The organism is Paraburkholderia sabiae (assembly GCF_030412785.1).
Lineage (GTDB): Bacteria > Pseudomonadota > Gammaproteobacteria > Burkholderiales > Burkholderiaceae > Paraburkholderia > Paraburkholderia sabiae.
This window is the reverse complement of sequence record NZ_CP125295.1, coordinates 3443426-3674111: the sequence shown is the minus strand read 5'-3', so window position 1 is coordinate 3674111 and position 230686 is coordinate 3443426. Positions and strand designations below refer to the sequence as shown.

General features: G+C 62.5%; 214 protein-coding genes (2 of these 214 cut by a window edge). 125 read left to right on the top strand and 89 right to left on the bottom strand.

Features of this window, described 5'->3' with window-relative positions:
* The 3 genes from QEN71_RS16560 to QEN71_RS16550 all read right to left on the bottom strand — a co-directional run.
* Positions 1–352 carry the 5' portion of a hypothetical protein gene (locus tag QEN71_RS16560; RefSeq protein WP_201648434.1) on the bottom strand. It extends 176 nt beyond the left edge of the window, so the window shows 352 of its 528 coding nt (coding positions 1–352); the start codon lies at positions 350–352; its stop codon lies off the left edge, out of view.
* 211 nt (positions 353–563) lie between these two features.
* The gene (locus tag QEN71_RS16555; RefSeq protein ID WP_201648435.1) at positions 564–1040 is read right to left on the bottom strand and encodes a nuclear transport factor 2 family protein; all 477 of its coding nucleotides are present in this window, start codon (positions 1038–1040) and stop codon (positions 564–566) included.
* Between the two features lie 22 nt (positions 1041–1062).
* A complete protein-coding gene (locus QEN71_RS16550) occupies positions 1063–1704 on the bottom strand; it encodes a TetR/AcrR family transcriptional regulator (RefSeq protein WP_201648436.1) in 642 nt (213 codons plus the stop codon).
* A 116-nt stretch (positions 1705–1820) separates the two neighbouring features.
* On the opposite strand from QEN71_RS16550, the gene QEN71_RS16545 reads away from it, so the two are divergent.
* Complete coding sequence (locus QEN71_RS16545; protein ID WP_201648437.1) at positions 1821–2462, top strand: YceI family protein; 642 nt, start codon at positions 1821–1823, stop codon at positions 2460–2462.
* 19 nt (positions 2463–2481) lie between these two features.
* Here the strand turns inward: QEN71_RS16545 and tdh are convergent, their stop codons facing one another.
* Positions 2482–3510, bottom strand: coding sequence for an L-threonine 3-dehydrogenase (tdh, locus tag QEN71_RS16540; RefSeq protein ID WP_201648438.1), 1029 nt, complete (start codon positions 3508–3510; stop codon positions 2482–2484).
* Positions 3511–3528: 18 nt separating this feature from the next.
* Positions 3529–4728: a glycine C-acetyltransferase gene (locus tag QEN71_RS16535; protein WP_201648439.1), complete on the bottom strand. Its 1200-nt coding sequence runs from the start codon at positions 4726–4728 to the stop codon at positions 3529–3531.
* Positions 4729–4872: 144 nt separating this feature from the next.
* Between QEN71_RS16535 and QEN71_RS16530 the strand changes: the two genes are divergently transcribed.
* The 3 genes from QEN71_RS16530 (at position 4873) to QEN71_RS16520 (ending at position 7134) form a co-directional block, all read left to right on the top strand.
* Entirely contained in the window at positions 4873–5487 is a 615-nt protein-coding gene (locus QEN71_RS16530; RefSeq protein ID WP_201648440.1) for a helix-turn-helix domain-containing protein, read from the top strand.
* A gap of 84 nt (positions 5488–5571) precedes the next feature.
* Positions 5572–5970, top strand: a complete 399-nt coding sequence (locus QEN71_RS16525; RefSeq protein WP_201648441.1) for a DUF2471 family protein — start codon at positions 5572–5574, stop codon at positions 5968–5970.
* A 99-nt stretch (positions 5971–6069) separates the two neighbouring features.
* Positions 6070–7134 carry a tyrosine-type recombinase/integrase gene (locus QEN71_RS16520; RefSeq protein WP_201648442.1) on the top strand — a complete coding sequence of 355 codons (1065 nt, stop codon included), beginning with the start codon at positions 6070–6072 and terminating at the stop codon, positions 7132–7134.
* An 81-nt stretch (positions 7135–7215) separates the two neighbouring features.
* Here QEN71_RS16520 and QEN71_RS16515 read toward each other — a convergent pair whose 3' ends face one another.
* The gene (locus tag QEN71_RS16515; protein ID WP_201648671.1) at positions 7216–8421 is read right to left on the bottom strand and encodes a DNA-binding protein; all 1206 of its coding nucleotides are present in this window, start codon (positions 8419–8421) and stop codon (positions 7216–7218) included.
* Positions 8422–10339: 1918 nt separating this feature from the next.
* Between QEN71_RS16515 and QEN71_RS16510 the strand changes: the two genes are divergently transcribed.
* A complete protein-coding gene (locus QEN71_RS16510; RefSeq protein ID WP_201648443.1) occupies positions 10340–11689 on the top strand; it encodes a replication initiation protein in 1350 nt (449 codons plus the stop codon).
* 43 nt (positions 11690–11732) lie between these two features.
* Here QEN71_RS16510 and QEN71_RS16505 read toward each other — a convergent pair whose 3' ends face one another.
* On the bottom strand, positions 11733–12797 hold the full coding sequence (locus QEN71_RS16505) for a ParB/RepB/Spo0J family partition protein (protein ID WP_201648444.1): 1065 nt from the start codon (positions 12795–12797) through the stop codon (positions 11733–11735).
* A gap of 24 nt (positions 12798–12821) precedes the next feature.
* Entirely contained in the window at positions 12822–13484 is a 663-nt protein-coding gene (gene parA / locus QEN71_RS16500) for a ParA family partition ATPase (RefSeq protein ID WP_201648445.1), read from the bottom strand.
* A gap of 550 nt (positions 13485–14034) precedes the next feature.
* On the opposite strand from parA, the gene arsC reads away from it, so the two are divergent.
* A complete protein-coding gene (gene arsC, locus QEN71_RS16495) occupies positions 14035–14406 on the top strand; it encodes an arsenate reductase (glutaredoxin) (RefSeq protein WP_201648446.1) in 372 nt (123 codons plus the stop codon).
* Positions 14407–14467: 61 nt separating this feature from the next.
* Here the strand turns inward: arsC and QEN71_RS16490 are convergent, their stop codons facing one another.
* Positions 14468–15433: a sulfonate ABC transporter substrate-binding protein gene (locus QEN71_RS16490; protein ID WP_201648447.1), complete on the bottom strand. Its 966-nt coding sequence runs from the start codon at positions 15431–15433 to the stop codon at positions 14468–14470.
* Between the two features lie 233 nt (positions 15434–15666).
* Here QEN71_RS16490 and QEN71_RS16485 point away from each other — a divergent pair, with 233 nt between their 5' ends.
* Positions 15667–15957, top strand: coding sequence for a DUF1272 domain-containing protein (locus QEN71_RS16485; RefSeq protein WP_201648448.1), 291 nt, complete (start codon positions 15667–15669; stop codon positions 15955–15957).
* An 83-nt stretch (positions 15958–16040) separates the two neighbouring features.
* On the opposite strand, the gene QEN71_RS16480 is transcribed toward QEN71_RS16485, so the two are convergent.
* Positions 16041–16247, bottom strand: coding sequence for a hypothetical protein (locus QEN71_RS16480; RefSeq protein ID WP_201648449.1), 207 nt, complete (start codon positions 16245–16247; stop codon positions 16041–16043).
* 377 nt (positions 16248–16624) lie between these two features.
* Between QEN71_RS16480 and QEN71_RS16475 the strand changes: the two genes are divergently transcribed.
* Entirely contained in the window at positions 16625–17176 is a 552-nt protein-coding gene (locus tag QEN71_RS16475) for an NADPH-dependent FMN reductase (protein ID WP_201648450.1), read from the top strand.
* Between the two features lie 58 nt (positions 17177–17234).
* On the opposite strand, the gene QEN71_RS16470 is transcribed toward QEN71_RS16475, so the two are convergent.
* Both QEN71_RS16470 and QEN71_RS16465 read right to left on the bottom strand, forming a co-directional pair.
* Complete coding sequence (locus QEN71_RS16470; protein WP_201648451.1) at positions 17235–18293, bottom strand: hypothetical protein; 1059 nt, start codon at positions 18291–18293, stop codon at positions 17235–17237.
* Positions 18294–18509: 216 nt separating this feature from the next.
* Entirely contained in the window at positions 18510–20792 is a 2283-nt protein-coding gene (locus tag QEN71_RS16465) for a hybrid sensor histidine kinase/response regulator (protein WP_201648452.1), read from the bottom strand.
* A 719-nt stretch (positions 20793–21511) separates the two neighbouring features.
* On the opposite strand from QEN71_RS16465, the gene QEN71_RS16460 reads away from it, so the two are divergent.
* From QEN71_RS16460 to QEN71_RS16450, 3 genes are read left to right on the top strand one after another with little or no spacing between them, the layout of a single operon-like run.
* Positions 21512–21880, top strand: coding sequence for a response regulator (locus QEN71_RS16460; RefSeq protein WP_201648453.1), 369 nt, complete (start codon positions 21512–21514; stop codon positions 21878–21880).
* On the top strand, positions 21873–22496 hold the full coding sequence (locus QEN71_RS16455; protein ID WP_028366792.1) for a chemotaxis protein CheC: 624 nt from the start codon (positions 21873–21875) through the stop codon (positions 22494–22496). The genes QEN71_RS16460 and QEN71_RS16455 overlap by 8 nt, the downstream gene beginning before the upstream one ends.
* Positions 22493–23431 carry a sensor domain-containing diguanylate cyclase gene (locus QEN71_RS16450; protein WP_201648454.1) on the top strand — a complete coding sequence of 313 codons (939 nt, stop codon included), beginning with the start codon at positions 22493–22495 and terminating at the stop codon, positions 23429–23431. The genes QEN71_RS16455 and QEN71_RS16450 overlap by 4 nt, the downstream gene beginning before the upstream one ends.
* Before the next feature lie 56 nt (positions 23432–23487).
* Here QEN71_RS16450 and QEN71_RS16445 read toward each other — a convergent pair whose 3' ends face one another.
* Positions 23488–23910, bottom strand: coding sequence for a nuclear transport factor 2 family protein (locus tag QEN71_RS16445; RefSeq protein WP_201648455.1), 423 nt, complete (start codon positions 23908–23910; stop codon positions 23488–23490).
* A gap of 547 nt (positions 23911–24457) precedes the next feature.
* Between QEN71_RS16445 and hpnD the strand changes: the two genes are divergently transcribed.
* From hpnD to QEN71_RS16420, 5 genes are all read left to right on the top strand, one after another.
* A complete protein-coding gene (gene hpnD, locus QEN71_RS16440) occupies positions 24458–25306 on the top strand; it encodes a presqualene diphosphate synthase HpnD (protein ID WP_201648456.1) in 849 nt (282 codons plus the stop codon).
* Complete coding sequence (gene hpnE / locus QEN71_RS16435; protein ID WP_201648457.1) at positions 25306–26595, top strand: hydroxysqualene dehydroxylase HpnE; 1290 nt, start codon at positions 25306–25308, stop codon at positions 26593–26595. Before hpnD ends, hpnE begins: the two co-directional genes overlap by 1 nt.
* Positions 26592–28625 carry a squalene--hopene cyclase gene (gene shc, locus QEN71_RS16430; protein WP_201648458.1) on the top strand — a complete coding sequence of 678 codons (2034 nt, stop codon included), beginning with the start codon at positions 26592–26594 and terminating at the stop codon, positions 28623–28625. The genes hpnE and shc overlap by 4 nt, the downstream gene beginning before the upstream one ends.
* On the top strand, positions 28625–29338 hold the full coding sequence (locus tag QEN71_RS16425; RefSeq protein WP_201648459.1) for a phosphorylase: 714 nt from the start codon (positions 28625–28627) through the stop codon (positions 29336–29338). The genes shc and QEN71_RS16425 overlap by 1 nt, the downstream gene beginning before the upstream one ends.
* A 128-nt stretch (positions 29339–29466) precedes the next feature.
* A complete protein-coding gene (locus QEN71_RS16420) occupies positions 29467–29940 on the top strand; it encodes an acyl-CoA thioesterase (RefSeq protein ID WP_201648460.1) in 474 nt (157 codons plus the stop codon).
* An 87-nt stretch (positions 29941–30027) separates the two neighbouring features.
* Here the strand turns inward: QEN71_RS16420 and QEN71_RS16415 are convergent, their stop codons facing one another.
* Positions 30028–31032 carry an MlaA family lipoprotein gene (locus QEN71_RS16415; protein WP_201648461.1) on the bottom strand — a complete coding sequence of 335 codons (1005 nt, stop codon included), beginning with the start codon at positions 31030–31032 and terminating at the stop codon, positions 30028–30030.
* 10 nt (positions 31033–31042) lie between these two features.
* Positions 31043–33655, bottom strand: a complete 2613-nt coding sequence (gene hpnN / locus QEN71_RS16410; protein ID WP_201648462.1) for a hopanoid transporter HpnN — start codon at positions 33653–33655, stop codon at positions 31043–31045.
* A gap of 183 nt (positions 33656–33838) precedes the next feature.
* Here hpnN and QEN71_RS16405 point away from each other — a divergent pair, with 183 nt between their 5' ends.
* Positions 33839–34444, top strand: a complete 606-nt coding sequence (locus QEN71_RS16405; protein ID WP_201648463.1) for an MlaC/ttg2D family ABC transporter substrate-binding protein — start codon at positions 33839–33841, stop codon at positions 34442–34444.
* Between the two features lie 80 nt (positions 34445–34524).
* Here QEN71_RS16405 and hpnH read toward each other — a convergent pair whose 3' ends face one another.
* Complete coding sequence (gene hpnH / locus QEN71_RS16400) at positions 34525–35682, bottom strand: adenosyl-hopene transferase HpnH (protein ID WP_201648464.1); 1158 nt, start codon at positions 35680–35682, stop codon at positions 34525–34527.
* An 11-nt stretch (positions 35683–35693) separates the two neighbouring features.
* The gene (ispH, locus tag QEN71_RS16395) at positions 35694–36638 is read right to left on the bottom strand and encodes a 4-hydroxy-3-methylbut-2-enyl diphosphate reductase (protein WP_201648465.1); all 945 of its coding nucleotides are present in this window, start codon (positions 36636–36638) and stop codon (positions 35694–35696) included.
* Between the two features lie 475 nt (positions 36639–37113).
* Between ispH and QEN71_RS16390 the strand changes: the two genes are divergently transcribed.
* Together QEN71_RS16390 and QEN71_RS16385 are read left to right on the top strand one after the other, a co-directional pair.
* Positions 37114–38292, top strand: a complete 1179-nt coding sequence (locus QEN71_RS16390) for a glycosyltransferase (protein WP_201648466.1) — start codon at positions 37114–37116, stop codon at positions 38290–38292.
* A complete protein-coding gene (locus QEN71_RS16385; RefSeq protein WP_201648467.1) occupies positions 38289–38960 on the top strand; it encodes a lytic transglycosylase domain-containing protein in 672 nt (223 codons plus the stop codon). Before QEN71_RS16390 ends, QEN71_RS16385 begins: the two co-directional genes overlap by 4 nt.
* A 31-nt stretch (positions 38961–38991) precedes the next feature.
* Here QEN71_RS16385 and QEN71_RS16380 read toward each other — a convergent pair whose 3' ends face one another.
* Both QEN71_RS16380 and hpnA read right to left on the bottom strand, forming a co-directional pair.
* Positions 38992–39522, bottom strand: coding sequence for a hypothetical protein (locus tag QEN71_RS16380; protein ID WP_201648468.1), 531 nt, complete (start codon positions 39520–39522; stop codon positions 38992–38994).
* Positions 39523–39640: 118 nt separating this feature from the next.
* Positions 39641–40651: a hopanoid-associated sugar epimerase gene (hpnA, locus tag QEN71_RS16375; RefSeq protein WP_201648469.1), complete on the bottom strand. Its 1011-nt coding sequence runs from the start codon at positions 40649–40651 to the stop codon at positions 39641–39643.
* 177 nt (positions 40652–40828) lie between these two features.
* On the opposite strand from hpnA, the gene QEN71_RS16370 reads away from it, so the two are divergent.
* A complete protein-coding gene (locus QEN71_RS16370) occupies positions 40829–41125 on the top strand; it encodes an acylphosphatase (protein ID WP_201648470.1) in 297 nt (98 codons plus the stop codon).
* 59 nt (positions 41126–41184) lie between these two features.
* On the opposite strand, the gene egtD is transcribed toward QEN71_RS16370, so the two are convergent.
* Positions 41185–42165, bottom strand: coding sequence for an L-histidine N(alpha)-methyltransferase (gene egtD, locus QEN71_RS16365; protein WP_201648471.1), 981 nt, complete (start codon positions 42163–42165; stop codon positions 41185–41187).
* Positions 42166–42613: 448 nt separating this feature from the next.
* Between egtD and rarD the strand changes: the two genes are divergently transcribed.
* Positions 42614–43504, top strand: coding sequence for an EamA family transporter RarD (rarD, locus tag QEN71_RS16360; protein WP_201648472.1), 891 nt, complete (start codon positions 42614–42616; stop codon positions 43502–43504).
* 2 nt (positions 43505–43506) lie between these two features.
* Here the strand turns inward: rarD and QEN71_RS16355 are convergent, their stop codons facing one another.
* A complete protein-coding gene (locus QEN71_RS16355) occupies positions 43507–44052 on the bottom strand; it encodes an Mpo1 family 2-hydroxy fatty acid dioxygenase (RefSeq protein WP_201648473.1) in 546 nt (181 codons plus the stop codon).
* Between the two features lie 91 nt (positions 44053–44143).
* Between QEN71_RS16355 and QEN71_RS16350 the strand changes: the two genes are divergently transcribed.
* Positions 44144–44860, top strand: coding sequence for a Crp/Fnr family transcriptional regulator (locus tag QEN71_RS16350; RefSeq protein ID WP_201648474.1), 717 nt, complete (start codon positions 44144–44146; stop codon positions 44858–44860).
* On the opposite strand, the gene QEN71_RS16345 is transcribed toward QEN71_RS16350, so the two are convergent.
* The 3 genes from QEN71_RS16345 to QEN71_RS16335 form a co-directional block, all read right to left on the bottom strand.
* Positions 44857–45114 (bottom strand): hypothetical protein, encoded by a 258-nt coding sequence (locus tag QEN71_RS16345; RefSeq protein WP_201648475.1) that lies wholly within the window; start codon positions 45112–45114, stop codon positions 44857–44859. The genes QEN71_RS16350 and QEN71_RS16345 overlap by 4 nt on opposite strands.
* On the bottom strand, positions 45107–45865 hold the full coding sequence (locus QEN71_RS16340) for a DNA/RNA non-specific endonuclease (RefSeq protein WP_201648476.1): 759 nt from the start codon (positions 45863–45865) through the stop codon (positions 45107–45109). Before QEN71_RS16340 ends, QEN71_RS16345 begins: the two co-directional genes overlap by 8 nt.
* A 246-nt stretch (positions 45866–46111) precedes the next feature.
* Positions 46112–46471 (bottom strand): DUF3564 domain-containing protein, encoded by a 360-nt coding sequence (locus tag QEN71_RS16335; RefSeq protein WP_201648477.1) that lies wholly within the window; start codon positions 46469–46471, stop codon positions 46112–46114.
* 236 nt (positions 46472–46707) lie between these two features.
* Between QEN71_RS16335 and QEN71_RS16330 the strand changes: the two genes are divergently transcribed.
* The 3 genes from QEN71_RS16330 (at position 46708) to QEN71_RS16320 (ending at position 49281) form a co-directional block, all read left to right on the top strand.
* Entirely contained in the window at positions 46708–47130 is a 423-nt protein-coding gene (locus QEN71_RS16330) for a rubrerythrin family protein (protein WP_028363840.1), read from the top strand.
* Between the two features lie 206 nt (positions 47131–47336).
* A complete protein-coding gene (locus QEN71_RS16325) occupies positions 47337–48674 on the top strand; it encodes a heterodisulfide reductase-related iron-sulfur binding cluster (RefSeq protein ID WP_201648478.1) in 1338 nt (445 codons plus the stop codon).
* 25 nt (positions 48675–48699) lie between these two features.
* Positions 48700–49281 (top strand): DUF3501 family protein, encoded by a 582-nt coding sequence (locus tag QEN71_RS16320; protein ID WP_201648479.1) that lies wholly within the window; start codon positions 48700–48702, stop codon positions 49279–49281.
* Here QEN71_RS16320 and QEN71_RS16315 read toward each other — a convergent pair.
* Positions 49278–49742 carry a GNAT family N-acetyltransferase gene (locus tag QEN71_RS16315; protein ID WP_201648480.1) on the bottom strand — a complete coding sequence of 155 codons (465 nt, stop codon included), beginning with the start codon at positions 49740–49742 and terminating at the stop codon, positions 49278–49280. The genes QEN71_RS16320 and QEN71_RS16315 overlap by 4 nt on opposite strands.
* Before the next feature lie 102 nt (positions 49743–49844).
* On the opposite strand from QEN71_RS16315, the gene pdxR reads away from it, so the two are divergent.
* From pdxR to QEN71_RS16290, 5 genes are all read left to right on the top strand, one after another.
* The gene (pdxR, locus tag QEN71_RS16310; protein ID WP_201648481.1) at positions 49845–51305 is read left to right on the top strand and encodes a MocR-like pyridoxine biosynthesis transcription factor PdxR; all 1461 of its coding nucleotides are present in this window, start codon (positions 49845–49847) and stop codon (positions 51303–51305) included.
* Between the two features lie 50 nt (positions 51306–51355).
* Positions 51356–51892, top strand: coding sequence for an SRPBCC family protein (locus tag QEN71_RS16305; RefSeq protein ID WP_201648482.1), 537 nt, complete (start codon positions 51356–51358; stop codon positions 51890–51892).
* A gap of 73 nt (positions 51893–51965) precedes the next feature.
* On the top strand, positions 51966–53048 hold the full coding sequence (locus tag QEN71_RS16300) for an alpha/beta fold hydrolase (RefSeq protein ID WP_233471683.1): 1083 nt from the start codon (positions 51966–51968) through the stop codon (positions 53046–53048).
* 85 nt (positions 53049–53133) lie between these two features.
* Complete coding sequence (locus tag QEN71_RS16295; RefSeq protein WP_290370816.1) at positions 53134–54258, top strand: 3-deoxy-7-phosphoheptulonate synthase; 1125 nt, start codon at positions 53134–53136, stop codon at positions 54256–54258.
* Between the two features lie 86 nt (positions 54259–54344).
* Positions 54345–54668: a thioredoxin family protein gene (locus QEN71_RS16290; protein ID WP_028363833.1), complete on the top strand. Its 324-nt coding sequence runs from the start codon at positions 54345–54347 to the stop codon at positions 54666–54668.
* Positions 54669–54677: 9 nt separating this feature from the next.
* Here QEN71_RS16290 and QEN71_RS16285 read toward each other — a convergent pair whose 3' ends face one another.
* Together QEN71_RS16285 and QEN71_RS16280 are read right to left on the bottom strand one after the other, a co-directional pair.
* Positions 54678–54968, bottom strand: coding sequence for a hypothetical protein (locus QEN71_RS16285; protein ID WP_201648484.1), 291 nt, complete (start codon positions 54966–54968; stop codon positions 54678–54680).
* A gap of 73 nt (positions 54969–55041) precedes the next feature.
* The gene (locus QEN71_RS16280; RefSeq protein ID WP_201648485.1) at positions 55042–56022 is read right to left on the bottom strand and encodes a glutathione S-transferase family protein; all 981 of its coding nucleotides are present in this window, start codon (positions 56020–56022) and stop codon (positions 55042–55044) included.
* 154 nt (positions 56023–56176) lie between these two features.
* Between QEN71_RS16280 and QEN71_RS16275 the strand changes: the two genes are divergently transcribed.
* From QEN71_RS16275 to QEN71_RS16255, 5 genes are all read left to right on the top strand, one after another.
* Positions 56177–57091 (top strand): LysR family transcriptional regulator, encoded by a 915-nt coding sequence (locus tag QEN71_RS16275; RefSeq protein ID WP_201648486.1) that lies wholly within the window; start codon positions 56177–56179, stop codon positions 57089–57091.
* Between the two features lie 217 nt (positions 57092–57308).
* A complete protein-coding gene (locus QEN71_RS16270; protein WP_201648487.1) occupies positions 57309–57929 on the top strand; it encodes a cytochrome b in 621 nt (206 codons plus the stop codon).
* Positions 57929–59470, top strand: a complete 1542-nt coding sequence (locus QEN71_RS16265; RefSeq protein ID WP_233471701.1) for a glycosyltransferase family 2 protein — start codon at positions 57929–57931, stop codon at positions 59468–59470. Before QEN71_RS16270 ends, QEN71_RS16265 begins: the two co-directional genes overlap by 1 nt.
* Before the next feature lie 294 nt (positions 59471–59764).
* A complete protein-coding gene (locus tag QEN71_RS16260; RefSeq protein WP_201648488.1) occupies positions 59765–60889 on the top strand; it encodes an aromatic ring-hydroxylating oxygenase subunit alpha in 1125 nt (374 codons plus the stop codon).
* A 177-nt stretch (positions 60890–61066) separates the two neighbouring features.
* Entirely contained in the window at positions 61067–61531 is a 465-nt protein-coding gene (locus QEN71_RS16255) for an SRPBCC family protein (RefSeq protein ID WP_201648489.1), read from the top strand.
* A 144-nt stretch (positions 61532–61675) separates the two neighbouring features.
* On the opposite strand, the gene QEN71_RS16250 is transcribed toward QEN71_RS16255, so the two are convergent.
* Positions 61676–62803: a porin gene (locus QEN71_RS16250; protein ID WP_201648490.1), complete on the bottom strand. Its 1128-nt coding sequence runs from the start codon at positions 62801–62803 to the stop codon at positions 61676–61678.
* A 642-nt stretch (positions 62804–63445) separates the two neighbouring features.
* A complete protein-coding gene (locus QEN71_RS16245) occupies positions 63446–63631 on the bottom strand; it encodes a glycine zipper 2TM domain-containing protein (RefSeq protein WP_201648491.1) in 186 nt (61 codons plus the stop codon).
* Positions 63632–63860: 229 nt separating this feature from the next.
* On the opposite strand from QEN71_RS16245, the gene QEN71_RS16240 reads away from it, so the two are divergent.
* From QEN71_RS16240 to QEN71_RS16225, 4 genes are all read left to right on the top strand, one after another.
* Positions 63861–64217: a YciI family protein gene (locus QEN71_RS16240; RefSeq protein ID WP_201648492.1), complete on the top strand. Its 357-nt coding sequence runs from the start codon at positions 63861–63863 to the stop codon at positions 64215–64217.
* A gap of 119 nt (positions 64218–64336) precedes the next feature.
* A complete protein-coding gene (locus tag QEN71_RS16235) occupies positions 64337–64750 on the top strand; it encodes a YciI family protein (RefSeq protein WP_201648493.1) in 414 nt (137 codons plus the stop codon).
* Between the two features lie 51 nt (positions 64751–64801).
* A complete protein-coding gene (locus QEN71_RS16230; protein ID WP_201648494.1) occupies positions 64802–65221 on the top strand; it encodes a VOC family protein in 420 nt (139 codons plus the stop codon).
* Positions 65222–65228: 7 nt separating this feature from the next.
* Positions 65229–66521, top strand: coding sequence for an RNA polymerase sigma factor (locus tag QEN71_RS16225; protein ID WP_201648495.1), 1293 nt, complete (start codon positions 65229–65231; stop codon positions 66519–66521).
* 17 nt (positions 66522–66538) lie between these two features.
* On the opposite strand, the gene QEN71_RS16220 is transcribed toward QEN71_RS16225, so the two are convergent.
* A complete protein-coding gene (locus tag QEN71_RS16220; RefSeq protein WP_007582992.1) occupies positions 66539–66715 on the bottom strand; it encodes a DUF1427 family protein in 177 nt (58 codons plus the stop codon).
* Positions 66716–66744: 29 nt separating this feature from the next.
* Entirely contained in the window at positions 66745–67701 is a 957-nt protein-coding gene (locus tag QEN71_RS16215) for a quinone oxidoreductase family protein (RefSeq protein WP_201648496.1), read from the bottom strand.
* A 106-nt stretch (positions 67702–67807) separates the two neighbouring features.
* On the opposite strand from QEN71_RS16215, the gene QEN71_RS16210 reads away from it, so the two are divergent.
* Positions 67808–68530, top strand: a complete 723-nt coding sequence (locus QEN71_RS16210) for a DUF429 domain-containing protein (RefSeq protein WP_233471684.1) — start codon at positions 67808–67810, stop codon at positions 68528–68530.
* Between the two features lie 58 nt (positions 68531–68588).
* Here QEN71_RS16210 and QEN71_RS16205 read toward each other — a convergent pair whose 3' ends face one another.
* The 3 genes from QEN71_RS16205 to QEN71_RS16195 all read right to left on the bottom strand — a co-directional run bounded on the left by QEN71_RS16205 (position 68589) and on the right by QEN71_RS16195 (position 70222).
* Entirely contained in the window at positions 68589–68882 is a 294-nt protein-coding gene (locus QEN71_RS16205) for a DUF1330 domain-containing protein (protein ID WP_201648498.1), read from the bottom strand.
* A 116-nt stretch (positions 68883–68998) separates the two neighbouring features.
* On the bottom strand, positions 68999–69802 hold the full coding sequence (locus QEN71_RS16200; protein ID WP_201648499.1) for an AraC family transcriptional regulator: 804 nt from the start codon (positions 69800–69802) through the stop codon (positions 68999–69001).
* A gap of 3 nt (positions 69803–69805) precedes the next feature.
* The gene (locus tag QEN71_RS16195) at positions 69806–70222 is read right to left on the bottom strand and encodes a low affinity iron permease family protein (RefSeq protein WP_407675472.1); all 417 of its coding nucleotides are present in this window, start codon (positions 70220–70222) and stop codon (positions 69806–69808) included.
* Positions 70223–70437: 215 nt separating this feature from the next.
* Between QEN71_RS16195 and QEN71_RS16190 the strand changes: the two genes are divergently transcribed.
* The 13 genes from QEN71_RS16190 (at position 70438) to QEN71_RS16130 (ending at position 78383) form a co-directional block, all read left to right on the top strand.
* The gene (locus tag QEN71_RS16190; protein ID WP_201648501.1) at positions 70438–70740 is read left to right on the top strand and encodes a YXWGXW repeat-containing protein; all 303 of its coding nucleotides are present in this window, start codon (positions 70438–70440) and stop codon (positions 70738–70740) included.
* A gap of 19 nt (positions 70741–70759) precedes the next feature.
* Positions 70760–70864 (top strand): lipoprotein, encoded by a 105-nt coding sequence (locus QEN71_RS16185; protein WP_233471685.1) that lies wholly within the window; start codon positions 70760–70762, stop codon positions 70862–70864.
* A 167-nt stretch (positions 70865–71031) separates the two neighbouring features.
* Positions 71032–71598 (top strand): RNA polymerase sigma factor, encoded by a 567-nt coding sequence (locus QEN71_RS16180; protein WP_233471702.1) that lies wholly within the window; start codon positions 71032–71034, stop codon positions 71596–71598.
* On the top strand, positions 71595–72050 hold the full coding sequence (locus QEN71_RS16175; RefSeq protein WP_201648503.1) for a hypothetical protein: 456 nt from the start codon (positions 71595–71597) through the stop codon (positions 72048–72050). Before QEN71_RS16180 ends, QEN71_RS16175 begins: the two co-directional genes overlap by 4 nt.
* A complete protein-coding gene (locus QEN71_RS16170; protein ID WP_201648504.1) occupies positions 72047–72580 on the top strand; it encodes a periplasmic heavy metal sensor in 534 nt (177 codons plus the stop codon). The genes QEN71_RS16175 and QEN71_RS16170 overlap by 4 nt, the downstream gene beginning before the upstream one ends.
* A 116-nt stretch (positions 72581–72696) precedes the next feature.
* Complete coding sequence (locus QEN71_RS16165) at positions 72697–74208, top strand: DUF1800 domain-containing protein (protein WP_201648505.1); 1512 nt, start codon at positions 72697–72699, stop codon at positions 74206–74208.
* Between the two features lie 2 nt (positions 74209–74210).
* Complete coding sequence (locus QEN71_RS16160) at positions 74211–75383, top strand: DUF1501 domain-containing protein (protein ID WP_201648506.1); 1173 nt, start codon at positions 74211–74213, stop codon at positions 75381–75383.
* Positions 75384–75458: 75 nt separating this feature from the next.
* Positions 75459–75677 carry a YXWGXW repeat-containing protein gene (locus QEN71_RS16155; RefSeq protein WP_233471687.1) on the top strand — a complete coding sequence of 73 codons (219 nt, stop codon included), beginning with the start codon at positions 75459–75461 and terminating at the stop codon, positions 75675–75677.
* A 148-nt stretch (positions 75678–75825) separates the two neighbouring features.
* Positions 75826–76311, top strand: coding sequence for a VOC family protein (locus QEN71_RS16150; protein WP_028363809.1), 486 nt, complete (start codon positions 75826–75828; stop codon positions 76309–76311).
* Between the two features lie 76 nt (positions 76312–76387).
* The gene (locus QEN71_RS16145) at positions 76388–76864 is read left to right on the top strand and encodes a VOC family protein (protein ID WP_201648508.1); all 477 of its coding nucleotides are present in this window, start codon (positions 76388–76390) and stop codon (positions 76862–76864) included.
* An 81-nt stretch (positions 76865–76945) separates the two neighbouring features.
* Positions 76946–77500, top strand: coding sequence for a GNAT family N-acetyltransferase (locus QEN71_RS16140; RefSeq protein WP_201648509.1), 555 nt, complete (start codon positions 76946–76948; stop codon positions 77498–77500).
* 224 nt (positions 77501–77724) lie between these two features.
* A complete protein-coding gene (locus QEN71_RS16135) occupies positions 77725–78030 on the top strand; it encodes an AbrB/MazE/SpoVT family DNA-binding domain-containing protein (RefSeq protein WP_223956942.1) in 306 nt (101 codons plus the stop codon).
* Between the two features lie 8 nt (positions 78031–78038).
* Positions 78039–78383 (top strand): type II toxin-antitoxin system PemK/MazF family toxin, encoded by a 345-nt coding sequence (locus QEN71_RS16130; RefSeq protein WP_201648510.1) that lies wholly within the window; start codon positions 78039–78041, stop codon positions 78381–78383.
* Between the two features lie 15 nt (positions 78384–78398).
* Here the strand turns inward: QEN71_RS16130 and QEN71_RS16125 are convergent, their stop codons facing one another.
* On the bottom strand, positions 78399–79118 hold the full coding sequence (locus QEN71_RS16125) for a GNAT family N-acetyltransferase (protein ID WP_201648511.1): 720 nt from the start codon (positions 79116–79118) through the stop codon (positions 78399–78401).
* A gap of 225 nt (positions 79119–79343) precedes the next feature.
* Between QEN71_RS16125 and QEN71_RS16120 the strand changes: the two genes are divergently transcribed.
* From QEN71_RS16120 to QEN71_RS16110, 3 genes are all read left to right on the top strand, one after another.
* A complete protein-coding gene (locus QEN71_RS16120; RefSeq protein WP_201648512.1) occupies positions 79344–80558 on the top strand; it encodes a DUF2252 domain-containing protein in 1215 nt (404 codons plus the stop codon).
* 249 nt (positions 80559–80807) lie between these two features.
* The gene (locus QEN71_RS16115; protein WP_201648513.1) at positions 80808–81134 is read left to right on the top strand and encodes a hypothetical protein; all 327 of its coding nucleotides are present in this window, start codon (positions 80808–80810) and stop codon (positions 81132–81134) included.
* Between the two features lie 163 nt (positions 81135–81297).
* Positions 81298–81882: a flavin reductase family protein gene (locus QEN71_RS16110; protein WP_201648514.1), complete on the top strand. Its 585-nt coding sequence runs from the start codon at positions 81298–81300 to the stop codon at positions 81880–81882.
* A gap of 6 nt (positions 81883–81888) precedes the next feature.
* Here QEN71_RS16110 and QEN71_RS16105 read toward each other — a convergent pair whose 3' ends face one another.
* From QEN71_RS16105 to QEN71_RS16045, 13 genes are all read right to left on the bottom strand, one after another.
* Positions 81889–82734 (bottom strand): AraC family transcriptional regulator, encoded by an 846-nt coding sequence (locus QEN71_RS16105; protein ID WP_201648515.1) that lies wholly within the window; start codon positions 82732–82734, stop codon positions 81889–81891.
* A gap of 75 nt (positions 82735–82809) precedes the next feature.
* A complete protein-coding gene (locus tag QEN71_RS16100; RefSeq protein WP_201648516.1) occupies positions 82810–83172 on the bottom strand; it encodes a nuclear transport factor 2 family protein in 363 nt (120 codons plus the stop codon).
* Positions 83169–84650, bottom strand: coding sequence for a DHA2 family efflux MFS transporter permease subunit (locus QEN71_RS16095; RefSeq protein WP_201648517.1), 1482 nt, complete (start codon positions 84648–84650; stop codon positions 83169–83171). Before QEN71_RS16095 ends, QEN71_RS16100 begins: the two co-directional genes overlap by 4 nt.
* 130 nt (positions 84651–84780) lie before the next feature.
* Positions 84781–85452, bottom strand: a complete 672-nt coding sequence (locus QEN71_RS16090; protein WP_201648518.1) for a glutathione S-transferase — start codon at positions 85450–85452, stop codon at positions 84781–84783.
* Between the two features lie 121 nt (positions 85453–85573).
* Positions 85574–86797: a dienelactone hydrolase family protein gene (locus tag QEN71_RS16085; protein ID WP_201648519.1), complete on the bottom strand. Its 1224-nt coding sequence runs from the start codon at positions 86795–86797 to the stop codon at positions 85574–85576.
* A 75-nt stretch (positions 86798–86872) separates the two neighbouring features.
* Positions 86873–88513 carry an AMP-binding protein gene (locus QEN71_RS16080; protein ID WP_201648675.1) on the bottom strand — a complete coding sequence of 547 codons (1641 nt, stop codon included), beginning with the start codon at positions 88511–88513 and terminating at the stop codon, positions 86873–86875.
* A gap of 64 nt (positions 88514–88577) precedes the next feature.
* Positions 88578–88976, bottom strand: coding sequence for a RidA family protein (locus tag QEN71_RS16075; protein WP_201648520.1), 399 nt, complete (start codon positions 88974–88976; stop codon positions 88578–88580).
* Positions 88973–89416 (bottom strand): acyl-CoA thioesterase, encoded by a 444-nt coding sequence (locus tag QEN71_RS16070; RefSeq protein ID WP_201648521.1) that lies wholly within the window; start codon positions 89414–89416, stop codon positions 88973–88975. Before QEN71_RS16070 ends, QEN71_RS16075 begins: the two co-directional genes overlap by 4 nt.
* Positions 89413–90600 (bottom strand): acyl-CoA dehydrogenase family protein, encoded by a 1188-nt coding sequence (locus QEN71_RS16065; protein ID WP_201648522.1) that lies wholly within the window; start codon positions 90598–90600, stop codon positions 89413–89415. Before QEN71_RS16065 ends, QEN71_RS16070 begins: the two co-directional genes overlap by 4 nt.
* A gap of 2 nt (positions 90601–90602) precedes the next feature.
* Positions 90603–91454: an enoyl-CoA hydratase family protein gene (locus tag QEN71_RS16060; RefSeq protein WP_201648523.1), complete on the bottom strand. Its 852-nt coding sequence runs from the start codon at positions 91452–91454 to the stop codon at positions 90603–90605.
* A gap of 30 nt (positions 91455–91484) precedes the next feature.
* The gene (locus QEN71_RS16055; RefSeq protein ID WP_201648524.1) at positions 91485–92042 is read right to left on the bottom strand and encodes a MarR family winged helix-turn-helix transcriptional regulator; all 558 of its coding nucleotides are present in this window, start codon (positions 92040–92042) and stop codon (positions 91485–91487) included.
* On the bottom strand, positions 92039–92818 hold the full coding sequence (locus QEN71_RS16050; RefSeq protein ID WP_201648525.1) for an SDR family NAD(P)-dependent oxidoreductase: 780 nt from the start codon (positions 92816–92818) through the stop codon (positions 92039–92041). The genes QEN71_RS16055 and QEN71_RS16050 overlap by 4 nt, the downstream gene beginning before the upstream one ends.
* A complete protein-coding gene (locus tag QEN71_RS16045) occupies positions 92818–95190 on the bottom strand; it encodes a bifunctional salicylyl-CoA 5-hydroxylase/oxidoreductase (RefSeq protein ID WP_201648526.1) in 2373 nt (790 codons plus the stop codon). The genes QEN71_RS16050 and QEN71_RS16045 overlap by 1 nt, the downstream gene beginning before the upstream one ends.
* A gap of 233 nt (positions 95191–95423) precedes the next feature.
* On the opposite strand from QEN71_RS16045, the gene QEN71_RS16040 reads away from it, so the two are divergent.
* Positions 95424–98873, top strand: coding sequence for a DNA-binding protein (locus QEN71_RS16040; RefSeq protein WP_201648527.1), 3450 nt, complete (start codon positions 95424–95426; stop codon positions 98871–98873).
* A gap of 15 nt (positions 98874–98888) precedes the next feature.
* On the opposite strand, the gene QEN71_RS16035 is transcribed toward QEN71_RS16040, so the two are convergent.
* The 5 genes from QEN71_RS16035 to QEN71_RS16015 form a co-directional block, all read right to left on the bottom strand.
* On the bottom strand, positions 98889–100208 hold the full coding sequence (locus QEN71_RS16035; RefSeq protein WP_201648528.1) for a four-carbon acid sugar kinase family protein: 1320 nt from the start codon (positions 100206–100208) through the stop codon (positions 98889–98891).
* The gene (locus tag QEN71_RS16030; protein ID WP_201648529.1) at positions 100205–101482 is read right to left on the bottom strand and encodes a ribulose-bisphosphate carboxylase large subunit family protein; all 1278 of its coding nucleotides are present in this window, start codon (positions 101480–101482) and stop codon (positions 100205–100207) included. Before QEN71_RS16030 ends, QEN71_RS16035 begins: the two co-directional genes overlap by 4 nt.
* Complete coding sequence (locus tag QEN71_RS16025; RefSeq protein WP_201648530.1) at positions 101479–102018, bottom strand: VOC family protein; 540 nt, start codon at positions 102016–102018, stop codon at positions 101479–101481. Before QEN71_RS16025 ends, QEN71_RS16030 begins: the two co-directional genes overlap by 4 nt.
* Positions 102019–102087: 69 nt before the next feature.
* Complete coding sequence (locus QEN71_RS16020; RefSeq protein ID WP_201648531.1) at positions 102088–103986, bottom strand: TRAP transporter large permease; 1899 nt, start codon at positions 103984–103986, stop codon at positions 102088–102090.
* Between the two features lie 44 nt (positions 103987–104030).
* Positions 104031–105053: a TRAP transporter substrate-binding protein gene (locus tag QEN71_RS16015; protein WP_201648532.1), complete on the bottom strand. Its 1023-nt coding sequence runs from the start codon at positions 105051–105053 to the stop codon at positions 104031–104033.
* A 260-nt stretch (positions 105054–105313) separates the two neighbouring features.
* Between QEN71_RS16015 and QEN71_RS16010 the strand changes: the two genes are divergently transcribed.
* Positions 105314–106369: a LacI family DNA-binding transcriptional regulator gene (locus QEN71_RS16010; protein ID WP_201648533.1), complete on the top strand. Its 1056-nt coding sequence runs from the start codon at positions 105314–105316 to the stop codon at positions 106367–106369.
* A 51-nt stretch (positions 106370–106420) separates the two neighbouring features.
* On the opposite strand, the gene QEN71_RS16005 is transcribed toward QEN71_RS16010, so the two are convergent.
* On the bottom strand, positions 106421–106846 hold the full coding sequence (locus QEN71_RS16005) for a VOC family protein (RefSeq protein WP_201648534.1): 426 nt from the start codon (positions 106844–106846) through the stop codon (positions 106421–106423).
* 103 nt (positions 106847–106949) lie between these two features.
* On the opposite strand from QEN71_RS16005, the gene QEN71_RS16000 reads away from it, so the two are divergent.
* Positions 106950–107825, top strand: coding sequence for a LysR substrate-binding domain-containing protein (locus tag QEN71_RS16000; RefSeq protein ID WP_201648535.1), 876 nt, complete (start codon positions 106950–106952; stop codon positions 107823–107825).
* A 7-nt stretch (positions 107826–107832) separates the two neighbouring features.
* Here QEN71_RS16000 and QEN71_RS15995 read toward each other — a convergent pair whose 3' ends face one another.
* Positions 107833–108864 (bottom strand): LacI family DNA-binding transcriptional regulator, encoded by a 1032-nt coding sequence (locus tag QEN71_RS15995; RefSeq protein WP_201648536.1) that lies wholly within the window; start codon positions 108862–108864, stop codon positions 107833–107835.
* A gap of 150 nt (positions 108865–109014) precedes the next feature.
* On the opposite strand from QEN71_RS15995, the gene QEN71_RS15990 reads away from it, so the two are divergent.
* Positions 109015–110058 carry a sugar ABC transporter substrate-binding protein gene (locus QEN71_RS15990; protein ID WP_201648537.1) on the top strand — a complete coding sequence of 348 codons (1044 nt, stop codon included), beginning with the start codon at positions 109015–109017 and terminating at the stop codon, positions 110056–110058.
* A 31-nt stretch (positions 110059–110089) separates the two neighbouring features.
* On the top strand, positions 110090–111091 hold the full coding sequence (locus QEN71_RS15985; protein ID WP_201648538.1) for a fatty acid desaturase: 1002 nt from the start codon (positions 110090–110092) through the stop codon (positions 111089–111091).
* A 51-nt stretch (positions 111092–111142) separates the two neighbouring features.
* On the opposite strand, the gene QEN71_RS15980 is transcribed toward QEN71_RS15985, so the two are convergent.
* Positions 111143–112315 (bottom strand): thiolase family protein, encoded by a 1173-nt coding sequence (locus tag QEN71_RS15980; RefSeq protein WP_201648539.1) that lies wholly within the window; start codon positions 112313–112315, stop codon positions 111143–111145.
* A 62-nt stretch (positions 112316–112377) separates the two neighbouring features.
* Positions 112378–113682, bottom strand: coding sequence for an MFS transporter (locus QEN71_RS15975; RefSeq protein ID WP_201648540.1), 1305 nt, complete (start codon positions 113680–113682; stop codon positions 112378–112380).
* A gap of 291 nt (positions 113683–113973) precedes the next feature.
* Here QEN71_RS15975 and QEN71_RS15970 point away from each other — a divergent pair, with 291 nt between their 5' ends.
* Together QEN71_RS15970 and QEN71_RS15965 are read left to right on the top strand one after the other, a co-directional pair.
* On the top strand, positions 113974–114741 hold the full coding sequence (locus tag QEN71_RS15970; RefSeq protein ID WP_201648541.1) for an SDR family oxidoreductase: 768 nt from the start codon (positions 113974–113976) through the stop codon (positions 114739–114741).
* A gap of 10 nt (positions 114742–114751) precedes the next feature.
* Entirely contained in the window at positions 114752–115555 is an 804-nt protein-coding gene (locus QEN71_RS15965) for an enoyl-CoA hydratase/isomerase family protein (RefSeq protein WP_201648542.1), read from the top strand.
* Positions 115556–115582: 27 nt separating this feature from the next.
* Here QEN71_RS15965 and QEN71_RS15960 read toward each other — a convergent pair whose 3' ends face one another.
* Positions 115583–116482 carry a LysR substrate-binding domain-containing protein gene (locus QEN71_RS15960; RefSeq protein WP_201648543.1) on the bottom strand — a complete coding sequence of 300 codons (900 nt, stop codon included), beginning with the start codon at positions 116480–116482 and terminating at the stop codon, positions 115583–115585.
* 166 nt (positions 116483–116648) lie between these two features.
* Between QEN71_RS15960 and QEN71_RS15955 the strand changes: the two genes are divergently transcribed.
* Together QEN71_RS15955 and QEN71_RS15950 are read left to right on the top strand one after the other, a co-directional pair.
* Positions 116649–118619, top strand: coding sequence for a CaiB/BaiF CoA-transferase family protein (locus QEN71_RS15955; RefSeq protein ID WP_201648544.1), 1971 nt, complete (start codon positions 116649–116651; stop codon positions 118617–118619).
* Positions 118620–118723: 104 nt separating this feature from the next.
* On the top strand, positions 118724–120055 hold the full coding sequence (locus QEN71_RS15950; RefSeq protein WP_201648545.1) for a sensor histidine kinase: 1332 nt from the start codon (positions 118724–118726) through the stop codon (positions 120053–120055).
* Between the two features lie 35 nt (positions 120056–120090).
* Here the strand turns inward: QEN71_RS15950 and QEN71_RS15945 are convergent, their stop codons facing one another.
* Positions 120091–120588 (bottom strand): SRPBCC family protein, encoded by a 498-nt coding sequence (locus QEN71_RS15945; protein WP_201648546.1) that lies wholly within the window; start codon positions 120586–120588, stop codon positions 120091–120093.
* Entirely contained in the window at positions 120560–120928 is a 369-nt protein-coding gene (locus tag QEN71_RS15940; RefSeq protein WP_201648547.1) for an ArsR/SmtB family transcription factor, read from the bottom strand. Before QEN71_RS15940 ends, QEN71_RS15945 begins: the two co-directional genes overlap by 29 nt.
* A 93-nt stretch (positions 120929–121021) precedes the next feature.
* On the opposite strand from QEN71_RS15940, the gene QEN71_RS15935 reads away from it, so the two are divergent.
* From QEN71_RS15935 to QEN71_RS15925, 3 genes are all read left to right on the top strand, one after another.
* Positions 121022–121837 carry a class I SAM-dependent methyltransferase gene (locus QEN71_RS15935; RefSeq protein ID WP_201648548.1) on the top strand — a complete coding sequence of 272 codons (816 nt, stop codon included), beginning with the start codon at positions 121022–121024 and terminating at the stop codon, positions 121835–121837.
* Positions 121838–122028: 191 nt separating this feature from the next.
* Positions 122029–122463, top strand: coding sequence for a hypothetical protein (locus QEN71_RS15930; protein ID WP_201648549.1), 435 nt, complete (start codon positions 122029–122031; stop codon positions 122461–122463).
* A 193-nt stretch (positions 122464–122656) separates the two neighbouring features.
* A complete protein-coding gene (locus tag QEN71_RS15925) occupies positions 122657–123415 on the top strand; it encodes a YoaK family protein (RefSeq protein WP_201648550.1) in 759 nt (252 codons plus the stop codon).
* A gap of 53 nt (positions 123416–123468) precedes the next feature.
* On the opposite strand, the gene QEN71_RS15920 is transcribed toward QEN71_RS15925, so the two are convergent.
* The gene (locus QEN71_RS15920) at positions 123469–124179 is read right to left on the bottom strand and encodes a dienelactone hydrolase family protein (protein ID WP_201648551.1); all 711 of its coding nucleotides are present in this window, start codon (positions 124177–124179) and stop codon (positions 123469–123471) included.
* A 148-nt stretch (positions 124180–124327) separates the two neighbouring features.
* Between QEN71_RS15920 and QEN71_RS15915 the strand changes: the two genes are divergently transcribed.
* Positions 124328–124603 (top strand): hypothetical protein, encoded by a 276-nt coding sequence (locus tag QEN71_RS15915; protein ID WP_201648552.1) that lies wholly within the window; start codon positions 124328–124330, stop codon positions 124601–124603.
* A gap of 81 nt (positions 124604–124684) precedes the next feature.
* Here QEN71_RS15915 and QEN71_RS15910 read toward each other — a convergent pair whose 3' ends face one another.
* The 4 genes from QEN71_RS15910 to QEN71_RS15895 all read right to left on the bottom strand — a co-directional run bounded on the left by QEN71_RS15910 (position 124685) and on the right by QEN71_RS15895 (position 128390).
* A complete protein-coding gene (locus QEN71_RS15910; RefSeq protein ID WP_201648553.1) occupies positions 124685–125122 on the bottom strand; it encodes a carboxymuconolactone decarboxylase family protein in 438 nt (145 codons plus the stop codon).
* A gap of 138 nt (positions 125123–125260) precedes the next feature.
* Positions 125261–126106 (bottom strand): carbohydrate ABC transporter permease, encoded by an 846-nt coding sequence (locus tag QEN71_RS15905; RefSeq protein ID WP_201648554.1) that lies wholly within the window; start codon positions 126104–126106, stop codon positions 125261–125263.
* Positions 126103–127032, bottom strand: coding sequence for a carbohydrate ABC transporter permease (locus tag QEN71_RS15900; RefSeq protein ID WP_233471688.1), 930 nt, complete (start codon positions 127030–127032; stop codon positions 126103–126105). The genes QEN71_RS15905 and QEN71_RS15900 overlap by 4 nt, the downstream gene beginning before the upstream one ends.
* Positions 127033–127157: 125 nt before the next feature.
* On the bottom strand, positions 127158–128390 hold the full coding sequence (locus tag QEN71_RS15895; RefSeq protein WP_201648555.1) for an ABC transporter substrate-binding protein: 1233 nt from the start codon (positions 128388–128390) through the stop codon (positions 127158–127160).
* 266 nt (positions 128391–128656) lie between these two features.
* On the opposite strand from QEN71_RS15895, the gene QEN71_RS15890 reads away from it, so the two are divergent.
* Genes QEN71_RS15890 through QEN71_RS15880 form a run of 3 tightly spaced genes read left to right on the top strand, consistent with a single transcriptional unit; the run spans position 128657 to position 131463 of the window.
* Entirely contained in the window at positions 128657–129430 is a 774-nt protein-coding gene (locus QEN71_RS15890; RefSeq protein ID WP_201648556.1) for an SDR family oxidoreductase, read from the top strand.
* Positions 129431–129479: 49 nt separating this feature from the next.
* On the top strand, positions 129480–130553 hold the full coding sequence (locus tag QEN71_RS15885; protein WP_201648557.1) for an ABC transporter ATP-binding protein: 1074 nt from the start codon (positions 129480–129482) through the stop codon (positions 130551–130553).
* A 43-nt stretch (positions 130554–130596) separates the two neighbouring features.
* A complete protein-coding gene (locus QEN71_RS15880) occupies positions 130597–131463 on the top strand; it encodes a MurR/RpiR family transcriptional regulator (protein WP_201648558.1) in 867 nt (288 codons plus the stop codon).
* A 636-nt stretch (positions 131464–132099) separates the two neighbouring features.
* Here the strand turns inward: QEN71_RS15880 and QEN71_RS15875 are convergent.
* Both QEN71_RS15875 and QEN71_RS15870 read right to left on the bottom strand, forming a co-directional pair.
* The gene (locus QEN71_RS15875) at positions 132100–132900 is read right to left on the bottom strand and encodes an IclR family transcriptional regulator (protein ID WP_201648677.1); all 801 of its coding nucleotides are present in this window, start codon (positions 132898–132900) and stop codon (positions 132100–132102) included.
* 2 nt (positions 132901–132902) lie between these two features.
* Positions 132903–133745 (bottom strand): IclR family transcriptional regulator, encoded by an 843-nt coding sequence (locus QEN71_RS15870; RefSeq protein ID WP_201648559.1) that lies wholly within the window; start codon positions 133743–133745, stop codon positions 132903–132905.
* 237 nt (positions 133746–133982) lie between these two features.
* Between QEN71_RS15870 and QEN71_RS15865 the strand changes: the two genes are divergently transcribed.
* The 12 genes from QEN71_RS15865 to QEN71_RS15810 all read left to right on the top strand — a co-directional run bounded on the left by QEN71_RS15865 (position 133983) and on the right by QEN71_RS15810 (position 146157).
* Positions 133983–134942 carry an MBL fold metallo-hydrolase gene (locus QEN71_RS15865; protein WP_201648560.1) on the top strand — a complete coding sequence of 320 codons (960 nt, stop codon included), beginning with the start codon at positions 133983–133985 and terminating at the stop codon, positions 134940–134942.
* 42 nt (positions 134943–134984) lie between these two features.
* Complete coding sequence (locus QEN71_RS15860; protein ID WP_201648561.1) at positions 134985–136697, top strand: FAD-dependent oxidoreductase; 1713 nt, start codon at positions 134985–134987, stop codon at positions 136695–136697.
* Between the two features lie 39 nt (positions 136698–136736).
* Positions 136737–136979 (top strand): DUF2783 domain-containing protein, encoded by a 243-nt coding sequence (locus QEN71_RS15855; RefSeq protein WP_201648562.1) that lies wholly within the window; start codon positions 136737–136739, stop codon positions 136977–136979.
* Between the two features lie 112 nt (positions 136980–137091).
* Positions 137092–138423, top strand: a complete 1332-nt coding sequence (locus QEN71_RS15850) for an MFS transporter (protein WP_201648563.1) — start codon at positions 137092–137094, stop codon at positions 138421–138423.
* Between the two features lie 65 nt (positions 138424–138488).
* Positions 138489–139184, top strand: a complete 696-nt coding sequence (locus QEN71_RS15845) for a 4'-phosphopantetheinyl transferase family protein (protein WP_201648564.1) — start codon at positions 138489–138491, stop codon at positions 139182–139184.
* Between the two features lie 112 nt (positions 139185–139296).
* Entirely contained in the window at positions 139297–140031 is a 735-nt protein-coding gene (locus QEN71_RS15840; RefSeq protein WP_201648565.1) for an RNA polymerase factor sigma-70, read from the top strand.
* Positions 140032–140108: 77 nt separating this feature from the next.
* Complete coding sequence (locus QEN71_RS15835) at positions 140109–140342, top strand: MbtH family protein (protein WP_147235598.1); 234 nt, start codon at positions 140109–140111, stop codon at positions 140340–140342.
* A gap of 29 nt (positions 140343–140371) precedes the next feature.
* Positions 140372–141397, top strand: a complete 1026-nt coding sequence (locus tag QEN71_RS15830; protein ID WP_201648566.1) for a TauD/TfdA family dioxygenase — start codon at positions 140372–140374, stop codon at positions 141395–141397.
* Positions 141398–141399: 2 nt separating this feature from the next.
* Positions 141400–142245, top strand: coding sequence for an ABC transporter ATP-binding protein (locus QEN71_RS15825; protein ID WP_201648567.1), 846 nt, complete (start codon positions 141400–141402; stop codon positions 142243–142245).
* Positions 142242–144356: a Fe(3+)-hydroxamate ABC transporter permease FhuB gene (gene fhuB, locus QEN71_RS15820; protein ID WP_201648568.1), complete on the top strand. Its 2115-nt coding sequence runs from the start codon at positions 142242–142244 to the stop codon at positions 144354–144356. The genes QEN71_RS15825 and fhuB overlap by 4 nt, the downstream gene beginning before the upstream one ends.
* Positions 144357–144358: 2 nt before the next feature.
* Positions 144359–145159, top strand: a complete 801-nt coding sequence (fhuF, locus tag QEN71_RS15815; RefSeq protein WP_201648678.1) for a siderophore-iron reductase FhuF — start codon at positions 144359–144361, stop codon at positions 145157–145159.
* Entirely contained in the window at positions 145147–146157 is a 1011-nt protein-coding gene (locus tag QEN71_RS15810) for an ABC transporter substrate-binding protein (RefSeq protein WP_377790089.1), read from the top strand. The genes fhuF and QEN71_RS15810 overlap by 13 nt, the downstream gene beginning before the upstream one ends.
* A gap of 87 nt (positions 146158–146244) precedes the next feature.
* Here QEN71_RS15810 and QEN71_RS15805 read toward each other — a convergent pair whose 3' ends face one another.
* Positions 146245–148038, bottom strand: coding sequence for a cyclic peptide export ABC transporter (locus QEN71_RS15805; RefSeq protein WP_201648569.1), 1794 nt, complete (start codon positions 148036–148038; stop codon positions 146245–146247).
* A gap of 264 nt (positions 148039–148302) precedes the next feature.
* Here QEN71_RS15805 and QEN71_RS15800 point away from each other — a divergent pair, with 264 nt between their 5' ends.
* The 6 genes from QEN71_RS15800 (at position 148303) to QEN71_RS15775 (ending at position 168652) form a co-directional block, all read left to right on the top strand.
* Entirely contained in the window at positions 148303–157905 is a 9603-nt protein-coding gene (locus QEN71_RS15800; RefSeq protein ID WP_201648570.1) for a non-ribosomal peptide synthetase, read from the top strand.
* Positions 157906–157916: 11 nt separating this feature from the next.
* Positions 157917–162899, top strand: a complete 4983-nt coding sequence (locus tag QEN71_RS15795) for a non-ribosomal peptide synthetase (RefSeq protein ID WP_201648571.1) — start codon at positions 157917–157919, stop codon at positions 162897–162899.
* Positions 162889–163914 (top strand): GNAT family N-acetyltransferase, encoded by a 1026-nt coding sequence (locus QEN71_RS15790; protein WP_201648572.1) that lies wholly within the window; start codon positions 162889–162891, stop codon positions 163912–163914. The genes QEN71_RS15795 and QEN71_RS15790 overlap by 11 nt, the downstream gene beginning before the upstream one ends.
* Before the next feature lie 64 nt (positions 163915–163978).
* Positions 163979–165379, top strand: a complete 1401-nt coding sequence (locus QEN71_RS15785; protein ID WP_233471690.1) for a lysine N(6)-hydroxylase/L-ornithine N(5)-oxygenase family protein — start codon at positions 163979–163981, stop codon at positions 165377–165379.
* A gap of 49 nt (positions 165380–165428) precedes the next feature.
* The gene (locus QEN71_RS15780) at positions 165429–167651 is read left to right on the top strand and encodes a TonB-dependent siderophore receptor (protein ID WP_201648573.1); all 2223 of its coding nucleotides are present in this window, start codon (positions 165429–165431) and stop codon (positions 167649–167651) included.
* Between the two features lie 50 nt (positions 167652–167701).
* On the top strand, positions 167702–168652 hold the full coding sequence (locus QEN71_RS15775; protein ID WP_201648574.1) for a GNAT family N-acetyltransferase: 951 nt from the start codon (positions 167702–167704) through the stop codon (positions 168650–168652).
* 24 nt (positions 168653–168676) lie between these two features.
* Here QEN71_RS15775 and QEN71_RS15770 read toward each other — a convergent pair whose 3' ends face one another.
* Positions 168677–169150 (bottom strand): Lrp/AsnC family transcriptional regulator, encoded by a 474-nt coding sequence (locus QEN71_RS15770; RefSeq protein ID WP_201648575.1) that lies wholly within the window; start codon positions 169148–169150, stop codon positions 168677–168679.
* A gap of 486 nt (positions 169151–169636) precedes the next feature.
* Between QEN71_RS15770 and QEN71_RS15765 the strand changes: the two genes are divergently transcribed.
* The 3 genes from QEN71_RS15765 to QEN71_RS15755 all read left to right on the top strand — a co-directional run bounded on the left by QEN71_RS15765 (position 169637) and on the right by QEN71_RS15755 (position 172899).
* Positions 169637–171106, top strand: coding sequence for an NCS1 family nucleobase:cation symporter-1 (locus QEN71_RS15765; RefSeq protein WP_201648576.1), 1470 nt, complete (start codon positions 169637–169639; stop codon positions 171104–171106).
* Between the two features lie 217 nt (positions 171107–171323).
* Positions 171324–172250, top strand: coding sequence for a LysR family transcriptional regulator (locus QEN71_RS15760; protein WP_201648577.1), 927 nt, complete (start codon positions 171324–171326; stop codon positions 172248–172250).
* Positions 172251–172347: 97 nt separating this feature from the next.
* Positions 172348–172899: an RrF2 family transcriptional regulator gene (locus QEN71_RS15755; protein ID WP_201648578.1), complete on the top strand. Its 552-nt coding sequence runs from the start codon at positions 172348–172350 to the stop codon at positions 172897–172899.
* Between the two features lie 98 nt (positions 172900–172997).
* Here QEN71_RS15755 and QEN71_RS15750 read toward each other — a convergent pair whose 3' ends face one another.
* The 3 genes from QEN71_RS15750 to QEN71_RS15740 form a co-directional block, all read right to left on the bottom strand.
* Complete coding sequence (locus QEN71_RS15750) at positions 172998–173669, bottom strand: FMN-dependent NADH-azoreductase (RefSeq protein WP_201648579.1); 672 nt, start codon at positions 173667–173669, stop codon at positions 172998–173000.
* Positions 173670–174177: 508 nt separating this feature from the next.
* Complete coding sequence (locus QEN71_RS15745) at positions 174178–174501, bottom strand: DUF3331 domain-containing protein (protein WP_051446208.1); 324 nt, start codon at positions 174499–174501, stop codon at positions 174178–174180.
* A gap of 449 nt (positions 174502–174950) precedes the next feature.
* On the bottom strand, positions 174951–175382 hold the full coding sequence (locus QEN71_RS15740) for a cupin domain-containing protein (RefSeq protein ID WP_201648580.1): 432 nt from the start codon (positions 175380–175382) through the stop codon (positions 174951–174953).
* A 315-nt stretch (positions 175383–175697) separates the two neighbouring features.
* Between QEN71_RS15740 and QEN71_RS15735 the strand changes: the two genes are divergently transcribed.
* Entirely contained in the window at positions 175698–176936 is a 1239-nt protein-coding gene (locus QEN71_RS15735; protein ID WP_201648581.1) for a YbfB/YjiJ family MFS transporter, read from the top strand.
* Positions 176937–177052: 116 nt separating this feature from the next.
* Positions 177053–177505 carry a hypothetical protein gene (locus QEN71_RS15730; protein WP_223957002.1) on the top strand — a complete coding sequence of 151 codons (453 nt, stop codon included), beginning with the start codon at positions 177053–177055 and terminating at the stop codon, positions 177503–177505.
* Here the strand turns inward: QEN71_RS15730 and QEN71_RS15725 are convergent.
* Positions 177483–178376 carry a LysR family transcriptional regulator gene (locus QEN71_RS15725; RefSeq protein ID WP_201648582.1) on the bottom strand — a complete coding sequence of 298 codons (894 nt, stop codon included), beginning with the start codon at positions 178374–178376 and terminating at the stop codon, positions 177483–177485. The genes QEN71_RS15730 and QEN71_RS15725 overlap by 23 nt on opposite strands.
* A gap of 90 nt (positions 178377–178466) precedes the next feature.
* Here QEN71_RS15725 and QEN71_RS15720 point away from each other — a divergent pair, with 90 nt between their 5' ends.
* From QEN71_RS15720 to catC, 3 genes are all read left to right on the top strand, one after another.
* Positions 178467–179624 (top strand): muconate/chloromuconate family cycloisomerase, encoded by a 1158-nt coding sequence (locus QEN71_RS15720; protein ID WP_201648583.1) that lies wholly within the window; start codon positions 178467–178469, stop codon positions 179622–179624.
* 80 nt (positions 179625–179704) lie between these two features.
* Entirely contained in the window at positions 179705–180607 is a 903-nt protein-coding gene (gene catA / locus QEN71_RS15715) for a catechol 1,2-dioxygenase (protein ID WP_201648584.1), read from the top strand.
* Positions 180608–180683: 76 nt separating this feature from the next.
* Positions 180684–180974, top strand: a complete 291-nt coding sequence (gene catC, locus QEN71_RS15710) for a muconolactone Delta-isomerase (protein ID WP_201648585.1) — start codon at positions 180684–180686, stop codon at positions 180972–180974.
* A gap of 139 nt (positions 180975–181113) precedes the next feature.
* On the opposite strand, the gene hmpA is transcribed toward catC, so the two are convergent.
* Positions 181114–182295 (bottom strand): NO-inducible flavohemoprotein, encoded by a 1182-nt coding sequence (gene hmpA / locus QEN71_RS15705; RefSeq protein ID WP_201648586.1) that lies wholly within the window; start codon positions 182293–182295, stop codon positions 181114–181116.
* Positions 182296–182427: 132 nt separating this feature from the next.
* On the opposite strand from hmpA, the gene norR reads away from it, so the two are divergent.
* The 14 genes from norR (at position 182428) to QEN71_RS15635 (ending at position 203504) form a co-directional block, all read left to right on the top strand.
* Positions 182428–184026: a nitric oxide reductase transcriptional regulator NorR gene (gene norR / locus QEN71_RS15700; protein ID WP_201648587.1), complete on the top strand. Its 1599-nt coding sequence runs from the start codon at positions 182428–182430 to the stop codon at positions 184024–184026.
* Between the two features lie 88 nt (positions 184027–184114).
* Positions 184115–184552, top strand: a complete 438-nt coding sequence (locus QEN71_RS15695; RefSeq protein WP_201648588.1) for a MarR family winged helix-turn-helix transcriptional regulator — start codon at positions 184115–184117, stop codon at positions 184550–184552.
* Between the two features lie 153 nt (positions 184553–184705).
* Complete coding sequence (locus QEN71_RS15690) at positions 184706–185143, top strand: MarR family winged helix-turn-helix transcriptional regulator (protein ID WP_201648589.1); 438 nt, start codon at positions 184706–184708, stop codon at positions 185141–185143.
* Positions 185144–185180: 37 nt separating this feature from the next.
* Entirely contained in the window at positions 185181–186689 is a 1509-nt protein-coding gene (locus QEN71_RS15685; RefSeq protein WP_201648590.1) for an efflux transporter outer membrane subunit, read from the top strand.
* A gap of 34 nt (positions 186690–186723) precedes the next feature.
* Entirely contained in the window at positions 186724–187986 is a 1263-nt protein-coding gene (locus tag QEN71_RS15680; protein ID WP_201648591.1) for an HlyD family secretion protein, read from the top strand.
* 75 nt (positions 187987–188061) lie between these two features.
* The gene (locus tag QEN71_RS15675) at positions 188062–189621 is read left to right on the top strand and encodes a DHA2 family efflux MFS transporter permease subunit (RefSeq protein ID WP_201648592.1); all 1560 of its coding nucleotides are present in this window, start codon (positions 188062–188064) and stop codon (positions 189619–189621) included.
* A 574-nt stretch (positions 189622–190195) separates the two neighbouring features.
* Positions 190196–192790, top strand: a complete 2595-nt coding sequence (gene mprF / locus QEN71_RS15670; RefSeq protein WP_201648593.1) for a bifunctional lysylphosphatidylglycerol flippase/synthetase MprF — start codon at positions 190196–190198, stop codon at positions 192788–192790.
* Complete coding sequence (locus QEN71_RS15665; protein ID WP_201648594.1) at positions 192787–194064, top strand: virulence factor family protein; 1278 nt, start codon at positions 192787–192789, stop codon at positions 194062–194064. The genes mprF and QEN71_RS15665 overlap by 4 nt, the downstream gene beginning before the upstream one ends.
* A 594-nt stretch (positions 194065–194658) precedes the next feature.
* Positions 194659–196977, top strand: coding sequence for a xanthine dehydrogenase family protein molybdopterin-binding subunit (locus QEN71_RS15660; protein ID WP_201648595.1), 2319 nt, complete (start codon positions 194659–194661; stop codon positions 196975–196977).
* On the top strand, positions 196965–197426 hold the full coding sequence (locus QEN71_RS15655) for a (2Fe-2S)-binding protein (protein WP_201648596.1): 462 nt from the start codon (positions 196965–196967) through the stop codon (positions 197424–197426). The genes QEN71_RS15660 and QEN71_RS15655 overlap by 13 nt, the downstream gene beginning before the upstream one ends.
* A gap of 279 nt (positions 197427–197705) precedes the next feature.
* Positions 197706–200528 carry a xanthine dehydrogenase family protein molybdopterin-binding subunit gene (locus tag QEN71_RS15650; protein WP_377790077.1) on the top strand — a complete coding sequence of 941 codons (2823 nt, stop codon included), beginning with the start codon at positions 197706–197708 and terminating at the stop codon, positions 200526–200528.
* Positions 200525–201163 carry a (2Fe-2S)-binding protein gene (locus QEN71_RS15645; protein WP_201648597.1) on the top strand — a complete coding sequence of 213 codons (639 nt, stop codon included), beginning with the start codon at positions 200525–200527 and terminating at the stop codon, positions 201161–201163. The genes QEN71_RS15650 and QEN71_RS15645 overlap by 4 nt, the downstream gene beginning before the upstream one ends.
* The gene (locus tag QEN71_RS15640; RefSeq protein WP_201648598.1) at positions 201160–202407 is read left to right on the top strand and encodes a c-type cytochrome; all 1248 of its coding nucleotides are present in this window, start codon (positions 201160–201162) and stop codon (positions 202405–202407) included. The genes QEN71_RS15645 and QEN71_RS15640 overlap by 4 nt, the downstream gene beginning before the upstream one ends.
* Positions 202408–202439: 32 nt before the next feature.
* Positions 202440–203504, top strand: a complete 1065-nt coding sequence (locus QEN71_RS15635; RefSeq protein WP_201648599.1) for an XdhC family protein — start codon at positions 202440–202442, stop codon at positions 203502–203504.
* Here QEN71_RS15635 and QEN71_RS15630 read toward each other — a convergent pair.
* Positions 203501–203857, bottom strand: a complete 357-nt coding sequence (locus QEN71_RS15630; RefSeq protein ID WP_201648600.1) for a BON domain-containing protein — start codon at positions 203855–203857, stop codon at positions 203501–203503. The two genes, QEN71_RS15635 and QEN71_RS15630, sit on opposite strands and share 4 nt — an antisense overlap.
* Positions 203858–204077: 220 nt before the next feature.
* Between QEN71_RS15630 and pobA the strand changes: the two genes are divergently transcribed.
* The gene (gene pobA, locus QEN71_RS15625; protein ID WP_201648601.1) at positions 204078–205250 is read left to right on the top strand and encodes a 4-hydroxybenzoate 3-monooxygenase; all 1173 of its coding nucleotides are present in this window, start codon (positions 204078–204080) and stop codon (positions 205248–205250) included.
* A 26-nt stretch (positions 205251–205276) separates the two neighbouring features.
* On the opposite strand, the gene QEN71_RS15620 is transcribed toward pobA, so the two are convergent.
* Positions 205277–206170 carry a helix-turn-helix domain-containing protein gene (locus tag QEN71_RS15620; RefSeq protein WP_201648602.1) on the bottom strand — a complete coding sequence of 298 codons (894 nt, stop codon included), beginning with the start codon at positions 206168–206170 and terminating at the stop codon, positions 205277–205279.
* Positions 206171–206315: 145 nt separating this feature from the next.
* Here QEN71_RS15620 and QEN71_RS15615 point away from each other — a divergent pair, with 145 nt between their 5' ends.
* From QEN71_RS15615 to QEN71_RS15600, 4 genes are all read left to right on the top strand, one after another.
* Positions 206316–207146 (top strand): SDR family NAD(P)-dependent oxidoreductase, encoded by an 831-nt coding sequence (locus QEN71_RS15615; protein WP_201648603.1) that lies wholly within the window; start codon positions 206316–206318, stop codon positions 207144–207146.
* A gap of 27 nt (positions 207147–207173) precedes the next feature.
* A complete protein-coding gene (locus tag QEN71_RS15610) occupies positions 207174–208943 on the top strand; it encodes an FAD-dependent oxidoreductase (protein ID WP_201648604.1) in 1770 nt (589 codons plus the stop codon).
* Between the two features lie 11 nt (positions 208944–208954).
* Positions 208955–209293: an NIPSNAP family protein gene (locus QEN71_RS15605; RefSeq protein WP_028363704.1), complete on the top strand. Its 339-nt coding sequence runs from the start codon at positions 208955–208957 to the stop codon at positions 209291–209293.
* Positions 209294–209366: 73 nt separating this feature from the next.
* Complete coding sequence (locus tag QEN71_RS15600) at positions 209367–210731, top strand: MFS transporter (protein WP_201648605.1); 1365 nt, start codon at positions 209367–209369, stop codon at positions 210729–210731.
* A gap of 19 nt (positions 210732–210750) precedes the next feature.
* On the opposite strand, the gene QEN71_RS15595 is transcribed toward QEN71_RS15600, so the two are convergent.
* Genes QEN71_RS15595 through sapR form a run of 7 tightly spaced genes read right to left on the bottom strand, consistent with a single transcriptional unit; the run spans position 210751 to position 217556 of the window.
* Complete coding sequence (locus QEN71_RS15595) at positions 210751–211518, bottom strand: ABC transporter ATP-binding protein (protein ID WP_201648606.1); 768 nt, start codon at positions 211516–211518, stop codon at positions 210751–210753.
* Positions 211515–212396: an ABC transporter ATP-binding protein gene (locus tag QEN71_RS15590; RefSeq protein WP_201648607.1), complete on the bottom strand. Its 882-nt coding sequence runs from the start codon at positions 212394–212396 to the stop codon at positions 211515–211517. Before QEN71_RS15590 ends, QEN71_RS15595 begins: the two co-directional genes overlap by 4 nt.
* 1 nt (position 212397) lies before the next feature.
* Positions 212398–213312 (bottom strand): nickel transporter permease, encoded by a 915-nt coding sequence (gene nikC / locus QEN71_RS15585; RefSeq protein ID WP_201648683.1) that lies wholly within the window; start codon positions 213310–213312, stop codon positions 212398–212400.
* Positions 213313–213370: 58 nt separating this feature from the next.
* The gene (locus tag QEN71_RS15580; protein WP_201648608.1) at positions 213371–214441 is read right to left on the bottom strand and encodes an ABC transporter permease; all 1071 of its coding nucleotides are present in this window, start codon (positions 214439–214441) and stop codon (positions 213371–213373) included.
* A gap of 12 nt (positions 214442–214453) precedes the next feature.
* Positions 214454–216061 (bottom strand): ABC transporter substrate-binding protein, encoded by a 1608-nt coding sequence (locus QEN71_RS15575; RefSeq protein ID WP_201648609.1) that lies wholly within the window; start codon positions 216059–216061, stop codon positions 214454–214456.
* Between the two features lie 44 nt (positions 216062–216105).
* Positions 216106–216672: a D-alanyl-D-alanine dipeptidase gene (gene ddpX / locus QEN71_RS15570; protein ID WP_201648610.1), complete on the bottom strand. Its 567-nt coding sequence runs from the start codon at positions 216670–216672 to the stop codon at positions 216106–216108.
* A gap of 5 nt (positions 216673–216677) precedes the next feature.
* Positions 216678–217556: a sap1 transcriptional regulator SapR gene (gene sapR, locus QEN71_RS15565; RefSeq protein ID WP_201648611.1), complete on the bottom strand. Its 879-nt coding sequence runs from the start codon at positions 217554–217556 to the stop codon at positions 216678–216680.
* Positions 217557–217990: 434 nt separating this feature from the next.
* Here sapR and QEN71_RS15560 point away from each other — a divergent pair, with 434 nt between their 5' ends.
* Positions 217991–219454: a catalase gene (locus QEN71_RS15560; RefSeq protein ID WP_201648612.1), complete on the top strand. Its 1464-nt coding sequence runs from the start codon at positions 217991–217993 to the stop codon at positions 219452–219454.
* A gap of 88 nt (positions 219455–219542) precedes the next feature.
* Here QEN71_RS15560 and QEN71_RS15555 read toward each other — a convergent pair whose 3' ends face one another.
* The gene (locus QEN71_RS15555) at positions 219543–220031 is read right to left on the bottom strand and encodes a GAF domain-containing protein (protein ID WP_201648613.1); all 489 of its coding nucleotides are present in this window, start codon (positions 220029–220031) and stop codon (positions 219543–219545) included.
* Positions 220032–220188: 157 nt separating this feature from the next.
* Between QEN71_RS15555 and QEN71_RS15550 the strand changes: the two genes are divergently transcribed.
* On the top strand, positions 220189–221280 hold the full coding sequence (locus QEN71_RS15550) for a linear amide C-N hydrolase (RefSeq protein ID WP_201648614.1): 1092 nt from the start codon (positions 220189–220191) through the stop codon (positions 221278–221280).
* 7 nt (positions 221281–221287) lie between these two features.
* Here the strand turns inward: QEN71_RS15550 and QEN71_RS15545 are convergent, their stop codons facing one another.
* Positions 221288–221959: a nitroreductase gene (locus QEN71_RS15545; RefSeq protein WP_201648615.1), complete on the bottom strand. Its 672-nt coding sequence runs from the start codon at positions 221957–221959 to the stop codon at positions 221288–221290.
* Positions 221960–222135: 176 nt separating this feature from the next.
* On the opposite strand from QEN71_RS15545, the gene QEN71_RS15540 reads away from it, so the two are divergent.
* Both QEN71_RS15540 and QEN71_RS15535 read left to right on the top strand, forming a co-directional pair.
* A complete protein-coding gene (locus tag QEN71_RS15540) occupies positions 222136–222765 on the top strand; it encodes a hypothetical protein (protein WP_233471703.1) in 630 nt (209 codons plus the stop codon).
* Between the two features lie 48 nt (positions 222766–222813).
* Entirely contained in the window at positions 222814–223233 is a 420-nt protein-coding gene (locus QEN71_RS15535) for a DUF6632 domain-containing protein (RefSeq protein ID WP_201648617.1), read from the top strand.
* Here QEN71_RS15535 and QEN71_RS15530 read toward each other — a convergent pair.
* The gene (locus tag QEN71_RS15530; RefSeq protein ID WP_201648618.1) at positions 223222–223980 is read right to left on the bottom strand and encodes a sulfite exporter TauE/SafE family protein; all 759 of its coding nucleotides are present in this window, start codon (positions 223978–223980) and stop codon (positions 223222–223224) included. The genes QEN71_RS15535 and QEN71_RS15530 overlap by 12 nt on opposite strands.
* A gap of 75 nt (positions 223981–224055) precedes the next feature.
* Here QEN71_RS15530 and QEN71_RS15525 point away from each other — a divergent pair, with 75 nt between their 5' ends.
* Complete coding sequence (locus QEN71_RS15525; RefSeq protein ID WP_201648619.1) at positions 224056–224949, top strand: LysR family transcriptional regulator; 894 nt, start codon at positions 224056–224058, stop codon at positions 224947–224949.
* 2 nt (positions 224950–224951) lie between these two features.
* Here the strand turns inward: QEN71_RS15525 and QEN71_RS15520 are convergent, their stop codons facing one another.
* The 3 genes from QEN71_RS15520 to QEN71_RS15510 form a co-directional block, all read right to left on the bottom strand.
* A complete protein-coding gene (locus QEN71_RS15520) occupies positions 224952–225527 on the bottom strand; it encodes a lytic transglycosylase domain-containing protein (RefSeq protein ID WP_223957030.1) in 576 nt (191 codons plus the stop codon).
* 146 nt (positions 225528–225673) lie between these two features.
* Positions 225674–227239: a phospholipase D family protein gene (locus QEN71_RS15515; RefSeq protein ID WP_201648620.1), complete on the bottom strand. Its 1566-nt coding sequence runs from the start codon at positions 227237–227239 to the stop codon at positions 225674–225676.
* A gap of 86 nt (positions 227240–227325) precedes the next feature.
* On the bottom strand, positions 227326–227799 hold the full coding sequence (locus QEN71_RS15510) for a response regulator (RefSeq protein ID WP_201648621.1): 474 nt from the start codon (positions 227797–227799) through the stop codon (positions 227326–227328).
* A 435-nt stretch (positions 227800–228234) separates the two neighbouring features.
* Between QEN71_RS15510 and QEN71_RS15505 the strand changes: the two genes are divergently transcribed.
* The 3 genes from QEN71_RS15505 to QEN71_RS15495 all read left to right on the top strand — a co-directional run.
* Positions 228235–228453 carry a hypothetical protein gene (locus QEN71_RS15505; RefSeq protein ID WP_201648622.1) on the top strand — a complete coding sequence of 73 codons (219 nt, stop codon included), beginning with the start codon at positions 228235–228237 and terminating at the stop codon, positions 228451–228453.
* Positions 228454–228811: 358 nt separating this feature from the next.
* A complete protein-coding gene (locus QEN71_RS15500; protein ID WP_233471704.1) occupies positions 228812–230320 on the top strand; it encodes a methyl-accepting chemotaxis protein in 1509 nt (502 codons plus the stop codon).
* Positions 230321–230662: 342 nt separating this feature from the next.
* Positions 230663–230686, top strand: the beginning of a protein-coding gene (locus QEN71_RS15495) for a hypothetical protein (RefSeq protein WP_201648624.1). Its footprint extends 231 nt past the window's final position; 24 of the gene's 255 nt are visible here — the first part of the coding sequence; its start codon is at positions 230663–230665; its stop codon lies beyond the right edge, outside the window.

Genomic DNA, 230686 nt, shown 5'->3' with positions numbered 1-230686 from the left:
AGATAATGCCGCCGATCACCGCGAGGCGGATAAAGCCATAGTGCACGAACTCCGGCGCCCACACACCGCCGCCGTACCACGACGGACGACGCAACGAGTTGCGGAAGCCGCCTGCCGTCAATGCCCATTGCCCGTTGAGCCAGCATTCGACACCGAGGCCGGGATTGAACTGTTCGAAGTCCGTGCCTGGATCCGGATCGATGTGATACGAACCGATCATCACATCGGCCCAGACGCCGCCACTGCACCAGTCGGCCGCCTGCGCGCCCGACGCTGCCACCAAACCGATGCCCGCTACACAACCTGCCACGCATGCACGACGAATCTTGTTCTTGATCTTTCCAAACGGCATGTGCTCTCCGCAACCGGTCGCGTGCCGGCGTCTGAATGTCGCGATTATGTCGAATTGCTCTCCAGTCGCGCACTGTACCCCACAAACCCTACACTGAGATGGAGTGTGCGCTCGGGGCGACAACGCGCCTGCAGACGGCAACGATAGCGAACGAACGATTGCAGCTTGGTGAACGCGCGGTGCGCGCGCTCACCGTTCTTATGACCGCGGATTACAGCCCCAGCTCCGACAGCCCCGGATGATCGTCCGGACGACGGCCCAGCGGCCAGCGATACAGACGCTCTTCTTCGCGGATCGGCTTGTCGTTGATGCTTGCGTGGCGATACGCCATCAGACCGTTTTCGTCGAATTCCCAGTTCTCGTTGCCATATGAACGGAACCAGTTGCCCGAATCGTCGTGCCACTCGTAAGCGAAGCGAACTGCGATGCGGTTGTCGGTGAACGCCCACAGTTCCTTGATCAGCCGATAGTCCAGTTCCCTCGCCCACTTGCGCTGCAGGAACGTGACGATCTCGGCGCGCCCCACCGGGAACTCCGAACGGTTGCGCCATTTGCTGTCCGGCGTGTACGCGAGCGACACGCGCTCCGGCTCGCGCGTATTCCATGCATCTTCAGCGGCGCGCACTTTCTGGATGGCCGTCTCGCGCGTGAACGGCGGGACGGGTGGACGTCTTTCGATATCGGCCATGATGATTCCTCGTTGAACTGCGTCAGGTGGACGCTCGCCGGTTGGACGAGCGGGAATTTGCACTTGCGGAATCGAGCAGCGGGCCGGCAGCGGCGCGCGCGTCGAGTGCGGCGTCGGCGTCGCCGCTGACGAGCGCGACACCGATCGCGCCGTCGATCAGAATCAGCCATTGCCGCGACAGCCGCGCCGAGCGCCGCGCGTCGCCGCCCGTCGCTGCCACGTATTCGTCGCATTGCGCGCGCACGAATTCGAGCAGCCGTTCCTTGTGTTCGCGCGCGACGACGCGGATCGGATCGTCAGGCGACGCGATTTCGCCCGCGGCGTTGAGAAACGCGCAGCCGTGAAAATCTTCCGACACGAACCATTCGCGCAATACGTCGAACATCGCGAGCAGACGCGTGCGCGGACTCTTGCCACGGCGCAGCGTGCCTTCGATAAACCATTTCATCCAGCGTTCGTCGCGCCGCTCCAGCGCAGCCGCGACCAGCGCATCTTTCGATTCGAAATGCGTGTAGAAGCTTTTGCGCGCGGTGCCCGATTGCCGGACGATCGCATCGACGCCCGTCGCGTGGATGCCGCCCGCGTAAATCAGCGCTTCCGCTGCATCGAGCAGGCGCTCGCGCGCGCTACCGGCGATGTCTTGTGTGTCGTCGAGAGTAGCCATGTGCGAAGGGTAGAACGATCATTCTCCTTCGTCAAGTATGGGTTCGCTTCGCATTGGCTGCCGGTTTGGCGCGGGATGCATTATCGTGTGGGAGGATCGTTTAAAAGGTGAGTGTCATGAGCATCGTTTTTCGCCGTGCCGTGTCTTTGTCTGCCGTGGCGATTGCCGCGACGCTCTGCGCATGCACGCCGCTGCAGGTCGTCACGCACACGGTCACGCAAACGGAAGCGCGCGTGCCCGTCGGTCAGTACAAGCTCGACCCGCATCACACGAGCGTCATATTCAACGTCGATCACTTCAAATACACGCGCTTCACGATGCGCTTCGACCGCGTGGCGGGTGAAATCGACTGGAAGGAAGGCGGGCTGGACAAGAGCCAGGTAACGGTGACGATCGACGCGGCGAGCATCGACACGAATGTTCCGCAACTCGACAAGATGGTGAAGGGCACGGACATGCTGGATGCAGAGCGTAATCCGCAGATCCGCTTCGTGAGCACGCGTTTTGAACGCACGGGCGACGCGCGCGGCAAGCTGACGGGCGACCTGACGATACGCGGCGTGACGCAGCCGGTCACGCTCGATGTGACGTTCAACGGCTATGGCCGCGATCCGCTGACGAAAGCCGACACACTCGGCTTTTCAGCGGACGGCCAGTTCAGCCGATCGAAGTTTGGTCTGACAACGTGGTATCCCGCTGTGGGCGACGATATCCACGTCATCATTCAGACAGAGGCAGCGAAGCCGCCTGCAGGTTAAAGCTTTTGTTGCGGCGCTATCAGACGGTCCAGTCGAGAATCACTTTTCCGCTTTCGCCCGACAGCATCGTGGCGAACGCTTTTTCGAAATCGTCGACGGCAAAGCGGTGCGTGAGAATCGGCGAAAGATCCAAGCCGCTTTGCAGCATCGCGACCATCTTGTACCAGGTCTCGAACATCTCGCGGCCATAAATGCCCTTGATTTCAAGGCCTTTGAAGATGACCTGCGTCCAGTCGATCGCCGTTTGCGCCGGCGGAATACCGAGCAGCGCGATCTTGCCGCCGTGGTTCATCGCTTCGAGCATCGACGTGAACGCGCTCGGCACGCCCGACATTTCGAGGCCCACGTCGAAGCCTTCCGTCATATGCAGATCGTTCATCACGTCGCGCAGCGATTCGCGCGACACGTTCACCGCGCGCGTCGCGCCCATCTTGCGCGCGAGTTCGAGGCGGTAATCATTGACGTCGGTGATCACGACATTTCGCGCGCCCACGTGCTTCGCGATCGCGACGGCCATGATGCCGATCGGTCCCGCGCCCGTAATCAAAACATCTTCGCCGACGAGATTGAACGACAGCGCCGTATGCGTCGCGTTGCCGAACGGATCGAAGATCGCGGCGAGATCGTCGGAGATTTCAGGCGGAATCTTGAACGCGTTGAACGCTGGAATCACGAGATATTCGGCAAACGCGCCCTCGCGATTCACGCCGACGCCGACCGTGTTGCGGCACAAATGCCGGCGGCCCGCGCGACAGTTGCGACAGAAGCCGCACGTGATGTGCCCTTCGCCCGACACGCGATCGCCGATCGAAAAACCGCGCACTTCCTGGCCCATTTCGACGATTTCGCCGACGTATTCATGACCGACGTGCATCGGCACGGGAATGGTTTTCTGCGCCCAGTCGTCCCACTTCCAGATATGAATGTCCGTGCCGCAGATCGCCGTGCGCGTGATGCGGATCATCACATCGTTGTGGCCCACTTCGGGCTTCTTCACGTCGGTCAACGTGAGGCCTGTTGCGCGTTCGAGTTTTGCCAGTGCTTTCATTGATGTCGATGTCCCGTTTCAGATCACGCCAAGCGAACGGCCGACGCGCGCGAATGCGTCGACGGCCCGATCGATCTGTTCTGCCGTGTGCGCGGCGCTCATCTGCGTGCGAATGCGCGCGCGGCCCTTCGGCACGACGGGATACGAAAAGCCGATCACGTACACGCCTTCTTTCAGCAGCGCATCCGCCATGTTCGACGCGAGTTGCGCGTCACCGAGCATCACGGGAATGATGGGATGTTCGCCGGGCACGAGCGTGAAGCCGTGCGCGCTCATCGCCTGACGGAAGTGCGCGCCGTTCGCGCGCACGCATTCGCGCAGTTGCTTGCCTTCGTCGCTTGCGAGAAGTTCGAGCACGGTCAGCGATGCAGCCGCGATGCTCGGCGTGAGCGTGTTCGAGAACAGATAAGGACGCGAGCGCTGACGCAACAGATCGACGATTTCCTGGCGCGCCGCGACGTAGCCGCCCGATGCGCCGCCGAGCGCCTTGCCCAGCGTGCCCGTGATGATGTCGACGCGATCGAGCACGCCGCAATGTTCGGGCGTGCCGCGTCCATGTTCGCCGATGAAGCCGACCGCGTGCGAATCGTCGACCATCACGAGCGCGCCGTAGCGGTCCGCGAGATCGCAGATGCCTGCGAGATCGGCGATGATGCCGTCCATCGAAAACACGCCGTCCGTCGCGATCAGCTTGAAGCGCGCGCCCGCCGCATCGGCTTCGCGCAGCTTCGCTTCGAGATCGCCGAGGTCGTTGTTCTTGTAGCGGTAGCGCTTCGCCTTCGACAGCCGCACGCCGTCGATGATGCTCGCGTGATTCAGTTCGTCGCTGATGATCGCGTCGTTATCGTCGAGCAGCGTTTCGAACAGGCCGCCGTTCGCGTCGAAGCAGCTCGAATACAGAATGCAATCGTCCGTCTTCAGGAATGCGGACAGCGCGCGCTCGAGTTCTTTGTGCACGGTCTGCGTGCCGCAGATGAATCGCACCGACGCCATGCCGAAGCCGTCCTTGTCGAGCCCGTCTTTTGCTGAGGCGATCAGGCGGGCGTCGTTGGCGAGCCCGAGATAATTGTTCGCGCAGAAGTTCAGGACGTCTGCGCCGCTCTCCAGCTGAATATCGGACGATTGCTGACTCGCGATCACGCGCTCGGTCTTATGAAAACCATCGGCGCGAATCTGGTCGAGCGTGCTGCGCAGATGCGCGAGGAAGGGATCACGCATGAAACGGCTCCTTGAATGGCCGGCTTCGCGCCGCACCACGAGGCGCGGCCGCCTGTTATAGTCGGCTGTCAGTTTTATCGGATATTTTCGTTTTTTCGAACTAAAGTTCGATATGTCGAACAACTCTAAACGATAGGTCAGGAAATGGCAAGTTCGGGAATGCGCAAGAGTTCGTCGGGTACGGCAGCGACGGCGGCGCAGTCTGTTTCGGTTCCGCCGCGTGTTGGCGAGCAAATCCAGCGCCTGCGCAGTGAACGCAAGATGACGCTCGACGATTTGTCGCGCGCGGCGGGCGTGTCGAAATCGATGTTGTCGGAAATCGAACGCGATAAGGCGAATCCGACGATCGCCGTCGCGTGGCGGCTCACGAATGCGTTGGGTGTGAGTCTCGATTCGCTGTTCGCACCGCAGAAGGCTCCGGATCCGATTGCGGTTTCCGGTCCGCATGAGATTCCGACGTTGAGCGGCCACGAAGCGAAATATCAGTTGCGCGTCTGGGGACCGATCGAACTCGCCGGCAAATTCGAATGGTACGAATTGACGTTGCAGCCGGGCGGCGCACTCGTTTCGAATGCACACGAGCCGGGGACGCGTGAGCATTTGACGGTGCTGAACGGTGTGATCGATATCGACGCGGCGGGAACGACGAAGCGCCTGAAAGCCGCCGACACCGCGCGCTACGTCGCCGACGAACCGCATGCGATTCGCAACGCAGGCAAAGGCGAAGCGAAAGCGTTGCTTGTCGTGATTCACGGCTAATCTGAATCCCGATTCTTCGGGTTACCGCGGTTGCAGCCGATACTGTATGTTTGTACAGTATACGCAGTCCGACGGAGCCGAAGAATGAACAAGCTGAACAACGAACAGGATCTGGCCGCGCTGCGTTTCAAGTCCGCGGCGCGTGACCTCGAACACATCGTCCGGCATATTGCAGCGCGATACATCGTGCAGCAGGTGCCGCTTACATGGCGACTTCTGCACGCAATCGAAGCGGAGGCGCTCGCCGATCTCGGCTTCGCCAGCCGGCACGATCCCTTCATGCTCGGGCTCTTTCAACGGCCCGGCGACTTCCAGTTTCCCGAGACCGACGACGCCGTCGACTTCAGTCGATCGAATGCTTTGCCTGCTGTGTTTGCGTTTGCGGTCGCGGCTTACGACGCGGCGGAGAAAGCAAAGGCCGGCGCTGCGAAGCAGCGAATCTCCGATCGCGATCTTGGTGTTGGACGAGCTTGGGGCGGGTAGTCGGCGCGGGCGGTGAGAGTTTATGCGCGTAAAGTCGGCGCTGCGCTTGCGAGTCGACTGACTACAATGGCTTGTGCGCAACTAACGGAAAGATAGGCTATGTCCACCAACGATCCTCTCGACTCCGCTGGGCCGTCGCCGGCTGTGGCGGAAACAGATCTGTTCGATCGTGAACGTCAGGACTGGCTCGCCGATCCGCGCACCGCCTTCGATGCGTGGCTCGCAGGTCAGAACTTCCGCCATTCGTCCGCGGAGGTGTATCGGGCGCAATGGGGCCTTTTTCTTGAATGGCTACAGGCGCGTCACAAGAATCTTGTGACCGTCGATATGCGTTCCATCGCAGACTTCGTCGCAGGTTTGTCGATACGAAAGCCGCAGCGCGCCCGCTATTTGCGATTGATCGAGCGTGTGCTCGATCATGTGCGCGAGATCGAACTGGCGTCGACCAATCCCGCACGATTCATTGCTCAGGATGGCGAAGCAGAATGGCGCAACGCCCGCGACAACGAGCCAACGGGATTTCTTAGCAGCGCGGAACGTTCCGCTTTGACCGCTTATCTTTTTTCGCCCGTCACCGATCTGTCAGCGGCGCAGCGCTGGCGCGAGCGCCGCGACCGGGCGTTGATCGCAGTGTTTCTGGGCGGTGGAATCAAGACGGGCGAGGCTCGAACGCTTTCGATGAATTGTTTGACGCCGGGCTCGCCGTGGGTCGTGATCGAAGCAACGAATCCGTTGTTCACACGCAGAACGCGGCTCGCACCGTTCGCCGTGTCGGTACTCGATGCGTGGCTCGATGAGCGCAAACAGGCGGAACTACCGGGCGAACTGGTTTTCCCCGCGTCACCGTCTGGACGCCCGATGCACAAGGCGACGATGCTCCGTGCCGTCGATGCGCTGGTCGATGCAGCGGGAATCGGCGAGTCGCGCGAAGCACGTGCGAGTCCGCATACATTGCGCAATTCATTCGCAGCCGATCTGTTCGAAAGCGGCGTAGAAGTGGAAGTCGTCGGACAGTGGCTCGGGTTCGCGCAGGCGGTTTCCGCAAATCGGTTGCATCGCGCGTGGAAGACGTGGAGCGAACAGGAACAATTCGAAGGCGAGATGAGCGTCGGTGAGACAGTGGTGCTGCCTGAAGATCACCAAGGCACGCGGGACGAAGGTTAGCCGGCTCCTGTAAACCTTCACCTGTGTGATCCCGTAAACGCTCACCTCGAGCGTTTACACCGACTTTCGGGTCTCTATCGATCAGGGCGATGTAGAGTTTTGCGCCGTCGACATGAAGCGCGTCACGGCCGCCAGCCGCGACTTGCCGGTCCCCGACGAGTGCTCGCACTCAGGACAAAGCAATTCGTAGTGGTGATCCACCTGGGAGAGTTCAGGCTCACCATCGATACACTTCGGACATTGTGTCGGCACGGAAACATGTCCGTCGACAGCCGTGCCGAGCGACTCCAGTTCCTCCGCGTTCAGTCTTCCCGCACTGGCCAACCGACAGAGCAGCTGCGCGACGGCGGGATCGATGCCTTGCTGCGCGCGTAGCGCTGTCATCTGGCGCGTCAGGAGATCGAGTTCATCGGACTGCTCGCGCAATTGCGATTCGAGGCGATCGCCGCGCGCTTTCGCTGCGGCCAACTGCTGGATGAAATCAAATTCTTTCCGGCTCGCATCCCGAACACCCGCCTGATACGTTGCCGCCATCGCGCGCAACGAATCCAGTTCGACAAGCATCGGCTTCACGCGACGCTCCGCTTCGGCCACGGCATCCTTGATCTGCTGCGCGTAGTGCTCGGCGTTCTGCCGCATCTCTCCGTGCAACGCATCTAGGCGGTCGCGCAAACCGGCATTCGTCGATTGCTCCGCGTCCAGACGCTTGCGCAGTGATTCATTCTCGGCTTCCAGGCGCCTGGCGGTTGTCTTCAATCCGTGCTGATTGGCCGATTCGCTGGTATTCGCGGAAGCGAGCTGAGTCTCAAGAATGCGCACGCGTTCCCAAGCGGCATCTGCGCGAGCTTCACTGCGCTGTATCGCTTCTTCAGAAACTTCCTTTCGAATCTGGCCTTCGTGCGAGTCGCGTTCAGCGGCCGCACGCAGGGCCTGAATTTCCTGTCGTTCTTCGTCGAGCGATGCTCGTGCTTGTGTCAGGGCGTCTTCGAATAACGCGCCGAGCAATTCACCGGCGCGTTCTTCCAGCGCTTTCGGAATGGCACCGGCACCGACCCGCACACGCGATGCTGATCGGATGCGCTCCCAAAAGCCGTCGATGTCTTTGGGAATGTCGCTCGCGCTACCTGTTTGAGTGAGGTCGCGCACGGCAGCCATCGACGGTCGGATGCCGAGATCAAAGAAGAGACGTTTGCAGGCGTGCAGCGACAATTCCTGACGTCGCGCGCCGTTCGCGCGCAACGTATCGAGTTCGCTTCGGATGGCTTGACGTTCTTCGTCCAGATTCATTCTTGCCTCGGATCTACGTTGATTCGAAGAATCATAACAATTTACGTAGTATCCGATACGTTTTTTGGAGCAACTTGCGATTTTCTTCCAACAATGCTCAGAAACGTGCTGAATCGTCGGCGCGAGCGTTTGGGTGAACGGTAAAGCGTGAAACAAATCGAAGAATCGGCACTAACTCATTGTTAACCAAAACATTTCTTGGGTCTACTATTGTTTTGGCACTGTTTCACGCTGTCTTGGGATGAGTTGGGTAGGGTTGTGGGTGTTTCTGAGGAAGCTCGCGGGGCTCTTTTGTAGAGAGTAATAAAAGTAAACACCTTTGAAACCTTAGTTAAAGACGTTAACGCCTGGCAAACCCCTTATTGGATAAGGCTCTACGGCCGATCAGGTGAAGCTTTCCGGGAAGGATGGTGAGCTTTGACGGGACGCTGCAGTGATGGGGTTCAGGGATGTTGGTGAGCGAGGTCGGGAAAGATCGTGAGTGGGTTCGGGAGCCTTGCAATTGTGGGCGTTGATTATAGGTGAGGGTTTTCGGGACGGGATAATGGTTTGTGGCCCGTAAACGTTGAGCAGGTCGGTTTCGAACGGGTTAACGCGAGGTGAGCGGGTTCAGGACGGACAATCGACCACGTTTCACGCCGTTTTAGAGCGCCTGCCAGGCGATGGGTGAGAGCTCTCGGGAGAAAAATGGATCCGAAGGTGAGGTTTTTCGGGGCCTCGAGGACTGTGGGCGGCGATTTTCGGCATGAATTCGTCAAAGGTGAGGCTTTGCGGGAGAACACATCCATCGTCTGACATTCAAAACGGCCGCTTTTTTGGCGCGCATCCGTGTTAGGTGAGCAGATTCGGGACTCCGTGTGGCATGCATATCCTGGGCCAGAATTGGTCGTGCGAACCTTAAAGGTGAGATCTTGCGGGAGTGCCAAGATATTCATTTCGCGGGAAAGGCGAGGAAATACGGGACGAATTTGCGTAGCGAAGACCACGACGCCCTGCATGCTCGCGGCTGCCGTGATCAATCGCTTGCGACACGATTACGAGTAAGGTGAGATTTTTCGGGGGATCAGGTTGAGCGAAATTTACGCACCGTTTTGCGCAGGACCATACCGAAGGTGAGCGTATTCGGGATCCTGGTGTTGTGCCTGGTTGACCTTGCATTTTGAGGCGTTCCGCTAAGCCTTTATTTTTAATGGATTTTTAACAATTGCGGCGGAAAGGTGAGGATATCCGGGAGGACTTTGTTGACGCGACGCGGTGCATTTTGTCGAACGCATTGCGAGCCTAAGGTGAGAGTTTTCGGGAGCGAATCCCCACGACAGATTTTCAGAACAGGTGAGAAGTCGCGACGCGCCTTGATTCGCGTGATGGCTTAGGTGAGGATATTCGGGATTGGTGCTGCGCCATTCCCGTCAGCAACTATTGTTGTTGCGGCGTCGCGGTCGGATTTAGTGTCCATATTTGCCGGGACGTGTCTCTCAAAAGCGCATTCTTTTAGCCGCGATGAACAGGCCTCGGAATACCGTCGCAAGCTGTCTGACCCCCAGGTTGGCACCAGGGGACACATGCCGGGACGCAAGCGCATCCAAAAGCGCCATCCGAGCCATTTTCAGGATTGCCTGCCTCGTGAATCCACGTGCCCAAATCGCATCGTGTATTTGCGACGTCCCTAAGGTGAGCACTTTCGGGAAGCGAGTAATCAGTGCCTCAAGCGTGGCATTTCACACTATCCAACCCTGACTCACGACCATCAAGGCATCCCGGAAGCGCTTCGACCATCGATAGGTGAGCGTTTTCGGGATCTGCTCCTGGTGAGGCTGTGATTGCAGCCGGATTTCACCGAAGGTAGGTGAGACGTGCGCTATAGACGCGCATCACCGCAGCCGGTATCCTTTCGCGAAATCTCTTCTCGACCCGACGCATGGCCACGAAGCGCGCGAAAAAAACCGATGTGGTGAGCCCAAGCTCCGCCGAATTGCGCAAAGCCGTCGAGGCGATCGCAATTCAGCCGAAGAGCGGCAAAATTACGCTGCTCACCCGCAAACTGTTCAACGTCCTGCTGACGGTCGCGCAGCAAGCGGACGAAGCGGGCGATACGTACCGCGCCCTGCTGTCCGACATCGTCGCCAATTCCGCCTTCGATTCGAACGACACCGCGCTCGTCAAGGAGCACCTGCGTCGCATGGTCTCCGTGCAGGTCGAGTGGAGTCAGGGTTCGTCGAGCCAGAAACCTGGCCGGAAGTGGGGCATCTCGACGTTGATCGCCGACGCCGAAATTCTCGAAGACCCGGCGACGCGCCGTGTCTGGGTCGAGTTTTCGTTCGCACCCAAGATCAAGAAGAAGCTGCTCGATCCTGTCCAGTACGCGCGATTGAGTCTGCAGTTCCAAAGCCAGCTGCGCAGCAGCGCGGGGCTGGCACTCTACGAAATCTGCGTGCGCTATCTGACCAACCCGAGCCATCTGACGATGCGCGAGGCGTGGGAATGGTGGCGGCCCATCCTGTCGGGCACGCCCGACACGGAAGCCGGCGACGAAGCCAAACGCGAGTACAAGTATTTCAAGCGCGACTACCTGCGCCCCGCGATCGCCGAAGTGAATGCCGTCACGAATATCTTTGTCGAACTGATCGAACATCGCGAAGGTCGTCGGGTTGCCGAAATCCAGTTCCGTGTCACCGAGCGCAAGCAGCCGATGCTCGCGCTCGACGAGCATCCGAATGTGTTCGACAGCACGCTCGTCGACCGGATGGTGAAGATCGGGATTCCGTTGAAGGAGGCGCAGACGCTCTACGCCGACAGCGAGGAAAACCGCATCCGTGCGGCCTTGCAAATGACCGAACAGCGGATGCGCAGCACGACGCTGCCGCCGGTGCGCAGCGCGCCGGCGCTCTTCAAGGATGCGCTGAAGAAAGGCTATGCGCCGCCCGTCGAGGCGTTGCCTTCGACGCCCGCTGGCAAGGCGCTCGCGGGCGCTCCCGCCGACGACGCGAAGGCGCGGCTGCTGGGCGAGTACATGGCGTATCGACGCAAGGAAGCGCAGGCGCTGTACGAGGAACAGGGCGATTCGGAGCGCGAGGTGGCGCGGCACTCGTTCGAGGAAGACGAATTGCCGGGTCTCGGCGCGCACATGCGTGACGATTGGCGTCGGCGCGGCCTCGAGTCGAAGCTCACGGAAACCGCATTCTTCGATTGGCTCGCGCGCAAGACCTGGGGCGAGCCGACGGACGGCGATCTGCTCGCATTCACGTTGAGTCAATCGCGAGCTGCCTGATGACGGGTAGCGCGTCGTAATGGGCGCGCTACTTTCCTGCTTGCTACGACGGGTCGGACAGCATCTGCTCGATCTGTCTGAGAATGTCATCGCGCTTGTCGCGCGACAGTCCACGCAGTTTCAGTTCGAGCCGGTCATCTCCGTACGACTTCAAATCGCCGACCGACACACCACCCAGCTTGATATCAAGCCGCTGTGCGTAGCGCTGGCGTCCCGCCGGCTTTGCGCTTTCCTGCGCCGTTGCCCTGCCCTTCACGATGTCCGCGACCTGACGCGTGCTCAAGTCGTCGGAGAGGATCTTGTTGATGAGGCGCAGCGTGGAATCCGTGCCGCGAGCCGAGTGATAACGGCCGACCTGATACGCCATATTCGAGCCGAAGCGATCCGGTCGCGCGACCATTTCCTGCATCACCGTCTCGGGCAGTTTCGCAACTGACAGCGCGACAGCGATCGTCGACTCATCGAGGCCGAGATGTTCGGCGAGTTCCTTCTGACTCTGGAAGTGTTTCTCATCGAGGAAGCGGCGCCAGACGACCGCGTTGTCGAACACGGTTTGCGAATCGCGCTGGACGTTGAGGTCGTAGCCGAGCTTGTAGCTCTGAATTCCGATCGGCAGATCGACGACGATTGCCTTCACCGTCTCCTTGTTGGCTTCCTTCAGCGCGCGAACGCGCCGGCCGCCGTCGCTGACAAAGTAGCTGCCCGGATTGTCGTAGTCGGGGATGACGTGGATAGCTTGCTGCTGTCCTTGCTTAGCGAGATTGACTGCGAGCTCGGCAATCGACGACTTCACATAGAAATAGCGTGGATTGAACGGACTGGGTTTGATCGACTTGAGCGATAGCTCGATGATTTGCCCCGGGCGATAACCGTGTTCGGCGCGCCAGGTCCGATATTCAATCGATTCGTTTGCTGTATCCACCGACTCGGCTTCACTGGACGCAGTCGACGGCGCAACGGGATTCTTGAATGCGGCGATGTTTGCGTTCTTCGGCGCATTTTGCACGAGGCCGTCGATCGCATTGAGGCGATCGAGCGCCGTACGCTTTTCGCTGCTGGTCGAATCGGGGCGTGCCTGGAAGCCTTTGGCGAATTGGGACGGTTTCATTCAAGTACCTTTATGCGCATAAATTCAGGGGAGCAGAGCGGCGATCTCGTCGGCGCATGCGCGAACTTCGAGACTCGCCAACTTGGCGCCGCGATCGTTCATCTGCAAGACTGTCTGACCGAGTGCCATCGCCTGTTTGTATGCCTCGCGCGTGGGAATCTGGGTGCGTAGAAGCGGGAAGCCAAGTTCTTCCAAAGCGCGCTTCAGTTCACGCGTCAGCATCCGTTTCTCTTCCGTCTTGTTGAGGAGAAAGACGGCGCGGAGGTCTTCGTTCATGACCTGCGCCTGCTGGACCAGTTTGACGAGCCCCACACTCGACCAATAATCCGCGGGCGACGAGGACGTCGGAATAACCGCGACGGTCGCGGCGAGGAGAACGACACCCGAGACCTTCTCGGTAATGGACGGCGGGCAGTCGACGACGATCAGGTCGTAGTCGGCGACGAACTTCTTGATCTCGCGATGGATCTGCGCGCCGGCTTCCGAGAGATTGACGACCGGGAATGGAATGCCAGAGTCGCTATCCGATGCTGCGCTGGCCCAATGGATGAGGGTGTTTTGTCCGTCTGCGTCGACGACGAGGACGCGCTTGCCGCGTTCATGGAAGGCTGCGCCGAGGTGCATCGCAATTGTGCTTTTACCGACCCCGCCCTTCTGCTGTGTCACTGCGATGATTTCTGCTGCCAACGTTCACCTCCTCTTTTTGGACGCCGCTGAATTTTACCTTGATGATTTTGTAATTCAAACATTTTTGGTTAGATGCAACGGTTATAGGCCATTCGGACAAGGCTTTATGCGCATAAAGCGGTGGGCATCGGTTTGGGAGCGGATCGGAGCACGCAAGAGAGAGGGCTCAGCGGGAAGCAAAGACTGTGTGGATAGGTACCGCGAGGATGAGGTACCGATGTCGAGTGGCGCGCACGATGACAGCCGGTTTGTGCGCATAAACTCGCCGACCGCAGCGACCCCTACGCAGAGACGCCGTTCATATGCCGTGGTCGGAATGCATTGGCTTTATGCGCATAAACTCGAGCGCGTGAGAGGGAGATGTCGCAAAGCAGAAAGGCGAATGGCTAGATAGCGCATGTCCGAAGCGCCGGCGCTAACCAGCCCGGTCGACGCAGCGAGGAGAGTCGCATCATCAGGAAGGAGCAAGGCAAAGCACAACGCACCCGCAAACACCATCCCGCCGCACCCGCTAAAATCCCGCTCACCTCTCCACATCCCCACATCAGCCATGATCACCATCTATCACAACCCGCGTTGCTCGAAATCCCGTGGCGCATGCGACCTCATCAGCGACGTCTACAACCCGTCGAACGAACCTGTCGAGATCATCGAGTACCTTCGTACGCCGCTGTCGGTGGCACAACTCAAGGAACTGAACCGGATGCTGGGGTGTTCCGTGCGCGAGATGATCCGGGACTCGGAATCGATCTACAAGGAACTGGGGCTTGCTGACACGACATTGAGCGACGGTCAGTTATACGAAGCGATTGCCGCGAATCCTATTCTGCTTCAACGTCCGATCGTCGTACGAGATGGGCGTGCCGTCATCGGCCGGCCGCCGGAGAACGTTAAAGCCCTGTTCGCCGACCAGGCGAGTTAGGAGCGAGCGATGCGCGCGACGAAGTACCATCATCGCGCGCACGCCCCCCAAGAAAAGACATTTAAGCCTTCGCGCCGAGAACCGCTTCCTTCGTCACGATCTTCGTCGGAATGATGCGGAGTTCAGTGAACGTGTCGGCGATCTTCTGCTGCTCGGCGAGCACACCGGCGTCGATCGGCTTGTAGACGTGTGCATAGTGTCGAAGGCCCGCTTCGATCACGTTCGCGTCGAGTCCCTGAATCGGCGCCAGCTGCGCCGCGGCCTCCGCATAGTGCTCGCGAACCCACGCACCTTCCTTCCCAACTTCGGTCACGACAGCATCGACTAATTCACCATTCTGCTGCGCAAAGGATCGCGCGCTGAGGAAGAACTGATGGTGACTGACGATGCCTGTGCCGTCAGTCAAAAGTCTCGCATTCGATTGTCGCTTGGCGGCTTCGAGAAACGGATCCCAAATAGCCCATGCGTCGATTGCACCGCGTTCGAATGCTGCGCGCGCATCGGCGGGTGGCAAGAAAACAGGTTGGATATCGCTGTATTTCACTCCGGCCTTTTGCAACGCGGCGACCAGAAACCAGTGAACGTCGGAGCCCTTGTTGAACGCCACGCGCTTGCCCTTCAGATCCGCAACCGATTGGATCGGCGCATCGCGGTGGACGAGGATGCCCTCGGCTTGCGGCGTCGGAATCTCGTACGCGGTGTAGACGAAGTTGGCACCGGCGGCTTGCGCGATCACGGGCGGCGCTTCCCCGACGTAGCCGAAATCGATCGAACCCACATTCAGTCCTTCGAGCAGTTGTGGACCGGCCGGGAATTCCGTCCATTTCACATTGACGCCCTGCGGCGCGAAGCGCTTTTCGAGCGTTCCGTGTGCCTTCAATAACACGAGTGTGCTCGCGGCCTTTTGATAACCGATGCGGATTTCTTTTGCACGGTTATCGGCGAATGAAGGAAGTGCGGTCGAAGCCAGGAGTGCGCCGGCTCCGGCCAGGAAAGTTCGACGTGAGAACGAGCGAGTCTGAGACATGGACGGATTCGATACAGCGAAAACGGACGCGACATGGACCGATTGCGCTCAACGATAAGCCGGTCGCCAATCGGCACGAACCGATAAATTCGCATAAGCAAATCACTCGTCTCGGAGATCGACCGATTTGCTCCCTGGCAGACGCGCTGGCAGGAATTGACGCGAGGCTGACCTTTTCGCCTCGATCGATCTCCCTACACTTCCGACAATCGAATCGATTTGGGAGACCGCAAATGCTCGAACTCAGGCCGTCATGTGAAGGATGTGGCAAGTCACTGCCGGCGAACGCCAGCGATGCAATGATCTGCAGCTTCGAATGTACGTTTTGCGAGGAGTGTGCACTCACCGCTCTGCGGAACGTCTGTCCCAACTGCGGAGGAAACTTCCAACATCGTCCAATTCGTCCTGCGGCGATGCTAGGGAAACATCCGGCGTCGTCTGAACGGCATCCCGTCGGCGTGGACGAAGTCGCACACGGCGACTATCTAGCGCGCTATCGGAACACTGCGCCGGCAGAGCGCTAATCGGCAACAGCGACCAACGCCAGCCAAACAAAAAAAGGGCGCCGCAAGCGCCCTTTTTCATGATGTCGCACGCAGAACCGCGCTCAAGTCTTGCCACCACCATCGAGCCCACTTCCCGTGCGCCACACCTGTTTGCCGCGTTCGGAAAGTTCGCCGCAACTATGGGTTTCGTCTGCCTGTGTGCCTTCTACGGCCATCTCGCCGCCCGGCTGTTCCAACGAGCGCGGTTTGTGCTGCTTTTTTACAGCGAACGCTTCGTCATGCGATTTGCCTGAGTGATCCAAACTCATGATCTATTCCTCCCGATCGTTTCTCAACGGTTCTCGCCTTGGCGCCTTGCAGCGATAAGGCGACTCTCAATAGTTCGAAAATCCGCTTTTCCACAAGTTCAACCGAAAGCTGTAACGGCAAGCGATGTCGCGCGCCGTTTGTTGCATCAGGCGACAGCCCGATGATGCGCTTGATTGATAAGGCAAAGGTTCGACCTATCCACAGGGTTATCCAGAAAATCTGTGGATAACTTTTCGGACCCTCCAGTTATCCACCGGCCGTCAGAAAACCGTCATATCCGGGGCGGAGATCTGCGCGGCACGACATGGCATCGACCGCTATGATTCACAGGTCGCACCCCCTTTTCGCGCTATCGCGCCAACCGAGGAAGGAAGACATGTCCTATCACATTGCAGTCGTCGTCGGCAGCTTGCGCCGCGACTCGACCAACCGCCAGTTGGCAAAGGCGTTGATTTCCCTCGCGCCTTCGGATTTTTCGTTCGAGTTTCTCGACATCGGTTCTCTCCCGCTCTACAGCCAGGACTACGACGACGACTTCCCAGAAGTCGCGCGCAACTTTAAGCAGAAGATCCAGGCCGCGAACGGCCTGCTGTTCGTGACCCCTGAATACAACCGCTCCATGCCCGGCGTGTTGAAAAATGCGCTCGATTGGGGTTCGCGCCCTTGGGGTCACAGTGTCTGGGGCGGCAAACCGGGCGCCGTGATCGGCACGTCGCCGGGCGCAACGGGCACCGCGCTCGCGCAACAGCATCTGCGCAACGTGCTGGCCTACCTCGATGTCGCGACGCTCAGCCAGCCTGAGATGTTCATCAAGCATGCGGCTGGCCAGATCGACGAGAACGGCAACATTGCCAATGACGACACGCGCAAATTCCTGCAGAAATTCGTCGATCGCTATGTGGATTGGGTGAAGCGGCACGTCGGTTAAAGATCGACATCGTTAGCCAACGCGGCGTCCGATTCCAGGCGCCGCGTCATCACCAACGCTATGGGCGATCATCCGGATGTCCCGTCACCCGATCCCATCCCTGCCGCACGGCAGCCTTGAAGCGTTCCCAACTGCCCACAGCCGCCTGATCCCGTTCCCAGTCCAGCCGCACTTCGGGCTCGACCTCGTCCCACGACCTGTCCTGATAACGAATCTCGCGCGCCATCGCCGCGCCATAGTGATACGCGGGCACGTACTCGTCATAGCGCAGGCCTTCGTGCGCGTACTCCGCTTCATAGTGACCGCGGAAGTCCTCTTCGTATTCGAGGAATTCGTCCGGCACCTGTTGCGGCATCGCGCGCGCGGGAGCAGCTGTGTCGGGCGTCATCACCGCGCCTGATCCGGCGATGCCCGCCGACGCGATCGCGCCAGCCGCCGGAGTCGCCGAAGGCTGTGTCGGCACGCCGTAATCAGGCGCCGCCGATGCCGGCTGTCCTGGTTCCTCCGGCGGCAGATCCGGCCGCATCACCGCGCCGGCGCCCGGCGCGCTCGCGGCGGCAAGCGCTTCCGCCGACGTCTCGTCGACGGGCGGCACACCGTGCAGCGCATCCAGATGCGCGCGCTTGCGAGCCTCTTCCTCGGCAAGCAGCGCATCGCTCGACGGTTGCGGAGCCGTTGGTATCGCGGCGGCCGGCGTGCCGATGCCAAGCTCATCGAGCACCGAGTGCTCGCGCCGCGTTTCGGCCGTGCGCGCCTCGACGTCCGGCGCACGCTCGCTCACTTCGAGCGCGCCGAGACTGTTCAACGCGTTACGCGCGAGTTCCGCATGCGATTCGCTTGCCGCGTTCACGGCCACGAGCACGGCGCCGCGCCGCACGGCTTCCGTATATCGCTCGGCTTCAGGCGCAGTCGGGCCGGACGCCGTGAACAGGCTCGACAGAAACCGTTCGATATTGGCAATGACGCCGGGAGAATGCGTGGCGGCTGCGTCGGCGGGCGTTTCGGGGTTCGCCTGCAGCTCGATGTCGCTGGGTGCGAAGCCGGTCTGCACGAGCGTGTTGCGCGCGCCTTCGGCCTGCGCGTAGGTGTCGAAAAGACCAATCACGGTGTGTCGCATGTCTGTCTCCGTGGCTTTCTGGGCGAATGCGGCGGCGTGCCGCTGCGTTCTCGATACACAGAAACCCGCAACGATCATGCCGGGTTGCGCATGCGTTGGCTTGCGGGAAAGTCCGGAAACGGGCGACCGCGACGGCGTTCGAGCCGTCGCGTCGGCAAGCGCGGCTGCCGTGTGGCGCGCTTTTACAAATGGCCGGTAATCCCCGGCAATGGCCGCTCAACTGGCGGGATGCGTCGGCGGATGCGCGAGGTCGCGCTGCAATGTCTGCAGGAATTTGTCGAGCAGCGCGATATCGAACGGCTTCGACAACACGCGTGCGTCGACGTGACGTGCGCGCTCCAGTTCTTCCGCATAACCGGTGACGAGAATGACGGGCAGCTTGGTTTCGAACGACTGCACGCGCTCCGCCAGATCGATGCCGTTCAACTTGCCCGGCATGTGGATGTCGGAAATCACGAGATCGAACGGCAGGGGTTCGCCCGTGTCTTTCTGCCGCGCGTGCGCCGCGTCGAAGCGTTCCATCGCCGTGTCCGCGTTGAAGACGCACGTGACGTCGTGGCCCATCATCTGCAGCAGCGCTTCCGTGCCGGCCGCGACCTCGTCGTTGTCCTCGACGAGCAGGATGCGCAAGCCATGCGGCGCGTCCGCTTCCTCGGCGACGGGTTCGGCGGCCCGCTCGATTTCCGGCGCCTGCGTCGCGCGCGGCAGATAGAGCCGCACCGACGTGCCCGCGCCGATCGCGCTGTCGATCGCGGCGAGTCCGCCCGAGCGCTCGCAGAACGCGAACACCTGCGGCAGCCCGAGACCCGTGCCCATGCCCTTCGGCTTGGTCGTGAAAAGCGGCTCGAACGCACGCGACAGCACTTCGGGCGGCATCCCGACGCCCGTGTCTTCGAGCGAAAGCTGCACGAAGTCGCCCGTGATCGGAAAGCCGTCTTCGTGCCGGAAGCTCACGTTGTTCGCGCGCACCGTGTAGCGGCCGCCGTTCGGCATCGCGTCGCGGGCGTTGACGGCCACGTTGATCAGCGCCAGTTCCAGTTCGGCGACGTCGACCTGCATCGGCCACAGGCCCGTGCCGACATCCATCACGAGCGCGACCTTCGCGCCGAGCGAAGCGCGCAGCAGATCGCGGCAGCCGGGCAGCCAGCGCTCGACGTCGAGCGTTTCGTTGCGCAGCGGCTGCTTGCGCGCCACGCCGAGCAACTGGCGCGTGAGCGACTGTCCGCTCTTGAGCGCGCGCTCGACGGCGGACAGTTCGCGATCGAACGACGCCGCGCCGCGACGCCGCACGATCTGCACGTTGGCCGAGACGATCATCAGCAGGTTGTTGAAGTCGTGCGCGACGCTGCCGACGAGATTGCCGAGCGCTTCCATCTTGCGAGACTGCCGGTACGCGGATTCGATCGAACGCCGCATCGACGCCTCCGCCTGCCAGCGCTCCCACGCCTCCTCTTCGGCGCCGAGGCGTTTGAGCGACAGCCAGATCACGCACCACAGCACGATCGACGGCACGAACGTCGACAAAATCAGCACGCTCAGATGGCGATACCACGCGGCCCAGATCGCCGACGTGCGATAGCCGACCGTCACATACACGGGATACGAACCGACGCGACGGAACGCGACGATCAGACGTTCGCCGTCGACAGTCGAACGCACCCGCACGACGCCTGCGCGGCGGCCTTCCGCGAGTGCGTCGGTGTACGCGTTGTGGCGAATGGGCTCTTCGGCCTTCGACGGCGGACCGATGGGAAAGCGCGCGAGCACGGCGGCGTCGGAGCGCGTCAGGGCCATCGTCATCGGCGCGCCGGTTCCGCCCAGCAACTCGCGATAAAACGCCGCGAAGTAGCTGGGCCGCAGCGCCACCGACACCATGCCGGCAAACGAGCCGTCGTCGCCGCGCCGCGCGACGCCTGTGTTGAACACGATCTCGCCCGCGACATGCCCGACCATCACTTTCGATACCTGCTCGAGCACCCGGCCGTCACGAATGCCGACGAAATCTTCACGCTGGTCGATCGATATGGCGGGCGCCGGATAGAAACGGCTGCTGGCGAGCAACGCGCCGTCGCGCCCGAAAATCGAGACGGCCGCGACCTGCGGATAGCCGCCGCCCATGGTCTGCAGCTTCTCGTGGATGGCGTCTTCGCGTTCGCGGATGCCGTTGTCGTCGAGTCCTTGCACGAGGTCGACGACGCGCGCGTCGAGCGCTTCGTTCATGTCGAACACTTTCAGCGCGTGCTCTTCCGCGACGCGCACGGTGCGCAGCGTGGCATCGGTGGCGTCGGCTTCGCGCGTGCGCAGATCGCTGAACGCCATCGCCGCGACGAACACGCACGGCACCACGACGGCCGCGACCAGCAACGCGATCAGCGTCATGCGGCGGACGGCGAAATTCTGTTCGGGAACGGCGGGAAAGAGCGCTTCGTCGGGCCGCGCGTCGGCGGCGCGCTCATCGGGAGCGTTCGCGTCGACGGAATCGGTCCGGTCAGCTGTCATGGCGCAAGCCGCGCGAGCGGCCGGAGAAAAAGGAGTGAGTTCTAATCATAAGTTCAGCACGCGGGTTTACTCGCGCGCAATGCAACAAAAGAAGCGTCACGCCCGCGCTGGCGCGGGTTCGGCGCTTTAGTCATACGAGTTCGCGAATCAGCGACGAATCCGGAAGCGCAAACGTACACAAAAGTATAAGTACGATCATTCTTCTGACGAATGCTTACGTTTCGACTCGAATAGGACGAAAACGAGTTAAATTCGTTCGTCGAATGCTTTCTGACGAGTTGCCTTTCCGCCAATTTGCTTCGAAAATTGCGCCCAGATAAATAATCAGCCCGCCATGATCGGGTGAATTCCGCGCGAGGGCCCGGGTATTGCACGCGATGCAAGACCGGCCTCGCGGAGACCAGCGGGGCACCACGGAGCCATGAACGCCGTCTTGCCGCCGCAGCATCATCTACGGGGTAGGCTTCGAAAATGCCGGTCATTGCCGTTGTCCATTGCGTGCAGGCTGCCGCCGTTGCGCGCCGCACGTGCAGCGCGCGCCGTCCGGTGCGCCAGTCGCCGCGCCACGCGCCGGCGGCATCGCTGGTGCCGATCGGTTCGGCTCGCGAGTTTGCCCGTATTCGGGTAGTCCCGGCGCACAATCGTGCGAACGGGCACTAAAGTTCGCCCAGGCGCCGCCGTTAACACGCAAGAGCCCACTCCGTTTCCAGTCCGCCGCCATGTCTTTGCCCATTGTGATCGCCGATGACTCGCTGCTTGCCCGCAAGGTGCTCACAAAGGCATTGCCGCAGGATTGGGACGTCGACATTACCTACGCGTCCAACGGCCGCGAAGCCCTCGAGCATTATCGCAAGGGGCTCGCGTCGGTGATGTTTCTCGATCTGACGATGCCCGACATGACGGGCTATCAGGTTCTGGAGGCCCTGCAGCACGAGGACCTGAACACATTCGTGATCGTCGTGTCCGCCGATGTCCAGCCGGTGGCAAGGGAACGCGTGCGCGCGCTTGGCGCGCTGGCATTCATCCCGAAGCCCGTGACCACCGAGGCGGTGCTTCCCATCCTCAAGGAGTACGGGTTGTATGTCTGAGCCAGTCCTCAACGAAGATCAGCGCGACGCGCTGCAAGAGGTCGCCAATCTGGCGATGGGCCAGGCCGCGACGCGCCTCGCTCTCCTGCTGGATGCGTTCATCGAACTGTCGGTGCCGCGTGTGCGCGTGGTCGCCGTGCGCGAAGCGGCGTCGGCGCTGCGCGAGATGACGGGCATCAACGAGCCCGTCAGCGCCGTGCGACAGGGCTTCCGCTCGGATATCAAGGGCGAGGCGCTGGTGATCTGCCGCAGCGGCAGCATCGAACAGCTGTGTTCGCTGGTGAGCGACCCGTACGCGAAGTCGGCGTACGAAGCGACCACGCAGGAAGAACTGGTGTTCGACGTCGCGAACATCCTGACGGGCGCGTGCGTGTCGTGCATCCTCGACCAGCTCGGACGCACGCCCGTATTCTCGCCGCCGGGGCTGCTCGGCTCGGCGATGTCGCTCGACGACGTGTTCCAGCCGAATGTCCTCGCGTGGGAAGTCGCGTTGCTGGTCGAAGTGAATTTTGCGTTAGAGGATCAGAGTTTCCGCGCCCACCTCGTGATGCTGATGGCGGAAGACTCGATCCGTCATCTGAGCAACGCGCTGGACGCGCTGCTTTCCAGTATATGAATGCCCCGCTTCCTACGCTGAGCGACCTGGTTGTCGAACGGGTCGGCTTCGGCATTTTCGTTCTCGACCGTCAGATGAACGTGCTGATGTGGAATCGCTTCATGCAGGACCACAGCGGTCTGTCCGCGCAGCAGGTGGTCGGCAAGTCGATTTTCGCGAGCTTTCCGGAACTGCCGCGCGTGTGGCTCACGCGCAAGCTCGAAAGCGTGTTCCAGCTCGGCAGCTTCGCGTTCAGTTCGTGGGAGCAGCGTCCGTATCTGTTCAAGTTCGATCACGACCGGCCGATCACGGGCGGCGTCGATTTCATGCAGCAAGACTGCACGTTCATGCCGATCATGCGCGAGCGCGAAGTGGAAGCCGTGTGCGTGACGGTGTCCGACGTGACGGATGTGAGCATCATGCAGCGCGAGCGCGAAGAAGCCGTCGCTAAGCTGCAGGAATACGCCGACCGCGACGGACTGACGGGCATCGCGAACCGCCGTTATTTCGAAGCACGTCTGCGCGACGAATACACGCGCTGGCAGCGTTACGGCGGCGAACTGTCGATCCTGCTGTTCGATCTCGATCACTTCAAAAAGATCAATGACCAGTTCGGTCACGTGGTCGGCGATGCGGTGCTGCGGGAAATGGCGCAGCGGGTCGCGCACGTCGTGCGCGCGCAGGATACGTTCGGGCGTTTCGGCGGCGAGGAGTTTGCGTTGCTGCTGCCGTGCACGCCGCTTGAAGATGCGATGCTGGTCGCCGAGAAGATCCGCCATACGATCGGCGATACGCCCGTCGATGTGCAAGGCGTCGATGTGCCGGTGACGGCAAGTGTGGGCGGTGCGGCGGCGCGGGCTGGGGTGCCGGCTTACGAAGCGCTCATCAACGAGGCGGATGCCGCGCTGTACAGCGCGAAGCGGCAAGGGCGCAACCGGTCGGTTGCGTTTATCTGAAGTTGTTCTGACGTTGGACGCGTTGCCTTATGCAAGCCGCGTCCAACGCTCGCGATTTACTTCTTCGTCATCCACGAGCCGACGACGCGCCATTGACCGTCGCGCCGGACGAAGTTGTCCTTGAAGGCGAACACGGCGGCGTCGCCGTTCGGCGCCATGAAACGATTCTCACCGAATGCGACAGCCTGATCGCCGTCGACGCGCACCTGCACGTTCTGCAGCGTTTGCGTCGAACCGGCGGGCGCGGGCGGCGCGCTCAGCACATCGCTTTTCGAACGCGCCTTGCCGGACGGCGTGATCTCGCGATACGCGTCGTCGAGCAGCCATTTCAGCGTGTCGGTGTCGTGATGCATGCTCGCCTGCACCCAGTTTTCTTCCATCTGGCGGATCGTCGATTCATCATTTTGCGTGGCGAATGCGGGCGCTGAAAGCGTGAAAGCAGCGAGAAGCGGTGCTGCCAGATAAATATGCAGTTTCATGATTTTCCTTTAATGGAATTGATTCTCGTATTTCGACAAATTTCAAATACGGAATTGATTCGTCGGCATTGGTGCCAATGAAAACGGATTGAAGAAAGCGATTCGAGTCGTATCGATGCATCGCGTCATCCCTTTGCTGGCTGACGTTCCGGGCCGCTCGTGTCGCGGCCTGCATCATCGATTTCCGACGACTAATATAATCTCGGCCTGTTTTTCAATATCTCAGACAAGTCTTAATTTGAGATAACGGAACAGCGCCATCAAAATAATCGACGGGTTTTGAAGCTGATTTTCGATTGACATCGCTTCGCTTGCGAATCCTCGATTTGGCGCGCATCCAGGAGCGCCCTTCGTCCGGGCGAACGGGCGCTGCGCCTTGCACGGACGGCCGCCGTTTCTGCGTCCGCTATGAAAGGTTGGTATACTTTTGCCCGTTTTCCGGTCTTTCGGCCGGTGTTTCGCGCGTGTCCGCGCGCGCGGGCGGCTTGCCCTGCGGGTAGGCATGACTTCTTGATCGCCCCGTGCGGGTGTCTCAGCGGAGATCGTCTTGGCCGTTTCCAATCTCGTCGTGGACGACACACAAACTGACGCAGCCGCCGCAAGTTCGGGCAGCTCGTTTTATCTCGCGATGCGCATCTTGCCGCCTGCGCAGCGCGATGCGATGTATCAGGTGTACGCGTTCTGCCGCGCCGTCGACGATATCGCCGACAGCGACCTGCCGCGCGCCGAGCGCGCCGCGGGCCTCGAACGCTGGCGCGCCGACATCGACGCGTGCTACGCCGGCTCGCCGCGCGCGTCGCTGCTCGAGCTGACGCGGCACATCCACACGTTCCATCTGCAGCGCGAAGACTTCCACGCGATGATCGACGGCATGGCGATGGACGCCGCCGCCGACATCTGCGCGCCCGACGAAGTCACGCTCGATCTGTATTGCGATCGCGTCGCGAGTGCCGCCGGCCGGCTATCGGTGAGAATTTTCGGGATGCAGGAGCAGCCGGGTATCGAGCTGTCGCACCATCTGGGCCGCGCGCTGCAACTGACGAACATCCTGCGCGACATCGACGAAGACGCGGAAATCAACCGCTGCTATCTGCCGTACGAATTGCTCGCGCGCGAAGGCATTGCGACGTCGAATCCGCTGACCATCGCCGACGATCCGTCGCTGCCGCGCGTCTGCGCGACGCTCGCGGAGCGCGCGAAGCAGCATTTCGCGGCCGCCGACGCGATCATGGACGCGCAACCGCGTGCTCAGGTGAAAGCGCCGCGCATCATGTCGGGCGTGTACCGCGTGCTGCTCGATCGCACGCTGGAACGCGGCTTCGACATCCCGCGCACGAAGGTCAGCAAGCCGAAACTGCGGATGCTGGCCATCGTCGCGCGGTACGCTCTCTTTTGATGCGAAAGCTGGTTCACGTGATCGGCGCAGGGCTGGCCGGTCTAGCCGCGGCCGTGCAACTGCAGCGGCGCGGCGCGCAGGTCGTGCTGTACGAGGCGGCCGGGCAGGCGGGCGGCCGCTGCCGCACGTATTACGACCGAGCGCTGGCGGCGACCATCGACAGCGGCAATCATCTGGTGCTGTCCGGCCAGCAGGCCACGCTGAACTACGTGCGCGCGATCGGTTCCGCCGACGATCTCGTCGGGCCGACGCAGCCCGAATACCCGTTCGCCGATCTCGCGACGAACCAGCGCTGGACCGTGCGGATGTCGCAGGGACGTTTCCCTGCATGGATTTTCGAGGCCGCCGCGCGAGTGCCGGACACGCGATGGACGGATTACCTGTCCGTCGTGCCGCTGCTGCTGGCCAAGCCCGGCCGCACTGTCGTGCAGACGATGCGAAGCAACGGCCCGCTGTGGGACCGCATGCTGCGGCCGCTGCTGCTGGCGATGACGAACATCGATCCGCGCCACGCAACGGCCGAAATTGCAGGCGCGGCCGTGCGCGACACGTTCGCGGCGGGCGGGCCGGCGAGCCGTCCGCTCGTCGCGCGTAACGGTTTGGGCTCGGCCTTCGTCGAACCGGCGTTGCGGCTGTTGCAGCACGGCGGTGCGGCGATCCGGCTCGGCGCGCGGCTCGATGCGCTCGAATTCGCCGATGGCGAAGACGGCCAACGCGTCGCCGCGCTCCGGCTGAACGGCGGGGAGCGCGTTGAAATCGGCGCGAGCGAAGCTGTCGTGCTGGCCGTGACGCCCGATGTGGCGCAATCGCTCGTGCCGGGCGTGCAAACGCCGCGCCGCTTTTCGGCGATCGTCACTGCGCATTTCGCCGTCGAGCCGCCGCTCGGCCATCCGCCGCTGATGGGTCTCGTCAACGCGAGCGCAAACTGGCTGGTGGCGTCGGACGGACGACTGTCGGTGACGGTCTACGATGCGGCGAACCGCACGGCGAACCTCATCGACATGCCGCGCGACGAACTCGCGCGCAAGCTGTGGGCCGACGTCGCGCAAGTGACGGGACTGTCGGCCGATCTGCCGCTGAAGTGGCAACTGAACGTCGAGCCGCGTGCCACTTTTGCCGCGCAACCCGACGACGAGATGCGCCGCCCGGCCGCGCGCACTCGCTGGAACAACCTGATGCTCGCAGGCGACTGGACGGCAACCGGTCTGCCGCCGGGCATCGAAGGCGCGATCCGGTCAGGCCAGAAGGCCGCCGACACGCTATTGAACGAACCGATGGAACGCCGATGAACGATTTATCCATGACCCAGACGCTGGGCGAAGCACTGCCTCAAACGCTGATCGACGATCACGCTCCCGTTGCCGCCGCGCTGGCGACAGGCGCCGCGCCCGTCGACGCGCTCGACGCCGCCGTCACGCGCGCCACGGACGCGATCCTGGCCGCGCAAAAAGACGACGGCCACTGGGTCTACGAACTCGAAGCCGACGCGACGATTCCCGCCGAGTACGTGCTGCTCGTCCATTACCTGGGCGAAACGCCGAACGTCGAACTCGAACAGAAGATCGCGCGCTATCTGCGCCGCATCCAGCTGCCCAGCGGCGGCTGGCCGCTCTTCACGGACGGTGCGATGGACGTCAGCGCGAGCGTCAAGGCGTACTTCGCGCTGAAGATGATCGGCGACGCGGAAGACGCCGAGCACATGGTCCGCGCGCGCGAGTGCATTCTCGCGAACGGCGGCGCGGAAGCGGCGAACGTGTTCACGCGCATCCTGCTCGCGCTGTTCGGCGTCGTCACGTGGTACGCGGTGCCGATGATGCCCGTCGAAATCATGCTGCTGCCCAAGTGGTTCCCGTTCCATCTGTCGAAAGTGTCGTACTGGGCGCGCACTGTGATCGTGCCGCTGCTCGTGCTCAACGCGAAGCGGCCCGTCGCGCGCAATCCGCGCGGCGTGCGCATCGACGAACTGTTCCGCGGCGCGCCCGTCACGACGGGCCTGCTGCCGCGCTCGGGCCATCAGAGCAAGAGCTGGTTCGCGTTCTTCCGCGCCGTCGACGGCGTGCTGCGCGTCACGGACGGCCTGTTCCCGAAGGCGTCGCGCGAACGCGCGATCAAGGCGGCCGTCGATTTCGTCGATGAACGTCTGAACGGCGTGGACGGCCTCGGCGCGATTTTCCCGGCGATGGCGAACTCCGTGATGATGTACGACGTGCTCGGCTATCCCGCCGATCACCCGAATCGCGCGATTGCCCGCGAGTCGATCGAAAAACTGCTCGTCATCCACGAAGACGAAGCGTATTGCCAGCCGTGCCTGTCGCCTGTGTGGGACACGTCGCTCGCGGCGCACGCGCTGCTCGAAACGGAGGACCCGCGCGCCGAGCAGGCCGCCGAGCGCGGTCTCGCATGGCTGCGTCCGCTGCAGATTCTCGACGTGCGCGGCGACTGGATTTCGCGCCGTCCCGACGTGCGTCCGGGCGGCTGGGCGTTCCAGTACAACAACGCGCATTACCCGGATGTCGACGATACGGCCGTGGTCGCGTTGGCGATGCACCGCTCGGCGGTGGTGACGAAATCGAATGTCGACGCAAACGCGATTGCGCGCGCCCGCGAATGGGTGGTCGGCATGCAGAGCAGCGATGGCGGCTGGGGCGCGTTCGAGCCGGAAAACACGCAGTACTACCTGAACAACATTCCGTTCTCCGACCACGGCGCGCTGCTCGATCCGCCGACGGCCGATGTGTCGGGTCGCTGCCTGTCGATGCTCGCGCAACTTGGCGAAATGCCCGCGACCAGCGAGCCCGCGCGCCGCGCATACGACTATCTGCTGAAAGAGCAGGAAGACGATGGCAGCTGGTACGGCCGCTGGGGCATGAACTTCATCTACGGCACGTGGACGGCGCTGTGCGCGCTGAACGCGGCGGGTATCTCGCTCGAAGACGCGCGCATCAAGCGGGCGGCGGAGTGGCTCGTGTCGATCCAGAATGCGGACGGCGGCTGGGGCGAAGACGGTACCAGCTACAAGCTCGACTACCGCGGCTACGAAAAGGCGCCGAGCATTCCGTCGCAAACGGCGTGGGCGTTGCTGGGGCTGATGGCGGCGGGTTACGTCGATCATCCTTCTGTTGCGCGCGGCGTCGAATATTTGCAGAGCGAGCAGCGCGACCACGGCCTGTGGGACGAAGAGCGCTTCTCGGCGACGGGCTTCCCGCGCGTGTTCTATCTGCGCTACCACGGCTATCGCAAGTTCTTCCCGCTGTGGGCGCTCGCGCGTTACCGCAACCTGACGCGCGCGGGTCAGAAGCGCGTCACCGTCGGCATGTGATGGCGGCTCGGCCCGATCTCATGAGCCCGAACCTGCCGGTCATCGCTGTGACCGGCATGGCGTTCGAAGCGCGCATCGCGCGCGGCAAGGGCGTCGAAGCGGTTTACGCGGCGCGCGCCGATCTGCTCGAACGCGCGCTGAACGAGGCCGTCTCGCGCGGCTGCGCGGGCATCATCAGCTTCGGCACGGCGGGCGGCCTCGCGCCCGATCTCGCGCCGGGTACGCTGATCGTTGCGAGCAGCGTGCATAGTCCGCTCGGCGTCGTCGAGGCGAATCTGCGCTGGATGGCCCGCATTGCGACCGCACTTGAAGGCTCGCCGCTGGCGTCGAAGCTTCGGCGCGGGCCGATAGCAGGCGTCGGCGCACCGCTCGTCGGTGCTGCCGACAAAGCGGCGCTGCATGCATCGACGGGTGCGCTCGCCGTCGACATGGAATCTCACCTTGCGGGCGCGATCGCCGAGGCGAACGGTCTGCCGTTCGTCGTGTGCCGCGCGATCGTCGATCCGGCCTGGCGCACGCTGCCGTCCGCCGCGACGGCAGGTCTGCGCGACGACGGCACAACGGCTATCGGTCCCATCCTGCGCGAACTGGCGCGCCAGCCGTCACAACTCGGCGGATTGCTGCAGGTCGCCGCCGATGCGCGTGCTGCTCGCGCTACCCTCGTCGCCGCGCGTCAATTGCTGGAGCGCTCGGGCGCGTTGCGGTCGCTCTGAGTCTCGCGCAGGGAAATAGTGTGTTGGTCTTGAAGACCTAGGGAAAACCCTTATCTCTGGTATAGTGCTAGGTGTTAACCCTAGGTCGCGCCTTCGAACGCGGCCACGCTATCCGAAGAGGGACCGCAATGAATTTCCACACACGCAAATGGGTCAAGCCCGAAGATCTCAACCCCAACGGCACGCTGTTCGGCGGCAGTCTGCTGCGCTGGATCGATGAAGAAGCCGCGATTTACGCGATCTGCCAGCTCGACAACCAGCGCGTCGTGACCAAGTTCATGTCGGAGATCAACTTCGTCAGCTCGGCGCGTCAGGGCGACATCATCGAACTCGGCATGACGGCGACGCATTTCGGCACGACGTCGATCACGCTGCGCGCCGAAGTGCGCAACAAGATCACGCGCAAGAGCATCCTGACCGTCGAAAAGATGGTGTTCGTGAATCTCGACGAAACCGGCAATCCTGCGCCGCATGGCCGCTCGAAGATCCGCTACTCGGACGAAGCGTTCGAGCGCTACAGCGAGAAGCTGCGCGCGATGCAGCAGCCGGGCGCCATGCTGGCGTCCGAAGACGTCGATCAGGAAGCGGACGCGGCGCATTAACGCACGCTAAAGAGCGCCAAGAAAAAAGCCCCGGCTGGTCTCGCGACCAGCCGGGGCTTTTCATTTGCGTTTCCGCCGAGCCGAGGCTTACTGCGAAGCGGGCTTGTCCGGCGTGGGCGCAGGCGTCGAGTTCTGACCCGGCGCCGTGCCCGTTGCGGGCGCGTTGGACGACGCAGGCGACGGCGCAGCGCCTTCACCCGGATCTTCGTACTTCGGCACGCTTTGATCGTTGGTCGGTGCGGGCTTCTTACCGCCCGTTCCGCCGGCGCCCGACGCGCCTTCCGCAGGCTCGGCGTAGTTCGGCAAACCAAGCGGCGCCGCGCCCGGCACCGCGGTCGGCGCCGGGCCCGACGCGCCAGCCGGCGCTTCCGCACCCGTGTCGTCGTCGCCGTAGTCAGGCAACGCGGATGCCGGCGCATTCGCGCCGCGCAGCAGCGAGCGGCGTTGCTGCGTATAGGCGTCGCGCACGAACGAGTATTTGTCGAGGGCGGCCTGTTCCAGCAGCGTCGTCGCGCCGAGCAGGTCCGAACGCACGCTCACGAACTGCAGGAAGTACAGCGGATATTTGACTTCGGCGTCCAGATACGTGATCGGATTGGCGCGGAAGTCGACCAGATAGCCCAGACCATCGCGGAACGAGCTCGGGCCGAACAGCGGCAGCACCAGATACGGACCCGACGGCACGCCCCAGCGGCCGAGCGTCAGACCGAAGTCCTGCTTGTGCTTCGGCAGGCCGGCGGGCGTCGCGAAGTCGATCAGGCCGCCGATACCGAAGGTCGAGTTCATCGCGAAACGCATCAGGCTTTCCGTTGCGTCCTTGATGTGCAGCTGAAGCAGGCTGTTCGCGAAGTTGTCGAGATCGCCGAGGTTCGAGAAGAAGTTGCTGATTGCCTGACGCAGCGGTTGCGGCGTGACCTTTTGATAGCCCTTCGCGATCGGCACGGCGACCGTGCGATCGAGCGCGTCGTTGAAACCGAAAATCGCGCGGTTCATTGGCTCGAGCGGGTCACCGGGTTTCCGGTCAGGGCCCGTTGCACACCCCGTTGCAAGACTCGCGGCGGCCAATACCAGCGCGGCTGTACGCATCTTCATGCGGCTATCCTTATTGTTTCTTCGATGCGCGGCGAGCGCGCGGTTTACCCATCAATACCGGTTGGAATACCACAGCGCCAATCAACGTGCACAAGAGGGACAGCGCCAGCAGGCGTCCCATGCTCGATGTGCCCGGATGGTGCGACAGCCACAGGCTCCCGAACGCCGTGGCCGTAGTCGCCGCGCTGAACAGCACGGCGTGCGTGAGGCTCGATTGCAGCAGGCCCGTTTGCCCTCTGCGCCACGCCATCACGAAGTAGATCTTGAACGCGACACCGACGCCGAGCATCAACGGCAACGCAATGATATTCGCGAAATTGAGTGGCATGCCGAAGACCACGCACAACTCCAGCGTGACGACGGCCGACACCAGCAGCGGCACGAGCGTGCGCAGCACGTCGCCGAAACGGCGCAGTGTGAGCCAGAGCAGCGCGGTGATCGACAGGATCGCCCACGCGCCCGCCTGCACGAACGACTTGATGATCACGTTCGCCGAATGAAGGATCGAGATTGGCCCGCCGATCGCGCCCGGTTCCGCAGCCTTCACCGCTTTCGCGAAGTTACGTAGCATCACGTCGTCGCCGGGATCGGTGCCGGGCGGCACCTTCGGCGAGATCTCGACGAGCGCCTGGCCCGTCTTCGATACCCAGCTGTCAGCGATGTCCTTCGGCACGTTCTCGCGAGTGATTTCGGACGGCTGCAGCAAGGTTGCCAGCTGCTTCAGCGAAATCTTTAGCGGGACCGACATGGCGCGTTCGGCGCGGTCGCGCGTCGAGACGTCGGCGGCAGCGAGCTTGTTCAGCGTGTCCGACAGATGCTTCGCATCGGCGGCGCCCGGGCCGGGATGATCTTCGGCGGCGAGCGACAGCTGGTTCGCCGTGCGCTTCAGTGCGGCGACGCGTACGGCGTCGGTGGAAGGCGGCGCGGGCGTTTGCGTGAGCGCGGGCAGCAGTTGCTGCGCCGCCGACGAAATCAGCTCGAGCTTTTGCGGCTGATCGGGCGGAATGAAGGTGGTGAGCGTCGTCGTACGGCCCACTTCGGGAAGCTTCGACAGACGTGCCGCAATCTTGTCCGCATCGGAAAGAGAAGGAGCCAACGCGCGCACGTTGTTGACGGCGGCTTCGGGCGCGTCGTTCAGCGAGATCAGCGTCGCCATCGACTCCGTATGCGGATCCTTCAGATGCAGCGGATTGAAGTCGAAGCGCAGATGCAGCAGCAACGGCGATGCGCCGATGATCAGCACCGCAGTCGCGATCAGCACTGGCGTGCGGTTGCGGTCGAGGAAGTCGTCGACGGGCGCGAGGAACGTGAAGCCCGGCGACTCCGCTTCGCCCGGCGGATTGAAGACCTTGATGAGCGCGGGCAGCAGCGTCATGTTGGTCAGATACGCGACGAACATGCCGACGCCCGCGATCTTGCCCAGCTCCGACACGCCCCGATACGCGGTCGGCAGGAACGAGAAGAAGCTCTCTGCAACGGCGACGGCGGCGAGCGTCAACGGCACGCCGATGCTGTATGCCGTGTGAATCAGCGCGGCCGCGAGCCGGTCGTCGCGATTGCGCTCTTCGCGGTACTTCACCCCGAACTGCACGCCGAAGTCGACGCCGAGCCCGACGAACAGCACCATGAACGCGACGGAAATCATGTTGAGCGCATCGACCATCATCAGGCCGAGCGCGGCCGTGATGACGAGTCCGACGAACAGCGTGATGAACACAGCGACGATCAGGCGTCCCGAGCGCAGCGCAAGCCACAGGATGCCGAGCACGACGAAGAACGTGACGATGCCGTTGATCTCCGCGCCGTCCTGCACCGACGCGAACTCTTCGTCGGCGAGCGGCTGTTCGCCCGTCAGACGGATGCGCGCGCCGTATTGCGAGTCGAGATCGAGCGACGCCGCCATCTTGCGGATTTCTTCCGACGCTTTCGCGCCCGCCTGCAGCGCCTCGAAGTTCAGCTTCGGCTGGACGACAATGAACGCTCGCGCGGGCACCTTCGCCGCGTCCTTGTCGACGAGCGCGCGCCACGAGAACACGGCGGGCTCGTTGGCGAGCACGTGATCGATGACGGTCGCGCTACGCGACAGCAGATTGCTCATGTCGCCGAGCTTCACCTGGCCGATCTGCAGCGGCAGCAGCAGACTCGTCGTGAGAGTGCCGGCGAGTCCCGTCAGACTCGGATCGTGTGCAAGCTGGTTGATCAGCGGACGCGCCTTGACCAGTTGCGAAGTCGTCGATTGCACGTCGGCGAGCGATGGAAACAGCAAGCCGTTCTTCTCGAAGAACGGACCGCTGCCAGGCTGCATCACCGAATCGAACTCCGACGTTTCTTTCTGCAGTGCAGCGGCGAGCGTGTTCGCGGCGGCATCCGCGTACTCCGGCGCGCCCGCTTCGACGACGACCAGCAAGGTCTGCCCGCGATCGGGAAAGGCTTTGTCGATCTGTTGCTCAAGCGCGGACCATTGCGCATCGTTCTCGACGAGACGGCTGATGTCGGTATTGATCTTGAAGTGATGAACGACGTAGATCGCGCTCAGCACGGCGAGCACGAGCGACAGCCCGATGACCTGCAGCGGACGGCGCACCGACCAGACAACGAGGCGAACGATAGAGGACTTCAGCATGTACGCGAGCGGGGCCTTGTCACGGTTGGCGTTATTGGTAGAGGGCACAAGTATACCGACGCAGCCGCTGCACGGTCGCGTTAGTGAACCAGCGCGGCTTGTCAAAGTCTATATACTGACCCCGTAACCGCGCAGGATGCGGCCTGTCCGCGCGGGTTCACTCCTAACTGTCCCGAAGAGCGTATGAAACGTTATATCTCTGCCTTCCTGGCAGCCGCCGTGGTTTCCACCGCGGCATTCGCACAAACCGCGCCTGACGCGATCGTGAAGAGCGCAGTCGAAGGCACGGTCAACGCGATGAAGGCCGATCCGCAAGCTCGCGGCGGCGACATGAAGAAGATCACGCAGGTGGTCGAGTCGCACTTCGTGCCCGCGACGAACTTCCAGCGCACGACGCGCATCGCGGTCGGTAAAGCCTGGGCGACGGCCACGCCGGAGCAGCAGAAACAACTGTATGAGCAATTCCAGAAACTGCTCGTGGGCACGTATGCGGCGTCGCTGTCGCAACTGCGCGATCAGGACGTGAAGTTCAAGTTCGCGCCGTCGAACGCGTCGGCGGATGCGAAAGACACCGTCGTCCAGTCGCATGTGCTGAGCAACGGCGGCGACGACTCGATCGATTACCGCCTGGAAAAAACGGCGAACGGCTGGAAGATTTACGACATCAACATGATGGGCGCGTGGCTGATCCAGGTGTATCAGACGCAGTTCCAGGATCAGCTGTCGAAGGGCGGCGTCGACGGGCTCATCAAGTTCCTGACCGAGCACAACGCGCGTAGCGCGGGCTGATTCCCTCCCGGCGGCACCCAAACAAAAAGAGCGCAACGGTTTAACCGTTGCGCTCTTTTTTCATGCGGCGTCGATACGTCTTAGTTCAACGCAGCTGCCGACGTCTGCACCTTCTTGCCCGTGCCCGCGCGCTCGATCTGTTCCAGCTTGATCTCGACGTGACGCGAGAACACGTACTCGGCGGGACGCTGCTTGTCGAGCGGGATGTCCTTGGCGAATGCGCCCGTGGTACGCGCGCCTTGCAGGCTAACCTTAAGCGCCTTCAGCGGATGCGCGACCGTGTCCATCACAGCCGTCGCTTCGAAGCCGCAGTGGACCATGCAGTCCGCGCACTTCTCGTACTTGCCCGTGCCGTACTTGTCCCAGTCGGTGGTTTCCATCAGTTCCTTGAAGGTCTTCACATAACCTTCGCCGACCAGATAGCACGGCTTTTGCCAGCCGAACACCGTGCGCGCCGGGTTGCCCCACGGCGTGCATTCGTAGCTCTGGTTGCCGGCCAGGAAGTCGAGGAACAGGCTCGACTGGCTGAACGACCACTTCTTGCCGTTGTCGCCGCGCTTGAAGATTTCGCGGAACAGGTTCTTCGTCTTGTCGCGATTCAGGAAGTGCTGCTGGTCCGGGGCACGCTCATATGCATAGCCCGGCGACACCGTGATGCCGTCGACACCAATTTCGCCGACCGTGTCGAAGAACTTCGCCACGCGCTCGGGCACGGCGTCGTTGAACAGCGTGCAGTTGATGTTCACGCGGAAGCCGCGGCGCTTGGCTTCCTTGATGGCCGCGACGGCCTTGTCGTACACGCCTTCCTGCGAGACCGAGTGATCGTGCGCTTCGCGGTCGCCGTCGAGGTGCACCGACCAGACGAAGTACGGATTCGGCTCGTAATCGTCCATCTTCTTTTCCATCAGCAGCGCGTTCGTGCACAGGTACACGAACTTCTTGCGCGCCATGATGCCCTTGACGATCTCCGGCATTTCCTTGTGCAGCAGCGGCTCGCCGCCGGCGATCGACACGACGGGCGCGCCGCACTCGTCGACGGCTTCGAGGCATTCCGCCAGCGAAAGACGCTGGTTCAGGATGGGATCCGGATAGTCGATCTTGCCGCAACCATTACAAGCGAGGTTGCAGCGGAACAAAGGCTCGAGCATCAGCGCGAGCGGGTAGCGTTTGTTGCCCTTGAGGTGATTGCGCATGATGTACGCACCAACCCGGACTTTTTGTAGCATCGGAATAGACAAATCGTCCTCCTTTAAACTTCGCGTGCAGCGAGTGGTTGCGTCAGCTTCGACGGCAACTTGAATTCAACTTTTTCCTCACGTCCCGCCATCGTTGTGACGTCGACGGGGCCCAGTGCGCGTAGCGCATCGATCACGTTCTCGACCATCTCTTCAGGTGCCGACGCGCCGGCCGTGATGCCGACCGTCGTCACGTTGGCGAACCACTCCGTCTTGACTTCGGAACCGTCGGCGACGAGGTAGCTCGGCACGCCCGATTCGCTGCCGATTTCGCGCAGACGATTCGAGTTCGAGCTGTTCGTTGCGCCTACCACCAGCAGCACATCGACTTCCGAGCTGAGCTCGCGCACGGCTGCCTGACGGTTTTGCGTCGCGTAGCAGATGTCGCGCGTATCCGGACCGACGATGTCGGGGAAACGGCGCTTCAGCGCGTCGATGATGCCGCGCGTGTCGTCCACCGACAGCGTCGTCTGCGTGACGTACGCGAGCGGCGTGTCGATGGCCAGTTCCAGCTTCGCGACTTCCGCTTCGCTTTGCACGAGCATCACCGTGCCCGGAATCTGGCCGATGGTGCCTTCCACTTCGGGATGGCCCGCGTGCCCGATCAGAATCAGCGTGCGACCCCCGGCCACATACTGACGACCCTGCACATGAACCTTCGTCACCAGCGGGCAGGTGGCATCGAGCACGTCGAGACCGCGCTGCTCCGCATCGCGTTCGACACTTTGCGCGACACCGTGGGCACTGAAAATGGCAACTGCGCCCTGCGGCACTTCATCGAGTTCTTCGACGAAGCGCGCGCCTTTACGGCGAAGATTATCGACCACGTGCCGGTTGTGGACGATTTCATGACGCACGTAAACAGGTGCGCCATGTTGCTGCAAAGCGCGATCGACGATTTCGATCGCCCTTACGACTCCCGCACAAAAGCCGCGGGGTTGAGCAAGGATGACTCGCATAAGCTGGCGAACTCCGACTGACGCGGGGTTCCGGTCCAGATCGGTAAAAACGACCTGTTCGCCGCGTCTGTATATTTAGTTGATGTCTTAAATCCGACGAAAGTCGATACTTGAGACCAAACGCGCATTCTAACGCTATCGCCGTCTGTTTGCTTTTCAGGCGCACCGGAGTGTGGCGTTTGTGTGGCGGGCGTCGCGGCAAAAATGACTCGCTGCGTCGGTTGGCGGGAACCCTTAAACTACTGGGCTTTGCTGCGCCGACGCATCGCATGCGCCGTCCGGCATGTGGCAATTGAATTTTCTGCGGCGTCTTTCGTCGACGACGCATTCTTGAACGTATCGAAAACGCGGACTATCACATATTCGATAGCCGGCCAGTGCTCGATTTCCACGACTGGCGCAGCGTCGCGTGTTCTGCTGGCGCGCCGCGCCCGTCGCCGCGTCCGAAGCGCGCGGCTTCCATAGAGGGCTATGCATGATTGCGGCGGTTCTGTTTGTGTTGGCGTGTCTGTCGCTGTTGATCTGGTGTGTGCTGCTGTTCGCGCGCGGCGGTTTCTGGCGCGCGCAGCCCGCTGCGCCGCTCGCGCCCGAGGCGCGCGACGCGTGGCCCGGCGTCGCCGCCGTCGTTCCCGCGCGCAATGAAGCGGACGTGATCGCGCGGGCCGTCACCTCGTTGCTCACGCAAGAGTATCGGGGCGACTTCCACGTAATCGTCATCGACGACCACAGCACCGACGGCACCGCCGACGCCGCCCGCGCCGCCGCGCTCGCGCTTCAGTGCCCGGACCGGCTGACGGTGATCAGCGCGAAGCCGCTGCCGGCGGCCTGGTCGGGCAAGGTCTGGGCGCAGTCGCAGGGCATCGAGGCGGCGCGTTCGCTCGGCTACTCGCCGGAATACCTGCTGCTCACGGATGCCGACATCGGCCATCCGTCCGATGCGCTCACGCAACTCGTGATGCGCGCCGACGCCGAAAAGCGCGACCTCGTCTCGCTGATGGTGCGTCTGCGTTGCGATTCGTTCTGGGAAAAGGCGCTGATTCCCGCCTTCGTGTTCTTTTTCGCGAAGCTGTATCCGTTCGCGTGGGTCAACAATCCGCGCAATCGCACGGCGGGCGCGGCGGGCGGCTGCATGCTGGTGCGCCGTACGGCGCTCGAAGAAGCGGGCGGCATCGAATCGATCCGCGCCGAACTGATCGACGATTGCAGTCTCGCCGCGCGCATCAAGCATCGCGGCGAGGGCCGTCATCCCATCCGTCTCGACGTGGCGGCGCGCAGCGTCTCGCTGCGTCCGTACGACAGCTGGCGCGAAATCTGGAACATGATCGCGCGCACGGCGTTCACGCAGCTGCGCTATTCGGCGTTGTTGCTGGCGGGCACGCTGCTCGGCATGACGATCATCTATCTCGTGCCTCCCGCCGTCGCGCTTCTGCTCGGGCCGAAAGGCTGGCCGGCGTGGCTCGCGTGGGGCGCGATGTGCTGCGCCTACGCGCCGATGCTGCGCTACTACCAGCGCTCGCCGCTGTGGGCGCCGTTCCTGCCGCTCATCGCGCTGTTCTACGTCAGCGCGACGTTCGGCTCGGCCGTGCGCTACTGGCGCGGCAAGGGCGGCCAATGGAAGGCGCGCGTGCAGGCGCCCGCCGGGTCGAATCAATGAAGCGGCTGGTCTGCCTGATCGTCCTTGTGCTCAGTGTTATGCAGAATGCATCAGCCGACGATCAGACGAACCACGACCGCACCTCCGACTATCTCCGCCAGAAGTTCGGCCTCGCGAAAGAGAAGGCCGAACAGATATCGAACGCTGTGCGCGCCGCGTCGGAAAAGTACGCGCTGCCGCCCGCGCTGATTCTCGCGATCATCTCGATCGAATCGCGTTTCAAGGAAAAGGCCAAGGGCGGCAACGGCGCAACGGGGCTGATGCAGGTCGTGCCCGGCGCGCACAAACGCATGTTGAAAGACGTGAAGGATCTGACCGATCCCGAGACCAACATCGAAATCGGCTCGGCGATTCTGTACGGCTACGTGAAATCGGCGGGCGGCGATCTGAATGCCGCGTTGAAGAGCTACGGCGGATCGCAGGCGTATGCGGAGAAGGTCAACGGCCGCGTAAAGACGTTCGCGGATGTCGTGGCTACCGATGCCAGCGCAGTGCCGGGTGCCGACCAGCCGCTGCCGGCTCGCGACGGCGACTGCGATGCGCGCTATTCGTCGTTGTGTATCGGGCCCGTGGTCTACGTGAGCCCTGTGGCGGACGCCGCGAGCAGTCCGAGTGTTTCGCAGCGCGCGACCAGTCTGCTGAATTCGTTGCTGCCGCTGACGCATTGAAGACCGACGGCCGCGTGGCCGTCGCATGCGATCACTTCTGCGTCAGCATCATGTACATCTGAATGACCATGTCCGGCGAAAACTGGAACGGCACCCAGCCGTGTCCTGTATGGCGCATCACGAGCAGACGGTCGCCGTTCGACTGCTTCTGCACGGCCATCATCGGATTTTTCGTCGACACGAAACGCCAGCCTGTGGGCAGGTTCGGCGGCACTTCCGGTTCCATCGACGCACGCGCGTTCGACAGTTCCTCGAGCAGCTGAGCCAGTTGCAGCGTATGCAGCGTGACCGACTTGCCGCCGATCGACATCGTGATTTCGTTCTGGCTCGGACGCTCGATATGCAGCGTCGGCTTGTCGTCTGCGGCGTCCGCAACGTCCGCTTCGGCTTGCGGTTCGACGGGCGCAACGACGGCGGCTTCCGCAACGGCCGCCGGTTCGCCGTCCGCCTGCTTGGCGGTCGCGGCGTCGGCTTCGCGCGATGCCGCGACAGAAGCCGTCGCAGCCTGAATGAGCTGTTGGACGCCTGTTTCGAGCGCGCCAAGCTGTTCCTGAAGATTCATGCGTAGTTCTCTGGTAAGACCCGCGATTTTACCTTCTGCGCGCCGACGTGAGCTTTCGAGCCGGCATCGCGAGTTGTAACAAAGCGTGTGCAAGTCCGCGCAGAGAGGCGTCGCGCCGTCACGCTTTCAGATAGCCCGCTTCGCGGAACCAGTCGAGCGCATCGCGCAAGCCTTCGCGATACGGACGCGCCTGATAGCCGAGTTCGCGCTCCGCTTTCGCCGACGTGAAGTACATCTTGTTCTTCGACATCTTCAGGCCGTCGACGGTCACGAACGGCTCGCGCTTCGTGAACTTCGCGACCGCTTCCGCGCCGACTGCGAGCGGATATAGCGGCCAGCGCGGTAGCGCGATCGTCGGCGGCTTGCGACTGACCATGCCCGCGATATCGGCGAGCATCTGCTGCAGCGGCAGATTCTCGCCGCCCAGAATGTAGCGCTCGCCGATCTTGCCGCGTTCGAGCGCGAGAAAGTGGCCCATTGCCACGTCGTCGACATGCACGAGGTTCAGCCCCGTATCGACGAACGCGGGAATCTTGCCGAGCGCCGCCTCGACGATGATGCGGCCCGTCGGCGTCGGCTTCACGTCGCGCGGACCGATGGGCGTCGACGGATTGACGATGACAGCGGGCAGGCCGTCGTTCGCGATCATCCGTTCGACGGCGCGCTCGGCGAGCACCTTGCTGCGCTTGTAGACGCCGATCGCCTGATCCGGCGTCATCGGTGAAGTTTCGTCGACGGAGGCGCCCGAGCCCGTGACCTTCAACGTCGCGACGCTGCTCGTGTACACGACGCGCTCCACGCCTTCCTTCAGCGCTGCGCGCATCGTCGCTTCCGTGCCTTCGAGATTCGCGCGCTCGATTTCGTGCGGGTCGGGCGCCCACAGCCGGTAATCGGCGGCGACGTGCAGCAGATAGCGCGCGCCGCGCATTGCCGCACGCATCGACGCCTCGTCGCGCATGTCGCCGACCGCGATTTCCGCATCGAGCGATTCGACGTTGCGGCGCGGGCTGGTCGGACGCACTAGCACGCGCACCGCAAAGCCCTTTTGCTGCGCGATGCGCGCGACGGCCGAGCCGACGAAACCGGATGCACCGGTGACGAGTACGAGGTCGCGAGTCTGATCGGTCATTGCGTGGCGTTCGATGATTTGCAGAGGTCGGAATTGTACGTGCTGCGCGTTAAGGCCGTGATTGTCCCGCGGTGCGCGCGATGCTCGCCCGCATCCAGGCCAAAGCGGAACGCAGCAAGCAAAGCGCGCGTGGCGCGACTAGAATGCCCGCGTAAACGCATAGAAGGAGGTGAGAGCATGTCCGGCACGGATCTCGATTCGCGTATGGAAACGTACTACGTGCGGGTGCGCGGCATGGTGCAGGGCGTCGGCTTTCGTCACGCGACGGTGCGCCAGGCGCATGCGCTAGGTATCCGGGGATGGGTGGCGAACCTGGAAGACGGTTCCGTCGAAGCCATGTTGCAAGGGCCGGCGAACCAGCTCGACCGGATGCTGTCGTGGCTGCGTCACGGGCCGCCGACGGCGCGCGTGACGGAAGTCACGCACGAAGAGCGCGCCAGTGACAAGCGCTACGAGCGCTTTCAGCAGCAGTAAAACGGCACACAAAAAAGCGCGCGGCTCGAGTCCGCGCGCTTTTTATGTCATGAAGGCGCTCAACGCGCCACCAGCAGACTTTCCGCAAAACCCCAATCGCGCTCGAGCCATTGATGGCTGCATGTGAAGCCCGCATCGTCGGCGATCGCATGCAATTCTTCCGCACGATACTTGTGGCTGCTCTCCGTCCAGATCGTCTCGCCTTCGCGCAGTTCGACCGTCAGCTGCGCCGCGCGCACCTGCGCTTTCACGTTGCGCTTCGCGCGCAGATGCATCTCGATGCTGCGCACGTCCGGATTGAAGCGCGCGACGTGTTCGAAGGCATCCAGCGGGAAATCGCCGTCCAGTTCGCGATTGATGCGTGCGAGCAGGTTCAGGTTGAACGCAGCCGTTACGCCGATCGGATCGTCGTACGCTGAAATCAGTACGGGCACTGGCTTTTCGAGGTCGGTGCCGAGCAACAGCGCGTCGCCGGGCGCGAGCATGTTGCGGATATCGCGCAGAAAACGCGTGGCCGCGAGCCGTCCGAAATTGCCGATCGTGCTGCCGAGAAACAGCACGAGCAGCGGCTCGTCGCTGGCGCGGCGCTTGCTCACTTCGGCCAGCCCCGCGAGATAGTCGCGTTCGTAGCCGACGATCGAAATGCGTTCGATATCGCCGAGTTCACGGCGACATAATTGCAAAGCGGTGCGCGAAATTTCAATCGGGCAGTAAGAAGTGGGGCGCTTTTTACAGAGCGCTTCGAGGATGCGGCGCGTCTTGCGGCCGCTGCCGCTGCCCAGTTCCGCGACGATCGCGTTGTGCGGCAACTGCGCGACGATGTCGCCCGCGTGTTGCGCGAGCAGGCGTTCTTCGGCGCGTGTGACGCCGTATTCGGGCAGCGCGGTGATCACCTCGAACAGCGCTGAACCGACTTCGTCGTACAGATACTTCGACGGCAATTCCTTCTGGGGCTGCTTGCTGAGGCCAGCGCGAACGGCGGCGGCGAATTCCGGCGATACGTCGTGCGACAGGTGATGCGATACGGCTGGCTGAGTCATGTTGGCTCCGTGTTGTCTCGTTCCAGTGATGGCTTGCGGACTGCGGAAGAGCGAATGCGTTGGAGTGAGTGGACCGGCGTGCGTTCAGCGAACCAAGCGTGAGCGCATTCGATGACCGGCGCGTGTCTGCGTTCGTGTGCGTCGCGTGCACAGAAGCATATTGAAAGCCGCTGACGCGGCTTCGAGCGGTACATAGAAGCAAGAAACAGGCTTGTGTTTCCGCAGACGACCCGCCTACGATTCGCCGACGACATGCGGCGTGGAGATGGAGTTAGTTTTTATAGTGCATCGAACGTGGATATGCACGGACGCAATCTGGCCGAAAAGTGCGAGTGAGTCGCACATACCCTAGAATGCGCGCTTCACGCGGCACGGCCTCGCTCGCACCGGAGCGCGCCGGCGTCGCGCAGTTAAAACAAGACTTAACAATGAACGAGACTTCCCGCCGATGAACGCTTATCAACCGGGGCGCGGCATCGCGTTATCCGTGTGCGCATCGACGCTCTTCGCCCTGATGTCCGTGTACGCGAAACTGCTCGCGCCGCTGACGGGGCTCGATATCTTCGCGTGGCGCGTGATCTGGACCGTGCCGGGCGCTTTCACGCTGATTGCCGTCCGCTCGCGTCTGCCGCAATTGCAGGCGCTATTGCAGCGCGTGCTTCGCGAGCCGCGCACCGCACTGCTGCTGGTCGCCAGCGCGATATTGCTAGGCGCGCAGTTGTGGGTGTTCCTGTGGGCGCCGCTGCATGGGCGGATGCTCGAAGTGTCGCTGGGCTACTTTCTGTTGCCGCTGTCGATGGTGCTGCTCGGGCGTTTCTACTATCACGAGCGGCTCGAACCGTTGCAGTGGCTCGCCGTGGCGTGCGCGGCCGTGGGCGTGCTGCACGAACTGTGGGTGACGCGTGCGTTTTCCTGGCCGACGCTGCTGGTCGCGGTCGGCTATCCGCCGTACTTCGTGTTGCGGCGCAAGATGAACGCCGATTCGCTGACGGCCTTTGCGCTCGAAATGTCGCTGATGCTGCCGTTCGCACTCGCAATGGTGTTCAGCGGCGGCTCGCTCGCGCTGCTGTCGGGCCGCATCGATATGTGGCTGTTGCTGTTGCCGGGACTCGGCGCACTGAGCACGATTGCGCTCGCGACGTATCTGAAAGCGAGCCGTCTGCTGCCGATGGCGCTGTTCGGCATCCTCGGTTATGTGGAGCCGGTGTTGCTGGTGATCGTATCCGTGACGCTGCTCGGCGAAACGCTGACGGCGCAGCAGCTTGGCACTTATGTGCCGATCTGGATCGCCGTCGGGCTGACGGCGTTGCATAGCGCGAGGCTGCTCGCGCCGCGTTGAACTCAGGAGCGATGCCGCGTGACGCCATGCGCGGCATCGACATGCGTGGGGCCGACTTTCGCTTCGATCGCCTCGCGCAACGCGGGCCGCCAGCCGAACGCAAACAGCGTTTCGGCGAGCACGAACAGCGGGCCGATCAGCAGGCCGATCACATCGTCGACGAAGGCGGGCTTGCGGTGCTCGTAGGCGACGTGTCCCACGAACTGGAACGCCCAGCCGACCACGAACAGGCCGATGCCCGATGCGAGCCACGTCAACGTCGGTTGTGCGGCGAGCCATGCGCCGCACGCCACGCATGCCAGCGACACGACGCACATCATCAGACCGAGCGGCACGTCGAGCACGAAGTAGTAGATCACGCTGAGGCCGAACAGCACCCACGCAGGCGACAGCGCGAATGGCAACGAGTCGGGCGTCCACGCGGGCCGGCTCAGCAGCACGGCGAGCGCGAGCACGATCATCGGAATGCCGATGAAATGCGTCGCGATGTTGCGCCGGTCGCGATGATAGGCTGCGTATTGCGCGAGCTGGTCGGTGAGCGTTCTCATGGATGCCGTTCCTCGTCGAAAGTCATCATAATCGCGGGCGGCGCGCTGCGACACTTTCGGCTAGCCGACAATTCGAACCATTCAGGCTCTCATGACATTCGCTATTCCGTCGTCTGAACTTGCGGAACTGCTCGATCGCAGCGCGTGGTTTCGCTCGGCGCCGGACGCGTTGCGCATGCAACTGATCGAAACGGGACGCACGCGGCGGCTGCCAGCGGGCCAGCGCCTCTTCAATCGCGGCGATGCCGATGACGGCTTCTATTGTGTGCTCGATGGATTGATGCGGATCGGCTCGGCGAGCGTGGACGGCAAGGAAGCGTTGCTCGCGGTGATCGAACCGGTGAACTGGTTCGGCGAGATCGCGTTGTTCGACGGCCAGACGCGCACACACGACGCATATGCCGAGCGCGATACGCTGCTGTTTCACGTGCCGCGCGCGGCGCTCACGGCGCTGCTCGAACGCACGCCGGCGTTCTGGCATGCGTTCGGTCTGCTGCTCACGCACAAGCTGCGGCTCGCGTTCGATGCAATCGAAGAAGCCGCGTTGCTGCCCGCCGCACAACGCGTCGCGCGGCGTCTGCTGCTGATGGCGGGCGGATATGGCGGCGGCGATGCAGGTGCGCTGCGAAGCGTGCTGAAAGTGCCGCAGGAAGATCTCGCGATGATGCTCGCGCTGTCGCGTCAAACCACGAACCAGATTCTCAAACAGTTCGAGACGCAGGGCGCGCTCGCGCTGCGCTATGCGGAGATCGAGATCGTCGATGCAGCGAAGCTGCGCGCGTTCGCTGCATCGAATGGCGTGCGCTAGAACGGATTGTCGACCACACCCGGCTTCGCGTCGGGCTCTTCCTTGACCTGCTCCGGCAATGTCGGCTCGGCCTGAAGCGCGGCGACGATGCTGTCGAGCGCTTCCTTCAGCGCGAGCGCCGCTTTCAATCCGCGCTTGTCCTTCGTGATGTCGAGCGTGCCATTGAGCACCACGCGCGTGGTGCCGTTCGACACCGTCAGCGCGTCGCCCTGGATGTTGAGCACGTCGTCGTCGTTCGAATAGGCTTTAAACACCTTTCAGTCCTCCCGGATGCTGGTCCTTGAGATTTTCCGGAATGCCCGGAAAGCGGATGCCGCTCATCGCTTCGAGTTCATGCACCGACTTCACTTCGTAGCTGTTGGTGGCCACGTTGTCCGCGACGATCGCGAACGCCAGTTTCTTCGACGGCACGTAGACGACCTTGAACAGCTGTGTCGGCACGAACACGCGCGTCGGTCCGATGGTCTGCAACTGCGAGCCGATGAACATCGGGCCGGTGACGACGTACGTGTCGTCGTATTTGACGGCGATCTTGCGCACGGCCGTTTCGAGGCGCGACCACAGGCGCTGGTTGTTCTCGCGATTCTGCGGCACGATGTTCGCAAGCGAGAACGATTGTGCCATCGCATCGGGATTCCATCGATTGCCAGCCGGGCTCATATGACCGCGATCGAAACCGCTGCGCTTGTAGTCGGCGAGCGTCGCGCCTTCGCCTTCCGGCAAGCGCGCGTCTTCGAAAAACTTGTTGGTGCGCGTCATGTCTTTCGCGGCCTCGATGTGATCGCGCGTCAGATGCTCGGCGGACCATAGCGGACCATGCGTGATGCCCGAATGCAGAACGGCGAAATCCGAGTAGCACAGCATGCGCGACTTCGGCGTCATCTTCGCGTTCGTCAGCACGGGCCATTGGGCGTTGGGCGTGAAATCCGTGCATGACGTTGCCGCCCATGCGTGACCCGTGCAACTCGCGGCCACGATAAGCAGGCTGACTAACCACTTCTTCATAGATGGGAAAAGCGAATGGAGGGGGTCGCAAGTATAGCCGTGCGACCTATGCACGATGCAAGGGCTTACATCGCGTTACGTGCGAGGTGTGATGCGGCGATCGGCAAAAGCGTCATGACGCATTGCGGCGCGCATGGCAATTTATACGCGCGAGTGCGCGAGCGAAGAGACGATGCCAACAGATCGGGATGATGGCCCGCGCCCGCGAGGGGGAGGTGCGGGGCGGGCTTCGAATGTGTCGCCGGATCAGCGGCCGAACACGCTGTGTTCAGCGTTGACAGGCAAGCGGTCGACGGCCTGCAGGCGCCAATAACCGCTCATCGGCGTGCGCGTGCGGTCCGACGACCACGCCGCGCTGCCTTGTACCGAACTGACCCGCTGTCGCGGGTCGACGTGCAGGCCATTCAACGTGCATAAGGGTGCGTCTGCGCTCGGCGCGCAGAGCTTGGTGACGCCGTCCTCGTCATGAAGTTCGCCCCATGGGGGCAGGTCGATCCCATCGTGTGCTTCTCTCGACCAGCGACGTTCGTCTGTATCGAGCCATAGCACCGCATAGTCGTGATTGACGGTGGGGTCCGAACCGTTGATCAGTATCGTCAGCCGCATGCAGAATTCCCCCGAAGAAATTGAGTATGTGCGCTTCATCAGTCTACGTCGGGCCGAACGTTATGCAAGGCCAACCGGCAATCGACTATCGGAAGGATTGAAAAACCCAATTGGGAACGTATCGCCGACCTCCTAGATTTAAGGCACGGCTCAGGTGCGCGCGTCTGGCCGGTCTTTGCCCAACAGAAACGCAAAAAACGCGCGCTCCCACATACAGGCTTTGGATGGAGGCTCAGATGTCGCAACTCAAGGGTTCGAAGACGGAGGAGAATCTGAAGGCCGCATTTGCGGGCGAATCGCAGGCCAATCGCCGTTATCTGTATTTCGCGGCAAAGGCCGATGTCGAGGGACAGAACGACGTCGCAGCGCTATTCCGCTCGACAGCGGAAGGCGAAACGGGCCACGCACACGGCCACCTCGAATATCTGGAAGTCGTGGGCGATCCGGCAACGGGTTTGCCGTTCGGTTCGTCGCGTCAGAACCTGCAGGCGGCGATCGCGGGCGAGACGCACGAATACACCGACATGTATCCCGGCATGGCCAAGACGGCGCGCGATGAAGGCTTCGACGAAATCGCGAACTGGTTCGAAACGCTGGCGAAGGCGGAACGCAGCCACGCGAATCGCTATACGAAGGCGCTGGAAGCACTGGTCGATTGAGTGGTCGAAGCGCCGGCCGAGCAGCCGGCGCAACTGTACTGACGCGAGATCGAGCGAGACGATCACGATTTCGCGCGTGCCGTAGCGCGCGTTTCATCGACATACAAGGAACGGACGCGCATATAACAAGCCCCGCAACTACGTTGCATCCGACGGGAACAACGCGCTCGAGCGCGTGCTCCACGTCGACACAGGAGACTCACGCCATGCCTCACAAGGAAGGCAGTCTCGAGGCGCCGATTCGTCATCCGCTCGACTGGAAATCGGATGCCTTCTACGATCAGGATGCGATCGATCAGGAGTTGACACGCGTATTCGACATCTGCGCCGGATGCAGGCGGTGCGTGTCGTTGTGCGGCGCATTCCCGACGCTTTTCGATCTCGTCGACGAAACCGACACAGGCGAGGCGCATGAAGTCGACAAGACGAAGTTCGGCGCCGTGGTCGATCAATGCTATCTGTGCGACCTGTGCTACATGACGAAGTGTCCATACGTGCCGCCGCATCAGTGGAACGTGGATTTTCCGCATCTGATGCTGCGCGCCAAAGCTGCCGCGTACAAGCGCGGCGAAGTCCAGATGCGCGACAAATTCCTGTCGAACACCGACGCACTCGGCACCTTCGCGGGCATTCCCATCGTCACGCAGACGGTCAACGCGGTGAATCACACAGGCGTGGCGCGCGACCTCATGGAAAAGGCGCTCGGCGTCGACAAAAAAGCGTGGCTGCCCGATTTCGCCGCGCGCAAGTTTCGCAGTGCCGCGAAGAAGTCGCCGCAAGCACAGGCGAAGGACGGCGAGCGCACGCCCGGTAAGGTCGCGATCTACGCAACGTGCTACGTGAATTTCAACGAGCCGGGCATCGGCCACGATCTGCTGGCCGTGCTCGCACACAACGACATTCCGTACGAACTCGTCGCAAGCGAAGCATGCTGCGGCATGCCGTTGCTGGAGCAGGGCAATCTTGACGGCGTCGCGGCGAAGAAAGGGAAGAACATGCCGGTACTCGCGCGTTATGCACGCGACGGCTACGCGATCATCGGCGCGATTCCGAGTTGCGTGCTGATGTACAAGCACGAACTGCCGCTGATGTTTCCCGACGATGCCGACGTGCGCGCCGTCAGCGAAGCATTCTGGGATCCGTTCGAATACTTCGTCGCGCGTCATCGCGATGGCCTGCTGAAGACCGACTTCAACACGCCGCTCGGCAAGGTGTCGTATCACGTGCCGTGTCATGCGCGCGTGCAGAACATCGGACGCAAGACGTCCGAGACTTTCGCGCTCGTGCCCGATACGCAGGTGACCGTGGTCGAGCGCTGTTCGGGACACGCGGGCACATTCGGCGTGAAGAAGGAGTTTCACGCAATGGCGATGAAGATCGGCACGCCCGTCTTCAAGGCGATGGCGCAGCCGCAGCCCGATTACATCTCGTCGGATTGCCAGCTTGCGGGGCATCATATCGAACAGGGTTTCGACGAAAACAACCTGCCGAAAACACAGCTCGCGCATCCGCTGACGCTGCTGCGCAAGGCATACGGCCTTTGATCTTCAATCTTCTGCGAGGACAAGAATGAGCATCGCGAGGAACTCCCTGCTGTCGCTCGAAAACTATGCGAAGACGCGCAAGACGATGCGCGAGCAGGTCATCGAGCACAAGAAGAGCCGCATCGTCAGGCTCGGCAATCACCTGACGTTCCTGTTCGAAGATGAGCTGACGATCCGCTATCAGATCCAGGAAATGCTGCACATCGAAAAGATTTTCGACGAAGACGGCATACAGGGCGAACTCGAAGCGTACCTGCCGCTCGTGCCTGACGGCAGCAACTTCAAGGCGACGATGCAGATCGAGTACGAGAACGAAGTGGAGCGACGCGCGGCGCTGTCGCGACTGATCGGCGTCGAGGACAGCGTTTTCATGAAAGTGGACGGCGAGGAACCTGTCTACGCGATCGCCGACGAAGACCTCGAACGCGAGAACAACGAGAAGACCTCAGCCGTGCATTTCGTGCGCTTCGAACTGACGCCTGGGATCAAGGCCCGCTTGCGTGACGGCGCGGCCTTGCTGATCGGCTGCGATCATCCGAACTATCCCGTCGACCTGCAAACCGTTCCCGACGACGTTCGGCGATCGCTCGTCAAAGATCTCAGTTAAAGCGGCTTGCGATACACGACGAATCCCGACAGGTCCGCGACCTTGTCGTAAAGCTGCATGGCCGTGCGATTCGATTCGTGCGTGAGCCAGTACACGCGCTCAGCATGCGCGGCCTTCGCCGCTGCATAGACGGCTTCGATCAGCGCACGGCCCACACCTTTGCCGCGCTCGGAATCGAGCGTGAACAGGTCGTGCAGATAGCACGTCGGCCCCTTCATCAACGTGCTGCGGTGATACAGGTAATGCACGAGGCCCACCAGCGTGCCGTCCGCGCGTTCGGCCACCATCGCGTGCATCGGTTCGAGTCCGTCGAAGAAGCGCGACCACGTGAGCTGCGTGATTTCGCGCGGCAGCGCCGTATCGTCGAAGCGGCCATAAAAGCGGTTGTAGCCGTCCCACAACGGCAACCACGCTTCGTAATCGGCGGGAACGACGGGGCGGATCTTCACGGCTTGTGTCACGGGTAGCGCTCCTTGCTTATATCGACAGGTATCGTCGAAGCATAGGGTTTCTGTGGCACCATTGTTAGCTCCACGTCGAATGCAAAATCTGGAGCCACACAATTGGATTACGGGCTGTTGATGTCGAGCTTCGCGAGCCAGTCGGCAGAACGTAAGCTCACGCAGCAATCGCTGCTTTACGAAAGCCTGCGCCATGCCATCCTGAACGGCGACATTCGCCACGGCAGCCAGCTCGTGCCAACGCGCGCGCTCGCCGAGCAACTCGGCATCGCACGGAATTCGGTGCTGTACGCGTATGAGCGGCTCGCCGAAGAAGGGTTTATCGCGGCGAGTCGTCATGGGTCGGTCGTCAGTTGTGTTGCGATGCCATCGGCGAATGCGGAAGCCGTCAGCGCGACGCCCGTCAGTCGATTGTCGCGGCGCGTCGCCGGATTGCCGCATGAGCGTGGCGTGCGCGGCACGCCATCGCCGTTTCAGGCGGGCGTGCCCGCGCTCGACGAGTTTCCCGTTGCGCAATGGCGTGCGTCGATGGAACGCGCATGGCGCTCCGTCGATGCACGCGATCTCGGCTACGGCTATCACGCGGGTCATCCGTCGCTCAGGCGCGCGGTGGCCGAATATGTGCGCGTGTCGCGCGGCGTGCGCTGCACGGCCGATCAGGTGTTCATCACGTCGGGCACGCATACGAGCCTCGACCTGTGCGCGCGCATGCTCGCCGATCCCGGCGATACCGTGTGGCTCGAAAACCCCGGCTATCACGGCGCGAGAATTGCGTTTCAGTCGGCGGGACTGAACATCGTGCCGATTCCCGTCGACGCCGCCGGTCTCGCACCCACGGAGGAACACTGGCAGCGCACGCCGCCGCGTCTCGTCTACATCACGCCGTCGCATCAATATCCGCTCGGCAGCGTGTTGAGTCTGGAGCGGCGCTGGTCGATCATCGACAACATCGTCGAACGCGGCGCGTGGATCATCGAAGACGACTACGACAGCGAACTGCGCCACAGCGGTCCGCCGCTGCCATCGGTGCAAGGATTGCGCGATGCCGCGCCCGTCGTCTATCTCGGCACGTTCAGCAAGACGATGTTCCCCGCGCTGCGCATCGGCTTCATGATCGTTCCTGCGAGCCTCGCGCCGGAGATCGGCGGCGTAATCGGCGAGATGTCGCGGCAAGGGCGCGTCGCGGATCAGGTCGCGCTCGCCGATTTCATCGAAAGCGGCAAATACGCGCGCCACTTGCGGCGCATGCGCCGCATCTATCAGCAGCGGCGCGAAGCGATGGTCGGCGCGATCTATACGCATATGAACGATCTCGTGACGGTTTCGTCCGACGGCAGCGGCATGCACCTGACGATGCGGCTCGATGCTCCCTTGCAGGACCGCGACGTGAGCGCTGCGCTGCGCGAGCGTGGCATCGCGGTTTCGCCGTTGAGCACGTATTGTCACGAGGGCGAAGACGCCGAACGCTTCAACGGCTTCATGCTCGGCTATGCGGGTGTGCGTCCCGACAAGGCCGACCGGCTGATCGCGGAACTCGCCGCGGCGATCCGTTCTCTGACCTGAAGCATCTGAAGCAGGCAACTGAGGCGAAGCAACTTTCAGGGAGAAACACGATGAACACGAACGAAGCACTCGGCGTTTTCGACGGCACGCATACCGTGCGTTTCGAACGTCTGCTGCCCGGCCCGATCGAGCGCGTGTGGGCGTATCTGACGGAATCCGACAAGCGCAGCCAGTGGCTTGCCTCCGGCGCGATCCCACCGCAGACGGGCGGCGATTTCATCATGCATTTCGATCACTCGCTGCTGGCGGCGACGCCAGAAGTTCCGCCCGAGCCGTATCGGCAATATGCGGGTGGACATGAGTCGTTGCATCGACTGGTGCGCTTCGAGCCGCCTCATGTACTCGCGTTCACGTGGGGCAGCATTCAGGACAATCTGTCGGAAGTGACGTTCGAACTGTCGGAAGCGGGCGATCAGGTGAAGCTCGTGCTGACGCATCGCAATCTGTCGGATCGCGACGAGCAACACGATGTCGGCCCCGGCTGGCACAGTCATCTCGACGTACTGCGCGAGCGTTTGAACGGCGGCGCGCCCGCGTCGTTCTGGAAGCTCTTCGAGCAGGTCAAGGCGCGGTACGACGCGTTGTGAAGTCCGCGCGAACGCGGGTTTCCGTCATCGTGTACGATCCCAAGCCATCGCGTACACGTTGACGGAGACCACCGTGTTTCGTTCGATCCTCATCCGCCTTGCCGTATTCATCACGCTTGCGCAGGCTTTCACGCCCGTTTTCGCAGCAACAGACGCCCCCGAACATGCCGCCGATTTCATCGCGCATGACTTCCGCTTTTCCGACGGCACGGTCTTTCCCGAACTGCGCATCCACTACGTGACGCTCGGCACGCCGCAACGCGACGCGCATGGCGACATCACCAACGCCGTATTGCTGTTGCACGGCACGACGGGCACGGGCAAAGCCTTCCTCACGCCGCTGATGCGCAGGGAACTGTTCGCCGCCGGCGAGCCGCTCGACACGCAGCGCTATTTCATCGTGATTCCCGATGGCCTCGGACGCGGCGGCTCGACCAAGCCGAGCGACGGCATGCGCACGAAGTTTCCGCATTACGGCTATGGCGACGTCGTCGAAGCGAATCACAGGCTGCTCGTCGACGGGCTCAAGGTGCGGCATCTGAAGCTCGTGCTCGGTACGTCGATGGGCGGCATGCAGACGTGGATGTGGGGTGAGCGCTATCCGGGCATGGCTGACGCGCTGATGCCCATCGCCAGCCAGCCGATCGCGATGGCGGGCCGCAACTGGCTGTGGCGGCAGATGATCGTCGGCGCGATTCGCAGCGATCCCGGCTGGCAGGACGGCAACTACACGACGCCGCCCACGCAATGGACGCGCGCGATGCCCGTCTTCACGCTGATCACGGGCAACGCGGCGCGCATGCAGGAACAGGCGCCCGATCGCGCGGCCGCGACGCGCCTGACGGAATCGATCGTGACGGAGGCCGCGAAAAGCGATCCGAACGATGTGTTGTACTGGTTCGAATCGTCGTGGGACTACGACCCGGAGCCGAATCTCGGCGCGATTCGCGGGCGTCTGTTCGCCGTCAATTTCACCGACGACCTGATCAACGCCACCGATCTCGGCGTGATGCAGCGGCTGATCGGCAAGGTGCCGCAAGGTCGATATGTGGAGATGCCGGAGACGGCGCAATCGTACGGACATCAGACGCTCGCGCACCCCGAAGTGTGGAAGCCGTACCTGATCCAGCTGATGAACGGCACAAGCGGCACGTGACACGCGCGGCCTTCACGGCTGCGTCTGCCGCACGGCGAGTGCGATAATCGTGATCGCCCCAAATAATGCAGAGCTGGAGAATACCGTGAGCCGCATCGACAACCCCGCACGCGACCAGGAAGCCGGCGTCGCCGATTCCACCCAGGACACCACGCGCATCGACGACACGCGCATCGGCGCGGTGCGTCCGCTGATTTCGCCCGCGCTGCTGCTCGACGAACTGCCGTGCCCGCCGGGCGTGCAGTCGCTGGTCGAAAAGAGCCGCGTCGAGATCGCCGACATCCTGCATGACCGCGACGACCGGCTCGTTGTCGTCGTGGGTCCGTGCTCGATTCACGATCACGATCAGGCGATGGAATACGCGCACAAGCTGAAAGTCGCCGCCGACGCGTTGCGCGACGACCTGATGATCGTGATGCGCGTGTACTTCGAGAAGCCGCGTACGACGGTCGGCTGGAAGGGCTATATCAACGATCCGCGTCTGGACGGCAGCTTCCGCATCAACGAAGGCCTGCGCCGCGCGCGTGAACTGCTGCTCGAAATCAGCAGCCTCGGGCTGCCGACGGGTACCGAATTCCTCGACCTGCTGAGCCCGCAGTACATCGCGGACCTGATCGCGTGGGGCGCGATCGGCGCGCGCACGACGGAAAGCCAGAGCCACCGGCAACTGGCGTCGGGTCTGTCGTGTCCGATCGGCTTCAAGAACGGCACGGACGGTGGCGTGCAGATTGCCGCCGATGCGATCGTCGCGGCAGCCGCGAGCCACGCGTTCATGGGCATGACGAAAATGGGCATGGCCGCAATCTTCGAAACGCGCGGCAACGACGACGCGCACGTCATCCTGCGCGGCGGCAAGAAAGGCCCGAACTACGACGCAGCGGGCGTCGAAGAAGCGTGCGCCGCGCTGCGCAAGGTCGGCTTGCGCGAACAGGTGATGGTCGACTGCTCGCACGCGAACTCGAACAAGTCGCACGACCGGCAGATCGACGTCGCGCAGGACCTGGCGAACCAGCTCTCGGGCGGCGACAAGCGGATCGTCGGCGTGATGATCGAGAGTCATCTGGAAGCGGGGCGCCAGGATCTGAAGCCGGGTGTGCCGCTTGCTCGCGGTGTATCGATCACCGACGCATGCATCGGCTGGGCGCAAACCGAGCCCGTGTTGCAGACGCTCGCGCAAGCCGTCCGCGCGCGTCGTCAGCGCAACGCATAAGAGCAGGGCGTCGGCGCGTTTCTTCGATCACGGGCAACATGGCGCATCACAAGTCGCGCGCCGCGTTGTCCGGCACATGGAGAGATATGACTACCGCGAACCAATACTCGAAGACTGCGCCGAGCCGCGCGGATGTCGACGCCATGGCGGGTGTGACCGTCGTCGAATTCGGCACCGACTGGTGCGGCTACTGCCAGGGCGCGCAGCCGGTGATCGGCAAGGCGTTCGGCCAGCATCCGGGCACGCGTCATCTGAAGATCGAAGACGGACCGGGCCGGCCGCTCGGGCGCTCGTTCAAGGTCAAGCTCTGGCCGACGCTGATCTTCATGCGCGACGGCGTCGAAGTGGCGCGTGTCGTGCGGCCGACGGACGCCGCGCAGATCGAAGAGGCGTTTGCTGCCGTCGCGTAAGCGTAGGCGTCAGCTCTTCGGGAAATCGCCGAACAGGCTGTTCAAGTCTTTCGTATCGTCCGATTCCGACAGGTTGTATTCCTTCTGCACGGCCTTGAGCACGTCGTTCACGGTGCGCTCGAAGCCGATCGCATTGCCGAAATGCTTCATCGTCCAGTTGCAGCCGTTCACGTCCGGCTCCTGCATTTGCGGACGCGGCACGCGAATCTTCACGCCATCCTCGACCACTTCCGGCGCGCGATGAATGCGCCGGTTCACTTCGTCCTGTAGCTGGGATGCGGTGCGTGTCTTGCGTAGCATGTGAGTCTCCTGCGATTCAAACGACGTTCGCGGACAGTCTAGCGCAACGCACGCACCGCGCTTTCGCAGCGCGTCACGCAAACCGAGCGCGATCGTGCGGCGCGTTGAAATCCTGCACAGGACCGAGCGGCACGATGCCCGTCGGATTCACCGACCGATGGCTCACGTAGTAATGCCGCTTGATGTGCCCGAAATTCACCGTCGCGGCCACGCCGCGATGCTGATAGATATCGCGCGTATAAGCGGACAGATTCGGATAGTCCGAGATGCGCCGCAGATTGCACTTGAAGTGTCCGAAGTACACGGCATCGAAACGGATCAGCGTCGTGAAAAGGCGGATGTCCGCTTCCGTCAAACGGTTGCCCGTCAGAAAGCGCTGCTTCGAGAGCTTCTGGTCGAGCCAGTCGAGCGTCTCGAACAAAGGCGCGACGGCCTCTTCGTACGCTGCCTGCGTCGTCGCGAATCCTGCCTTGTAGACGCCGTTGTTGACCGTGTCGTAGACGCGCGCGTTGATCGCGTCGATCTCGGCGCGCAGCGGCGGCGGATAGAAGTCGCCCGGTTCCGCGCCGAGTTCGTCGAACGCCGAGTTCAGCATGCGGATGATTTCCGACGACTCGTTGCTCACGATCGTCCGCTGATGCTTGTCCCAAAGAATCGGCACCGTCACGCGGCCGCTGTAGTGCGGGTCGGCGGCAACATACACGTCGCGCAGAAATTTCGCGTGATTGAGCGAGTCGGGCACGACGCCGGGACCGTCGGCGAACGTCCAGCCGTCGCCGAGCATCAGCCAGTGCACGACGGACACGCTGATCATGTCCTCCAGCCCCTTCAGCGCGCGCACGATCAGCGCGCGATGCGCCCACGGACACGCGAGGCTCACATACAGGTGATAGCGTCCCGCTTCGGCTTCGAAACCGTCGCGGCCGGTCGGCCCGGCTTCGCCGTCGGGCGTGACCCAGTTGCGGAAGACGGCGTCCGTGCGCACGAAGCGGCCGCCCGTCGATGCCGTGTCGTACCACTTGTCCTGCCATTGACCGTCGACTAGCAATCCCATGTTGATGCTCCTTGTTTCCTTTGCGTGGCGCGAGTCGCAGCTCGTCGGGCGATGTTAGCCGCGGGGCGGAACATCGGCAGAAGACCCTATGATGGACCGCCGTCCGTGTTTTGCCGTACGATTTTCCCGTTCATCTCATTCGACAGGTTCGAACATGTTGACCGACGACGAGCTTGCCCTGCTCGAAGCGATACGCGAAAGCGGCAGCTTGTCGCGCGCGGCGGCGCGACTCGGCAAGGCTCCGTCGACGGTATCGCACGCGGCGCGCCAGCTCGAAACACGTTTCGACGCACTGCTGTTCGACCGCCGTCGCTATCGGCTGCAGCTGACGCCCGCCGGCCAGCTGCTCGCCGACGAGGCCGCGCGGCTGATGCAGGACGTGTCGCGCATGACGCAGCGCGTGCGGCAGATCGCGAGCGGTTGGGAAGACCGCCTGTGGATCGTCACCGACGAACTGCTCGAGTTCGAAACCTTCATGCCCGTCGTCCACGCGTTCGACGCGCTGCAATCGGGCGTCAAGCTGCGTGTGACGACGGAAGTGCTCGGCGGCACGTGGGAAGCGTTGCGCGACGGCCGCGCGGACGTGATCGTCGGCGCGACCAACGAGCCGCCCGCCATTCCCGGCCTGCGCTGGTTCGAACTGGGCGTGGTCGACTGGGTGTTCGCGATTTCGCCGCGTCACGCGCTCGCGAGCATCAAGGAACCGCTGCGGCGCGAGCAGATCGCGAAGCAGCGCGGTATCGTCGTCGCCGATTCGTCGCGAGCGAGCGGACGCGCTTACGGGCTGCTCGGCGGACAGACTTCGCTCGCGGTGCCCAGCATGCGTGCGAAAATCCTCGCGCAGCGCGACGGGCTCGGCGTCGGCTGGCTGCCGCGTCAGCGCGTCGCTTCGTTGCTCAAGCGCGGCGAACTCGTCGAAAAAGACACCGCCGATCCGCGCGAACCCAACGTGCTGTACGTGGCGTGGCGCGGCGATCAGGAAGGCCGCGCACTGAAATGGTGGCTCGACCAGTTGCGCGAGCCGCGTCTCGCCAAACGGCTGGTGCAGGGGATCGACCAGTTCGCATGACGGACGGCCGGAACCATCGGCGGCCGCGTGCAACGAACGGTAACGCGACGGAAACCCGCGGCTCGCACGTTGAAGGAATAAAGCGGCGGGATCGGGCGTTCTGTTGATAAGACGATAGCAATGCGTGACAGAAGCGCGCGACAGCAGCGCGCGACAGCAGTCCGCCCGCTTGCACATTGCTTTCGCCGCCCCTACCGATTTCCAACCAGAACGGCTCATGAACACATCGACAACATCCCGCACGGCCGCGCGCGACGGCATCGACGCGCTTTCCGCGCCGGCGCATGCGTCCCGCTACACCCGCACGGCGATGATCCTGCACTGGCTGATCGCCGTGCTGATCATCGTGAACGTGGTTCTCGGCCTTTCCGCCGATTCGTTGCCTGACGACTGGGTGCGCCCCGTCATCGATACGCACAAGTCGATCGGCATCACGGTGCTCGGTCTCGCGCTGCTGCGCGTGCTGTGGCGCGCGTCGCACCGGCCGCCGCCGCTGCCGCGCGAGTTTCCGTCGTGGGAACGGATGGCCGCGCATGTCGCGCATTTCCTGCTGTACTTCCTGATGATCGCGCTGCCGCTGTCGGGCTGGATGCACGACTCCGCATGGAAGGCAGCCGCGACGCATCCGATGCATCTGTTCGGCGTGATCCCGTTTCCGCGCATCGGCCTGATCATGAATCTCGATCCCGCCGTGAAAGAGCCGCTGCACGACCGGTTCGGCATGTTGCACACGTATCTCGGCTACGCGCTATATGCGCTGCTGGCGATGCATATCGGCGGCGCGCTGAAGCATGAGCTGCTCGACCGTCATTCCGTCATCAAGCGGATGGTGCCGTGATGGACATCGATGTGATCGACGAAGACGTCACGCTGATAAACCCTGCATTGGCCGGCGAGCCGTCGAATGCAGCGGGCTCGCGTCCGAAGCTGTCGCTGCGCGAAGCGCTCGCCGCTGCGTCGCCGCGCATCAACCCGCGCAAGGGGACGTGGCAGAGCGCCGTGATTCACGGCAGCGTGACCGCGCTGTGGCTGCTGCTGTTCGCGCGTGCGTTCTTTCTGCATGGCGCGCTCGCGTGGTCGACGGGCATCGCTTACGTGCTTTACGACACGCTGCTGCTCGCGTTCGTGACGGTGAAGACCTTGCCGCTGATTCGCCGCTCGCTACCCGCGCACCGTTCCGCCGACGCCGCGGACCTGCCGTCGATGGGCGTGATCGTCGCCGCGCACAACGAGGCGGGCGTGCTGCCCGTGACGCTCGCCGCGCTGCTGCGGCAGACGCATGGCCCGGCGCAGATCGTGATTGCCGACGACGGTTCCACCGACGGCACGCGCGATCTGCTGACGCGCCGCTTCGGCCTCGTCGAGCCGGTGCCGGGCGAACTGAGCGCACCCAGCAGCCGCTATCCGAATCTGTACTGGCTGCGCGTGCCGCATGGCGGGAAAGCGCCCGCGCTGAACGCCGCGATCGAAGTGATGACGACGGAAACGGTCATGACCGTCGACGCCGACACGCTGCTCGCCGACGACGCGACGCTGGCGATGCGCGCGGCCTTCGCGCAATCGCCGAAGCTGGTCGCGGCGACGGGCATCCTCGTGCCCGTCTGCGATCGCACGGCGAGCGGACGCGTGTTCCAGTGGTTCCAGACCTACGAATACATGCGCAACTTCATCGCGCGTTTCGCGTGGATGCGGGCCGACAGCCTGCTGCTGGTGTCGGGCGCGTTTGCGTCGTTTCAGCGCAAGGCGCTGGTTGCCGTCGGCGGGTTCGATGGGCAATGCCTCGTCGAAGATTACGAACTGATTCACCGGCTGCGGCGCTATTCCGTCGATCGCGATCTGGGCTGGGAAGTCCGGGTGGTCGGCGACGCACATGCGCAGACGGAAGCGCCCGCGACGCTCGGCGCGTTCCTGCGCCAGCGCCGCCGCTGGTTCGCGGGCTTCCTGCAGACGCAGTACTGGAATCGCGACATGACGGGCAACGCGCGCTACGGCACGCTCGGCCGTCTGATGCTGCCCGTCAAGGCGTTCGACACGATGCAGCCCATCTACGGCCTGACCGCGTTCGCGCTGCTGCTGGGCTTCGTGTTCGGCGGTCATGGGACGATCGTCGTGTCGATTTTCAGCGTGATCGGGCTCAAGACGGCGATCGACCTCGCGTTCTACGTGTGGAGCATCCATCTGTATCGCCGCTGGACGGGGCTCACGCGCGGCACGAGTCTGCCGATGGCCGTGGCCGCCGCGATCGCCGAGCCGTTCACGTTCCAGTTGCTGCGCCACACGGGCGCGGCGCTCGGCTGGCTGCAATTTTTGCGCGGCGGCAAGACGTGGGGCAAACAGCATCGCGCGGGTCTGGTCGGCGCGACGCAGGCGACGCGTTGAGCGTCGTTCGCGCATATGGGCGCTCATATCAGCGTGATATGACGTCGTTGAGCGCAATTTGAGCGTTGCGATTGCAACGAACCGCAAAGGCGGCGCTTCGGCGCCGCTTTTGTTTTTGGCGCGGCAGCGAAGGGCCGGGGCAGGTCGGTAAGCTCTACCGGCACACTACCTGCGGTCAGCCCTCATGATTCTCGGCGGCGACTTCTAGTAGACTGGGCGGGACATCGGATTACCAACTATCACACCGGCTCGGTCCCCGCGACCAGCCGACCGTTGTACCGGGAGGCCTCGTTCATGCATGTAGTCGCTCCGTTGGACAGCAGTTCCGTCGATAACACTAACAAACCCGCCGTGCGCGATCTGCGTCGCGTCGACATCCATCCCGATCACTGGTATCCGCTCGCCTGGTCGCGCGAAGTGAAGCGCGGCAAGACGCACGCCGTGCGTTTCGCTGGCGAGCCGATCGTGCTGGCGCGTACGGAATCGGGCAAGGTGATCGCGCTGGAGGATCGCTGCGCGCATCGACAGGTTCCGCTGAGCGGCGGCGTGGTGGACGGCGAGGCGATCCGCTGCGGCTATCACGGCTGGACCTACGACTGCTCGGGCAAATGCATCGACGTGCCGTATCTGGGCCGTGAACGCCTGCCGAACGGTGTGCGCGCGTATCCGTGCCGCGAATCGGAAGGGCTGATTTTCGTGTTTCCCGGCAAAGCCGAACTCGCCGAAACGATGCCGCTGCCGCCGCTCGGCTCGGTCGCCGACAAAGCCTACAAGACGCGCCGCTTCGGCCGCGAAGTGGCTTGCCATTACTCGTTCATGCACGAAAACCTGATGGACATGAACCATCAGTTTTTGCATCGCAAGCAGATGGGCAAGATGCGCGCACGTTCGCTCGGACGGCGGCGCGGCGACGACTGGGTCGAAGTGGACTACACGTTCGCGCGCGAAGCGGGCCAGCAGCCGATCGGCGAGGCGCTCGTGTTCGGGCAGAGCCGCAACAGCACGCGGGAAGATCACAAGGATGTGATGACGATCCGCACGCAGTATCCGTTTCAGACGCTGAAGATTCGCACGTCGGACGGGACGATCGTGATGGACCTGTGGATCTGCTATGTGCCGCTCGATAGCGAACAGCGCACCAATCGCACGTTCGGCCTCCTGTCGATCAAGCGGCCGAAGATCGGCGCGTTGCTCGACATCGCGTGGCCGCTGCTGGTGTGGTTCACCGAGCGCATCTTCGCGGAGGATCGCTGGATCGTCGAACTCGAACAGGCCGCGCACGACGCGCAGGGCGCGGACTGGAATCACGAAGTCTTTCCGGTGATCAACGATCTGCGCGATCTCTTGCGGCAGTGCGGTGCGCCTGCGGCGCGGCGCGTGATTCCGATCGAGCCGTCGGCGGAGTCGGTTGCCATCTGATCTTTGCCTCTATTGATCGGACCTTAGGCGCTTCAACGTTCGGCATCGCGCATTCATTGCGCGTTTTACCCTGAGCGTCGCGCGCCGCATGCGTTCGATACTTCGACAATGCACTATGCTTGAATAGTCCGCCCGGCATCGGGCGGACGCGGCGTATTGTTCGAAGGAGGCTGTCTCATGTCCGAGGATGGCGACGCAACTCCGCCTATCGCGGATCTGCAAATCGTATCGACGCGCGTGTTCGATTTTCCGCGCGATCTCGTCTTCAGCGCGTGGACAGACGCGGCGCACCTCGCGCACTGGTGGGGCCCCAAGGGCTTCACCAATTCCTTCCACGAATTCGATCTGCGTCCCGGCGGCAACTGGCGCTTCGTGATGCACGGGCCGGATGGCGTCGATTATAAAAATCACAGTGTGTTCGTCGAGATCGTCGCGCCCGAGCGGATCGTGTTCGATCATGTGTCCGGGCCGTACTTTCGCGTCACAGCCACCTTCGATTCAATCAGCGACGCGCAGACGCGCATCACGTTTCGCATGCTGTTCGAGACGCCTGCCGTGTGCGCGCAGGTGAAGACGTTCGCGGTCAAGGCGAACGAAGAGAACTTCGACCGGCTGCAGAAGGAGTTGAAGCGGATGGCTTGATGCGTCGCGCTTCCTTGTTCTCTTGCCGATTCAATAGACAAAGCCCGCACGTTCCGGAGAACGTGCGGGCGTCGTGGTCGCCTCGCGGGCCCGAGCTTACGGCGGATCGATCGTACGCATCGATCCGCCGCGCGTCGTGTTCGTTTAGAAGCGGTGACGCAGACCCACCGATGCGACAGCCTGGCGGCGCGACGACGACAGACCCGTCACGTTGCCGTTGTCGATGATGGCAGCGGGAGCGGCGCTGTCGGCAGCGCTCGTGATCTGGTACACGCCTTGTGCGTACACGTCCGTGCGCTTGGACAACGCGAAGTCGCCTTGCAGGCCGAACTGGTTTGCGTGGAAGTTGAAGTCGCTGACTGCGCCCTTGGTGTACGTGTAAGCGGCGCCCAGGCCCAGAGCCGGAGTCAGGTTGTACTTCGCGTTGACTTCGTAGTTGTTCGTATGTGCCGACACGGTCGTGCCCGTGACGTTGTCGATGCGAGCTTGCGTCCATGCAAGGCCGATAACAGCCGGGCCGAACGCGTAGCTTGCGCCCGCACCGAACTGACGCGAACGGAACGTCAGGCCTTCGGGAGCAGCGATGCCGGAGTCAGCGGAATCATAGGCCCCGACGACATTGCCCGCAGCGTTAGCACCGCCGGGGTTGTTCTGCTGCGCATAGCCCGCGCCGATACGCAGGCCAGCGTTTTCGTAACCAGCGCCGAAGCTGTACGCGCGGTTGTTCGCGAACTTCGAGTCGTTCGAGAAACCGTACGTGCCGCCGAACGAAAGGCCGGCGTAGTTCGCGCTCGTGTACTTGATCGAGTTGTTCGTCGCGTCGGCGCTGTTCTTGTCGAGGTGGTCCACGTTGCCGATGTGCGCGAAGTTCGTGCCGCCCCAGCTACCCGTTGCCGACAGCGGCGAGACGAAGTCTTGCATCGCATCGTACTGACGGCCGAGCGTGACCGTACCAGCCTGGCTCGACAGACCGACGAAAGCCTGGCGCGAGAACATCTTGCCGCCCGTCGCCTGCGAACCGTTGTTCAGGTTGAAGCCTTGCTCCAACGTGAAGATCGTCTTCAGGCCGCCGCCGAGGTCTTCGACGCCGCGCAGGCCGAAGCGGTTTTCATCGACGGAGCCGCTTCCGACTGCCCACTGCGAGTGGCCGCCGACGTTGCTGGTGTAGGTGATGCCTGCGTCCAGCGTGCCGTACAGCGTGACGCTGCTCTGTGCGTGGGCGAGCGAGGCGAACGAGGCAGCCACTGCCGTCGCGATCAGAATCTTCTTCATGTGTGCTTCCTTCAGTTCAAGGGGCAATACGAGGCTTGAATACAAACGGACAGCGATGCATGCCACGTCCTGTACGAAGCAAGACAACTCAACTTGCCCTGTTTGGGGAAGCGCAAGTATAGAAAGGTACCCTAACTATCGATTGATAATAGAATTGGAAATGGTTTATTTCCGAAAAAGAAATAAACCATGATGTTCGGATTAGACGATTGATTTAATTTGCGTTTTATTTTTAAGATGAGATATCTATTTTATTGGTATAAATATTATTGTTGTGATATGGCAACGAAAGACTAATGCCGAATAATTTGAGATAAATGCTCTCGGAACAACGTTCGGAAGACGACTAAGCGCCAACAGCTGTAAGCGATGGAGCGTGACAAGCAACACCAAAAAAATGTGTCATAAATCAAAAAGCAAATTGAACGTTTTTATATTATATGGATCATCGAAAAATTGCGAGCTAATCTCAAATTAGCGAATATCGGATTTCTGCGTGGAGACAATAAAAACGTCAAAGAAAATGGATTTTTTCAAATTGGCATAGAAAACACGCAGCAATGTCATTTAAAGAAAGCGAAAAGGCGGCAATCAAATCAGATCGCCACCTTTTCAAAGCTTTTAAACATTTTCCACTCGCCGTCACTTGCCAAGTTCGTGACCGATGATCCCGCCCGCGACGGCGCCGCCCACGGTGCCTACCGTGCTATGCGTCGTCTCGTGGCCCACGTAGCCGCCGGCTGCCGCGCCGCCTACGGTGCATCCCGTCACGAACGGCACCAGCGCAACCGCTGCGATCGCGGCGCGCACGATATAGCGTTTCCACATGTCGTGCCCCTGCATGATTGAACATACCGATGAATCAGCAAGGGTCGTGCCATTTCCGTCAGCGGAATGCCCACTTGCGCAGCAGACCTTTCCCGCCCGCGATGCCACTTTGCTAGACTGCCTTCGCCAGCAGACCACGATTGCTGACATCGCCCGCCGCGCCACCCGGCTCACGAAGTACGGCATCTCTCGAACGCAGCGGTCCCGACAACCGGAACACGGAGTCCCCATGTCTTACATGCTGCTCATCGTCGAACCCACCGAACAACGCGAGGAACGCGGCGAAGTCGCGGGCCGCGCCGTCTACGACCGCATGCTGAAATACCGCGCCGAACTGCAGTCGCGCGGACAACTGATCGCCGCCGAGTCGCTGTCGCCCGCCAAGACGGGTGTGCGCATCGAAAAGCGCGATGGACAGACGCGCCTGCTCGACGGCCCGTTTGCCGAAGCGAAGGAAATGATCGGCGGCTTCTTTCTGCTGAACGTCGATACCTACGACGAAGCCTTCGCGCTAGCCGAGCAATGCCCCGCGGCCGAGTGGTGCACGATCGAGATCCGCAAGGTCGCGCCCTGCTACGAATACTGATATCGCAACGTCGCGAGGGTTTTCCCTGGCGCGGCGGGATGTCGATCTGACTGCGCGCCGCTCGTCGTGGAAGTAAGAGGCCGCCACGGGGCTTCCTTCATCCACGAGGAGAGACGGCGATGCGATTCATGATTATCGTGAAGGCCACGGCAGACAGCGAAGCCGGCAAGATGCCGGAGGAAGCGCTGATTGCATCGATGGCGACGTACCACGAAGCGCTGCAGAAAGCGGGCGTGCTGCTCGATGCCTGCGGCCTGCAACCCAGCGCGAAGGGCTGGCGCGTGCACTACGCGAACGGCGAACGGACCGTGACGGAAGGGCCGTTCGCCGACACGCAAACGCTGATCGCAGGCTATACCGTGATCCAGGTGCGCTCACGCGAAGAAGCGATGGAGTGGGCGCGGCGTTTCCCCGCGCCGTTCGGCGAAGACGCGGACGGCGAGATCGAAGTGCGTCAGATGTACGACCTCGACGACTTCGAGCCGGGCCAGCAGATGGAACGCTTTCGCAAGATCGAAGGCGCGAACCACTGATCTCTCCGCGCCGTCAGCGTGGCGCATCCAAAACCAAACGGAAGAACAATCATGCACAAGCAGATCTACGTGAACCTGGCCGTCGACAGCGTGGAAAAATCCACGGCTTTCTTCTCGCAACTCGGCTTCACATTCGATGCGAGATTCACCAACGACCAGGCGACCTGCATGGTGATCGGCGAAAACATCTACGCGATGCTGCTCGCGAAGGACTTTTTCCAGACCTTCACGAACAAGACGCTGTGCAACGCGAAGGAGAGCACGGAAGCGCTGATCTGCCTGTCGTGCGACAGCCGCGCGCAAGTCGACGAACTCGCCGACAAGGCGCTCGCCGCGGGCGGCGCGCAGCCGCGTCCGGCGCAGGATCACGGCTTCATGTACGGGCGCAGCATCGAGGATCTCGACGGCCACATCTGGGAATTGATGTACATGGATCCGAACGCGCCGATGCTGGCGGCGGACGCCACCTGAGGCCGCCGTGACGACGGCTGCGACCCATCGTGCCATCGAGGCGGTCTGGCGGATCGAATCCGCGAAAGTCATCGCTCACGTCGCGCGGATCGTGCGCGATGTCGGCGTGGCCGAGGAGCTTGCGCAGGACGCGCTGGTGGCCGCGCTCGAAACCTGGCCGAACGCGGGCGTGCCCGACAACCCCGGGGCGTGGCTGATGGCGACGGCAAAGAACCGCGCGTTCGACCGCTGGCGTCGGGATGCGCTGCACGCGCGCAAGCACGAAGAACTCGGCGCAGACATGGACGCGCGCGAGGCGCATATCGTGCCCGATTTCGTCGATGCGCTCGACGCCGCGCGTGCCGACGACATCGGCGACGATCTGCTGCGGCTCGTGTTCACCGCGTGTCACCCGGTGCTGTCGAAAGACGCGCGCGTTTCGCTGACGCTGCGCCTGCTCGGCGGTCTGACGACAGATGAAATCGCGCGCGCGTTTCTCGTGCCCGAGCCGACGATTGCGCAACGTATCGTGCGCGCGAAGAAGACGCTGTCGGCGGCGAAGGTGCCGTTCGAAGTCCCCCAGGCGAAAGACCGCGCGGTGCGGCTCGCGTCCGTGCTCGAAGTGATTTATCTGATCTTCAACGAAGGCTATTCGGCGACGGCGGGCGACGACTGGATGCGTCCGTCGCTGTGCGAGGAAGCATTGCGGCTAGGTCGCGTGCTGGCTGGTCTGATGCCCGACGAAAGCGAAGTGCACGGACTCGTCGCGTTGATGGAGATTCAGGCGTCGCGCACGCATGCGCGCGTCGATGCGCAAGGGCGTCCCGTGCTGCTGCTCGAACAGGACCGCAGCCGTTGGGATCCTCTGCTGATTCGCCGTGGGCTGACTGCGCTGGAGCGCTCGGAAGCGCTCGGCGGCATGAGCGGTCCTTATACGTTGCAGGCCGCGCTCGCCGCGTGCCACGCGCGCGCCCGCACGGCGGCGGAGACGGACTGGGTGCAGATCGTCGCGCTCTACGATGCGCTCGCGGAAGTCGCGCCGTCGCCCGTTGTCGATCTGAACCGGGCGGTGGCTGTCGGTATGGCGTATGGTCCGATGGCCGCGCTCGAACTCGTCGATGCGCTCGCCGCCGAGCCTGTGCTAAAGAACTATCACTGGCTGCCGAGCGTGCGTGGCGATCTGCTCGCGAAGCTCGGCCGAAACGATGAAGCGCGCGCCGAGTTCGAACGGGCCGCGTCGATGACGCGCAACGGGCGCGAACGTGAACTGCTGCTCGAACGCGCGGCCGAAATGAGCGGCGCGCCGGGACGGATGCAGTAGACGTTCGCTTCCATGCGTCAGCTGGTTACGTGAGTCAGCAGCGAGCGCACGAACGGAATCGCGTGTTCTCCCGCGACCATGCCGAGCAGTCCGAGCAGCGCGACGATCGGCGGCGCGGGCGATTTCACATCGACGATGTTGTACAGCAGACCGACGACGACACCCGCCGCCAGCGACACGATATACGGTTTCATATCAGCCTCCGGATAGTGGTGAACGTGCGTCACATCGTGATGACGACGCGTCCGCGGGTGCCGCCTGCGACGGCGGCATAAGCGTCGCGCGCCCGTTCGAGCGGGAAGGTTTGCGCGATCGACGGCGCCTGCAATGCGCCGCTGTCGAACACGTCGGCCAGTTCCGTCATCATGCGCGCGGAGTCGGCGACGCCGAGCTTCGCGCTGTCCGCGCCGAACAGTTGTGTCTCGTTGTGATAGAAGTCGATCAGATCGAAATCTACGCGCCGCTTGCCCGTCGCGCTGATTTCGACCACGCGGCCGCGCCATTTCGCGAGCTTCAGCGCCGTTTCGAAGGCGACGCCACCGACCGCGTCGTACACCACATCCGCGCCGCCGAGTGCCTTCACGCGTTCGGCCGCGTGCTCGTCGAGCGGCACGTAGTGGTCGAGCAGCCTGCCCGCAGGCGAATCCGCATCCGGCTCGCGGCGATCCACAGCAATCACCCGACAGCCGCGCGACTTAGCAATCTGCACGACCGCGCCGCCGACGCCGCCGCTCGCGCCGATCACGGCGACCGTTTCGCCCGCCACCAGCTTCGCATAGTCGACCACGCCGAGCCACGCGACCACGAAATTCACGCCGATCGCCGCTGCCTGTTCGTGCGTGAGCGCGCGCGGCTTGCGCGACAGCGCGCCGACGGGAATCCTGATGAACTGCGCGTGCGTGCCGTCACGCGTGAAGCCGATGTCGCCACCTGTGCCCCATACTTCCGCACCGATCCACTCGGCGGGGCCGTCCGACACGACGCCGCTGAAGTCGCGGCCAGGCGTGCGCGGCAAGGTCGTGTGATCGAAATGGCCGGAGAGGTTCTTGACGTCGCTCGGATTCACCGACGCTGCCTTCACCTGCACGATGGCGCTATCGGCATCGGCGACGGGCGTCGGCAGATCGACGAGATTGAGGACTTCCGGGCCGCCAAAAGAGTTGAACTGGATCGCTTTCATTGCTGCTCCTGCGAAATGTGTCGTATGCGGCAAGTCTAGGTGACCGGCGAGACGGCGTTCAGACAAGTGCTTTCGAATATCGGACAGGGGCGAGTGCATGCGGGGAATGAAGACGGACCTGCTCGGCGTGGATGGCTGCAAGGGCGGCTGGTACGCGGTCCGGCAGGACGCACGGACGGGCGCAATCGAAGCGCGCATTTGCGAGTCGTTTGCTGCGCTGCTTGCGTGGGCGCCCGCGCCTGCAATCGTCGCCGTCGATATGCCGATCGGTCTGTCATCGACGGGTTTTCGCGCGTGCGATGCCGAAGCGCGGAAGCGTCTCAAATGGCCGCGCAGCGCGTCGGTGTTTCAGACGCCCGTCCGTCAGACGCTGGGCATCGGCGAGTATCGGGAAGCGTGCGCGAGAAACCGCGAAGCGACGGGCAAAGGCATTTCGCAGCAGGCGTTCAACATTCTGCGCAAGATCGCCGAAGTCGACACGGCGTTGCGTGACAGTCCGCGCGATGCGTCACGCGTGTTCGAAGTTCATCCTGAGCTTGCGTTCATGCAGCTTCAAGTGGAGCAAGGCGGCGAGGCGATGGGACTCATCGAAGGAAAAGCCAAAGAGCCGGGACATGCCAAAAGAAAAGCGTTGCTCGCTCCCGACTTCGGCGCACCGTTGCAAACCGCGCTCGACGAACGTATCGCGCGGCATGTGCAAAAGGATGACGTACTGGATGCGTTTGCGGTGCTGTGGAGCGCGCGCCGCATCGCGGTAGGCAGCGCAGTGCGGCTGCCCGATGAAGAACCGCGCGACAGCGCCGGTCTGCCGATGGTGATTCGCTACTGAGCTACCAGGCGACGTTGCGGTTCACGTCGAAGCGCAACCGCAACGCCAGGCTAAAACATTATTCCGCGCCGCGCACGATGCGCAGATCGCGTTCGGCGGCATCGCCCAATGCGGCCAGCGCGTTCTTGTATTCGGGGCTGTCGTAGGCCGCGACGGCCTGCTCGTAGGTCGGGAATTCGATCACGACTGTGCGTTCCTTCAGGCCGTGTTCGCGCACTTCTTCGGCAGCGCTACGCACGATGAACTTGCCGCCTGCCGCCGTGATCGCGGGCAGCGCGAGTTTCGCGTAGGCGCCGAGCGCCTCTGCGTCGTTGATCTTGCGGTAGGAGGTGACCCAGTATCCCTTGCTCATTTGATGTTTCCTCAGGTTTAAGGTTTGGCCGCGGCGACGACGGCACGGACCGCGATGTGCGTCGCCAACGTCCCTGATTCTCGCTCAACGGCAGCACGCGCGCTTGGCGGCACGCCTCAGGACTTTATCGCAGCCGATCCAGCCAGCGTCGCGTGCGGATCGAAGTCGGTCGGCGACGCACCGAGTTCGCGGCGGAACATGTCGCTGAAACTGCTCGGCAGATAGCCGAGTTCACGCGCGATGCTGCTGACGGGGCGCCCTTCGGCCAATCCCGACACGGCGACGGCCAGTTGCACCTGTCTGCGCCACTCCGCGAAGCCGATGCCCAGCGCACGCGTGAAAAGCCGCGCCAGCGTGCGCACGCTCGCGCCCACGGCATCGGCATGCTGCTCGAAGCTGATCGCGTTCGACGGATTGTCGATCACCGCGCGGCACAGCGCGTCGAGCCGCCGGTCCGATGCGTCGGGCAGCGGAATACGCAGCGACGAGCGCGGCGCATGCGTGAGTTCGAGCATCGCGAGCCGGTACGCGGCGCTCAGATAATCGTCGTCGCGGGTCTGCGCCTCTTCATGTTCGGCGATCGACGCAATCAGTTCGCGCAGCAGGCCGTTGATCTCGAACACGTCGCTGCGTGCGCTCAGATGACCGATGTCGCGCTCGTGGAAATACAGGTTGCGCATCTCGACGTCGCTCATCATGTGGATCGAATGCTCGGTGCCCGCGGGCAGCCACACGGCGCGCTGCGGCGGCACGACGAGCGCCTCGCGTCCCGCCTCGACCCACATCACGCCCGACACCGCGTACAGCACCTGCGCCCACGTATGCGAATGCGGATCGATGCGCAGCCCGCGCGGATAGTGCCGCGCCAGCGAGTGACCTTCGGCGGCATCGTGCAGAACGGGCGGCGTCGCTTTCGTCATGGCTCAATGCGCGTCGCGATTCTTGCCGTCGCCTTTGTCTTCGTCGGCTTCGCTGTCGTCGATAAACGGCGAGTCCGTGTCCTTGCCGCCCGAACGCAGCTTGCCGCGCGCCTCTTCGGCCAGTTGCTCGTAGCGCTTGCGAAAGCGCGTGAGATCCTTCTCGTTCAGTTCTTCGAGATCGAGCAGCGCGTTATGCGCGCCGTCCAGCGCGCGGATCAGTTCGTCGAGCTTGATCTGCATCGCGGCCGTGTCGCGGTTCTGCGTGTTCTGGATCAAAAAGACCATCAGAAAGGTGACGATCGTCGTCGACGTATTGATCACCAGTTGCCACGTATCGCTGAAATGGAACATCGGCCCGCTGACGCCCCACACGACCACCAGCACCACCGCGATGACGAACGTCGCCGGTTTGCCGGCCATCGTCGAGAGACCCGTCGAGAACTTCGAGAACCAGTTGTTGTTTGTCACGCGGCGCTCCTGTCGTGTGAAGTCCAGCCTTGACGATACCGATTCCCCCATGCCCGCGCCACCGTCCCCCGAGCCCGCGAAAATTTCCGCGACGGATTTTCGCGGCTCGTGCGTTTAACCCTGAAACCGGCCGCTTTCGGACCGGTAATCGATTCAGGGAGAACGCCATGAACATGCATACACTCATGCGCCTGCTCGGGGCGGGCGTGGTCGCGCTGAGCGCGACGGCGGCCTTTGCGCAGGCGGTCATCGTCGCGCCGATGGCGCCGCCCGCGCCGCGCACGGAAGTCGTTCCGCCGCCGCGCGCCGGTTACGCGTGGGATCCCGGCCACTGGCGCTGGGCGGGCGGCCGCTACATGTGGGCGCCGGGCCACTGGCAGGCGACGCGTCCGGGCTATCGCTGGATGCCGGGCCACTGGGTAGCACGCGGTCCGAACTGGCATTGGGTGCCGGCGCATTGGGCGCGCTGACGGGCGACAGGAGAAAGCGATGAAGAAACTCTTGTTGCTGGCGTTGCTGGCAGTGACGCTCGCGGGCTGCGTCGTGGTGCCGGGGCGGCCTTACTACTACCGCCCGGCTGTCGTCGTATATTGAACGGGCCGAATGGACGCTGGCGGGCCGCATCGCGCGGTCCGCTGCGTTTCTTCGAAGTCACTCGATCAGAACAACAGGGAGCGACTGCAAGTGACGACAGAACACCTCGTCGCGCGACATGACGCGCGATGTCCGCGACATACGCGACATACGCGGAGCGGCGCGCATTGAGCGAGCGCGATCCGGACGCGGAACTGGTTGCGGGCGTCGGCAGGCAGGAGCCGGCCGCCGTTCGCACGCTCGTCGCGCGCAAGTTGCCGCGTCTGCTGGCGCTCGCCACGCGGATGCTGGGAGACCGTATGGAAGCGGAAGACGTCGCGCAGGAAGCGTTCATGCGCATCTGGAAACAGGCGCCACGCTGGCGCGAAGGCGAGGCGCGGTTCGACACGTGGCTGCATCGCGTGGCGCTGAACCTTTGCTACGACCGCTTGCGCGCGCATCGCGAAGAGCCCACGGACGAACCGCCCGACGACGCCGATCCCGCCGCCGCTCCCGATACACAACTCGAAGCGCAGTCGCGCGATGCGCGTGTGCGCGCCGCGCTCGCCGCATTGCCGGCGCGCCAGCGTGAGGCGCTCGTGCTCAATTACTACCAGGAACTGTCGAACATCGAAGCGGCCGCGCTGATGGGCATTACCGTCGACGCGCTCGAAAGTCTGCTGGCGCGTGCGCGGCGCAGCTTGCGCGCGCAGCTGGCGGGCGACGATCCCGCCGGAACGAGGAACACGCGATGACACCAGAGAGATTTCGCGCAATCGTCGATGCCTATGGCGCCGACGCACGCAACTGGCCCGCGGACGAACGCGCGGCGGCGAGCGCGTGGGCCGAACAGCATCGCGGCGAAGCGGACGCGCTGCTGGCAGAGGCTGCGCAACTCGACATGTGGCTCGCAAGCGATACCGTCGCCGCGCCCGATCCGGCTTTCGTTGAACGCGTCGTCGCTTCGGCGCCTGTGCGCCGTCGCCGTCCGCGTTGGCTGCCTCTGACCTGGCCGGGCAGCCGTTCGCGGCGCGCGGGTTTGTGGTGGTCGGGCGCCGCGTTCGCGGGCGTCGGGCTGATCGGCGGCCTGGCGGGGGCGTTCGCGGTGTCGTTTTTCCTCGTGACGGGCAATCCGTCGCCGGGACCGGAATCTTCGTATCTGACAACTGGATTTGGCGGCACAGCCGCAGACTGGAGTGGCGAATGAGCGGACGCGCCTGGAAATTTCTGTTGATCGGCTCGCTGGTGCTCAACGTGTTTCTGATTGGCGGCGTGGCGGGCGGCGCGTATCAGTGGTTCGTCGCGCATGGCCGCACGACGGTGACGGCCGCGCAGCCGCAGCCGCGCGCGTTGCGATTCGCGGCGGAAGAGTTGTCGGCGGAGCGCCAGAAGCAGTTCGTCGATGCGCTGAAGTCCGCTCGCCGCGAAGCGCGCGACTATGCGCGCGAAGGCCGCGAGGAGCGGCGCGAAGTGCTGCGTCTGCTGGCCGCGCCGCAGCTGGATCGCACGGCGCTCGATATGGCGCTGAACCGCACGCGCGAAGCCGATATCGCGTTGCGCTCGCGGGTCGAGCAAAGCGTGGCCGATTTTGCCGCGACCTTGTCGCCCGACGAGCGCGTGAAGTTCGCCGAGGGTTTGCGCGAACGCGGTCAATGGCGTCTCCCGCAGACGCAGGCGCAACGGCAGGCCCAGCAGCGCTCGCAGCAGGAACAGGGCGATCAGCCTGCGAGCGAATGATTTTTCCGCGCTCGACGCAAAAGCAGCGACGGAAAAGCGCCGCACGCTCCGTTTAACCCATATCGAACGACATACGACGGGCGAGCGCCTTCGGCTCGCATCGGAGAGGAGTGAGCATGGCCAATTCACCTGCTGCAATGACGGCGCCACCGTTGAGTGCGGCCGCGATCGCGCTGAACCGCTTCGGCCTCGGCGCGCGTGCCGATGAAGCGCCGCCCGCCGATCCGAAGCATTGGCTGCTCACGCAGTTCGACGCCTATCAGCCGATGCCGGCTGCATGGGCCGCGCAACCGGGTTCGCTGGCCATCGCCGCGCAACTCGCCGATGAGCGCCAGCAGGCGATGGCGAATACCAACAACGCCACGAACGCGACGAGCGCAACGAGCGCGACGAACGCAACCAGCCAGCCCAACGCGGCCGCCAGCCCTGAAGATGCCCGCAAAGCCGCCCGCCAGGCCGCGAACAAAGCGGTGCGCATGGAGTCGCGCGACACTTACCGGTCGGCTGTGAACGCCCGCGTCGCGAGCGCACTGACGACACCCGCGCCTTTCGTCGAACGGCTCGTGCATTTCTGGGCGAATCACTTTGCCGTATCCGTCGATAAAGGCGCCGTCGCGCCGTATGCCGGCGCGTTCGAGGCGGAGGCGATTCGCCCGCATGTGCTCGGCCGCTTCGAAGACATGCTGGTGGCCGTCGAGCGTCATCCCGCGATGCAGCTGTTTCTCGACCAGACGCGCTCGGTCGGTCCCGACAGCGTCGCCGCGATGCGCGCCGCACAACGCAATCCGAATCGCAAGCCGGGCCTCAACGAAAACCTGGCGCGCGAAATCATGGAACTGCACACGCTCGGCGTGCGCAGCGGCTATACGCAGGACGACGTGACCGAGTTCGCGCGCACGATGACGGGCTGGAGCATCGCCGCTGCGCAAGGGCCGCAACCCAACAACGCGCCGCCGGGCGCGTTCGTGTTCCGCGCGCCGCTGCACGAGCCGGGCACGCGGACCATCATGGGCCGCCGCTACGATCAGCCGGGCGAAGCGCAAACCCTCGCCGTGCTGCACGACCTGTCGAGCGCGCCCGCCACCGCGACGCATATCGCGACCAAGCTCGCGCGCCACTTCGTCGCGGACAATCCGCCGCCCGATGTCGTCGATCAACTGGCGACAGCGTTCATGCGCAGCCGCGGCGATCTGCCGACGGTATATCGCGCGTTGATTGCAAGCGATGCCGCGTGGTCGCCTGTGGCCGTCAAGTTCAAGTCGCCGTGGGACTGGACGATTTCGTCGATGCGCGGCCTCGGCATGCGCGAACCGAACGACGGCGCGCGCGTCGTGCAGATGGCGCCCGTGCTCACGCAGCTCGGCCAGCAGGTGTGGCGGCCCGGCTCGCCCGCCGGTTACGACGACATCGCCGCAAGCTGGGCCGCGCCCGATGCGCTCGTGCGACGCGTCGAAATTGCGCAGCGTTTCGCGGCGCGCGTTGGCGACCGGCTCGATGCCCGCTCGCTCGGCTCGACGCTGATGGCGGGTTCGCTCAGCGAGCCGACGCAAACGGCGGTGTCGCGAGCGGAAAGCGCGTCGACGGCACTGGCGTTGCTGCTTGTCTCGCCCGATTTTCAACGGAGATGACCATGTTCACTCGCCGCAGTTTCATGCGCGTGGCAGCCGCCGGCGCGGGCGCGATGCTCGTCGCGCCGCAGATGGTGTTCGCGCGCGCCGCCACCGACCGCCGTTTCGTGTTCGTGATCCAGCGCGGTGCCGCCGACGGCCTGAACATCGTCGTGCCGTATGCCGATCCTGCTTATGCAACGTTGCGCGGCGCGCTGGCCGTCGACACCTCGGCGTCGACGAAACTCGACGGCACGTTCGCGCTGCATCCGTCGCTCGTGCAGATCGGGCAGATGTATGGCCAGCGCGAGGCGCTGTTCGTCCACGCGGTTGCGTCGCCGTATCGGGACCGCTCGCATTTCGACGGGCAGAACGTGCTGGAGACGGGCGGGACGTCCGCGTATCAGGTGAAGGACGGCTGGCTCAATCGACTTGTCGGCATGATGCCGGGCGCGAATCCGTCGAACCGCGCGGTGACGCATGAAAACGCGATTGCGTTTGCGCCGACCGTGCCGATGGCGTTGCGAGGGCAGGCGAATGTCGCGTCGTACGCGCCTTCCGGCTTGCCGCAAGCGCCCGACGATCTGCTCACGCGCGTCTCGCAACTCTACGAACAGGATGCGCAGTTGCGCCCGCTGTGGGAATCGGCGATGGCGGCGCGCGGTCTCGCGGGTGACGCGGGCGCGCGTCAGGACCCGGCGAGTCTCGGCAAGCTCGCGGCCGGTTTTCTGGCACGCGATGACGGGCCGCGAATCGCGATGATCGAAACGGGCGGCTGGGACACGCACAGCGCGCAGATGCCGCGCCTCGCCGCGCAGCTAAAGGCGCTCGACACGATGCTCGCTGCATTGCGCGATGGGCTCGGACCGGCCTGGAGCAAAACGACGGTGCTGGTCGCGACCGAGTTCGGCCGAACGGCGGCGGCGAACGGGACGGGCGGCACGGACCATGGCACGGCGTCGGTGGCGATGGTGATCGGCGGCGCGGTGGCGGGCGGGCGCGTCGTCGCCGACTGGCCGGGCTTGCGCAACGGCGATCTGTACGAAGGACGCGACCTCAAGCCGACGGCGTCGCTCGATGCGCTGATCGCCGGCGTCGCGAGCGAAAGCCTGGCACTCGATCCGCATCGCGCTGCGCGCACGCTGTTCGCCCAGGCGGGCAGCACGCAGCCGATGACGGGCCTGATCCGCGTTTAGTTGGCGCGGACGGATTTAACAATCAAAGCCATCCGGCTATTACACAGGGAGAGTATCTCGATGCATGCACCGAACATGAAATCCACGAAGTTGCGCACGCTGCTGGCAGGCGCGCTCTGCGCAACGACGCTGTCTGCCTGCTATGTCGCCGAACCTGTGCGGCCGGCGCAGCCCGCGCCCGTCGCCGAAGTGATGCCCGCGCCGCCGGCGCCGGGTTACCACTGGGTGAAGGGTCACTATCGTTGGGAAGGCAATCACTGGCAGTGGGTGCCCGGTCACTGGCGGCCCGTTTGAGCGGATTCCGGTCGATTCGATCCGGCTCGAAAAAATAAACGGTTGCGCGTGTCGATCTGAAGATGGCTTACTCGTCGTAGTGATGAAGACTCGCTCATCGGCGAAACTTCGTCACTCATGAAACCTCTTCACATCAGGAGACACGATCATGTCCACGCCAGCCGTCAAACCCATCCCCGAAGGGATGCATACGTTGACACCGCACATCATCGTCGCGGGCGCGGCCGAAGCAATCGATTTCTACAAGAAAGCGTTCAATGCAGTCGAGCAGGTGCGTCTGCCCGGCCCGGGCGGCAAGCTGATGCACGCGTCGCTGAAAATCGGCGATTCGACGCTGATGCTGGTCGACGAAATGCCCGATTGCGGCGGCGGGGCATCGTACGGGCCGAAGGCGCTCAAGGGCACGCCTGTCGTGCTGCATCTGTATGTCGAAGACGCGGACGCCACCATCGCGCAGGCGGAAGCAGCGGGCGCGAAGGTGACGATGCCCGCCACCGACATGTTCTGGGGCGACCGTTACGGTCAGGTGGAAGATCCGTTCGGCCACCGGTGGTCCGTCGCGACGCACAAGCGCGACGTCACGCCCGACGAAATGAAGTCGGCGATGGAACAGATGGCACAAGGCCGCCAATAACGAATGGCGCGGGTTGCGGCTGCACATCGTGCGGTCGATGCGCGCCGCGCCCGCCTCGACAATTCAAGGAGACGTAATGGACAAGATTGCGACGTGTCTGTGGTTCGACGGCAATGCGGAGGAAGCCGTCCAGTTCTACACGGGCATCTTTAAGAATTCGAGCATCGGTGACGTGACCCGTTACGGCGATTCCGTGCCAAGCAAGGCGGGCGAAGTGCTCACGATCACCTTCCATCTGGAAGACCGCGAATTCGTCGCGTTGAACGGCGGCCCGCAGTACACGTTTTCGCCGGCGATTTCGATGTTCGTGAAATGCGAAACGCAAGAGGAAGTCGATACGCTGTGGGACAAGCTGCTCGAAGGCGGCGGTTCGCCCGTGCAATGCGGCTGGCTGACGGATCGTTACGGCATGTCGTGGCAGATCGTGCCGACCGTGATGATGAAGTTCCTGACGGGCAAGGATCCGGCGAAGACCAAACGCGCAATGGACGCGATGATGCAAATGGTCAAGCTGGACATCGCGAAGCTCGAAGCGGCGTACAACCAGGAGTGAGTCCGAGCTTCGCGCCGCGTCGTTCGCTTTGACGCGCGTATCTGCGATGATCTGCGCTTTCCTTCCTGCCAGATACGCGCGATGAATCCTTCCGCTTTTGACATCCGTCGAGACATCGAAACCGATCGACTGATCTTGCGTCCGCATGTCCGTGAGGACTTCGACGACAGTTATGCGCTCTGGTCCGATGAGATCGTCACGCGGTTTATCGGCGGCAAGCCGTTTAGCCGCGAAGACGTGTGGTCGCGACTCCTGCGCTATGTCGGGCACTGGACGCTGCTCGGTTACGGCTACTGGGCGATCCGCGAGAAGGACAGCGGGCGGTTCGTCGGCGAGATCGGTTTCGCGGATTACCAGCGCGAAATCGATCCGCCGCTTGGCGACGCGCCTGAGATCGGCTGGGCGCTGATGCCGTCTATGCATGGCCTCGGCTACGCGACGGAAGCCGTGCGCGGCGCGCTGACATGGGCCGACGCGACGTGGCCGGGACGCGATACGGTTTGCATCATCGCGCCGGACAATGTGCCGTCACGGCGCGTCGCCGCGAAATGCGGGTACGCCGAAGAGCGGCAGACGACGTACAAGGGCAATCCGACCGGGGTGTTTCGGCGTCCAGGTTTGGCCGATCAAACCTAGGCCGATTTAGGCCCCTTCTTCCCTTGCCTATATCTTCCGGCTGAATTGTTCAAAGCCCGCCGCCGATGCGACATTAGTCACGCGAATGCATCGGTCATCTGCACCACCCATCGCACGTAGATACAACGTTGACACATCAACCCGCGCCGTTTAGTATTGGGTATCTACATCGTAGATACATGCGGCGCTTTTTGGCCTTTGCGGGCTTCGACAAGGAGGCAGTCATGTATCTCGATTTCTCGAGCGAAGGTGGGGCTATGGCTATTCAGACAATCAAGCGGTGGGGCAACAGTCTTGCGGTGCGAATTCCCGCAAGCCTGGCTGAAGAACTGCACCTGCGCGAAGATCAGGAAGTCGACATGGTGGTGGCGGACGGGGCGCTCGTCGCTACGCCCGCCATCAGAACGTTCAACTGGGACGAGTATCGCGAGCAGCTCGCGGCGCGGCCCGAAGACGTGCATCCGACCATCGATCGCGGCGCCGCAGTGGGTTCCGAGCTTGCCGACCCGACGGGCCAGGACGACTGGTAAGGAGCAACATGAAGAACGGTGTTCCCGAAATCGGCGATGTGATGTGGATCAGGCTCGAACCGGTGATCGGGCATGAACAGGGCGGCGGCTATCCGCGGCCGGTCGTCGTTTTGTCGCACGAAGCGCATAACGGTCCGACGCACAGAATCGTCGCTGTGCCCTGCACGACAAGGGCGCGCGGCTTTTCGACGGAGATTCCCGTTGCGGCATTGCCGAAGCCGTGCGTCGCGTTGATCGACCAGATCACCACGCTCGACTGGGTGGCGCGGCGCGGCGAATTCCGCGAAGAGCGGGTCTCTCAACCCGAACTCGACGCGATCCGCCGCAGTTTGAAAGCATTCCTGATGATGTGACGGCGTGCGGTCGGGCTACGTGCGTTGCCCTGCAATACACGTCTGCAGCGTACGCCGTTGCCCACCTTGCGCGTCGAAGTTCTCGGCATCGAGCCAGTCCGCGAAGCCCGCACGCAGCGCCGGCCATTCGCTGTCGATGATCGAGAACCACGCCGTATCGCGGTTGCGGCCCTTGTAGGTCACCGCCTGTCGGAAGATGCCTTCGAACGTGAAGCCGAACCGTGCCGCCGCCGCGCGCGACGGCGCGTTCAGCGAATCACACTTCCATTCGAAGCGCCGGTAACCTCGTTCGTCGAATACGCGCTGCATCAGCAGGAAGATCGATTCCGTCGCCATGCGAGTCTTTTGCAGGCGGCGCGAAAACACGACGAAGCCGACTTCGATCACGCCGTTCGACTTGTCGATCCGCATCAGCGACAGCGTGCCGATCGCCTTGCCCGTAGCCAGATCGACGACGGTGTAATGCAGCGGATCGGGCGAAGCTGCGCAGGCGGCGAGGAAGTCGCGGTAAGCCTCGGCTGTTTCGAACGGACCAACGGACAGATACGTCCAGTCGCTGCCATCCGGCGCGGCGCGATAGGCGTCGTACAGATCGTCGGCGTGGCGTTCGACGTCGACCCGTTCCAGGCGGCAGTACTGGCCCGTCATCGGCTCGTCTCCGGGTGCCTTTGCCGGCTGCCATTGCGGCATGGGTTCGCCGATCGGCTGTCCATATTCGTTGACTCGTTGCCCCACGTCGTTCTCCCGTTGCAAGCGCATTGTTGAAGTATGCCAAGCGGGCAAGATACGGCAAACAGCGTGCGCCCGTAAGAACCAGGCGGGTGAGATTCGATGGAGCCAACTGCGCGGCGAGCGGCGTAGACATGCATCAATCGTGGCGCATGGCTTGCGAACGTTTGGAACTGAAAGGCTGTCGATACAGAATGGTTCTGATTGCACCCCATTCCTCCAGAGGTCCTCATGCTCGATGTCGCCGATGAAATTGCCCGATTCAATGCAGGCCGGGACCCCGATCGCCTCGCGATGAAATATGCGCGCATGCGTACCTCCCCGTTCGTGTTTCTGCGCGGCACATGCCATCTGTTCTACAAGCGCCTGTCCAAAGGCACGGTGCTCGACAACTCGCCGCGCGCATGGATTTGCGGCGATATGCATCTCGAGAATTTCGGCAGCTACAAGGGCGACAACCGGCTCATCTACTTCGACATCAACGATTTCGACGAAGCCTGTCTCGCGCCATGCCTGTACGAAATGATCCGTCTGCTGTCGAGCGTGCTGGTGGCGGCCGACGATCTCAAGCTCAGCCGCGCCGAAGCCCTCGCGCTGTGCCACACGCTCACCGATTCCTACGCGGCCGCGCTGCGCTTCGGCAAGGCGCGCTGGATCGAGGAAGAAACGGCTGAAGGCATGGTCGGCGAACTGTTTGCCGCGCTGCATCAACGCTCGCGCGCCGATCACCTGAACCGTCGCACCGAGTTGAAGGGCAAGAAGCGCACGCTGCGCGTCGACGGCAAGAAGGCGCTGCCTGTGACTGACGAGACGCGCGCGAAAGTCGTCGCGTTCATGAACGACTTCGCAAAGCGCGAACCGAATCCGCAGTTCTACGAGATCATCGACGTGGCGCGCCGGATCGCGGGCACGGGCAGTCTGGGCGTCGATCGCTATGTCATTCTCGTCGAGGGCAAGGGCTCGCCCGACGGCAATTACCTGCTCGACATGAAGCTGGCCTTGCCGTCCGCGACCGGGCCGCATGTCGGCACGAAGCAGCCCAAATGGAACAGCGAAGCGGAACGCGTCGTTGAGATACAGCGGCGCGATCAGGTGGTGTCGCAAGCCTTTCTCCATGCCGTCGAATTCGAGCAACGCCCGTACGTGCTGCGCGGGCTGCAGCCGTCCGAAGATCGCGTCGCGCTCGACAACTGGAACGGCAAGTTGCCGCGGCTCGAATCGGTGGTGCGCAACATGGCCGAACTGGTCGCGTGGGCGCATTTCCGCAGCAGCGGACGGCAAACGTCCGCTATCGCCGACGACCTGATTGCTTTCGGCGAAGACAGTAAGTGGCAACTGTCGTTGATCGATCTCGCGACGCAATGCGAAGCGCAGGTCGTCAGCGACTGGAAGGCCTATTGCGAAGCGTTCGATCGCGGCGCCTTCAATCTGAACGGTAAGGCATGACCGCAACGTGCCGAACGTTATGCGCATAAACGTTCGATACTTCCGAATATATTGACGGGCTTTACGGCAACAGCCCAGATGTGTAAATCTGGCGATGGCGTCGTGGTCAAAAGTGCGTCGTATTTTCTGGCTTCATTCGCTCTGCAAGTCGCGAACCACGTGAACTCCGACGCCGCGAACGGGCGCGCCCGCCCGTAGGGCATGAACAATGCCTTCCTTTGAGGCACTTCCCAAACAGGAGACGGCACTATGGAAATCGAAGCGACCGCATGGTTCCCGCTGGACGACTATGCGCCCGTGCGAGACGGGTGGTACGAAGTCCAGCTGGTCAGCGGAGAGACGGCGTTCGCCAAATTCATCGAGGGCGGATGGACCGAAAGGCCGCTCCTCGTGTTTACCCACTGGCGCGGATTGAGCGAAGATCCCGCCCGCGTGGAAGAACCGGAAACCATCGACGCCGAAGCCACGGCAGCCGAAGGTGTGCGCGCTGCATGGAACGCATTCTTCCCGGGCGCGAATGGCGAAGCGCACAAGCCGCACGAGGTCACGCACGGCAAGCCACCGACGACGCACTGACTTCGCACCGATCCATGCGGATCTGCGGGCGGCGCAAAAGCGCCGCCGTTTTTTTGCCTGCCTGTTTCGTGCTGCAGCGCGAGCGCTCGTGCGACAGGCACGTCGAGTTCGCGAATCACCGCGCTTCGCTAGAATGCAGCGATCGATATCGCGAAGGTCTCACATGCAAGCATTCCGGCAACCCGTCGATCTGGCGCGCGCCACGCGCCTTCTGAACCACGGTCCCGTCACGTTGATCACGAGCGCGCACGACGGACGCTCGAATGTGATGGCGGCATCGTGGGCGATGCCGCTCGATTTCGTGCCGCCCAAGCTCGTCGTCGTGATCGACGCGAAAACGCTGACGCGGCAACTCGTCGAAGCGAGCGGCGTGTTCGGCCTGCAACTGCCGACGCGCGGCTTTGCCCGCCATACGCTCGCGGTCGGGTCGAACGCGGGCATCGAAATCGACAAGATCGCCGCGCTTCGACTCGAAACGTTCGCCGCCGAGAAAATCGACGTGCCGATGCTGGAAGGCTGCGTCGCGTGGTTCGAATGCAAGGTGATTCCCGACGACGCCCAGCGGCACGATCTGATCCTCGCCGAAGTGGTCGCGTGCTATGCGGACAGCCGCGTCTATTCCGACAACCGCTGGCACTTCGGCGACGATCACGACATGCGCACCTGCCATTACGTCGCGGGCGGCACGTTCTTCGAAACGGGCGACACCTTCGAAGTCGAAGCGGCGCCCATCGGCGGCAAGGTTTGATAAAAGCTAACTTTTGAGCGGCAGCCAGATTTCGACGCCGCCCATGCCCGTCACCGGATTGAACTCCTCGCTGTAGCGCTCGAAGTTGGGCGCGTCGGCGGGCGCGTGGCCGGACTCGGGCAGCCACTTGTTCCAGATCGTGTTGCAGGTGCGGCGGATCGTCGAGATGTGATCGCGGTGCGTGAACACCGCATAGCGTTGCGCGCCGATACGCACGCGGCTCAACTCTTCGGGCAAGCCGGAGAAATCGGTGACTTCGACGCCGCACAGATAATCGAAATTGCCTGAGTCGTCGATGTTGTAGCTGACGCCGTATGCGACGTTGCCGATCTGTCCCGGCACTTTCCCGAAGATCGCGTTGAAGCGCTGCCATTGCGCCGGAATGCCCGAGCTGCTTTCGCAGTTGTAGCGTTCGCTCGATCCCGCGACGAGCAACGGTTCGCCGTCCACGAAACGCGGCGGTTCAAGATTGGTGAGAAGAGATTCATCCATTTTGACGGGCTCCACGAGTGCGATGTTGTCGAGATGACCTTGCGCGCGCAACGCTTCGGGCGTGAGCCCAAACTGCTCGCGAAACGCGCGCGTGAATGCCTCGTGAGAGCCGTAACCCGCATCGACCGCGACGGCCAGAATATCCGGCGCGCCGCGCGCGAGACGCCGCGCCGCTTCCGTCAGACGCCGCGCGCGCACGTAGCGCATCACCGCATAGCCCGTCGCCGTTTCGAATGCTCGCGACAGATGAAAGCGCGAGACACAGCCGCAACTGGCGATATCGTCGAGCGACAGTTCGCCATGAAAGTGGCTTTCGATAAACCACAACGCTTTTCCGGCAGGGCTTCCAACTGGGTTCATACAGGCTCTCGTTTCGACATGAACCCAGCATATCGGGCGGACGCTCGCTTCATTTGATCGCGCTTGCGGTTCTTCTCACGCGAGCGTCGACAGGTCTTTCGCGGGCGAACCGAAATACACTTCGACTTCGACGATCTTCCCGTTCTCCACGCGAAAGAACTCCGTGTTGCGAAACGCCTCGCGATTCGCCGGCTTGACCGCATAACGCACGAACGCTTCGTTGCCTTCGCTGAACAGCTTCTCGATGCGAAAGAACTCAACCTGTTCGTTGAACGGCCAGCATCGTTCGAAGTATTCGCGCCGGTCGATGCGGTCGTCGCGCGGACTCGTGAAATGAAAATCGTCGGCGAGTATCGCTTCGATCGCCGCGCGATCCTTGTGCTGATACGCCGCAAAGCAGCGGCGAACGAGATCGGGAACGTCCGTGGGCTTGCTCATGGCGATTGCTCCATCGATTGCTTCACAGTTCCGTCATCGCGCTCCTGTTGCGCCGCAGCTTGCGCTGCCGCCTGCGAGCCAGGCCGCAGCCACGCGCCGCCGATCGTCGCGGCGAGCGCCGCAAAGGTCGCGCCGACGAAGAACGCGACGTGATAGCCGCTCGCGAGCGCGGCGGGCGTGTCGGCCTGCTGCGCGCCGCCGCTTGCCGACTGCGCTGCCGCGAGACTCGCGAGCACCGCGAGTCCCAGCGCGCCGCCCATCATGAACGCCGTGTTGACGATGCCCGACGCGAGACCCGAATCCGATGGATCGACATCGCTCATCGCGGCGAGCAGCAGCGGATTGAACGCGACGCCCGCGCCGATGCCGAGCAGCACCATGCCGGGCAACACGTCGACGACGAAGTGACCGTCGACGGGCGCGCGAGCGAACAGCAGCAAACCGAGTGCGGCGAGGAACAGCCCGACCGCGAGCGGCCGACGGATGCCGAAGCGCATCACCATGCGCGCCGACAGTCCGAGCGAGAAGAAGCCCATGATCAGGTTCGCGGGCAGAAACGCGAGGCCGACCTGAAGCGGCGCATAGCCGAGCACGCGCTGCAAATAGAGCGCGGAGATGAAGAACCACGCGAACATCGCCGCCGCCCACAACACGCCGACGACATTCGCCGTCGCCACGTTGCGCAGCGTGAAGAGCTTGAGCGGCATCAGCGGATGCACGACGCGTGATTCGATCAAGAGAAATGCGCCGAGCAGCGCGAGCGCGACGACGATCAGCCCGATCGTCTGCGCGGACAGCCAGCCCGCTTCATTGCCGTTGACGATCGCATAGACGGCCAGCATCAGCGAGGCCGTGACGGTCGTCGCGCCCGCGACGTCGAGCCGCTCGCCATGTGCGTGTCCGCGTCCCGCCGGCAGAAGCGCGATGCACATCGTGTACACGGCGATGCCGATCGGCAGATTGACGAGAAAGATCCAGTGCCAGCTCAGCAGATTCGTCAGCAGTCCGCCGAGCAACACGCCGATGCTGCCGCCGCCCGCGCACACGAAGCCGTAGACGCCCATCGCTTTCGCGCGCTCGCCCTCTTCGGTGAACAGATTCATGATCAGCGACAACGACACGGCCGACACGACCGCGCCGCCCAGACCCTGAATGGCGCGCGCACACACCAGCATCACCTGCGAATTCGCGAGCCCGCATGCAAGCGACGCGAGCGTGAACAGCGTGATCCCCGCGAGAAAGAGCTTGCGATGCCCGTACAGATCGCCGAGCCGTCCCCCGAGCAGCAGAAAGCCGCCGAAGGTCAGCATGTAGGCATTGACGACCCAGACGAGCGAGGTTTCGGTGAAGCCGAGATCGGCGGCGATGGACGGCAGCGCGACGTTCACGATGGTCGTATCGAGCACGATCATCAGCACGCCCATGCACAGCACGACCAATGCGAGCCAGCGCGTGCGACCTTCGATGTTATGCGTCATGCGAGCGATTCCTCCGTGTCTGTCGATGCGCTTTCAGTCTAGTCAGGTTCGGTTCCTGGCCGCAAGCCGGAACCGCGCGCGCATCGCTCTTCACCATACGACGATCGGGGGTCGCCGAAATCGACACGATTCAACCCAACAATTCGTATTTTCCGCCGCGTTCGAGCGCGCGTTGATACGCGGGCCGGGCATGAATCGTGTCGAGAAAACGCGCGACGGACGGATATTTCGCATCGCGGTTGCCGCGCGCCGTCGCCGCTTCGAGCGGAAAACTCATCTGGATGTCGGCGGCTGTGAAGTCGTTGCCCGCGAACCAGCCGGTCTCGAGCAACGAATCGTCGATGTACTTCATATGCAGCGCGATTTGCGGATCGACGAAAGTGGATTGCAGCGTCCACGCAATCTTCTTCGCGATCGGCTTCGCGAAGAACGGCATCGGCGCACTGCCGATGCGCAACGCGACCAGCTTCAGCAGCAGCGGCGGCATCGCCGAGCCTTCCGCATAGTGCATCCAGTATCTGAACTTCAAACGCTCCGGCGTGCCCGCAGCGGGCTCGAAACGGCCTTGTCCATAGCGTTCGAGCAGATACTCGATGATCGCGCCGGATTCGGCGACGGTGTTTCCATCGTCGGTGATGACGGGCGACTTGCCGAGCGGATGCACGGCACGCAGCTCGGGCGGCGCGAGCATCGTCTTTGGATCGCGCTGATAACGCTTGATCTCGTACGGCACGCCGAGTTCTTCGAGCAGCCACAGCACGCGCTGCGAGCGGGAGTTGTTCAGGTGATGGACGATGAGCATGAGCAGGCGACGAAGCGCGCGGGAAGGCCGGACATCGGCGGAGCGGACATCATACGAGGCCGCGCGAGAGGGCGGCCTCTATTCGTCGCGACGTCACGCCTTCACGATGCAGCGGCAACCATCACGCCGACCACTTGCTTCCCATCAACTGATTCGACGGCAGCTTCTCATCGAGCAGCTTGCGCGCGCTTTCGATGCCCGCCACCGGCAAGCCTTTGGGATCGAGCAACCCGACCTGCACGAGCACGGAAGCCTGATCCCAATAGATATGCTCGTTATACAGCTTGTCGCCGCGAAAGCACACGACAGCGAGCATCGGCACTTCGAAGTACTTGCCCGTCGGCGCTACGCCCGGCAGCAGCCAGTCGATTTCACAGCTATGCGTACACGCAAAGATGAATTCGTCGACAATGCGATCGGAGCCGATGGTCCGCGAAATCGGAATCAGCTTCGTATCCGGAGGATTCGAATTGACGAAGTGATTCGTATAGAAGCGCTTGAGGTTGTCGTAACCGACGCCGCCCGTCATCGTCGGCACATGATTGACGTACGGTTGCGCGACCATCGTCGGCATGACGGACTCGACGTCGCGCGTGGCGAACTCGAAATAGCAGTGCTGTTCCCACAGCGTGTTCAGATCGTAGATCGGGCCGAGCACCTTGCGCAGCAGCGCGAGCGTGCGCGAGTACGCCATCATCGCGGCAGGCTTGTCGTAGTGCGGACGCGCAGGCGAAGCGAACGCGTGGTCGCAACCCGCGTACACATACTGCTCGATCTGCGGCTGCGCGCGAAGCGCGGCCATGATCGTCTCGCGCGCAGGCGGCGGACAGTATGCGTCGTTTTCAGCGAAGTGAAACACCATCGGGCAGCGAATGTTCTTCACTTCGTCGAGATACGCGTCGAGCCCGACACCGTAGTAGCTCACCGCGCAATCGACATCCGTGCGCGCCGCCGCGAGCAACGCAAGCTTGCCGCCAAGGCAATACCCGATCGTGCCCACTTTGCCTTGCTGTTCGGGCAATGCGCGCAATGCATCGACAGTAGCGGCGATATCCTGCACGCCGAGATCGACGTCGAACTTCGCGTGGAAGTCGAGCGCGCGCTTCATGTCGTCGCCGTCATGGCCGAGCACGACGTTCGGCTGCATGCGCCAGAACAGATCGGGCACGAGCACGACATAGCCCTCTTCGGCGTAGCGGTCGGCCGTTTGCTTCAGATAGTCGTTGATGCCGAAAATCTCTTGCAGCAGCACGAGGCCCGGACCGGACCCTTGCGCGGGACGCGCGATGTACGCGTTGAAACGGCCGCCATCGCGAGCGGCGACTTCGATAAAGGAACCGGCCATCAATTGCTCCTCGAATATGGGACGAAGGGGACGGCACGCGTCTTTGTTCGCCGATATCGGATGGAGCGGCGTGCGCTACATCGCACGCAGGGCGAAGCGCTTGAGCTTGCCGGTTTCGGTGCGAGGCAGCGCATCGATGAAGGCGACGACGCGCGGATACTTGTACGGCGCAACGGTATTCTTCACGAATTCCTGCAACTCCGCGACCAGTTTCTCATCGGCGCTAAAGCCCTTGTTGAGCACGACGAAGGCCTTCACGATCTGTCCGCGCGTCTCATCGGGCACGCCGATCACGCCGCATTCGGCAACGGCCGCGTGCTGCATCAGCACGCTTTCCACTTCGGGACCGGAGATGTTGTAGCCCGCCGAAACGATCATGTCGTCGGCGCGTGCCTGATAGAACACGTAGCCGTCTTCGTCGATGTAGACGGAGTCGCCGGGCAGATTCCAGCCGTCGCGCACGAACTTGCGCTGGCGATCGTCGGCGAGATAGCGGCAGCCGGTCGGGCCGCGCACCGCGAGCTTGCCGAGCGTGCCGGCGGGCACGGGGCGCATGTCGTCGTCGACGGCTTGCACGATGTAGCCGGGCACGGCCTTGCCGATCGCATGCGGCCTCACATCGTGTCCCGCCGACGAGATGAAGATATGGATCAGCTCAGTCCCGCCGATCCCGTCGATCATTTCGATGCCGCTCGCTTCGCGCCACAGCGCACGCGTCGAATCGGGCAACGCTTCGCCGGCGGAAACGGTCTTTTTCAGCGACGAAATATCGAAGCGCGGAATCAGCGGCGCCATCTGCCGATAGAACGTCGGCGCGGTGAACATCACCGTCGTGCGAAAACGCTCGACGTTTTGCAGCAGCGTTTCGGGCGTCTGCTTTTCGATCAGCACCGTCGATGCACCCGCGCGCAGCGGAAAACACAGCAATCCGCCAAGTCCGAACGTGAACGCGAGCGGCGGCGTGCCGCAGAAGATATCGTCGGGTGTGGCCTTCAGAATGTGACGCGGGAACAGATCGCACATCGCGATCACGTCGCGATGAAAATGCATGCAGCCCTTCGGCGCGCCCGTCGTGCCGCTCGTGAAGGCGATCAGGCAGACGTCATCGGCGGCCGTGTCGCAGGCCTTGAATTCAGCGGGTTTCGATGCGGCCAGAGTTTCGAGCGAACCGGCTGCGTCGTCGTCGTGAAAGATCGTTGTCTGTTTGAGGCTTGGGCAGAAGAACTCGTCGCCCGCTGTCGAACATCGCGAGAGTTCTTCCATCAAGCGCGTATCGCATAACGCAGCGCTGATTTGCGCCTTGTCGATGATCTGCTTGAGTTCCTTCGCGCGCAGCAACGGCATGGTCGGCACAACGACAAGACCCGCTTTCAACGCGGCGAGAAACGCGACGGCCATCTGCAACGTATTCGGCCCGCGCAGCAACACGCGATTGCCTGGCTGCAAACCCATTTCATCGATCAGCACATGCGCGCTGCGATTGACCATCGCGAGCAGTTCGCCGTAAGTGGTCGAATGCGGCTTGCCGTCGACGTCGGACCAGATTGCGGGCCGGTCGCCATAGCCGTTCTCGACGGCACGATCGAGCAGTTCAGTCGCGCAGTTGAAGCGCGCCGGATACGTGACGTCGGGATTGTCGAGCAGAAACACGGGCCATTGATCCTGCGGCGGCAAGTGATCGCGCGCGAAGGTATCGACGTGAGCTGACGGTTCCATCATGAAACTCCCCTGCTGAACGTGCTTGATGTGCGTGAGGTTCGTGTGCGCGGTTCGGGCGCGACTACTCGGTGATTACTGCGGTCGCTTCGATCTCGACCTTTGCGTCGTCTTCGATCAGCGCGACGACCTGCACTGCGCTCATCGCAATGTCGTAATCGCCGATCAGTTCGCGGAATGCCCGGCCGATCTCCTTCAGCGCGGCGACGTATTCGCGCTTGTCGGTGACGTACCACGTCATGCGCACGAGATGCTCGGGCTTGCCGCCCGCTTCGCGCAGCACGGCAAGCACGTTGCGCAGCGCCTGCGTGGCCTGTTCGGCGAACAGATCGCTCGTCATGCGCGCTTCTTCGTTCCAGCCGATCTGTCCGGCGATATAAACCTGCGTGCCCGTTACCGCGACACCATTCGCGTAGCCGCGCGGCGTGACCCAGCCCGCGGGCAGAAGCGGTTTTTTCTTCATGAGCGTTGCTCCTCGGATTGAACGGCGTGCGGCGCAAACGCGGCGAGCGCGCTGGCGATGTCGTCGGGAATGTCGATCGACTGGCCGCTTTCCAGCGACGTCGTGACGAGCACCTGTGTCGCGCGAAAACGCACTTCGTCTGCACAACGGGCGACGATATCGATGCCGATCGAACGGCGTCCGATACGCGTAACACCGAGCGCAAGCGTGACCGTTTCGCCCATACGGCTTGGCTTCGAGAACTCGCATTCGAGCTTCACGATAGGCAAACCGACGCGGCGCGTCTGGATCATGTGCGCGTAGTCAACTGAAAGGCGCTCGTTGAACCACTCTTCGACGAGCATGTTCGTCATCACCAGATACTGCGGAAAGTAGACGATGCCTGCCGGATCGCAATGCGCGAAGCGGATGCGCACGGGCATGTCGAAAGTGGCGCTCATGACGCGCGCTCCGTGGCGTGCGCTTTCAGCAGATCGCGCCCGACAATCAACTGCTGCACTTCCGTCGCACCTTCATAGATGCGCAGCGCGCGAATCTCGCGATACAGCCGCTCGACGGTCGTGCCGCTTTGCACGCCCATGCCGCCCCACAACTGCACGGCGCTATCGATCACCTGTTGCGCACCTTCGCTCGCGTGCCACTTCGCCATCGCGGCTTCGCGCGTGACGCTTTCGCCCTGATCGCGCAGCCATGCGGCGCGATAGACAAGCAACGCGCTGCTGTCGATGGTTAGCGCCATCTGCGCGAGCTTCGTCTGCGTCAACTGAAAATCGCCGAGCGTCTGACCAAACATCTTGCGCGACGCCGCACGTTCAAGCCCTTCCTGCATCGCGCGCCGCGCAAAGCCAAGCGATGCCGCCGCAACCGACGTGCGGAAAATGTCGAGTGTGCGCATCGCGATCTTGAAGCCTTCGCCGGGCGCGCCGAGCATCTGGCTGCGCGGCACGCGTGCGTTTTCGAAGTGCAAGCGCGCGAGCGGATGCGGCGCGATCACATCGATACGTTCGGCGATCTGCAACCCTGGCGTATCGGCATCGACAATAAACGCGCTAATGCCGCGCGAGCCCGGCGCTTCGCCTGTTCTTGCAAACACGACGTAGAAGTCCGCGATGCCGCCGTTCGAGATCCACGTCTTGTCGCCGTCTAACACGTAGAAATCGCCTTCAGCACGCGCCTGCAATGCCATCGCTGCAACGTCGGAACCTGCGTCGGGCTCCGACAATGCGAACGCGGCAATCGCCTCGCCCTTCGCGACGCGCGGAAGATAGCGCGTCTTCTGTTCATGCGTGCCTGCGAGCGTGATCGCGCCGGAACCGAGCCCTTGCATCGCAAGCGCGAAGTCGGCGAGTCCGTCGTGTTTCGCTAGCGTTTCTCGCAGCAGACACACGGCGCGCGTATCGATCGTGTCGCCGTGTCCGCCGTATTGTGTGCCACCGACGCCGTATTTCAGCCAGCCCGCTTCGCCCAATGCGCGCACGAGTTGTCGGCATGTCGCGTCGGTGTCGTCATGCTTTACATGCGCGAGATGTTGCGCGGCCCATGCTTCGATGCCACCCGCCAGTTCGCGATGACGCGCTTCGAAGAACGGCCAGGCCAAAGCGCTGTGTAGATCTTCATGCTTCAAGATCAGTCTCCTTCGAACACAGGACGCGACTTCGCCGCGAACGCGCGATACGCGCGCTCGAAATCGCGCGTCGTCATGCAGATGGCCTGCGCCTGCGCTTCCGATTCGATCGCTTCGTCGATGCTCATGCTCCATTCCTGATGCAGCATCTTCTTCGTCACGCCATGCGCGAATGTCGGGCCGGCGGAGAGATCGGCGGCAAGCTTCGATGCTTCGTCGAGCAGCGCTTCCGGCGCACAGAGGCGGTTGTAGAAGCCCCATGCGTAGCCTTCGTCGCCGCTTGCCGAGCGCCCCGTGTAGAGCAGTTCGGCGGCGCGTCCCTGGCCGATGATGCGCGGCAGGATCGAACACGCGCCCATGTCGCAGCCCGCGAGACCGACGCGCGTGAACAGGAACGCGAGCTTGCTGCGTGCGGTGGCGAGGCGCATGTCGGAGGCCATCGCGAGGATCGCGCCTGCACCGGCGCATACGCCGTCGATAGCCGCGATGATCGGCTGCGGACAATGCCGCATCGCCTTGACGAGATCGCCCGTCATGCGCGTGAAGAGCAGCAGTTCAGGCATCGGCAGATCGATAAGCGGCGCAATGATGTCGTGCACGTCGCCGCCCGAGCAGAAGTTCTCGCCCGCGCCATGCATCACGACGACCTTCACGTCGGTCGCATAAGCAAGCTGACGGAACAGATCGCGCAACTCCGCGTACGACTCGAACGTCAGCGGGTTCTTGCGCTCGGGACGGTTCAGCATGATCGTCGCGACGCCTGCATCGACGGACCAGCCGAAGTGCTTCGCTTCATATGTTGCGAGCGTCGTGCGATTGCCGGCCAACAGGGCTTCAGCTGCGGATATGGTCATAGTTCTTTCCTCGTGTGCAGATTGCGCGCGTCAGCTTTTGATCGTGTTCAGCAGGTGCTGCTTGAGCTTGCCGAGCTTCTGATGCGTGCGCGATTTCTCGTCGAGATCGAGGCCGCCGAACATTTCGACGACCCATTGCTCGTGCGCGACGGCCATCCGGTCGAACAGCGCGCGGCCTTCCGGCGTGAGACGCACGCTGGTCGAACGACGATCGTTCGGATCTGTGTCTCGCGCGACGAGCCCTTCCTTTTCCAGTTGATCGGTAATGCCCGTGATGTTGCCGCCCGTCACCATCAGACGGCGCGACAGCTCCGTCATCTTCAGTCCTTCGGGATGACGCTCCAGCTGCGCCATCAGATCGAAGCGCGGCAGCGTCGTGTCGAACTCGTTACGCAGACGCTTGCGCAATTCCGCTTGCACGAGGTTCGTCGTGGTCAGCATGCGCAGCCAGAGGCGCAAGCCCATATGACTGTCCGCGCCCGTGCTCATCTCCATGTCCACGACGTTCTCCGCGGGTTTCTCGATGCCTTTGCGCGCCGGTTTCGTTTCGACGGCGTCGTTGGTTTTCTTCTTTGCGGTGTTGCTCATGTGACTTCTCCGCCTGATACGGAAATCGATTGACCTGTGATGGATTCGGAGCCGGGCATGCATAACCACAGCACCGCGTTCGCGACTTCTTCGGGCGAGACGAAACGGCGCTGCGGGTTGTTGCGCACGAGGATGTCGCGTGCTTCCTGCTCGCTGCGTGAAGTTTTCGCAGTGATCTGGTCGAGCGATGCGCGCAGCAATTCCGTTTCCGTATAGCCGGGGCAAACGGCGTTGACCGTGATGCCCTTCGTCGCGACTTCGAGCGCGAGCGAACGCGTGAGTCCGATTACCCCATGTTTTGCCGCGCAATATGCGGCGACATACGCGTAGCCAATTTGTCCCGCTGTGCTCGCGACGTTGATGACGCGTCCATAGCTGCGTTCGAGCATCGACGGCAACACGGCGCGTGTGCAGAGAAACACGCCAGTGAGATTGACGTCGAGCATGCGTTGCCAGAGCGCGCTGTCTGTTTGAGCGAACGGTGCGGCCTGTGCTTGTCCCGCGTTGTTGACGAGCACATCGACGGCACCTGCAATCGATGACGCTTCAGAAAATGCCTTGTTTACAGCACTTTCGTCACTCACATCGACGCTGATGCATGCTGCAATCTCGCCATATGCGCTCAACGTTTCGCGTTGTGCATCGAGGCGTTTCGCGTCGCGGCCCATCAGCGTGACGCGTGCGCCTGCGCGAATCAATGCTTGCGCCGTCGCCGCGCCGATGCCGCTGCCGCCGCCCGTCACGACGGCGTGTTTTCCTGCGAGCGTGGTGTCCATCAAACGGTTCCTTCCGCGCGTGCCGCGCGTTCTTGCGGCGACAGACGCGCGTTTTCTGCGGCCTGCGCGCGCTCGCGTTCGTAATTGCGTTCGAGTTGCGATTTGGCCGCCGTGTACTGCTTCGGCCAGTTCACGTCGAAATAGCCGATCTTCGCGGCCTCGTTCAGCGTCCACGACGGATTCGCCAGATGCGGACGCGCGACCGCACACAGATCCGCACGTCCCGCCGCGATGATGCTGTTCACGTGATCCGCTTCGGAAATCGCACCGACTGCGATCGTCGCGATGCCCGCTTCGTTGCGGATGCGATCCGCGAACGGCGTCTGGAACATGCGACCGTAGACGGGCTTTTCTTCCTTGCTGACCTGTCCCGACGACACGTCGATCATGTCGGCACCCGCCGCCTTGAAAGCGCGCGCGATGGCGACGGCATCGTCGGGCGTGGTACCGCCGTCGACCCAGTCGTGCGCGGAAATACGTACCGACATCGGCTTGTCTTGCGGCCACACCTTGCGCATCGCCGCGAACACTTCGAGCGGATAACGCAGGCGGTTTTCGAGCGAGCCGCCGTATTCGTCGGTGCGATGATTGGTGAGCGGCGACAGAAAGCTCGACAGAAAGTAGCCATGTGCGCAGTGCAATTCGAGCCAGTCGAAGCCTGCTTCAGTTGCCATTTCCGTGGCTCGCACGAATTGCGCTTCGATGTTGCGCAGTTCTTCATGCGTCGCTTCGCGCGACCATTGACTCACGCCGCGCAGATATTGCTGCGGCGACGCCGACACCAAAGGCCAGTTGCCGTCGGGCAGCGGCTGATCGATGCCTTCCCAACTCACGCGCGTCGAAGCCTTCGCGCCCGCGTGACCCAGCTGCATGCCGATCTTCGCGTCGCTTTGCGTGTGCACGAACTGCACGATGCGTCGCCACGCGGCGAGATGCTCGGGCGCATACATGCCGGGGCATCCCGGCGTGATGCGCGCTTCAGGCGACACGCACGTCATCTCCGTCATCACGAGCGCCGCGCCGCCCATTGCGCGCGCGCCGAGGTGCATCAGGTGATAGTCGCCCGCAATGCCGTCAACGGCGGAGTACTGCGCCATCGGCGATACGACGACGCGATTCTTCAACGTCACGCCGCGCAAAGTGAAAGGCGTGAACATCGGCGGAATGGAGTGTTTTTTCGCTTCACGTTCGATGCCCGCACGCGCGGACAGCCAGTCTTCGAATGAAGAGAGATACGTGGCATCGCGTTCGCGCAGATTTTCATGCGAGATGCGCTGCGAGCGCGTCAGCAACGAATACGCGAACTGCTCCGGCTCGAACGATGCATAACGGTCGACATGCTCGAACCATTCCGTCGAATTGCGCGCGGCATTCTGGATGCGCAACACGTCGATGCTGCGCACGTCGGTGTAGTGCGCGAGCGCGGCGGCGAGATTGTGCGGATGCGCGTCCATGCTGTTCGCGAGTTCGATGGCGTCTTCGAGCGCGAGCTTGGTGCCGGAGCCGATCGAGAAATGCGCGGTGTGCGCGGCGTCGCCCATTAGAACGACAGGCACGCGCTTGCCGTCGGCGCGCGTTTTCCAGTGCACCCATTCGCGATTGACGACGCGCGGAAAGCGGATCCATTGCGACGAGCCGCGCAGATGGCTCGCGTTCGACATCAGCGAATTGCCGTCGAGGTACTTCGCAAAGAGCCGTTCGCAAAACGCGATGCTGTCTTCCTTGCTCATCTCGTCGAGTCCGGCCGCGCGCCATACGCGTTCCGGCGTTTCGACGATGAACGTCGACGTCTGATCGTCGAAGCGATACGCATGGGCCTGGAACCAGCCCCATTCGGTCTGTTCGAACGCGAATGTGAAGGCGTCGAAGAGCTTCTTCGTGCCGAGCCATACGAAGCGGCAGTCGCGCATGTCGACATCGGGCTGATAGGTCGAAGCGTACTTCTGGCGGATCGCGCTGTTCAGGCCGTCGCTGGCGATGATGAGGTCAGCGTCGTAGTCGTCGTCGTTCGTGACCTGGGTTTCGAACACCAGCTTCACGCCGAGTTCTTCGCAGCGTTCCTGCAGGATGTTCAGCAGGCGCTTGCGGCCGATGCCGCAAAAGCCATGTCCCGACGAACGCACCTGCGCCCCGCGAAAGTTGATTTCGATGTCGTCCCAATGATTGAACGCTTCGAGGATTCTGTCGGCGCTATCGGGGTCGGCGGCACGCAGATTGCCTAATGTCTGGTCGGAGAACACGACGCCCCAGCCGAAGGTGTCGTAAGGCCGGTTGCGCTCGACGACGATCACCTCGTGCGCCGGATGACGACGCTTCATCAACAACCCGAAATACAGGCCGGCCGGGCCGCCGCCGATACAGACGATGCGCATGCTGCTTCCCCAACGTGTGTGCTCGGCTTTACTTTAGGTTTTGATAGTTTAGGTGTCAAGTAAATTTCGCTGGGCGGATTTTTCTGGAAGAAAACGCCCCGGAGCCGCCATCGAGCATCGCAAATGCTTACTGGATGTGCATTGGCACGCTTCTTCCATCGCGAAGACCGCCGAACGTAGTAACGTATCGGAAAATTTGTCTTTCGCCCGGCCAGTTGATTCTTGAGGCGCTTATGTCCACAGACGCAGACACCACCATGATCGATGAACAGGTCGCAGCCATTGCCGACCGCATGACGGAAGAAGGCCGTCTGGTTTCCCCTGTCACCATCTGGGCAGAGGTCCGCAGCGGCTCGATCGTCTCCGTTGCCGCCGCCCTGCAACGCTGGCGCGACGCGCGCGAGCCGCAGATCCCGCCGGTCGAGGCCCAGAAAGCCATGCCGGGCGAGTTTGCGGAAACCCTGATGGAGGTCGCGCGCCGCATCTGGACGGCATCCCAGGACGACGCCGAGCGCCTGCTCAGCGTGGGGCTGGGCGCGGCAACCCAGCAGGTCGACGTGTTCCGCAAGGAGCGCGACGAAGCGCTCGCCGCCTATCAGAAGACGGACGAGGAAGTCGAAACGGGGCGCGAACGGCTGGACGGCCTGCGCAACGATCTGCGCGCGGTGCAGGATTCCGCCAGTCAGGTGAAGGCCGAGCTCTCGGCGGCGAACGCGCGCGCTGAGGCGGCCGAGGCGAGCATCGAGGATCTGACCCAGCGTGCATCGTCGGGCGAAGCGAGACTGGCGGCGATCCAGACATCGCTCGAAGACCAGCACCGGGCAAACGAGTGGCTCGCCGCAACCGTTTCGAGCAAGAACGAAGAGATTTCGCGGATCAGCCGGGAGCGCGACGACGCGCGTCGGCAGGTCGCGACGCTCGACGAAGCTTGCCAGGCGAAATCGGAAGAAGCGGAACGCCTGTCGCAGGAAGCCAGCGCGGCCGTGGCGCGCGCCGACGCCGCAACGGCTCAGGCGAACGAGAGCGCCGCGCGCCTCGCCACCGTCGAGACCGACCTGAGCGACACCCGCAACGCCCTCGCGACCGAGCGTGACGCAGCCCTGGAGCATGCCGCCGAAGTCGCTGAGCAGCGTATGGAGCTGGAGCGCATCGGGCGTGATCTCGATGAATCGCGCGCGCAGGTGAGCACGCTGACGGAGGCGCAGACGCTGGCGACCGCCCAGCTTGAGCAGGCGACGCAGGCGGCATCGGCTGCGAACGAACGTGCGGATGCGGAAACGCAGCGCGCTGCGCAACTCGAACAAAGCCTGACGATCGAGCGCGAGGCGACGGCTGCGCAACGCGACGAACTGCAGCGCGTGACGCAGGAACTCGACGGCGCGCGAACGCAGCTCAATATGCTTACCGACGCGCAGACGGCGGCGAAGCATCGCGCCGAGGCCGCTGAGCAGCGCGCGACGCAACTGGAGCAGAGCTTGACCGTCGAGCGCGAAGCGACGGCGGCGCAAAGCGAAGAGCTTCAGCGTGTTACGCGCGAACTGGACGAAGCGCGTTCGAAGATCAGCGGATTGACGGACGCGCAGACGGCCGCAGCGGCCGAACTGGCACGCGTGACGCAAGACGCATCGGCGGCGAAGGAAAGGGCCGATGCGGCCGAGCAGCGTGCGACGCAGCTGGAACAAAGCCTTGCTGCGGAGCGCGAAGCGGCGGCGGCGCAAAGCGACGAACGGCAACGCATCGCGCGTGAACTGGACGAAGCTCGCGCGAAGAACGAATCGTTGACGGCGGCGCATGCGGCGGCAAGTGCCGACGTGACGCGCCTGACCGAGGAAGCATCGGCGGCAAGGGAACAAGTATCGGCGCTGGAACAAAGCCTCGCTGCCGCACGGGAAGTCACGGCGTTGCGTACCAGCGACTTGCAGCGCGCCACGCAGGAACTCGAAGCCGCGCGGACGCAGATCAACGCGCTGACCGAGTCGCAAACGGCCGCGAGCGCCGAACTCGCGCGCGTCAAGCATGACGTGACGGCGGCGACGGAACGGGCGCAAACGGCGGAACAGCGTGCCGCCCAACTGGAGCAGAGTCTCGCTGCCGAGCGCGAAGCTGCCGAGGCGCGCAGCCGTGAAGCGGCGGCTCAGGCCAGCGCCCAGTCGAGTGAATTGCAGCGCGTCACGCGCGAACTCGAAGACGCCGGCAAGCAGATCAGCACGCTGACCGTTGCGCAAACGGCGATGAACGCGGAACTCGCGAGCGTGACGCAAGACGCATCGGCGGCGAAGAGTCGCGCGGAAACCGCCGAGCAGCAGATCGCTCAGCTGGAGCAAAACCTCGCGGCCGAACGCGAAGCTGTGACAGCGCGTAGTGCCGAAGCGTCGGCGCAATCGAACGAACTGCAACGCGTCACGGGCGAACTCGACGAAGCGCGCAATCAGATCAGTACGCTGACGCAGACGCTCGCAACAGAGCGCGATGCGGCCATGGCGCGTAACGACGAGGCATCGGCGCAACTCGAAGAAGTGCGCAAGCAAAACAGCGCGCTATCCGACTCACAAAACGCAGCCAATACCGAACTCGCGCGGCTGACGCAAGATGCGTCGGCGCAGAGCACCGAATTGCAGCGCGTCACGCGCGAACTGGACGAAGCGCGTTCGAAGATCGACGCGTTGACGAGCGCCCAGACATCCGCGGACGCCGAATTGCAGCGGCTTGAACAGGAAGCATCGGCGGCAAAGCAGAGGGCGGACGCAGCCGAACAGCAGACCGCGCAATTGAACCAGAGCCTGACGTCGGAACGCGACGCGGCATCGGCGCGCGGCACGGAAGCAAGCGCCCAGCGCGACGAACTGCAACGCGTCAAACAGGAACTCGACGAAGCGCGCAAGCAGATCGACACGCTGACGCAAGCGCAGACGTCGGCGAGTGCCGAGTTGAAGCGACTCGAAGGCGATGCAACTGCCGCGAAGGAACGAGCGGACGCCGCCGAACGGCAGGTAACTCAATCTCAGCAGAGCCTCACCTCCGAACGCGAAGCGGCTGCCACGCGCAACGACAAGGCGTCGACGCAACTCGACGAATTGCAGCGCGTCGCGCGCGAACTCGACGAAGCACGCGCGCAGATCAGCGCGATGAGCGAGTCGCAAACGGCGGCCAGCGCGGAACTGGCTCGCGCGACGCAAGACGCGTTCGCCGCGAAGGAACGCGCCGATGCCGCGGAACAGCGGGCCGCCGAACTCTCGCAAACTCTCGCTGAGCGGCCGCGCGAACAGACCGCCGCGAAAAGTACGCAAGCGGGCACGCAAGCGGGCGAACAGTCAGGTGGTATCGACGTCGTGGAAGAGATCGCGTCCTTGCAACGCCAGCTTGCCGCGCAGTCGAAGGCGCACACGAAGGCCTACAACGATCTCCGCGCGAACGCCGATCAGTGGGTGACGTACGCGAAGGACATCAAGCAGCGGCTCGAGCAGGCGAACGAAAAGATCCTCTTCATCGATGCGCGCAGCACGGGCGAAGTCGCGCTGTTGCGCAGGCTGTCGTTCGAACTCGAGCGGCTCAAGCCTGATCACGAACTGGTGTTCCGCGAGGCGCAGAAGAAGCTGATCGGCGCGACGATGGCGCAGCAACTCGCACAGAAGGGCTATTCGTACGATCCGGCGACGGCTGTGATGTCGAAGTCGGAGGGCTGACGCCCGCAGCGCGTTTCAGCCCGTAATCAACCGTTCGAGGACGTCGATCTCGCCCATCTGTCCGCCCTTGAACATGATCTCCGTGCCGTCGAGCCAACGCTCGTCGGCGTGCAGGCGGCAGACGGTGGCGCCCGTCGTCAGCGGCGCGCGATAGGACAGTCCCCACGCGTCGAGCGCCTGCACCGCGTGGCTCGACGTGTCGCCGCCCGCAATGCCGATGCGCCGCGGCCTCGCCGCGCGCACCACGTCGCTCAACAGTGTCGCGCACGCTTCCGCCGTTCGTGCGCGGCTCGCTTCCTGTTGCTGCTCGCCATTCGCCGACGTTGCCGGGCGTCGCGTGAATGCCAGCACGTTGCGCCCCTCGCGCAACATGTCGACGATGGGCGCCGCATTGAAACGCGGCGTACCGTCGTTCGATGCGAGCGGATCGAGTTCGATCTTCCAGTACGAATGCGTGGCTTCGATCTGCGCGGCCGTCGTCGGCGAGAGGCTGCCCGCGAGCACGAACACGGGCCCTTGCGCGCGGCCTAATGGCGGGGTTTCGTGAGGCTCGCGCTGCGCGAGCGCAGCATCGGCGGCACACCAGGCCTGCGCGACGCTGCTCGCGCCTACAGCCAGCAACGGCGCGCGGCGCGAACGTGTTTCGATGAGCTTGCCGAGCGTGCGCAGGTCGTCGTCGCGCAACACGTCGAAGAGAATCGCGGATGAGCGCAGCGCGATTTTCGCGTCGACCATCGCGTCGAGTTTCTCGAACGGCAACGCATACGCTCGCCAATCGATCGATGCAGTATCGCGCAAACCCTGCTGTTCCAGATGCAGCCGCAGATCGGCTTCGTTCATCGGCGTGACGGGATGACGGCTCATCGTCGGATGACGGTCGATCCGATGAATCGCGCGCGTGTCGCTGCCCGCCGCCGCGAACAGCTGACCGAACACGCAGTAACGCAGCAACTCAGGCTGCCCGCCGACGATAGGCACGAACGGATTCGTGAACACGCGGCGCAGCGTGGCGATGGCCGTCGCGATGTTGCCGACCTCGGGCGCGCTGTCGAATGTCGAACACACCTTGTAGTGCATCACGCGCACACCGAGCGACGCGAGGCAGGTGCCCGCGCGCGCGAGTTCGTCTGCCATCGCGGACGGCGGCATCGCGCGCGCCGCGCCCGCAATGCCGATTGCGTCGAGCGGTCCGACGCTATCGAGCCGCGCGCGGCCTGGCGGCGCGAGAAACAGCAGCGTCCTGAGGCCCGCGCGGGAAAGATGCGCGAGCGTATCGGTTGCGCCCGTGAAATCGTCGCCATAGAAGCCGTACGGCACGGTGCCGGTTGCGCTCATGTGCGTTCACCGAAGAACGCGAGCGCGGCGCGCAATTCGGGCGCGTGCTTTGCATGTTCGTGCAGCGGCGTGCGCGATTGCGCGGCGTCCCACGCCTGCCGCACGCTGCGCACGCCTGCGGCCGGTCCGTCGGGATGCGCGAGCACGCCGCCGCCCGACATAAAGAGCAGATCTGTGGAGCCGATCGCGTCGAACGTGGCGGGGACCGTGCCTGCCCATTGCCCCGACGAGAATGCGGGCAGCACGCGGTCGTCGAGACCTTCGGCGAGCGGCGTCGAGCAATCGCGCGCGGACTCGCTCACTTCGGCATCGCTTTGTGCAAACTTGCCCGCGAGCCCATGCACGTGCATATGATCGACGCCCGCGAGCCGCCACAGTGTCTGATATGCCTGAAAGCCGATGCCGAGCGCAGCGTCGCGCGACATCATGCCGTAGCCATTGCGATGCGCGTGCAGCACGAGCGGTGTCGAACGGCGCAACGCCTGGATCGCCGAGAAGCCGCACCAGTTGATGCTCGCCATCACGCAATCGCCTTCTTCGCGTTCGACGAGTTCCGCGTGACGGCGCATCGCGTCCACGTCATCGGTGATGTTGAACGCGACCATCACGCGCTTGCCGGTGCGCTCGCGAAACGCGCGCACTTCGCGCATCACGGCGCGCACGCGCTGGTCCAAAGGCGCGTGCAGCGGATTCGCGCAGACCTCGTCGTCCTTGATGAAATCGATGCCCGCTTCACACAGCGTCTTGACGAGCTGCGCGGTTTCTTCGGCGGAAAGCCCGACGTTCGGCTTGATGATCGTGCCGACCATCGGCCCGTTTTGCACGCCCGTCAGACGACGCGTGCCCGCTACGCCATGCACGGGCATGTCGAAGCGCTCGCGATATGCGCGCGGCACACGCATGGACAGGAGGCGCATGCCTGTCACTTCGCCGAGGTCGTACAGATTGCCCGCGACGGTCGCAGCGAGCGTCGGCAGATTCGCGCCGATGTTCGCGATGGGAAACGACAGCGTGACGCGCGCGCGTCTGAACGGCCCGTCGATGCGTTGGCGCATCAGCCACGCGCTAGGCAGCGACGCGTGCGGCGCGGGTTCGAGTTCCTCGATGCGCAGCACGTTCGCGCGGCTACGCGCTCGCAGTTCGTCGCTTTCGTTGGCGACGCGCACGAAGGTGCCGCTCGACTGTTCGCCTGCCATCGTGTCGGCGACCTTCGCGAGATCGAGCGGCGTCTCGATCAGGTAGTCGGCTTCGATGCTGTCGTCGCGTGCGTTCATAGCGTGTTCAGATCGGGAAACGGGCGCACGGCATCGCGTCCGTCCCAGTTCAGCGACGCCGCGCGGATCATGTCGAACAGCTTGCCTTTCGGCCCCGCGACTTCCGACAGTTCGATCACGGTGCCCGGGTGCTGCTCCGTGTCGAAGTACACAAAGCGCCCGTTCTTGCCGACGTTGCCGCTCATCGCGACCTTGAAGCCCTGTTGCTGCAGACGTTCGAGATCGGCATCGAAGGAAGTGGTCCAGTACGCGTTGTGCTGCAAACCCGTGTGGCCCGCGGCAAGAAAGTCGCGGTACATCGACGGTGCGTCGTTGCGTGTCTGGATCAGCTCGACTTGCAGGTCGCCCGAATTCGCGAGTGCAACCGAGTTGTGTACCTCGTAGTGTTCGCCGTGGTACCGATAATCCTCGATGGGAACGCGCTCGTTATAGAACCACGGACCGACGCCGAGCACGCGGCTCCAGTGATCCATCGCCGCTTCGATATCGCGCACGACGTAACCGGCCTGGCGAATCTCGCCAAAAAAACGACTCATGAAGACACTCCCAATACGAAGAAGGGATCGTGAAGAACTGCGTAAAGGCAAATAGAAACGACGTGGCGCCTAGAGGAAACCGGTCGATATCCACGGAACGAACGCGACGAGAATCAGCCCGAGCACGAGTGCGCTCATGTAGCCGATGATCGGCCGCATGCCCGCGTCGGGATTGATGCGGCTCACCGCGCATGCCGAGTAGTAGCCGACGCCGAACGGCGGCGAGAAGAGGCCCACGCCCATCGAAAGAATCACGACGATCGCGTAGTGCACTTCGTTGACGCCGGCGGCGCGCGCGATGGGGAACAGCAGCGGGCCGAACAGCACAATGGCGGGAATGCCTTCGAGCACGCTGCCGAGCACGATGAACACGACGATCGACAGCGCAAGAAAGGCCCACGAGCCGCCCGGCAACGACGTCATCAACGCGGCGAGGTCCTGCGAAAAGCCCGATTGCGTGAGCGCCCACGCCATCGCCGTCGCGCAGCCGATGATGAAAATGATCGCGCCCGACAGCGTCGCGGCATCGACGAGCATGCGCGGCAAACGGGACCACTCGAAGCGCCGGTAGACGAACAGGCCGATCAGCACCGAATATGCAATGCCGATCGTCGAGACTTCGGTGGCCGTCGCGACGCCTTCGACGACTGCGCCGCGAATCACGAACGGCAGTGCGAGCGCAGGCAACGCGACAATGAACATGCGGCCGATCTCGCGTCGATTGAAACGCTGCGCATGGCTCAAGTCTTCTTTCCGATAGCGCAGCCACACGACGAAGCACAGCATCACCGCGAGCACCAGCGCGGGCAACATGCCCGCCGTGAAGAGCGCGGAAATCGACAGGCCCGTGACGGAACCGATGGTGATGAGCACGATGCTCGGCGGCACGGTTTCGGTTTGCGCGCCCGCTGTGGAGAGCAACGCAACGAGATCACCTTCGTCGGCGCCGCGCCGTTTCATTTCGGGGAACAGCACAGGCGCGATCGCGGCCATGTCTGCGACCTTCGAGCCCGAGATGCCCGACACCAGATACATCGTGCCGATCAGCACGTACGAGAGACCACCGCGCACGTGACCGACGAGACTCGCGAGAAACTGGATCATCGCGCGCGCCATGCCCGTCATCTCGATCATCAGGCCGAGGAACACGAATAGCGGCACGGCAAGCAGCACGAGATGCGACATGCCTTCGTCCATGCGTCCGACGATCACTTCGAGCGGCGTATCGGTGGTGAGGCTCAGATAACCGAACGTCGCGAGCGCAAACGAAAAGCAGATCGGCACGCCGGAAAAAATGCCGATCGCGACGACGCCGACGAAGAAGATCAGCAGGTTCGCCTTGCCGAGATCGGGCAGCGCGGGCGCGGCCCACGCAACGACGCCCGCGACGATGACGACGAACGCGAGCGCCGCGAGCATGTCACGCAAGCGGCTGACCTGCGCGAGCCGGATCAGCCCGACGAGCAGCATCAACGCCGCGCCGACGGGCAGCGCGGACGCGCGCCATGCGTCGCTGATCTGCAAGGCGGGCGTGAGAATCACGGCTTCCGCTGCGGCGAAATCGTAGGCGGGCCACAGTACGAGCGTGAGCAGCGCGATCGATAAAACGATGGCAAGCGTATCGACGAGCGCGCGCCGCTGCGGCGACAAACGGCTGACGAAGGCCGTCATCCGCATGTGTTCGCCGCGCCGCAATGCGAGCACCGCGCCGAGCATCGACAGCCAGAGGAACAGAATGCCCGCCAGTTCGTCCGACCACACGAGCGGCTGATGCAGCGCATAGCGGCACACGACGCCCGCCAGCAACACGACGATTTCGACGGCAAGCAGCAGCGCGCACGCGCCTTCGACGAGCGCGATCAACGCGCGATCGAAGCGCCGCAGCCAGCGCTTCGGGCCGCTCGCGGCGAACTGCGAAGCAGCCGCTGCGTCGGCAATAGCTGAGTGCGGCAGTGCCTGATCCGTCATGTCGGTTTCTCCCGTCAACGAAGCGCGCGATGCGTCGCGATGAATCACGCGAGCTTGCCCGTATAGCCTTCCAGCAGCGACCACGCTTCGTTGCCGAAGCGATTCTTCCAGTCGGCATAGAAGTTCGCTTGCCGCAATGCCGAGCGGAACGTGTCGGGCGACGGACGGTTGATCGTCAGGCCCTTCGTTTGCAGATCGGCGACGGCGGCATCGTTGAGCTTGTGCACGTCGTCGCGCTGACGCAGCGCGGCCTGGTTGAACGCATCGGCGGTGATGCCTTGCAGGTCTTTCGGCAGCTTCTGCCACGCGCGCTGGTTCAGCACGAACCAGAAGCCGTCCCAGATGTGATTCGTTAGCGAGCAATACTTCTGCACTTCATAGAGCTTCGCCACCTGCACGATGGGCAGCGGGTTTTCCTGCGCATCGACGATATGCGTCTGCAGCGACGAATAGACTTCGCTGAATTGCAGGCTCGTCGGCGCGGCGCCGAGTCCCTTGAACATGTCGATGCTCAACGGGCTGACAGGCACGCGAATCTTCAAACCGTGCATGTCCGATGCGTTGGCGATGGCGCGCGTGCTCGACGTGGTCTCGCGAAAGCCGTTGTCCCACATCTTTTCGAATGATTCGAGGCCTGCTTTCGACATCGCGGCGCGCACATATGCGCCGAGCTTGCCGTCCATCGCGCTCCACACCTGCGAGTAGTCGCTGAACGCGAAGCCGATTGCGTTGATCGCAGCGACGGGCGCGAGCGTCGACACGACGAGCGCCGACGGCGTGAACATTTCGATGCCGCCGCTGCGCACCTGCGCGAGCATGTCGGTATCGCCGCCAAGCTGGTTGTTCGGGAAGATGCGGATTTCCATCCGGCCTTTCGACTGCTCCTTCACCTGATCCGCGGCTTCTTTCGCGCGGACGTTGAGCGGGTGCGTGAGCGGCAGGTTGTTGCCGTACTTGAACGTGTATTGCGGCGCAGCGGCACGGACGATGGCGGGAAAGCCGAGTGCGCCGGCGACGGGTGCTGCCGCTGCCGCGCGCAGGAGCGAGCGCCTGACGAGGTTGGTCATTCGAATGTCTCCTTTTTTGCCGGGCTGCGCGCGTTGGCGATGAACCCGGTCGCTGCGTTTTATGTGGTTTGCTGCTGATGTTTCCTGCTATGGCATCATGCGCCATCAAAAACCATCAAACTTCACACGCGCACAGGCGTCGGTTTTTCGTTACGCTGTGCCGTGAATGCATGATGTTGCTGCAAGACTAGGGACGCACAATCTCCCTGTCAAACCGCAAACCTGATTGTTTTTGATGGAATTTGCCCTCAGGAACCCGCATGGCTGACGCGCCCATTCCTCTTTTTCCGCCGCGCGCGCGGATCGCGGACATCGCCGCTGCGGCGGGCGTGTCGACGGCGACCGTCGATCGCGTATTGAACGGCCGCGAAGGCGTGCGCCCGATGACGGCGCGTCGCGTGATGCAGGCAGCCGCGCAGGCAGGCTATGCGATCGACACGCAAACGCCCGGGACGAAACCGGCGAAGCCGCTAAAGATCGAATTCCTCGTGCCCGCAGGCACGAATCGCTATCTGCGGATGCTTGGCGATTACATTGAGTTCGCGCACAACCAGTGGGCCGCGCAAGGCATGCGCTGCCGCGTGCATTACGTGGAGAGTTTCAACCCGAACGAACTTGCCGCGCGTCTGTTGCACTACGGCCAGCGCGCGGACGGCGTGGTCTTCATGGCGCTCGAACATCCCGTCGTGCGTGACGCAGTGAATGCGCTTGCCGATCAGAATGTGCCTGCCATTACGCTGATTTCGGATCTGTCGAACTCGCGGCGGCTTGCTTATGTCGGCATCGACAACCGTTCAGCGGGACGCACGGCGGCGCTGCTGCTCGGCCGGTTCATGGGACCGCGTCCGGCGGGCAAGATCGCGATGCTGGCGGGCAGTCTCAACTATCGCGGGCATGAGGAACGCGAGATCGGCTTTCTGCATCTGATCGAATCGACCTTTCCGCAAGTGAAGGTGATCGGGCTGCGCGAAGGACAGGACGACAGCGAACGCAACTATGTGCAGACGCGCAATCTGATTGCGCAGCATCCCGATCTGGCGGGCGTCTACAACAGCGGCGGTGGTTCGGATGGCGTGGCGCGCGCGATCGTCGAGGCGAAGACGGAGCAGAAGATTCTTTTCGTCGGACATGGCCTGACGCCGGATACGCGCGCGCTGCTGATAGACGGCACGATGGATGCGCTGATCACGCAGACGCCGCAAGCGATGGTCGGTAACTGCCTGAAAATTTTCCGCAACGTGCACGAAGCACGCGACGCGCTGGACGGCGTGAAGCCCGTGCAGTTCAGCATCGTGCTGCGCGAGAATTTGCCGTGAAGCTTTTGCGGCGCTTCACGGCGCGTCAGGTGTCAGTGCCTGAAACTCAGGTCACTTCGCAAACAGCTGGCCGATATCCTTGAACGCCTTGAACTCCAGCGCATTGCCGCACGGATCGAACAGGAACATCGTCGCCTGCTCGCCAACCTGCCCCTGAAAGCGGATATACGGCTCGATCACGAATTTCGTGCCGAACGACCGCAGCCGCGCCGCGAGCGCTTCCCACTGATCCCACGCAAGTACGACGCCGAAATGCGGCACGGGCACATCGTGACCGTCGACGGGATTGCTGTGCACGCTTTCTTGCGACGCCGTTTTCGGATGCTCGTGAATCACAAGCTGATGGCCGAAGAAATTGAAGTCGACCCACTGCTGGCTGGAGCGGCCTTCTTCGAGCCCGAAAACGCGCCCGTAGAAGTCACGTGCAGCGGGAAGATCGTAGACGGGAATGGCCAGATGAAAAGGCGAAAGGCTCACTGATTTCTCCATAGTGGGGCGCTAATAGTGGATCGATCATACCCACCGCGTTAGTAAAACAAAATCAATATATTATTGGGTGAAGTACAAATGGAATTGATCAATGATCCGCGAACTGAAAACGCTGATTGCCGTCGCTCAGGAAGGCACCTTCGCGGCGGCGGGCAGCAAGATCGGCCTGACGCAAGCCGCTGTCAGCGCGCAGATGCAGCGGCTCGAAGCCGAGTTCGGGTTCGCGCTGTTCGACCGCGAAGGCCGCACCGCGCGCCTCAATGCGACGGGCCAGCAGGTGCTCGTGCAGGCGCAGGAAGTCGTCCGGCTCTATAGCAACCTCAGTTCGACGGCGGCGGATCCCGCCGTCAACGTGCGCGTGAACATCGGCGCGATTGCTTCGGTACAACGCACGTGGTTGCCCGATGCGCTGGCGCGCTTTCATGCGCAATGTCCGGGATGCTGGACGCGCGTGATTCCGGGCGTATCGATGGAGATGCTGAATCTCGTCGATGCAGGCGAGATCGATATCGCGGCCATCATCCGTCCGCCGTTTTCGTTTCAGAGCGATTTGCGCTGGACGACGCTCGCGCAGGAACCGTTCAGGCTGATCGTGCCGCGCGGTGTCAAGGGCAAGGACTGGGCGGCGCTGCTGTCGGAACACCCGTTCATTCGATACGACCGCGCATCGTTCGGCGGACGTCAGGTCGATCGCTTCCTGCGCCGGATGCATTTCACCGTACGCGAAATGTGCGAACTCGACGAACTCGAAGCGATCGTCAGGCTGGTCGAAAACGGCGTCGGCGTGGCGATCGTGCCGCAAACGGCGACGTATCGGCGCTGGCCCGCGAAAGTGCGTGCCGTCGATCTCGGGCATCACACGTTTCATCGCGATGTGGGGCTCGTGCATCGCGCGCCTCAGCATCTGAGCGAGCCTGTGGAAGTGTTGCTGCAATTGATCGAAGCGCAGGCGCTAAAAAAGTCCTAGTTGTGCATCATGCAACGGGCGGCAGGTTTTCTTGCAGGTAGATCGACATCGGTGTCTGCAATGGAAGACCCGAAGGCGTGCCGCGGTTGTAGTGACCCAATATCGCTTCGACGGCGCGCACGGCTTCGACGAACGGGCTTTGATCGAGCACGGCATCCATTACGCCTTCTATCAGCAGTGCGCGGCTGATCTCGGTCAGTTCATGGCCGATCAGCACGGTGGACTGTTCGCGCTTTAATGCTTTGAGCGCGCGTGCAATACCTTCATCGCCGACTGAGAGATTGTAAATACCCCTTAAATCAGGGTACTTTTTGAAGGCATCGCGTGTCAGTCGTTCGGTCGATTTCTCGTCTTCACGGCTCTCGACCGTCGCGACCACTTCACACGCGGGAAACTTGCGGCGCATCACCGATCGGAACGCGCCTTCGCGTTCTTCGTGACCGAGATACGTGCGCAATCCTGCGATCACGATGACCGGTCCGCCGTCGCGTCCGATGAAGCGGCCCATCAGTTCGCCAGCGGTTCTGCCCGCGCACCGGTTGTCGATGCCGACGTATGCGAGCCGCCCGGTATCGGGCAGATCGCTCGCGAGCGTCACGACGGGGATTTTGCGTGCCACGCGCGAGATCGCATCGACGACGACGCTGTGCTCGTACGCCACGACGATCATCGCGTCGGCCTTCTGCGACGCGCGATTGATGACGGCCGCGAGCGATTGCGGTTCGAGGTCGTCGAAGAACGTGAGATGACACACCACGCGATGCGTTTCGAACGACTTCTGCGCGAGTTCGAAGCCTTGCCGCAGCGCCACGTAATACGGCGACGAAGGCTTCTGCGTAAGGATCGCGATGCGCAGCCAGCGCACCGACACCTCGTCGAGCGCACGGTCCATCTTGAGCTTGCGCGCCCATTCGAGCACGCGCGATTCCTTCTCGCGCGCAACGCCGCCACGCCCGTTCAGCACGCGCTCTACGGTCGAATAGCTGACGCCCGATGCCTTCGCGACATCTTCCATCGTCGGCTTTCTTCTGACGTTCATGCCGTGTCTCCCGTTTGAGGAAATGTCCTCAACAAACCGTTTGAGAGCGGAGATTCGATCAACTAGATTTTAACCACCGGAAGCGAACAGGCGTCATCGAAAAAGACGCTGCGTATAGGCGCATTCCGTCGAACTCAGGAGACAAGCATCATGGACAAGCCCCGCTTCCCCGGATTCAAACGCATCGCCGCTGCGCTCGCGGCACTCACGCTCGTCACGGGTTTCACCGCAAACAGCGCCGCCGCCGAAGAGCGCTTCGTGATGGTCAGTCACGGCTCGGATTCGAACGTGTGGTGGAACACCGTGAAGAACGGTATGCGCGACGCGAGCGAAGACTTCAACGTGCCCGTCGATTACCGCAATCCGCCCTCAGGCGATACGGGCGACATGGTGCGCATTCTCGAACAGGCGGCGGCGCGCAACTACTCGGGCGTGATCACGACGGTGCCGAACTTCGAAATGATCCAGAAGGGTCTGCAAGGCGTGAAGGCGAAGCATATTCCGCTTGTCACGATCAACGGCGGCCCTGATTCCGGCATGAAGCTCGGCGCGCTGCTGCATATCGGTCAGCCCGAATACGAGGCAGGAAAAGCGGCCGGCGAGCGCGCGAAAGCGGCGGGCATCCATGAGTTTCTGTGCGTGAATCACGGTGCGGATATTCAGGCGTTGTGGGACCGCTGCAAAGGGTTCGCCGATGCGATCGGTGCGGACTACAAGAAGTCGACGATAGACAGCGGCGAAGATCCGACCGTGATCGAAAGCAAGGTCGCCGCATACCTGCGTTCGCATCCGACGACGCAAGCGATCCTCGCACTCGGCCCCGATCAGGCGACGGGCGTATTGCGCGGTGTGAAGGACGCGGGCATGAGCGGCAAGATCTACGTCGCTACGTTCGATCTTTCGCCCGACATCCTCAAGTCGATCCAGTCCGGGCAGATCGCGTTCGCGATCGATCAGCAGCCGTATTTGCAGGGCTATCTGTCCGTCGCGGCAATGGCGATCGCGATCCGCGACAAAACCAGCGACCCCGCTCGCATCGTCGCGGCACTCAAGGACGACAAGAAGGTGAGCGCTCGTCTCGCGAAGTACGACCTGAAGCCGGTCTATACGGGCTCGACGGTCAGTTCGGGGCCGAGCTTCGTCACCCGCGACAACATCGCGCCCGTGCAGAAGTACGCCGGTTCATATCGCTAGTCATCACTGCACTTCGCGAAGGAAAAACGCAATGAACATCGACATGCATTCGTGGCACCGCGTCGACATCGACCGCAAGGCGCTCAAGGACTTCTCCACGCGCTCCGATGCACGCGGGCTCGTGCAGGCGGGCGGCTTCTTTGCCCTTGTTGTTGTGACGGGTGCGCTCGCGTGGTTCTCGCTCGGCACGGCGTGGGTGATTCCTGCTTTTCTGCTGTATGGAACCGTGTTTGCATTCAGCGAGGCCGCTGCGCATGAGTTGGGACACGGCACGGTGTTCAAGACGCGCTGGCTGAACGAAGCGGTCTACTGGGTCATCTGTTTCATGTCGTGGCGCGAGCAGGTGTACAGCCGCTGGCTGCACGCGAAGCATCACACGTACACGCACTTGACGGCAGCGCCTTATAAAGACCCTGAACTCGCGTTCAAGCATCGCCCGCATAGCTATATCAAGCTGCTGACGGACTTCGTGCGTGTGTCGCATGGCATGCAGTTTCTCAGCGCGATCTTTCTGCATAGCTTCGGCATCGTCACGAAGGGCGCTAAAGAGGTCGTGCCCGAAGCCGAGTACAAGAAGATGTGCGATAACTCGCGTGTGCTGCTGGCCTGCTATGTCGCGGTATTCGTATGGGCCGTGCTTGCGCATAGCTGGTTGCCCATCATGTTCTTGTTTCTGCCGCGTGCATATGGAACATGGCTGCACGAGTTGTGCGCGCTGACGCAGCATACCGGCCTGAAGGAGAACGTGCTCGATCATCGCGTGTCGAGCCGCACGGTGAAGGTGAATGCGGTGGTGCGCTTTCTCTACTGGAACATGAACTTCCACATCGAACATCACATGTTTCCGAGCGTGCCGTTCCATGCATTGCCGAAGTTCCATGAAGCGCTGGCGTCGCAAATGCCGCAACCGTACGATGGTTTGTGGTCCGCATGGCGCGAAATCCTGACGATCTTCGCGAAGCAACGGCGCGACCCTGAGTATGTCGTTGTGCGTGAATTGCCTGTGGGCAAGCGTGGCAACGCTGTCGCGTGAAAGAGCATGATGAAGTCGCGCCGCATGCAAGACGCGGCGCGACTCCAAAGATCAGGTCGACAGAATCGTGACCAGCGCGACAGCCGAATCGCCCGCCAGTTGACCGCCGTTGTTCTCGGCGAGCGCCACCTTCGCGCCAGGCCGTTGCCGTGCGCCTGCCTTACCGCGCAACTGCTGCGTGAGTTCGACGATCTGTGCGACGCCCGTTGCGCCAACGGGATGACCGCGCGACAGCAGACCGCCGCTCGGATTCACCGAAACGCGTCCGCCGATATCGGTGTCACCCGAACGGATCAGCTTCGGCGCATCGCCGGGTGCGCACAGGCCCAGGTTCTCGTAGTGAATCAGTTCGGCAGGTGCGGACGCGTCGTGCAGTTCGACGACATGCACATCCGACGGCCCGATGCCCGCTTCCTCATACGCCGCGTTCGCCGCGCGCACGGCGACCAGTTCGCCCGAACCATCCGCTTTCGCCGACACGATCGAACTCGCGCGAATGAACACGGGGCGAATGTCGTGCTTCGCCGCATATTCTTCCGAGCAGATGAACAACGCAGCGCCGCCGTCGCCGATCGACGAGCACATGAAGAGCGTCAGCGGATCGCTGACCATGCGGCTCGCGAGCACTTCGTCGACGCTCGTTTCGTTGCGGAACTGCGCATGCGGATTCAGCGATCCCGCGCGGCGGCTCTTCACGACGACGCGTGCGAAGTCGCTTGCTTCGGCGCCCGTTTTTTCCATCCACTTGCGCGCTTTCGCCGCGTAAAGGTCCATGAAAAGCGAGCCCGTTCCCGTCGTTACGCCTTCGGGCAGCGGCTCTTCGAGATCGACGGCCTTTGCGAACGCGCCGAACGAAATCGCCTTGTCTTCGTGCGTGAGCTTTTCGACGCCGACGACCAATGCGGTTTCCGACTGCCCCGAAGCGACTGCGAGCCACGCGAGATTCAATGCCGAACTTCCGGACGCGCATGCGTTCTCGACATTGAACATCGGCTTGCCGTCGAGCCCCGTATTGCGCAGCGAAGACTGCGCGCGAATCATCTCCTGACCCGTGACGACGCCCGCCGCCGCATTACCGAAGAAGATGCGATCGACATCGTCCACGCTGGCGCGCGCATCCTTCAACGCGAGCGATACCGCTTCTTCAGCGAGCGACTTCAGATTGCGATCGAGAAACTTGCCAAAGGACGTCATGCCGACGCCACCAATAACCACTTTACGCATTGCTGCCTCCAATGATTGACCTGCTGAATTTCAGAAGCTGATGTCGCGTCGACGCGGCGCGCTCAGTCGAGAACTTTTCCGCGCGTCTCAGGCATCCGCGCATAGACCACGAAGCCGACGACGCACACGGTCGCGACGTAGACCCACAGGTATTGCGACAGACCCGAACTCGACATTGCGGTGACGATGTAGGGCAGCGTGCCGCCGAACAGCGCCGCCGATACCGCGTAAGGCAACGCCACGCCCGTAGCTCGCACATGAGCCGGAAACTGTTCGGCCATCACCGTTGCGCAGGTCGCAGCGAAGCCCGACGAGAGCAGCATGCCGATCGTGACGATAGCGGTCGCGCTCCAGAAGTCGTTGCTGAGGAAGTGCAGCGCGGGCCATGCGAACAGCGCGGAACCGCCTGCGAAGACGAGCAATACAGGCTTGCGGCCGATGCGATCCGACAACTTGCCGATGAACGGAATTGCGATCAGCGACACGACGATCGAGATCACGCTCGCGTTGAACGCATCGTGCAGCGGCAAACCGGTGCGCAGATGCGCAAGCGTCGGAAACAGCACGAGCCACAGATAGACGCAAAGATTGCCCGCCATAGCGATACCGATCACGCGCAGTGCGGCGCGTCGATGTTCGCGAACGATCACGAGAAACGGATGACGCGTGCGCTGATGCGTGGCGGCGCTCTTTCTGAACGCATCCGTTTCGGCGACCGCGAGCCGCACCCACAGCGCGACGAAGCCGAGCAATCCGGCGATCGCAAAGGCGACGCGCCAGCCCCAGCTCGCCATGCCCGCATGGTCAATCAGCGACGTGAGAATCGCACCGATCAATGCGGCAACCAGCACGCCTGCGTTGACCGCGAAGTGCTGCCATGAGCCCGCGAAGCCGCGGCGCGATGGAGCCGACGATTCGATCAGGAACGTCGAAGCCGAGCCGAATTCGCCACCCGCAGCAAAGCCTTGAATCAAACGCGCGAGCACGAGGATCAGCGGTGCGGCAATGCCGATCGATTCATAGCCGGGACACACGGCGATGACGAGCGAGCTGCCCGCCATCAATGCGACCGACAACGCGAGGCCGTTCTTGCGCCCATGCCGGTCAGCATATGCACCGAGCAGCGCGCCGCCTATCGGCCGCATCACGAAGCCGACCGCGAACACTGCGAACGCCGACAGCAGCGACACGCGATCGTTGTTGGCCGGAAAGAAGTGCCGCGAGAAAAGCGCGGCGAAGGTCGCGTAGATGATCCAGTCGGTGAATTCGACGATGGTGCCGAGCGTCGCCGCGACGATGGCTTTGCGCTGCGCTCGCGTGAGCGGCGTGTCGGATGGCTGGGCAACGCCCGGAAGGATGGTGTCCATGTTGTCTCCGTGTCTCTTGTGGTGAGCGCGCGCGGGTTGCACGACGCATGCGGAAAGTGCCGGACGTATCGCTCGAAACGTGCTGTTCAGCGTTTGGCCCTGCACATGGACGCATCCTAGGTTTCGCAAACCACGCCACGCAAACGACTTTTTTTGCGCTGTCGATTGATTTTTTGTGCAGCGTTTCGATTGAGAGAAAGTCAATCGAAACCGCGAAAAAAGTCGTTTGAATGCGGTGTGTCGCGCGACCTAGCATGGAATCCACAGACTTTCATTCCATGGAGACACGTCATGAACGCATCCCCTCACAACCCGTCCGCCGAGGTCGCCATCGTCACGGGCGGCGCGAAGGGCATCGGCTTCGGCATCGCGGCGGCGCTCGCCCGCAAGGGCTTGCGCATCGCGCTGTTCGATCTCGACCGCGCGGCGCTCGATCACGCTGCCAGCGCGCTCGCGGCCGAAGGCGCCGAGGTGATCGGGCTTCCCGTCGATGTGACGAATGGCGCGTCCGTGAACGAAGCCGTCGAAGCCGTCGTCGAGCGCTTTGGCCGCATCGACGTGCTGGTGAACAACGCGGGCATCGTGCGCGACAAGCGCATCACGAAGATGAGCGACGACGACTGGGACGCCGTGATAGGCGTGAATCTCAAGTCGCAGTTTCTGTGCTGCCGCGCGGTGCTCGCGCACATGAGCGCCGCGCGTTACGGGCGCATCGTGAACATTTCGTCGCGCGCGTGGCTGGGCGGCGTCGGCCAGTCCAACTATTCGGCGGCGAAGGGCGGCGTCGTGAGCCTCACGCGCAGCCTCGCGCTCGAATGGGCGAGCGCGGGGATCACGGTGAATGCGGTTGCGCCCGGTATCGTCGATACGCCGCTGTTTCAGGCCTTCGATGCCGAGCTTCAGGAACGGCTGAAGAAGTCGGTACCGGTGCAGCGCATCGGCACGCCGGACGATATCGCGCAGGCCGTGTTGTTCTTCGCGCAACGTGAAGCGTCGTACATCACGGGGCAAACGCTCTACGTGTGCGGCGGCCGTTCGCTGTCTTCGCCGAGCGTGTGAGGAGCTTGAAATGACCATTCACTACAGCGTGTCGGAGCATGTAGCGACCGTGAGCCTCGACCGGCCCGAGGCGCTCAACGCGCTCGATCTCGACAGCCTGAAGGATCTGCGTGCGGCACTCGCCGAAGCGCGCGACGACGATGAGGTGCGCGTGATTGTGCTCACAGGCGCGGGACACAAGTCGTTCTGCGTCGGCGCGGATCTGAAGAATACGCTCCCGCCGACGACGAATTTCAGTTCGTCATTCGTGCGCTCGATCGATCGCGCCGCGGCGGAAGGCATCTACGTGCGATTGATGGACCTCAGTTCGCTGCGCCTCTTCAAGCCGATCATCGGCGCGATCAATGGATACTGCCTCGGCGGCGGGCTCGAACTCGCGCTGCAATGCGATTTGCGAATCGCGTCGAGCAGCGCGGTGTTTGGTTTGCCGGAAGCCGTCGTCGCGAGTATTCCCGCCGTGTGCGGCATTCAGGCGCTGCAAAAAGCCGTGCCGTCCGCGATCGCGATGAAGATGCTGCTGACGGGCTGCAAGATCGATGCGGCTTATGCGGAGCGCGTCGGCCTCGTGTCCGATGTCGTCGAGCCCGAAGCGCTGATGGACAAGGCGCGCGAACTCGCACGCACGATCGCGTCGAATGGACCGCTCGCCGTGCAGATGATCAAGAAGGTCGCGGAAACGAGCAGCAATGTGCCGCTTGCACAGGCGCTCGAATTCACGGAGCTGGCGTGGGGCGCGATGCGCGATTCGGAAGATCGCGTGGAAGGACGCAAGGCGTTCGCCGAGAAGCGCAAGCCGCAATTCAAGGGGCGTTGATGCCGCGTTGAAGCCGCGTTCAAGCCGTTAGCGGCCCGCTTCGCCGATCGAAAGCAGCCAGTTGCGAAACGCGGCGAACTCGGGATTCGACAGATGTTCGCGCGGATAGATCAGGTAGTACGTGAACGCGCCCAGATCGAGCACGAAAGAGAAGGGCGTCACGAGCGTGCCGTCGCGCAGTTGATCGGCGACGAGCACGCGCTGCGCCATCGCGACGCCGACGCCTTGCGTCGCCGCGAAGTACGCGAGGATCGAGCTTTCGTAGCTGAGTCCGCTCAACGGATTCACGCCGCGCACGCCCGCCGCGTCGAGCCATTTCGCCCAGTCCTCGCGACGCGCCAGCGAATGCAGCAACGGCACATTGCGCAGCGCTTCGGGCGTGGCGTCGGTGAGATCGGGATGCGCGCGCAGGAACTCGGGGCTGCACACAGGCACGAGTTCGTTCGGCACGAGTCGATCATGACCGACATCCGACGAAGGCGCGTGCGACAGTCGGATCGCCGCATCGACGTCTTCGGTGTTGAAGTCGACGGGTTGCAGCGACGTCGTGAGACTCACTTCGATGTCGGGATGCTCGCGATGAAACGTCGACAGACGCGGCAGCAGCCAGTTCATCGAAAAAGTGGTGTAGCCGCGAATCTTGAGCGTGCGGCGGCGGCGCGCTTCCGTGAGATTGATGGTCGCGGTGCGCATCGTTTCGAAGCCGCGCACGATGTCGGCGAGATAGCGCTCGCCCATCGGCGTCAACGCGATCGCGCGATGTCCGCGTTCGAACAGCAGCACGCCGAGCTGGTCTTCGAGCAGCTTGATCTGCCGGCTGACGGCCGCGGGCGTGACATTGAGTTCGTTCGCGGCGAGCTGCACGCTGAGCAGCCGGCCGCAGACCTCGAAGGCACGCAGTGCGTTGAGTGACGGAAGGGTTCGCATCGAAAAATGGTAGCACGCGTATCGCTCGGCGAATGCCGGGAAAGCTACGTAGAAACGCGCTCGCGGCGACCTCAGCAAAACTCAATCGAGCGCGCAGGAAATGTCGTTTGAGCGCGGCTGCGACACGCCGTATCTTTGGTTCAAAGTGAGACTCAAGGAGACAACCATGCTGGACGGTGTGCGAATTCTGGCCTGGGGCACGCGCCACGCAGTCAGGCTCGGCGCGACGCTGCTCGAACGCGCGGGCGCGCAGGTGACGTTCGGCGGCGCGCAAGCTGCGCAAGGGTACGACGTGATCGTGGTTTCGTCGGACGTGAGTTCGGCCGACGAGCGTAGCGTGATCGCGGAACTGAAGGCGTCCGCTACGCATATCGTGTGCGACATCACCGCTACGGGGCCGCAAAATGCGCGCGTGGGCATGCGCGGTTCCGATGCGCAGATTCAGGCGATCAGCGGATTGATGGACACGACGGGATTCGCGCATGGCGAACCCGTGCACATCGGCGTGCCGTTCACGGAGATTTCGGCGGCGCTCTATGCGTGCGCGGCAATTGCGGCGGCCGTTCGCGTGAAGCGGTTGCGCGGCATCGTGCAGAACATCGACGTGACGCTATTCGGTTGCGCCGCCAGCGCGCTCACGACGTTTCTGCCGACGGCGTTCGCGCAAGGAACGGTTGGCCGCGTCGGCAACCGGCATCCGGCCTGCGCGCCGTGGAATGCTTACGCGACGCGCGACGGCTGGATCCTCATCTGCACCAGCACCGAAGAACAGTGGCGCAAGATCAAGGACGTAGCCAGCGCGCCGCAACTCGACGATCCGCGCTTCGCGAGCTTGCGTGAACGCGTGGCGCACGTCGACGAACTCGATGCGTTGATCGAAACGTGGACGTCGACATTGACCACAAGCGAATGCTCGCAGGTGTGCGAGCAGATCGGCGTGGCGGCCGGGCCGATCGTGTCCGTCGAGGAGTTGAGCAAGGAGCCGAATTTCCGCATGCGTCACGCGGATGCTGCGATGCAGATCGACACGCAAGGCATCGACGGTGACACGTATAAGCGCGTCTCGATCTTCAATACTGCGCGTCTGACCGACGACGCATGCGCTGCGCCGTGCACTGATCGAGAAGCCGCGCCGCATGCGGGCCCGCTTGCGGGCATCAAGGTCGTCGAGATCGGCCAGTACACGACGGCGCCGCTCGTCGGCAAGCACCTCGCGGCGCTCGGCGCGGAAGTCGTGAAGATCGAGCCGCCCGATGGCGAAGTGGCGCGTTCATGGACGCCGGGTCAGGCGGGCACGAGTTACTTTTTTGCGCTCAACAACACCGACAAGCAGACCATCGCGCTCGATCTGAAGCAGCAAGCCGACCGCGCATATCTGAGCACGCTGCTCGCCGACGCCGACGTGCTCGTCGAAAATCTGCGTCCTGGTGCGCTCGCGAAACTCGGCTTCGATCGCGATGCGCTCGGCAAGATCAATCCGCGTCTGATCTATTGCTCGATTTCGGGTTTCGGCATCGCGTCCGCGTATCCCGCCAGGCCCGCGTTCGATACGGTGATTCAGGCGATGGGCGGTCTCATGGACCTGACACGCAGCGCAGGCGAGCCGGTCAAGCTCGGCGCGTCGGGGGCGGATATTCTCGGCGGTCAGGCGGCGCTGCTCGCGATCGTCGCTTGCCTTGCCGGTCCGGCGCGGCAGGACGGCACGTTCGTCGAAATATCGATGCAGGATGTCGCCGCCTGGTGTGCGCTGTTTGCTTCGGGCAACCCGGAGCGGCAGGGAATCGCCGTCGCGTGCATCGACGGACATGTGTGGCTGGAAAGCGATGAGCATGCCGATGCAGCAGCGCTCGCAGCGCATGCAAAGCAGGCGCGCTGTAGCGTGCTGACGCGTGCGTCGGCGGTTGCGGCGCTCGCGAAAGCGGGCGTCAGCGCAGTGCCCGTCGCGCGCGTGCACGAACTGATCGAGGACGGCGATTTTCTCGCGGACGTGCTGAGCGTCGCGCGCGATGCGAACGGTGCGTTCTGGCCCGTCCTCAAGGTGCCGTATCGCCTGTCGCGCACGCCCGCGCGCGTGCGTGCCGTGCCGGGCGCGCCGACGCGAACGGCGTCGCCGCTCTTCGCAACGCTCGCCGTCTGAGAATATTTCTCACCGCAGCGACACCTTCTAATGCATTAGGATATCTGCCACTTTGCTGCGCCCCACAGCAGCGATGTGTTGCAGTTCCATATAAGAGGTGTCGAATGAATAATCGACGGGGAGGCGCTTCGCGATCTATCGCGGTGCGGCTGACGTGGTGGATCGCATGCGTGATCGTGGCGCTGAGCGCGGCCGCGTGCGTTGTGTCGTTTGCGGCCGCGTATGTCGAGGCAAATAAACTGCAGGACGGCCATCTCCGGGAAATCGGCGCGTTGATCGATAGCGGGGAAATCGTCCTCACGCGATCGGCCGCCGCGTGGCACGGCAGCGAAGACGAGGACGTGCGGCTCGTCATCTCGCGCCTCGACAAGCCTTCGACGGATACCGATGCGCTCATTCCCGTTTCCACACTGTCGGGTCTCGCGGACGGCATGCATAACGTCGAGGTCAAGCACCAGAGCTGGCGCGTCAGCGTGCGGACGCTGACGAACGGCGAGCGCATTTCGGTTGCGGAGCGTTCGGCGATCCGCGACGAAATCGCCAGCGACGGCGCATTGCGAACACCGCTGCCGATGCTTGCGCTGACACCTGTTCTGATCGTCGTGGTGGTCGTGCTCGTGCGGCGGATGTTGTTGCCGTTGCGACGACTCGCAAAGGTCGTGGATCAACAGGACGACGCGACGTTCGATGTGCTGTCCGAGCAGGACATCCCCAAAGAGCTGCTGCCGTTCGTGACGTCGATCAACCGGCTCATCGGGCGGCTGAAGGAGGCGATGTCGCAGCAGCGCAGGTTTATCGCCGACGCCGCGCACGAGCTGCGTTCGCCGCTTGCGGCGCTGTCGTTGCAGGCTGAGCATCTCGGCGCCGCTGGCAATCCGCATGTCGCCCGCGAACGGCTCGTCACGTTTCAGGCTGCGCTGCGGCGCACGGTGCGGCTCGTCGAACAGCTGCTCGCGCTTGCGCGTTCGCAGCATGGCTCGACGATCGAGCCGTCGGCGGTTTCCCTTCGACAACTCGCCACGGATGCCGTCGTCAATGCCGTCGACATGGCGCAGGGCAAGCAGGTCGATCTCGGGCTGGAGAAGGTCGACGATATCGACGTGATCGTCGATGTCCCGGCGCTGGCAATCGTGTTGCGCAATCTCGTCGACAACGCCGTGCGCTATACGCCCGCGGGCGGCAAGGTCGATGTGTCGGTGACGCGCAGCGCGGGGAATCTGCTGGTCGAGGTGACGGACACCGGGCCGGGCATCCCCGACGATCAGTTGCTGCGCGTACTCGAACCGTTTTACCGGATGCCCGGCACGGTCGCGGCGGGCAGTGGACTCGGGTTGTCGATCGTGTCGGAAATCGCCCGGCGCAGCGGCGGTCAGCTTGTGCTGGAGAATGTCGCGGGCGGATTGCGCGCGTCTTATCGGCATCCGTTGCGAAGCTGATCGGCCTGCGTCAACGCCGTTTGTCCGGCCCGCGCTTACTTCGTCGCGAGTGCGAGTGCGAGAGCGAACTCGTCGAGTTGCGTGATGCAGGTGTTCCAGCCATCGAAGAAACCCAGCTGTTCGTGCCGGTCGCGCGTCGCGACGTCGGGATGCATGACGCGCGCAACATAGTGGCTGCCCGCACCTTCCGCGGACATCGCGATTTCGGCGGTGAAGCCGAGCCACGGCGTGTTGGGGCGCCAGCCCGCCGTTAGCATCGACGTGAATACGATGCGTGCCTGCGGAACGACTTCGAGAAAGCAGCCGGGGTTGTCGCTCGTGCCGCCATCGGGACCTTGCATGAAGGTGTGGAATGCGCCGCCGGGACGCAGGTCGAACTCGCGAACTTGCGTGGTCCAGGGCTTCGGACACCACCACTCCTTGAGCAAATCCGGTTCGGTCCACGCGCGCCACAGCGCGCTAACTGGCGCGCGCAGCGAACGCGTGATGACGAGATCGTTTGCGTCAGCGTTTTCGACGGCTTCGTTTGCCATGAGCCTGCTCCTCTTCGTGAAGGTTTTCGACGAATTCGACCATGCGGTCCGATCGTGCTTCCCATACGGCGCGTTGTTCGGCCAGCCATGTTTCGACTTCCGACAACTTCGCGGGCAGCAGCTCGCATGTGCGCGCGCGGCCCGTCTTGTGCGTGCGGATGAGGCCGCTGTGCTCGAGCACGGCGAGATGCTTCATGAACGAAGGCAACGCCATGTCGAACGGCTGCGCGAGCACCGAGACCGTCTGTGCGCCACGCCCGAGCATGCTGACGATCGCACAACGGGTCGGATCGGACAGCGCCTGAAACACGTCGCTTATCGTTACATGATGGTTAGCCATATGGCTAAGTATAGAACAAATCGTCGCGATGGAAACTCTCGTCTAAGCTGTTTGCATCGCCGCTGCTTCGAGCGCGGCAACGGGAGGCGTTCGATGAGCACATTCAACGACACAGGCTTTACCGGTTCGATACCGGAAATCTACGAGCGCTATCTCGTGCCGATGCTCTTCGAGCCGTATGCGCGCGACCTCGGCAGCCGTCTCGGGTCGATCAACATGACGCGCGTACTGGAGATTGCGGCGGGCACAGGCGTCGTCACGCGAGCGATGGCGGACGTGCTGCCGCCGCATGTCGAGATCGTCGCGACCGATCTCAACCAGGCGATGCTCGACCGCGCTGCGCAAACCGGCGCGAGCAGGCCGGTGACGTGGCAGCAGGCCGACGCCATGCAACTTCCCTTCGACGACAGCAGCTTCGATCTCGTCATCTGCCAGTTCGGCGCGATGTTCTTCCCCGACAGGCCGCACGCCTTTTCCGAAATGCGGCGCGTGCTTCGAGGCGGCGGCGTGCTGCTGTTCAACGTGTGGGATCGAATCGAAGAGAACACGGTGACCGAGACGGTTTCGGCCGCGCTCGACACGCTCTACCCGAGCGATCCGCCGCGATTCATGCAGCGCGTGCCGCACGGCTATAGCGATACCGCCGTCATCGCGCGCGATCTCGCGGACGGCGGTTTCGACGCACAACCGCGCATCGAGACGATTGCGAAACGCGGGCACGCCGAGTCCGCCGAAATCGCGGCGATGGCGTTCTGCCAGGGCACGCCGCTGCGCGGCGAAATCGAAGCTCGCCACGGCGCGACGCTCGAGGAGGCGACATCGGCGTGCGCCGCAGCCATTCGAGCGCGTTTCGGCGATAGCGCAATCGTCGGCAAACTTCAAGCGCACGTCGTCACTGCACAACGTTGAATCCGCGAAATAGTCTGTTGCCGTGGTGCGAAACGTTCGCACAAAATCCGCGCGCGCCTTGTGTGCCGGGCATTCCGACCGATGCCCGGCGGAAATTGTTACACCTCTTACCGGACGGGCGGGACGGCGTTACGGAAGCCTTTCAGATGCCCGGTTATACTCGCGCCGTCTCAAAAACTACAGACCTAACTATGTCGAAGCGAATCATTCAGATGGTGGCCATTGCAGCGCTGACGGCTGCGACGTCGTTGCCGGCACTGGCCGGCGACATGAACAATGCGCTTGGCGGCGCGCTCGGCGGTGTGGCGGGTGCGGCACTGGGCGGCGCGGTGGGCGGCAGCACGGGCGCCGTGATCGGCGGTGCAGTCGGCGGCGGCGCGGGCGGTGCGGTGACGTCGAATCGTCGCGAGCGCACGGGCGCGATCATCGGCGGCGCGCTGGGCGGCGGCGCGGGCACGGCAGCCGGCAACGCGATGGGCGGCCGCGGAGGCGGTCTGGTCGGCGCGGCGCTGGGCGGCGGCGCGGGCTCTGCGCTCGGCGGCAACATTTCGCGCTCCAACTCGTACGCCGACGACTATTCGCACGGCTACCACAAGCGCAAACACAAGCACCACTATCAGGACTGATCGTCGCGCTTGACGCTTGCGGGTTCGCCCTGTCGCGAACTCGCGGGCCTGACGGGCGCGACGGGCACACCCGCCACGCGTTCGCAGCCTTTGCCTGCGACAAATCATCGCAGGCTGCTGTCGTCGATCAAGAACGAGATAGGCGCAATTTGAAGGTAGGATTGATGCAATTCCCTTCTTTTGCAGCCATATCGTGCCCGTCGACTATCTTCGCGGCTTTACCTCGGCCGCTCGCACCGACGCCGCCAACCGGCGGTTAGGCCTCGCGCTTGCGGGCGTCGCGGGTGCCGCGAACGCTGGCGGCTTTCTCGCCATCGGCCAGTACACATCGCACATGTCGGGCATGGTGTCGTCGCTCGCCGACAATCTCGCGCTCGGCAACCTCGCGTTCGTGCTGTCGGCGGCGAGTTCGATCTTCGCGTTTCTCGCCGGCGCGGCGAGTTCGGCCATTCTGATCAACTGGGGCCGGCGCAGAGGCACGCACAGTGTCTACGCGATGCCGCTCGTACTCGAAGGGCTGTTGCTGCTGTGTTTCGGCATGCTCGGCGCGAACCTCGAACAACATCGTCTGCTGTACGTTCCGGCCACGGTTACCGTGCTGTGCTACGTGATGGGCCTGCAGAACGCGATGATCACCAAGATATCGAAGGCGGAAATCCGCACCACGCACGTCACGGGACTCGTGACGGATCTCGGCATCGAAATCGGCAAAGGCTTGTACTGGAACCGGGGCGTCGCGTCGACGGAAGCGGGCTATGTCGGCGCAGATATGCGTCGGCTCGGTTTGCTCGCGTCGCTGCTCGGGATGTTTCTGGCGGGCGGACTGGCCGGTGCGATCGCGTTCAAGCAGGTGGGCTTTGCGGCGACGGTGCCGCTGGCGGCGCTGCTGCTCGTGCTCGCGGTCGTGCCCGTTGCCGACGATCTGTTGAGGTATCCGCGACGCGGGCGGTGAGTCTTCGGGCCGCGCGCAGTCTCGATGACACGCGCGCGGCTTTATTCATGCGATCACTTTTCCCAAAGCCTGCGCCCGAGGAACGTCAGCGTGCGGTCCCACGCCATTTGCGACCAGACGGGATCGTACTGCGTGCCGGCGATGCGGCTATGGCCGACAGCCGTTTCGTTAGCGAACGCATGATGCGCGAGATAGCGATGGAACTCGGCATCGACATTTGCTTCGCGCAGTTTCGATTCCAGCGTATCGACGGTTGCCGCAGCGAAGAACGCGTCCTGCGTGGCCCAATGGGCGAGCACGGGCGCCTTGATCTTCGACGCGTCGATGTACTCGAGCGGAGGGAATCCGTAGAACACGACGCCCGCCGCAACCTCGGGGCTTTGACATAGCGTGAGGAACGTCAGCGCGCCGCCCATGCAGTAGCCCATCACCGCGACGCGACCGGACTTCTGCTTGAGGTACTGAACCGCGCCGCGAACGTCTTGCGATGCGGCATCGCCGAAATCGAGCCCATCCATCAGATGATGCGCTTCCTCTTCTTCGACCGTCGATTTGCCGCGATACAGATCGGGCACGAGCGCGAAGTAACCGGCAGCCGCAAGACGGTTCGCGACACCGCGAATCTGGTCGTTCAAGCCCCACCATTCCTGAATGACGACCACCGCGGGCGCGCCTTCCGTTTTTTCGGGCGCCGCGAGATAACCTTGCAGTTCTTTGCCGTCCGGGCGGCTAAAAGTGACCATGGATCCCGTCGTCGTGTTCATGAGTGTGTTCCTGTTGAATGGACTCACTAGCATAGCGCCAACGCGTGTGACATGCAGGTTCACGGACTCGCGTGAATTGAAAGCGCGCTGCAAGCGGCATAGCGTTTGCGCGCAACGTTGCAGGTACGACTGCCGCTCGCAAGATGCCATGATTCCCGTGTATGTTCTCGCCGCTTTGCTCACGCTCGCCGCCGTCATTTACGCGCACTACGAGATTCCCCGCTTCACGCGAGGCATCGTCAAACGCGAAGTGGCGCACGCGGCGTTGATCATCACAGGCTTGCTGTTCGGCGCGACATCGGCATTTGCATCGGCCACACCGGTGCCGCACTGGATCGCGTTCGCTCTCGGCTTCGGAATCGTGCACGTGCCTGCCGCCGTGATCCTGCTCATCAGGACGTGGCGTGGGTCGAAGCCGTCGTGACGGCATGCGCCGTCGCTCGAAAACAAAAAAGCGGGCATTGCCCGCTTTCTTCACACGACACGTACTACGCGAACGCCCGCATTACGACGGCAATTTCCGGAACGAAATCGCGAAGCGGTTCCATGCATTGATCGCCGAAATCAGCAACGTCAGGTCGACCAGTTCGGCTTCGCTGAAGTGCGGCTTGACGGCTTCCCACACGGCGTCGGGCACGTGATCCTGGGAGATCAACGTCAACGCTTCCGTCCATTCCAGTGCCGCGCGTTCGCGCGCCGTGAAGAACGGCGTTTCGCGCCATACGACAACTGTCGCCAGGCGACGGTCGGTTTCGCCGCCCTTACGTGCATCGGCGGTGTGCATGTCGACGCAGAACGCGCAGCCGTTGATCTGCGATGCGCGCAGACGCACCAGTTCCGTCAGCGACTTTTCGAGGTCGCTCTTGTTGATGCGCTCTTCGAGCGCGAGCATCGCCTTGATCGCGTGCGGGTTGGCTTTGTAGAAGTCGAGACGCTGTTCCATGATGGTTTCCTCAGTGAGAGTGCGCTTTACCTGCGCCACACATGAAGATTAGGCGTGAAACTGGCCATATGAAATGGCCAATTTTTACGATTTACAGGTAACCACTTCGCAGCGCGCCATCACCGTCGTTAAAAGACCTTACTTGACCGCACCGAGCGCGAGGCCCTTCACAAGATATCGCTGAAGCCACGCGAACACGATCGACACCGGCAACGTCGCGCACAACGTCGCGGCCATCACCAGATGCCATTCGACGACATACTTGCCCGCCACCATATCGGTGACCTGCACGGTGAGCGTCTTGTTTTCGGGCGAGCGGATCAGCGTGTAGACAACGGCGAACTCATTCCACGCGTTGATGAACGTGAAGATGGCCGTCACGACAATGGCGGGCACCGCGAGCGGCAGAAACACCTTGAACACCGCGCGCGTGCGGCTGCATCCTTCGAGCCACGCCGACTCTTCCAGATCGCGCGGCACGGTGGCGAAATACGACGACAGCATCCACACCGCAAACGCGATATTGAACGCTGCATACGACACGATCACGCCGATCTTCGAATCGACAAGATTGCCGTCGCCATACGGAATCATCGCGGCGAGACGGAACAGGCCGACCACCAGCAGAATCGGCGAGAGCATCTGCGTGACGAGCAGGAACTGTCGATACAGCCCGCGTCCGCGAAACGGAAAGCGCGCGAGTGCATACGCGGCGGGCAGGCTGACGGCGAGCGCGAGCGCCGTCGAAAGCAGGCTGATGATCGTGCTGTTGCGCAGCGCGACGCCGAAATTCGCGGCCGTCCACATGTCGGCGAAATTCTGCCATTGCCAATGCACGGGCAACCAGCGCGCGGGATAAATGAACACTTCCTGCGCGGGCTTCAACGCCGTGAACAGCATCACGGCGAACGGAAACAGCACGACCACGATGAGCGGCGACAGCGCGAGCCAGCACCACACGGTGCGTTTCATTTTCACGTTCATGCGGGCTCTCCTTCTTTCGACGGCTGCACGCGCAAATAGAGCACCGAAAACACGAACAGCATGATGAGCATCACGAGCGACACGGCCGCAGCCTGACCCGGACGTCCGAGCCTGAAGCCGAGTTCGTACAGGTAAGTGACGAGAATATGCGTGCCGTTGTCGGGGCCGCCTTGCGTCATCACCCAGATGATCGGAAACGAGTTGAACACGTAGATCACGTTCAGCAGGATCGCCATGTTCACGAACGGGCGCAGCAAGGGCAGCGTCAGCTGGCGGAACTGCTGCCACGAACTTGCGCCGTCGATGCGCGCGGCTTCGTAGATATCGCCGGGCACGGACGACAAACCGCCGAGCAGGATCGTTACCGTGAACGGAATCGACACGAGAATGCCGACGGCGATTTCGACGGGAAACGCCAGCTCGGGAGTAGCGAGCCAATGAATCGGGCCGCCGATCAAACCGAGCCGCTGCAACGTGACGTTGACCATGCCGTAATCGTCGTTGAAGGCCCAGCGCCAGACGACGGCCGTCATCGTCAGCGATACGGACCACGGCAACATCACGATCGTGCGCGCGATGCCGCGGCCGTGGAAGTCCTGATTCAGCACCAGCGCAACGGGCACGGAGATGATCACCGTGCCGCCCACCACGCTCGCGGTCCAGACAACAGTCCGGCGCAGCGAATCGAGAAACACGGGGTCTGCGAACACCGTGTAGAAGTTTTTCAGACCGGTGAAATCCCGGATCGCACCGAAACGCGACACCTCGTGCAGCGACTGCCACACGATGTTGAAGATCGGATAGCTGATGATGAACAGCGCGAGGATCAGACTCGGCGCGATCAGCCACCAGGGCGCGGCGGCGCGTGGGGCGATGGAACGGCCGGCGCGCGCCTGGTCGACGGATGCTTGGGCGTTGGTACTCATGAAGCCCTCAGGAATGGTGCGTTTACCGCGTGCTTATCAAACGTGAAGCGAACATGAAGCCGCATCGACGTCGAATCGATGCGGCTTCCGGTACTACGCTAACGGATCGTCAAGGCAACAGCGGCTCAGTGACCGAGCGCCTGATTCGCCTGATTCGCGGCCTGCTTCAGCGCATCGTCAGGCTTGGCCTTGCCGAGATACACGGCCTGCATCGCGTTCGTCACGGCCTTCGCGGTGTCTTCCCAGCCCGTCACCGTCGGTGCGAAACGCGCTTGCGGCAGCAGGGCGATGAACGCCTTGGTGTCGGCATCGGCGAATGCGGGGTCGGCGGCTTCAGCTTTGGTGGTCGGCAGGAAACCTTCCGTGCTCGTGAACTCGACGCGCGGTTCCTTCGTGAACAGATAGTCGAGGAACTTCCAGGCGTCCTTCTTCACCTTCGAGTTCTTGAACATCACGATCGAATCGGTAACGGCGTACGTCGCGCCCGTCGTGCCGACCGGCAGCGGATCGATGCCGTACTTCAGGTTCGGCGCTTCCTTCTTGATCTGCTTCGCGAGGAACGGCGCGGAGATCATCATCGCGACGCGGCCCTGCTTGAAGAGGTTCTGCACGTCTTCACGGCTGTAGCCCGTCACGCCTTGCTGCGTCAGACCCTGGTCGATCATCGACTTGTACAGCGTCGCGGCCTTGATGCCCGCGGGCGAATCGAAGCCGGCCTTGCCTTCCTTGTTCAGCACGTCGCCGCCGTTGGTCCACAGCGCGTAGTAGTAGTACACGTCGGTTTCAATTTCCTTGCCTTGCAGGCCGAAACCGGCGACGCCCTTCGCCTTCAGCTTCTTCGACGCATCGATCACGTCGTTCCACGTCTTCGGGCCGTTCGGATAGCCGACGCTCGCGAGCAGATCCTTGTTGTAGTACAGCGCGCGCGCCGACGCGGCGATCGGCAGGCCGTACGTCTTGCCGTTGATCTGGCCAGGCGCCAGGAACGGCGCGATGAAGCGGTTCTTGAAGCTCGCGTCCATGTAGCCGTCGAGCGGCTCGGCGACGTCGTCCTTCACGAAGTCGAGCAGCCAGCGCGTGCCGACGATCGCGAGGTCGGCGTTGGCGTTGCCCGAGATGTCCGTTTGCAGCTTCTGTTGCAGCGTGTCCCAGTTCACGTCTTCGATCTTGATCGTGGTGCCGGGGTTGGCCTTCTCGAACTGGCGGGCCATTTTCTCGAAGTACGGCGCCGTCGCGTCGCTGTAATGCGCGACCGTCACACGCACCGTGTCGGCGTGCGCCGATAGGGCAAGACCTGCAAACGCGAGCGCTGCGGCGACTTTGCCGAGCGTAAGGGAAGCACGTGCATGCAACGACATTTCGTCTCTCCTGGGTGGTCCGCTGCCGTAGCCGGCTGCTTGGGTTGATTTGTTTGAAAAAATCCTACACACGAAAAAAAATATTGTCACGTAGGGCTGACGATATTTTTTGTTCGGCGGTTTTTTGCATAACATGCTGTAAATGATGGGCTTTTTGTGCAGTGCAGGGTGCGTGATGTTTGTAGCGGCTGCAGGCTTCGCGAACTCTGTAAATGTGCACTATGTAGGAAATTTTCACGAAAACGCAAACGCCGAGAGGACAACCCATGAAGCGTGTCGTGCTGGTGACGGGAGCGTGCGGCGGGATCGGCAGCGTGTTGTGCCGGCGTTTCGTCGAGGACGGCGCGACGGTGCTCGCGCTCGATGTCGACGCCGCCGCGCTCGATCAACTGGTCGCGGTACTGGGCGCGGACAACGTGACGCCGATTGCCGTCGATCTCGGCGATGCCGACGCCGTGCGCGAGCGCGTCGCGCAGGCGGTCGCCGCGCGCGGCCCGGTCGACGTGCTCGTGGCGAACGCAGGCGCCGCCGATGCCATGACGCTCGCGAAGACGGACGCCGCAAGCTGGCAGCGCGACGTGCACCTGAACCTGAACGGCACGTATCACACGGTCGAGGCGGTGCGCGCGTCGATGATCGGGCGGCAGGCGGGATCGATCGTGCTGATCGGCTCCGTGAACGGCATCACGGCGCTCGGCCATCCCGCTTACAGCGCGGCGAAGGCGGGGCTTATCAGCTACACGAAGTCGCTTGCGATCGAGCTTGGGCGCTACGGCATACGCGCGAACATCGTGTGTCCGGGGACGGTGAAGACGAAGGCGTGGCAGGCGCGCGTCGACAGGAACCCGAAGGTTTTCGAGGATCTGAAGAAGTGGTATCCGCTACGCGACTTCGCGACGCCCGACGATATCGCTGACGCCGTGCTCTTTCTCGCGTCGCCGATGGCGCGCGTGATTACGGGCGTCGTGTTGCCCGTCGATGGCGGCTTGCTGGCAGGCAACCGGCTGATGGCGGAAGACCTGACGCTCGAATCGCTTTAGCGCCCGAAACAAGGCTCGAAAGACAACATGCAACGACGGTGAGGACAGCATGGCAGCAGTGCAACTGAGCGGCATCTACAAGCGTTACGGCGACACGCAGGTCGTGCATGGCATCGACCTGCATATCGACGACGGCGAGTTCGTCGTGCTGGTCGGACCGTCGGGTTGCGGCAAGAGCACGCTGATGCGGATGGTCGCGGGCCTCGAGGAAATCAGCGGCGGCGAACTGACAATCGGCGGCACGCGCGCGAACAGTCTGCCGCCGCAGCAGCGCAATATCTCGATGGTGTTTCAGAGCTACGCGCTGTATCCGCATCTGTCCGTGTACGACAACATCGCGTTCGGTCCGCGTATCCGCAAGGAATCGTCGACGAGCTTCAAGCCGCGCATCGAGGCCGCCGCGAAGATGCTGAATCTGAGCGGTTATCTGGACCGTTTGCCGCGCGCGCTGTCGGGCGGTCAGCGGCAGCGTGTCGCGATGGGGCGCGCGGTGGTGCGCGAGCCTTCGCTGTTTCTGTTCGACGAGCCGCTGTCGAATCTCGATGCGAAGCTGCGCGTGCAGATGCGCACGGAGATCAAGTCGTTGCATCAGCGGCTGAAGAATACGGTGATCTACGTCACGCACGATCAGATCGAAGCGATGACGATGGCCGATCGCATCGTCGTGATGAACGCGGGGCGTATCGAGCAGATCGGGCGTCCGCTTGAGCTTTACGACCGGCCGGCGAATCTGTTCGTTGCGAGCTTTCTCGGCTCGCCGTCGATGAATTTCGTCGCGGGCGAAGTGGTGAGCGCGGCGAACGGCGTTGCGCTGAAGCTCGGCGACGGTGCGCAGATTCCGCTGCCGAATGTCACGTCCGCAGCGGCCGCGCCGGGAGCGAAGGTCACGCTGGGCGTGCGGCCTGAGCACATCGAAACATCGAATGAAGGCATTCCGATGGATGTCGAGGTGATCGAGCCGACGGGTGCGGAGACGCATCTGTACGGGAAGATTGGCGGCGCGCCTTGGTGCGTGACGATGCGCCAACGCGCGTCGATCGAGCCCGGCCAGCGCGTGACAGTGCGCTTTGCCGCGCAGGACATGCATCTGTTCGATACGGAGAGTGGGCGCAGACTGGGCTGACGGCAACTGCCGCTGATTCACCATCCATCAAAGGAACGCACGGGTGTCCGCACCGAACCTGATTCCTCACATCCGCAGCGCGCTCGAATCGCTGCGGCCGGCCGAGCGCAAGGTCGCCGACATGGTGCTGTCCGATGTCGACTTCGCGATGCGCGCGAGCATCACCGAGCTTGCGCAGCGCGCGGACGTATCGGAGCCTTCCGTGACGCGTTTTTGTCGCGCGGTGGGCGCGCATGGTTTGCGCGACTTCAAGATGCAGCTAGCGCAGAGCGTCGCGGGCGGGATGCCGTACGCGTCGACGGCCGTCGCGCGGGACGACGACACGCAGACGTTGTTCGACAAGGTCGGCGAGGCGGCTGTCGAGGGGATTACGCAGGCGCGTGGCGCGATTGATCCTGTTGCTGTGAATGCCGCGCTGGCTGCGCTGACTGGGGCGCGGCGGGTTTATTTTTTTGGAGTTGGATCAGGGTCCGGGCTTGTTGCTCAGGATGCTGCCTTGCGGTTTTTGCGGCTTGATATTGCCGCTAGTGCTTTTACTGATGCTCATTTGCAGCGGTTATACGCTGGGTTGCTCGAGCCTGGTGATGTTGCTTTTGCGATTTCTCATTCGGGGCGTAGTGTTGAAGTGAATGAGAGTATGCAGATCGCCAAGGAGCGCGGTGCGACTACCATTGCTTTGACCAATGTCGGGTCCCGGTTGGCCTGGCTTGTCGATATTCCTCTGCTCTTGCGAGTGGCTAGTCCTGTCGATCCTAATACGCCTGGTGTGTCCAGGCTCGTGCATCTTTGTGTTATGGATGCGCTTGCTATAGGCGTTGCTCTGCGGCTCGAGCCCAGGACGCTTGAGAAGATGCGGAATGCTAAGGCTCGGCTAGCGGCCGATGTTGCCGCGGAGGATGAGTCGCAGTAAGGGTGTGTTTTTTTGTCTGCGACGCTAGTCGCCATTCTTGCCCTTTTTTGCTTTTTGCTTTTTGTCTTTTCGCTGGCATCCGCGAATTCGTATCGGTCTATTAGCGTTGCCCCTGTGCGGGGCGGCAGTTACTTTCTTTGCCGCGGCAAAGAAAGTAACCAAAGAAAGCCGCTTTTGAACCTCCGGTGCCTGCCAGGATAACGCTACGGCATGCGTTCTTTGAGCTGTCGCGCAGCGAGGCGAACCTCCGTAGAAAGCCCGCAGTGAGGTGCGCGCGGCGCGAAAGTTGACATCCACTTGGGGCACATTCGGTCGGCTTGCTTTTGTCCGTTTGCCGTCGGTCCAATTGCGGCGGTATGTGCTCCAGACTGTGTGTGGATTTTTCGCCGTGCGCGGTTGACTGCGGGCTTTCTACGGAGTGCCGACGTCGCTGCGCCACAGCTCAACTGCGGCATGCTGAAGCGGTATCCAGGCGGGCACCGGAGGTTTGAAGCGGCTTTCTTTTGCCTACTTTTCTTTGCCGCTGCAAAGAAAAGTAGGTGCCGCCCCGCACAGGGGCAACGCTAATAAACCAACACGAAACCGCGGATGCCAGCGAAGAAAGACCCGACGCCCGCCGGGCAACAGCAAAAAAAATCAAACCACAAACCCAAACCTCCGCGATAACCGCTGGCAAGCCGAAACCAGACCCTGCGCGGAAACCCCAGCCGTATCGCTATCAAAGCTACCGGCCGTGCCCATAACGGCGATGACCAGAACAATGCTACCGGTGTGATCGAACACAGGCGCCGCCAGCGTATTAATACCCGGTATAGGCTTATTAAGCGCAGTATCAACACCTAGCTCGCGAATCCGCGCAAGACGTTCCGCGAAAGAATCCGAGACACTATCAGCACCTGCGAGCCGCAAAGAATCCTGCGCCAGCAATCCAACTCTAACGTCGTCGGCGACAAAAGCAGCAAACACACGCCCAATCGCGGTATTCACCAACGACATCACCGTGCCGACGCGCAAGCTCACATGCAACGGCCGCGCCGATTCCTCCAGCCTCACGACAGTCGGACCAAGCGGCCCGAGCACGGCCATCGCGACACTCATACCCGTCGTCACCGCGAGATCGACGATTTCAGGCTCGGCCTCACGCGTCGGCGACAGACGCTGCAAACCGATCAGCCCGAGTTCGAGCGCCAGCGGCCCCGCTTCGAAGCAACCCGACGCGTCGCGGCTCAGCAAACCGATCTTCTGCAAACTCACCAGATGCGGAAACGCTTTCGCGGGCGGCATGCCCGCTGCCGCAGCCAGATCGCGCAACGATAAAGGCCTGCCCGCCGATACGAGCGCCGTCAGCAACTCGCCCGTGCTGTCGAGCGACTGGATGCCGCGCTGCTGTTTCCCATCGGCGCCCGCAGGCGAAGAGGTGTTCAATGCTTCGTTCATATTCATGTCGACGCCGCGATGTCCGCGCCAATTTCACGCGCCGTATCCAGAAGCGCCCGCGCAATAGACCCGTCCCATTCCACATCGATTGCGCCGCTCGGCCCGATCACCGTCAACGCGAGACACAATTTTCCGTCGACATCGAACACGGGCGCAGCAAGACTGCTGATGCCGGGACTCGGCGCGTCGATGCCTCGTTCGATGCCGCGCTCGCGAATCGCCGCAAGCGTCGCGTCGAACGATGCACGTTCCGCCGACGCAACGATCTCGTCCGTGCCGCCCGACTGGTTCGCCCACATCGTCTGCAATGCATCGGGCGCGAGGAACGCGCAGAACAAACGTCCCGTCGACGTCGCAGGCAACGACATCACCGTGCCCACGTGCAGGTTCACATGCAGCGGAAAACCCGCGTGCTCATAGCGGACGATCGTCGGTCCCTGCGGTCCCTTCGTGCAGATCGCGACGCTGAAGCCGATCGCCTCGGCAAGTGCGGCAACGCGCGGCACGGCGGCGCGGAACGCGGGCTGGTTCGCCAGCTGCATCAGGCCGAGCCGCAACGACAGCGGCCCCGGTTCGTAACGGCCCGTCAACTCGTCACGCTTGATCAGTCCGAGCCGCGTCAGGCTCACGAGATACGCATGCGCCTGGCCCGGCGCGATGTCGGCACCGGCGGCGAGATCGGACAGCGCCAACGGCGCGCGCGCTTTCGCGAGCGCATGCAGCACCCGTCCGCCGACCTCGACGCTCTGGATGCCCCGCTGCGGCTTGCCCGCGCCCGTTTCGCCGTCTTTTGCTGTCTTCGCCATGCCGCTCGCGCCGCCTGCCTGTGTGGAAAAAAGATCCATGTTAAACGAACGGCCGCCTTCGACCGCGCCCGCCACGCGCCGTTGCCAGGGTTAACTCGTAATTAACGTATAGCGATACGTTTAGCCATTGACAAATAATTGGCAGAGTCTAAGATGAAATCACTCCGGGCTAACAGTCGCCGGACATGATTCCAATCAGACAGAGCGAGACACGCCTACCGCTGCGTCAGCGTGCGCCGTCTCGCCCTGCATCCCCTCAATTTGATGGAGACGAGCATGGCCAAGGCATTTGCATCGCAAGCCGACCTCGAAGAAAAGAAGATCACGTGGACGCAACTGTCCGAGAACGCCTATGCGTACACGGCTGAGGGCGACCCGAACTCGGGCGTGATCATCGGCGACGATGGCGTGCTGATCGTCGACACCACCGCGACGCCCGCGATGGCGCAAGACCTGATCGAGAAGATTCGCAGCGTCACCGACAAGCCGATCAAATACGTTGTGCTGTCGCACTACCACGCGGTGCGCGTGCTAGGCGCGTCGGCGTATTTCAAGGAAGGCGCGCAGCAGGTCATCGCGAGCCGCGGCACGTATGAAATGATCGTCGAGCGCGGCGAAGCCGATATGAAGTCGGAAATCGAACGCTTTCCGCGTCTCTTTGCAGGCGTCGAAACGGTGCCGGGTCTCACGTGGCCGACGCTCGTGTTCGAGAAGGAAGTCACGCTGTTCCTCGGCAAGCTCGAAGTGAAGATCGCGCATCTCGGCGCGGGGCATACGAAGGGCGATACCGTCGTGTGGCTGCCGTCGCAGAAGGTCTTGTTCTCGGGCGACCTCGTCGAATACGACGCGGCCTGCTATTGCGGCGATGCGCAACTCGAACAGTGGCCCGCGACGCTCGAAGCGCTGCGCGCGCTGAACGCGGAGAAGCTCGTGCCGGGCCGGGGCCCCGCGCTGACCACGCCGGAAGACGTGAACAAGGGCCTCGACTATACGAAGGACTTCGTGACGACGCTGCTGCAAAGCGGCCGCGAATCCGTCGCCGAAAAATTCGATCTGAAGGCCGCGATGGCGCATACGCGCAAGGCGATGGACCCGAAGTTCGGCCATGTCTTTATCTACGAACACTGCCTGCCGTTCGACGTGTCGCGCGCTTTCGACGAAGCGAGCGGCATCACGCATCCGCGCATCTGGACCGCGCAGCGCGACAAGGACATGTGGGGCGCGCTGCAGGCCTGATCTAGCAGCACACGTACAGCGCAGATGGATGGAGACAGCAGAATGAGCAGCATCAACTACCAGACCTTGTCGTTCGAATACCGGCGCTGCGCCGAGCAGGATGCAGCGGCTGATGCGGCGCGGCATCCTGTGATCGTCGTCGGAGCGGGGCCCGTCGGTCTCGCGACGGCGATCGATCTCGCGCAGCACGGCGTGCATGTCGTGCTCGTCGACGACGATTGTTCGCTTGCAACAGGTTCGCGTGCAATCTGTTTTTCGAAGCGTTCGCTCGATATCTTCGATCGCCTCGGCTGCGGCGACCGCATGGTCGACAAGGGCATCAGCTGGAACGTCGGCAAGGTGTTCCTGCAAAACGAACTGGTGTACACGTTCAATCTGCTGCCGGAAGCGGGACATCATCGGCCGGCGTTCATCAATCTGCAGCAGTACTACGTCGAAGGCTTTTTGCTCGAACGCGCGCAGTCGCTGCCGAATATCGACATCCGCTGGAAGAGCAAGGTGGTCGGCCTGCAGCAGCACGGCGACCCCGGCTCCGCCGATGCATTCGTCACGCTGACCATCGAAACACCGGAAGGCGAGTATCCGTTGTGCGGCCGTTATGTCGTCGCCGCCGACGGTTCGCGCAGCCCTGTGCGCAACATGATGGGCCTCGACAGCAAAGGCCGCGTCTTCAAGGACCGTTTCCTGATCGCCGATGTGAAGATGGAAGCGGAGTTTCCGAGCGAGCGCTGGTTCTGGTTCGATCCGCCGTTTCATCCGAACCAGTCGGTGTTGCTGCATCGACAGCCGGATAACGTGTGGCGTATCGACTTCCAGCTCGGCTGGGACGCGGACCCTGCACTCGAGAAAACGCCCGAACGTGTGCTGCCGCGCGTGCGCGCGCTGCTCGGGCCGGACGTCAAGTTCGAACTCGAATGGGTCAGCGTTTACACGTTCTCGTGTTTGCGTATGGAGCGCTTCCGGCACGGCAACGTGCTGTTCGTCGGCGACGCGGCGCATCTGGTTTCGCCGTTCGGCGCGCGCGGCGCGAACAGCGGCTTTCAGGACGCGGAGAATGTCGCGTGGAAGCTCGCGATGGTGCTCGACGGCCGCGCGCCCGATGCCTTGCTCGACACGTATGCAAGCGAGCGCGAATTCGCCGCCGACGAGAACATCCGTAATTCGACGCGCTCCACCGATTTCATCACGCCGAAGTCGCCTGTCAGCCGCACGTTCCGCGACGCGGTGTTGAAGCTCGCGCGCAAGCATTCATTTGCACGCCAACTCGCGAATAGCGGGCGGCTTTCGGTGCCCGCTGTGCTGCACGACTCGGCGCTCAACACAACTGATACCGAGCGTTTCGAAGGCAAGATGGCGCCAGGCGCTTCATGCGTGGATGCACCCGTTGCATTGCAGGGCGCACCGGCATGGCTGCTCGCACAACTCGGCGATGCATTCACAGGCGTGCTGTTCTGCGGCAAAAACAGCATCGACGCTGCGACGCAACGCACGTTGAAAGCACTACAAACGGGCGCGATTCCGATGAAGCTGATTCTCGTCACGCCGCATGGCGTGCGCGACCTCGCGCATGAACTGGGCGATACCGTCGTGCTCGAAGATGCCGAAGGGCTTGCAGCGTCGCGCTATGACGCGACGCCTGGCACGTTCTACCTGATCCGCCCGGACCAGCATGTATGCGCGCGCTGGCGCACGCTCGATGCCGCGCGTGTCGACGCTGCGTTGAAGCGGGCGCTATGTGTCGAAGGCGTCGCCTGAACGACGCGACACATACGGATAAAGACATTGGAGACAACCGTGGCACTCATCACCCAACTCAATCTGACGCAGCCCGACGACTTCTACGAAGCGCTGATCGACATGCATCGCGACTTCGACGAAGCACAAAGCCAGGCGGCGAATGCACAGCTGATTCTGTTGCTCGCGAATCATATCGGCGATTACGCGACGTTGATGGAAGCGATCCGCTACGCGCGCGAAGGCGTCGATCAAAACGATGCAGCCGCTGCGCGGCACGACGCTCCGCGCGTCGCGGCCTGATTCTTCACGGCTCGCCCGATAAGCGAAGCGCGAGCCGTCTTCCCTGACAACACGGCGCAACAGACGCCGGACCCAATGGGTCCGTTGGACCCGCTTTGCCCGGAGATCTTTGATGAGTCAGTCAATCACGCATGCTTATGAGCCAGGCGGCTCTGCCGCCGCGCATCAGGACGACAACGCGTTGTATCGCAAGGTCACGTTGCGCATCGTGCCGTTCCTGTTTCTCTGCTACGTCATTTCGTTTCTCGATCGCATCAATATCGGCTTCGCGCAGTTGCAGATGAAGCACGACCTCGGCTTCAGCGATGCGATGTACGGACTCGGCGCGGCGATCTTCTACGTTGGCTATGTGCTGTGCGAAGTGCCTAGCAATATGCTGCTCGCGCGATTCGGCGCACGCCGCACGTTCACGCGGATCATGCTGCTGTGGGGCGCTGCGTCGGTGTGCATGATGTTCGTGTCGCAGGCTTCGCATTTCTATCTGCTGCGCTTCATGCTCGGCGTGTTCGAAGCGGGCTTCTTTCCGGGCATCGTTCTGTATCTGACGTATTGGTATCCGGCGCAACGGCGCGCTGTGATTCTGTCGATTTTCTTTGCAGGCGTCGCGGTGGCGGGCGTGCTCGGCGGTCTCGTCTCGGGATGGATCATGCGCGATATGGCGGGCGTGATGGGCCTGTACGGCTGGCAATGGATGTTCGCGATAGAAGGTGCGCCTGCGCTCATCTGCGGCGTGCTTGCGCTGTTCTGGCTCGTCGATGGACCGCAGGAAGCGAAGTGGCTCACGCAGCAGGAAAAGACGCATCTGATCGCACAACGCGACGCGGAGAATCGTCCTGCCAGTTCGCATTCGTCGCGCGCGTTCATCGATGCTTTGCGCAACCCGCGCGTTTATCTGTTCGCGTTCATCTACTTCTCGCTGACGTGCGCATCGTTGACGCTCAACTTCTGGATGCCGCTGATGATCCGCGATTTCGGCGTGCACGATGTGTTGTGGATCAGCCTGTACACCGTGATTCCCAACGCAATCGGCGCAGTCGGGCTGATTCTGATCGCACGTCATTCGGATCGCCATGGCGAGCGGCGTAAGCACTTCGCGGCCTGCACGATCGGCGGCGGCATCGCGCTTTCTCTGCTGACGCTGCATCTGAGCAGCTTCGCTGCGATGCTCGGCATTCTGTCGATTGCCGCCGTGCTGATTTTCGCCGCGCTGCCGATCTTCTGGACAGTGCCGTCCGGTTATCTGTCGGGCAAGGCGGCTGCGGCGGGTATCGCGTTGATCAGCAGCATTGGGATTACGAGCGGCATCGTGAGTCCGTGGGTGATCGGGATCATCAAGACGCGGACGGGCAGCATGGACAATGCGCTGTATCTGCTGACGGCGCTGCTGTTCATGAGCGGCATCGCGTTGCTGCGCGGCGTGCCGAGGCAACGCGCGGCACAGTAAAAAAGCGCGCCTCTCATTCGTCAACGCTTAGGCAGCATTGGGCTGCGTGAGCGTTGGCGTATCGAATGAACTCTGTTGACCGTTTCCCTTTGCCGCATCCCGGCCCGCACGACATCGCGTTGTGGCGGGTCGATTTCGCTTTCGACCAGACACTCGCTGCGCCCGCATTCGATACGTTATCTGTCGACGAACGCGAGCGCGCGGCGCGTTTTCATCGTCACCACGACGCGATCCGCTTCGCAAGCGTACGCGCGGCGTTGCGCGCGCTGCTGTCGGACGCGACGAAGATCGACGCGCAAGACATACGCATCGCAGCCGACGAAGCAGGGCGTCCGCACATGATCGATTCGCCCGTATCCGTCGATTTCAACGTGTCGCACTCCGGCGCGCATGGCTTGATCGCGTTGTCGACACGGCGACGCGTGGGCGTCGACATCGAAACGCGCGTATCCGATTTCGACTGGCAAGGCATCGCGCGAGCGACGCTGACAGCCGATGAAACCGCATGGCTGCAAGGTCGCGATGCCGCGCAATCCCAGCACGCATTCTTCGACGCGTGGGTCGCGAAAGAGGCGCTTCTGAAGGCGGCCGGCGTCGGGATTTCGGAGCATATCACGCAACTAACCGTCCTTCCGGCGCGTATCGACGGATTCGTGCCGGAGACGCAGCGCCCCGACGCTATCCGAAACTTACTGGCAGCCTGGATCCACGCCCCGCAAGGCTATGCGGCCTGCATCGCCTGGTCGCAAAACGACTCATAAAGCATAAATGTCACCAAAAAATAATAAGAATCGCCTGTCGATTGATTGAGAATGATTCGCGTTTACGTTAGATTCACTCCCATCTGATCGAGAGCAAGGTGGAGACGAGTCGATGGCTGAATCAATGGCGAGTTTTGCGGCGCGGGTCGACCGTCATCCGGCGGCGTTCGCACCAGGAGCACTGGAGGACATCGACTGCGAGCCGCCCGTGTGCGTTGCCCGCATGCCCGCCGAGCCGCACGCTGCGCGTTCGCGTCGCGAAACCGGCTGCGAAGGATTGCTGCTCGACGTGCTGATCGAAAACCGGCGTTCGCTGATCCAGCTGGCGCGTTCGTTCGTCGGCTGTTCGAGCCGTGCAGAAGACGTCGTGCATGACGTGTTCATCAAACTCACGGGCTTTCCGAATCAGGACGACGTGCGTCAACCGCTCGCTTACGTCGCGCGCATGGTGCGCAATGCATCGATCGACGCATGCCGCCGACAGTCGCTCGAAAACACGTGGCACACGTGCGAGGAAGACGGACTCGAAGTGCCGTCGCCTGAACCCACGCCCGAGTCCGCGCTCATGACGCGCGACTCGCTGCGTCACGCCTTCGACGCTCTCGCGCAATTGCCCGAACGCACGCGCAGCGCATTCGAGCGCGTACGTCTGCGCGAGGAAACGTTGCAGGAAACCGCGCGAGCCTTGAACGTTTCGCAGACGCTCGTGCACTTCATGGTCCGCGACGCCGCGAAGCATTGCGAGGAGTGCATGCACGCGGGCGCAAAGAACGTCGCGTATGCGAAGACGGCGGGGCGGAGTAAAAAAAGCTGCGCGTCGAACGTCAAGCAGATGACGGCCTCGTGAATCGACGAAGGCAAACGTTCAACCGCATCTCATCCGCATCTCATCCGCATCTCATCCGATACGCAAGCACACACGATATGACCCAGAACACGCATCAAGACGCACAGGACGACGTTCAATACACGGTCGTCATCAACGACGAAGAACAGTATTCGATCTGGCCGACGTTCCGCGACGTGCCCGCGGGCTGGCGCGAAGTCGGCGTGCGCGGGCCGAAAGCCGCGTGCCTCGAACATATCGAAAGCGTTTGGACGGATATGCGCCCCGCGAGCCTGCGCCGTCACATGGACGCTGCATCGAACGCGCGCTGACGGGCGCGGCCTGCAACCGAGGACACGTCATGACAGCGACTCTCCCGACTCTCGACGACCTGCGCATCGAGCCCGGTCTGCCGACCATCGTGTCGCCGCGCGGCGATCGCGCGCTGACGCTCGATGCCGCCGCGCCGCTCTTGCGCGACATCGCGAACAACTGCATCGAGCGTGTGGGCGGCGTGCTGTTCACAGGTTTCGCCGTGCCGTCGATCGATACGTTCCAGCAATTCGCGGCGTCGTTCGGCTCGCCGTTGATCGGCTACGAGTTCGCGTCGACGCCGCGCAGCCAGGTCGAAGGCGCGGTGTATACGTCGACGGAATATCCGCCGCATCGCTCGATTCCGCTGCACAACGAGCAGTCGTATACGCGCGAATGGCCGATGCGCATCTGGTTTCATTGCGCGCTCGCCGCACGCGCTGGCGGCGCGACGCCGATCGCCGACAGCCGCGCAATTTACCGTGCGCTCGATCCCGCGTTGATCGAACGCTTTGCGCGACGCGAACTGCTATACGTGCGCAACTTCGGTCAGGGACTCGATTTGCCGTGGCAGCAGGCGTTCGGCACCGACGATCCGCGCGCCGTCGACGCGATGTGCGCGACGCGCGGCATCGAATGCGAATGGCGTGAAGGTGACGACGGCGAAGCGCTGCTGCGTACGCGTGAGCATTGCCAGGCCGTCGCGGTGCATCCACGCACGGGCGACCGCGTGTGGTTCAACCAGGCGCATCTGTTCCATCTGTCCGCGCTCGACGAAGACATGCAGGAAGCGCTCGTCGATGCCGTGGGAATCGAGAACGTGCCGCGCAATGTCTATTACGGCGACGGCACGCCGCTCGAAGCCGATGCGCTCGCCGAGATTCGCGGCGTGCTGGATCAGCAGCGTGTCGTGTTTCCGTGGGTCGGCGGCGATGTATTGATGCTCGACAACATGCTGACGGCGCACGCTCGCGATCCGTTCGAAGGCCCGCGCAAGGTCGTCGTCGCGATGGCGGAAAGCTACAGCGTACCGACGAACGCCCACCTGCCGAAGACATTCGCCACCGCTACATAACGATGAAGAGCAGTTCGAACATGGCGCTGTCGGCGCGTTCGCTGACAGTGGGATATCGCGATCACGTCGTGATCGATTCGCTCGACATCGACGTGCGCGCGAATCGCGTGACGGCGCTGTGCGGGCCGAACGGATGCGGCAAGAGCACGTTGCTGCGCACGCTCGCCGGTTTGCAGCCCGCGCTTGCAGGCGAGGTGACAGTAGCGGACAAACCGCTCGCTTCGTATCGACGGCGCGATCTCGCGCGCACGCTGACGATGCTCTCGCAGTTCAACCAGATTCCCGCCGGGCTCTCCGTTCGCGAACTGGTTGCGTATGGGCGCTATGCACACGGCGGCTGGATGCGTGGTTTGTCGAAAGAAGATCACGCTGCGATCGACGACGCACTCGCCGCAAGCGGTATCGCCGACGATGCCGCGCGCGATGTCGCCGCACTCTCCGGCGGCGAACGACAACGCGCATGGATAGCGATGGCGCTCGCGCAACGTGCGCCCATCGTGCTGCTCGACGAACCGACCACGTACCTCGACATTCATCATCAGCTCGACATACTCGGCGAACTGCGCAGACTGAATCGCGAGCGCGGCCTGACGATCGTCTGGGTGCTGCACGATCTGAATCAGGCCGCTGCATACAGCGACGAAATCGTGTTGATGCGCGACGGCCGTATCGTCGCGCAGGGTACGCCCGACGCGATCATCGACCCGCAGCATCTCGAAGCGACCTTCGGCGTGCCGATGCTGCGTATTGCGCATCCTCAGACGGGCGCGCCGATGTGCGTACCCGCGCATCCCGACAGCGATGAAGCGACCCGCGAATCCGCCGCCGACAAGGATCTCGCCGCATGACCACGCTCGCCGCACGAAAGCGGATGCAGCGCGCGGCGCCGCGCTGGCGCGACGTGCAGCAAAGCCGCGTCGGCATGCTGACGATATCGCTGACCGTGATGCTCGTTGTCATTGCAGCGCTGCGTCTCGCGCCCGATCTGTCGATGCTGCTGCATGCGGCAACGTCGAATGCAGGACACACGAGCGACGAAAATGCGCTCGCGCATGTGCTGCTGGTGAATCTGCACGTGCCGCGCGTGCTGGCCGCGATCGTCGCGGGCGCATGCCTCGGCGTAGCGGGTGCGCTGTTTCAGGCGCTGACGCGTAATCCGCTGGCGTCGCCGGATCTGCTCGGCATCACGGGCGGCGCGCAGCTCGGCCTGCTTGCCGCGATGCTGATTCCCGCGCTGGCGGGCACGGCTTCGGTGCCGTTGCTGTTCGCGTGCGGCCTGCTGGCTGCGGCGTGCGTCGCGGCAGCAGCGGGAGGCTGGCGCGCGACGCCCTTGCGCATGGTGCTTGCGGGCAGCGTCTGCATGCTGCTGTTTTCGGCTGTATCGACGCTCACGCTCGCGTTCTTCGAACAGAGCATCGCGGGCGTCGCGTTGTGGGCGAGCGGCAGTCTCTATCAACCGGGCGCGGACGGACTGCTGACAGCCGTGCTTTGGCTGCTGTTGCCGCTTGCTGCGCTGCCCTTCGTCGTACGTCCGCTCGATCCGATTGCACTCGGCGATGACGCCGCACTTGCCGTGGGCGTGCGTGTGGACGCAGCGCGCTTTTACGCGTTGCTGGTCGCGGTCGGCTTTGCGAGTGTGGCGGTGAGTATCGCGGGACCGATGTCGTATGTCGGGCTGATCGCGCCGAATCTGCTGCGCCATCTGCGCGGCTCGCGCTCGACGCGTCTTGCCGCGCTCGCGCCGCTGTCCGCGCTGGTCGGCGCATTGCTCGTCCTTGCAACCGACAGCATGGTGCTCGCGCTCGATCTCGACGGCACGCTCTCGACGGGCGTCGCGATTGCTGTTGTCGGCACGCCGTTGATGCTCGCGATGATCCGTCACGGCGGCGCATGGACGTCGGCGCTCACGAACACTGCGGACGCTGCCGCGCAAACGGCTCGCGGGCGTTTTGCTTCGTGGATTACGGGACTTTCTGCATTCGGTATTGCGTCGATGGTCGTTGCAGTCGTCGTTGTGTCGATCTATGCGGCGGGCACACTCGGTTCGACCACACTCGATCCTTCGCGCTGGCTCGCGGCCTTGAACGGTAACGATGCCGTTGCGCGCATGCTGCTCGATCTGCGTTTGCCGCGTGTCGCGTGCGCCTTGCTTGCGGGTGCGATGCTCGCGGCGAGCGGCGTGCTGATGCAAAGCGTCGTGCGCAATCCGCTCGCGGGGCCCGAGGTGGTGGGCGTGACGCAGGGTGCGTCGCTGGCGACGCTCGTCGCGCTGCTGTTCTGGCCGCTCGCCGCGCACGCGACAATTGCCGTGTCGTCGCTGATCGGCGGCGGTATTACGCTTGTCGCGATCCTCGCGTTGAACCGGCGCACGCGCTACGCGCCGCTTGCCGTGGCGTTGACGGGGCTGGTAGTCGGCACGCTATGGACGACGCTAGCGCAATGGGTGATCGTGCAGGAAAGCGTGCAGCCCGCGCGCTTCGTCGTGTGGCTGGTGGGCGGGACGTATGGGCGCAGCTGGAGCGATGTGCTCGCGCTGTTGCCGTGGTGCGCGCTGGCGCTGCCTGCGTTCGTGCTGCTCGCGCGTCCGCTCGATCTGCTCGCGCTCGGCGACGATCAGGCCGCGTCGCTCGGTTTGCCCGTCGCGTTGTTGCGTCCGCTCGCGTTGACGGTTGCGACGGTCGCCGCGTGTGCGGCGGTGGCGGCTGTCGGTCCCATCGGTTTTGTCGGCTTGATGGCGCCGCATCTTGCAGCGATGCTCGGCGCGCGCGCGCATCGTATGCGCCTGTGGCTCGCGGCGACATGCGGCGCAGCGATTCTCGCAGCCGCCGATATCGGCGCACGCACGCTGCTCGCACCGCGCGAGATTCCGGCGGGCGTGCTGACCGCCTTGATCGGTGCGCCGTATCTGCTCGCATTGCTGATCGTGCAGGCAAGGCGCGAACGCAAGCGCGGACGATGATGATGTCGTCGGATGCGAAACCGTTCGCCACGTTCGTCACCGATGCGCCGTTCGCTGAGTATGTCGGACGTGTGTGGCTCGGCATGCCTGCCAACAACGCGCCGAACGCCGATGACGGTACGCGAGTCTGTGTGCCTTTAACGGAACTGGTCACACAGCGAACAGCGATCCTCGATGCAATGACGTTGCGCTACGGAGGCGATGCCGACCGTCACGCACGTGCGCTGCTGTCGCAGTGGAGCAAATACTATTTCGCGCTCGCGGTGCCGGCTGCACTCGTGTCCGCGCTTGTACTGCGCCGCCCGCTCGCGATGGCGCCCGCACGCTGCGTGTTGCTGCTGAACGAAGGCATGCCCGAAGCGCTTTATCTGCCGCACGATGCACTCGGCGAAACCACGGACGATCCCGCGCGACGTTATGCATCGCTTGTCGATGAGCACCTGCGTGGCGTGATCGACATGATCGCGAGCATGACAAAGATCGCACCGCGCGTGTTGTGGAGCAATGTCGGCAATCTGCTCGACTCGCTCTTCGAACGATGCGCCGCGATGCCGGACGCGACCCGCGACGCCGCGTGGCTGTTCGAATCGCGCGTGCTGTTCGGCGGCGATGAACCGAACCCGCTGCGAGTGCCCGTGCGCAACGTGACGCCGCGTTCGACGCTATTGCCCGCGTCGTTTCGTGCGCGGCGCGTGTGCTGCGTCCGCTACGAAATTCCCGGAGAAGATCAACTGTGTGCGAGCTGTCCGCTACTACTCACGATGAGCGACGAAGAACTCGCGCTGCAAGAATGCATACGATGAAGCAGGCGTTGCGCGTGACAGTCGGCGCGGCATGTCTCGCGTTTGCCCTCTCCGCGGGTGCTGCCGGCGTGACACCTGCGTTCGCGTGCACGCCGCTGTCGTCGAATCCCACGGTGACGCAGGCGAGCGACACGCTGCCCGCGCATCCGCAGCGCATCGTCGTGCTCGAATTCATGTTTGCCGAAGCGCTGCTTTCGCTCGATATCACGCCTGCGGGTATGGTCGATACCGCGTATTACCCGTCGTGGATCGGCTACGGCGTCGAGCGCATGCAGTCGGTGCCGGACGTGGGCACGCGCCAGGAGCCGAGCCTCGAAGCAATCGCCGCGCTCAAGCCCGATCTGATTATCGGCGTTGGCTTCCGTCACGCGCCCATTTTTGCGGCGCTTAAATCGATTGCGCCGACCGTCCTGTTCCAGTTCAGTCCCGACATGAAGCTCGATGGCGCGCAAGCGACGCAGCTCGAATGGGCGCGCAGAATCTTCGACACGATCGGCTGCATGACGGGGCGCACGGTGCAGGCGCAGGCCGTCGAACGTCGACTCGACGAAGGGCTCGCGCGCGATGCAAAGCGACTCGCCGACGCAGGCCGCACGCATGCCGATTTCGCGCTGTTGCAGGAACTCGGCTTGCCCGACCGATACTGGGCCTACACGGGAAACAGCATGGCGGGTGGCGTCGCGAAGCAACTCGGCGTAACGCTGTGGCCCGCGCAACCGACGCGTGAAGGCACGCGCTGTGTCACCTCCGAAGATCTGTTGCAGCGCCCGCAAACGAGCGTATTGCTGACGAGCGCGACGGGCCCCGACGTGAAACTCGATGCGAAACTCGATTCGCCCGTTTGGCGTTTCGTACCCGCGCGCCGCGACGGACGCGTGACACTGGTCGAGCGCAATGTGTGGGGCTTCGGCGGACCGATGTCGGCGCTGAAGCTGTCGCATGCATTGACGGATGCGCTGCTTTCGTTGCCTCCGGTTAAAACATCTGCGTCGCGCTGATAGTTCGGTTCGCTCAAACACAAAGCGCCTTGGGATGTTCAGTCCCAAGGCGCTTTTCATTGCGTTACGTTCAAGAGTTTCAGAACTTCAACTTGCGTCCATCCTGGGCCGAGGCGCGTCGGCAGGAACGGGCGCGCGCGTTGAAGCCTGTCCCGCGACCGCATGCGGCACGCCGCGCGTTTCGTTGACGATCGCACCGTTATCCAGTTTCAGCACGCGGTCGGCAAGCGGGAAGTAGCGGTCATCGTGCGTAATCACGACGACTGTCTTGCCGCGTCCACGCAATTCCGGCAGCAATTGCTCGTAAAACACGGCCTTGAATGAAGGATCCTGGTCGGCGGCCCATTCGTCGAACAGATAGAACGGACGATCTTCCAGATACGCGACGACGAGCGCAAGACGCTTGCGCTGCCCTGTCGACAACGCGCGGGTTGAGAATGTACCGTTTTCCACGCTGACCTTGTGATCCAGCGCGAGCTTCGCGAGCAGCGCATTGGCGCGTGCATCGGCGGCGGCGCGGGCATTGCCATTCGCATCGTCGGGATCGACGATACCGAGCAGCGAATCGAACAGATGGAAGTCGTTGAACACCGTCGAAAAGCGCTCACGATACGCGGGCCGCGTATCGCGCGTGACGGCTGTGCCATCGACTTCGATCACGCCATCTTCCGGTTCGTACAGGCCCGTCAGCACTTTTGCGAGCGTCGTCTTGCCGCTGCCGTTGCCGCCGACGATGAACACCAGTTCGCCCGGTTTGAAGCTCAGATCGATGGGCCCGATGCGGAACATGCGCTCGTCGCGTTCGTGGAAATACGCGTGCGTGATGCCGCGCAACGTGAGCGTGTCGAAGGCCGCCGACTGCGCGGTCGAAACGAGCGACGGCGCAACGGCGCGATGCTGCTCCTCGAACTCGGCAAGTACGCGCTCGATGCGTTCGAGCGACACGCGCGCTGCGTTGACGGTCGGCAGATTGTTCAGCAGGCCGTCGAGCGGCACGAGCATGAACAGGAACACGATCACATAACCGGCGGCCGCATGCGCATCGGCATGCACGCCGATTGACGGCAGAAACGTGGCCGCGCCGAGGAACACGTAGAACAGAAAGATGATCCAGCCGACGCCGACTGCGTATGCAACAAAGGCGCGGCGTCGATGATCGCGCACTTCGTTGATCGCGGAGCCGAGTTGTCCGTCGACGAATTGACGTGCGCGCTCGCGATGCAGCTTCAATTCTTTCGCGCCCGCAAACAACGAGCCCAGATAGTCGAACAGCCGGTCCTGCGCGCGGCCCGCTGCTTCGAGCGATGCGATCGCGCGAATGTCGCCGAAGCGGTAACCGAGCGAGCCGATCACGATGGCAGCAAGCGCCAGCACACAGACGGGCCACGACAGCCACGCGAGATACGCGAGACAGCCCGCGACGATCGAGCCGTGCATCACGATGTTGGGCAACGCGAAGAAGAGCATCGACACGTTGGTGGCATCGTCGGTAAGGATCGATTGAACGGGCGCTGCGCCCACGCGTTCGACGTCGCGCAGTTCCGCTGCCGCGACGCGCGCGGACACATGTTCGCGCATGCGGCTCATCGTGTCCTGCGAAAGCCCGGCGAACAGCACGCCCGACACGATGCGCGCGATCAGCGCGACCAGCGCGCAAGCGCCGAAGCGCAACGCGAGCGGAAGATCGGCCGCGGCGGGCGCGCTCAATGCGCGATTGAGCGTTGCGACGAGCAACACGCTCGACACGCCATTCGCGATGCATGCGATCAACGCGAGCGCAAGCGCGCCGCGCGAACGCCGCAATAGCGACAACAACAGACGGGTAGCGGGTTTGTTCGGGCGATCCGAACCATTCACGGGCGGTGCGTTGGAAACAGTCATCGAAAGCAGGCGTGAGAGTGAATGCGCGCAAAGCGCATGAAGGGACTTGAACAGCCATCTATCGACTAGACGTTTGAGCGCCGCAAAACTTTAGTCGAATGTGCGCGAGCGCGAACAAACAAGGACTGCGCAGAATTTATTCCGCCAAAGGGGTAAATATTTTTTCGCGCGATTCGTCACCTGTGTGAAGCCGCTGAAAAGAGACGTGGACAAACCATGTCCCGATGCGGCGGCATAGCGGCCATGCCGAAGGATTTCACACGAATGACGACTTTTCTGACTGCCTTGCATCTCCGACTTCGCGAACTCGCGCGCAGTGCGCCTCACGCGCCTGCGCTCGCTGCCTTTTCGCCGCTTACCGTGCGCATGTCGCGCGTTGAACTCGACGCTCGCGCGTCGCGCGTCGCGGCTGCGTTGCGCGCGCATGGCGCGGGCGCAGAAGTGCGCGTCGGTGTGTGCATCGACCGGTCGTGCGATCTGTTCGTCGCGTTGCTCGCGGTGCTGAAGGCGGGTGGTGTGTTCGTGCCGCTCGATCCACGTCATCCCGCGGAACGGCTCGACTGGATGACGCGCGATGCAGGCTTGCGTCACGGAATTGTCACGCGCGATGCAAGCGCGTCGTTGCGCGCGCGCTTCGAGCATTGCATCGACGTCGATGCAATCGACATCGAGCAACCGGTCGAGTTCGAAGATGCGTTGGTGCATCCTCGCTCGGCTGCGTACATGATCTACACGTCGGGCTCGACGGGCACGCCGAAGGCTGTTGTCGTCGAACATGGTCCGCTCGCTGCGCATTGCGATGCCGTGATCGGCGCTTATCCGATGACGGATGCGGACCGCGTTTTGCATTTTGCGTCGGTGAATTTCGACCTCGCGCACGAGTACTGGCTCGCGCCGCTCGCTGCGGGCGCGAGCATTGCGATAACCGCGCCCGGCACCGTTGCACCGGACGACGCACGCGCGCTGATCCATCACGAGCGCGTGACGATTGCCGCGTTTCCGCCTGCGTATCTGCGCGAGTTCGCGCAAGCCGCGCGGCGTCATGGTGTACCCGATTCGCTGCGCGTGCTCGCATTCGGTGGCGAAGCGATGCCCGGCGATGTATTCGGCGAAATCCGGCAAACGTTTAACAACGTGCGTCTGATCAACGGCTACGGTCCGACTGAAACCGTGATCTCGCCGATGCTGTGGCCGCTCGATCCTCGCGCAGCGTATGAAGACACGTCGTGCGCATCATTGCCGATCGGCGCGCCGATCGGATTGCGCGTGGCACGCATGACGGAGGCGGGTTCCGTCGATGGCGCTTTGATTGAACATGGAGCATGCGGCGAACTGCTGCTTGGCGGCGCGTGTCTTGCGCGCGGCTATCACGGACGCGCCGCGCAAACGGCCGAACGCTTCATCCCCGATGCAAATGGCGAACCGGGATCGCGCGTCTATCGCACGGGCGACCTTGCGCGTTTGCGCACCGACGGCGCATACGATTACATGGGCCGCATCGACGATCAGGTGCAGATTCGCGGCGTGCGCGTCGAGCCAGGTGAGATCGCGCAGTCTTTGCGTTCACATCCGGATGTGCGCGATGCAGCCGTGCTGGTCGAGCACATTGCAGGTCGTGTTCAATTGACGGCTTGTGTCGTCGTAACGGAAGCACTCGAAGAAAGCGCGCTGCGCGAGCACCTGACGCAGCGTTTGCCGGATGCGTGGCAGCCGCATCGTTTTGCGTTGCTCGATGCGTTGCCTTATACATTGAATGGCAAGCTCGACCGTGAAGCGTTGCGTGCGCGTGTTGCGTCGCAGGTCGCGCAAGTGTCGTATCGCGAGCCGCAAAGCTCAATTGAACGCACGCTCGCCGCAATCTGGCAAGCGATTCTCGGTGACGGACCTGTCGGTCTCGATGACCGGTTTCATGCACGCGGCGGCGATTCGATTGCGATCATGCGTCTGCAGGCTGCGATTCGCGCGGACCTGCATGTGAACTTGCGGCTGGATTCTCTCTTCGCCGACCTTACGCTCGAAGCACTCTCCGCACTCGTCGATGCAAGCGAGCGTGAAGCCGCCGTGCAAGTGCTTCCGTTGAAAGCGATGGCTCGCGGAGATGCTTCCGCCGCGTATGTCGATCATCGCGCGTCGTTTGCGCAGCAGCGTTTCTGGGTACTCGCACAAACACGCGATGCCGGCGACGCCTATCACATCGCCGCGCACTGGAACATTCGCGGATCGATCGATGCTGCGTTGCTCGAAAGCGCGCTCGCGCAAGTGATCGAACGCCATGAAGCGTGGCGAACCACGCTGCACGAAGACGAGAACGGCATCGTCATGCAGCGCGTTCATGCGCGGATCGCGGTGCCTGTAGAACGAATCGATCTGCGCAATCTGATGCTCGACGCACGCAACGAGCGCGCGAACGAGCTTGCGGGCGAACACGCCACACGTCCTTTCGATCTGCAACGCGGCCCGTTGCTGCGCGCATCGCTGGTCACGTTTGCCGATGACGAGCATCGTCTGATGCTGACTGCGCATCACGCGATCAGCGACGGCTGGTCGTCGCGTTGCGCATTCGCTGAACTGGCCGAAACCTATGCGGCGCTTTCGAAAGGTCGTGCGGCTTCGTTGCCTACGCTCGCCGCGCAATATGCAGATTTCGCACAATGGCAGCGCCACTGGCTCGACGGTGCAGAACGCGAACGGCAACTTGCTTATTGGCGTGATGCGTTGAAGGATGCGCCCGCGCCGCTCGCGTTGCCTGTCGATCGCACTGTGCCTGCCGAACGCACGCTCATCGGCAAGCGCGCGTCGCGTCGTCTCGATGCGCGTTTATCGGCGGCTGTGCGCGAACTTGCAAGCGGCGCGCATGCATCGACGTTCATCGTGTTGCTCGCAGCGCTTCATGCATGGCTGCATCGTCTGACGGCGGCGACGGATGTGATCGTTGCCGCGCCCGTTGCGAACAGGCAGCGCGAGGAAACGGCCAACCTGCTCGGTCTTTTCATCAACACCGTTGCGTTGCGTGCGCGCGTTTCACCGCATGTATCGTTTGCCGATCTGCTCTCGCAAGTGCGAGACACGACGCTCGGCGCCTACGCGAATCAGGACATTCCCTTCGATCAGGTGATCGATGCCGTCAAGCCGCCTGTGCGGCGAGGCGAGGAATGGTTGCGTGTGAAGTTCGCGCAGCAGTTCGTGTTCGACGATCCCGTTGCGTTGCCCGATGCCGTCGCGACATTGACGCCCGGTCCCGACAACGCGGCGCGCTTCGACTTCGCGCTCGATTTCACCGACGATGCACGCGGTATCGAACTGGTCGCTGCATGGGCGACGGATTGCATCGACGATGCGACCGCGCATGCGTGGCTCGACAGTTTCATTGCGCTGCTGACTGACAGCGTGGCGCATCCTGCATCGCCTCTCAGTTTGCTCGCTTGTGCAGGTTTACTGAGCAACACGCTGCAAGGCCGCGAGAAAACATTCGAATTCGACAACGTGATCGCAGCCTTCACGCATCACGCGAATGCGACGCCGAAGCAGATCGCAGTCACCGACTCACAACGGCAACTCACATTCGAAGCCTTGAACGAAGCATCATCGCGCGCCGCGCGTGCATTGCTCGAAAAGGGCGCGGGCGCGGAACAGGCAATCGCACTGTGCATCGAGCGTTCTGTCGATTTCGTCGTCGCGCTGCTCGCAGTATTGAAGTCGGGCTCGATGGCCGTACCGCTCGATCCTGCTGCGCCGCGCGAACGCCTTGAAGCGTCGATTCGCGCATGCGGTGCGCGCTGCGTAATCGTCGCGAGCAATGCACTGCAGGTCGAAACTGAAGTCTTATCGCTAAACGCGTTGATCGAAGCGAACAGTCACGACGCGCCCGTAACGATCACGCCGGATCAGGCTGCCTATCTCATCTACACATCGGGTTCGACGGGCACGCCGAAGGGCGTCGTCGTATCGCATCGCGCGCTGGCCGACTACGTTCAGGGCATGCTCGACGAACTGAAGTTCGCGCCCGACGCTAGCATGGCGATGGTCTCGACGGTTGCCGCCGATCTCGGGCATACGACGCTCTTCGGTGCGTTGTGCTCGGGCCGCACCTTGCATCTGCTGCCGAAGGAATGCGCGTTCGATCCCGACCGTTTCGCTGTGACGATGCGCGAACGCGGCGTCGGTGTGCTGAAGATCGTGCCGAGTCATCTGCATGCGTTGCTCGAAGCGCAGCAACCCACGGCCGTGCTGCCGTCGCATGCACTCGTGCTGGGCGGCGAGCCGCTGCCGTGGACGCTCGTCGAACGGATCACCGGATTGCGCCCCGCGTGCCGCGTGATCAATCACTATGGTCCGACGGAAGCCACGGTTGGCGCACTCACGTTCGATGCGACAGCGAGCTTGAGCGCCGCAAACGCATCGACTGGCGTGCCCACGGGGCGTCCGTTGCCGAACGCACGCGTGATAGTGCTCGATGTGCATGGCGCGCCCGTGCCCGTCGGCGGAATCGGCGAACTGTATCTTGGCGGACCCGGCGTCGCGCGCGGCTATCTGCATCGCGCGGCAGCGACGGCGGAGCGTTTCGTGCCGGACGCCAGCGGGCCGAAGGGTGCGCGGATGTATCGGACGGGCGACCGCGTGCGTTTGCGCGCAGACGGTGCAATCGACTATCTGGGCCGTCTCGATGACCAGGTGAAGATTCGCGGCTATCGCGTCGAGCCGGGTGAAATCAGCGCGACGTTGCGCGCGATCGAAGGCGTCAGGCAGGCAGAGACGCTCGCAATCGTCGAGGATGGGCGTGCACGTCTTGCGTCGTTTGTCGTCATGCAAGGCTCGCGCGATGAAGCGATGCTGCGCGCAGAGCTTGCCGCGCGTTTGCCCGACTACATGGTGCCCGCGACGCTCACGCTCTGCGACGCCTTTCCCGTCACGGCGAACGGCAAGATCGACCGTGCGAAGCTGCGCGAACTTGCGCTGCAACCTGTAGTGCAGTTGACGAGCGACGCGCCGCTCGAAGGCATCGAACGCATTCTCGCGGACGTGTGGAAAGAAGTGCTGCGCGCCGAGCATGTGGGCCGCGACGACAATTTCTTCGAGCTGGGTGGCGATTCGATTCTCGCGTTGCAGGTGATCGCGCGTTCGCGCAAACGAGGCGTGCGCTTCACGCCGAAGCAGCTGTTCGACAAGCCGACCGTGGCTCAACTCGCGCAAGTCGCACAGACCGTCGCCGCAGCTGAACCGAAAGCGGAAACGCGTGCCGCTGTTGTGCCTGCGAACGATGCGCGCATTGCCTTGACGCCTGCTCAGCATCGCTTCTTCGAACTGGATGTGCCGGCGCGTCATCACTGGAATCAGGCTGTCGAATTGCACGCATCGGAGCGCTTCGATCTCGACGCCTTCGCGCACGCATTCGGCGCGGTGCTTTCCCATCACGATGCATTCCGACTGCGCTTTGCGGCAGACACAGCTTCATCGTGGAGCGCGCGATACGCCGACAAGCCATTCGACGCGCTGCCGCTGGTCGCCGTCGAAGCGCGTGACGAACATGATGCGCTCGCTCAATTCGACGAGTTGCAACGCACCTTTGATCTCACACGCGGACCGCTTGCAGGTGCGCTCGTCGCGATGTTGCCGGATGGCACGCCGCGTGTATGGATCGCGATTCATCATCTGATCGTCGATGGCGTGTCGTGGCGTGTGCTGCTTGAAGATCTCGAGGCGGCTTATCGCGCGGCACGCGAGCGCCGTCCGGTGCGTCTCGCGGGGGAGGGCATGCGCGCGTCGGACTGGGCGCAACGTCTTGCCGCCGACGCAGCCGCGCTGTTTGCGCGAGAACTGCCGTACTGGACATCGATGAAGCAGGCAAGCACGGCGCTGCCATTCGACAATCCGCACGGCACCGCAAGCAACGCCGATGCGTGCACGGTCGAATGGACGATCGACGCGACGCTCACGCAGACCTTGCTCACGGATGCGAACGCCGCATGGCGCACGCAGACCATCGATCTGCTCGTGGCCACGCTCGCGCACACGCTTGGCACGAGCGTACCGGCCGATTCTTTACTGATCGAACTCGAAGGCCACGGACGCGAAGCGCTGTTCGAAGAGGTCGATGCGAGCCGCACGATCGGCTGGCTGACGAGTCACTATCCGGTCGCGTTGCCCGTGCGTGAATGGGGCACGGCGACGCTCGCGGCCGTCAAGGACGCATTGCGCGCTGTGCCGCACAAAGGGCTCGGCTTCGGCGTGCTGCGTTATCTCGCGAACGAATCGACGCGCGCTGCGCTCGCCGCATTGCCGCGTCCGCGCGTGACGTTCAACTATCTCGGCCAGTTCGGCGATGCATCGAATGATCGCGTGCTGAATGCGCGCTTCGGCGGCGCAGGCTGCGAGCGTGATCCGGCGGGTCCGATGTCGAATGCACTGGCGATTCACGCGCATATCGACGGTACGCGCAGGCTCAAGATGCATTGGGTTTATAGCGCAGCGATGTTCAACGCGGGTACGGTCGAAAAGCTCGCGCGCCGCTTCGAAACCACGTTGCGTGAAATCGCGGCGCAGTGCATCGAACGCGTGTCGAAGCGCGGAGCCAGCGCAACGCCTTCCGACTTCCCGCTTGCGCAGCGCGCGGGTCTCACGCAAGCGATGCTCGAGCGTCTCGAACTCGATCTGCGTACCGTCGACGATATTTATCCGCTGTCGCCGATGCAGCAGGGCATTCTGTTCCACTCGCTGTATGCACCGGATCGCACGACCTATGTAAATCAGCTCGTCGCTACGCTGACTTCACCGGATATCGCGCGTGTGACCGATGCGTTCAATCGCATCGTGCCGCAGCACGATATATTGCGGACCAGCTTCTGGCACGACGCTGAAGTGCCGTTGCAGATCGTGCATCGTCAGGCGAAGCTGCCCGTCGTCGTGCTCGACTGGCGCGGCCGCGCCGCGCAGGCAGCGAGTTTCGAGCAATGGCTCAGGGAAGACCGCGCGCAAGGCTTCGATCTGAGCAAGGCGCCGTTGATGCGCGTGACGCTGATCCGTCTGAGTGACGACGAATGGCGCCTCGTGTGGACGCGCCATCATCTGCTGCTCGACGGCTGGAGCACGGCGCGCATGTTCGCCGACGTGCTGCGCGACTATATGAGCGAGCGTCGCGCGTTGTCGTTCGGCCAGGCAACGCGCTTGCGATATCGCGACTTCATCGCGTGGCTCGACGCGCGCGATCATGAAGCCGACAAGGCGTTCTGGCTCGAACGCCTCGCGCACTTCGACGAACCCACGCTCGTTGCGCCGAACGTATCGGCCGATAACGGCGATGCTGCGCCCAGCGAAACCTGGCGTGCCCGGTTCGACGCAAGCACGACCGCGAAGCTCACCGCGCTCGCGCGCAATCTCAAGCTGACGGTCAACACGCTCGTGCAGGGCGCGTGGGCGCTCGCATTGCAGCGCATGACACACCACGCGACGGTCGCATTCGGCGCGACGGTTGCGGGCAGGCCTGATGCGCTACCCGATGTCGACAGCGTGCTCGGTCTTTTCATCAACACGTTGCCCGTGATCGCGACGCCTGCACCGCAACGTCGCATCGCCGACTGGCTCGCCGATCTGCAACGCGACAACGCAGCGAACGCCGAACACGCGCACACGCCGCTCTTCGATATCCAGCGTTGGGCGGGCCAGGGCGGCGGCGCGATGTTCGACACGCTCGTCGTGTTCGAAAACTATCCCGTCGATCCCGCGTGGTCGGCGAACGATGAGCTCGCGTTGCGGCTGTCCGACCTTCGCAGCATCGAATCGACGGATCTCGCCGTCACGCTGGTCGTGCAGGCCGGCGACACGTTGACGATCGATTACGGCTACGACACCGCGCGTCTCGACGAAGCGCGCGTGCGTGCGTTGCATCGCGCGTTCGACGCATGCATCGAGGCATTCATCGCCGATCCGCATGCATTGCTTGGCAACGTATCGATTGCGACTCAAGACGATCTGGCACAACTTGCCAGCCATAACGACACCGCGCGCACGTGGCCGGATGAACTTCAATTGCCGCTTCATCGGCAGTTCGAACGCCATGCAGCAGCGATGCCTGATGCGATCGCACTCGACTTCATCGATGCCCGTGAAGTTCGCACGCGCGTCACCTACGCCGAACTCAATGAGCGCGCGAACCGGGTGGCAGGTGCGCTGCTGAACGCAGGCGTGTCGGCGGACAGTGTGGTCGCGCTGTGTGTCGAGCGCTCGATTGACATGGTGGTGGCGCTGTTCGGCGTGTTGAAGGCTGGCGCGGCATACCTGCCCGTCGATCCCGACTATCCGGCGGAACGGATCGCGTATCTGCTCGACGATGCGCGGCCTGCCGTCGTGCTGACTCAACGTGCGCTGCATGCGCGTGTCGTCGATTCGATTGGCCGTGCGGACGCGTGCGTGCTGTGTGTCGAACAACTGACTTCGAATCCGGCGCTCGAATCGAGCATCGATGTCGAACCCGATCAGCTTGCCTACCTGATCTACACGTCGGGATCGACGGGTAAGCCGAAGGGCGCGGGCAACACGCATCGCGCGCTCGCGAATCGCATCGCGTGGATGCAGGGCGCGTACTCGCTCACGCCACGCGACGTTGTGCTGCATAAAACGCCGTTCGGCTTCGACGTGTCGGTGTGGGAATTCGTGTGGCCGCTGTCGGTCGGCGCGACGCTCGCCATCGCGGCGCCCGGAGATCATCGTGATCCCGCGCGCCTTGCCGCTGCAATCGCAGCATATGGCGTGACGACGCTGCATTTCGTTCCGTCGATGCTCGGCGCGTTTCTCGGCCATCTGAAGGACTTCGATGCCGCTGCGCAGTGCGAGAGCATCGTGCGCGTCGTGGCGAGCGGCGAGGCACTGTCGCCTGAGCTCGTCGCGCGTGCGCGGCTTCTACTGCCGCAAGCGCAATTGCACAACCTGTACGGCCCGACGGAAGCCGCGATCGACGTATCGCACTGGACGTGCACCGACGACGATGCGCAAGCCGTGGCGGTGCCGATCGGTGAGCCGATCGCAAACATTCAGTTGCACGCGCTCGATGCCGCGCTGCATCCGTTGCCTGCGGGCGCAATCGGTGAACTGTATCTGGGTGGTGTCGGTCTCGCACGCGGCTATCTCGGGCGCGCGGCATTGACGGCGGAGCGCTTTGTCCCCGACCCGTTCACGCCGGGCGCGCGTCTCTATCGCACGGGCGATCTGGTGTGTCGACGCGCGGACGGCGTGCTCGACTATCTGGGCCGCGCCGATCAGCAAGTGAAGTTGCGCGGCCTGCGCATCGAGCCGGGCGAAATCGAAGCGTTGTTGCGTGCTGCGCCCGGCGTACACGATGCCGTCGTGATCGTGCGCGACGAACAGTTGATCGGCTATGTCGCGCGGCGCGCCGAAGAAGCGTTCGATCGATCCGCGCTGTTCGCAGCGCTGAATGCGCAATTGCCCGCGTACATGGTGCCCGCGCATTTGATCGAACTCGACGCGTTGCCCGTCACGCCGAACGGCAAGTGCGACCGCAACGCACTGCCCACGCCATCGCTTCAATCGACGGACGAGGCTGAACCACAAACCGACACCGAGCGCGATCTGGCCGCGATCTGGCAGCGCGTGCTGCGCATCGACGGCAGTCACGCGATTGGCCGCGATGCCGACTTCTTCGCACTGGGCGGTCACTCGCTGCTCGCGACGCAGGTGAACGCGCAAATCAATCTGCACTGGTCGCTCGCGCTGCCGCTGCGCACGCTGTTCGACGCGCGCACGCTGGCGCGCTGCGCGGCGGCCATCGATGCGGCGCTCGACGCGCGCGGCGTGCATGCAATCGACGACGCAGCGCGCGCAATCGACGCGCTGCTCGGTGAACTCGAAGCGCAATGAGGAACGATCGAATGAAATCCACTCCCGATCTGCTGGCGCTTGCCGCGCGTTTCGCGCAATTGCCCGACACGCAGCGCAAGCTGTTCATCACGAAGCTCGCCGAAGCTGGCATCGACTTCCGCATGCTGCCGATTCCCGCGCGCGCGGACCGCTCGTCGGCAGTGCCCGCGTCGTTCGCACAGACGCGGCTTTGGCTGCATGCGCGCATGATCGACGAACCGGCGGCGTATCACGTCACGAGCCGGTTGCGGCTCGACGGCGAACTGAACCGCGCGGTGCTGCGTCACGCATTCGATGCGTTGATCGCGCGTCACGAAGCATTGCGCACGACGTTCGCGGAATCCGCCGACGGCGGCGTCGAGCAGATCGTGCATGCGCCGTCGCGCTGCCCGTGGCGCTTCACGGATCTGTCGCGCGCAGCGAAAGCGGACCGCGAACGCATCGCGGCTGACGTCGCGGTGAAAGACGAAGAGCAGCCTTTCGATCTCGCCAGTGACGCACTCGTGCGCGTGCACCTGATCGCGCTGAACGACACGACGCACTGGCTCGTGCTGACGATGCATCACGTCGTCTCGGACGGCTGGTCGATCGACGTGTTGCTCGACGAACTGGCGGCGTTTTATCGCGCGTACGCAAACGGCGAGACGGTCGCGCTCGCGCCGTTGCCCGTGCAATACGCGGATTTCTCGCTGTGGCAGCGGCGCTGGCTCGATGCGGGCGAGGCCGGGCGACAGCTTCAATTCTGGCGCGAGCAGGTGAACGCCGATGCAGGCGTGATCGCATTGCCCGGCAGCGGCGCGCGTCCGATGCAGCGCAGCGCGCGCGGTGGCCGCCATTACTTCACGATCGATGCGCAGGCCGCGCAGCGCGTGCGTGCGCTCGCGCAGGCGCGTCGCGCGACGCCGTTCGCCGTGTTGCTCGCTGCCCTGCACGCGTTGCTCGCGCGAGCGAGCGGCGAGACGCATATCCAGATTGGCGTGCCCGCTGCGAACCGCGAACGTGCGGAAACGGCGGGCTTGATCGGCTTCTTCGTGAATACGCTGGTGGTCGGCGCACGCGTCGATATGCGCAAGCCATTCGATGCGTTGATTGACGACGTGCAGCGTGCACTCGTCGACGGTCAATCGCATCAGGACGTGCCGTTCGAGCAGATCGTCGAAGCGCTCGGCGTGCCGCGTAGCGCGAGCCATCATCCGCTGTTTCAGGTCATGGCGTCATACGCGGCGGGGCGCGTGGTGCCCGCATTCGACGGCGTGCGCGTCACCGATCTGCCGTTCGGCGCACCGTATGCGAAGTTCGACCTGACACTGGGTTTCGAGGAGCGCGAAGACGGCGCGCTCGATGCAGCGTTCGTCTACTCGGCCGATCTGTTCAACGCACAGGCGGTGCAGCGAATCGCGGACCAGTATGCGCAGTTGCTCGACAGCGCGCTCGCTTCGTCGCAAGTGCCTGTCGGCGATCTCGACTGGTTGACGGAAGAAGAATGCGCACAGATCGACGCATGGAACAGCTACGAAACTGACGGTGCACCCTTCGTGCCGGTGCACGTGAAGCTGGCGGAACACGCGCAAAAGAAGCCTGATGTAAGCGCGGTGATGGACGCCGACATGACGCTCACGCGCGCCGAACTCGATGCACGCGCCGCGCGTCTCGCGGCTCGCATGATGACGGCGGGCGTCGGCGCGGAAGTGCGGGTCGGGATTGCAGTTGGGCGCTCGACGGATCTGTTCGTCGGTCTGCTCGCCATTCTCAAGTCGGGCGGCGCGTTCGTGCCGCTCGATCCGACGCATCCGCGCGAACGTCTCGCGCATATCGTCGACGACGCGTCGATCGAGCATGTCGTCACCGAACGACGTCACGTGCCGAAGCTGCCGCTGCGTCACGGCACGCGCGTGTGGTTGATCGATGCGGAAGACGATGCGGCGCAAGAAGACATCGCGTATAGCGCACCGTCGATTGCGCCGACTCAGGCCGCGTATCTGATCTACACATCGGGTTCGACGGGCAAACCGAAAGGGGTCGTCGTCGATCATGCGTCGATCGCGATGCACTGCGAGGCAATCGTCACGCGCTACGGCATGCGCGAGAAGGACCGCGTGCTGCATTTCATGTCGATCAATTTCGACGGTGCGCACGAATGCTGGCTCGCGCCGTTGTCGGCAGGCGTCGATATTCGCATCACCGACGACGCGCTCTGGCCGCCCGCGCAAACATGCGAAACGCTCGCGAGCGAACGGATCACGATTGCTGCGTTCCCGCCGAGCTACGCATTGCAAATGGCTGAGTGGGCCCGCGCGCATGGCGCGCCGCGTTCGCTGCGCTCGCTGACGGTGGGCGGCGAAGCGACCTCGCGTGAAGCTTTCTCGGCGCTGCGGCAGGCGTTTCCCGATGTGCGCGTCGTCAACGGATATGGTCCGACGGAGACGGTCATCACGCCGTTGCTATGGATGATCGACGCGCACGAAGACGCGACCGATATCGCCGATGCCGCGTATCTGCCCATCGGCACACCTGTCGGCGAGCGCACCGCGCATGTGCTCGATGCGAATCTGCGGCCGTTGCCGATCGGCGTGACGGGCGAACTGTATCTGGGCGGCACTGGCGTTGCGCGCGGCTATCACGCACGCGCTGCGCTGACGGCCGAACGCTTCATGCCCGATCCGTTCGGCGCGCCGGGCGCGCGGCTGTATCGCACGGGCGATCTCGTGCGGCGTCGCGCGAATGGCGTGCTGGAGTTCGTGGGGCGCATCGATCATCAGGTGAAGGTGCGCGGTTTGCGAATCGAGCTTGGCGAAATCGAAGCGCGTCTGATGGCACATGACGATGTGCGCGACGCCGTGGCCGTCGTGCGAGGCAGCGGCGTGGATGCGGCGCTCGCGGCGTATGTCGAGTTGAATGAAGAGGCGAGCAAGCGCAGTAAGCGCGTGGATGGCGATGCGCTCGCGGACCATCTGCGTCGCGCGTTGCCGGACTATATGGTGCCGCCGCACATCGTCGTGCTCGATGCGTTGCCGCGCAATGCGAACCGCAAGATCGACCGCGCGGCGTTGCCTGCGCCGGTGCGCGTCGAGCGCGCGTTCGATGCGCCCGCGCCCGGTATCGAAACGGCGCTCGCGAAGATCTGGTGCGACGTGCTTCGCGTCGAGCGTGTGGGCCGCGCCGATCATTTCTTCGAACTGGGCGGCCATTCGCTTGCAGCCGTGAGCGTGGCGACGCGGGTCAGCGAACGTCTCTCGCACGATGTTGCCGTGCGCACATTGTTCGAGGCGCCGACGCTCGCTGCGTACGCGCAGCGCGTCGCGGAGTCGCCGCGCGCTACTGTGCGCGAGAGCTCGCGCCATACGCAGGAAGAGAACGATGTCAAAGATCTCGCACTGAGCGACGCGCAGCGTGCGCTGTGGTTCTTGTGGCGCGCGCAGCCGGACAGCGCCGCTTACAACATTCCCGTCGCGCTGCGTCTGCGTGGCGTGCTGAACGTGAGCGCACTGCAAAGCGCATTCGATCATGCGGCATGCAAGCATCCCGCATTGCGTGCGCGTCTCGTGTCGACGGAAGGCGCTGCGGAACCACGTCAGATGATCGACGATCACCAGCGCGTGACGCTGGCCGTCGTCGACGTGCGCGAACTCGCTTCCACGGACGAGCGGATTGCAGCGGCGACGCGTCTGACGGACGAGGACGCGCTCACGCCGTTCGATCTCGCCAAAGCGCCGTTGTGGCGCGCGCGTCTGATCCGTCTCGCCGACGATGATCACGTACTGTCGATTGTCATTCATCACATCGTCGCGGATGGTCAGTCGATCGACGTGTGGCTCAACGATGTGCAGAGCGCTTATCTTGCGAGCGCGACGGGCAAGCCGTTGAACACGTCGCCGATGAAGCCCGCATTCGCTGCGCGCACGCAAGTCAAACCAGCCGACCTGCACTTCTGGCGCAACGCGTTGCGCGATGTCGAGGCGCTGCGTTTGCCGCAACCTTCGCAGGCGCGTCCCGTTTCGCCTGACTGGAGTGCGGGCCGCATTGCATTCGAACTGGACGCACATTCGATCGAACGCGCGAAGGCGCTGGCCGTCTCTACGCAAGCTACCTTGCCGATGCTGCTGCACGCGGTCCTGAACGTTGCGCTTGCGCGTCAGATCGGCACGCTCGATCAGGCCGTCGGCGTCCTTGCATCGACTCGCGACCGCGATACCGACGACGTGATTGGTCTGTTCATCAATGCGGTCGTCGTGCGCACGGTGATGCGCGAATCGGCTTCGCCGCGCGACGTCATCGACGCGGTACGCGAAGCTGCGCTGGGCGCGTATGCGCATGTGGCCGCGCCGTTCGCGCAGGTTGTCGATTCGGTGAGCGCGTCGCGAACAGCTAACGGCAATCCGCTGTTTCAGGTGATGTTCAACTACTTGCGTCCGGCGCAAAGCGATAGCCGCGAGTGGCACGGCATCGAAGTCGACGAGTTCAATGACGTGCGTCATCGCGTCGTGTTCGATCTCGAACTCGATATCGTCGAGCATCCCGATGGCCGTGTGACGGGTGCGTTTTCGTATGGACGCGAACTCGTCGATGGTGCATTCGTCGAGCGTCTGTGCGCCGATTATCTGGCCGCTGTCACGCGTTTTATTGACGCGCCGGATGAAGCGATTGTCATTTCGGGCGACACGCACAGTCCGGATCGCATCAAGACAAATAGCGCGACTCGCGCACCGTCGCCGCGTGCCGCGCAACTCACGCAGACGCTGGCACGCATATGGGCTCATACATTCGACGGCGAAGCGCCCGGCATCGACGACAACGTATTCGAAGCAGGCGCGACCTCGTTCGACGTGGTGCGTTTCGTCGATGCCGCGAATGCGGCAGGGTACGGCATCACGATCGACGACGTGTTCGTTCATCAAACGCTGGCGGACCTTGCGGGCGCGCTCGCGCAACGACTCGACGCGAACATCGAACGCGAAGCACGCGAAACGGCTACGGAGGTGCGCGATGCACGCTGATTTCACACGGGACGATATGAACATGCTCAAGCAGCCGTCGCTGGCGGCGTATCTGGAGGGCGATGCGATCACGGTCGCGGAGGATGGCCGCGCGGAAGGCATCGTGTTGCATGCACGCTGGACGCGCGAAGACGGGATGCACATCGTCGAATGGTGCAAGGGCATTTCGCCGCTCGGACAACGTCGCGCGATATTGGCCGCGTTGCGCGCGGCGTTCGGCGCGAGTCGCGACAGCAAGAGCATTGCACTCGATATTGGCAAGCTGCAGCGTGATGCACTCGATGCACTGCGTTACAGCGGCGTGCTGACGTTGCAAAACGTCTGCATGCGCGACGCGTGGGCGCAGCAGCCGGATTTGTGGCTCACGCGCGCTGCATCGGCGCCCGTCGCGGCGCTCTCTTATGCGATGACGGATGGCGCGCGGCATCCGCGGCGCGCGCCTTATGTCGACGGCGTCGTTTATGCGCGTGATGTGCAGGAGTTCGGGCATCGCTTCACGTTGCGTACGGCGTCCGTCGCGCAAGACCTCGAGCATCTGCACGCGTGGATGAACGAGCCGCGCGTCAACGCTTTCTGGGGCGAAGCGGGGACGCTCGACGCGCATCGCGCGTATCTCGAACGCGTGTTGTCGACGCCGCATATGCATCCGTTAATCGGCGCATTCGACGGCGAGCCGTTCGGTTACTTCGAGGCTTATTGGGCGAAGGAAGACCGCATTGCGCCGTTCGCAGCATCGACGGATTTCGAGCGCGGCTTGCACATGCTCGTCGGCGATACGCGCTGGCGCGGTGCGGCGTGTGTTGCGGCATGGCTGCCGTCGCTCGTGCATTACCTCTTTCTCGATGATCCGCGCACGCAGGCGGTGGTCTGCGAGCCGCGTCACGACAACGTTCGCATGATCGACTTCCTGAAACAGCATGGCTTTTCGAGCATCGCGCATTTCGATTTTCCACACAAACGGGCGCTGCTGATGCGTGTCATCCGCGAAGCGTTCTTCGACGGCAGGCATCTGTGATGTCGCGTCGCGTTTCGTATCGCCCCCACAACGTACGTCGCCATTGGTAGAAGGGAGACATTTGATGACTCAATTGATGAATCAACGGGAACACATTCACGATCTGATCGGCGTCGGCTTCGGGCCGTCGAATCTCGCGCTGGCCGTGCGCCTCGCGGAGAACGGCAGTGCGCCGGCCGCGCACTGCTTTATCGAACGGCAGCCGGAATTCGGCTGGCATCGCGGCATGCTGCTCGACGACAGCCGCATGCAGATTTCTTTTCTCAAGGATCTCGTCACGCTGCGCGATCCGAAGAGCCGCTTCACGTTCATCAACTATCTGTTCGAGCGTGGCCGTCTGCAGGATTTCGTCAATCTGAAGAACTTCTATCCGACGCGTATCGAGTTTCATGATTACCTGCGCTGGGTGGCAAGTGCATTTGACGATCAGGTGCATTACGGCGAATCGGTGACGAAGATCGAACCCGTGGCCGACGCGAACGATGCGCGCACCGTCGCGCATCTGCGTGTGCATTCGCGCGATGCGCAAGGCAAGGAACGTCATCGCCTGACGCGCGCGTTGTCCGTCGGCATGGGCGGCGTGCCGCAGATTCCCGCTGCATTCGAGGCGTTGCGCGATGCCGCCGTGATTCACTCGTCGAGCTATCTCACGTCGATTGGCGATCTCGTCGGCGACGGAACGCGCGAGATGGCGCAGCGCAAACGTGTTGCCGTCGTCGGCAGCGGTCAGAGCGCAGCCGAAGTATTCATTGATCTGACGCGCCGCTTCCCGCACGTCGACGCAACCTTGATGATGCGCGCGCCCGCGTTGAAGCCCGCCGACGACAGTCCGTTCGTCAATGAGATTTTCAATCCGTCGTTCACGGATCTCATCTATTCGCAGCCTAAAGACGCGCGCCGTTCGTTGCTCGATACGTTCCGCGACACGAACTATTCGGTAGTCGATCGCCCGTTGATCGAACAGATCTTCGAACTGCTCTACGTGCAGAACGTGAGCGGCGCATCGCGGCATCGTCTGTTGAACAACTGCGCGATCGAATCCGTGCGCGAGGTGCAAGCCGTTGACGGCAACGAAATCGAAATGCGTGTGCGCGACCGCATGGATGGCGATGCAGCGGTGGAACGCTTCGATGTCGTGGTGCTGGCGACGGGCTATCGGCGCGATGCGCATCACACGCTGCTCGATCCGCTTGCGGAAGCATTGGGCAAACCCGTCGAGCAATGCGAAGTCGCGCGCGACTATCTGCTCGCGACGCCCGCGCATTTTCAGCCACGCATCTATCTGCAAGGCTGCTGCGAAGACAGCCATGGCTTGAGCGACACGCTGCTTTCGGTGCTCGCGCGCCGTGCAGACGAGATCGCCGGCTCGCTCGAAGCGGGCAATAACGACAACAGTTTTGCAGTGCAAGCGCAGACAGGGGCGCAAACCGGGGTGAGCGGCGGCCGCATGGCATTCGCTCTTTGACAACAACAAGCGGCGCGATGCGCTGCATGAAAACTTTCCGAGGTATTAGATGGAGTGGGTCAAAGGCACGCAACGGCGTGCCATTGCTGCGGCAGCCAGCATGACTTTCTTCGCTGCGGCGACGGGTTACGCTCAGGCACAACAGTCGCCGGATAATCAGAACAGCGCGCAGGGCAATGCTCAATCGAACGCAACAACGGATCACGCAACGGGTACGACACTACCCGCCGTGAAAGTGCAAGGCGCAGCGGCGGGCGATACGGAAGGCTTCGTCGCGCATCGCACGTCGACGGCGACGAAGACGGATACGCCGCTCGATGAAGTGCCGCAGACGGTGAACGTCGTTACCGCCGCGCAGATCGAAGACCAGGGCGCGACGTCGATCAATCAGGCGCTGCGTTATGTGCCGGGCTTTTCGTCGTATGGCGCGAGTACGCGCTCCGACTGGTACACGGCCATTCGCGGCTTTACGCCGAGCGTGTTCGTCGATGGGCTGCAAGTGCCCAATACGCTGAATCTGGCGAGCTGGCGTGTCGATCCGTATCAGGTCGAAAGCATCACGGTGTTGCGTGGACCGACATCCGTGCTATACGGTCAAGGCGATCCCGGTTCGCTCGTCGATATCCAGACGAAGCAGCCGACAGCCGAACGTATCCGCGAAATCGAGTTGCAGATCGGCACCGATGCGCGCAAGCAGATCGGCATCGACCTCGGCGGCAAGATCGACAAGGAAGGCACGCTGACGTATCGCTTCGTCGGCGTGGGACGCGACGGCAACATGCCGACAGGTCCGAACGCGGATCAACGCCTGATGCTCGCGCCGTCGATCAAATGGCAACCCACGGCCGATACCGCGTTGACGCTTTACGCCACGTATCTGCGCGATAACTCTGATGTGTCAGATAACTTCCTGCCCGCATCCGGCACGATACTGCCGAACCCGAACGGCGTGATTTCGAACGACCTCTATACGGGCGACGGCAACTTCGCGCGTTACGACAAGCGGCAATGGTCGGTCGGCTACAACTTCGAGCATCACTTCAATCCGGTGTGGACGTTCCGTCAGAACACGCGCTATATGCATCTGTCGCTGAACAACTCGACGGTGTATGGCGGCGGTCTCGATCCCACCGATCCGACGGAAGCGTCGCTCACGCGCTATGCGGGTCTGTTCCAGCCGAACTATTCGCGCTTCGACATCGACAATCAGGCGCAAGCGAAATTTCGCACTGGGTCGATCGATCATACGGTGCTGGTCGGGTTCGAGTACAACCGGCAACTGTCGACGGATAGCGAACAGCTCGCGCTTGCGCCGAGTCTGAACATGTTCAACCCCGTCTACATTCCGGTGACGTCGGACATCTTCTCGGGACCGAATTCGTTCGGCTATAGCGATACGAAAACGAAGCTCGACAGCTACGGCGTCTATGCGCAGGACCAGATCAAGCTGACGCCGCGCATCGTCTTCACGATTGGCGGCCGCGAAGACTGGAGCCGCAATACGACGACGGATACTGTCGCGAACACAGAGCACAGGCAGAACGATCACGCGTTCACGTATCGCGTGGGCGCCGTGTATCTGGGCGATTACGGGCTGTCGCCGTATATCAGCTATGCGACGTCGTTCAATCCCGTCATTGGCGTCAATCCCGATGGCACGCCGTTTGAGCCGACCAAGGGCAAGCAGATCGAACTCGGCTTGCGCTGGCAGCCGTTCAACAAGAACCTGATGTTGAACGCCGCGATCTATCAGATCAACCAGACCAACGTCACGACGCCCGATCCGAACGATCCAACGGGCACATTCAGCGTGCAGACGGGCGAGGTGCGTTCGCGCGGCATCGAGTTCAGTGCCGTCGGCAACGTGACGCGCGACCTGAGCATCATCGCGTCGTATGCGTATCAGGACGTGAAGAACATCAAGGCCAACGACGATTCGCTGAACAAGTGGCCGGTGGCGATTCCGTTGCCGCGTCAGACGGCTTCGCTATGGGCGGACTGGACGTGGCATACGGGACCGCTGACGGGCCTCGGTTTCGGCGGCGGTTTGCGTTACACGAGCTATAGCGCGGGTGCGTCGGACAACTCGCTGCATGTGCCCGGCTATACCGTGTACGACGCGGCCGTGCACTATGACATCAGCAAATGGCGCTTCGCGGTCAACGCGACGAACATTTTCAACCGCCGCTATGTGACGGGTTGCCAGAGTGCGTTCGCGTGTTTCTACGGCAACCAGCGCACGGTGCTGGCGACAGCGCGCTACGACTGGTAAGCGCATCGGTTATCGAATCATCTGCATCATTTGAGGAAAGGAAGACAAGCATGAACGCTCGCGTGGCCTTTGAGGAACTCGTTCCGACGCCCGACGGTTTTGCACTGACGGCGTGGCCGCGCGATGCGGCGCCCGAGCAGTTGTTGCCCGCGCTCGCGGAGGTTTTTTGCCGCGATGCGAAGCGGCAGCAGGTGTCGCTGAACGTGCCGTTCGAACTCGACGATCACGCAGCACAGGCGTTCGTCACGCGCGCGATTCGCGAGGGCATCGTCGACACGGCGGCACGCGAAGGCTCGACGCTACGGCTCACGACTTCGCGCGCGACCTTCTGGCAGCAACCGTCGTTGTGGCTCGCCGCGCCTTCTTCGGCGGGCACGCCGGTGCGCTACACACTGCATCACAATCGGCGGCATCCCGTGCGAGCACCGAAGCCCGAGGGCGTCGTGTATCGGCGTTTCATGCCGACTGTCGGCATGACGTTCAGCTTGCGCACGGTGAATGTGGAGCGCGACACCGACATCTTTCACTATTGGCAGAACCTCGATCGCGTCGCGCACTTCTGGGACTTCAAGGGCACGCGCGAGCAGCATGCGGCGTATCTGACCGAGCAATGCGCGGATCCGCATGTGCATCCGCTGATCGGCTGTTTCGACGATGTGCCGTTCGCGTACTTCGAGGTGTACTGGGCGAAAGAGGACCGCATTGCGCCGTTCTACGATGCCGGCGATTTCGATCGCGGCCTGCATCTGCTCGTCGGTAACAGCGACTACCAAAGCACAGGAAAATTGCGCGCATGGTTCAACGGCATCCTGCACTACATGTTTATCGACGATCCGCGCACGCAACGCCTGGTCGGCGAGCCGCGCATCGATCACACGCGTCATATTGCGTGGATGCATCGGCTGGGCGCTTATACGCTGAAGGAGTTCGACTTTCCGCACAAGCGCGCGGCGCTCGTTATCGTCGAACGCGAAACGTATTTCGGGCAGTTCGGGCCATGAAGCTAGCGACGCGCGCCGTCAAAATCAAACCTGCACTGACGGAATGTTCTTCATGCAGCGCAGCGCGAACATCGAGCGGCTGTGACGAATGCCGGAGATCTTGTAGAGCTTTTCGCGCAGGAACCGCTCATAACCCGCCGTGCCGTCGACCGCGACCTTGATCAGATAGTCGTACTCGCCCGACACGAGATACGCCTCGAGTACTTCGGGCAGCGTCGCGAGTTCGTCGCCGAAGCGCGCCAGTGCGTCGTCGTCGTGCCGGTCGAGCGTGACTTCGATCAGCACGACATCCGCAAAGCCGAGCTTTTGCTGATCGAGCAACGCGACGTATCCACGGATATAGCCGTCGGTTTCCAGTTGGCGCGTGCGATTCCAGCACGCAGTCGTCGACATGCCGACGAGTTCGGCGAGTTCCGCATTCGACAGCCGGGCGTTCTTTTGCAACGCGCGCATGATCGCGCGATCCTGGTTGTCCAATGGACGATTGCGTGCTTGCATGATGTTCGGCAGAAGAATGTTCAGGTGTTTCTGATTTTACATGGACATTATTCCGTTTTGTGCCGGTCTTGATACGCAATCAGAAACCCTGTTCCGGGCATTGACCGGTATATTCTTCACCATGCTTCCTTGCCCGGAACGAACGGCGGATTACCCTCCGCCAGCGGGCGTCGCGTCATTCGCAAGATGGCGCCGACAGGGACGGTCAGCGGCGAAACCCACGCCGTGCGACGCGTTCATCGGTCACGGAAGCATTCACCTCCCGCCTTCTTCCTCCTTGCCGCTCAACTTCGACGCCGCGCTTTTTTGACAGCATCGACAAGCGCTTTTATTACTAAAACAATCTATATTGCAGACATAAGACCCTTCGTCGCGAATCGCGATTTCATTCGGGTTTTGCGGTAGACCGTGCCTGCGCGCTACGTCGCATCGTCAAGTCATGGCGGTCTTCGGAAGACGGCCATGCGTCTTTCAGCAGGGGGAGCCATGTCCACGTCACCGCTTTTCGATGCGCCGCACGGCGTCGGCGATTCCATCGAGCAGGCCGATTCGCGCTTGCACAATCGCGACCTTGCGCCCGTGCCCCACACGCGGCGCACGTGGACGGGCTACAGCATCTTCGCGATGTGGATGTCCGACGTGCATAGCGTCGGCGGCTATACGTTCGCGGCAAGTCTCTTTCTACTCGGCATTTCCGGCTGGCAGGTGCTGATTGCGCTGACGGTCGGCATTCTCATCGTCTACGTGCTGATGAACTGGGTCGGCAAACCGAGCTATATGCACGGTATTCCGTTTCCCGTGATGGCGCGCGTCAGCATGGGCGTGATGGGCGCGAACCTCGCGGCCGTGATCCGCGGCGTGGTCGGTATCGTCTGGTACGGCGTGCAGACCTACTTCGCATCCAAAGCAGTGGCGACACTGCTGCTTTTGTTCATCCCTGCATCGGCCGCGTTGCGCAACGTCAGCTTCCTGAGCCTCGACGGTTTGGGCTGGGTGAGCTTCCTCTTCATGTGGATCTTCCAGCTGATCATTTTTCAGCGAGGCATGGAGACGATCCGCAAGTTCATCGACTTTTGCGGTCCCGCTGTCTATGTCGTGATGTTCGCGCTGATGGCGTGGATTCTTTCGCAAGCGGGACTTGGCAGCCTGAGTCTGACGCTTGGCGGCAAAACGCTAACGGGCTCGGAGCAGTTCGCGGGCATGGGCAATGCAGTGCTGCTCGTCGTCAGTTATTTCGCCGCGCTGCTGTTGAATTTCGGCGACTTCTCGCGCTTTGCGAAGAGCGAGCATCAAATGAAGGTCGGCAATTTCCTGGGGCTGCCCGTCAACTTCATCGTCTTCGCGATCATCACGGTGATCGTGACGTCGGGCAGCGCAAGCGTGTTCGGCTCGATGATCATGGACCCGGTTGCGATCGTCGCCCACATCCAGAATAAAGTGGCCGTGGTGATCGGCAGTCTCACGTTCATCGTGGCGACAATGGGCATCAACATTGTCGCCAATTTCGTCTCGCCTGCTTACGATCTCGCGAACCTCTTCCCCAAGCATGTCGACTTCAAGCGCGGCGGATTGATCGCGTCGATTCTTGCCGTAGTCGTTTGCCCGTGGATATTCGTCGACAGCCCGAAGGCCATTACGATTTTCGTCAGCGTATTCGGCGCGGTGCTTGCCCCGCTTTACGGCGTGATGATGGCCGACTTCTATCTGATCAAGAAGCAGCAGGTACAAACTGCCGAGTTGTACACGATGGCCTCGACGGGCCGCTTCTATTACGACGGCGGCTGGAATCGCGTAGGCGTTGCAGCGCTATTGCTGTCGGGCTGCATTTCGATCGGCTGGGAATTGTGCACGCAACTTCTGCATGTTCTGCCCGAAAACAACTTCGGCTGGCTGATCGGCGCCGTGGCGGGCGCATTGCTGTACGTGTTCATGATGCGGGCCGCGCGCAGGACGTGATGTGCCTGGCGTCATAGCACACGCGTACACGCTGTGGCGTTATGGACGGATTTGGGCGCTAGTTTGTCGTTAGACACCGATCAAAGTGTTCGATACTCAGGAGTCGATTCGTGACGTGCAGGGGCGCGCCACTGCCGTTATATGCGTGCGCGTATAGGAGCATGGCCGCCGAATCGAAACAACTCCATATTGCCAGCACTTTCGAACGGACACGAAGATGGACCGGCTTGACGCGTTAAGGCTGTTTGTCGAAATCGCCGAAGCCGGGAGCTTTTCCGCGGCCGCGCGAAAGAGCACGGTATCGACATCGACGGTGACGCTCGCGTTGCAGAAGCTTGAAGAAGAAGTCGGCGCGCGCCTGATCATGCGCACCACACGACGCCTCGCTTTTACGCATGAAGGGCAGCGCTTTCTCGACGACGCGCGCCGCGTGCTTGCCGATTGGGATGCGGCGATCCTGAGTCTGCGCGAGGACGGTCCGTTGCACGGACCGGTCCGGCTGACGGCCAGCACCGATTTCGGCCGCACGCGCGTCGTGCCTTTGCTCGACAAGTTCATGAGCCTGTATCCGCAGGTTCAGGTGTCGCTGTTGCTAACGGACGGGGTGGTCGATCTGGTCGATCAGCACCTGGATCTTGCGCTACGTAACGGTCCGCTGATCGATTCGCGGCTCAAGGCGCGCCTGCTGTTGACGGGGCCGCGCGTCGTGTGCGCCGCGCCGTCCTATTGGGCGACGCATGGCAAGCCGATGCATCCGTCGCAACTGTCCTCGCATAATTGCCTGATTCTCGAGCGGCCCGATGCGCCGTTCACGAACTGGCCGTTCGTCGTGGACGGCAAGCAGATCGCCGTCAGAGTGTCGGGCAATCGCGTGGCGAGCGACGGCGGCGTGCTGCGCGAATGGGCGGTGAACGGCTATGGCGTGGTGCTGAAGAACCGTTGGGACATCTATCACGAGCTATTGTCGGGGCGGCTCGAGACCGCGCTGGATTCGTACATCGGCGAGCGCGTCGATCTGTTCGCCGTCTATGCCGGCGCTGTGCCGAGCCGGCGGGTGGGCACGCTGATCGACTTCATCGCGCGCGAACTGGCTGTCGACGATACGCTTGAACTGCATCCGCTAGACAGTCTGCGTCCGCTTTAGCACGGCGCTTCGATTGTTCAGACGTTAACCGTATGGTGAGTTGCACCGACAGATGAAAGCAGGTAGCCTAACTGCGATTATCTTTGTCGGAGTGGCTATGTCTCACATCAGCGCAGGCGTCGAATACGGCTTGCATTGCCTGCTTTTTCTCACGGAAGCGGCGCCAGGCGGCGTGGCCGAGGCGAGCGTGCGCGATCTGGCGGAGCTGCAAGGCGTGCCGGCCGACTACGTCGCGAAACTATTTACGAAACTGCACAAGGCAGGGCTCGTCATCGCAACGGAAGGCGCCAAGGGTGGCTTTGCGCTGGCGCGTCCGGCAAATCAGATTTCGGTGCTGGACGTGGTGACGGCTATCGACGGCGACAAGGCCTTGTTCGAATGTCGCGAAGTGCGCGCGCGTTGCGCGGTATTCGGTGAAACCGCGCCGGCGTGGGCATCGAGCGGCGTGTGCTCGATCCACGCCGTGATGCAGAACGCGGAGAAGCGCATGCACGAAGCACTCGCCTCGCAATCGCTTCACGACCTGGCGGTGCGCACGTCGGCGAAGGCGCCGCGCACGTATGGGCCGCAAGTCGTCAAATGGCTTGACGGCCGTACGGCGGGCAGGCGGCGCGATCGCAGCGGGTCGGGTTCCGGTGCGCGTTCCTGAACCGTTCCTGAGCTGCTTCTGAACAATAGGCAATTGGTATGACGAAGGCCGCAGCCTGAACAGCTGCGGCCTTTTCTTTTCGCCCTTTGCGCTGACGATTAGACTGTCTCGAACTGCTCGCTGTCTACGCGCACCTGTTCCCATGCGGCCCACTCCGCGGCCACGCCCGCCAGTTCTGCCTTGGCACGCTTCAGCGCTTCAGTGCGCGCTTCCTGATCCGAAAACTGCAACGGCTGCGCATCGACGAAGCGCGGCTCGCTGACGCCGATGAACGAGAATGCCGCGTTGAGCGCCGGCGTGAGCGCGTCCATCGACGAAAACACCGTGCCCGGGCGCAAATCGGCGCCGCGCGTGGTGATGAACAGCGTCTTCTGGCGGTTCAGCTGCCCGACGATGGTGCCATCCTCGGCATTCTTATAGGTAATGCCCGTACGCGTCACGTTGTCGATAAACGCCTTGAACGCCGAAGGCATCGACCAGTTGTACATGGGCATCGCAAAGACGAAAGCATCGGCTTCCAGCAGCCGCTTGCACAGCGCATCGGACGGCGCCAGCGTGGCGCGCATGGCGTCCGTGCGTTCGTGTTCCGCATGATAGGTCGCGATGGCGAATGCCTCGGTGACGTGCGCCGGCGTATCGACGGTGACGTCGAGATAGTCGACTTCGACCTCCACGCCTTCTGCTCGCAGGTTTTCGATGAACTCGCGCGACAGCGCACGGGAATTGGACCGTTCGCGCTTGGCGCTCGCATCGACGTGGAAAATCTTCATATCGCTCTCCAGTAACTACGACTCAATGTATCGTAGTAGCGAGGATAGAGATTTCATCGGCACTCTGCAACCGGAAGGACACGGCTGATGGAGCTTCCATGTGCGGTGCGAGACGGCGTGAGAATGCGCCGCGGCCTTGCGCGACAAGGCGCTCGCGGATGCTTGAGCAGTCCGTGATTCAACATGAGGGAAAAAAGAGATTCAGTGTTGCGCGGATCGATTCGGTTGCAACACGATGAAGTGAGGCGGTCGCGACACAGGTGCCACCTAAAAGCCGATGCTTTGATGGACTGCTGTGCAACAGCAAAAAGTCATGCGTATGACAAAGGCACGCAAACCCTTTAAGCCGTGCGTGATGGATCGATGCGGCACCTGCAACGAATGTTGCGCGACGCGTGCGTCATTTGGCGACGCGGCTTCAGAAAGTCAATGCGCCAAGGCGTTGCAGCCCGTGGCGCTTAAGGTTTGTTCAGGCTCTACAGTATGCGAATGACCGTGCGCTCGATCTTCAATCGAGCATGATTCCGCTCGGACAGGAGGGCACGGCGGACGCCAGAATCATCCGGTCGCGATTGGCGGGGAAATAGCTCTCGCAAGCGCGCGGACGAAACACTGGGTCGCCGCGTCGTATCGGCATGCCCGTCAATACGCAAAACGAATCCATGCGAGCAAGGCCGATCCGCCATACCTGATCCGCGTAATGACCCGAGCGCGGGTCGCTCCAGCACACGCTTAGCGTCTTCGACGACAGTTGTTCGAGGATGGAGATATGCGCCGGCGGCGGCTCGACAGGGGCAGGTGCGAGCGCCTCGGGCGGTGGCCGCTTGGTCATGCGGAATTTTTTCTTTGGACCGTATTGTGCTTTCTTGATCGATTCAAGCGGTGTGGGCATCAGGACGCCCACCAATGCACGTCGAACGATATCTTCTTCAACCGGACGAGTCATCATTCACCTCCGTCACAGAGTTTGGCTGGCGGCACGCTTTGACGCGGCCGAGGGGCTGCTGCTGACGTGTTTCTCGGTGTGGCTCGCAAGGCAGTTCCAGCGACATGCCTGCATGGCGCGCAGCTATGCGCGAAATCGATTCCCGCCATCAACGCGCCGTGACTCTATATTGGACGTTCAGGCGGCCATACAGCAAGTTAAGCGTTGTTAACCGGAATGCGCAACGTAATCTTGTCGCGCTTCAGGTCGTTGATTTTCTTAAGGAAAGACATAGCCGTGGCTATGTCTTTGTGTATGGCTTGAGGCCTTGCTAACGGCCTAAATATGCATCGCTATTACTTCTTGTCCCACGTGACGAGGTTCTTATCGTTGTCGTCGGCGACAAAGATGGCAAGAAGCTTTGCGGGCTTGGTCTTGCTCGCGTTCTCGCTCACCATGTGATGCACGCCGGGCGCTTCCGTCCAGCTTTCACCTGCGTGATAGACGCGCTCTTCGCCATCGTCGACCTTGCTTCGGATCTCGCCTTGCAGGACATAGCCGACCACGAACGCCTGGCCATGACGATGGGAAGGCGACACGCCACCCGGCTTGTAATCGACGACGATCGCCGTCATGGTCTTGCCCGGCACATTCGCGATAGCCGTCTGAAATGCGGGGCTGATGTTTTCGCGCGGGCCATCGATACCATGTGCGTGCGCCGGATGTGCGGCGCCCAGCGCGATGCATGCCGCCGCGGTTGATGCAAGAACAGTATGAACAAAATTCACTTGACTCTCCGATAAAAAATTGTCGTACACGACGCGCTGGCTATGAAGCACATGTACGTCGACGTCATAACTGCGATTCGTGTTGTCGTAGTTCGGAGGGTAATCGCTTTTTCGAACCCGTGCAAGGGAGCGCGCTGTGGGCGCGCGTCGTCGTCAGATCCACTTCACCCTTTCAACGGTATGGATTCTTGCGATTCTTGTCACGCGTGTCTAGAATCCGCGACATTGACAAGTGTGTCAAAGATTGCGGGTGAGATATCGCACGCTCCTGACAAACCGCCGCGCAATGCGCGGCCTCAAGCGGAATCTGTTTTCATGTCTACCGATGCATCACTTTCGACAACGGCCGTCGGCGGCCGAGCCGCCATCTGGCGGCACATCTTTGCGGGATTCAGCGCGAGCCTCGTCGGTATCGGGCTGGCGCGCTTTGCCTATACGCCGCTCATTCCGCCGCTGATTCAGGCGCACTGGTTCTCGGCTTCGGATGTCGTTTATCTGGGCGCGGCCAATCTCGCTGGTTATCTGCTCGGCGCGCTGCTGGGGCGCCCTGTCGCGCATCGGTTGACCAACACGTACACACTGCGCGCGATGATGGTGCTGGTCACAGCGGCATTTTTTGCGTGTGCATTCCCCGTATCCGTCGCGTGGTTTTTCTTCTGGCGACTGTTGTCGGGCGTGGCAGGCGGAACGATCATGGTGCTGGTGGCCGCGACGGTGCTGCCGCATGTGCCGGCGGATCGCAAAGGGCTGGCGAGTGGTTCGATCTTTCTCGGCCTTGGCGTCGGAATTGCCGCATCCGGAACCATCGTCCCGTTGCTGCTCAACCTTGGCTTGCGGAACACGTGGATCGGCATCGCGATTCTGTCGGCGGCATTGACGGCCGCAACGTGGTCCGGCTGGCCGTCTGCTACGAAATCGCACGCACACGCGCACGCTTCGCAAGCGGCGAAAGCACAACTTCCTGCGATCGTGCGCGTCCTTTACGCCGAATATGCGCTGATGGCGCTAGGCCTCGTTCCGACGATGGTCTTTCTGGTCGACTTCATCGCGCGCGGGCTCGGAGCAGGGGCGCACGTGGGCGCGTCGTACTGGATTCTGTATGGCGTGGGCGCGATTTTCGGCGCACCTGTGTACGGTTTCGTGGCCGATCGCTTCGGCGGAAGCTTTGCGATCCGCGTGCTCTCGATACTGCAGGTTTGCGTCGTCGCTGTGTTGGCGGTATCGAGCAATCACATCGTGATCGGCGTATTGACGCTGGTGATCGGCAGCTTTCCGCCTGGCGTCGTACCGATGATGCTCACGCGTGTGCATGAAGTAGTGCCGAACGATCATGCCGGACAGCACATGGTCTGGAGCCGTGTGACCACGACCTTTGCCGCGTTTCAGGCCGTCGCGGGCTATGCGTATTCCGCGCTGTTTAACGCGAGCGGCGGCAATCATCGGCTGCTGTTTGCGATTGGCGCTGTGGCACTTGTCGTGCTCGTGATGACGGACTTTGCGTCGCCGTTGTTTGCGCGAAAGCCTGAACAATCCGCCGAACGCGTTCACGAATAAAGCGCTTCGTTTGAAAAGAACCTCCGATCAAATCGTTTAATGAGGATAAACGGGCGCTACACGTTAACAAGGATTAACTACCGCTAACGCGCTCGACGACCGACAATTCCCTCATCATGCAAAACGACGCGGAGGCTTCGAACGTGAAGGCAGGCGTGGACCGTTCGTTCCCGAATGACATCGACGCCACTTCGTCGACGCGGCGTGCCGTGACACGGCTGTCACTCGCGCCGCGCCTTCTCATTCTCGGCGTGTGCACCTGGTCGCTGATCGAAATGCCCGCGGAGTTCGATCCTTCTGCCGGCGATCTCGGCGTCGCCGCACTCGCAATCGCGAAGATCGCGTGGACGGTGATCGGCATTGCGGCTGCACGCGGAATCAGGCGTGCGCAATGGATCTTTTCGTTTCTCTGCGGACTGAGCCTCGTTGCAATCGTGCCGGGCTTGCCCGTCGAATTGCACGAGTCGGCGTGGATCTTTACGCAATCGCTGGTCGAGTGCGTGCTGAAGGCGGGTGCGCTGCTTTCGTTGAGTCTGTCGCCTGCGGCTAGACCGACGACGCCTTCTTGAACAGATCTCGCGCGATCGAACAGAACAGATCCGTGGTGGGACTCTGATCCTGCAGACGCCGGCTCATGATGATGGGCGACGACACATTCGTTTCATCGATCGACCGGTACGTCACGCCACGCGCGCGCAATCCCCGCACGCTTTCCGGCACGAGACACACGCCCACTTGCGCGGCAACGAGTCCAAGCGCCGTTTGCAATTCCCGCACTTCATGAATGGCCGCCGGTTCGACGGCGTGATCGCGAAACGCAGAGAGTTGCTGGTCCGCGTAACTCGGACGCGGCGTCGATGGATAGATGATCACTGTTTCTTTCGACAACGCGTCGAGCGTCAGCTTCGTCGCATCGGCGAGCGCATGACCCGCGGGCAATGCAGCAATCAACGGCTCTTCGACGAGCACTTCGCGCGCGAGTTGCGACTCGTCGAAGCGCAGGCGACCAAAGCCCACATCGATACGTCCGCCCTTGAGCGCACTCAACTGTTCAATCGTGAACATCTCGATCAGCGAAATCTGGATCAGCGGCGCGGCTTCCCTGAACGCGCGAATGACATCGGGCAGCGGGCCGTATAGCGTGGAAGGCACGAAGCCGATCACGATGCGCTCGGCAAGCTGTGCAAGACGCCGCGTGAGCGGCAGCAGTTCGTCGCTCTCTTCGAGCAGCCGCTTGGCCTGCACATAGAACACGCGTCCGGCTTCCGTCAGCTTCAGCGGCCGAGCGCCGCGTTCGAACAGCGCAAGTCCCACACTGTCTTCGATCTGCTGGATCTGCCGCGAGAGCGGCGGCTGCGTCATGTTCAGGCGTTCGGCCGCCCGGGTGAAGTTCCTTTCCTCAGCGACGGCCACGAAATAGCGAAGTTGACGCAGTTCCATCTATGCCCCGAAGGTATGGAAATAGACTCAATCGGTCTTGGACGGATTCCGCCGGCGCCCCTAGTATGAGCACAACAGCAGGAGAGCCGTATGATACCAAGCCCCGTTCAGATACAAGCCGTAGAGACGATTCTCGTCGATGTTCCGACGATCCGCCCGCACCGCCTGTCCGTTGCCACGATGAATTGCCAGGCCCTCGTGCTGGTCCGGATTCAATGCGCGGATGGTATAACGGGCTGGGGCGAGGCGACGACGATCGGCGGCCTCGCTTACGGCGAGGAAAGCCCCGAAAGCATCAAGACCAACATCGATACCTATTTCGCGCCGATGCTCAAGGGCATGGACGCGACCCGTCCCGGTCAGGCGATGGCGAAGCTGCGCGAGTGCTTCCAGGGCAACCGCTTCGCCAAGTGCGCAGTCGAAACCGCGCTGTTCGACGCGCAGGCACAACGCTTCGGCGTGCCGCTGTCGGAACTGTTCGGCGGTCGCGTGACGGATTCGGTCGAGGTCGCGTGGACCCTGGCCAGTGGCGACACGGGACGCGATATCGACGAAGCGCATTCGATGCTGGAAATGAAGCGGCATCGCGTGTTCAAGCTCAAGATCGGCACGCGTGCCCCCGCTGACGACATCGCGCATGTGGCCGCGATCAAGGCGGCTGTCGGCGACCGCGCGGAAGTGCGCGTCGACGTGAATCAGGCATGGAGCCAGACGGAAGCGATCTGGGCCAGCGAGCGTCTCGCGGACGCAGGCTGCAATCTGATCGAACAGCCCATCGCTGCAGAAGACCGGCGCGGCCTCAAGCGGCTCGCGCATCGGTCGACGGTGCCGATCATGGCCGACGAAGCATTGCATGGTCCCGTCGATGCATTCGACGTCGCCAGCGCGCACGCCGCCGATGTATTCGCCGTGAAGATCGCGCAGTCGGGCGGCCTGACGGGCGCGGCAAATGTCGCTGCGATCGCGCTCGCAGCAGGCATCGATCTGTATGGCGGCACGATGCTGGAAGGTGCGGTCGGCACGATCGCTTCCGCGCAACTCTTCAGCACGTTCCGCGAATTGAAGTGGGGCACCGAACTGTTCGGGCCGCTGCTTCTCACGGAAGAAATTCTCACGGAGCCGCTGCGTTACGAGAACTTCTCGTTGCAATTGCCGCAAGGCCCCGGACTCGGAATTCAACTCGACCTCGACAAGATCGGGAGACTGCGCCGCGATTCGAAGCACGGCGCGAGTGTGGTCAAAGGTTAGCTATGACGGTGCTGAAATAGCGGCCCCGTAAAGCACATTTGGCATCGTCATCAGTGATTGGACTAAAAGGAGACATCCCCATGAACATCGAAACCATCGACGCGCTGTTGAACAAGATCAACGAAAGCGCCACGCACGAAGGCAACGCACGCACGAAGCAGGTCGTGAACCGCATCATCCGCGATCTGTTCATCACGATCGACGAACTCGACGTCACGCCGAACGAATTCTGGGCCGCGCTGAACTATCTCGGCGAAGCGGGCCAAAGCGGCGAACTGGGTCTGCTGGCTGCGGGTCTCGGCTTCGAGCACTTCCTTGATGTGCGACTCGACGAAGCGGAAGCGAAGGCCGGCGTTGCGGGCGGCACGCCGCGCACGATCGAAGGTCCGTTGTACGTGGCGGGTGCGCCGGAATCGACCAGCCATGCGCGTCTCGACAACGGCAACGAGCCGGGCGAAACGCTTGTCATGCGTGGTCGTGTGCTCAACGAAGACGGTCAGCCGGTGAAGGGCGCGCTGGTCGAAGTGTGGCACGCGAACCATCTGGGCAACTACTCGCACTTCGACAAGTCGCAGCAGGAGTTCAACCTGCGTCGCTCGATCCGCACGGACGCGGACGGCGTGTACAGCTTCCGCAGCGTGGTGCCGATCGGCTATAGCGTGCCGCCGGAAGGCAAGACGCAACAGCTGCTCGATCAGCTTGGCCGTCATGGTCATCGTCCCGCGCACATTCACTTCTTCGTGTCGGCACCGGGCTTCCGCAAGCTGACCACGCAGATCAATATCGAAGGCGATCCGTATCTGTGGGATGACTTTGCATTCGCGACGCGCGAAGGCCTCGTGCCCGCGGTCAAGAAGGAAGAAGGCGCGACGGGCAAGTCTTATGGCATCGACGGCCAGTTTTCGCTGATCGATTTCGACTTCAGTCTCGTCAAGGACCGCAACAACGTGCCGACGAGCGAAGTGGAACGCGTGCGCGCCTGATTGCGCTGCACGGCAGCGGCCGCCGCTTCAGGCGGCCGCTTTTGTTTAAAGCAATGAATCAACAGGGAGTACACGCATGCTTTTTCACGTAAAGATGGTCGTCAAGCTGCCGCCCGATATGCCCGTCGAACGCGCCAATGAACTGAAGGCCAATGAAAAGGCATTGGCGCAGCGTTTGCAAAAAGAAGGCATCTGGCGACACCTTTGGCGCATTGCAGGGCTCTATGCGAACTACAGTGTGTTCGACGTGGAAAGCCCCGCGCAATTGAACGATCTGCTAATGCAGTTGCCGCTTTATCCGTATATGGAAGTGACGGTGGATGCGATGTGCCGTCATCCGTCGTCGATTCACGAAGACGATCGCTAATCGCTTCCATGCGTCGCAGTCTTTAAGGCAAGCTCAAACAAAAAAGGAAGAGACGTAGAACACGGTCTCTTCCAAAGTACTACAGGGTAGCCTTCAACAGACAACAACCACTACAACAACTACAACCAGAAACGCGGTATCAGTCGAGTGCGGCGGCAGGGCCGAAGAACTCGAAACGGCTCTGCTTTTCAGGCACGCCAATCGCCTTCAGGTGACGCTTCACAGCCTTCATGAAAGGCTTCGGTCCGAGGAAGTACACATCGACGTCACGCGTCGCGGGCATCCATTCGATCAGACGATCTTCGTCGATGAAGCCTTCCGCGTGATGCGCATCGTCCTGCTGACGCGGCTTTTCATACACATAGAAGCGCTTGAGCTGCGGATGACGTTCCGCCAGTTCGTCGATCACGTCGCGGAATGCGTGCACGCCGCCATGACGCGTCGCGTGAATGAAGTGAATCGGACGCGACGTTTGAAGCGCGGCATTCAGCATCGCGAGCGTCGGCGTGATGCCGACACCGCCGCTGATCAGCACGAGCGGCTTGTCGTTGTGCTCGAGCGTGAAGTCGCCCGACGGCGCGAACAGATTCAGCGTGTCGCCTTCGTTCACGGCATCGTGCAGATAGTTCGAGCCCTTGCCATGCGGCTCGCGCTTCACACTGATCCGGTATTCGCGGCCGTTTGCCGCAGCCGACAGCGAGTAGTTGCGGCGAATCTCTTCACCGTCGACGACCAGACGCAAGCCGATGTACTGGCCCGGCTGGAATTCGAGCAGATCGCCGCCGTCGGCGGGACGCAGATAGAACGACGTGATTTCGTCGCTTTCCTTGACCTTGCGCGCCACCGTGAACGGACGCGTGCCGCGCCAGCCGCCCTTCGCCGTTTCCTTCTCGACGTACACCTTCTCTTCGAGTCCGATCAGCAGATCGGCCAGCTGACCGTACGCGGCGCCCCACGCTTCGATCACGGCATCCGTGGCGATTTCCGGTCCGAGCACTTCGCGGATCGCGCGCAGCAGACATGCGCCGACGATCGGATAATGCTCGGGCAGAATGTTCAGCGCGACGTGCTTGTTGACGATTTGCGAAACCAGTCCGCCGAGTTGTTCGAGTTGTTCGATATGACGCGCGTACATCAGCACCGCGTTCGCCAGCGCTCGCGGCTGATCGCCTGATTGCTGGTGAGCCTGGTTGAACAGCGGGCGCACACTCGGGTACTCCGACAACATGGTCTTGTAGAAGTGCGTCGTGAGTGCTTCACCGCCGCTTTCGAGCAGGGGAACGGTTGCCTTGACGATTGCGCGATGTTCGGCTGACAGCATGAGTTGATACCTCTCGTTTGGGGTGAGTGGGTCCCGCGCAAATTCGGCGGGCTTCGGGTAATCTCTAATGCAGCTATCGGGCCAGCTTTAAAACATCGTAAAATCAGTCGCTTAGAAACATCAGACGTGTATATGACAAGGGTTAAAACGACTTCTATCGAAGTCAAACTGACTGCATCCAAGGTGCTCGACGCGCTGATTCCGCTGGTCGAGGATCTGTCGCGCGACCTGCCGGAGCGCGAGCGTTATCGCCGTCTTCTGACGACGCTGCGCACGCTTTTTCCCGGCGATGCAGCGGCCCTGTTGCGTCTGGATGACGACACGCTCGTGCCGCTCGCAATCGACGGTTTGACGGGCGACACGCTCGGCCGCCGCTTTCGCGTGAGCGACCATCCTCGTTTCGAAGCGCTGCTATCGAGTGAAGAGCCGACCCGTTTTCCCGCCGACTCGGACATGCCTGATCCCTACGACGGCCTCGTGCAAGGCGTGAGCGGGCACCTCGAAGTGCATGATTGCCTTGGCTGTCCGCTGCTGATCGGCGGCAGGCCGTGGGGTCTGCTGACGCTCGATTCGCTCGATCCCGAGCGCTTCGACACGATCGACATGAACACGCTGCAGGCGTTTCTCAGCCTTGCTGCGGCGACGGTGAGCGTGGCGGAACGCATCGATACGCTCGAGCGCAATACGGAAGAGGAGCGCCAGCGCGCGGAGGCGTATCGGCAGGCGAGCGGGCAGAGCAGCCGCGACCTGATCGGCAGCAGTACCGCGCATCAGCAGCTGGTCAACGAAATCCGCGTGGTCGCGAACAGCGATCTGACCGTGCTGATCACGGGCGAAACGGGTGTCGGCAAGGAACTGGTCGCGAACGCGATCCACACCGGCTCGCCGCGCGCGAACAAGCCGATGATCAGCCTGAACTGCGCGGCGCTGCCGGATACGCTCGTGGAAAGCGAACTGTTCGGCCATGTGCGCGGCGCGTTTTCGGGTGCGTCGTCGGATCGGCGCGGCAAGTTCGAACTCGCCGACGGCGGCACGCTGTTTCTCGATGAAGTCGGCGAGCTGCCGCTCGGCGTGCAGGCGAAGCTGCTGCGTGTGCTGCAAAACGGGCAGCTGCAGCGCATCGGCTCGGATAGCGAACACAAGGTCGACGTGCGGCTGATCGCCGCGACCAATCGCGATCTCGCCGAAGAAGTGCGCGACGGGCGTTTTCGCGCGGATCTGTATCACCGGCTGAGCGTGTATCCGCTGCGCGTGCCGCCGTTGCGCGAGCGCGGGCGCGACGTGCTGCTGCTCGCGGGCTTTTTCCTCGAAGAGAATCGCGCGCGGCTCGGGCTGCTCAGCATCCGGCTCGGGCAGGACGCGCAAAGCGCGCTGCTTTCGTGCAACTGGCCCGGCAACGTGCGCGAACTCGAGCATATGATCGGCCGCAGCGCGTTCAAGGCGCTGTCGCGTCATCGCGAGCGGCCGCGCATTCTGACGCTGACGGCGGCGGATCTCGGCATGTCGGCGAATAGCGGCGGCGAACTGCTGGCGGCGGCAGCGAGCGCGGGCTCGGCCAATGCCGGCGACGCGAACGTCACCGACTTCCGCAGCGCCGTGACGGCCTACGAGCGCACGCTCGTCAGCGACGCGCTGGAGCGGAACAATCACAACTGGGCGGCCGTCGCGCGTGCGCTCGGCATGGATCGCGCGAATCTGAACCGGCTCGCCAAGCGACTCGGGCTCAAATAAGCCGCAATTGGCGAAGGCTTCGGAGATCTGATTTGGTAGTATCTGATTTGTCAGTCAGATCGCCGGTCGATCGTTCAGGAGGCTTCGCGTGCGTCACTACACCAAAGACAATTTCAGGCTCACCGAGAGCGTCGGCTATCAACTCGTCAAGGCACGCAATGTGATCGTGACCGAGATGGATGCGGCGCTGAAAGACCTCGACATCTCAAGCCAGCAAATGGGCATCATGCTGATGCTCAGGCAGAAGCTCGCGTCGACGCCGTTCGAACTGTCGAAGATGCTCGGCATCGACACAGGGCTGATGACGCGGATGCTCGACAAGCTCGAAGCGAAAGGGCTGGTGGTGCGTTCGCGCGACGACCAGGACCGCCGCGTCGTCAACCTTGCGCTGACGAAAGCCGGCATCGCGGTCGCCGACGAAATCCCCGAGATTGCGCCCGACGTGCTCAACGCACGCCTGAAAGACTTCACGAAAGCCGAACTCACCGAGTTGCGCCGCCTGCTGCGCAAGTTCGTGAGCGACTGAATCCCCCGATCCCGCCTCCTGCCTCGCAGCGTCGCATTATCCCTTCGATAGATAAGCGCTGTTGCTTCTGACGTAACAATGAGTTGCGCTCAGATGCCGTTGACTATATCTGACATGTCAATTATTGTTCGTGCAAATAGCGAGGAGTCAGAGATGTCGCACTATTCGAAGGAAGATTTTCATTTGACCGACAACGTCGGGTTCGCGATCAGCAAGGCGCGCAACCTGATCGTCGTGCAAATGGACGCAGCGGTGAAGGGTCTGAACGTGCGGGCTCACCATGTCGGCATTTTCATGTCGTTGTTGCGCGGCACGGATACGACGCCGGCAATGCTGTCGCGCCATCTCGGCATCGACACGGGCCTGATGACGCGCACGCTCGACAAGCTCGAAACGCTCGGCATGCTGACGCGCACGCGTGACCACGACGACCGCCGTGTGGTGAATCTCGAACTGACGGAAGCGGGCCGCGAAGTCGCGCTGCGGATCACGGAAATCGCACCCGATGTGCTGAATGCGCGGCTGCAATGCTTCACGCAGGAAGAATTCGACGAATTGCGCCGCTTGCTCGGCAAGTTCCTCAACGATTGAACGTGTTTTTTTATCCGATTATCTGATAGGTCAGACAATGAACAAGCAATCAAATATGAGGCGGCGCGCTTCCGGCGCACTGAAGGTCGGCGTGTCGGTGATGTTTGCGGCCGTGCTGTCGGCATGCGTGAACTACGCGGGTATTCATAGCGACGCGAAGACGGCCGAGCCGCAGCAGTACGCGACGCAGCAAAGCATTCCCGCGGAGCAGGGCCATTGGCCTGCCGCGAACTGGGCCGACCAGTTCGGCGATGCGCAGCTGAAAACCCTGATCGACGAAGCATTGAAGGGCAGTCCGACGCTGGAGCAGGCGCGCGCCCGTGTGGCATCGGCGGCGGCGTTTAGCGAAACGGCGAAGGCGAGCACGATGCCGCGCGTCGATGCGAGCTATTCGCTGACACGTCAGCAATATTCGAGCACGGCGCTCGTGCCGCCCCCATATGGCGGTTCGTGGCAGACGGAGAACAAGGGTCTGCTGAGCGCTTCGTACGATCTTGACCTGTGGGGCAAGAATCGCGAAGCGCTGAAGGCCGCGATCTCGCAACTGCAGGCGAGCCAGGCCGATGCCGAAGTGATCAAGCTGACGCTGACGACCTCGATTGCGCGCACCTATAACCAGCTTGCACGTCTCTATGCGCTGCGCGATATCGCGCAGCAGGAAATCGCGCAGCGCGAGCAAATCGACAGGATCACGGCGGGCCGCATCGCGACGGGGCTCGATACGGAAGTCGAGCGCAAGACGGCGCAAGCGAATCTCGCGACGAGCCGCGCGACGCTGAAATCGCTCGACGGTCAGATTCTCACGACGCGCTATCAGATCGCCGCGCTGCTCGGCGCAGGACCCGACCGTGGGTTGCAGATCGCGCGCCCGACGCTCGGTATCGGCGATGAAGTGAAGCTGCCCGACAACCTGCCCGCCGATCTCGTGAGCCGTCGTCCCGACATCGTCGCTGCGCGCTGGCGCGTCGATGCGATGACGCACGACGTGAAGGAAGCGAAGGCCGAGTTCTATCCCGACATCAACCTGAGCGCCGCGATCGGACTCGACGCGTTCGGCTTCGGACGCTTCCTGACGGCGGCGAGCCGCACGGCATCGGCCGGTCCCGCGATTCATCTGCCCATCTTCGATGCAGGCGAACTGCGTGCGCAACTGAAGGGCCGTTACGCCGATTTCGACTACGCCGTCGCGACCTACAACCAGACGCTCGTCACCGCATTGAGCGAGGTCGCCACGCAACTCGCGGGCGTGCGTTCGACGGATGGACAACTCGTCGACGCCCAGACCGCACAGGATGCCGCGCGCCAGGCCGACACGCTCGCGCTCGTGCAATACAAGGCCGGGCTCACGAACCAGTTGACCGTACTGAATGCCGACGTCAACGCGCTCGCCGCCGATCAGGCCGTTGCGAATCTGCGCATGGACCGCCGCGATCAGCAGATCGCGCTGGCGTCCGCGCTGGGCGGCGGTTTCGTCGATACGTCGAACACCGATCAGAACGCGCACATCGCGTCTGCCCCTGAAACGTCTTCCAACGCCGCGCATTGAGCGCCTACCGATCGAATTGCCTGGAGAACAGAACATGAGCGAAATCGAAAACACCGAGCGCGAAACGACACAAGCGACTCAAGCGGCAGCGCCGCGCGCAAAACCAGAAGCTGCAAGCGCCGCTGAGCCCAACACGCGCAAACGCAAGCTGCTGTTGTCGCTGCTCGGCGCGGCCGTCGTCGCATCGGCGGCTGCTTACGGCGCGTACTACATGACGTACGCGCGTTATCACGAGTCCACCGACGACGCCTACGTGAGCGGCAATCTCGTGCAACTCACGCCGCAAGTGACGGGCACCGTGATCGCCGTGAATGCCGACGATACGCAGATCGTGAAGATGGGCGACTCCGTTGTGAAGCTCGACAACGCAGACGCAAAGGTCGCGCTCGGCAATGCCGAAGCGACGCTCGGACAAACCGTGCGGCAAGTCAGCAGCCTGTACGTGAACAACGATTTCTACGCGGCGAACGTCGCGCAGAAGCAATCGGATCTGGCTCGCGCACAGGACGATCTGCGCCGCCGCCAGGCGGTTGCTGGAACAGGGGCGGTTTCCGCCGAAGACATCGCGCATGCACGCGACACCGTGACGGCCGCGCAGGCCGCACTCGATGCCGCGCGCCAGCAGGCGGAAGCGAACCGCGCGTTGACCGATCGCACGACGGTCGCGGAACACCCGAACGTGCAGGCCGCGGCATCGAAGGTGCGCGACGCGTACCTGGCGTATGCGCGCAACACGCTGCCCGCACCCGTCACCGGTTATGTCGCGAAACGCTCGGTGCAGGTCGGACAGCGCGTGTCGCCGGGCACGCCATTGATGGCGATCGTGCCGCTCGACGGCGTGTGGGTCGACGCGAACTATAAGGAAAGCCAGCTGCGCAACATGCGCATCGGCCAGCCCGTCACGCTGACAGCCGATGTGTACGGCGGCAAGGTCGAGTATCACGGCCGCGTCGTGGGCTTCTCGGCGGGAACGGGTAGCGCGTTCGCCACGCTGCCTGCGCAGAACGCGACGGGCAACTGGATCAAGGTCGTGCAGCGTTTGCCCGCACGCATCCAGCTCGATCCGAAGGAACTGGAAGCGCATCCGCTGCGGATCGGTCTGTCGATGGATGTCGACGTGGATACGCGCGACAACACAGGCGAACAACTCGGCGCCGCGATGAACACGACGTATCGCACGGACGTGTTCGCCGAATACGGCGCGCAGGCCGACGCGGAGATCGACCGGATCATCGCGCAGAACATGGTGCCGACGCATGCGGAAGCCGCCCGGCCGCTTCCGAAGCACGCGGGCTGAACCGGAGCGAAGACGCGACTCATCGATGCGCCTTCGCTTGCTCAATTACCTGACAGGTCAGATAGATAAGCCGCCATGAATCCTTCTACGCAAACCGCACCGCCGCCGTTCACGGGCGGCAAGCTGGTGCTCGCGACGCTCGCCGTCGCGCTCGCCACGTTCATGAACGTGCTGGACTCGTCCATCGCGAACGTTGCCATTCCGACCATCTCCGGCAATCTCGGCGTATCCGTCGATGAAGGCACATGGGTCATCACGCTGTTTTCGGCGGCCAATGCCGTCGCGATTCCGCTGACAGGCTGGCTCACGCAGCGCGTCGGCCAGATCAAGCTGTTCGTCGTGTCGATCCTGCTGTTCGTGTTCTCGTCGTGGCTGTGCGGCGTCGCGCCGAACCTGATCGTGCTGCTGGCCGCGCGCGTGCTGCAAGGCCTCGTCGCGGGACCGCTCACGCCGCTGTCGCAGGCCATTCTGCTCGCTTCGTATCCGAAGGAAAAAAGCTCGACGGCGTTGTCGCTGTGGGCGATGACGGCGACGGTCGGCCCGATTGCTGGCCCCGCGCTCGGCGGCTGGATCACCGACAGCTACAGCTGGTCGTGGATCTTCTACATCAACATTCCCGTGGGCCTGTTCGCGGCGGGCGTGACGTGGATGCTCTATCGCGACCGCGAATCGCAGACGCGCAAGCTGCCCATCGACAAGATCGGCCTGCTGTCGCTCGCCATGTGGGTCGGCACACTGCAGATCATGCTCGACAAGGGCAAGGATCTCGACTGGTTCAACTCGCCCGTAATCTGGGCGCTGACGATCGTGGCGGCGATCAGCTTCCTGTTCTTCCTGATCTGGGAGTTCACGGAGAAGAACCCGATCGTCGATTTGCGGCTCTTCGCGGGGCAGAACTTCCGTGGCGGCACGATTGCGATTTCGGTTGCGTACGCCGTGTTCTTCGCGAACCTCGTGATCCTGCCGCAATGGATTCAGGGCTATCTCGGCTATCGTTCCGTCGACGCAGGGCTCGTGACCGCGCCGCTCGGCGTCTTCGCCGTGCTGCTCGCGCCCGTGATGGCGAAGATCATGCCGAAGTCCGATGCGCGTGTGCTCGCGACGCTTGCCTTCGTCGGTTTTGCGGGGGTGTTCATCATGCGCTCGCACTACACGACGGGCGTCGACCAGTGGACGCTGATTCTGCCGACCCTGCTGCAAGGCATTCCGATGGCGCTGTTCTTTGTGCCGCTGACGGCGATCATCCTTTCCGGCTTGCCTGCAGAAAAGATTCCGGCCGCGGCGGGTCTGTCGAACTTCGTGCGGATTTTCGCGGGCGGCGTGGGGACGTCGCTGATTTCGACCGGCTGGAACAACCGCACGATCCTGCATCATGCGCAACTCGCGGAACAGTCGAGCGCGACGAATCCCGATTACACAGGCGCGCTCACGAGCATCCACGCGGCGCTCGGCGGCAGCTCCGATCAGGCCGTCGCGTTCTTCGAACGGTCGCTGAACGCGCAAGCCGCGATGCTCGGGCTGAACGACATCTTCTGGTTGTCGTCGATGATTTTCATCGTGATCATTCCCTTGATCTGGCTGACGAAGCCGAGTAAGGGCGGCGGCGGCAGCGCCGCGGCGTCGGGCGCCCACTGAGCGCGGCGCACTGCACGCAACAAGGAAGGCCCCGGTTGGCAGACAACCGGGGCCTTTTGCATTGCGCCGCCGGGGAATCGGGCGGATGCCTGTCGCTGAACCGTAGGGTGTTGAAAGCGGCCAGAACGTGCGAGAAGGCAAAACGTAATGTCAAATCTGGTATCGTGCGTCCGGGCTCGAAAGGCCGGAATGCAGGACATGCGCCGTCAGGGTTTGTACTAACCGGTACATCCACCGGGTCGCACCGGCTGGAAAGCGAATCCGCATGCGGGCTGGCGCTGAGCGCCCGATTGGCAGCAGCGAGCCGCACCGTCTTCGAGCCAGGCAAATTCGACTCAATTTCAGGTCGATCCTCCCTCACATCAGGATTTCTTAAGCGAAAACTGCAAAAAATCGCCTTCGGGTCGTTCCCGATGTCAACCTTTTGGACAATTTGCCGTTGTCCATTTGTAAAGAGTTGAAACAGGCGAATTCCGGACGACGATAGCGTCCGATACGCTCCGAAATCCAACCTTATTCGATGCTTCAGCAACGAGACCATTGTTGAAACATCAGGCAATACCCGGATTCATCCATGTCTGACCATCCCCGTTCTTCTATTAGCCGCGCGGCCGCGCTGCTTCAGCGAGCTTGCGCCGTGGCCGGCAGCCGGCGTGTGCTGTCGCCCGCGTTGTCGCTCGGTGTCTGCGTGCTGCTGCTGATCGTGTTCCAGCATCTGTCGCAGGCCGTCGATTACAAGTCGGTGATCCGCCATCTGCGGCATCTGACAGCGGGCGAGTGGTCGGCTGCGCTCGGCGCGACGATCCTCAGCTATATCGCCCTCGTCGGGCGCGACGCCGTGGGGCTGCGCTACATCGGCAAGGCGGTGCCGCGTGCGGCGCTGTGGATCGGCGCGACGGCGGGCTCGGCGCTTGGCAACGCGACCGGTTTCGGCGCGCTGACGGGCGGCGCGGTGCGCGCGCGCGTGTACGCCGTCGCCGACGTGACACCCGCGCAAATCGGCCGCATGACGGTGTTTACGAGCGTGTCGCTGGCGCTGGCACTCGTTCTGATGACCGCGCTCGGCATGCTGTACGACGCGCAGACGCTCGCCCCGATGCTGCACAGCCCCACGGGCGCGCTCGCGTGGGGCGGCGCGGCGCTGTTGACGGTGCTCGTTCTGCTGACGCTCGCGTGCGGCAAGAGCACGCGCCAGATCCGCACGCGCTGGAGCTGGCTGTCGTTCGACATCCCCGCGCGCCGCGATTTCATCGAACAGATTCTGCTCGCCGTGCTCGACGTCGTCGCGGCCGGGCTCGCGCTGTGGGCGCTGCTGCCGCACGCGCATGTCGGCTTCGTGTCGTTCATCACGATCTACGCTGCCGCGATGCTGCTCGGCCTGATCGGCCATACGCCGGGCGGCGTCGGCGTGTTCGAGGCGGCGATGGTGTTCGCGCTCGGCGGCAGCGTGCCGACGCATTCGATGGTCGCCGCGCTCCTCGCGTATCGCGCGATCTATTTCGGCTTGCCGCTGATCGTGTCGGCGGGCCTGCTGGCCGGTTTCGAAGGACGTGCGCTGAAGAAGCACCTGCCGCTGCATCACGCGGCCACCGTGTCGCAGCTCGCGCCGCTGTTCCTGAGCCTCTTGACCTTCGTGGTCGGCGGCATGCTGGTGATTTCGAGCGCGACGCCTGCGTTCCTGCAGCGCATCGCGATCCTGCGCGATCTCGTGCCCCTGTGGGTGCTCGAAAGCTCGCAGATGCTGTGCAGCTTGGTCGGCGTCGCACTGCTGTTCGTCGCGCGCGGCTTGTCGCGACGGCTCGATGCCGCATGGTGGCTCACGCTGGGTCTCGCTGTCGTGAGTCTCGCGCTGTCGCTGACGAAGGGTCTCGCCTTCGTCGAAGCCGGCGTGCTGACGACGCTGATCGTGCTGCTGATCTCGACGCGCTCGCGTTTCAATCGCCGCTCGTCGCTGTTTGCCGAGCCTTTCACGGCGGGCTGGCTGGTGTCCGTGGCGATGGTGCTGATGCTCGCAGTGTGGGTGATGCTGTTCGCGTTCCGCGACGTGCCCTATACGCGCGACCTGTGGTGGCAATTCGCGTTCGACGAGCGCGCGCCGCGCGCGCTGCGCGCGACGCTTGCCGCAAGCCTGTTCGCCGCGACCTTCTCGTTCTGGCAACTGCTGCGTCCCGCTGCGGGCCGCTTCGAAAAGCCCGCAAAACACGATCTCGACGACGCCGCGCGCATCTTTCGCGCGCAGGAGCGCAGCGACGCGGGCCTCGCGCTGATGGGCGACAAGAGCTTCCTGTTCTCCGAGTCGCGCCAGGCGTTCCTGATGTACGCGAAATACGGCCGCACGTGGGCCGCGCTGCACGACCCCGTCGGTCCGCGCGCGGAATGGGCGGATCTGATCAGCAAGTTCGTTGCGCTCGCGCATGCGCACGGCGGTCGCGCGGCGTTCTACCAGGTGCGTGCGAACGCGTTGCCGCTCTATCTCGACGCCGGTCTCACGCTGATGAAGCTCGGCGAAGAAGCGCACGTCGTGCTCGATGAATTCGATCTGAAGGGCTCGCATCGCGCGCATCTGCGCTATGCGCTCAAACGCGGCGAGCGCGATGGTTTCGCTGTCGAAGTGATCGAACCGGCGCGCGTGCCCGAATCGATCGCAACGTTGCGCACGATTTCCGATGGCTGGCTCGACAGCCGCGATGCGCGTGAAAAGAGCTTCTCCGTGGCTGCATTTACGGAGGACTATCTGGCCGCGCAATCGGTGATGCTCGTGCGTCAGAACGGCGAGCCCGTCGCGTTCGTCACGTTCATGACGACCGATCTCAACACCGAAGCGACCGTCGGCGTGATGCGCCATGTGCCCGAAGCCTCGCCGTATGCGATGGAATATCTGTTCACGCAGCTTGCGCTGCATCTGAAGCATGCGGGCTTCCGTTCGCTGAGTCTCGGCATCGCGCCGTTCTCCGGCATGTCGCCGACGCCGCTCGCGTCGCGCTGGCACCGGCTCGCGAACATCGTGTGGCGCTTCGGCGGCCGCTTCTACAACTTCCGCGGACTGCGCGCTTTCAAGAGCAAATTTCAGCCTCATTGGGAGCCGCGCTATCTCGCTGCATCCGGTTCCGTCGGCGTGTTCTTCACGCTGGCAGACCTTTCGCTGCTGGCAGGGGGCCGGCGTTCATGACCATGCAAAAGTTTTACCGGCTCGCCGCACTGGCGAGCGTTTCGTTGTGCTCGCTCGCCGGCGTCGTGCCGACGGCGCATGCGTATGAGACCGTGTCGGGCGGCCGTTACGGCGACGTCACGGTGACGAAGCCGACAGGCGATGTGCGCGGCTTCGTCGTGCTGTACTCGCGTGAAAGCGGCTGGAAACCGGCCGATCAGCAGGCCGCCGACGCGCTCGCGAAGAACGGCGCGATGGTGGTCGGCGTCGATACCGCGAAGTACGCTGCGAATCTCGCTGCGAAGAAGGAAGCGTGTCATCAACTGGTCGGCGATGCCGAAGCCGTGAGCCATCAACTCGAACGGCAGGTGCAGTCGAACCGCTATTTCATGCCGATCGTTGCGGGCACGGGCCAAGGCGCGACGCTCGCGATGCAGGTGCTCAAGCAGGCGCCTGAAAACACCGTGGCGGGCGCAGTCGCCGTCGCGCCGCAAGGCACGCTCGACAAGCGCTTCAATCCGTGCGCGCCGGATCCGACCGTCACGCATGGTCCGGGCTTGCCTGGTTTCGCCGAAACGGATGCGAACGCATCGGCGGGCACGCAACGCATCGTCGACTTGACGACGCCTCATCTGCGCGTCGCCGTGATGAAGGAAGAGGACGTCTCCGATCTGCCGCTGATCGAACTGCCCGCTGCGCATCCGAACGGCCTGATGGCAATCGTGATTTCCGGCGACGGCGGCTGGCGCGATCTCGACAAGACGATCGCCGAAGAATTGCAGAAGGACGGCGTGTCTGTGATCGGCTGGGACAGCCTGCGCTACTTCTGGTCCGAGCACTCGCCGGAACAGACTAGCCACGATCTCTCGCGCGTGCTGCAAACGTACTCGTCGCGCTGGCACGCGGACCATGTCGCGCTGATCGGCTATTCGTTCGGCGCCGACGTGATGCCCTTCGCGTACAACCGTTTGCCCGATGCCGTGCGCGCAAAGGTCTCGCTGATTTCGCTGCTCGGCTTCGCGCCCTCAGCGGACTTCCAGATCCGCGTGACGGGCTGGCTGGGCATGCCTGCCAGCGACAAGGCTCTTTCGGTGAAACCCGAATTCGCGCGCCTGCCGCCGAAGATCGTGCAGTGCTTCTACGGCGAACACGAGGACGACACGCTTTGCCCGACGCTCACGAAGACGGGCGTCGAAGTGATCCGCACTTCGGGCGATCATCACTTCGGGCACGACTATGCCGCGCTTGAAAAGCGCATTCTCAATGCATTGAAAAAGCAGGCTGGCGGAGTCTGATAAAGCAAGACGCGAGCGGCGAGCGGGCACGAGTGAATGCACGCTCGCCGCTCCTGCGATGAAACGCGGGCCACGGCCCGCGTTTGTACTTCTGGAAGGCGATCGCAACGATCGCGCTGGCTGTGCGTCCTCAGTGGAAAATCAGATACAGAATCACAAGGACGATAAGCGGCACACCTAGCAACCAACCAATCAGATAAGGCATCTCTCTTCTCCCTGTGCGACTGCCGAGACCAGGCGGTCGTCGTGACACAGCGCTTGCCGGTCATTAATGCAAGCGATATGCCACTGTTGGTAATCGCAGTGCAACATCCAGGGCGACATGCGCCAAAGCCTTGTCGCAGAACGCTTTAAACGCCTTCTGGTCGCATTCGAACGAATGCGCTTATTGCATCTCGTGGGTGCATTGCGTTAAAGGGTAATGCGCGATTTTCCGTACCTTCGCAATCTTTTCAGCCTTTATTTCCACGTCATTCATTCGGCGAATTCCGTAACGCGCACTAATATGAACTAGTGCTTGAATGTTTGGGTTTCAGTTGAGCCGCGGCTGGTGCGTTTTATTGGTGTCCATGCTGGATTCCTCTGAGAGATGCCATGCTGAAGCGTCGAACCTTCCTGCTGGGCGGCGTGGGCGCAGCCGGTGCGCTCGTGATCGGATGGTCGGCTCTGCCGCCGCGTCAGCGGCTTGTTGCGTCGGAGCCGATTCCCGTGCGTCCCGGCGAAGCGGCGCTCAACGGCTATGTGAAGATTGCCGCCGACAACACCGTCACGGTCTTGATGTGCAGGACCGAGATGGGACAGGGTGTGCATACGGGGCTCGCGATGCTCGTCGCGGAAGAACTCGACGCAAACTGGGCCGACATTCGCGTGGCCAATGCGCCGCTCGACAACACATACGACAACATCTACAACAACATCGAAAACGTCGTCGGCGATCTGCCGTTTCGTCCCGACGATGACGGCGTCTTTAAAGAAGCTGTGGTGTGGCTCACACGCAAACTCGCGCGTGATTTCGGCACGCAGATGACGGGCGGCTCGTCGACCATCAACGATCTATGGCAGCCGATGCGCGAAGCGGGCGCGTGTGCGCGCGCCATGCTGATTGCAGCGGCCGCGGAACGCTGGGACGTGAAGGCCGCCGATTGCCGTATTGAGAAGGGCGTCGTGCTGCACGATGCGGGGCACAAGGCGGCCTTCGGGCAACTCGCGCTAGAGGCCGCCCGTCAGCCGCTGCCGCGCAAACCCGTGCTGAAGGACCCCGAGAAGTTTCAATTGATCGGCAAGCCCGTGACGCGCGTCGAGGCCGCATCGAAGCTGGACGGCAGCGCGATCTTCGGCATCGACGTCGTTCCCGATGGCCTGCTCTACGCGAGCATCGCGATGTGTCCGACGCTCGGCGGCACGGTTGCGCACTTCAACGGCTCGGCAGCGGGCTCGCTGCCTGGCGTGCACAAGGTCTTTGCCGTCGATGCGTACAACGGCGGCACAGGCGGCGTCGCGGTGATCGCGGAGAACATGTTCATCGCGATGAGTGCGCTCGACGTGTTGAAGGTCGACTGGCACGACGGTCCGACCAAAGGGCTCACCAACGCCGATATCGAGCAACGTCTCGCGCACGCGCTCGACGAAAGCAACGGCCATGCATGGTACAGCCACGGCGATGTCGATAGCGCGCTGAGCCGCGCGGCGCACACGCTGAAGGCGGAGTATCGCGCGCCCTATCTTGCGCATGCTCCGCTCGAGCCCGTGAACTGCACCGCGCAAGTGAGAGACGGCAAGGCGACGGTATGGGCGGCGACGCAGGTGCCGGCCGTTGCGCGCATGCATGTCGCGCATCTGCTCGGCATGAGCACGGATAACGTCGACTTGCAGCAGCAGATGCCGGGCGGTGCATTCGGACGCAGGCTCGAAGTCGACTACATCATGCAGGCGGTTGCTATCGCGCGCGAAGCACAGGGGCGTCCTGTGCAAACGCTGTGGACGCGTCAGCAGGACATGCGTCACGATTTCTATCGGCCTGCATGCGTGTCGCGCTTCCAGGCGGGGCTCGATGATCAGGGGCAACTGATTGCGTGGCACAACACGTCGGTGAGCCAGTCGATCGTAGCGAAATGGCTCGCGCGCAATTACCGCATTCCCGATCTCGGCATCAATTTCGACAAGACCGTATCCGAAGGCTCGTTCGATCAGCCTTATGAAATGCCGAACGTGTGGATCGGACAACGCGTGATCGATTTGCCGATGCCTGTCGGCTTCTGGCGTTCCGTCGGCCATTCGCATCAGGCGTTCTTTATCGAAAGCTTTATCGACGAACTCGCGGCGTTGGCGCGCAAAGATCCTGTCGCATTTCGCGTGGGGCTGTTGACGAAGCATCCACGGCATCTTGCCGTGTTGCAGAAAGTGGCCGACATGTCCGGCTGGAAAATGCCCGCCGTGTGGTCGGACAAGGGCGTCAGGCGCGCACGCGGCGTGGCATTGCATGAGGCATTCGGCAGTGTGGTCGGGCAAGTCGTGCATATCTCGCAGCAGAAGGACGGCACGGTGAAAGTCGAACACGTGTACTGCGCGATCGATTGCGGCTTGCCAGTGAATCCGAATCTCATCAGGCAGCAGGTCGAGGGCGCGATTGTCTTCGGGCTTTCCGCTGCATTCAAGGAAGAGATCACGCTCAAGGATGGCGCAGTCGTCGAGAGCCTTTACAGCGAATTCGATGTCGTGCGAATGGACGAGTGCCCGGATATCTCCGTCGAGATCATGCCGTCGAAAAGCCATCCGCAAGGCGTCGGCGAATCTGCTGTACCGCCCGTTGCGCCCGCCGTCGCGAATGCGCTTTATGCACTGACGGGTACACGCGATTACGCATTGCCGCTCAAAACGAAGCTGTATGCCGGGGGTGCAACATGCTCAAGCTGAATATCAACGGCAAAACGGTCGACGTGCACTCCGATCCCGCCACTCCATTGCTTTGGGTCTTGCGCTGCGAACTGAAAATGACGGGCACCAAGTTCGGTTGCGGCGTCGGCGTGTGCGGCGCGTGCACCGTGCACGTTGGTAAAGATGCCAAAACGTCGTGTCAGGAAAAGCTCTCGGATGTCGGCGCGAATAAGGTCACGACAATAGAAGGTCTGCAAGGACCGCAAGCGCGCGCATTGAAAGAGGCGTGGTTGCGTGTCGATGTCGTGCAATGCGGCTATTGCCAGAGCGCGCAATTGATGGCCGCAAGCGCGCTGATACAGCGCAATCCGACGCCGAGCGTCAAGGAAATCGACTGCGCAATGCACGGCATCATATGCCGCTGCGGCACGTATCCGCGCATCAGACAGGCCATTCTCGAAGCGACGGGACAGGTCAAACATACATAAATCAAAACAGTTCTGACCTTTGTAAAAGCATCGCCGCCGATGCATTGACAATCATTGACGCTTCAACGCACGTTTTGGCAAATATCAACATTTAGCACTCTCGACGGCTGACATAATGCCGCTCCTCAAACGCTGCCGGCTGCGTTGCCGACAGCTCTGAAGCATTCAATCGACTGCGCATGGCATACGAGGTCACGACCGACGTACGCCTTTGCGCGCGCTCGACGATCTCGCCGTCGAAGCAACCGGTGCGCGCAGTCCTGCATTCTGGAGACGTACATGGTCGGCCTTTCACGCCGAAGCTTTTTAAAGGCCACCGTGATGGCCGGTATTTCGGTGTATCTCGCGCCCGTCGGCAGTCGCGCGTTTGCCGCGCTTTTCGAAGAGAAGATACTCACGCCCGTCGAGTGGGATGCAAGAACCGGCCAGCCGCGATTCCGTATCGACGGCATTGCCAAGGTGACGGGTGCGAAAGTGTTTGCGCGCGATATGCGTGCATCCGATATGCCGCATTGGCCGCAGCAGCAGGCACATGCGCTCGTTCTGCGAACCACGCGTGCCGACTGTCTGTATGCAGGTTTCAACCTGAACATGCTCGGCGAGGCGTTGAAGCCGGACCGGATCGTGACGGCAGAAGATCTGGAACGCGATGGACTGCATTTTCCCGCCTTCTATGGCGACGACATGCTGTTGCCGAAAGGCAAGACTCCAGCGTATCTCGGGCAAGCTGTCGCCATTCTGATCTTTCACGATTTCGCACGTTTTCGCCTCGCCAAAGACTGTCTCAAGTTCCGTGACGACGTGATCGCATACGGTCCCCAAACAGGACCGCTCGAACGCGATCCATGGGGCACATTCCGCTTCGTCCGAGTGGGCGGCAAAACGCCATACGACGACGATGTCTTTTCGAGCCTTAAAAATGCGCCTGTTTTTCCGGGCTCGATGCGCAAGCATCAACCCGTGTGGCCGGATGACAAGGAACACGGCAAGCTCGGCGAACAGGGCATGTTCTACGCGAACAGCATTGCTGCGGAACTCGATCATCCGCCCGCCGACTGGCTCGTGATGGAGCGCGACTACAGCACGCAATCCGTCGATACAGCGGCGCTCGAACCCGACAACGCCAATTGCTGGTACGACGCGGCGACGCATTCGCTGCACATGATCGTGCCAACACAAGGTCCTGCCGAAGTCGCACAAAGTGTCGCTGAGATGGCCGCGAAGTGCCGCTTCCCTGTGAAGAACGTGTTCTTGCATCCGTGCTACACGGTGGGCTACGGATCGAAAGATCACTACAACATGCCGTTCTACGGACTCGTCGCGGCAATGTACGGCGACGGTCGACCCGTACGACTCGCCAACGACCGCTATGAGCAGTTCCAGAGCGCGCTGAAACGTCATGCGTTCAGGATGAAGTACCGCATCGCCGTCGACAGAAAGACGGGACTGCTGCAATCGTTCAAGGGCGACTTCGAAGCGAACGGCGGCGGCCGCATGAATTTCTCGCCTTCTGTTGCGATGGTCGGCGCAACAGCCGCGCAATCCATCTACTACTTTCCGAAGAACGACTTCACAGCGATCGCGATTGCGTCGCGTGCCGTCGATGCAGGTTCGGCGCGCGGCTACGGCACCTTGCAGAGCATGGCCGCAACGGAAATGATGATCGACGAAATCGCCGCGCAACTGAAACTCGATCCCATCGAATTCCGTTTGAAGAACGCATTGCGTTCCGGCATGAAGAACACGCAGGGCGCGATTCCGGCAGGGGCCGTGCGCGTCGATGAAGTGCTCGACAAGGCTCGCGCTCATCCGCTATGGAAAAACCGCGCGCAGACGAAGGCGCAGTTCGAAGCGGAGCATCCGGGCAAACGCTACGGCGTAGGCTTTGCGTGTGTGCAGAAAGACTTCGGTACGGGTGCGGAATCGTCGTTTGCAAAGGTCGAACTGAGCGCGGACGGCAAGATCACGTTGCATCATTCGGGCGCGGAAATCGGCACCGGTATGTCGACATCGCAAGCGATCGCCGTGGCGAAATGGCTCGGCGCGCCCGCGACAGATGTGCGCTTCGCGCTGAACGACTGGCACGATCTGCCCGTCGTGACGAGCGGCGATCCTTATCTGATGTCGCAGGCGGAGCAAGACCGCTTGTCGAAGAACCCGCGCTGGTCGCCGGGCTACATGTCGCCGTCGAGTGCGACCAATTCCGCTTTCTACTTCACGCACAGCACGCGAGAAGCGGCGCGCGTTCTTTTCACGCATGGCTTGTGGCCCGCTGCGATGTCGATCTGGTCGGAAGGGACGGGCGGCGGTCAGGCGGCATCGCTGATCGTGCGGATCGAAGATGCGCGCTGGGTGGACGGCAAGCTGTCTGCGGATGGCCTGGAGGCGTTGTCGCTCGAACGGCTCGCGAAGAAAGCGCATGCACTCGGACTCGCGACGGGTGTGACCGTGCACGCGTTCAATCGCTGGCAATGGACGGAGGCCGAGTTCGAAATCGGCGGCAAGGTGGAGCGTCTGCCGCTCGACGGTCTTTCTCTTCGTTACGGTAATGACGCAACGCAAGCCGTCAATCGGCACGCGATCACGCCGAACGGTTACCGCGTGCTCGATCGCAAGCGCGTATTCATTCCGCCTGTTCAGCGCAACAACGCAACCGTCGTCTACTACAGCGCGGTTGGAACGCTCGTCGAACTTTGCGTGAACGAAGGCAGTGGCGAAGTCGAATTGCTGACGCACCACTCGATTCTCGAATGCGGCAATCAGATCTCGCCACAACTCGTGTCGGGCCAGTTGCAAGGCGGCCTTGCGATGGGTATCGGCCATGCGCTGCATGAATATCTGCCGCTCTATGAAGACGGGCCGGGCAATGGCACATGGAACTTCAATCGTTATCGCTTGCCGCGCGCGACGGACGTTGCTGTGTGGAATCAGACGGGTGAAGTACTGCCGCCTTTAACCGATACCGATCCGCCGAAGGGCATTGCTGAAGTGGTGATGATCCCGGTCGTCGGCGCAATCGTGAACGGCATTGCGCATGCCATTGGACATCGTTTCCGTGACCTTCCCGTCACGCCCCAGAAGATTCAGGAGGTGCTCGCATGATGGCGGCCAATTCCCAATCGCAACAAGCCGCGAGTGCTATGCAGTCGGCTGATGCCGTCTCCAACCAGCATGAACAGCCTTTGATGCGGATCGATATGCAAGCGGTGTCGATGACCGTCAATGGCCAATCGTTCGGTCCAATCCGCGTTCCTGCGCAACTGATGCTGATCGATTTTCTGCACGAGTATCTCGGCTTGACGGGTTCACGGCTGGGCTGCGGCCAGGGTGTGTGTCATGCGTGCGTCGTGATTCTCGACAAACCGGACGGCACGAGCGAAGAAGTGCGTTCGTGCATCACGGCGGCGCAGTTTTTCGATGGCAAGAAGATACGCACTGTCGAAGGCCACGCGACATGCAACGAGCACGGCGAAGTCGTCGCACTGTCGCCCGTTCAGCAGAAGTTTCTCGAACACTTCAGTTTTCAATGCGGATACTGCACGCCGGGATTCGTCAATGCGACGACGGTGCTGATCGAGCGATTGAAGCAGCATCCTGTCGAACGCAGCGAGGTTGAGCAGACCATCGTCGAAGCACTCGATTCGCATCTGTGCCGCTGCACAGGCTATGTGCGCTATTACGAAGCGGTGAAGGATCTCGTGTTGAATACACCCGGACTCGTCAAGGGTGGCGAATGATGAGCGCGTTGTTTTTCCTGTTGCGCATCGCATTGTTGACGCTGGTTGCGGTGCTGTCGACGGCATGCAGCAACACGCACGACGCACCCGATGGCGCGAAAGTCGATACCCACGATGCGGCGTTGATCGAACGCGGCCGCTATCTCGCGAAAGCGGCGGACTGTGCCGCGTGCCATACGTCGCGCGACGGCGCGCCCTTCGCGGGCGGCGTCAAACTGGACTCGCCGTTCGGCACGTTCTACGGAACGAACATCACGCCCGACGCGCAACACGGCATCGGCAAATGGACTGCCGACGATTTCTACGGTGCCTTGCATGAAGGCGTCTCGCCGAACGGGCAGCTTTATCCGGCGATGCCGTACACGTCGTATCGCCAGATGTCGCGTGCCGATAGTGACGCGATCTACGCGTATCTGATGTCGCTGAAACCGGCAGCCGTAACGAATCGCGAGCCTGATCTGTCGTTCCCGTTCAATTTGCGCTTTGCGGTGCGCTTCTGGAAGATGCTATTCCTCGAAAACGCGTTGCCGGATGCATCGCGTGGAGAGTCGGCGGACTGGAATCGCGGACGCTATCTCGCGAACGCACTCGGGCATTGCGCGGAGTGTCATACGCCGCGTGGTGCCTTTGGACAGCTCGATGGCGCGAAGCCGCTGGCGGGCGGCGCGCTCGGCCGCATTCATGCGCCCGACCTGACGCCTGAAGGTCTCGGAAATCGCGGATGGTCAGCGCGAGACTTGCAGACGTTCTTCGCCACGGGGATCGCGCCGCAAGGTTCGGCATTCGGCGAGATGCATCCCGTTGTGCATCTCAGCAGCCAGTACATGACGCCCGGCGATCTGCGCGCGATCTCCACGTACGTTTTGGGCGACAAGCCGATCGCACCCACGCCGCTACAAACGCAATCCTCTGATGCCGCGCAAATGGCAGCTGGCCGGCGCGCGTATCTGTCCGTCTGCGCGGGTTGTCACGGCTTCGAGGGTGAGGGCAAGCCGCACGTTGCCGTGTCCATGCGAGGCAATTCCACTGTGCGTCAGAGCGATGCGCACAACCTGATCGTGTCGATGCTCGACGGTATCGACGAGCAAGCGTTCCCCGGACTCGAACATATGCAGGAAATGCCGGGCTTCGCGAATACATTGAGCGACGATGAACTCGCGCAAGTTGCGAACTATCTGCGTAACAGTTTGGGCGGCCAACCCGCCGACGTCACCGCAAATGTAGTTCATGCATTGAGGCGATAACGCGATGCGTCGACGGATAGGCAGAAGCAGCAATGGACAGTGTCGATATTGAGGTTCTGAAGAGCAGTGCGCGCTGGCTTGATCAGGGACATCGCGCGTTGCTCGTGACGGTTGTGAAGACGTGGGGTTCCTCACCGCGTCCCGAAGGCGCGATGCTCGCGGTGCGCGACGATGGCACGGTGGTGGGATCGGTGTCGGGCGGGTGTATCGAAGACGATCTGATCGAACGCGTGCGTCAACGTGGCATCACGCAGACGAAGCCCGAAGTGGTGAAGTACGGCATCACGGCGGAAGAGGCGCATCGCTTCGGTTTGCCATGCGGCGGCACGATTCAACTGGTTCTGGAGCCTTTGACGAAGGCGAGCGGCATCGCTGAACTATGCGGCGCAGTGGAGCACGGAAGGCTCGTGGCGCGCACATTGGACATGGAAATGGGCATTGCGCAATTGAGCGCGGCGCAAGCGGGCGATGGTGTCGGCTTCGACGGAAAGCGTCTTCTCACGATACACGGCCCGCGTCACCGGATGCTGGTGATCGGCGCGGGTCAACTGTCCCGCTATCTCTGCACTATCGCCGTGGGTCTCGATTATCAGGTGACCGTTTGCGATCCGCGTGAAGCGTACACCGACGCGTGGGACGTTCCAGGTATCACGATCGTGAGTACGATGCCCGACGATACCGTGCTCGACATGAAGCTCGACGAGCGTTGCGCAGTAATTGCACTGACGCACGATCCGAAGCTCGATGATCTCGCGCTGATGGAAGCGCTGAAAACGCCAGCGTTCTATGTCGGCGCATTAGGTTCGCGGCGCAACAATGCGGCGCGTCGCGAAAGGCTCAAGGAGTTCGATCTCACCGAGACCGAACTAACGCGATTGCATGGGCCAGCGGGAATCTATATCGGCAGCAGAACCCCGCCGGAAATCGCGGTGTCGATTCTGGCCGAAGTGACAGCCGCGAAGAATGGCGTCGAGCTGCCGCACATGCTGCAAATCGAGGGCGCGAAAGCGGCGCGCGACATCGCACGAAGCGTCACTTCTTCGTGCGATATCCAGAGCCTGAATGTCAATCAAACGGAAAGCGTCCCGACGGACTAGTTATTTCCATGGGAGTAAAGCGTCAACTTGTTAGTGACCGATGTCACGCCTTGCACGCCCTTCGCTACTTCCGCCGCCTGCTGAATCTGCCCACCGTCGGGCACGCTGCCCGATAACGTCACGGCGCCGCCGCGCGCTTTCACGAAGACGTTCGATACATTGAAGCCAGGTGCTTTCGACAAAGCCTTGCGCACGTCGCGGCCGAGCTTCTTGTCCGCAGGTGTCGCCTTCTTCGAATGCGTCGCGGGAGCGGACGCCATCGCCATATCATCGCTCGCTTGCGCATACACGTTTGACGTCAGCGCCACGCAACCGATAACGGCGAGGCATTGCAGGACATCGCGGATCTTCATGATTGCTTCTCCTTGTTTGCGTTCGGGACCGCTCAGTAAACATAGCCAACAATCCGCTTCCGCCAAAGTTGCGTTTGCTTTCCTGGGGAAAACCCGCACTCATCTACTATCGATTATCGAGATAACGCTTATTCACGCTATCGCGTTGCTCGATAGAACCGCCGACGGCACACTTTGACCCACATCAAAGAAACGCACCACGCATTCAGGAGACACACTCATGCGTACCCAAGTCGGCATCATCGGCGCTGGTCCTGCGGGACTGCTTCTCTCCCATCTTCTCCATTTGCAAGGCATTGATTCCGTCGTGCTCGAATCGCGCAGCCGCGAGCAGATCGAATCGACGATACGCGCGGGCGTGCTCGAACAGGGCACGATGGATCTGCTCACCGAAACGGGTGTGGGCGAGCGCATGAAAGCGGAAGGTGCACTGCATCATGGCTTCGAACTCGCATTCGAAGGCAAGCGCCGCCGTATCGATCTCACGGATCTCACGGGCAAAGCGATCACGGTCTATGCGCAGCACGAAGTTATCAAGGATCTTGTCGCTGCGCGCGTGGCGGCGCAAGGCGCGTTGCATTTCGGCGTATCGGATGTATCGCTGCACGATATCGACGGCACGACGCCGACCATTCGCTTTCGTCACGAAGGCGAAGCGCACGACCTGCAATGCGATTTCATTATCGGTTGCGACGGTTCGCAGGGCATTTCGCGCAATTCGATTCCGGAAGCACTGCGCCGAGATTATCAGCGCGTTTATCCGTTCGGCTGGTTCGGCATTCTGGCCGAAGCGCCGCCCAGTTCCGACGAATTGATCTATGCGCGTCACGAGCGCGGCTTTGCATTGGTCAGCACGCGTTCACCGAACGTGCAGCGCATGTATTTCCAGTGCGATCCGAAGGACAACGTCGACAACTGGTCAGACGATCGCATCTGGGCAGAGCTGCACGCACGCGTCGATTCGGATGAAGGCCACAAGGTAGTCGAAGGTAAGATCTTTCAGAAGAACATTGTCGGCATGCGCAGTTTCGTTTCGACGACGATGCAGCACGGCCGCCTGTTCCTTGCCGGCGATGCAGCGCATATCGTGCCGCCTACGGGCGCGAAGGGCTTGAACCTCGCTGTTTCCGACGTGCGCATTCTGTCCGACGCATTGCGTGCGTTCTACAAGGAAGATCGTAGCGACAAGCTCGAAAGCTATAGCGAAACGGCGCTCAAGCGCATCTGGCGCGCAGAACATTTCTCGTACTGGATGACGCGCATGATGCACCGCCTCGACGATGCATCGCCATTCGAGCAGCAATTGCAGGTCGCGGAACTGGAGCACGTGACGACTTCGCGCAGCGCGGCGATTTCGATGGCCGAGAACTATGTCGGCGCGGTGGCGGTTTAAACGGCAGGTAATCAGTTCAAAGACAATCAGTTCAAAGACAGATCGGTGTGCGCGGCGGCCTGAAATTCTTTGGGCGTCGCGCCCGTCTGTTTGCGGAAATAGCGGCTGAAATACGCGGCATCCTCGAAGCCCAATGCGTGCGCGATCTGCTTGATCGTCAGACCCGAATAGACGAGATCGCGCTGTGCTTCGCGTATCAGATGTTCATTCACGAGCGACATCGGCGAATGGCCGAGTTCGTCGCGGCAAATGCGGCTCAATTGAGCCGTCGTAATGCCTAGCTTCTCAGCATAGAAATCGACGGGACGGTGCTCGCGAAAGTGCCCGGCCACGAGTTCACGAAAGCGCTTGATCTGCACGCTGCGCCGATCGGCGACGCCGCTCGATGCGGTCATCGCCGCCGCATCGCTCAATCTCGCCACTTGCACGAAAAGTGCAATCATCAACGACATCCCGGCTGCGATATGACCGCGTGCATTGCCGCGGTATTCCTGTTCGAGCAGCGTGAAGAGCGGCATCAATGTGTCGTCGCCCGCCGGTGTCTTCACAGGGATCACACCCGGGCGCTGAATCACAGGCAGCAGGCCCGGCGACACGGCCTTCGAAATCGACTCCAGCGCACGCTGCGCAGCCGTGATCACAAGCCCGTCTATATCGGGCGAAAACACAAAGCCATGCACGGTTTGCGCGGGCAAAACGACGACACAGGGCGGCGTGAACGCGTGCTTCTCACTTTCGATCACGACGTGTCCGCTGCCGCTGCGTATATACAGAATCTGCAATAGCGCATCGTGTCGATGCGCGGCGATATGCCAGTCGTTGGGACGGCTGCGCTCGGCAATCCACTCGAAATTGAACGCGTCGAACCAGGGCGGGCGCGCGGATTCGCCATACAGATCGTAGTTAGGGATTTTCCTCATGCCGTTTCGTCTCCTGTGTACGAATTGTCCTGCGATGCGTGCTCTTTGTCCAATCTCGTCGCACGGCGTGTCCCTATACTTTTCTCCATGAATCGTGCGATCGGCATTTCGAATCGCCGATCGGAATGAAGACATGGAGATTCGGATGACTAACAAAAGAAGCAATGAGTGGCTTGAACTCGAAGGCAAGGTTTGCGTCGTGACGGGCGCGGCGGGCGGTATCGGCAGTGCGATTGCACGTGTGCTCGGCGAAAGCGGCGCGCGCATTGCGTTGCTGGATCGCGAAGCGGGCAAGTGCGAAGACCTTGCGCAGACGCTCGGCGCGAACGGCATCGAAGCATACGCATTCGAATGCGATATCGCCGACGCCGCAAGCGTCGAAACGACGGCAGCGCGCGTTGAAGAAAAGCTGGGCGCAGCCGATGTTCTCGTCAACAACGCAGGTTTGCTGCGGCCGGGCGGTATCGAAGACATTGCGCTCGACGCATGGAACGCAATGCTTCAGGTCAATCTGACGGGCTACATGCTGTGTTCGCAAGCGTTCGGCCGCGCGATGTTGCGCAAAGGCGCAGGCAGCATCGTGCATGTGGCGTCGGTGGCTGCGCATCATCCGCAAACATGGAGCGGCGCATATAGCCCCGGCAAGGCGGCCGTCGCGATGCTGTCGAAGCAGATCGCCGCCGAGTGGGGTGTGCGTGGCGTGCGCAGCAACGCCGTGTGTCCCGGCATGATCCGCACGCCGCTGTCGGCGTCGTTCTACGCGCAAGGCGATGTCGAACAGCGTCGCAGTGCGATGACAGCGAGCCGCCGCATCGGCGAACCGGTCGATATCGCGGACGTGGTTGCGTTCCTGGCGAGTCCGCGCGCGGGTTATGTGAACGGCACGGAGCTGGTGGTCGACGGCGGGCTCGAATGCATGCTGATGGATCTGGTGCCGCGACCTGGTTACGACGCAAAGGCAGATTCGGCTCGCTAAGGCAAAGACATTGGCAGGAGACACAGCATGACTACTCACACTCACACACGCGCGCCACTGACATGCGATGTACTCGTCATCGGTTCGGGCGCAGGCGGACTCTCGACGGCGATCACCGCGCGCAAGCACGGTCTCGACGTCGTGGTGATCGAGAAGGAAGCGTATTTCGGCGGCACGACCGCGTTTTCGGGCGGCGTGTTGTGGATTCCGGGCAACCGGCACGCACGTGCGAACGGCGTGAACGACACGCGCGAAGCAGCGAAGACCTATATGCGCAATGAGACAGGCGCGTTCTTCGACGAAGCAGCCGTCGATGCCTTTCTCGATACCGGCCCGCAAATGCTCGAATTCTTCGAGCGCGAGACAGAAGTGAAATTCGTCCCCACGCTCTATCCCGACTATCACCCGGACATGCAGGGCGGCGTCGATATCGGGCGTTCTATCGTCGCGGCGCCTTACGATGCGCGAAATCTCGGCGACGACATTACGCGTCTTCGCCCGCCGCTCAAGACGATCACGTTCATCGGCATGATGTTCAATTCGTCGAACGCCGATCTCAAGCACTTCTTCAACGCGACGCGATCGCTGAAGTCCGCTCTGTATGTGGCGAAGCGCCTTGGAAGTCATTTGAAGGATCTCGCGCTTTATCGACGCGGCGTGCAGATCACGAGCGGCAATGCACTGGCGGCTCGGCTCGCGAAATCGGCTTTGTCGATGGGCATTCCGATTCACACGAACACGGCCGCGAAAGAACTCATCGTGCAGAACGGGCGCGTGACGGGCGTGAGCGTCACGGGTCCGCAAGGTGAGATGCGTATCGATGCACGCCGTGGCGTTGTTCTCGCGTGCGGCGGTTTTTCGCACGATGTCGCGCGTATTGCCAAAGCGTATCCGCATGTGAAGCGCGGCGGCGAGCATTGCTCGCCCGTGCCGAAGGGCAACACAGGCGATGGCGCGCGCATGGCCGAAAGCGTCGGCGCTCAGGTTCCCATTCGTTATCCGCAGCCGGCTGCGTGGATGCCCGTATCGCGTGTGCCGATGCGCGACGGCACGTTCGGCGTGTTTCCGCATCTCGTCGATCGCTACAAGCCGGGCATCATCGGCGTGACGCGCAAAGGCAAGCGCTTTACCAACGAAGCGAACTCGTACCACGACGTCGGCGCGGCGATGATCGAAGCATGCCGCGACGAAAGAGAAACGGCGATGTGGCTGATCTGCGATCACGCGACGATCCGCAAGTACGGACTCGGCTTCGCGAAGCCCGCACCGGTGCCTTTGGGGCCGCTGCTGCGCAATGGCTATCTCGTCAAAGGGCGCACGCTTGCCGATCTCGCGCGTGAAGCGGGTATCGACGCTGCCGCGCTCGAAGCCACCGTGCGCACGTATAACGACGGCGCAAAGCGCGGCGAAGATCGGGAGTTCGGTCGCGGCTCGACTTCGTTCAATCGCTATCTCGCCGATCCCGAGCACAAACCCAATCCATGTGTTGCGCCGATCGGCGACGGGCCTTATTACGCGCTCAAGGTCGTGATGGGTGATCTCGGCACTTTCGACGGCATCACGACAGCCGTCACGGGCGAAGTGCTCGATGCACGCGGCGCCGTTATCGATGGACTGTACGCAGTCGGCAATGATCGCGCGAGCGTCATGGGCGGCAACTATCCGGGCGCGGGCATCACGCTCGGTCCGATCATGACCTTCGGTTTCATCACTGGACGGCGGCTCGCAGGCGTGGCCGATACCTTCGCCGACAAGCACGCGCAAGGGCAGAACGCGCGGCAATCCGCAACCGTATAGAGGACAGCATCATGAGCAGCACCAAACCATTCGTCGATCACCGCATCTATACGATCCGGCCGCGCGGCATGGCGGAATTCATCGACGTATTCGATCGTCTCGCGATGCCCATTCAATTGAAGTACCTCGGCGCGCCCGTCGGTTTCTATATGAGCGATATCGGCGCATTGAATCAGGTCGTGCATTTGTGGGGCTACGAAAGCATCGGCGATTACGACCAGCGCCGCACTGCGCGCGATGCGGACCCGGAATGGCCCGCGTACTTGCAGGCGTCGGCGCATCTGATCGTTGCGCAGGAAAGCCGGATCATCCGGCGCGTCGAATTCAGAAGTCTCACTGCGCTGCGCTAAAAAAAATAGAAACGGCAGCAGCGCAATCAAAGACATTCGGAGACGTAGCACCCGCGTTTCAAGGAGACACGCAATGAGCCAGCACACACGCACAGTCGATGTGCAGCGTTTCATCGACGGCGAACGTTTTTCGCCTTTTCAATGGACGATTCTTGTTCTCTGCTTTCTGGTCGTCGCCGCCGATGGCTTCGATACGGCTGCTGTCGGTTTCATCGCGCCTTCGCTCGTGCAGGACTGGGGCGTGGCGCGGTCCGCACTCGGGCCTGTGATGAGCGCGGCGCTTGTTGGCCTCGGAATCGGTGCATTGGGTGCAGGACCGTTTGCGGATCGAATCGGACGTAAAACGGTGCTGATTCTATCGGTGTTTTTCTTCGGGCTATGGAGTTTTGCGGCTGCGCATGCGACTTCCATCGAATCGCTAACGGCACTGCGTTTCATGACAGGCCTCGGACTCGGCGCCGCGATGCCGAATGCGGTGACGTTGATGTCCGAATACGCACCGGCACGCATCCGTGCGGTAGCGGTGAACGCCATGTTCTGCGGCTTCTCATGCGGACTCGCGATCGGCGGTGTGGCGTCGGCATGGCTCATTCCTCACTTCGGCTGGCAGAGCGTGCTCGTTGCGGGCGGCGTCGGTCCAATTGCGCTGACATTCGTGCTGATTCTGTTGCTGCCCGAGTCCGCGCAATTCATGGTGACGAGACAACGCGGCGACGCGCGGATCGCCCGTGTTTTGCAGCGCATCGCAAAGAGCGCGTCTCTTGAAGCATGCCGTTTCGTGACCGCGGAATCCGTCGCGGAGCATCGCGGGTCAGCATTGCGTGTGGTGTTGTCGTCGCGCTTTCGCTTTGGCACGCTGATGTTGTGGCTCGCCTATTTCATGGGTCTGTTGATCTACTATCTGCTGACGAACTGGCTGCCCACGCTCTTCAAGGACACTGGCTTTTCCGGGCAAAACGCCGCGCTGATGACTTCGTTGTTTCCCCTTGGCGGCATCCTCGGCAATCTGAGCGTCGGCTGGCTGATGGACCGCTTCAAGGCGAATCGCGTGATCGCGTGCACGTATGTCGTGGCGGCCTTGCTGGTGATGCTGGTCGGGCGCGGCATTGGACATCAACTGATGCTCGGCACGCTGATCTTCCTGACGGGCACGGTCGTCACGTCAGCCGTCACATCGATGTCCGCGTTGGCTGCAAGCTTCTATCCGACGCAAGGACGTGCGACGGGCGTTGCGTGGATGCTCGGCGTGGGGCGCATCGGCGGCGTGGCGGGCGCGCTGGTCGGTGCTGCGCTAATGGGGCTGGGCTGGCAGTTCGGCGCGGTATTCAGCCTGCTTGCCGTGCCCGCGATGATCGCCGCATTCGGCGTGTTCGCGATGGCACGCCGTCCACAGGCGTCGCATATCGAAGACGCGGAATTGACGCCTGCGGTGGAGTGAAAATAAGGGGCGTCGCTCTTTAGAGCGACGCATCCACGCCTAGGGCCTCGACGGCTTTGCGCTGATAACCACCCGTTGCAAGAAGCAGGCTGCGCGAGTATTCATTGTCGACCTGCTGCGCGCGAATCTGCTCGACATCGAGTTCTTCGACAATCTCGCCGTTGCGCATGATCGCGACGCGCGAGCACAGAAAGCCGACCACGGCGAGATTGTGGCTCACGAGAATCATCGTCAGATTGCGCTCCTGATGCAGGCGCTTGAGCAGGTTCAGTATCTCGGCCTGCACGGAGACATCGAGTGCCGACGTCGGTTCGTCGAGCAGCAGCACGCGCGGCTCGACGATCAGCGCACGCGCAATCGCAACGCGCTGCCGCTGCCCGCCCGACAATTGATGCGGATAGCGAAAGCGAAACGACGCGTTGAGTCCCACTTCGCGAAGCGCATTGACGATGCGCTCTTCATGCTGCCCGATGCCATTGATGCGCAGCGGTTCGCGCAAGGTCTGATCGACAGTGAAGCGCGGATGCAGCGAGCCGTAGGGATCCTGAAACACCATTTGCACGTCGCGCTTGTTCGACTGTTCGCCTTGCTGTGCAATGCGCATCGTGCCTTCTGCAATGGGCGTGAGTCCGCTCAACGCGCGCAGGATGGTCGACTTGCCGGAACCCGATTCGCCGACGAGCCCAAATATCTCGCCTGGGGCGACATGAAAACTCGCATCGCGCACGGCATCGACGGCACCTGCCGCGGTCTTGAAGCGCACGGTCACTGCATCGACGTCGATCATGCGGAAGCTCCTTGAACGTCGTTGAGCCAGGCGGGATCGCGCGAAAGAACGGGCAATTCGGCGGGCGGATTGACGAGCGGCGGATTCGCGGCGAGCAGCCCGCGCGTATAGGGATGTTGCGCGTTCACGAGGTCGCGAGCAGCGCAGGTTTCGACCACACGCCCCGCATACATCACCACGACGCGATCGCAGAACGACATCACGAGAGGCAGATCGTGGCTGATGAAGATGAGGCCAGTGTCGTGTTTCGCGATCATCTCGTCGAGTACGGCGAGAACCTGCATCGACACTAAAACGTCGAGCGCGCTGGTCGGTTCGTCGGCGATCAACAGACGCGGGCCCGTCGATACCATCATTGCGATCATCACGCGCTGTCCCATGCCGCCCGACAGTTCATGCGGATACGAATCCGCAACGCGTTCCGGATTGCGGATATGCACGGCCTCGAGCGCGGCGACGATCTTCTCGCGCATCGCACGGCGGCCGAGCTTCGGATCGTGCAGCGCAAACGTTTCTCGCATCTGCTGCGCGACGGTCATCACCGGATTCAGCGAGTACTTAGGGTCTTGCAGGATCATGCCCATCTGCTGCCCGCATAAACGGCGGCGCTTGTCCGCCCGCATGGAGAGCAGATCCTGTCCGTCGAAGCGCAGCGCGTTAGCGCTGCAATGTGCGGCAGGCGGCAACAGCCCGAGCAATGCGCGCCCCGTCAGCGATTTGCCCGAACCGGATTCGCCGACGATACCGAGCCGTTCGCCCTTGTTCAGCGTCAGCGAAAGGCCGCGCACGGCTTCGTTCATCGAGCCGTCGTGAGCGCGAAAGGCAATGCGCAGATCGTCGATTTCGCACAGAGCTTGCTGCGTTTCGTTAGTGCCCATATCAGTCTCCATGCCGCGGATCGAAGACATCGCGCAAGCCGTCGCCGAGCAGATTGAACGCGAGGCTCACGAGCAGAATCGCGAAACCCGGTATCGTCGCGACCCACCACGAATCGAGCAGCACGTTGCGGCCCGACGCGACCATGAAGCCCCATTCGGGACTCGGCGGTTGCGCGCCGAGTCCGAGAAAGCCGAGACCCGCGACGGTCAGAATGATGCCCGCCATGTCGAGCGTCGCGCGCACGATCACCGACGACGAACACAGCGGCACGATATAGCGCAGCAGAATGCGCAAGCTCGACGCGCCTTGCAGCCGCGCGACGTGAATGAAGTCGGCCTGCACGAGCCGCAACGTTTCGGCACGCGCTAGCCGCGCATACGCGGGCCATGCGGTGATCGAAATCGCGATCACCGCATTGATCACGCCCGGACCCAGCGCGGCAGCGAAGGCCAGTGCGAGCACGATCTTCGGGAAAGCGAGCGCGATGTCCGTCACGCGCATCAGCACGTTATCGACCCAGCCGCCGAAGAAGCCTGCCGTCGTGCCGATCAAAAGACCAATCGGAACTACGACGACCACGACGAGTATCGCAATCGACAGCGTGAGCCGCGAACCGTAGATGATGCGCGAGAGTATGTCGCGGCCGAGTTGATCGGTGCCGAGCCAGTGCGATGCAGAGCCAGGCGGCAACAGGCGATCGGACAGCACTTGCCGCAACGGATCATGCGGCGCAATCCACGGGCCGATAATCGCGACGATCACAAGCAGCACCAGAATCGAAAAACCGAATACGGAAAGCGGATTGCCCGCAAAGCGCCGCCAACGTCGATACGCGAGTCCGAGCGCGGCCTGTCTGCGCGACGCGGGCGTGTCCGTCAGCAGCCATTCCTTCCACGTGGGACGCGGCGCGTTCATCGGCCAGTCCTGCGTCGAACGGTCAACAGGGGGTCGCACGTCGAAAGTCTCCGTTGCATCAGCGGGCGCGCGGATCGAACACGCGATACAGCGCGTCGGTCAGCAGGTTCAACGCGATGAAGGTCATGCCGATCACGAGCGTGCTGCCGAGCACGGCATTCATGTCGGCGTTGAGCAGGGCGCCTGTCAGATACGAGCCGATGCCGGGCCACGCGAACACGATCTCCGTCAGCACCGAGCCTTCGAGCAAAAAGCTGTACGAGAGCGCGATCACGGTGAGCAGCGGCACGGCGATATTGCCGAACGCATGCACCCACACCACGCGCCGCTCTGACAGACCTTTCGCGCGCGCCGTCGTGATGTATTCCTGATTCAGCTGATCGAGCATGAACGAGCGCGTCATCCGGCTCAGATACGCGACCGAGTAATAACCGAGTATCGCGGCAGGCAACGCGATGTGCGATAGCGCGTTGAAGAACACATCCCATTCGCCGGCGATCAGCGAATCGATCAGCAGACTGCCCGTATGCGTATCGACCATGCCGTCGAACACGGGGTCGAGTCTTCCTGGTCCCGATACCCAGTGCAGCTTTGCATAGAACAGCAGCAGCCCCATCAACCCCAGCCAGAACACAGGCACCGAACTACCGATCAACCCGATAAAACGCGCGACGTGATCGATCCAGCGGTTATGCCGCGTCGCCGCAATCACGCCGAGCGGCACGCCAACCAGCACGCCGATGATCGTCGCCAAAGTGGCCAGTTCGAGCGTCGCAGGAAACACGCGCTTGATATCGTCGATCACCGGATTCGCCGTTAATAGCGACACGCCGAGATCGCCATGCAGCACGGCGCTCACGTAGATGAAGAACTGCTCGACGAGCGGCTTGTCGAGGCCGAGCTGAATACGCGCGGCCGCATAAGCGCTCGCCGAAGCCCGATCGCCGAGTATCGCGAGCACGGGATCGATCGGCACCTTGCGGCCGATCACGAAGGTCACGGCCAGCAGCCCCGTGAACGTGATCGCGAGCGTGAGTACCCAGCGCAGCACGCGCAGCGTCCAGCGCACGCCCGCGCTGCGCGTGGACGCAGCGCGGATTCGATCGATGGGAGTGAGCGTCGTCGACATGTCGCTATGCGCTTACTGCTTCTTCACATGCAGATACGACACGAGGTCGTTGATCGGGCCGACTTCGAGACCCGACACGCCCGGACGCATCGCCACTTGCGACACCTGCTGGAACATGATGACGAACGGCGATTTCGCGAGCATTTCCTTCTGCATCGTCTGATAGAGCTGCGCGCGTTTCGTCGTCGACGATTCGGCGAGTGCCGCATTGGTCTCTTTCGTCAGATCGGGAATGTCCCACGAATTGCGCCACGCGAGCATCTTGTACGAAGACTTGTCCGAGTTGTCGGGATTCCATGCGTAGCCTTGCGCGTTGCTGTGCGGGTCGATGTAATCCGCCGACCATTCGCCGATATAGATATCGTGCTGCCGCGCGCGATACTTCGCGAGCGTCTGCTTGTTGTCGCCGGGAATGATCTCGACCTTGATGCCGCCTTGCGCGAGATTCGCCTGCACGGCTTGCGCGATTTCGTTGTACGGATACGCGCTGCGCACGTCCATCGTCACGTTGAAGCCATTCGGCAAGCCGGCTTTAGCGAGCAATGCCTTCGCTTTCGCGACGTCCTGATGATACGGGTTGCTGTTCAGCGCGCCGAGAAAGCCTTCGGGCAGGAACGTTTCGTGAACCTTGAAGGTGCTCTTCGTCACGTTTTTCTGAATGCCGTCGTAGTCGATCAGCCACTTCATTGCTTCCTGTACTTCAGGCTTCGCGAGATTCGGGTTCTTAACGTTCAGGCCGAGATAGAGCAATGTCGCTTGCGGCACCGACGTCACCGTGACCTTGTTGCCCTTCGTGAGTGCCGCGAGATCGTCGGGGCTCAGATTGCGCGCGACGTCGGCGTCGCCGTTTTCGAGCAGCAGGCGCTGGCTCGACGCTTCGGGCACGTGCCGCAGCACGATGCGTTTCATCGCCAGCGGCATGCGGTAGCCGTCGAACTTCTGCAGAATGATGCTTTCGTTCGCGCTCCACTTCACGAGCTTGTACGCACCCGAACCCGCTTCGTTCGTGCGCAGCCATTCGTTGCCGAAGTCGTTGCCCTTCTGATGCGACAGCAGCAGCTTCTTGTCGACCACCGACGCCGGCCACGCGCCCAGCACGTTCAGCACGAACGTAGGCGCGTATTTCTGATCGGTCGTGATGCTGACGGTCGAATCGTCGACCTTCTTCACGTTTTGCAGCGCGTTGTCCTTCGTCAGCCCGATGCCTTGCAACACGGCCGCCGCGCCCTTGTCGAGCAGCACGCAGCGCTGGATCGACCATGCGACGTCGTCGGCCGTGAGCGGGTTGCCCGAGTGGAACTTGAGGCCAGAGCGGATCTTGAACGTGAACGTAAGTCCGTCGGGGCTGACCGTCCACGATTGCGCGACGTCGCCGTTGAATATCGACGGGTCTTTCAGATCGACGCGTACGAGTCGGTCGTACGTATTCGCGACATATTCTTCAGGCACCAGCTCGTACACTTCGCCCGGATCGAGCGTCGAGAATTCGTCGAGCGTGGTGGCGATCACCAGCATGTCTTTCGGCGTGGCCGCCAATGCGGTGCTTGTTGTCGTCATCGTAAGCGTCAGGGCCGAAACGACGGCCGCTGCCGCTAGCGCATTGCGCAGAACCAGATTCATACTCGCTCCGTATCGAGAGGGAACATGCGGGAAAAAGCGTGCGACTACATCAGTTTCAACGGGCCGCTGTCGTCGTTGTCGATGACAGGCAGCGCGCGCGAACCGGGTAATTCGTAATGCCACCACTCGCTGGCAATATGCGTAAATCCGGCTGCGTGCATGATGCCGAGCAGCAGCAGACGGTTACGCTGCACATGCTGCGGCAGTCCCTTGTGAAAGTGCTCGGACTCCTTGACCATCGCATCGAAGCCGGTACCCATGTCGAGTTCTTCGCCATTGCTGTCGATCAAGGTCAGATCGAGCGCCGTGCCGCGGCTATGGTTCGAACCGCGTCCAAGTTCCGCGATAAAGGTCGGATCGGGCAGAAAGTCCCACAGAACCTTTTGCGCTTGCGGCGGGCGGTACGCATCGAAAATGCGCAGCGTCATACCGATGCTGGCCGCGAGCTCGACGGCTTTGCGCAGGCCCGCTTCGGCGGGCGCGAGCAGCAAGCAGTGCGCTTCCTTATAGATCGGCTTGCCGGTGAAATTGTCGGCGGTTGCATAGGCGAGTTGCAGCTCGACGCGATGCGTTTGCGGCGTGATATGGATCAGTTGCGGTGTGTCGGTCATGAGATTCAAAGGTCGAATTGATCGAGTTCGCGCTGCAACTCGCGGTTGCGCGCGACGCGTTCGTCGATGGCGGGGCCGAGCCGTTCGACAATCGATGTCAGCAAGAGATTAAACATGCACGTGAGCGGCGCAAGCGAGTCCCAGAACTGGCCGACATCCGTCTTGACCTGGATCAGATCGCAAGCAAACTCGCGCGCCCAGGGGCAATACAGATCGGTGACGAGTGCAAAGGGCAACTCGCGCCGCGCCGCGGCTTCGCAATAGCGGCGCGCGATGCGCGAATAGGCGCGTGTGTCGGTGACGATCAGGTAAGGCGACGCGAACTCCGAATTGAGCGAGTCCACATACGAGCCGGACATGCCGTCGGAATAGAACACGCGCGGTCGCAGATATTCGAGGTAACTGTAGAACGCATTGGAGATGCCGCGCGTCGACTGGATGCCGAGGATGAAAACGGCATCGGCTTCGGCAATGCGCTGTGCAATGCGCGCGAAGGTTTCGCCTTGCGCGAGTTGATAGACATAGCGGATTGCGTCGACTTCGAGATCGAGCGAACTCGCGGGAGTTGGGTCGCTTACGTCGAGGCCGTTCGTGTCGCTGCTGTCGCGCTCACTGCGGTAAGCGTCGAGCCGGTCCGTGATGAACCACGGACGCGACTGCGCGCCGCGAAGTTCGCGCTTCAGGTCGTCGAGATTGCGATAGCCGACGCTGCGAAGAAAGCGTCCCACCGAAATGCCGCTCGTGCCCGTCTGCTGCGCGATCTGATCCGCCGTCTCCAGGCCGAGGCGTTCGAGATTCGCCAGCATATAGCTGGCGATCCGCTTGGCCGTGGGCGTGAGCGTCGCAAAGCTTGCTTCGACTGTGTGGGCGAACGCGGTGGACATCGAGTGTCGTTCCGAATGTTCTCGTTAGTTATCTGTCATTGGCCGGCAATCTGGTATCTATATGACAAGGACAATAAAGCCAGCGCTAACTTAATTTTTTTATCGGATTGTGTAATTCCATAGGAGAAGGATGCGCCGCGCATTGAATGCCATTCATCGATCAAGCGCTTTTGGCACCGCATCTTGCATGCGTTTCATCCTTGCGCCAGAAGGCTTGACCCTTCGCTGCTCGTTCATTCGAATGGCAGTAAGATCGCCTCCGCAGTAACAGGTTGACGCGTGTTGAGCACCGCGCGGCCTTCATTTCGACGGCATTGCCGTCCCGATTCCGCCTCCGGAGACTACGGCGCTTTGCGGCCGTGGCCGCTGGAAAACCCACAGTACGATCCGGCGGCGCGTCCCCGGAACTACCTATAAGTGTTGGAGGGCTAGACGTGAACAAGTTGACGACTGCTTTTGGCGCACCCGTTGTAGACAATCAGAACATTCAGACGGCCGGGCCGCGCGGCCCTGCGTTGCTGCAGGACGTGTGGTTCCTCGAGAAACTCGCGCACTTCGACCGCGAAGTGATCCCCGAGCGCCGCATGCACGCGAAAGGCTCGGGCGCCTTCGGCACGTTCACGGTCACGCACGACATCACGAAGTACACGCGCGCCAAGATCTTTTCGCAGATCGGCAAGAAGACGGAACTGTTCGCACGCTTCTCGACGGTTGCGGGCGAACGCGGTGCCGCCGATGCTGAGCGCGACATCCGTGGTTTTGCCGTGAAGTTCTACACGGAAGAAGGCAACTGGGACCTCGTCGGCAATAACACGCCTGTGTTCTTCCTGCGCGATCCGCTGAAGTTCCCCGACCTGAATCACGCCGTCAAGCGCGACCCGCGTACGGGCCTGCGCAGCGCCGAAAACAACTGGGACTTCTGGACGCAACTGCCCGAAGCGCTGCATCAGGTGACGATCGTGATGAGCGATCGCGGCATTCCGAAGACGTTCCGTCATATGCACGGCTTCGGCAGCCACACGTTCAGCTTCATCAATGCAGACAAGGAGCGCTTCTGGGTCAAGTTCCATCTGCATACGCAACAGGGCATCGAAAATCTTAGCGATGCGGAAGCGGCGGCACTCGTCGGTAGCGATCGCGAAAGCTCGCATCGCGACCTGTACGAATCGATCGAAAACAAGGCGTTCCCGAAGTGGACGATGTACGTGCAGGTGATGCCGGAGAAGGACGCATCGACGACGCCGTACAACCCGTTCGATCTGACCAAGATCTGGCCGAAGAAGGACTATCCGCTGATCGAAGTGGGCGTGATGGAATTGAATCGCAACGCGGAAAATCATTTCGCCGACGTCGAGCAGGCCGCGTTCAATCCCGCGAACGTCGTGCCAGGCATCAGCTTTTCGCCGGACAAGATGCTGCAAGGCCGCCTGTTCTCTTACGGCGATGCGCAGCGTTATCGCCTGGGCGTGAATCACAGCCTGATTCCCGTCAACGCGCCGAAGTGCCCGGTGCACAGCTATCATCGCGACGGCTTCATGCGCGTCGATGGCAACGCGGGCGGCGCGACGCCGTATAACCCGAACACGCGCGGCGAATGGGTCGATCAGCCGGATTTCAGCGAGCCGCCGCTGTCGATCGAAGGTGCCGCCGATCACTGGAACCACCGCGTCGACGACGACTACTTCTCGCAGCCGGGCAATCTGTTCCGCCTGATGTCGGCCGAGAAGAAGCAGGCGCTGTTCGACAACACGGCGCGTTCGCTGGCGGGCGTGTCGGAGCCGATCCAGAAGCTGCATATCGAGCACTGCACGAAGGCCGATCCCGCATATGGGCAAGGCGTGGCGGCTGCGCTGGAGTCGGTGAAGAAGGAAAGCGCGACGCCGAACCGCGCGCTGTAAAGCTTATCGTGTGACGGCGGTTGCCGTCTGCATCGAATCAGCCCCGAAGATCGAAAGGTCTTCGGGGCTTGTTGTTTCGACGCTGCGATTAGCCCAGCGACGCCACGAAAATCTTCGCGACTTCTTCGAGTCCACGCCGGTCTTCGTCGTCGAAACGTTCGAGCACCGGGCTGTCGATATCGAGCACGCCGACCAGTTCGCCATTCGCCTTTTGCAGCGGAATCACGATCTCCGAGCGCGATGCCGAATCGCACGCAATGTGCCCAGGAAACGCATCCACGTCCGGCACGACCTGCGTTTCGCGCGTTTGCGCAGCGGTGCCGCATACGCCGCGTCCCATCGGAATGCGCACGCAGGCGGGCTTGCCCTGAAACGGACCGACGACCAGTTCGCCGTCGAGCGCGAAATAAAAACCCACCCAGTTCAGCTGCGGCAGGCTGTGAAAGATCAGCGCCGACAGATTGGCCGCATTGGCGATCTGATTCGCTTCGCCTTCGAGAAGCGAGCGCGCCTGCGACGCCAGTTCCTGATAGAACTCGGCCTTGGGCAGCGCGGTATTGATGGTGGATTCGAACATCGGATGCACTCACGTTGATTTCAATGTATCCGTGATTTTCGCACCAACGCGCGAAATGTGACGGCAGGCTGCGCTTTATGCATGCGCTTTCGTCATACACGGTACAGAATACGATGGCTGAATACGCAACTGTCGCAGGCCAAACGAGGGAAAGCTGATGCGTACACCGTTCGCGAAGTTCTCCGCTGCATTCACGGCGCTTGCCGCGCTTTTCATTGCCTTGACGGCCGACGCGTGCACCCGCGCGCTATACGTCGGCGACGGCAATCTCGTCATTACGGGCCGCACGATGGACTGGTCCGAAGACATGATGTCGAACCTATGGGTGTTCCCCGCGGGCATCGAACGCGATGGACGCGCGGGCCCGCGTTCTCCGCGCTGGAAAGCGAAATACGGCAGCGTGGTCGTGTCGGGCTATGAAATAGGCAGCGTCGACGGCATGAACGAGCGCGGGCTGGTGGCGAACGCGCTTTACTTGTCGGAGACGGATTACGGCAAGCCCGACCCCACGCGCGCGCCGATGTCGATCAGCCTGTGGGCGCAATATGCGCTCGACAACTTCTCGACGGTCGCCGAGGCCGTCGACGTGCTCGGCAAAGAGCCGTTCCAGATCATCGCGCCACCGCTGCCGAACGGCAAGCCGCTCACCATTCATCTGTCGCTGTCGGACGCGAGCGGCGATTCCGCGATCCTCGAGTATCTGGACGGCAAGCTCGTGATTCATCACGGCAAGTCGTACAGGATCATGACGAATTCGCCGATCTACAGCGAGCAGCTTGCGCTCGATACGTATTGGCGCGGCGTCGGTGGCCAGACGTTTTTGCCCGGCACGAATCGCGCCGCCGATCGTTTCGTGCGTGCGTCCTTCCTGCTCGACGCGATTCCAAAGAAGCTCGATCCGAACTATATCGTCGGCGTGCCGAACCGCTCGTATGCATATCAGGCCGTGGCAGGCGTGATGAGCGTGATGCGTTCGGTCAGCGTGCCGCTCGGCATCAGCACGCCGGATCAGCCGAATCTTTCGTCGACGATCTGGCGCACCGTCGCCGATGAAACCAACCTCATCTATTACTTCGATTCGGCAACACGGCCTGACACGTTCTGGGTCGATCTGCACAAGCTGAATCTGAAGCCGGGCGCGCCTGTGCTCAAGCTCACCATCGACAGAGGCCAGGTTTTTTCAGGCGAGGTGTCGGGGCAATTCGTGCCGACGCCTTCATTCACGTTCATGCCGGCGAAAGCGTCGTGAGCGAAGATCATATGCCGATGAACTGCGCGAACTCGTCGAGCGGCGTGCGCTGCGCGCGCCACTGGTTGATCGCGGCGTTCGTGTCTTCATAGCCGATCGCCATGCCGCTGAACAGCATGCGGTCATCGGGCAGATCGAGAAATGCGCCGATCGTCGTCGGATATTGCGCCCAGCATTCCTGCGCGCAGCTATGCAGGCCCTCTTCGCGCAACAGCAGCATGATCGTCTGCATGAACATGCCGAGATCGGACCATTGCGGCGGGCCCATGCGCCGGTCGACGGTGCAGAAGAGCGCGAGCGGCGCGTCGAAGAACATGAAGTTGCGCGCGAACTGTGCAAGTCGCGCGGGACGGTTTTCGCGCGCAATGCCGATGCTGCGGTAAAGATCCTCGCCGACCTGAAAGCGCCGCTCGCGATACGGCGAATGCAGGCTCGGCGGATAGATGTCGTATTCCATCTCTTCGCCGCCGGGCACATCCGCGATGCGCTCGCGCATGATGTGCTTGAGACGCGCGAGCGCGTCGCCTCCCACCACATGGACATGCCACGGCTGCAGATTGCCGCCCGAAGGCGAGCGCGCGGCCGTCGCGAGCACGCGGCGAATCACGTCGGACGCGACGGGCGTAGGGAGAAACTGACGGACGGATTTGCGGCTGCTGACGGCTTCACTGACGTTCACGCTGTGCTCCTCGGGCAAGGCGTTGTGCATCTCACGTATCGACTCGATACCGATGATACAGGCGCTCGCCTGGCTCGCTCCCACACTCGCCGCGCTAAAGCTTCTGTAAGACTATGCCGTTAATGCGGGCGAATCAGCACGACCACACAAAAAACGGGGAGCCGCATTTGAACACGATGAAGCTGGCCACATCTTTCGCGGCAGTTGCCGCATTTGCAGCATTAGCCGGTTGCGTCACCAGCGAGCAGCAGATCGCTGCCGCGCCCACGAGGCCGCGTCCCGCCGTCGTCGCGGTGCAGCCGCCGCCACCGCCGCCCGCCGTCATCGTGCGCGCGCCGGCGCCCGCGCCGCAGCCTGTTTATGTCGCCGCACCGAGCGACGTGTACATCGCGGGTGTCGTGGATCGCGACGTGGTGTTCGTCGGCGGCAGCACGTATTTGTGGGTGGTCGGTCCGGACGGCAGGCGTCATCGGCATTTCTACGCGCGCGGCGACCGTCGCGCCGAAGTCTTCCGCCGACGCGAACATCTGCGCGTCGAAATGGCGCGTCACAACGGACATCCGCCCGTTCATGCGATGGCGCCGCGCCGCGACGAGCATCGGCCGCCCGCGCATCGCGAGCGGCCCGCGTATGCGCATCAGCCGAATCAGGCGCATCGGCCGGAGCGGCACGCGGAGCATGGACCGCAGCAAGGTTCCGCGCGCGTGGCCGAGCATCACGGCCACGATCAGGGTCCGCGCGATCACCGGCATCCGCCGCGTGTCGACGAAGCGCAGCAGCAGCATCGTCAGGGTAACGCGGGCTAGCGTCTATCATGTGAGGGGCCAGCCGCAACGCCGCCCGGGAGGCCTCTCATGAATCTCGCCAAACGTATCGCGTATCTGCGCATCGCGCTCATCTGCATCGGGCTGATCGCGCTTGTCTTCTTCTATCCGTTGATGATTCTCTGGCCGTCCGGGTGGACGTGGCATACGGGCTACTCGGACTACCCGCTGATGATCGTCGGCATCTACGCAACGCTCGGCGTATTTCTGCTGAACGCCGCACGCGATCCGCTCGAACATCTGAGTGTGATCTGGTTCACCGTGTGGTCGAGCGTTGTGCACGGCGCGATCATGACCGTGCAGTCGCTGATGCACGACGGACATCGCGGCCATCTGCTCGGCGACGTGCCCGCGCTGTTCATCGTGGCGATCGTGCTTGCGATGCTCACGCCGCGAGGTGAACAGGCACGCACGCTGCGCCGCGCAGCGTGGCTGAAATCACTTCCCTGAACCGTAGGCGCGCACGAAAAACGCAATCGTGATGCAGGCCGTCAGCAGCAGCGTGCCGTAGCGTATGACGTTCGCAGGCGCGCGCCGGCCCACCTGTGCACCGCCGTAGCCGCCTAGCGTGGCGCCGATCAGCATCACGATGGTTTCGGGCCAGTGCACCGCATGCGCGACGATGAACGCGACGACGGCCATCGTGTTGGCCGCGCTCACCAGCAGCGTGCGCGGCGCATTGAGCAGCTTGAGTTCGCGGCTGTCGAGCAAACCCCATATCGCCATCATCATGATCCCGACCGCGCCGCCGAAATAGCCGCCATACACGCCGAGCGCGAACTGGATCGCGAGCACGGCCGTTTGTCCCATGTGCCAGCGCTGCCGCATCCATTCGCCGAAGCGCCGGCCGAACGCGAGCGCGAGCGTCGCGATGAGCAGCAGCCAGGGCACGACGATATCGAAGGTCTTCGACGGCGTGAGCAGCAACAGCAGCGCACCGCACACGCCGCCGATCAGCGTCGTGACGAGCATCGCGCGCAGCGACACGGAGCCGATCGGCCCGAGCCCGTCGCGATACGCCCACGCGCTCGCGAGTCCGCCCGGATACAGCGCGACGGTGCTCGACGCGTTCGCCTGAACCGAAGGCACGCCTGCGGCAATCAGCGCGGGCAAGGTCACGAAGGAGCCGCCGCCCGCGAGTGCGTTCATGCCGCCCGCCACCAGCCCGGCGCCTGCTACAAGGAATAGATCGTTCATGCGACGCATCATAGCGGCGCGGCCTTCGCGGATACAATCGGGATTCTCCGATGCCAGCGTTCGCCTCAACCGAAGATGACCACGTCGCGTTTTGACCTCACCGATTTGCGGCTATTCCTGATGGTCGTCGAGCAAGGAAGCCTCACGCGCGGCGCACAGGCCATGCATCTTGCGCTCGCGTCCGCAAGCGAGCGCATCTCCGGCATGGAGTCGGCGCTGGGCACGGCGCTGCTCGAACGCACGCGGCGCGGCGTGCGCGCGACACCTGCGGGCGAGGCGCTCGTGCGTCACGCGCGGCTCATCGTCGGGCAGATCGAGCAGATGCGCGGCGAATTGCGCAGCTACGCGAAGGGCCTGAAAGGCCGCGTGCATCTGATGTCGAACACGGCTGCGCTGGCTTCATTTTTGCCCGAGCAGCTTTGCCGCTTCCTGACCGAGCATCCCGATCTTTCCGTCGATATCGACGAGCGCCCGAGCGCGGACATCGTGCGCGCCGTCGCCGAAGGGCGCGCGGATCTCGGCATCGTCGCGGATATCGCCGATCTCGCGGCGCTGCAAACGCATATGATCGCCGACGATCAACTGGTGGTCGCCGTGAGCCGCGCGCATCGCGTGGCGAACGAGGCGCGCGTCGCGTTCGCGGATATCGTCGACGAGCAGTTCGTGGGTCTTTCCGATGCGGCGCTTGAGCGGCATCTGACGGACCGCGCATCGCGGCTTGGCCGGCAGATGCAATATCGCGTGCGGCTGCGCAATGTCGCCGATCTTGGGCGCCTGATCGCGGCGGGCGTGGGTATCGCGATTCTGCCCGCTGCGTGCACGCAGCCGTTGCGCGATGCGGAAATCGTCGTGTTGCCGTTGTCGGAGGCCTGGACGACGCGGCGTCTGCATCTGTGCGCGCGGGACTTTGCAGCGCTCACGCCACACGCGCATGCGCTCGCGCAACAGTTGATGATGCGTGACAACTGACGTCAGGGCAGCGTGCCCGACGAGATCCTTTCGACGGGTTGCGCGTTATTGCGCAAGACTTCATTGAAGCGCCGCATATGCAGCGCGACGCGGCGCGCGTAGCCTTTGCCGCCGCCGCTATAACGCCACAGCGCGGCATCGATGTCGCCGCCCGATGCGTCCAGATAGCCGCGCAGAATCGACGAGCCGATGCGCACGTTGACGGCGGGATCGTCCAGTTCTTTCACGTTGACGAATGCGCGCGGATGCGCGGCGGGCAATACCTGCATCAAGCCGCGCGCGCCGAGCGTGCTAACTGCATGCGCATCGAAGCCCGATTCCACGGCCATCACCGACAACAGCAAAACGGGCGACATCGAATAGCGGTCCGCTTCAGTGAGAACGGCTTGCGCGATGGCGAGCGCATCGGCGGCGGAGACGCGGAACTGTGCGCGCAATGTCGCGACGATGTCGGCGGGCGAGGGGAGAAACGGCGTGCTGGTCGCCGCAGATACTTCGGGTGCGGGTTCCGCTTGCGCGTGCGTGAACGGCAGCGTGCTGCATAGCGCGAGGCTCGCCGCCATTAATGCGAGCCTCAAGAGCGTGAGCTTCCACCGCGCTCTCGCCAAGTCGTGTTGTTGTTCTTGCATATCGTCTGATACGAGCCCGGATGCAAGCACTCTAAAAACTTTGCCGTCGAGATTTTCAAAAGAAATTAGCGCCGCGCGTAAAGAGCGCGTAAACGCTAAAGCTGCGATTCGATCGGCAAAATGCCGAGAAACCAGATGCCCGCCTTGCGCAGTCCCGACACGTCCGGCTCGCTGTCGAGCACTTTCACTGTGCCGTCGGGCGCCGTGTCGATCCATACGATACTGCTCGTGCCATTCGGATTCGGCCGCAATTCGAGCCGCCATGCGATTCGATCGAGCGAGGGCTCCAGCGTGTCGACCACTTGCGCGGCCGCTGCCGCGCTTTCGCAGTACACGCCAATTTCCGTGTTGAGTTCGACGGAGCGCGGGTCGAGATTCATCGAGCCGATAAAGATGCTGTTGCGGTCGAATACATAGGTCTTCGCATGCAGCGACGCCTTCGACGAGCCGAACAGATGCTTCTTGTCTTCGCCTTTGTCGCTTGTCTTGTCTTCGGTGGCGGGCTTCAGTTCGTAAAGACGCACGCCCGCTTCGAGAAGCGCCTTGCGATAACGCTGATACCCCGCATGCACTGCGGCGACGTCGGTGGCGGCGAGCGAATTGGTCAGCACGGTCACGCGCACATGCTTTTGCGTGAGCCCCGACAGCCACGCGACGCCTTCTTTTCCGGGCACGAAATACGGCGAAACGACGAGCATCTGTTGCGTCGGCTGCAGGTCGAGCGCCTTGAACTGCGTCATCAGATGACCTTTCGAATCGCCCGGCGAACGCGTGATTTTCGCAGGGTCGTCGTAGAGCAGCGTGGCTTTGCCCCATGAAAACACGGCGTCCTGCGAATGAATGACGTGCGTGAGCTTCTCGCGCGCATTCACCACATAGGGATTGTTTTCTTCGGAGACGAGATAGGCGTCGAGTTTGCTGCGTGCCTCGGCGAGCGCGGCGGCGTCGGCCTTGCGGCCCATCAGTGAGTCGATCGGATACGACGCCGCGGAATTCCAGAACAGATCGAAAGCCTGCGAGACCTCGGGCACGATGGGGCCATGCACGAGCACATCGAGATCGCCGAATGCGACGTCGCTCGATGCGCCGAAGTACTCGTCGCCGATATTGCGTCCGCCGAGTATCGCGCCCTGGTTGTCCGCGATCATCGACTTGTTGTGCATGCGCCGGTTCACCCGAAAGAACTCGGCGGCCATGCCGAGCTTCTTGAACGTGCGGTTCGCGACGGGATTGAAAAGGCGGATCTGCACGTTCGGATGCGCGTCGAGCGCGAGCAACAGTTTGTCGTCGGCATTCGTGCCGAGATCGTCGAGCAGAATCCGCACGCGCACGCCGCGATCGGCGGCGCGCATCACGGCAGCCGCGAGTTCGCGGCCTGTCAGATCGTCGTGCCAGATGTAGTACTGCAGGTCGAGCGTGCGGTCAGCTGCTTCGGCGAGCACGAGGCGCGCCACGAGCGCATTGACGGCATCGGGCAGCAGATGGAACGCGGACTCGTCCGGATGCTGCTTTTCCTGCGGCGTGAACGCAACGCCGAGCCGCGTGTTCTGCGTGCCCGTGACAGCGTGCGTCTCGATGCGGTCCGCTTGCGGCGGCAAGCTCGCGCACGAAGTCAGCAAGGCGACGGTGAACGCCGCGAGAAGACTTCGTAGTGTGATCATGGCGCGCTCCGCATCTGCGATGCGCGTCAGATTAGCGGGACGGAACGCGCGTTACAAGTAGCGCTTGCCGTGCAGGCTGCGCGCGATCATGACGGGCGGAACGGGTAAGTGCGATTGAGCGTGGCTGTGCCGAGCAACGTGGCGAGTATTTCGACCACCATCAGCGGATCGATCGGCTTCGCGCAGACGCCGTCGAAGCCGCCGTCGCGCAGCTGCGCGTAGTTGTCGCCCGTTTCATAGGCGGTGTAGGCGAGCAGCGGCACGGATGCCGTGGCGGGCGACTCGCGCAACGTGCGCGCGACGGCGAGGCCCGACACGCCCGGCATCGCGATGTCGAGCACGATGCTGTCGGGATGCCATTCGTTCGCAATCTCCAGCGCGTCGCAGCCGTTGTACGCGACGCGTGTCTCGAAGCCGGCCGTGGCGAGAAACGCGGCGAGGGCGTCGGCGGAATCGATGTAATCGTCGACGATGAGGACGCGCGGCGGGATCGACTGGGCGATGAAGCGTGCCGCCGTCCAGACCTGACTTCGCGTTGGCGTGAAGGTTCTGCTGCGCATGTCTGCCCCCTGTTTTTCTCGCGCCGTATCCACTGTGCTATCGCTGCGTTGCCGCTGACTTGTAAGCGATCACAGCAACACCCATTCCATGCGTGTTTCATGCAACCGGTCCGGGGCGCGGTCCGCTTCACTTCGACATGTCCGAAAGCCACGCCCATATTGGCTCTGCGCGGATTGGACGGCGCAGCGATGGACTCACGCGGCGCGGTGCCCGCTTGTGTGCGAGCGGCCCGAACGCGCAAGCCAGTTATGCAGCGTTGCAGCTTTTTCATAGCGCATCGACGGTTGCATCGGCTGAAACGCTGGGCACGAGCGTGCGATGCAGCGCAAATGAAAGGCTAAACAGGCGCGTTGCCATGCTAGGATTCTTTCATCCGCCGGGATGAGGCCCAGACCCGCATTGCATCGCACTTTCTTCGCTAATGGAGGCTTGCCATGCATTTCGACTACAAGGGATTCCATATCGACTGCCGGGCGAGGCACGACGAAGATGGTCATTACGTCGCCCAGGCCAAACTCACTCGCGCGGCGACGCCGAACACGCCCGCCGAAGTCCATCAATCAGGCGACATCGATTCATTCGTCGACGAATCCGACGCCATGACGTGCGCGCGCACCTGGGCGATCGAATGGATCGATGAGAACTGGGACTAGCCGCCCTATTCGCTGCGCATATCGCAGAGCGCCGCTTCAGGCGTCTTTTGCCGGGATTTCACCAAACGCATCGCGCGCCGCGAGGGGTAGTCGCGCGAACGTCGGCTTACATCTAGCTAAAAACCCTGGATTGTTAAATATTTCGGCAGCGGCGTCCGATAACCAGTAAGTCGAAGCGAATCCACGCGCCGCTCACGAAGCGAGCGCGGACGTTTCCACGCCACGCCTGAATGAGAGCAGGCGTTTTTTTGCACCAAAAACATTCATCGCGGTAGCAGTTTTCTTGGTCAAATCCGGGGGCCAAAAAGTGAAGAAGACGTTAACTATCAGGACGAGGCTGTTCGTCGGTTTTCTGTCGATGGCCGCAATCGTCGTCGTTATTTCTATCGTCTCGCTGTTGAGCCTGGCGAGCACGACACATGCATTCGGTCAATACGTACACGGCATCGACGCACGCGCGCAGGTTGCGGCCGAAGTGCGCGCGGCTGTGGATCGCCGCGCAATCGCTGCGCGCAATCTCGTGCTCGTCACGACGCAGGCGGATCTCGACCTCGAGACGGACGCCGTGAAGCGCGCGCACGCCGATGTCGGCATCAAGCTCAAGCAGCTCAACGACATGATCAACAATGCGACCGACACGAGCGAAACGGCTCGCTCGCTGGTCGCCGAGATGAATCGTGTGGAAGGACTGTATGGGCCCGTCGCGCTGAATATCGTGGGCCTTGCGCTCGACAAGCATCACGACGAGGCGATCAAGGAAATGGACGAGCACTGCCGTCCGCTTCTGGCCAAGCTCGTCAAGGCAACCGACGACTACGCGAGCTTCACGAAGACGCGCCAGATCGAGATCGTGCAGGGCTTCGAGGATCGCTACGCGATGCTGCGTAACGTGATTCTCGGCGTGAGCGCGTTCGCGGTATTCGCGTCGGTCATGCTCGCCGTGCGCATGGTGCGCTCGATCACGCAGCCGATCACGCGTGCCGTACAGGTCGCGCGCACCGTTGCGATGGGTGACCTGACGAGCCGTATCGTGGTCGATCGCGACGACGAAGCAGGCGAGTTGCTGAAGGCGCTGCGTGACATGAATGAACGGCTGACGGAAACCGTCGGCCGCGTGCGTTCGAGCAGCGCGAGCGTATCGACTGCAACGAATGAAATCGCCACGGGCAATAGCGACCTGAGCCGCCGCACGGAATCTCAGGCGGCCTCGCTGCAGGAGACGGCCGCGAGCATGGAGGAGTTGACGACGACGGTGAAGCAGAACTCGGACAGCGCGCAGCACGCGAAGACGCTGGCGTCGGATGCGTCGGCAATTTCGCAGCGCGGCAGCGAGACCGTCGAACGCGTCGTAACGACGATGGAAGCGATCAGCACGAGCTCGGGAAAGATCGCGGAGATCACGGGCATCATCGAAGGCATTTCGTTCCAGACGAACATTCTCGCGTTGAACGCTGCCGTCGAAGCGGCACGCGCAGGCGAGGAAGGGCGCGGCTTCGCGGTCGTCGCGGGCGAAGTGCGCAACCTCGCACAGCGCTCGGCGCAGGCCGCGAAAGAGATCAAGGAACTGATCGCGCGTTCCGTGCATGAAATCCAGAGCGGTTCGTCGCTTGCAGACGACGCGGGCCGCACGATGGCCGATGTGAAGCAGGCGGTGGCGCGCGTGTCGGAGATCGTCGATGAGATCGCGGCGGCTTCGGCAGAGCAGGGCCGCGGCATCGAGCAGATCAATCTGGCGATCACGCAGATGGACACGGTCACGCAGCAGAACGCCGCGCTCGTCGAGCAGGCGTCGGCTGCATCGCAATCACTGCGAGACCAGGGACGTGAACTCGACGATACCGTTTCGTCATTCAAGCTCGCGGCCTGAGCGCGGTTCGCTACATGTCCAATCCGGTTGAACGCGCGTCGAATGACGAAGCATTTTTCAGTCATTTCGTCGACTCGCGTGCGGCAACCGGTAATTCGTTTAGCGCATTTATGCGCTTCGGTTTTGTGCTCGACAGCTACGTTGCAAACAGGTTGCGGTGCGGTATAAACCTACTATCATAAGAACAACGCGCGAGCCGCCATACGAATGCGCCTGGCAGTTTTCAATTGCGGCACTGCAGATTCAATCGCGCTAAAGACGAGCACGGATGCACGCATTGCAGTGCAATCCGATTGCACGCGGAACCTGAGAGCAAAGCCGTTCGAAAGCGGAGAGGGCACGATGACCGAGGCATTGACCATCGAA

Bases quoted from the DNA above. Each gene is read 5' to 3' on its own strand.
- QEN71_RS16555 (WP_201648435.1), bottom strand. From the start codon at position 1,040: ATGGCCGATATCGAAAGACGTCCACCCGTCCCGCCGTTCACGCGCGAG.
- QEN71_RS16550 (WP_201648436.1), bottom strand. From the start codon at position 1,704: ATGGCTACTCTCGACGACACACAAGACATCGCCGGTAGCGCGCGCGAG.
- QEN71_RS16545 (WP_201648437.1), top strand. From the start codon at position 1,821: ATGAGCATCGTTTTTCGCCGTGCCGTGTCTTTGTCTGCCGTGGCGATT.
- tdh (WP_201648438.1), bottom strand. From the start codon at position 3,510: ATGAAAGCACTGGCAAAACTCGAACGCGCAACAGGCCTCACGTTGACC.
- QEN71_RS16535 (WP_201648439.1), bottom strand. From the start codon at position 4,728: ATGCGTGATCCCTTCCTCGCGCATCTGCGCAGCACGCTCGACCAGATT.
- QEN71_RS16530 (WP_201648440.1), top strand. From the start codon at position 4,873: ATGGCAAGTTCGGGAATGCGCAAGAGTTCGTCGGGTACGGCAGCGACG.
- QEN71_RS16525 (WP_201648441.1), top strand. From the start codon at position 5,572: ATGAACAAGCTGAACAACGAACAGGATCTGGCCGCGCTGCGTTTCAAG.
- QEN71_RS16520 (WP_201648442.1), top strand. From the start codon at position 6,070: ATGTCCACCAACGATCCTCTCGACTCCGCTGGGCCGTCGCCGGCTGTG.
- QEN71_RS16515 (WP_201648671.1), bottom strand. From the start codon at position 8,421: ATGAATCTGGACGAAGAACGTCAAGCCATCCGAAGCGAACTCGATACG.
- QEN71_RS16510 (WP_201648443.1), top strand. From the start codon at position 10,340: ATGGCCACGAAGCGCGCGAAAAAAACCGATGTGGTGAGCCCAAGCTCC.
- QEN71_RS16505 (WP_201648444.1), bottom strand. From the start codon at position 12,797: ATGAAACCGTCCCAATTCGCCAAAGGCTTCCAGGCACGCCCCGATTCG.
- arsC (WP_201648446.1), top strand. From the start codon at position 14,035: ATGATCACCATCTATCACAACCCGCGTTGCTCGAAATCCCGTGGCGCA.
- QEN71_RS16490 (WP_201648447.1), bottom strand. From the start codon at position 15,433: ATGTCTCAGACTCGCTCGTTCTCACGTCGAACTTTCCTGGCCGGAGCC.
- QEN71_RS16485 (WP_201648448.1), top strand. From the start codon at position 15,667: ATGCTCGAACTCAGGCCGTCATGTGAAGGATGTGGCAAGTCACTGCCG.
- QEN71_RS16480 (WP_201648449.1), bottom strand. From the start codon at position 16,247: ATGAGTTTGGATCACTCAGGCAAATCGCATGACGAAGCGTTCGCTGTA.
- QEN71_RS16475 (WP_201648450.1), top strand. From the start codon at position 16,625: ATGTCCTATCACATTGCAGTCGTCGTCGGCAGCTTGCGCCGCGACTCG.
- QEN71_RS16470 (WP_201648451.1), bottom strand. From the start codon at position 18,293: ATGCGACACACCGTGATTGGTCTTTTCGACACCTACGCGCAGGCCGAA.
- QEN71_RS16465 (WP_201648452.1), bottom strand. From the start codon at position 20,792: ATGACAGCTGACCGGACCGATTCCGTCGACGCGAACGCTCCCGATGAG.
- QEN71_RS16460 (WP_201648453.1), top strand. From the start codon at position 21,512: ATGTCTTTGCCCATTGTGATCGCCGATGACTCGCTGCTTGCCCGCAAG.
- QEN71_RS16455 (WP_028366792.1), top strand. From the start codon at position 21,873: ATGTCTGAGCCAGTCCTCAACGAAGATCAGCGCGACGCGCTGCAAGAG.
- QEN71_RS16450 (WP_201648454.1), top strand. From the start codon at position 22,493: ATGAATGCCCCGCTTCCTACGCTGAGCGACCTGGTTGTCGAACGGGTC.
- QEN71_RS16445 (WP_201648455.1), bottom strand. From the start codon at position 23,910: ATGAAACTGCATATTTATCTGGCAGCACCGCTTCTCGCTGCTTTCACG.
- hpnE (WP_201648457.1), top strand. From the start codon at position 25,306: ATGCGAAAGCTGGTTCACGTGATCGGCGCAGGGCTGGCCGGTCTAGCC.
- shc (WP_201648458.1), top strand. From the start codon at position 26,592: ATGAACGATTTATCCATGACCCAGACGCTGGGCGAAGCACTGCCTCAA.
- QEN71_RS16425 (WP_201648459.1), top strand. From the start codon at position 28,625: ATGGCGGCTCGGCCCGATCTCATGAGCCCGAACCTGCCGGTCATCGCT.
- QEN71_RS16420 (WP_201648460.1), top strand. From the start codon at position 29,467: ATGAATTTCCACACACGCAAATGGGTCAAGCCCGAAGATCTCAACCCC.
- QEN71_RS16415 (WP_201648461.1), bottom strand. From the start codon at position 31,032: ATGAAGATGCGTACAGCCGCGCTGGTATTGGCCGCCGCGAGTCTTGCA.
- hpnN (WP_201648462.1), bottom strand. From the start codon at position 33,655: ATGCTGAAGTCCTCTATCGTTCGCCTCGTTGTCTGGTCGGTGCGCCGT.
- QEN71_RS16405 (WP_201648463.1), top strand. From the start codon at position 33,839: ATGAAACGTTATATCTCTGCCTTCCTGGCAGCCGCCGTGGTTTCCACC.
- ispH (WP_201648465.1), bottom strand. From the start codon at position 36,638: ATGCGAGTCATCCTTGCTCAACCCCGCGGCTTTTGTGCGGGAGTCGTA.
- QEN71_RS16390 (WP_201648466.1), top strand. From the start codon at position 37,114: ATGATTGCGGCGGTTCTGTTTGTGTTGGCGTGTCTGTCGCTGTTGATC.
- QEN71_RS16385 (WP_201648467.1), top strand. From the start codon at position 38,289: ATGAAGCGGCTGGTCTGCCTGATCGTCCTTGTGCTCAGTGTTATGCAG.
- QEN71_RS16380 (WP_201648468.1), bottom strand. From the start codon at position 39,522: ATGAATCTTCAGGAACAGCTTGGCGCGCTCGAAACAGGCGTCCAACAG.
- hpnA (WP_201648469.1), bottom strand. From the start codon at position 40,651: ATGACCGATCAGACTCGCGACCTCGTACTCGTCACCGGTGCATCCGGT.
- QEN71_RS16370 (WP_201648470.1), top strand. From the start codon at position 40,829: ATGTCCGGCACGGATCTCGATTCGCGTATGGAAACGTACTACGTGCGG.
- egtD (WP_201648471.1), bottom strand. From the start codon at position 42,165: ATGACTCAGCCAGCCGTATCGCATCACCTGTCGCACGACGTATCGCCG.
- rarD (WP_201648472.1), top strand. From the start codon at position 42,614: ATGAACGCTTATCAACCGGGGCGCGGCATCGCGTTATCCGTGTGCGCA.
- QEN71_RS16355 (WP_201648473.1), bottom strand. From the start codon at position 44,052: ATGAGAACGCTCACCGACCAGCTCGCGCAATACGCAGCCTATCATCGC.
- QEN71_RS16350 (WP_201648474.1), top strand. From the start codon at position 44,144: ATGACATTCGCTATTCCGTCGTCTGAACTTGCGGAACTGCTCGATCGC.
- QEN71_RS16340 (WP_201648476.1), bottom strand. From the start codon at position 45,865: ATGAAGAAGTGGTTAGTCAGCCTGCTTATCGTGGCCGCGAGTTGCACG.
- QEN71_RS16335 (WP_201648477.1), bottom strand. From the start codon at position 46,471: ATGCGGCTGACGATACTGATCAACGGTTCGGACCCCACCGTCAATCAC.
- QEN71_RS16330 (WP_028363840.1), top strand. From the start codon at position 46,708: ATGTCGCAACTCAAGGGTTCGAAGACGGAGGAGAATCTGAAGGCCGCA.
- QEN71_RS16325 (WP_201648478.1), top strand. From the start codon at position 47,337: ATGCCTCACAAGGAAGGCAGTCTCGAGGCGCCGATTCGTCATCCGCTC.
- QEN71_RS16320 (WP_201648479.1), top strand. From the start codon at position 48,700: ATGAGCATCGCGAGGAACTCCCTGCTGTCGCTCGAAAACTATGCGAAG.
- QEN71_RS16305 (WP_201648482.1), top strand. From the start codon at position 51,356: ATGAACACGAACGAAGCACTCGGCGTTTTCGACGGCACGCATACCGTG.
- QEN71_RS16290 (WP_028363833.1), top strand. From the start codon at position 54,345: ATGACTACCGCGAACCAATACTCGAAGACTGCGCCGAGCCGCGCGGAT.
- QEN71_RS16285 (WP_201648484.1), bottom strand. From the start codon at position 54,968: ATGCTACGCAAGACACGCACCGCATCCCAGCTACAGGACGAAGTGAAC.
- QEN71_RS16280 (WP_201648485.1), bottom strand. From the start codon at position 56,022: ATGGGATTGCTAGTCGACGGTCAATGGCAGGACAAGTGGTACGACACG.
- QEN71_RS16275 (WP_201648486.1), top strand. From the start codon at position 56,177: ATGTTGACCGACGACGAGCTTGCCCTGCTCGAAGCGATACGCGAAAGC.
- QEN71_RS16270 (WP_201648487.1), top strand. From the start codon at position 57,309: ATGAACACATCGACAACATCCCGCACGGCCGCGCGCGACGGCATCGAC.
- QEN71_RS16265 (WP_233471701.1), top strand. From the start codon at position 57,929: ATGGACATCGATGTGATCGACGAAGACGTCACGCTGATAAACCCTGCA.
- QEN71_RS16260 (WP_201648488.1), top strand. From the start codon at position 59,765: ATGCATGTAGTCGCTCCGTTGGACAGCAGTTCCGTCGATAACACTAAC.
- QEN71_RS16255 (WP_201648489.1), top strand. From the start codon at position 61,067: ATGTCCGAGGATGGCGACGCAACTCCGCCTATCGCGGATCTGCAAATC.
- QEN71_RS16250 (WP_201648490.1), bottom strand. From the start codon at position 62,803: ATGAAGAAGATTCTGATCGCGACGGCAGTGGCTGCCTCGTTCGCCTCG.
- QEN71_RS16245 (WP_201648491.1), bottom strand. From the start codon at position 63,631: ATGTGGAAACGCTATATCGTGCGCGCCGCGATCGCAGCGGTTGCGCTG.
- QEN71_RS16240 (WP_201648492.1), top strand. From the start codon at position 63,861: ATGTCTTACATGCTGCTCATCGTCGAACCCACCGAACAACGCGAGGAA.
- QEN71_RS16235 (WP_201648493.1), top strand. From the start codon at position 64,337: ATGCGATTCATGATTATCGTGAAGGCCACGGCAGACAGCGAAGCCGGC.
- QEN71_RS16230 (WP_201648494.1), top strand. From the start codon at position 64,802: ATGCACAAGCAGATCTACGTGAACCTGGCCGTCGACAGCGTGGAAAAA.
- QEN71_RS16220 (WP_007582992.1), bottom strand. From the start codon at position 66,715: ATGAAACCGTATATCGTGTCGCTGGCGGCGGGTGTCGTCGTCGGTCTG.
- QEN71_RS16215 (WP_201648496.1), bottom strand. From the start codon at position 67,701: ATGAAAGCGATCCAGTTCAACTCTTTTGGCGGCCCGGAAGTCCTCAAT.
- QEN71_RS16210 (WP_233471684.1), top strand. From the start codon at position 67,808: ATGAAGACGGACCTGCTCGGCGTGGATGGCTGCAAGGGCGGCTGGTAC.
- QEN71_RS16205 (WP_201648498.1), bottom strand. From the start codon at position 68,882: ATGAGCAAGGGATACTGGGTCACCTCCTACCGCAAGATCAACGACGCA.
- QEN71_RS16200 (WP_201648499.1), bottom strand. From the start codon at position 69,802: ATGACGAAAGCGACGCCGCCCGTTCTGCACGATGCCGCCGAAGGTCAC.
- QEN71_RS16195 (WP_407675472.1), bottom strand. From the start codon at position 70,222: ATGGCCGGCAAACCGGCGACGTTCGTCATCGCGGTGGTGCTGGTGGTC.
- QEN71_RS16190 (WP_201648501.1), top strand. From the start codon at position 70,438: ATGAACATGCATACACTCATGCGCCTGCTCGGGGCGGGCGTGGTCGCG.
- QEN71_RS16185 (WP_233471685.1), top strand. From the start codon at position 70,760: ATGAAGAAACTCTTGTTGCTGGCGTTGCTGGCAGTGACGCTCGCGGGC.
- QEN71_RS16175 (WP_201648503.1), top strand. From the start codon at position 71,595: ATGACACCAGAGAGATTTCGCGCAATCGTCGATGCCTATGGCGCCGAC.
- QEN71_RS16170 (WP_201648504.1), top strand. From the start codon at position 72,047: ATGAGCGGACGCGCCTGGAAATTTCTGTTGATCGGCTCGCTGGTGCTC.
- QEN71_RS16165 (WP_201648505.1), top strand. From the start codon at position 72,697: ATGGCCAATTCACCTGCTGCAATGACGGCGCCACCGTTGAGTGCGGCC.
- QEN71_RS16160 (WP_201648506.1), top strand. From the start codon at position 74,211: ATGTTCACTCGCCGCAGTTTCATGCGCGTGGCAGCCGCCGGCGCGGGC.
- QEN71_RS16155 (WP_233471687.1), top strand. From the start codon at position 75,459: ATGAAATCCACGAAGTTGCGCACGCTGCTGGCAGGCGCGCTCTGCGCA.
- QEN71_RS16150 (WP_028363809.1), top strand. From the start codon at position 75,826: ATGTCCACGCCAGCCGTCAAACCCATCCCCGAAGGGATGCATACGTTG.
- QEN71_RS16145 (WP_201648508.1), top strand. From the start codon at position 76,388: ATGGACAAGATTGCGACGTGTCTGTGGTTCGACGGCAATGCGGAGGAA.
- QEN71_RS16140 (WP_201648509.1), top strand. From the start codon at position 76,946: ATGAATCCTTCCGCTTTTGACATCCGTCGAGACATCGAAACCGATCGA.
- QEN71_RS16135 (WP_223956942.1), top strand. From the start codon at position 77,725: ATGTATCTCGATTTCTCGAGCGAAGGTGGGGCTATGGCTATTCAGACA.
- QEN71_RS16130 (WP_201648510.1), top strand. From the start codon at position 78,039: ATGAAGAACGGTGTTCCCGAAATCGGCGATGTGATGTGGATCAGGCTC.
- QEN71_RS16120 (WP_201648512.1), top strand. From the start codon at position 79,344: ATGCTCGATGTCGCCGATGAAATTGCCCGATTCAATGCAGGCCGGGAC.
- QEN71_RS16115 (WP_201648513.1), top strand. From the start codon at position 80,808: ATGGAAATCGAAGCGACCGCATGGTTCCCGCTGGACGACTATGCGCCC.
- QEN71_RS16110 (WP_201648514.1), top strand. From the start codon at position 81,298: ATGCAAGCATTCCGGCAACCCGTCGATCTGGCGCGCGCCACGCGCCTT.
- QEN71_RS16105 (WP_201648515.1), bottom strand. From the start codon at position 82,734: ATGAACCCAGTTGGAAGCCCTGCCGGAAAAGCGTTGTGGTTTATCGAA.
- QEN71_RS16100 (WP_201648516.1), bottom strand. From the start codon at position 83,172: ATGAGCAAGCCCACGGACGTTCCCGATCTCGTTCGCCGCTGCTTTGCG.
- QEN71_RS16095 (WP_201648517.1), bottom strand. From the start codon at position 84,650: ATGACGCATAACATCGAAGGTCGCACGCGCTGGCTCGCATTGGTCGTG.
- QEN71_RS16090 (WP_201648518.1), bottom strand. From the start codon at position 85,452: ATGCTCATCGTCCATCACCTGAACAACTCCCGCTCGCAGCGCGTGCTG.
- QEN71_RS16085 (WP_201648519.1), bottom strand. From the start codon at position 86,797: ATGGCCGGTTCCTTTATCGAAGTCGCCGCTCGCGATGGCGGCCGTTTC.
- QEN71_RS16080 (WP_201648675.1), bottom strand. From the start codon at position 88,513: ATGGAACCGTCAGCTCACGTCGATACCTTCGCGCGCGATCACTTGCCG.
- QEN71_RS16075 (WP_201648520.1), bottom strand. From the start codon at position 88,976: ATGAAGAAAAAACCGCTTCTGCCCGCGGGCTGGGTCACGCCGCGCGGC.
- QEN71_RS16070 (WP_201648521.1), bottom strand. From the start codon at position 89,416: ATGAGCGCCACTTTCGACATGCCCGTGCGCATCCGCTTCGCGCATTGC.
- QEN71_RS16060 (WP_201648523.1), bottom strand. From the start codon at position 91,454: ATGACCATATCCGCAGCTGAAGCCCTGTTGGCCGGCAATCGCACGACG.
- QEN71_RS16055 (WP_201648524.1), bottom strand. From the start codon at position 92,042: ATGAGCAACACCGCAAAGAAGAAAACCAACGACGCCGTCGAAACGAAA.
- QEN71_RS16050 (WP_201648525.1), bottom strand. From the start codon at position 92,818: ATGGACACCACGCTCGCAGGAAAACACGCCGTCGTGACGGGCGGCGGC.
- QEN71_RS16045 (WP_201648526.1), bottom strand. From the start codon at position 95,190: ATGCGCATCGTCTGTATCGGCGGCGGCCCGGCCGGCCTGTATTTCGGG.
- QEN71_RS16040 (WP_201648527.1), top strand. From the start codon at position 95,424: ATGTCCACAGACGCAGACACCACCATGATCGATGAACAGGTCGCAGCC.
- QEN71_RS16035 (WP_201648528.1), bottom strand. From the start codon at position 100,208: ATGAGCGCAACCGGCACCGTGCCGTACGGCTTCTATGGCGACGATTTC.
- QEN71_RS16030 (WP_201648529.1), bottom strand. From the start codon at position 101,482: ATGAACGCACGCGACGACAGCATCGAAGCCGACTACCTGATCGAGACG.
- QEN71_RS16025 (WP_201648530.1), bottom strand. From the start codon at position 102,018: ATGAGTCGTTTTTTTGGCGAGATTCGCCAGGCCGGTTACGTCGTGCGC.
- QEN71_RS16020 (WP_201648531.1), bottom strand. From the start codon at position 103,986: ATGACGGATCAGGCACTGCCGCACTCAGCTATTGCCGACGCAGCGGCT.
- QEN71_RS16015 (WP_201648532.1), bottom strand. From the start codon at position 105,053: ATGACCAACCTCGTCAGGCGCTCGCTCCTGCGCGCGGCAGCGGCAGCA.
- QEN71_RS16010 (WP_201648533.1), top strand. From the start codon at position 105,314: ATGGCTGACGCGCCCATTCCTCTTTTTCCGCCGCGCGCGCGGATCGCG.
- QEN71_RS16000 (WP_201648535.1), top strand. From the start codon at position 106,950: ATGATCCGCGAACTGAAAACGCTGATTGCCGTCGCTCAGGAAGGCACC.
- QEN71_RS15995 (WP_201648536.1), bottom strand. From the start codon at position 108,864: ATGAACGTCAGAAGAAAGCCGACGATGGAAGATGTCGCGAAGGCATCG.
- QEN71_RS15990 (WP_201648537.1), top strand. From the start codon at position 109,015: ATGGACAAGCCCCGCTTCCCCGGATTCAAACGCATCGCCGCTGCGCTC.
- QEN71_RS15985 (WP_201648538.1), top strand. From the start codon at position 110,090: ATGAACATCGACATGCATTCGTGGCACCGCGTCGACATCGACCGCAAG.
- QEN71_RS15980 (WP_201648539.1), bottom strand. From the start codon at position 112,315: ATGCGTAAAGTGGTTATTGGTGGCGTCGGCATGACGTCCTTTGGCAAG.
- QEN71_RS15975 (WP_201648540.1), bottom strand. From the start codon at position 113,682: ATGGACACCATCCTTCCGGGCGTTGCCCAGCCATCCGACACGCCGCTC.
- QEN71_RS15970 (WP_201648541.1), top strand. From the start codon at position 113,974: ATGAACGCATCCCCTCACAACCCGTCCGCCGAGGTCGCCATCGTCACG.
- QEN71_RS15965 (WP_201648542.1), top strand. From the start codon at position 114,752: ATGACCATTCACTACAGCGTGTCGGAGCATGTAGCGACCGTGAGCCTC.
- QEN71_RS15960 (WP_201648543.1), bottom strand. From the start codon at position 116,482: ATGCGAACCCTTCCGTCACTCAACGCACTGCGTGCCTTCGAGGTCTGC.
- QEN71_RS15955 (WP_201648544.1), top strand. From the start codon at position 116,649: ATGCTGGACGGTGTGCGAATTCTGGCCTGGGGCACGCGCCACGCAGTC.
- QEN71_RS15950 (WP_201648545.1), top strand. From the start codon at position 118,724: ATGAATAATCGACGGGGAGGCGCTTCGCGATCTATCGCGGTGCGGCTG.
- QEN71_RS15945 (WP_201648546.1), bottom strand. From the start codon at position 120,588: ATGGCAAACGAAGCCGTCGAAAACGCTGACGCAAACGATCTCGTCATC.
- QEN71_RS15940 (WP_201648547.1), bottom strand. From the start codon at position 120,928: ATGGCTAACCATCATGTAACGATAAGCGACGTGTTTCAGGCGCTGTCC.
- QEN71_RS15935 (WP_201648548.1), top strand. From the start codon at position 121,022: ATGAGCACATTCAACGACACAGGCTTTACCGGTTCGATACCGGAAATC.
- QEN71_RS15930 (WP_201648549.1), top strand. From the start codon at position 122,029: ATGTCGAAGCGAATCATTCAGATGGTGGCCATTGCAGCGCTGACGGCT.
- QEN71_RS15920 (WP_201648551.1), bottom strand. From the start codon at position 124,179: ATGAACACGACGACGGGATCCATGGTCACTTTTAGCCGCCCGGACGGC.
- QEN71_RS15915 (WP_201648552.1), top strand. From the start codon at position 124,328: ATGATTCCCGTGTATGTTCTCGCCGCTTTGCTCACGCTCGCCGCCGTC.
- QEN71_RS15910 (WP_201648553.1), bottom strand. From the start codon at position 125,122: ATGGAACAGCGTCTCGACTTCTACAAAGCCAACCCGCACGCGATCAAG.
- QEN71_RS15905 (WP_201648554.1), bottom strand. From the start codon at position 126,106: ATGAACGTGAAAATGAAACGCACCGTGTGGTGCTGGCTCGCGCTGTCG.
- QEN71_RS15900 (WP_233471688.1), bottom strand. From the start codon at position 127,032: ATGAGTACCAACGCCCAAGCATCCGTCGACCAGGCGCGCGCCGGCCGT.
- QEN71_RS15895 (WP_201648555.1), bottom strand. From the start codon at position 128,390: ATGTCGTTGCATGCACGTGCTTCCCTTACGCTCGGCAAAGTCGCCGCA.
- QEN71_RS15890 (WP_201648556.1), top strand. From the start codon at position 128,657: ATGAAGCGTGTCGTGCTGGTGACGGGAGCGTGCGGCGGGATCGGCAGC.
- QEN71_RS15885 (WP_201648557.1), top strand. From the start codon at position 129,480: ATGGCAGCAGTGCAACTGAGCGGCATCTACAAGCGTTACGGCGACACG.
- QEN71_RS15875 (WP_201648677.1), bottom strand. From the start codon at position 132,900: ATGAACGAAGCATTGAACACCTCTTCGCCTGCGGGCGCCGATGGGAAA.
- QEN71_RS15870 (WP_201648559.1), bottom strand. From the start codon at position 133,745: ATGGATCTTTTTTCCACACAGGCAGGCGGCGCGAGCGGCATGGCGAAG.
- QEN71_RS15865 (WP_201648560.1), top strand. From the start codon at position 133,983: ATGGCCAAGGCATTTGCATCGCAAGCCGACCTCGAAGAAAAGAAGATC.
- QEN71_RS15860 (WP_201648561.1), top strand. From the start codon at position 134,985: ATGAGCAGCATCAACTACCAGACCTTGTCGTTCGAATACCGGCGCTGC.
- QEN71_RS15850 (WP_201648563.1), top strand. From the start codon at position 137,092: ATGAGTCAGTCAATCACGCATGCTTATGAGCCAGGCGGCTCTGCCGCC.
- QEN71_RS15845 (WP_201648564.1), top strand. From the start codon at position 138,489: ATGAACTCTGTTGACCGTTTCCCTTTGCCGCATCCCGGCCCGCACGAC.
- QEN71_RS15840 (WP_201648565.1), top strand. From the start codon at position 139,297: ATGGCTGAATCAATGGCGAGTTTTGCGGCGCGGGTCGACCGTCATCCG.
- QEN71_RS15835 (WP_147235598.1), top strand. From the start codon at position 140,109: ATGACCCAGAACACGCATCAAGACGCACAGGACGACGTTCAATACACG.
- QEN71_RS15830 (WP_201648566.1), top strand. From the start codon at position 140,372: ATGACAGCGACTCTCCCGACTCTCGACGACCTGCGCATCGAGCCCGGT.
- QEN71_RS15825 (WP_201648567.1), top strand. From the start codon at position 141,400: ATGAAGAGCAGTTCGAACATGGCGCTGTCGGCGCGTTCGCTGACAGTG.
- fhuB (WP_201648568.1), top strand. From the start codon at position 142,242: ATGACCACGCTCGCCGCACGAAAGCGGATGCAGCGCGCGGCGCCGCGC.
- fhuF (WP_201648678.1), top strand. From the start codon at position 144,359: ATGTCGTCGGATGCGAAACCGTTCGCCACGTTCGTCACCGATGCGCCG.
- QEN71_RS15810 (WP_377790089.1), top strand. From the start codon at position 145,147: ATGCATACGATGAAGCAGGCGTTGCGCGTGACAGTCGGCGCGGCATGT.
- QEN71_RS15805 (WP_201648569.1), bottom strand. From the start codon at position 148,038: ATGACTGTTTCCAACGCACCGCCCGTGAATGGTTCGGATCGCCCGAAC.
- QEN71_RS15800 (WP_201648570.1), top strand. From the start codon at position 148,303: ATGACGACTTTTCTGACTGCCTTGCATCTCCGACTTCGCGAACTCGCG.
- QEN71_RS15795 (WP_201648571.1), top strand. From the start codon at position 157,917: ATGAAATCCACTCCCGATCTGCTGGCGCTTGCCGCGCGTTTCGCGCAA.
- QEN71_RS15790 (WP_201648572.1), top strand. From the start codon at position 162,889: ATGCACGCTGATTTCACACGGGACGATATGAACATGCTCAAGCAGCCG.
- QEN71_RS15785 (WP_233471690.1), top strand. From the start codon at position 163,979: ATGACTCAATTGATGAATCAACGGGAACACATTCACGATCTGATCGGC.
- QEN71_RS15780 (WP_201648573.1), top strand. From the start codon at position 165,429: ATGGAGTGGGTCAAAGGCACGCAACGGCGTGCCATTGCTGCGGCAGCC.
- QEN71_RS15775 (WP_201648574.1), top strand. From the start codon at position 167,702: ATGAACGCTCGCGTGGCCTTTGAGGAACTCGTTCCGACGCCCGACGGT.
- QEN71_RS15770 (WP_201648575.1), bottom strand. From the start codon at position 169,150: ATGCAAGCACGCAATCGTCCATTGGACAACCAGGATCGCGCGATCATG.
- QEN71_RS15765 (WP_201648576.1), top strand. From the start codon at position 169,637: ATGTCCACGTCACCGCTTTTCGATGCGCCGCACGGCGTCGGCGATTCC.
- QEN71_RS15760 (WP_201648577.1), top strand. From the start codon at position 171,324: ATGGACCGGCTTGACGCGTTAAGGCTGTTTGTCGAAATCGCCGAAGCC.
- QEN71_RS15755 (WP_201648578.1), top strand. From the start codon at position 172,348: ATGTCTCACATCAGCGCAGGCGTCGAATACGGCTTGCATTGCCTGCTT.
- QEN71_RS15750 (WP_201648579.1), bottom strand. From the start codon at position 173,669: ATGAAGATTTTCCACGTCGATGCGAGCGCCAAGCGCGAACGGTCCAAT.
- QEN71_RS15745 (WP_051446208.1), bottom strand. From the start codon at position 174,501: ATGACCAAGCGGCCACCGCCCGAGGCGCTCGCACCTGCCCCTGTCGAG.
- QEN71_RS15735 (WP_201648581.1), top strand. From the start codon at position 175,698: ATGTCTACCGATGCATCACTTTCGACAACGGCCGTCGGCGGCCGAGCC.
- QEN71_RS15730 (WP_223957002.1), top strand. From the start codon at position 177,053: ATGCAAAACGACGCGGAGGCTTCGAACGTGAAGGCAGGCGTGGACCGT.
- QEN71_RS15725 (WP_201648582.1), bottom strand. From the start codon at position 178,376: ATGGAACTGCGTCAACTTCGCTATTTCGTGGCCGTCGCTGAGGAAAGG.
- QEN71_RS15720 (WP_201648583.1), top strand. From the start codon at position 178,467: ATGATACCAAGCCCCGTTCAGATACAAGCCGTAGAGACGATTCTCGTC.
- catA (WP_201648584.1), top strand. From the start codon at position 179,705: ATGAACATCGAAACCATCGACGCGCTGTTGAACAAGATCAACGAAAGC.
- catC (WP_201648585.1), top strand. From the start codon at position 180,684: ATGCTTTTTCACGTAAAGATGGTCGTCAAGCTGCCGCCCGATATGCCC.
- hmpA (WP_201648586.1), bottom strand. From the start codon at position 182,295: ATGCTGTCAGCCGAACATCGCGCAATCGTCAAGGCAACCGTTCCCCTG.
- norR (WP_201648587.1), top strand. From the start codon at position 182,428: ATGACAAGGGTTAAAACGACTTCTATCGAAGTCAAACTGACTGCATCC.
- QEN71_RS15690 (WP_201648589.1), top strand. From the start codon at position 184,706: ATGTCGCACTATTCGAAGGAAGATTTTCATTTGACCGACAACGTCGGG.
- QEN71_RS15685 (WP_201648590.1), top strand. From the start codon at position 185,181: ATGAACAAGCAATCAAATATGAGGCGGCGCGCTTCCGGCGCACTGAAG.
- QEN71_RS15680 (WP_201648591.1), top strand. From the start codon at position 186,724: ATGAGCGAAATCGAAAACACCGAGCGCGAAACGACACAAGCGACTCAA.
- QEN71_RS15675 (WP_201648592.1), top strand. From the start codon at position 188,062: ATGAATCCTTCTACGCAAACCGCACCGCCGCCGTTCACGGGCGGCAAG.
- mprF (WP_201648593.1), top strand. From the start codon at position 190,196: ATGTCTGACCATCCCCGTTCTTCTATTAGCCGCGCGGCCGCGCTGCTT.
- QEN71_RS15665 (WP_201648594.1), top strand. From the start codon at position 192,787: ATGACCATGCAAAAGTTTTACCGGCTCGCCGCACTGGCGAGCGTTTCG.
- QEN71_RS15660 (WP_201648595.1), top strand. From the start codon at position 194,659: ATGCTGAAGCGTCGAACCTTCCTGCTGGGCGGCGTGGGCGCAGCCGGT.
- QEN71_RS15655 (WP_201648596.1), top strand. From the start codon at position 196,965: ATGCTCAAGCTGAATATCAACGGCAAAACGGTCGACGTGCACTCCGAT.
- QEN71_RS15650 (WP_377790077.1), top strand. From the start codon at position 197,706: ATGGTCGGCCTTTCACGCCGAAGCTTTTTAAAGGCCACCGTGATGGCC.
- QEN71_RS15645 (WP_201648597.1), top strand. From the start codon at position 200,525: ATGATGGCGGCCAATTCCCAATCGCAACAAGCCGCGAGTGCTATGCAG.
- QEN71_RS15640 (WP_201648598.1), top strand. From the start codon at position 201,160: ATGATGAGCGCGTTGTTTTTCCTGTTGCGCATCGCATTGTTGACGCTG.
- QEN71_RS15635 (WP_201648599.1), top strand. From the start codon at position 202,440: ATGGACAGTGTCGATATTGAGGTTCTGAAGAGCAGTGCGCGCTGGCTT.
- QEN71_RS15630 (WP_201648600.1), bottom strand. From the start codon at position 203,857: ATGAAGATCCGCGATGTCCTGCAATGCCTCGCCGTTATCGGTTGCGTG.
- pobA (WP_201648601.1), top strand. From the start codon at position 204,078: ATGCGTACCCAAGTCGGCATCATCGGCGCTGGTCCTGCGGGACTGCTT.
- QEN71_RS15620 (WP_201648602.1), bottom strand. From the start codon at position 206,170: ATGAGGAAAATCCCTAACTACGATCTGTATGGCGAATCCGCGCGCCCG.
- QEN71_RS15615 (WP_201648603.1), top strand. From the start codon at position 206,316: ATGACTAACAAAAGAAGCAATGAGTGGCTTGAACTCGAAGGCAAGGTT.
- QEN71_RS15610 (WP_201648604.1), top strand. From the start codon at position 207,174: ATGACTACTCACACTCACACACGCGCGCCACTGACATGCGATGTACTC.
- QEN71_RS15605 (WP_028363704.1), top strand. From the start codon at position 208,955: ATGAGCAGCACCAAACCATTCGTCGATCACCGCATCTATACGATCCGG.
- QEN71_RS15600 (WP_201648605.1), top strand. From the start codon at position 209,367: ATGAGCCAGCACACACGCACAGTCGATGTGCAGCGTTTCATCGACGGC.
- QEN71_RS15595 (WP_201648606.1), bottom strand. From the start codon at position 211,518: ATGATCGACGTCGATGCAGTGACCGTGCGCTTCAAGACCGCGGCAGGT.
- QEN71_RS15590 (WP_201648607.1), bottom strand. From the start codon at position 212,396: ATGGGCACTAACGAAACGCAGCAAGCTCTGTGCGAAATCGACGATCTG.
- nikC (WP_201648683.1), bottom strand. From the start codon at position 213,312: ATGAACGCGCCGCGTCCCACGTGGAAGGAATGGCTGCTGACGGACACG.
- QEN71_RS15580 (WP_201648608.1), bottom strand. From the start codon at position 214,441: ATGTCGACGACGCTCACTCCCATCGATCGAATCCGCGCTGCGTCCACG.
- QEN71_RS15575 (WP_201648609.1), bottom strand. From the start codon at position 216,061: ATGAATCTGGTTCTGCGCAATGCGCTAGCGGCAGCGGCCGTCGTTTCG.
- ddpX (WP_201648610.1), bottom strand. From the start codon at position 216,672: ATGACCGACACACCGCAACTGATCCATATCACGCCGCAAACGCATCGC.
- sapR (WP_201648611.1), bottom strand. From the start codon at position 217,556: ATGTCCACCGCGTTCGCCCACACAGTCGAAGCAAGCTTTGCGACGCTC.
- QEN71_RS15555 (WP_201648613.1), bottom strand. From the start codon at position 220,031: ATGTTCGAATCCACCATCAATACCGCGCTGCCCAAGGCCGAGTTCTAT.
- QEN71_RS15550 (WP_201648614.1), top strand. From the start codon at position 220,189: ATGCGTACACCGTTCGCGAAGTTCTCCGCTGCATTCACGGCGCTTGCC.
- QEN71_RS15540 (WP_233471703.1), top strand. From the start codon at position 222,136: ATGAAGCTGGCCACATCTTTCGCGGCAGTTGCCGCATTTGCAGCATTA.
- QEN71_RS15535 (WP_201648617.1), top strand. From the start codon at position 222,814: ATGAATCTCGCCAAACGTATCGCGTATCTGCGCATCGCGCTCATCTGC.
- QEN71_RS15530 (WP_201648618.1), bottom strand. From the start codon at position 223,980: ATGAACGATCTATTCCTTGTAGCAGGCGCCGGGCTGGTGGCGGGCGGC.
- QEN71_RS15525 (WP_201648619.1), top strand. From the start codon at position 224,056: ATGACCACGTCGCGTTTTGACCTCACCGATTTGCGGCTATTCCTGATG.
- QEN71_RS15515 (WP_201648620.1), bottom strand. From the start codon at position 227,239: ATGATCACACTACGAAGTCTTCTCGCGGCGTTCACCGTCGCCTTGCTG.
- QEN71_RS15510 (WP_201648621.1), bottom strand. From the start codon at position 227,799: ATGCGCAGCAGAACCTTCACGCCAACGCGAAGTCAGGTCTGGACGGCG.
- QEN71_RS15505 (WP_201648622.1), top strand. From the start codon at position 228,235: ATGCATTTCGACTACAAGGGATTCCATATCGACTGCCGGGCGAGGCAC.
- QEN71_RS15500 (WP_233471704.1), top strand. From the start codon at position 228,812: ATGGCCGCAATCGTCGTCGTTATTTCTATCGTCTCGCTGTTGAGCCTG.